This is a genomic window from Halovivax ruber XH-70, from assembly GCF_000328525.1.
GTDB lineage: Archaea > Halobacteriota > Halobacteria > Halobacteriales > Natrialbaceae > Halovivax > Halovivax ruber.
On the sequence record NC_019964.1, the window covers coordinates 227,429 to 456,212 of the forward strand.

The window sequence follows — 228,784 nt, forward strand, 5'->3', positions numbered from 1 at the left end:
GACGTCGATCCCGACGCGGGCCAGTACCTCTACGGACGCCTCTCGAATCCGACGCGGCGAGCACTGGAGAACCGACTCGCCTCGCTCGAAGGCGGCGAGCACGCGATGGCGTTCGCCTCCGGAACGGCCGCGATCGCGGCGGTGGGGCTGTCGATTCTGGAACCCGGCGACCGACTCGTCGCGTTCGAGGATCTCTACGCGGGCACGAAGCGGATGTTCACGGAACTGTTCGCCCGCCGGTTCGACGTCGAGGTGACGTTCGTCGACGCGACGGACGTAGACGCGGTCGACGCGGCCATCGACGAGCGCACGAAACTCGTCTGGTTGGAGACGCCGACGAACCCCCTGCTCCGACTCTGTGATATCGAGGCGATCGCCGAGCTGGCACACGATCGCGACGCGCTGGTCGGCGTGGACAACACCTTCCTCAGCCCCTATTTCCAGCAACCGCTCGACCTCGGAGCCGACCTCGTCGCCCACAGCACGACGAAGTACATCAACGGTCACAGCGACTCGATCGGCGGCGCCGTGATCACGGACGACGCGGCCCTCGCGGAGGAACTCGAACTCACCCAGCAGATCACCGCCGGCGGCGTCCTCTCGCCGTTCGACAGCTACCTCACCCTCCGCGGTGTGAAGACCCTCCCGCTGCGCATGCGCCAGCACGAGTCGAACGCGATGGCGCTCGCCGAGTTTCTGGACGACCACCCCGCCGTCCGGGCTGTTCACTATCCCGGCCTCGAATCACACCCGCAACACGACCTCGCGACCCGTCAGCAGTCGGGCTACGGCGGCGTCCTCTCGTTCGAACTGGCGGGCACGCAGGACGACGCGATCGCCTTCCTCGACGAACTGTCCGAGATCACTCTCGCGGTGAGCCTCGGCGGCGTGGAGTCGCTGATCGAGCTCCCCGCGGCGATGACCCACGAACCGCTCGACCCCGCACAGCGGGACGCCATCGGTATCACGGACACGCTCTGTCGCCTCTCCGTCGGCGTCGAGGATGTCGACGATCTCCGGGCCGACCTGGAGCGCGGACTGGAACGGGTATCCGCGGTGGAATCGGTTGCGGGCGGGGAGTGACGGACTTCGCCATCTGACACCCGTAAACGGCCGAGAGCGGGACTCGTCGTTCTGAAGAGCCTTCCGAGCAAATCGTCGTCCATGGGGCTACGGCTGTACGAACTCCTTTTCCGGCGTCCTCATCGCCGAGCATCGCAGCCGGAACTGTCTCGCCGAAAGCTATTTAGCACCTTCTCCTAAAGATAGAATTAGATGCGTCTAATCTATCCACGTCACTCGCGAGGTGGCCGGCGTGGCTGATCCGCTCTCGATTCTGCTCGCGTCGCTGCGGGACGGCTACGTCCAGGTGAGCGTCTTCGTCGCGGTGACGGTGCTCGCGTTCGGATTCGTCCAGTATCGAACCGACGGCGCACTGCTCCGCGCCATCGAGGACAACGAGCGTCTCCAGCCGCTCATCGGCGGCCTCCTTGGCCTCACGCCCGGTTGCGGTGGTGCGATCGTCGTCATGCCGCTGTACGTCCGTGGGTCGGTCAGCTTCGGCACCGTCGTGGCCACGTTGGGTGCGACGGCCGGTGACTCGGCGTTCGTCATCCTCGCGCTGGCTCCAGAGGCCGCCCTCTACGCCTACGCCATCGCACTCGTCGCCTCGGTGGCGACGGGATATCTCGTCGACACTGCGGGACTCGGCGTCACACGCGTCGACGCGGCCGTCTCGCGCCTCGCGCCCGGGACGACCGCCACCGACGGCGGTACCGTCGTGAACAACCGGGTCGGGCCGAACCCCACCCACGATTATCCGACCTGTTCACCGACCCACTCTCACGAGGCCGGCCCCGATCGCACGTCGCGGATTCTCACACCGCTGTCGCACGCCGCGCACGTCGCCTGGTGGATCGCGGCCGTCGGTGGCCTCATTCTCGGCACCATCTACCTCCTTCGCGGCGGCCCCGAGATTGCGCTGTCGGTCGGTGTCGACTTCGCCGGCGCGTTCACCGTCTTCGGCCTCGTGGGCGGCGTCCTCTCGCTGTACCTCTACGCGATCGGGCGCCACTACGTCGGTGAGGGCGAGATCGCCCGCGCCCGCGACTCGTTTGGCTCCATCTACGACACGCTGACCCACGCAGCGATGGAGACGAGCTTCGTCACCGTCTGGGTGATCGTCGCACTGGCCGGGTACGAGTACGTGGTGGTCCTCTCCGGGCTGGACGTCGCCGCGGTCGCCGCGACGGCGGGCGTGCTCGCCCCGATCGGCGGCGTCGCGGTCGGCCTGATCCCCGGCTGCGGCCCCCAGATCCTGCTCGCCGGCGTCTACGCAGAGGGTGCGCTGCCATTCTCCGCCCTCGCGGCCAACGCCATCGCCCAGGACGGTGACGCCCTGTTCCCGCTGCTCGCGATCGACCCGAAGGCCGCCGTCGTGGCGACGATCTACAACGCGCTCCCGGCGCTCGTCGTCGGCGTGGCGCTGTTCTTCCTCTGGGAACCCGTCTTCGGCATGCCGGAGTTCGGCTTCGGGGTTGCGTGAAGGCGGGCTCGGTCACGCTGGAATTGTGCGTTCGGTCTCGACCGGGACAACAAGAAACGATGGACAAGATCCTGGAGTCGATCGGCCGTCTGGACGGTGTGGCCCTCGGCGAGGCGTAAAATGATCGGCTGCCGATTTCTTCTCGGCGAGAATATCGACGACGTCGAGGAGATATGAGCGCCTCGTCTGCCTCCTCGACGTGTCGGCCGGCACCGTCGCTCAAGCGAGCGGACGATATTCTAGTGCATGTGTCCGTTCTCCGTACCGCGCGGGCGGAGGCCGAGTCAATTGCTATCGTGAGGTGATATGCCGCCTTCTCGACCAGCTTCCACGCCATCGTTTCCGGATCGGTCTCGAACAGCTGTGGGCGCTGATATTGGCTTATGGACATGACCAAAAGATATAATACAGTTTGTTGGTAATTCGTGATCGATGTCTCGATACGATCGCATCGGCAGGCGGACCGTCCTGAAAGCAGTGCCGCTCTCGCTCGGTGCCGTCGGAACTGTGTCCGCCGACGGCGATGAGGATCAATTCGACAAGGATCAGGTCGTGAGTCCATGCTGTGGCGGTGGCGGCGGTGGGACGGTAACGCTTGCCAACGCCATCGATACGAAGGAAGACTATAACGACGAGGAAGAAGCGAGAATCGAATTGACGGTCTCTGGTCCGTCGTCCACGTCCGTCCAGACCAACACCCTAGGGTTGACGTGGGCCATGAACCACGACGGGATGTGGTATCACTTTGAAAACACGACTCTGGAGTTCCAGATGAACGAGGCCACCAATCCGGCCGACAGCACCGTCGACTGGGTCGACGGATATTCTCAAGGAACCGGAGGTATCTCGTCGGACCAGGTGCAGTACGCCCTAGACACGCTCTGGGGATCGACACCTATCCCCGCGCCGAATCCGCTTGATGTCGAACGAGACACCGGTCTCGACATCAACGAAGCTGATAGCCACTTCAGCCACGATTACGGCGACTATTTCGGCAAGATCGACGAAGACGCCTGCGGAGGCGCCGAGTTCAACGTCAGCCTCGGAACCGACGGCAGTCTCGAGGACGGGTCGTACGAGTTCGACGTCAGTTTTTCGACCGAACTGTGGCTCACGAACCCCGATGGCGGTCCCGATTCGCACGTCAAAGATCTCGATATCGACGCAAGCGGAACCATCTTCGTCGATACGAGTTGAGATCGAGGACTCCTCAGTCGCGCACCGCCGATCCGTCGCTCAGAACTCCTCGGCCGGTGGGGCGATGCCTTCCTCGTCGTCGCCGTGGCCCGCCAGGCCGAACTCTTCGCGGACCTCGAGGATGCGGTCGCGGATGTCTGCGGCCAGTTCGAACTCCAGGTTGCTGGCGGCCTCGTCCATCCGGTCTTCCAGCTCTTCGACGTAGCGGGCGGCCTCCTCGTCGTCCGAGAGTTCGCGGCCGGAGACCGTCGTCGTGTCCGTCTTGCTGCCGGGGAGGTTGGTCTCGCCGACCTCCTTCTCGATCGTCGTGGGCTCGAAGCCGTGTTCCTCGTTGTACTCCTGCTGGATCTCACGGCGGCGCTGGGTCTCCTCGATCGCCGACTCCATGGCGTTCGAGGGTTCGTCTGCGTAGAGGACGACCTCGCCGTTGACGTTCCGGGCGGCCCGGCCCATCGTCTGGACGAGGGTCGTCTCGCTGCGGAGGAAACCCTCTTGATCGGCGTCCAGGATCGCCACGAGGGAGACTTCCGGGATGTCCAGCCCTTCACGGAGGAGGTTGATGCCGACGAGGACGTCGATCTCGCCCAGGCGCAGGGAGCGGATGATCTCGTGGCGCTCTAAGGTGTCTGTCTCGTCGTGCATGTAGGCGACGTCGACGCCGGCTTCCTCCAGATACTCGGTGAGGTCCTCCGCCATGCGTTTGGTGAGCGTCGTGACGAGGGTCCGCTCGCCCCTGTCGATGCGGTCGTCGATGCGGTCCATCAGGTCGTCGACCTGGCCGGTGGCGTCGGCGACCTCGACTAGCGGGTCGACCAGGTGGGTCGGGCGAACGATCTGCTCGACGATCTGATCGGAGTGTTCGCGCTCGTAATCGCTCGGCGTCGCGGAGACGTACAGGGTACGGTCGGTCTTTTCCTCGAACTCCTCGAAGGTGAGCGGGCGGTTGTCGTAGGCCGTCGGGAGACGGAAACCGTTCTCGACGAGGGAGTCCTTGCGGGACTTGTCGCCGGCGTACTGGCCCTTGATCTGCGGGATCGTCTGGTGGGACTCGTCGATGACGGTGAGGAAGTCGTCGGGGAAGTAGTCGAGCAGGGTGTGGGGTGCGTCGCCGGATTCGCGTTCCGAGAGGTGAACGGAGTAGTTCTCGATGCCCGAGCAGTAACCCGTCTCCGCCATCATCTCCAGATCGAACGTGGTGCGTTCCTCGATGCGCTGGGCGGCGACGAGGTCGCCCTGGCGCTCGAAGTACGAGATGCGCGAGTCCAGATCGTCCCGGATCTCGTCCATCGCCCGCTCCAGGCGGGTCTCGGGGATGGAGTAGTGCTCCGCCGGGTGGACGAGGACGGCCTCTTGTTCACCCTTCGCCTCGCCCTCAAGCGGATCCACCTTGATCATGCGGTCGATCTCGTCGCCCCAGAGTTCGACGCGGACGGCGTAGCGGCCGTACATCGGGAAGATTTCGAGGGTGTCGCCCCGGACGCGGAACGTGCCCTGCGTGAAATCGACGTCGTTGCGCTCGTAGTTCAGGTCGACCAGCCCCTTCAGGAGGTCGTCGCGGCCCATCTCGTCGCCGACCTCCAGCCGCATCGCCATGTTCTCGTAGTTCTGCGGATCACCGAGGCCGTAGATGGCCGAGACGGAGGCGATCACGATGACGTCGTCGCGGGTCAGCAGCGAGCGCGTCGCGGAGTGGCGCAGCCGGTCGATCTCGTCGTTGATCGAGGCGTCCTTGTCGATGTAGGTGTCGGTCTGCTCGACGTAGGCCTCGGGCTGGTAGTAGTCGTAGTACGAGACGAAGTACTCGACGGCGTTGTTTGGAAAGAGATTCCGGAACTCCTCGTAGAGCTGGGCGGCGAGGGTCTTGTTGTGGGCGATGATCAGGGTGGGCTGTTCTAACTGTTCGACCGCCCAGGAGACCGTGTTGGTCTTGCCAGACCCGGTCACGCCGAGCAGGGTCTGTTTCTCCGCGCCCGACTCGAACCCCTCGACCAGCTGGTCGATGGCTTCCGGCTGGTCGCCCGCGGGGTCGAACGGGGCGTCGACCCGGAACGGCGCGTCGGCGTCCGGTCGGTCGGGCTGGAGGGGTCCCGAGTGCGTCTCGCTCATGGTAGCACCTATTCGGACTGGACGACCTTGACCCGTACGGTCTGGGACGTTCTGCCCGCCGGGACTGTCTGTTTCGACGAGGCCGACACCCTTCCGTTTCGCCGTCGTATTCGAACCCATGCCAGACGACCAGTCCCTCCAGCAGGCTCGCCGCGAACTGGAAGCGACCGTTCCGCACGCCGACGACGCCGTTCGCGACGACCTGCGCGAGGTGGCCGGCGAACTCGCCGCGATCGAGCAGGACGACCAGCAGGCCGATCACGCCGTCGTCGACGGCTACCTGAACCAGCTTCGCCAGGCGAAACAGGAGACCGACGCCGACGTCGAGGACGACATCGACGACGTGATCGAGGCACTCTCGGCGTATCGGGACGGGCTCGAAGGAGCGTAGTCAGCGGGTGCGCCACGGGCCGGGTTGCGGTTGCGGACGTCGGCGGAGTGAGTGTGCTCTGGTCACTCCGAACCGTCCAGTAACGACTCGGCGATCGTCCCGTAGACGTCGGCAGTCGCGTTGAGCAGATGGATTCCGAGCACGCCGACGACAGCCCCGATCGGCACGACGAGGATGGCTTCGAGGAGCGTATCGATCTCCCACCCGACGAGCTGGATCGTCGAGTACTGGTAGTGGGCGGGTGCCGTCAGGAACGCGGCCGGAACGACGATGAAGACGACCAGCAACGTGAACGCGACCGTTCCGAGCGCCAGTTTCAGGTAGCAAAACGCCACGCCGTGCCAGGTGGAGTCGGCGTGAAGATACGCGTCGACCGTCTCCGTCAGGGTTCGATTCTGCGCCGTGGAGACATCCGTTGGAGCGGCGATATCGAGATCGAGCAACTCGTTCGCGAGCGTCCGTTCGAACGCAGCGAGCCACCGGGCGGCGAACAGGACGCCCACGAGCAGCGGGATGCCGATCACCAGTACCGCCAGCCCGACCCCGAGGGAGAGACCGACCGTGAGTCCGACGAAATACGCGAGCCCGAGCGGGAACGCGAGCGCGAGGTAGGCGAGATTTTTGTACGTCTGGCGGTCGGTGAGGCTCGTGAGACCGCTGGTCGACCGACTGGAACCGAGACGGTGATGGGCGTCTGACATGCGTTCTATGCGCTACCTTCTATCGAGGTGGAATTAAGCGTTACTCGACAGTAACGCCACACTCGATCGAACGCGTCGGCTCTGCTGACTTGCGGTCGATACGGATCGGGTCCTCACTCACCTCCTGCCCACGTCGTCTGTCTCGCCTCCGAATCTCGTTCTCGTCGCCGATTCCCGTAGATTCCCATCGAGAGCGCCCCGAGGCCCAGCAGCAGGACCAGGAACGTGAGGAGCGCCCCGACGAAGGGCAGTTGCGAGAGCAGTGCGCCGCCGACGAGCCCGACGACGAGTGCGAGCCAGGCGCTCTCGACGCCGCCGGCAGAGAGGACCCACGCACCGATGGTGAACCAGCCGTAGACGAGCGAGATCCAGCAGACGATCGCGAAGACCAAGAACCCGAGGATCGTGATCGGGATGCCGACGACCGTGATCGCGATGGCGACGAGCAGGATCGGTACGACGATCAGGACGCCGAGGCCGATAAGGCCGGCTCTGAGTGGTGACGAGCCCCCACGGCCGGCGACGCGACGCGAGAAGTACGGGAAGAGCGCGAGCAGGATCGCTCCCAGAATGAGGTTCAGGATGAGTCCGTAGAGCGCCACGAACCAGGACGCCAGCGGTCCCAGGTTTGGCCCAACATCGGGGCCGAGGTTTGCGTCCTCGGTGATCGTGCCCGAGACGGCGTCCTGATTGCCCTGCAGGTCGCCCGAGTACGCGAGGTCGCCGCCGATGCTGGCAGTCTCGCCGAGTGTGATGGTGTCTGCCGAGATCTCGGCGTCGCCATCGATCTCACCGTCGATCATCGCCGTTCCGGCGCCGGCCTCGAGATCGCCCGCGATCGACGCTGACTCGGCGATCTGGAGGTTGCCGCCGGCGGCCATGACGTCGCCTTCGACGGTCCCCGCGATTTCGACGTTTCCGGCGAACGCGCTCACGTCGCCTTCGACGGATCCGCTCTCGGCGATTCGGACGTTCCCCGCCAACGCCATGACGTCGCCCTCGACGGTTCCGCGGACGACGACGTGGCCGGCGAACGCGTTCACAGTGTCGACCGTTTCGCCCTCCTCGACGACGACCGAGCCGCCGGCGTCGCCGTCCGTCTGGGCTGTCACTGCCAGCGGCATAGAGCCGACAAGCAGGAGGGTGACGAGTACGACTGCGCCGATCTGACGAAGTCGGTGCCGATTCGTCTGCTGTCTGGACCCGCTCGATTTCGCGCCCATACCCCACGTACGGCGTCCGTCGTGGTATAGGTGTATGTAGAATGAAAGGAATTGTGACGGTCATCAGGTCCGATCCGATATCGATCGACGGGGGTCGCGTGGGGTGTCCGGAGCGGCCCTAGCAGTCGCCAGCCATCGGTCCGTCGACCGCGAACTCCACCGCGAAGTCCCGCCCGTCGGCGTCACTCGGCGGTTCGAGGTAGCCGATCGCGAACGCGGAGTAGGCCGTTCCCAGTTCGACCGCCGCCGTGGCCGTCGCGACGACCGATTCCGCCTCTCCGGCTGGCGTAATACTGAGCTCGTACTCACCTGCCGGGACGGCGACGTAGTTCGACGCCTCCCCGAACGCGACGTTCTGGAAGAGCGCACTGTCGCCGGCGTAGACGTCGACGGCTGGCGCGTCGGGAGCGGTGTGGACGAGACGGACCAGTGCCGACCCGGCGTCGGTCAGGATCAGCGGCTGGAAGGTATCTGCGCCGAGTTCGCCGATCGCCGCTATTGTGTAGTAGGCGGAATTGACCGCCACCTCGTCGTCGAAGACCACCGTTTCGGGGTCGCCCGCAGCCGTAATGCGGACGTTGTAGCTTCCGGTGTCGACCTCCAGGTAGTGCGAGATCGTCCCGTAGGCGACGTCCGAGAGGACCTTGTCGCCCGCGAGGTAGACGTCGACGTTCGGCGCGTCGGGCGAGAGGTGAGCGACGCGAACGGCGGCTTCGGGTGCCATCGAACCTCCCGTTCCATCGTGGTCGTCGTCCGATTTTCGATCGTCGTCATCGTGCTCGCCGGTGGCGTAGACGGTACCTGGAATAGCTGCGAGTCCGCCGGCGACGGCGGCCCCTTTGATCGTGGTACGTCTGGTTGGAGACATTGCACACTCGGCGACGGCGACCCCTGTGAAGTAGCGACTGGAAAGTACGGTGTACAATTCGCCGAACGTGGGTGTCGACCGATCTCGTATCGGTGGCCTACCGATCGAATGGACGGCCTACAGCCCGATTTACGTGACCCTACGGGGCGGTCGACGGCTACTCGAGTCGATCGAGCACGGCGTCCGTCTCGTAGGACAGCGAGAGCGAACGCGAGCGGCCGCGACCCTCGATCTCGGCGTAGTCGGCGTCGATGAGGTCGAGCTGATCTAACTTGTTGACGATCTCCGAGTACCGTGTGTAGCCGAGGTCGGTCTCGTCGTGGAAGGCCTCGTAAACGTCGCCGGCCTGGTCGCCGTCGTGTTCGGCGATGACCCGGACGAGCGCGGCTTCGGAGTCCGATAGTCCCTGCAGGCTACGCGAGAGGCTGATGTACTTCGAGGTCTCGTAGGCCGATTCGACGTCTTCGACGGAGATCGTCTTCGAGCCGCGCATCTCGGCGTTTAGCCCCGCGCGTTTGAAGAGGTCGATCCCCACCCGGAGGTCGCCGCTCTGGGCGGTGAGTTCCGCGACACGATCCAGGATCGGCGCGGTGACGACGCCTTCGTTGAACCCGCGCTCGACGCGCTCACGGAGGATGTCGACGACCTCGCGCTCGTCGTAGACGGGGAAGTAGACGTCCTCCGGCCTGAAGACGCTCTGGACGCGCGGATCGAGTTCGTCGACGACGTCGAGCGTCGGATCGGAGGAGACGAGGATCACGCCTATCTTCGCGCCGGTGTGTTCCTCGTGGGCGCGAAGCAGCGAGTACAGCGTGTCGGATGCTTCGTTCTCGTAGAAGAGGTAGTTGACGTCGTCCAGTGCGACGACGAGCACGCGGTCGTCCTCGACGAGTTGTTCGGCGATCTGCCCGAAGAGTTTCTTAAAGGAGATGCCCGAGGAGGGTGGTTCGTAGTCGAATGTGCCCTCGAACAGCCGTGAGAAGACGGAGTAGCGCGTCGAGTTGACCTGGCAGTTGACCCGGATCGTCCGCACGTCCCGGGTCTCGGCGCCGATCTCGTCGTAGAGGCGCTGGATCGCCGTCGTCTTCCCCGTTCCCGGTGGGCCCCGGACGAGGACGTTCAGCGGGCGGGACCCGCGGACCGCGGGACGCAGGGCGTAGGTGAGACTCTGCATCTGCGAGTCCCGGTGCCTGAAGGTCTCCGGGACGAAGTCGATCTCGAAGACGGATTCGTTGCGAAACACCGTCTCGTCCCAGCCCAGCATCCCCTCGTCGGGGTCCCGTTCCATCACTTTCACCTCGCTCTCGTAGGTACGTATGTGTTTCGGCGAGCGGCGAATCCGGGCCGCTATCCCGTTTTCGCACGGCTCTCGGAGATTCTTGGGTAATTTTATCAAATACGATCGTGAATATACGGGCAGTTGAGCCATATGACGGACGAAACCCGGGTTGAGTCGGCCAGTGGGGATACCCGCTCGCGGCGCTGGGATTGCTGGCGTTCGACTCAGCACCGTCCCAGTGACGGTCGGCCGTTATCACCCGTAACGGGCCGGTCAGTCGGCGGATTGTGACCGTCCCCGCCCGACACACTCAGTCCGTCGCCGGCTCCGTCGACGTCGGTCCGGTCTGCTCAGACTCAGGCGACTCCGTCCTCGTCTGGCCGTCGTCGGGTGCTGGAACCTTTGGCAGTTCCACGGTGAATTTGCTCCCGTCGGGACCCGTCTCCGCGAGGCTGACGTCCCCGCCGTAGGTCGTCACCAGCTTGTCGACGAGGTAGAGCCCGAGTCCGTGCGTGTTCGCGTGTCCTCGTTCCCGATCGAAGATGGAGTCGTGTTCGGCCGGCGAAACCCCGGGGCCGTTGTCGGCGATGTCGACACGAACCGTCTCGTCGTCGACGGTTACGGTGATTCCGACCCACGGATCCGGCCCGTCGTTGTGCTCGACGGCGTTCCCGAGGATGTTTCCGAAGACGCGGGACAACAGGCTGTCGCCACGGACGTAAACCGACGCGGGCAGGTTGGTCTCGACCGTGGCGTCCGTCGCCCGTTCGAGCGAGGCCACCTCGTCCTCCAGGACCGACGTGAGGTCGACCGGGTGGAGTTCGTGGTCGCCCGAGGCCGTCCGCAGGAGCACGCGAACGTCGTCGATCACGGTCGAGAGGTCGTCCGCCTCCTCGTGGATCACCTGCGCCCACTCCTGTTCGTCCGCGTCGAGCGTCTCCCCGTCGTCAAGCAACCGCGTCGCGTAGCCGTCGACGATCGCCGCCGTGTTCAGGACCTCGTGTCTGAGGATGCTGTTCAGGTAATCGAGCAAGTCGCGTTGCTTCTCTAGCTGTTCGGCGCGAACCGCATTCCGCTCGGCCGTTCTCGCTCGCTCGATCGCTCGCGCCTCGATGATGCCGATCAACAGGCCGACGCTCGCACCGATGACGATCGACCAGCGGAGCCATCCGACGACGACCGTCCACGGCTCCGATGGCATCGCCAGGATCAACATCGCATTGATGAGCAAAAATACGACGACGCCGCCGACCCACCAGCGCGCGATCCGCGGGTACCGGACTGACGAGATATTCGACCGTTCGAGCCAGTACGGCGCGTACAACAGTCCGCCAAGGAAGGGCAGCATCGAGAGCATCCCGGAGATGTAGAGCTTGTTGGACAGGATGTCGGGTTCGCTGAGTGCGAAGGTAAGAACCTCGAGGAGTACCACGGCTGCCAGCACGGTGCCCAGGGAGCGCGTCGCCGTGACCGCCACGGTCCGAGAGGGGGGCCATCGTCGCGTGGCTCCGTTCACACACATCGATGACACTGCGTGGATTTATCGTTTCTGGCCTCTGACCCGCTGGAACTGGTCCGTCACTCGGACTTTGCCAGCAGCCGTTCGTCGAAGTCCGTGGCGTCGGCGCCCTAGTGCGTCGTTCGACCCACCTGGCCGGTATCAGTTGAACACAGGTACAGCCGTTCCGGCAGGTTTGATCACCAGCAGGCTTTTTGCGACCCGCATCTACTGATCTGACATGAGTCTCACGACCGAAGACTTTGCCGAGTTCGTGGGTGGCGATCCGGAGGACGATCCGGATCGCCCGCTTGGCGATGCGCTTGCGGAACTCGCCGTCGATATCGAAGTCGATTCTGTCGAGGCCGTTCGCGACGTTCGTGAACGTCTATGAGTTATCTTCTCGACACTAACGTCATTGTTGCCGCTGTGACGAGTGATACGGACCGATCGGCGGCTGCCGTTCACGCGCTCAATGGTCTCGAAGAGACGTACGTGTCGATCCTGACCCTCATGGAGTTGCGGACGGTGCTGGCCAAAAAGAAGCGAATCGATAGGGACCGCGTCACACAGATCGAACAGCGGGTCCGATCCCGGGTAGAAGTGACGTTTCCGGACTCGACAGATATGTTCGAAGCAAATCGACTCCAGGAGGAGACACTCCTGTATCCGATGGATGCGCTTATCCTCGCATCCGCGGCGGCAGTCGATGCGACACTCGTCTCTTTCGACGGTGAATTGCGCGAGCATGGTGCGATCTCACCGACTGCACTCGAGTGACCGCTTGCCTACGGTGAGCCGCGTTCAGTGTGAGACTGATCTGTGAATGTCTGCCGAACCGGTCGTCCGGGACTTCTCGGCTGTTGCCCTCGGGGCGAGCGTTGGCTCCTATCGGTTGTTCATCGAATGCCGTGCTCTCCGTCCGTCACTCGAACTTTGCCAGCAATCGCTCGTAGAAGTCCGTGGCGTCGGCGCCGCCGTCGGCACTCGCGCCAGTCGTCCCGCTCGCATCTGACGTCCCACCGCCACTGTCCGCGTTCGCATCTGGCTCCCGCGCGCCATCGGCTGCCTCGTCGGCCAGCTTTTCGACGATCAACTCCGGCGTCGAGCGAGCGAGATGTTCTGGGACGGGCGAGCGCTCGACTTGCAGTTCGCCGTCGACCAGCCCGGTTGCCTCGATACCGTCGACGGGGACGTCGTAGCCCGCGGTCTCGCGGATCTCGTCGGCGAGGTGGGAGACGAAGACGCCCGTCGCATCTCGTTCGGCGAGCGCCTCCAGGATGCCGGCGATGATCTTCGCGCTGGCGCCGGGTTCGGTGATACTCTCGAGTTCGTCGACGAGCACCAGGCCGCCGTCGGCGCCCGTCGCGAGGTCGGCGAAGCCGCGGACGGTGGATTCGAACGCGCCCGCGTCGAGGGTGCCCTGGGTTTTGGCGTGGTAGTGCACCCCGTCGAAACGCCGGAGACTGACCGAGTCGGCGGGGACGGGCAGCCCCATGTGTGCGAGGACGACCACCGCAGCCACGAGGTCGAGCGTCGAGGTCTTCCCGCCGCTGTTGACGCCCGAGAGCAGGCGGACGCCCGCGATCTCGTAGTCGACGGGATCGATTCGCTCGGGGGGCTCGTCCAGCAACGGCGAGCGTCCGCCCGTGATGGCGACGTCGGGGGCTGCATCGGCTCCCCTCGCGTTTGCAGCCTGCTCCTCGTCGTCCCAGAGGAAGTCCGCCATCGTGCAGTCGTAGTCGGCGGCGAAGCGGGCGATCGCGAGTTCGACGTCGAGTTCGAGCGCCCGGCGGACGAGCGTCTCGGCGTCCTCGCGCATGTCCGCGAGATCGTTCGCGAGTTCGCGTTTGCGCTCTCCTGCGCGGCGGTCCATCGCACTCTGGAGGTCCTCACGCAGTCGTGCGACCACGTCCGCCTCGTGGGAGACCGGGAAGGTGGGCTCGTCGGGGAACGCCCGGGCGGCCACCTCACCCTCTGCGTCGTCCAGGTTCAGCGTCTCGACGAGGTGTTCGCGTGCCGCAGTGACGGCGTCGTCGTACTCGTCTGCCAGCTCGCGCGAGAGCAGCGAGTCGGCGCCGGCACCGCGTTCGACCAGCGAGAGCAGGTCCGACCCCTCGATGGTGACGTCCTGCTCGGCGATGGCGTCTTTCAACCGCGCGCTCGCCAGGTCTTCGGCGGCCGCGACCGCGTCGTCGAGGTCGTCGAGGGCGTCTTCCAGCCGGTCGAGTTCGTCGTCGCCGGCGACGGCGCCGTCCGCGTCGAGTCGATCCAGTCCCGACGCCAGCGCATCGAGGTCGCAGGGCGCGTCGAGGTCGCTCTGGCGGTGGACGGCGACGGCCGCGCGGAGCCGGTCGCGGTTGCGCGAGAAGAACGCCAGTGGCCGCTCGGGGACGATCTCGACCGGCTCGTCGAACGCGTCGGGGCGGACGCGGACGTCGCCCTCGACGTCGACACCCGCGAATTTCTCGTCGAGCGCGACCACGGTCGCGTAGCCGCGGGCCAGTTCGGCCAGCCCGCGGGCGTCCTCGACGACCTCGACCGAGAGTTCCCGGAACGCCTCGCGGGCCGCCGAGTAGCGCTCGGCGTCGGTCGTCGCGAGACAGCGCTCGCGCACGCGGACGTCGCCCGGCTCTGTCACGGGTTCGACGTCCGAAAGCGCCGCCAACACAGCCTCCGTCGGCTCGCGTTCGAGCGCATCGCTGGCCATCTCGCGGGCCTCTTCGATTCGAGAGCGGCGCGCACTCGGATAGAACGTCTCCAGCCGGCTGGCCGCGTAGTCGGTGACCGCCCGTGCCTGCAGTAGAGCGCACACCTCCCGGTAAATCTCTCGCGCACGGTCCGTTCCCAGAAATCCGCCGGGGTCGTCGTGCGTGGCGCGGATCGCCGCGCGGGCGATGCGGGCGGCCCGACCCGGCGTGACGCCCGGTGCGCTCGCGAGTGCGGCCACGTCTCCCTCTCGGAGCGCCCGTTCGGGATCCTCGAGTTCGGCCAGCGACGCGGCCGTCTTCGCGCCGACGCCCGGGATCGCCTCCAGTTCCATTGGACGGCCATACGCACGGGTCCGGAAAAACGTATAGGGTCGTGACTGTCGCCCAGTACTCGCCACGCCGGTACTCAGTTCGTCCGCGAGTGGTCACGACGACCCTTGCACCTCCCGGGTGACACGGTATCCCGCTCCCACTACTCCATCGGGTATGGTACTCACGAAACTCCTCGGCTCGAAGACGGCGCGCTCGCTGACGGTCCTCTCGGTTCTCAACGAGGCCCGGCGGGCACACTCGCGCGGTAATCGACTTCGAACGGTCGCCTTCCTGGGCCTGGCCGTCCTCGCCTACCAGTGGACGATCGCCGGCCTCGCCGCACAGGGCGCCCTGCGACTGTTCCGCGGCGGGTCAGACCCGACACCCGCCTGAGGGCACACGGACGAGGGAGTCTGACGGTCTGTGAACGGGCCGACACTCGCCATCAGCGGCACAGGTGCGAACACGGTTCTGTTCCCTTCGAACGGTCTACACACCATCCTCAGTTGCAGGTGAAAGAAGGTCGTCTATTTCGGCGAGGGAAAACAGCGACCAGTTCTGATCGAGTTCGTCTTCGAGACCGTCGACGAACCCACTTTTCGAGAACAGGGCGTAGTGTTCGTCACGATCACTTGGTCCCCATCGAACGTTCTCTGCCTTCGCCAACAGGTCATCAACGAGTGCGCTCCCGACGGGATCGGACGTCCATTTACACTCCGCAAGCAGGATTCGGTCGTCGTTGGGTGCGAGCCCGACGATGTCGATTTCATCTTCTCCGTACCACCAGCGACCGACTTCGGAATATGGCTCGACGGCTCCGCGTCGAATCCCTTCCCACACGACTTCCTGACAGATCTCTTCGAACGTGGTCGCGACGTGCGTCGGCAGATCGGGGGCGATCGTCCCGTCGTATACGATATCAGGTGCTTCTTCGATACTGGAACGATTCGGCTCGACGTACCGGAACCAGAACCGAAGGAACTCGTCCGCGATGCGGTATCGTGACCGCTTCGACTTCTTGCTCGATGCGGTCACAGGTACGTCGCGATCGATGAGTCGGAGTCGGCGAAGCGTCTGGAGGTATTTCGAGAGCGGGCCCGAATCGATACCGGTCGCCCCAGAGATCTCGTTTGGCGTCGTATGGCCCAGCGCGACGGATTCGAGAATACTCATATATCGGGCGGGATTTCTGAGCTCGGTCCGAAGTAAGAACTCCGGTTCGTTGTACAACACCGCCGACGGTGACAGTATCTGGGACTTTACGTTCTCCGCGAGTGTCGTCTCGTAATCGAACATCGTGAGATACATCGGCGTCCCACCGGTGATCGCGTAGGACCGGATTGCGTCGGCCGTATCGTACGAGATTACCGTTTGTGCCTGTCGGAACGAAAACGGTTGCACGTCGAGTTGTGCTGTACGACGACCGTACAATGGGCTTTCGTGGCCGAGTACCTCGGATTCCATCGTACTTACGCTCGACCCGCAAAGAACCAGCATCGACTCGCTCTCTCGGAGTTGTTCGTCGACGAATCCCTGTACGTAGGAGGGGACAGAGTCGTTTTCGTCGACGAGGTACGGAAACTCGTCGATAACGACAACCACTTCCTCAGTCTGGAGTTTCTCCCCGAGGTAGTCGAACGCCTCGTCCCATCCGTCGGTTCGCGGGACGCGCTCGTCGAAATGCGCTGCGACCTGATCGACGAGTTTCTCTCGCTGGCGCGTTTCGGCCTCCTGCGCCGCGAGGAAGTAGATGTGCGGCCGATCACTGCAGAACTCTTTCAGCAGTTCCGTTTTCCCCACTCGTCGACGGCCGTAGACGACGAATACATCGGATCCGGGCGACTCGAACGCGGATCGGAGCGCACCGAGCTCTGCCTCCCGGTCGTAAAAGGTCATACTCTGGGTAATCATTATCGAGATAATGGCTTATGTGTTTCGGGACGATCAGGAATATGCGTCACCGACCTTGAACGACGGCGTTCGTCTTCTCGACGAACAACGACTGAGAAAAACACACTCTCACCAAGCCGTCGCAGTTTCTGGGGCCTGTGGTCGCCTTGGTCACGTGCTATCGGTCAGTGTCGCGGATCGCGTCGACATCGTAGTGACCGTCGGGACCGCGTCCGTGTTGTCCACGGGCGTCCGCCGCGGACACCTCGAACGTGTAGGCGCCGGTGAGGCTGTCGCTGACGAAGACGAAGCCGCGATCGGCGGCGTGAGTCGCCTCCCAGGCGAACGGGGGTGAGTCGAGCCCGACCCGGTTGGGATCCGGGTCGAGCGAGTCGGCGCCCGCGACGGTGGCGAATCGTTCCGTCGGTGTCGGTTCGCGCGGCTCGGTGAGGTTGCAGACCCAGGCGCCCTGCCGGTAGCCGCCGTCGGTGAGCAGTGTCTCGTCGCCGATCGTGACGACGTCGTGGAAGTGCGTCGTCCACCAATACTGTTCGTCTTCGCCCATCTCCCTGGCGTCGGGTGCGTGCGTGAAGCCGATCGGCTCCGGCGCTTCGAGCGATCCCTGGTCCCAGCCGACGTCGAAGACGTGCTTCCCACCCGGAACGCCCGTCTGGCACTCGTCGCCGACGACGAGGAGGTCGCGGTTCGGATCGTAGTCCACCTGGTGACAGGTCTCGAAGCCGGGCTCGCCGAGCGCGGTGTAGGCCGGCTGTGACGCGTACGCGAACCGGCCGTACTCGACGGGCGCGTACGGATCGGACGCGTCGTAGACGACGACCCCCTCGTCGGGACCCATCGCGTACGCCGCGTAGAGCGTCTCCCGACCCGGATCGTACGTCAGGTCGTGCGTCCCGCCGCTTATCCCGGCCCGACCGACGAGCTCTGGCGACTCCGGCGTACCCACGTCTACTACCAGCACGCCGCCGTCGGCCGCCGGGTGGTGATCGACGAGGTAGAGCACTGGCTCGCCGGGATGGCTGACGAACCGATGGACGCCCACGTTCGGCGTCTCGAACGCCGTGACGACCCGCGGGTCGGTCGGGGTGCCGTCGCGCCACCCGCAGTCGACGACCTCGATCCCCTGACGCTCGCCCTCCAGCGATCGGTAGTACAGGCCCGCGCGATGGGCGTCGAAGCCGACCGCGTTCGTCCGGGTCCTGGCCGCGGTGGCGTCCAGTTCGTGCGCGATGGTCGGCGAGCGCGGCTCCGTGAGATCGACGAGTGTACTCGCGACGGCGCTCGTCTCCGTCGGAAAGCTCCCCAGAAGGCCCCATTCGGCGTCGGGCGAGAGTGCGGCCGCGGTGTAGAACGACGGCCTGTCGCCGATCGCGTGACCGAGCGGGTCGATTCGGCCGGGGACGCCCGCCCCGGATCTGGCGTGCGACGCGTGGCGGGGCGACCGCTCGTCAGTTGCAGGCTCATTGGGGTCGCTGTCACCGGTACAGCCGGCGACCGACAGCGAGAACAGGGCGCCCCCGGTGGCGAGCAACTGGCGGCGATCCATGCCGGCCGTTCGGCGCCATTGCGGATAAACGTACGCGCCCGCACCTCCGCGTGCGCCGAGCGGTGTACTTATCTCGATTTGGCGTGCAGGAGACGGTGTGCGAGACGCGTATCTCATCGGCGCGGGCCAGTCGGCGTACGGGTCGTTCCCCGGGGAGAGCTACCGGTCGCTGTTCGAGACGGCCTTCGAGCGGGCCATCGACAGCGTCCCCGAGGGAGTCGAACCGGGCGACGTCGACGAGGCGGTCGTCGGCACGCTCGGCGTCGGCGGTCGCCAGCTCGGCCTCTCCGGGCCGGCGGTGACCGAACACGTGGGTCTCGACGGCGTTCCGACGACGCGCGTCGAGAACGCCTGCGCCGCGAGCGGCTACGCGGTCAGACAGGCCGTCCAGGCGGTCAAATCGGGGATGGCGGACGTCGTCCTCGCGGGCGGGTTCGAGATCATGACCGACACGAGCTCGGACGCGACGAAGTACTGGCTCGGCGTCTCCGGCGAGACGGAGTGGGAGCGCCTGTCGGGCACCACGTTCTCCGGCGTCTACGCCCAGATGGCGTCGGCCCACATGGACGCCTACGGTACGACGCGCGAACAGCTCTCGCGGGTCGCCGTGAAGAATCACGCGAACGGGGCGAAGAACCCGCACGCCCAGCTCGCTTTCGAGTGCTCGCTCGAAGACGCCCAGTCGGCACCCGTCGTCGCCGACCCCCTGAACCTCTATCACTGCTGTCCGACCTCCGACGGGGCGGCCTGCGCCCTGATCGTCAGCGAGGACGTGGTGGGCGAGTACACGGACGACCCGATCCGCGTCGCCGGCGTCGGCGCCGGCAGCGACAGCGTCGGGCTCTTCCAGCGCGACACCTACACGGGGATCCCCGCGAGCCGGCGGGCGGCCGAGACGGCCTACGAGATGGCCGGCGTCGGCCCCGACGATCTCGACTTCGCGGAGGTGCACGACTGCTTCGCCATCGCCGAACTGCTTGCCTACGAAGATCTTGGCTTCTGCGACCCCGGCGAAGCCGGTGACCTGATCGAGTCCGGGCGGACCGAGATCGACGGCGACCTCCCGGTCAACACCTCCGGCGGCCTGAAATCCAAGGGTCACCCGATCGGCGCGACGGGTGCGGGACAGGTCGTCGAGGCGTTCAAGCAACTTTCGGGAAAAGCGGGCGACCGCCAGCTCGAGGACCCTGTTCGCGGCCTCACCCACAACGTCGGCGGGAGCGGCGGGGCTGCGGTGGTTCATATATTCGAGAAGGAATCGGGGGTGGCACGATGACGGCGCCCGGCACGACCGACGCGTCCATCGCAATCGCAGCCGCCGGCGCCTACGCGCCACGATTCCGGATCACGGCCGACGCGTTCCGTGAGGCCTGGGGCCAATTCCAGGCCGCCGGGGTCTCCGAGAAGGCGGTCCCCGCGGCCGACGAGGACGCCCTGACGATGGGATACGAGGCCGCTACCCGCGCGCTCGGCGCCGGGGACCTCGACGGAACCGACGTCTCCTGGGTCGGCTTCGCGACGACGACGCCGCCGATCGAGGAGGGCGACCTGACCGCCAGACTGGGCGCGATGGTCGGCTTGCCTGACGACGCGACCCGCCAGTTCTTCGGCGGGAGTACCCGGGCCGGTACCCGCGCCCTCTGGGCCGCGATGGACGCCGTCGCGGCCGAGGGCGGGCGGGCGCTGGTCGTCACGGCCGACGCGCCGCGCGGCGAGCCGGACGATGCGATCGATCACGCCGCCGGTGCGGGCGCCGCGGCGTTCGTCGTCTCGGCCGACGGCCGCGCTTCGATCGTCGACCGTGCGGAGTACGCCGCCCCCTACCCGGGGACCCGATTCCGAGAGCGTGGTGACGAGACAACCGACGGACTGGGCGTCACGACGTACGACCGGCAGGCGTTTCGTGAGACCATCGGTGGCGCGGTCGACGGGCTGTCCGTCGAGCGAAAACCGGACGCCGCCGCGATCCAGGCGCCCGACGGCAAGCTCCCTTACCGCGTGGCCGACGCGGCGGGCGTGGGGACCGAGACGATCCAGACGGCCGCGACGGTGCACGATCTCGGCGACCTCGGGGCAGCGAGCGTCCCGGTCTCGCTGGCGAATGCACTCGCCGACGGCCACGAGTCCATCCTCGCGGTCTCCCATGGCAGCGGCGCCGGTGCGGACGCGCTGGCGATCGACTCCGCCGGGGACGTTCCGACGGTTCTCTCGCTCGACGGCGACGACCCGCTCTCCTACGCCGAGTATCTCCGCCAGCGCGGTGTCGTCACCTCGGGGCCGCCGTCGGGCGGCGGCGCCTACGTCAGCGTCCCGTCCTGGAAACGCTCGATCCCACAGCGTTACCGCCTCGAAGCCGGCCGCTGTGGCGAGTGCGGTGCCGTCGCCTTCCCTCCATCGGGCGCCTGCCGCGACTGCGGCGCTCGCGCCGACTACGACCGATTCGAACTCCCGGGAACGGGCACCATCGAGGCCGTGACGACGATCTCGCAGGGCGGCGCCCCGCCCGAGTTCGCCGCCCAGCAGGCCCGGTCGGGCGACTACGCGGCCGCGATCGTGGCGTTCGATGTGGACGGTGGCGATTCGTCGTCCGGGCGTGACGTCGAGGACTCACACGGTTCTGGCGCCGACAAATCTGTCAGCGCGCCGGCGATGGGTACCGATGCCGAGCCGGACGCCTTTGGCGTTGGCGACCGCGTCGAGGCGACGATCCGCCGGATCTACACGCAGGAGGGCGTCACCCGCTACGGATTCAAGGTCCGGCCCGTGGGGCGGTAGGACGCGTCGCTGGGAGGTGAAATCTGTCGCTGGCGGAGTGCGGGACTCCTTCCAAAACAGAAGTGGGATATTGATTCTCCGATTTGACTAGTAACTATATTACAATTCACGTCAATTATCAGCACGGAAGCCACGACCTCCGTCGGGGGTAGAAATGCCCCGGGTGCACTAACACCCGAGACGTGGCTTCCATAACCCGCGGTAGGGCTAGGTTGCCATGTTCCGAAAGACACCTTCGAGACAAAAAGGTCTCGCACGCCCGTTGCCTAGAGAGTCGTATCGCTATCCGTCGTTCAACTTCGTTTCTCGGGATGGGGGGGCCGAGTATCTTCGATCAACTCGAGCGGCAGAACTGCGAGGTGCTCGGATGAAATCCGTCGAGCGAACGAGCGATGGCGCTGGCGATGGGACTCCCGACTGGGAGTGCTACCGGTGCGATCGGGACGTGGCACCACAGCGGCTCTTTCGGATCACCACTGAGCCGCCGGCGTCGCTCTCGCAGGACTACCAGACTGCGGAGCGTTTCTGCTGTCTGGACTGTGCAGCTGGCATGAACCTTTCCGAGTTCTCCGAGCAACTGAAAGCCCGCGCTCGTCGGGGTGAGAACTCGGCGACGAAGTGACCACGGCCCGCGGCGTGCGCCGTCGCGCCACGCCCCGTGTCGTGTCCGCTGCCGTTTGGTGCCCCGCCCTCAGCGTCAGTGTCCAACTCGTGGGCGTCCATGGTGTGCTGGAGTGGCACCAGGCGCTGGCGTGAATCGTCGTCCGGAGTCTCGTGTTTCGGATCCGGATCGGTTTCCAGATCGACAGCTGAGGGCACTCGTCGTGATCGTCGCACCACTCCAGACGAAGAGCCGAACCTATCGCCCAGTTATCCGAGTACGACGGAGTGATCGCCGTCGCGCAGGTGTAGTTGCGGGTACAGCTCGTAGTGGTCGTACCGACGGGCGTAGATGAATTTTCCAAAGCCAATCACGCGGAACGCCTCCGGCGGGAGCAGGCCCATTCCCACGAAGCAATCGCGCACCTGACACCGGAGGTGGTGATCGAGGTACGCACGGAACTCGTCGAGCGGGCCGGGTTCGGCGGGCATCAGTTCGAGCGTGGCGTCGGGTTGGCGATCGAGCGGCCGGTCGGCTCGCTGTACTTCGTGCTGGCCCTGCGCGTTCGGATAGCCGACGTGGATGCCCGAGACCGCGGCGACGTCGAGCTCGAGATCGTCGGGATTGGCGAGGTCGACGACGTGGTCGCCGAAGGCCTCCCACTCCGCCAGATCCGAATCGGAGATATCGGAGGGATTGGTGACCCTTGTCCCGGCGTCGTAGTCGAGGTCGTGGGCCTCCGCCAGTGCGCGGGCCTGCGCTTCGAGGCCGCTGCCCGGAACGTCGATACCAAGCCAGACGTCGAGCTCGTAAACGACCGCGTCGGGTGCCCGGACGCCCGCGGGAAGCTCCACGGGTCGGTCGACGTCCTCGTGGTGACTGCGCACCTGCTGGCGGAGCGCGCCGAAGTAGCGCTCGAATTCGGCGTCGGAGAGGTCCTGGATGACGAGTCGAACCGCGTTCACGTACGCCGGGTTCTCGGTGTGCTCGACGGTGTCGTACCCGCGCTCGCAAAAGACGTGGTACTTCGCGAACCGACGGGCCTGATTGTTGTGTTCGTTTTCGGCTTCGGTTCGGTTGTCCGGGTCGTCGGCGTAGGCGTCGCAGTGATGGGCGTAAATCTCACCGTCGGCCTTGTGGAGTTCAATATGGTGTTTCTCTCCGGTATTATCGATCACCGCAACTCCTATGTCTTTATCATCCTCACCCAGAAATTCCGCTTTCATTGTTGGCCCCAAATTTAGTTGCACCACCATGCGCATTCCCCTCATCCTTCAACTCCTCGTACATCCGTGAGATCTCCTCGTACATCTGTTCGAGGCTCGCGGCCTTCTCGTCGACCAGGTTGTCCGATGCCCAGCCGATGCCCTGTTTCACGAAATCGCCGACGACGCCGGATGCAGCTGTTCCGACGGCTGCTCCGGCTTCGGTCCCGAGACCGGGGAAGATCGACCCAACCGCTGCACCGACTGCAGCGCCCGTTCCCATACTCGCCAGCGAGCCGAGGAGTCCTTTCGTCGCCGTCTCTCCCCACTCGCCCTCGGACGGTGCACCTGGTTGCGCCTGGCTCAGGACTTCGAGCACCTGCTGCTGGTTCGCTTTGAGCTGTTCGACTTCCTTCGCCAGGACTTCCGGGTCGGCCGGCACGTCCGAGCCGAAGCGCTCGTCGGCCTCCTGACGAGCCTGGTCGATCTGCTCCCCTTCGGGCATCCGCTGGATGTGTACGTCAGTTCCCAGTCGGTTCACGATCAGCGCCTCCTCACCCGAGAGCGCTTCTTCAGCTGCCTGATCCGCCTCTCGCTCCAGTTGCGGATCCGGATCGATCTCCAGGTCCGCATCCGCTTGCGGCATCATCGAGATCGCCGCCCCGGTTTGCTGTTTGACGTGCGCGAGTAGGTGCTGGCCCTCTGGGCTCTCCGGATCGTACTCGCCCGCGTTGAACGCGATGTGATTCCCGACTGTGAACGCGCGGGCGTTGATCTCCTCACAGGCCTTCGCCGCCGTCGGCCCGGTGTGGATCTGCACGTCGCTGAACGAGTCACCCATTCGATCCTCCACCGCGCGCTGAATCGAGGTGTCGAGCAATTGGCCACTGGTACCGCGTGCGGCGAGGCCCGCCCATGAGCCTTCAACGAGCCTGGGTTCGCTTCCGCCGGGCGCACAGCAGCTCATCAGTTCGACGCGAGTAACGCCCGATTGTCGGGATCAGTAAAATCGGGGTACATCTCGAGAGTTTTGTACTGTTCGGCGGCTTCGATCCGCCCCGGGCCGAGCACGCAGAACTCCTCCGGCGGGTGGAGCCCCATCCGAACGAAACAATCCCGGATCTGGCACTTGAGATAGTGATCGACGTAGGCCTGGAACTCCTGAAGCGGCCCGGGATCGATCGGTGCGAGTTCGATCAGAGTGTCCGGGTCGCGGTCGAAGGGGTCCTGATTCGGTTCACCGATGTGTTCGACACCGTGGTCGTCGACGTACGCCGTGTACAGCGAGGAGACGCCGCCAATGTCGATGGCGTCACTGATGTCGACATCTCGGTTCTGGGCCAGTGATTCGGCATGCTCAGAGAACGCCCGCCAGTCGGAACACTTCGAGTCATTGAACACTGCAACCGGCTCCGAAGTCTCGTCGAGATCGATCTCGTGGACAGTTGCGAGCGTCTCGAACTCGTCCGCGAGGTCCGTCTCCAGCGGATCGAGGCCGAGATATACGTGCTGGCGATAGAGCACTAAATCCGAACCGGCAGCGTCCGACGGAATCGGGATTGCCCGTGAGACGGAATCGTCGTGGTAACTCCGAAGTTGCTGGCGGAGATCACCGAACCGGTCATCAAACGCTGATTGCGAGAGTTCGGCGATTGCCTGTCGAACCGCGTCGATCCGTTCGGGGTGAACCTCTGGCGGGACCGTATCGTAGCCGCGCTCGCAATAGACGTAGTACTGGGCGAATCGGCGCGCCTGTTCGTTTACCTCGTTTTCTTCCGGGGTACGGTTTGCTGCTTTGTCTGCGTATTCATCGCAAACATGGGCGTATATGTCTCCATTTCCCTTGTGCAATTCAATCTGATGTTCGGCGCCCTTTTGATCGACTACCTTGACCCCAATATCGTCCTCATCTTCGCCGATTATTTCTGTCTCCATATCGATTAGAATTTGGTATCGTCGTTATGGTCACTCCCACCGAAGCGCTGACGGACCTTTTCGTCGATCAGATCCTCGATATAGGCGCCGAAGGCGCTGGACTTTTCGGCTAACGCCGTCGACCCGGCCTCGAAAACGGGGTCGTACGCCGCCTTCGAGACGTCACTCGCGACGCCAGACGCGAGTTCCGTGACGAGTTGCTGGCCAGCGACCGCGCCGCCCGCCGTTCCCACACCAGGTGCGATCATCGTCCCGATAGCGGCCCCAGCGAGGCCACCAACCGCCCCGATAGCCCCCTTGCCGGCTGCCGCTCCGATAGTCTCGGTCTTGGTCCGATGCTGTGGTTCGAGCGTGGCCATAATCTCCCGCTGGTTCTCCACCAGTTTTCCGACCGTCTCGGACAGATCGCCGTCGTTCAACTCCTGAAAACGTGATTGCGCCTCGGAGTCACTGCCACCGAGGCCCAATTTCGAGCCAACCGACGACATCACCGACTTCACCGATCGCTGGACGTGGACCTCCGTCTTCGCCATGCGTTGGATCCCGAGCTCGCCGCCTTCCATCACGCGCTGGGCGGTCTCCTCGGCCTCGCGTTCGAGTTGTGGATCCGGGTCTACCTCCAACTCGACGTTCTGCTGGGGCATCATCGACAGCGCGCCGCCGGTCTGCTGTCTCACGTGAGCCAGTTCGTGCGCGAGCAGGTGCTGGCCCTCTGGGCTCTCCGGATCGTACTCACCCGAGTTGAACGCGATGTGATTCCCGACCGTAAAGGCCCGGGCGTTGATGTCCTCGCAAGCCTTCGCGGCTTGCGGTCCGGTGTGTATCTGCACGTCACCGAACGAGTCACCCATCCGATCCTCGACCGCGTGCTGGATCGAGGCGTCAAGTGACTGGCCCGACGAGGAGATGACCTCGCGGACGCTTTCGGGAACACCTGCATCGCCAGCCGAACCAGCCGCCTTGTGGGCGTCCTTGTTCCGACGGAAGGCAGCTAGATTCTGGCGATTGTTGTCGATTGGGATCTCGTCAGGTCGATTCTCGATCCGTCCGCGCACCTCCTTGGCGCGAGCCTTCGCTTCCGGCCACAGTTCCGTCGGCCCCGACGCTGGCTGTGCCGACCGCATCACGTTCGCGCCGGCGAGCATCGGCGACACCTGTTGGGCGTCCGCCGACCGTCGCGATCGCGAGTCTCGCTTCGACGACTGATCGTCCTCGGACGACCGACGTGACCGCCGTCTGGCGTGCCTAGCCATCGACAGTACCCTCCGGGGAACCGCAGATCACGGATACTCGGTGTCGCCACCCGTTCATTGGTCCTAATTTTATTTCAACCGATAATAATTCTTTTCATCAGTTGGGATCGGACTTGGGAGAGACCGATGGCAACTTTCCCGGGACCGTGAGCGAGGCTTCCCGGCGAAGGCGGCGACAAAACGGGAAATTCCCCCGTTCTATTCTGATAATACAAGGTATTATTCACACCCATCCATACTGTCACGTGTATGTACGAACGGGACGGTGACCACCTCCAGGCCGAATTCGACCGAATTCTGGTCGCCCTCAATGCACTCACCGACAGGGACCTGCGTCCCGCGGACGAGTCCATCGACCTTCCGGATGCCGAGCCCGACAAGACCGGCACCAAGCGGCCGGACCCACTAACGAACGTCGGGGCGACGCTGCAATCGATCACTGGCCATCCCGACCAAGGGTCGGACGAAAGCACCGGAGCAACGGATCTCACTGACGTCCTGACCGAATTGGCGGCGGAGATCGATCACAACTGCGGGCTTGCACGCGAGGCAGGGTTGGAACTTCGACTCGACTCGCTCGCCCGTTCGCTAAACCTCTCGCGCATCCATCTCGATGCCCTGCTTCTCGCCCTCGCGCCGGAGCTCGACTGGCGCATCGCATCAATCTACGGGTTGATCAGCGGGATGGAGCAACCATTGCCCGCGCAGATCTCCGTTCTCGAAACAGTTCTCGGACGAATGGGCCACGGAACCGCGATAGGAGATAGTAGCCCGAAAGAGGCGCTCGCAACGGCCGCTCCGCTCTTCGGGTATCGACTTTTCGTGCGTCACTCCGGCAATCCCGGCACACCCTCCGCCTACGACACCGTCACCGTCGACGAGCGAATCGTCGACTACCTCAAGGGCGACGACAGTCTCGACCGCGCGCTCGCCGATCTCGTTTCCATCGACCACCCCGATAGCTCCCTCTCCGACCTCGTCTTCGACGACGAGACGACCGAGACGCTGGAGACGATCCGCTCCCGCTCGGAAGCCGCCGACGCACCCACCATCTACCACTTCGCGGGCGAGGACGGCACCGGCAAGGACCGTCTCCCAGCCGCCCTCACCGACGCCGACACGCCGATCCTCCGCGCCGATGCGATCGATATCGTCGAGGACGACGACCTGTGCACTCGCCTCATCCGCGAGGGCGCCCTGCAGGACGCCGCGATCCACCTCACGGGACTCGAACGCGTCACCGAACGGACGGAGACACCTGCGATCGGCGTCGACGAAGACGGCGGCGTCGCCATGCCCGATCCCGACGCGCCCACGGTCGACTCGATCGTCGAACGCTTCGACGACGCGCCCGGCGATGTCTTCCTGAGCCATACGGAGGCGTGGAAACCCGACGTCGACCTCGCTCGCCACCACGTCGAGACCGTCCACTGTCAGTTCCCCGGGTACAGTACGCGCCTGGCCATCTGGGAGGAGTACGCCGACGAGATTGCCGAGGACTACCTCGTCGAGAACGTCGCGACCAACTTCCGCCTTCCCCAGCGCGACATCCGGCGGGCGGTCAAAACTGCGAGGTATCTCTGCCGATCGGAGCAGGGTATCGTCGATGCCTCCGAAGAGTCCGCCTCCACAGATGCCTTCGCCCCCGTCGACGCCGCCCTCGAACGGGAGCACCTCTATGCGGCCTGCAAGCGCTACTCCGCGTCCAATCTCGAAGCGCTGGCCGACCGGATGGAGCCCGGCTACGAACTGGACGATCTCTATCTCAACGACAAGCCCAAGACCCACCTCCGGGAGCTCTGTGGGCACCTCCAGTACCGCGGCGCGGTCACCAGCGAGTGGGGCTTCGGCGAGCCCGGCAGCCGTGGGGACGGCGTCGTCGCCCTGTTCTACGGCCAGCCCGGCACCGGGAAGACCATGGCCGCGGAGGTCATCGCCAACGAGACCGGCCTCGATCTCTACCGTGTGGATCTGGCCCAGATCGTCGACAAGTACATCGGCGAGACCGAGAGCCAGTTGGCGGCGCTGCTCGACGAGGCCGAACGGTCGAACGCAATCCTGCTGTTCGACGAGGCCGACTCGCTGTTCGGCGAGCGGACCGACGTCGGCGACGCCACCGACCGCCACGCCAACAACGTCACCAACTTCCTCCTCCAGCGCCTCGAATCGTTCGACGGCATCGCGCTCCTGACGACGAACAAACGCGGCGGCATCGACTCGGCCTTCAAGCGGCGGATCGCCCACTCCATCCGCTTCGACGTGCCGCAGGAGGATCTGCGTCGGCGCCTCTGGCGCGAGAGTTTCCCCGACGAAGCAAACGTCGCCACCGACGACTTCGACTTCGACTTCCTCGGGATGAAAACGCTCACGCCCGCGATCATCCGCAAAGTCGCCAAGTACGCCGCCTACATCGCCGCCACCGAGGCCTACGACGGCCAGCCCTTAGACGGCGAGACGACATCGCTCGAGGACGTCACCATCACCTTCGACCACATCATTCTGGGGCTGCAGTACGCCAGCGAGGCCGGCGGCGTCGCCCTGCAGGACGACGAGTTCTATCAGTACGAGGAGCGCTTGCGTACCTACGAGACCAAGCACGTCAGCCGCGACTTCGACACCCGCTTCCGCATGCGCTACCTCGATGGCGAGGGGCTCGAGGACGTGGCGAACGGAGACGACGGCGACGAATCTGGTGAGGTCGGCGGTGAGGCGGAAGATGGCGGCGGAAAACCGACCGAAGATACCCGCGCGGAATCACCAAACAAGGAATCGGACGCGACCGACGATGATGCATCCGAGTCCGACAAGAAGTCGGTCGATTCGGAAAATGGCCCCACCAGGATAGCCGACGACTCGCTCACTCCCGAAGCCGTCGTCCGGCACTTCTACGATCGCGTCCGGGCGCAGGACCGAGCGGGCCTGAGCGCCCTGTATCACCCCGACGCCGAGGCCGAGATCCTCTCGAAACGTGACGTCATGGCGATGGATCTCTCCAACGTCGAACTCGCGAGTTCGATCGAACGCATCGTCGACGAGGACGAGCGCGTCGTCCTCGAGTTCGTCGAGGCCTCGAACACCCACGAACTACCGACCGAGATCGAATGTCAGGCCGACGACGCTGGCCGGTGGCGCCTCTACACGATCAGGCAGGACGCGCCGGCCGAGACAACCTAGGGCCAAACTAGCTCAGTTGCAAAACAGCAATTACCGACTCCAGAGGTTCTCTGCGAAATAATGGTTCATTTTCACACAGGATTATATTCCACCCAGGGATTGGGGCCGAGTGTCACCGCATGGTCCGTGGAGGCGGACCGGGGTGAGCTCGGATGAAATCCGTCGAGCGAACGAGCGACGGGACCGGCGATGCGCCTCGGTCCCAGGGGTGTTATCGGTGCGATCGGGACGTGGCACCATCGCGGCTCTTTCGGGTGGACATTGAGCTACCCGAGCCGTTGGACGCCCAGTACAGACACGCCGTTCGGTACTGCGGTCCGGATTGCGCCGCCGCAATGAATCTGTCCGAGTTCTCGGATCGGGTCAAAGCGCGTGCTCGCGGGGGTGGTAAGTCGGTCGGGAGCGACTGACGAGCGCGCTGGTGCCGGGGACGTAGCGTCTCGGTCGACGAGGCTGCAGCCGTCTATCCGACAGCCCTGTCGATAAATCCCTGATTTCGAATCATAATATAGATTTACACGGCCGGTGAACGATGGTGCATGACAGCGGTCGAACCCGGAGTCGACGAGCGATCGGCGGGACGACGACCCGAGGTCACAGAATGAAGGTGTTGAACCTCGTCACGTCGCCGCGGCCCTTTTTCGACAATCAGGTCCGGACGCTCGAAGCACGCGGCGTCGACGTTACGACGATCTGCGTCCCTGGACGGGAGTCCCAGTCGGAGACGCGGTCGCTGACCGACTACCTCGCCTACTACCCGCACGTCCTCGGCCAGTCGCTGTCGGGGTACGATCTCGTCCACGCAAACTACGGATTGACGGCCCCGTTCGCGCTGACCCAGCCAACTCGCCCCGTCGTGCTGACGCTCTGGGGATCTGACCTCATGGGACGGTACGCACGAGTGAGCGAGCGCTGTAGCGCGTTCTGTGACGCGATCGTCGTGCCGACGTCGGCGATGGCGGCACAGCTCTCGTCGCCCGCCGACCTGATCCCGTTCGGCGTGGACTCCGACCTGTTCCGACCGATCCCGCAGGAGGTCGCCAGGGAGCGAGTCGGGTGGCCGACGGACGAGCGCATCGCCCTCTTCCCGTACGACCCTTCGCGTTCGGTGAAGAACTACGATCTCGCCGAGACCGTCGTCGCCGAGGCTGCGGGTCAACTCACGCTCGAATCGCTCGGTGACGTCTCCTACGATCGAATGCCTCTCTACATGAACGCGAGCGATCTAGTTCTCGTGACGTCGAGACGGGAGAGCGGCCCGTTGACCGTCAAAGAGGCCGCGCTCTGTAACGTCCCGATCGTCTCGACCGACGTCGGATTCGTCAGGGACGTCCTTTCTCCCGTCCAGTCGGCGCACGTCTGCGAGTCAAAAGCCGAACTCGTCGCCGGCGTCGACGCCGTGCTCCAATCCGACGTGGCCCCCAGTGGTCGCGACGAACTGAAAGCGAACGTGAGCATGGACCGGATGGGCGACCAGCTCGTAGACGTCTACGAACGCGTCCTCGAGTGAGGCCTGAATCGAGCGAGCCTCGCCGTCCACCGCCCGACGGAAGCTTTGTTGCGGATTCGCCCGGAACGCCTCACAGATAGCTTTTGACGTCCTCGGTGCGGATGAGGTTCAGCGAGAGCGAACTACCCAGCCAGATCGCGACGCCGCCGATGACGGCCAGTCCGAGGGTGAAGAGTCCGTCTCCCAGGGAGAGAATGCCGTAGACGCCCGGCACCATCACCGCGGTGACGAGGACGATCTTCCCGACCCTGGCTGCGAGCCAGCGGCTGCGGAGGTCCAGTTCCTGGCCCATGATGTAGACCGCGACGGCGGTGTACACCGAGAAGGTGAGGACGGTCGCGATCGCGGCGCCGACCACGCCGATCGTCGGGATCAGGAGGACGTTCAGCCCGAGGTTACACAGCGCGGTCACGGTCTTCGCGATCGCCCGTTCTCTGGCCCGGCCGAGGTAGTCGAGACTGTTGCTCGTCACGATGGCGACGGCGACGAGGACGATGTGGATCGCCAGTATCTGGAGGACGGGAACTGCGCCCGCGTACTCGCTTCCGAAGACGATCGTGATGAACGGCTCGGCGACGATCGCCATTCCCGTCGCCGCCGGAATGTACAACAAGAGGACGTAGAAGATCGTCTGCTCGTACATTCGCGCCGCGCGGTCGGCGTTCCCGCCGGCCTTTTGGGATTCGAACGTCGGTGACAGGGAGAACCCAACCGCGGCGACGGGCGTCTGGACGAACTCCCGGATCTGGCCCGGTAGCGTGTAGAACGCGACGGCGGTCGGATCCAGGAACACGCCGACGAGGATCGTGTCGAGCTTGTTGTCGATCCGGTTGGCGGCGGTCGTGGCGGTGATGGGAACCGAATAGCTGAGGACCCGACGCCGCAACTCGGCGTCGATCGCGGAAACGGATGTCCCGTGGAGATAGGTTCGGTAGAGGATGCCTGCCCCGAGGAGGCCGCCGACCACGGCCGCGACGACGTAGCCGACCAGGGCGCCGACCGCCCCGAATCCGAGCACCGCGAGCGTGAGTGCGATGACGGCCCGACTGGCGCGCTCGATCGAGTAGACGATCGCCGCCGAATCGATGTCCTCGAACGCCTGCAACTCGATCCGGGCGAATTTGAAGACGGCGGTCGCGGCGACGAAGACCGAACCGAGTTGCAGTAACGGCTCCAGTGTTGATTCGCCGACGACCCGGGCAATCGGTCCGGCGCCGACGAACAGGAGCCCCGACGCCACGAGCGCCAGCCCGACGTTGAGGACGAAGGTGTACCGCAGCAATCCGGGGACCTGCGCTGGGTCTTTCTCCCGATACAGGGTGATGTAGCGGGCGCCGGCCTTCGGGACGCCGAGCCGGCTGAGCAGCTCGACGACGCTGAAGACGGAGATGGCGAGGAACAGGAGTCCGTACTCGTCGGTCGACAGGATTCGGGCCAGACCGAACGCGAGCAGCCCACCCGAGATCGAGCCGACGAGGCGCGCGACGAACTCGAACTGAAACCGCTCGAGCAACGTTCGTCGAAGGGACATTCGGTGACGTACGATGGATTACTGACTATGGGGATATAAACTTATATATGGGTGGGTGGAGAATTTACGGCCAATGGGACGGATAGTCGTGATCGGACTGGACGGTTTCCACGACGAGGTCCTCCAGTTCACCCCCCACATCGACTCGCTCTTTACCGACAATCCCAGCGGCGCCCTCACGAGTACCGCGCCGCCCGTCACCGCCCCGGCCTGGGCGTCGTTCCAGACCGGCAAGAACCAGGGCAAACACGGACTGTACGACTTCGTCGAGTTCGACGACTCGATGGAGGCGACGATCAGGGACGGTCGCTCGCTCCGCTCTCGAACGGTCTACGAACGACTCGACGGGGCCGGATACGAGTGTTTCCTCTACAACCTTCCGTTCTCGAACCCGGCCCGAATCGACGGTGACGTCGTCCCGTCCTGGCTGGATTCGGACTCCCAGCCACCGACACCGGCGGACCTCTACGACCGCTACGACATCGAGCGTCCCTGGTACCCGTCGTTCGATGGCGGGACCAGTGAGAACGTCGAGACGATGCGCAAGAGCGTCGAACACAACTGTGAGCAGTTCCTCCAGGTGCTGTCGGCCGACGAGCACGACTTTTACTTCCAGCTCGTGAGCGAGACGGACTGGCTCCAGCACGAAGCCTACTTCGACCTCTTCGAACGCCCCGATTCGGACGTCGGCGCCGCGGCGAGGGCCGTCCTCACCGCGGTCGACGAACACGTCGCACGGATCACCGACGAACTTGACGAGGACGATCGCCTGCTCCTGCTCAGTGACCACGGCTTCACCGGCTACGATCGGCAGTTCTACGTCAACGACTGGCTGGCCGAGGAGGGCTACCTCACGTTCGGTGAGACGAACATCGGGTCCAAGGACGACGGCGACACGTCGGTCAACGTCGGCCGCGTCGGCCGTTTTCTGTTCAGACAGGAGTGGCTCCATCCCGTTCTCAGACCCCTCAGGCGAGCCGTCGAGAACGTGTCGTCGGCCGACCTCTCCGTCGAGCGGGGGATCGACCTCGACGACTCCGTCGCGGTCTGTCACTCGAACGACGAGCGCGCGATCCGGCTCGCCGACCGGCTCGACGACGACGAGCGCCGACAGCTTCGCGACGAGATCGTTGCCAAACTGAACGACGAACCGGGGATCGAGGCGACGGATGGCGAGGAGTTGTACGCGGGACCGTACGCCGAGGAGGCCGGCGACATCATCTACTCGGCCACCGCCAGCGCCGTCTGGCGGGGACCGGCCGGCGTCGTCTGGCGGGATTCGCGCAAGGCCAACCACGACCCACACGGCATCGTCGCGGGGATCGGGTTCGACGGAACCGACGCCGCCGATCTCGATGCGTCCCTCGTCGACGTGACGCCGACCATCCTCGCCGCTGCCGGTTGTGCGATCCCGACCGACGTGGACGGCGAACCGATCGCTGCCCTCCTCGCCGACGATCCCGACTTTACCGAGCCGGCACCGTACGACGTGGACGCCGCCGACACCGATGCCGACAGCGGCCCCAACACGGACGCCGAACAGCGCCTCAAGGATCTGGGCTACCTCTGAGACCGCGGAATGGACGGTGACGATTGATACACGATGAACCGACTCGAGAAGGCCGCCGCAGCGAGTTCGATCACATTTTTGGCCCTCGCCATCCTCGTCGCCGCGCAACACCCAGCGACGGCCTACGAGCCGTCGATTTACACAGGAACACCGATGCTATACTGGGTCTGTCTCACTTTCGCCCTCCTCGCTGGGTGTGTTCTTCTTCTCGTGGGTTCGAGGCCGCTCGTCAGCCTATTGGTACTCGGAACGTCGCTCCTGACGGTGGTGGCTCTCCCAATGCTGCGAGGGTACTGGTTGTTGGGCGGTGGCGATCCGATGGGTCACCTCAGAGTCGCGTCGCAGGTGGCCAACGGTGCGGATCCGTTGTCCATCTTGTACCCGGGAATGCCGGCACTTGTCGAAGTTATTCGAGAGCTTACGGGCTTGCCTGCGCGGATCGTTCTGGTACTGGTGGGCCCGATCTTTTTTACGGTCTTCGTCGTGTTCTCCGGTCTCATCGGGCGGCAACTGACACGTGATCCCTCCGGTCTCGTTGGTGGCGTCGTCGCAGGATTACTGTTGCTCCCGATCAATCTGGTTGCGACACACCTCTACCCACATCCAAACTCTTATTCGATCCTCTTCGCGCCGGTCGGGCTCTTCCTGGCGATCAGCCTCGTACGTTCGCCTGACCGAGCGAGATTCACGGCACTCCTGTTCTTCGCCGTTGCGATGATCGTCTACCATCCGCAGCAGGCGATGAACGTGATCGCCGTTCTGGCGGTGTTCGGGGTGGTGTGGGCGCTTACCGATACGTATCGGATTCGGGATATTGCTAGCGAACCGCTCGTCTCCGCGACAGCGGTGATGGGTGTCCTGTGGATGACGTGGATCCTCGCACAGTCCCGATTCGAGGAGACGTTCGTCACCGTCGTCATTGGCATCCTTTCGGCCAGCCCGACGGACGTGACGGCTGGCCGTGGTGGAACGCTGACCCAGCTGGGGTCCGGTGTCGTGGATCTCGTGTTCCGATTGTTCTTCATCGACATCGTCGCATCTTTCTTCGCCGGGATTGCGGTGATTTGTTCGCTCGTCTGGGCTGCTCGTGAGGTCGGCTTCATCCGTTCGTCACCCAATCCAGCAGCCACCTCGATATCGATCGATTATCGGGCGGTGTTCTGCCTGTGCTGTGCATTCGTCCCCGTGATGGGCTTCTTCGGCGTGTTCCTCGCCTCGGGGGTGACGCAACAATTTATGCGGTTTATCGGATTTGGCATGGCGCTCGCAACGATTCTCGTCGCCGTTGGCTTGCGCCACACACTCGAACTATCACCGATTCGGACACTCCGCCGGTCGACAGTAGTGACGATCGTCGCGGTGGTCTTACTCACGTCGGCACTCGTCGGCGCGAGCCTGACATACCACACGTCGCCGCTAAACTTTCGAGATACTGGCCACGTCTCCGAGGCGAGTGTCGTGGGGTACGACACACAGTTCGACCATCACGCCGGCGTCGAGATGATGCACACCCGGACTCCTATTTGGCGGTATGCGTACGCGCTCGAACCGATGGAGCCCGCTCCGATGGTCGACTACACCGGTTCCTATCGAGATACCGTTCCTCCCGACCACTTTGCGAATCGCTCGATTCACGAACTGTACGATACCGATCGGCTGTTGCTGACGACCGAGAAGGATCGGTGGCTCGATACTGAACTGTACGATGGGGTCCGCTACTCGGACGCCGATTTTCGGTATCTGATTCGTCAACCCGGTATCGACCGAACGTACGACAACGGGGGCGTCCAGGCGTACTACATTCACAGTAACGAGACGAGTTAGGCGACGAAGCGACTGAAGCGGTCTTTTGTGTCTGGTGCTGTCAGACCGGTACGCTCGAAGGATTGTTGGTTTCGACGATGGCCGGCCGATGTTATAGGACGATACATTTACAACTGGTCTCGGTCGATTACGCCTAATGGCAACACAGGGGCGGCGAATGCGGTTCGTATACGGCTATCTAGCCTGGTTGCTCGGAATCGTCCTCACACTCGTCGTCCTCGATTCGCTGTCGTACGAACTCTTTGGTATCCTCTCGCTTGTTGGGCTGCTCATCGTCACCGAACTGACGGTCCCAACCTCGGTGTCTCCGACCTGGTGCCGGCGACTCCGGTGGCTAGCCGTTCTGGGTATCGTCGGATACGCTGCGTTCGTCAGTCGAAAACTCGTTGGCCTCTTGCCTCCTGAAGTCCTTCCCTGGTAGGCTGCGTGCGTAGTGGCCCACCGTGGATCGTGCGAGCACTCGATGGTCATGAGCAGTCGATCTGTACCGAAACCTGACTGCCCGTCGTCGTTTCAGTTCCGACTTCCGCGTTCCCGTCACCGCGTGTGTCTTCGAGTGACCTGTCAGGGGTGTTCGGTCGCACTGGCCGATTGCACTCCACGCCGATGTATCGTGACGAACACTCTCTAATTTCACACCCCTTCCTGCACCGCATTTCCTCTCGTATCGGGTTATTTTTACCCCGACATGGTGTACGCAGTTCCAGATGGTCGAGAGACGGACGTTGTGGTTGATGATCCCCCGTCCGATCCGGACGTTGCCAGCTGATCTGTCCCTGGTGGTCGTCCTGGCGATTGCCACTCCTGTCGCCACGCTCGCACCGGTGCTCCGCGAGACGCCAGTGTGGATCCCGCTCGTTCCTGTGTTCGTGTTGTTTCTGCCCGGCTATGCCCTCGTCGCCGCGCTGTTTCCAGCGGCGAGCGACACGTCCCACGGGACGGCGGTCGACGGAACCACCGAGTCGACCACGGCGGTTGGCGAGACCACTCCAACCGGGACCGGCGACGACCAGGTCGACAGCTCTCGACGGATCGGTGTGACAGCTGGAGTCGATCGACCGAGAATCGACGGAATCGAGCGCGTCGCCCTCTCGTTCGCGTTGAGTGTCGCAATCGCTCCACTGATCGGACTGGGACTCTCGGTCACGCCCTGGGGTATCGAACTGGAGCCGATTCTGGTGACGATGACACTGTTCTCGTTCCTCGCCGTGATCGTCGCTGCAGTGCGTCGCTCACGCCTCCCGACCGACGACCAATTTCGTGTCCCGTCTCGTGCCTGGTCCGGGGGCATCTACAGGGCGTTCTTCGAACCGGATTCTCGCACCGATGCGCTCTTGAACGTGTTTCTCGCGCTTGCGGTAGTGTTCGCGTTTGCGGCCGTCGGGTTCGCTGCGGTCGCTCCACAGCAGGGTGAACGGTTTTCGGCGATCTATCTCCTCGGCGAGGACAGTGACGGTGAGCTTGGAACCGGGAACTTCACGACGGAACTCACTCGTGGTGAACCCGTCGAACTCGTCGTCGGCGTCGATAATCACGAGCACGAGCGAACATCGTACGAGGTGGTGGTTCTGGAGCAGGAGCTAGCCTTCGAAACTGGTGAGGAGCCGGGCCCGGAGGGAGCGCCGATCGGGAATCAGAGCACCGTGACCGACGCGACCGTGACCGACCAACGCGAACTCGATCGGTTCAATACGACACTCTCGCACGACGAGACCTGGCACCATCCACACACGGTCGAACCGACGGTCACTGGTGAGAACGTCCGTCTGGTGTGGTTGCTGTTCCCCGACGATACCGTGCCATCGGAGCCGTCGATGGCCGATGCTGAGTATAGTGTGTTCCGCTGGGTGGACGTCGATGAACCGACGGACGAGTGAACTGAGACGAGCAGCGGTGGCGATCGGCTTCACGCCGGCCGACCCGACGCCTACTCGACCGAGTCTACGAACGTTGTGAGTCTGGCAGCCACCCGATCGGCTGCCTCGACGCCGACCGTGTGCCCGCACCCCTCTAGCAGTTCGATCGTACTCTCCGGAATCGCCTCGGCGAGCGCGTGGCCGTGTTCGACGGGGACGAGCCGGTCTGCCGTCCCGTGCACGACGAGCGTCGGTACCGGGACGTCGTCCAGTCGGTCCGTCGGGTCGTCCCGATCCCAGGCGGCCCACTGTGCCTCGCGGGTGGCGGCGTCGGGCCCCTGGTCGGCCTGCCAGTCGACGATCCGGGCGAACAGGTGTGGGTTCCGGGCGAGAAAGTCTGCGGCGAAGAAGGGACGGAGGCGGTTTCGTCGGCGCGTCCGTCCCACTCCGTCCGGGTCGAGCGCCTGCGAGCGGACAGAGTCGGGTGTCTCTGGTGTCCCGGGTCCGCCGTGGCGCGTTCCGACGAGCGTCAGTGAGCGGACGCCGCCGTGCTCGATGGCGTACTCGAGGGCGATCGCGCCGCCGAGTCCCTGGCCGACGAGGTGGACGTCCTGTGATCGGCCACGGCCGAACGCCGAATCGTCCGCGATCACGGCGGCCAGATCGTCGGCGAGCGCGGCCACGGTGGCGCTGTCTCCGCGAGAGACGATGGGGCGTCGAAGCGGACCCGGAAGCGATGGGACAAGTGGAGGAAATCCTGCGTCGGAGCGACGAGCGCCGTCGTCGATCGCGACGCCGCCGTCGGTCCTGAGGCGCGGCCCGGTTCCCCGAAGTGCGGGGGCGAGCAGTCGCCGCTTTCCGCGAACGGCGTCGCGCTGCCAGCGCCAGGCCCACCGCCCGAGCTCGACACCGGGGACGAGGACGATCGGCGCCCGGTCGGTGTCGTCGTCTCGCGTTCCGTCGTCGGCGGTGGCTGGCTCGACCTCGTAGGCGAGTCCGACGCCGTCACGACAGGCACGAGGCATACCGTCCCTTCGACGGGCACATCCTTTAACACGGCGATGAGTGGGTCGAAATCGATGGCTGTGGATCGACCGTGCCGTGACTCGACTCGCGAGGCACACTGTCGTCGCGGGTCGTTCGTGACCGTGCCCATCGGGTCGTTCGTGAACGAGTCAACCACCGTGTTTATCCTCGTTGGCGCACATTCACCGGTAACGATGGACGCGCTGTACGCACGGTACCCGTTTCTCGAGGCCGCGCGGGAGACGGTCGCCGAGGAGGCGGTCGACCTGGCGACCGTCGTCGAGACGGAACCGGCGGTCGTCGAGCGGGCCGCGTCGCGCGTCGAGTGGGCGCTCGAGACGGGTGAGGTGGGTGACCCTGCGCCGGACAATCGGGTCGAGCTGCTATCGTATCCGGTCGCGCGGGTGCTCGTCTCGCTCGTCGGCGAACGGGTCCTGGTCCGGCGATACGCTCGCGCGGAGGCGGCCGTCGCGCACGAGCGCTTCGTCGCCGACCTGGCGGATACGACGGAGTTGAAGAGCGTCGATTCGTCCGGGCTGGATCTCGACGACCTGCTCGCGGAGTTCGACCTCACCGAATCGGTGCGCGAAGCGCCATCACTGGCAGACGATGCGGCCTCGTCCGCCGGTGGATCCGCAACACAGTCGTCTACGGGTGCCACAGTACAGTCGAGCGACCAGTCGACCTACCTGCTCGAGGTTGGCGCGTACCTGCCCCTCGCCGCGGATTGCTGGGGTGACGAGTGGCGGCTGGTCAACCGGGCACTCGCCGACGGCGAGGTCCCCGTGACGGAGACCGAACTCCTGACACTCCTCCAGGAGGCCGTCGGGAATCGCGTCGCGGAGGGCTTGCCCTTCCCCGACGTCCCGGACCCGATCGCCGACGCCCTCGAGGCCGAGGCGGCCGACCTCCGCGAACTGGTCGCCGAACTCGAACTCGTCCGCGAGATCGACACGGTCGTGCCGGAGCTCTTCCCGCCCTGTATGAAGGCGCTGCTCGACGACATCCAGAAGGGAGAGCACCTGCCCCATCACTCGCGATTCGCCATCACGGCCTTCCTCTCCTCGATCGGCATGACGACGGACGAGATCGTCGAACTCTACCGCGTCAACTCCGCGTTCGGCGAACAGATGACCCGCTATCAGACCGATCACATCCGCGGCGAGACCTCGCCCACGGAGTACTCGCCACCGTCCTGTGCCACCATGCAGTCCTATGGCGACTGCGTCAACATGGACGACCTCTGTGAGCGGATTCCGCATCCGATGGCCTACTACGAACAGCGCCTCGACGATGCCGAGGACGAGGACGGAGAGATCGAGGACTGGCGGGAGACGCTAGAGGGCGAGACGGCGGAGTAGGGGGAGCGGCGCGACCGACCGCGAGGGCAGGATACGTGGACGACTGGCGAAGCGAATCACGCAGAGAACGCATATATTTGCGCACGCAGAAGATATATTGTGGTTGGTCGCGTATTCGTTCTCATGACGGGGTTCGATCCGGTCCAGCCCGGTGACGACGGCGAGCCAGATCGGTCGCGCTGGCAGGGCGATCGTGATACCTTCGACCGGGTGTACGACACGCTGCTCGGGATCACGGAACCGACGGCGGCCACCGAGATCGCCGAGATCGCCGGCTGTTCGCCGAACGCGGCCAAGAAGCACCTCGACCGACTCGCGGAGATGGGGGTCGCCACGGCGGCGTCGACGAGTCGTCCGACGACCTACGAGCGAAACGAGGGCTATCTGGAGTGGCAGACCGCAACCCGTATCGCCCAAGAGCTCTCCGTCGCGGATATCGTCGATCGGGTCGAGCGACTGGAAGACGAACGCGACGCGTACGAAGTGCGGTTCGGCGCCACGGATCCTGCGGCAGTCTCCGCGTTCGACAGTGACGATCACGGCGACGTACACGACCGGATGGCTGCCATCGCCGACTGGCATGCCACGATTCGCGACATCCGACAGTACGAACTCGCCCGGCAGATCGCCCAGAACGACGGGCGCCTCCTCCCCGCGTAACGATGGCCGGCCCGGATGCTGATCCGCCACGGCGGTCGACTGGGCCGCCGGATCGCGAGACGCTTCAATTGCTCGAGCGCCAGTTGTCTGCCGACCCGCTGGTCTCGACGACGGCATTCGAACCCGACGTATACGAACCGCGGACCCTCGTTGCCGACCTCGATTCCAGCCGCTACCCGCCGGCGGTCACAGCCGCTCGACTCGACGTTCGCTGGTTCGAGAGCGGAGATTTCTCCTGTCACTACCTCGAAACGCACGGAACCGAGTCGAACTGGGAGTGTCGCTGGGATCGACACCCGAACGGACACGACGACCGGACTCATTTCCACCAACCGCCGGACGGGGCCACTGTCGTCGATCTCGACCTGCCGTCGGTCCATCCGCTCGACGTGTACGCGACAGTACTCACGGCGATCGAGACGCGGATCGACGAGACGTGGGACTCGTGAGCGAGCGCCCGCATCGTCCGTCCGAACTGCCGCTGGGGAAATTGACGATGGCTGACGGAGACGATTCAGTATGGGGATTCGACCGCTGATACGGGGAGAGCTAGGTCGACTCGACCCGCTGTTTCAGGCCCTCGGCGGGTTCGGTGCCGTCGGACACCCGGCCAACGGCGGCATCACAGGCGACCTCGATCCGAACGCCCAGGCGGCGGATTCTCAGTGCGGGTCGGAGCGGTCTGAGCGAGACCGTTGACGCGTGTCGTCACCGCTCACCGAACCAGTGCTGTGAACACGCGCGCTTCGGCCTTCCGGAGGTGTTCCCCGGCCGTGGAGGCCGCGATACCGACCCTCTCGGCGACGTCTTCGAGCGTCGCCTCCCGGGGAGCCGCGTAGTATCCCAATTCGACCGCTGCTTCGAGGACGTCGCGCTGTCTCCGCGTCAGTCGCCGCGCGAGTGGTGCGTCGGCCGGATCGTACGAGCCCGTCTCGACGACGTCGAACGAGAGCGTCGAGCCGGCCTCGACGGTCCGGTACAGCGCCTGGATGTCGGCGTCGCTACCCATGAACGTGACCCGAAGCGCGCCGTCGTCCTCGATCCGAATCGGCAGTTCGACGCTCACGTTCGATTCGCGGCGGAGTTCGAGCAATCGTCGCGTCTCGTCGCTAGGTTCGAACTGACTCACCGCGAACCAGGGATCGGTCCCGCTAACCAGCGCGTCGATTACGTGGGGCGAGTCGGCTGTAATCGCTTCGTACCGGTCCCGATCGCCGCTGCCCTCGGCAAAGAGAAGGATCGTTCCATCGTCGAGCAGTTCCACCGAGTGGATCGCTTCTCGCGAGATCGCCGGAGCTGCCGTGAGTCGCCCGCCGACAGGATGGATACCGCCATTTTCGCGCGGATCGATGCGCACCGTGAGGTATCGCACAGGTGATCCTCACGCCGATTTCACTTAAAGAACCGCTTCACTGCGGCAGCGAGCGCTTCCCGACGACGCCCCTCCGAACGACCATGCGTCAGAACGGCACGCTCGACGTGGCGATCGTCGGCGGTGGAATCTGCGGGCTAACGACGGCGATTGCGCTCGAACGGCGAGGGATCGAGCCGCGGATCTACGAGGCGGCCACCGAGTACCGACCCGTAGGCGCTGGTATCCTCCTCCACACGAACGCGATGCTCGTCTTCGATCGCCTCGGACTCACCGACCGGATTCGGGACGCCGGCGTCGCGCTAGACGACGGGGAGATCCGTTCCCCGACCGGCACGGTACTGCAGCGGCTCGATCTGGCGGGCGTCGAACGCGCCGCGTTCGGTCACGGCTACGTCGCGATTCACCGGGCGGCGCTTCAGCGTGTTCTCCTCGACGCGCTCGAGGCCGAGGTGCGGACCGACGCGGTCTGTACCGCCGTCGACTCGACGGCGCCGCCGATCGCCACGTTCGCGGATGGGACGACGATCGAACCGGACGTCCTCGTCGGCGCGGATGGCATCGATTCGACGGTCCGTGAGGCGATCGTTCCGGGGGTGAGCCGACGGCGACTGGAGAGCGTGGTGTATCGAGCGGTCGTCCCGATCGACCTGCCACCGACCTACCGCAGGCGCGGCTTTCAGTGCTGGGGTGTCGGCACGTATACTGGCGGGGCACGGATCGACGCCGATCGCGTCTACTGGTTCGGCACCGCCCCGGAACCGCTGAGACCCGAGTCCGCGGACCCGGCTGCGAAACTGGCGGCGATTCGCGAACACTACGGCGGGTATCCCGAACCGGTTCCCAGTATCATCGCCGCCCTCGAACCCGGCGACGTCTTCCGTTCGGCACTGGCCGACGTGCCGCGGCTCGAACGGTGGCGCCGCGGTAATGTCGTCCTCGCCGGCGACGCGGCCCACGCCTTGCTCCCGTTCGGTGGCCAGGGTGCCGCCCAGGGAATCGAAGACGCGATCGTCCTGGCACGCGCGCTCGCGACCCGAGACGAACCGGCGGCGGCCCTCGATTCCTACGAGAGGACGCGAAAGCCCCGCGCCGATCGCGTACACGACGAGGCGCGTCGCATGGGCTGGCTGGCGACCAGGCAATCGTCGCTGGGGGCACGAGTCAGAAATCTCGGCGTCCGAGTACTTCCGAGACGGCTGTTCGACCGGATTCGGCGGCGCAGAATTGCCGAGACGCCCCTTCCGAAGGCGACGACACCGGAGTGAGAACAGCTGGCGGGAATCGACCCGACGAGTGGTGCCTGGAGGGCCGTCTGAGGTTCGTCTGGTGGCCGAACAGCTGGTCAGCGGGGACGTGAGTCGCTATGCGCCGCCATCGCTGCTCGCATCGACTTCCTCGATCTCGGCCTCGGTTCCGCTCTCGCTGATGACCGGGGTCAGGATGTACTTCCCGCTCTGGCCGGCCTTCTTGGGTGCGATGTCGTAGACGAAGTCGAGTTCCTCGTCGGCGGCGACCGTGAAGGGCGTTCGAATCTTGAGCCGCTCGCTGGGGATCTTCAGCGTGGTCTCGGTGCCGTCGGTGAGCACCGCGTGGATGTCCGAAACGAACATGTCGACCGCGACGTACTCGCCCGCGGGAACGTCGAGTTCGTCCAGGACGGTGGCTTTCGGCCCTTTCAGCTTCGTGAGGTCGACCGTCGGATCGTCGAGGTCGTACTCGTCCCAGCCGCCGCGACCGTCCTCGGGGGCGTCGCCGCCCTCGCCGTCATCGGTCTCGTCCGCTGCCGTTTCGTCGTCGGCCGAGTCAGTGCTGTCGTCCGTGTCCTCCGTGGACTCGTTGCCATCCGCGTTCTCCGAGTCGGCGTCGCCATCCGTGACTCCGTCGTCCGTCTCCGACTCGTTGCCGTTCGCATCGTCTTCGTCGTCCTCGCTCGCGGGTTTCAACGCGACCGTCGAGATGGTGACGTCGAGTGTCTCGAAGTCGTCGATTCGGTTCGGCTCGTCACTCACGTAGAACCGGACCGTTCCACGCCCTTGGTCGTCGCCGCCGAGCGCGCCCATACAACCAGCTGTCAGTGCGAGACCGCCCGCCGTTGCCGTGACGAAGGTGCGTCGTTTCATGCGGGCTGACCGTGTCGGGGTGGGGAGAAAAGCGGGGCCGATCGTTGGCACCGTTCCAGTCGTTTTGAACAGTTCGGCCGCCACCACCTGGGCGATCCGCGTACGCTGTCTCGATGCTGCTATCGGTGAATCTTCCCGATAAACGATCTCCGAACTGTTCTCCGGGGATAGCAATTTCCGTCGGAATGCAACTCCCGCTCGATCGTGGCACTCGACGTGGACCGATACCCTAAGGCACACCCTCGAGAAACGGTGGGACATGTCGACGCTCGCACTCACCGGTGGCCGGATCCTCCGGCCGGACCTGACCGTGGATCGCGCCGACGTCCTCGTCGACCAGGAGACGGGCAAGATCGCCGAAATCGGCCCTGATCTCGCCGACGCGGCCGACGAGACGATGGACGCGACGAACTCGCTGATCACGCCCGGCTTCGTCAATGGCCACTGCCACGTGGCGATGACGCTGCTGCGCGGGTACGCCGACGACAAACCGCTCGACGCCTGGCTGTCCGAGGATATCTGGCCAGCCGAGGCCGAGCTCACACCGGAGGCGATCGAGGCCGGTGCGGAGCTCGGCCTGCTGGAGATGATCCGGGCCGGCACCACCGGCTTCGCGGACATGTACTTCTCGATGGAGCGGGTGGCCGACGCGGTCGAGCGAGCCGGGCTCCGGGCTCGCCTGGGTCACGGCGTCATCTCCGTCGGCAAGGAGCACGAGGCCGCCCGCGAGGACGCCGAGACGGGCCTGGCGTTCGCCCGGGAGTACGACGGCGCCGCCGAGGGCCGAATCAGAACGGCGTTCATGCCGCACTCGCTGACCACGGTGAGCACGGAAATCTACGAGGAGTACGTCCCGAAGGCGCGCGAACTCGACGTGCCGATCCACCTCCACGCCAACGAGACCGCAGACGAGGTGACGCCGATCGTCGACGAACACGGCGTCCGGCCGCTCGCGTACGCCCGCGATCTGGGTCTGCTCGAACCGCAGGACTTCCTCGCCCACGGCGTCCACGTCGACGAGACGGAGATCGAGCTCCTCGCCGAGACCGACGCGAGCGTCGTCCACTGCCCGGCCTCGAACATGAAGCTCGCGAGCGGGATGGCGCCCGTCCAGACACTGCGCGACGCGGGCGTCACCGTCGGGCTGGGAACCGACGGTGCGGCCTCGAACAACGACCTCTCGCTGTTAGACGAGGCACGCGACGCCGCGATGGTGGGCAAGCTGGCGGCCGACGACGCGGCGGCGGTTGCCGCCGACACCGTCGTCGAACTGGCGACGACGGGCAGCGCCGAGGCGATCGGCCTGCCGGCGGGGCGGCTCGAACCCGGCGCCCCGGCGGACCTCGCCGTCGTCGATCTCACCGGCGCGCACCTGACACCGGCCCACGACCTCGTGAGCCACCTCGCGTACGCGGCCGCGGCGAGCGACGTCCGCCACACGATCTGTGACGGTCGGGTCCTCATGCGCGACCGAGAGGTCCTGACCCTCGACGCGAACGACGTGCGCGAGCGTGCGACGGCCGAGGCGACGGCGTTGGTCGAGCGCGCCGAGGCCTGACCGGACGATCTGGTCCGGTGCTATGCGCTCGCGGCTGGCCGTCGACTCGCCGTCGTTCGTGGCGACGATAAACTTTCAGAATTCGTTTTAAACACTCTAACTAATTCTCAGGCGTTCCTGCACGACGCCGAACGAAGCGAACTGCTGGGGGGCTTTATTCGGGAATCCCTGAATGCACCGAGTGGCATGAATCGCACCAAACCAATCGTCGCCGCCCTGCTGGCCGGGATGCTGGTCCTATCGGTACTGGCACCGGTCGGTGCGGCCGCGACAACCGACGACTCGACCGACCTGACGATCGATGTCTCCGACGAGGAAGACCCGGTCGTCACGGTCACGCACAACGATAGCGCCGTCGAGAACGCGACCGTCGACGTGGCTATCGACGAGAACGAGACCGACGAGAACGCGAGTTACGACGGCGTCGGCACGTACACGACCGACGAGAACGGCACCGTCGACCTGCCCGCACCGAGCGAGGCAGTGACGGTCGTGATCACGGCCACCGCGGAGAACGCCTCCGCGACGACGACCGTCGAGCTCGGTCCGTCCGACAACGAGTCCGAGAACGCGTTCGGACAGCTCCTCTCGAGCTTCATCGAGGACACTGACAAGAGCGAAGTCGACGGGCCGTTCGGCCAGTTCGTCGCCGACTTCGTCCACGAGAACAACCCCGGTAACGCTCCCGATCACGCCGGCCCACCAGCAGACGCTGGCGGTGACAACGAGAGCAGCCAGGGTCCGCCGGCACACGCAGGTAACGACGATGGCGAGGACGACGACGAGAAGCGGGGTCCGCCGTCCAACGCTGGCGGCCCGGACGACGCTGACGACGGGGACGGCGAAGACGAAGCGACTGACGACGAAGACACTGCAGACGACGAAACGGACGCCTAACCACACCCACACGAACGGCGCGGTTTCCAACACCCTGTCACCCGCCGCCTCGCTGTGAACGGCATCGCAGTTCACCCCCTCGGGTGAATGCAACGTCACAGGCACACCCACTACCGATTCGGGTCACCGCCCGAATCGACGACGTTCGATTTTTCGGACTCCGACAGCTTCGAGCGACACGGCTGGCGAATGAGGTCGAACCTGCCGAGACGAGAGCTGGGGCCAGCCGGGACTGATACCGACCGATCGTGTCGTCGATAGTATCGCGGGGAACGGATTGCCGCCGGGCCGTGTTATCGCCGTCGGGTTGTGCTATCGCCGCCGAGCTACGGCGACGATCGCCAGCGCGAGCAGGCCGGCGATGGCGGTGAACCCTGGAGTCGCGTCACTGCCGCCCGAACTATCGGTGTCGTTGGTCGGAGCGGACTCGTTGGCTGCGGTTTCGTTGCCCGGGTCGGACGGCGGTTCGATGACAGTGACGGGTCCGACCCCCTCACCATCGACCGCGAGATCGTAGGTGCCGGGTTCGTCGAACGAGAACTCGAGTGTGGCTTCGACGCGTTCGCCGGCCGGCACGTCGACGCTCGCCGTCCCGACGACCGCTCCGTCGGCGGTGAGTCTGAGAGGCTTGGTCCCGGCCCCGTCGCCACTGTTGAGGACCGTCACCGAGACCGTCCCCGTCTCGCCCGCCACGAGTTCGTCCGTCTCGAGTGCCGTTCCGACGAGCCAGAACGACGGTTCGGGATCGGACGACGGTGGCGGACCGAACCCACCGCCACCGCCCCCGCCAGTTTCTTCGACCGTCACTGTCGAGCGCATCGTCTCGTTGTCCGTCTCGAGTGTGTAGGCTACCGGCCCCGTCGATCCGGGCTGGTGGGAGAACGAGACCGTCGTATTGGCGACGTCGCTCGTGTTCGCCGTCCCGTTGAGTGCGATCGACCGGGTGGCTATCTGGGTATCGTCGGCGGAGAGGTTCGCGCTGTGGTTCCAGTCTTCGGTGCCGAGATTGACGATGGTCGCCGAGACGGTGACGGTCTCGCCCGCCGTGATCGACTCCGGAGCGGTGCCATCGTCGATTCCGAAGTAGTACGGGAGCTGGCTGATCGAGAGCGGATCCAGCGCGGTTGCGTTCGTCACGCCTGCGACCGCGCTCGAGTTGGTCGAGAACGCCCGCGAGGAGACGTTTACGGTGTAGTCCGCGCCACGTCCCGGGACGGCGACCGAGAGGTTCGTGCCGGCCGACTCGTTGAGCCACGTCACGCCGGCCAACCCGCCGTCGTCCGTCGTCGCCTCGATGGTCGTGTTGGCGGTCCGCTCGCCGGTGACGATTGCCTGCGTCGACAGCGTGGCGTTCCCGACGAGCTGGAGGTCCGCGGTCGTCGTCTCGGCATCGCCGAGTTCGGCCGTCGTCAGGCTGGTGTTCTGGTAGCCGGATGCCGCCGCATTGATGGTGTAGTTCGTTTCGACGCCGGGAACCGAAGCCGCATACGAGCCGTTCAGGCCAGTCGCGTTCGCGAGGGTTGACGAGCTGCCCGTGTCCGATCTTGTGAGCGTGATCGTGGCGTTCTCGATCGGAAGCGCGGTCCCGTTTGCGGTGACACCGACGCCGTCGGTGATCGAACCGGTTATCGTCGCATCGCCGGCGAGTCCGACGGCGTGTGCGGCCGTTCCACCTGGCGGGAGCCCGGACGCCGTGGTCGTATTCTGCTCGTAGCCGTCCGCCTCGACCGTGATGGTGTAGTTGGCCGTGCTGGGCACAGTGCTGGCGTCGTACGTGCCGTCACCCGCCTCCGTCACGGGATAGCTGGCGCCCGAATCGGTCGAAACGCTGACCGTGGCGTTCGATACCGGATCCCCGAAGTGCGAGTCCGAAACGGAGAGCGAGATGTTCGAGTCGCCACTGAGAGCGCGGTTCACGGACTCTTCACCTCCGTTCAAAGTCACCTCATCGCCTCCGTCTTGGTAGCCGTCGGCCTCGATCGCCACGGCGTACGTCGTCTCGTTGCCGGGAAGTGTGAGCGAGTACGTGCCGCCGCGCTCGGTGGTGGTCGTGTAGGACCCAACAGCGCCCGTCGCGGTGATCGTCGCACCACCGATCGCAACCGTCGGTGTCGACTTCGCGTCGGTTACGGTTCCGGTGAGCGTCGAGTCGCCGGTCAGCGCGGCGTTTGCCGTCGCCGAACCGTTGTCGGGTACCGTAGTCGTCGTCTCTGCGTCCTCGTAGCCGGCAGTCCGGACCGTGACGCTGTAGTCCACTCCGCCACGGACCGCGTCGAACGCGTACTCGCCAGTTGCGTCGGTCCGGTTCTCGTAGGTCACGCCGGTGTCCGGGTCCGTCGCCGTGACCGTCGCGTTCTCGACGGCCGTATCGGTCACGCCGTCAGTAACCGTTCCCGAAAGCGAGGCGTTTCCGGTGAGTGCGACCGTACCCAGGTCGACGTCGCTATTGGTATCGACCGTTTGGTCGGGTTCAACGACGGTTTCGTACCCGTCGTCGCTGATCGAAACGTCGTACGTCTCGTTGTCCGGGACCTCGAATTCGAACGCACCGTTCGCGTTCGTTTTCCCCGAGAAAGACGCGGACCCGTTGTCAGCCATCACGTTTGCCCCTGGAATCGGATCGCCGGTAGTCACGTCGACGACCGTGCCGGTGAAACTCCCGTACAGCACCTCACTGACTGCCTCGTGGGCATCGACGATCCCGAGGCCGTAACGCGAATCCTTTCCCGTCTCCTCAATCGAATACTGTGCGCTACTTTCGTCCCAATCGCTCGGTTTCCAGGCGCTTGCTTCGATCGCGCTCGTAATCTCGTCCGGCGAGAGGTCGCGTTCGGTCGCGGATTCCATCAGGGCTGCGACGCCAGCGACGTGGGGTGTCGCCATCGATGTTCCGGACAATTCGTTGTATCCACCGTCGGGAACGGAACTCTTGACGGCGGCGCCGGGTGCGGCGACATCCGGAACGATGTACTCGGACGGCCAGCTATCCGGTGCGGTGGTTCCCCACGCTGTAGACGTAGTCACCTTTTCACCGCTTGAAAAGTCTGCAATTCCTTCAGCCGAATTTGAGGCACCGATAGCCAGCGAGTCGTACACGTTGGCGGGCGATCCGCTACATCCTTCGTAATCGTTTCCACTCGCCGCAACGACTACGGTTCCGTTCGTCTCGGCATTTTGCACCGGGTTGATAAATTCAGATACATACGAAGAGTCTTCAGTCGATGGGTCACAACTCGTCCCGAGACTCATACTGACTACGTCGGCGTTATTGTTCACTGCCCACTCCATCCCGGCAACGATCTGGCTGAATCTTCCTGATCCGTCCGGGAGAACGAGGCCATGCATCATTTCCGCTTCCGGTGCAACGCCGATCCACGTCCCGCTCGCGTTCCCGCCACTTACAGTTCCAGTGACGTGTGTTCCGTGAGAGCTTGTATCGTGTGGTTGCGATCCCGATACTTTGTCTCCGTTGCTGTCGAACTCGGCCCAGCCACCGGGATACGTTGGATCACTCGTATTCGTCGTGTAGAGGTCTATGTCGGGGTGACTGACGTCGACACCGGTATCGAGGACGGCGACTTTGGCACCGCCTCCTCTCGCGTCGAATTCGGACCAGACGCTGGACGTGTTTATCTGTTCAAGACCGTACGTGTAGCCGGTCGCACTCGTTGAGACAGTTGTTCCGTTGACGCCGAGGTTCGTCTGCGATGCAGGCGTACTCGTTCTGGTCGTGACCTCGAAATTCTGGTGGATCCGTTCGACGCCGTCGATCGCCGCGATTTCCGCTAGTGAGACTCGCTCCGTGTCCACCGTCACGAGCGCCGCGTTGGCGATCCAGAAGCCGCGCTCGACGGTCACGCCGCCGGTCCTGGCGGCGAAGCGGGTGAGCGGCCCCTGGGCGGTGCTCGCCTTGGTCTTGAGCGTCTCCGTCGCATTCGCGCTCGCGGCGAGTGTCGCGCGGTCCGTCGACTCGAACCGGACGATTGCTTCGACCTGGCCTTCCGCCGTCTGCAACGCCCGGTCGATCTCGACGCCCGCCGCCGGATCGGTCTCGTCCGGCTGCGGTTCACCGTTGACAGCGAATGCGCTGTCTACGGCGACTACCCCGCCGAGGAGCACCGCAACGAGGACCAGCACTGCGATGGTCCGTCGCGATCGATCGTCCGCCCTGAATCTCATCAATATGGGACAAACCAGATCGAATATGCATAGGACTTCTGCCCGATGAACATTCCTATCCGTCAGATAGGGCGTAAATACTGGCGAATTTCGACCGAATCGGTCGCCACCCGGATCCCCGTCGACCGGTATCGAACCTACGAACTCGCGTGACGGCGACACGGCGGCCCGACGCTCGTTCCGGTGACGGCCCTGTCCGGTGTCGGTAGGGTTTTGGCGCCCCTCCTACTCACTTCGAGCATGAGCACGTATCCGCGGATTTCCGCGCAACTCGACGACGTCGAGTCGGCTCGCGAGGAGGGCCGACGCAAGATGGAGTGGGCGCGCCAGCACATGCCGATCATGGAAGCGGTTCGCGAGGACTTCGAGGCGAATCAGCCGCTGGCCGGCGAGCGTATCGCGATGGCGATGCACGTCGAGGCCAAGACGGCGATCCTGGTCGAGGCCCTCGCGGCGGGCGGCGCCGAAGTGGCTGTCACGGGTTGCAACCCGCTGTCGACGCACGACGACGTCTCCGCGGCGCTGGACGATGTCGACAATATCACCAGCTACGCCAAGCGCGGCGTCGACGACGAGGGCTACTACGCCGCGATCGAAGCGACGATCGACCTCGAGCCGACGATCACCGTCGACGACGGGATGGACCTCGTCGCGGCGATCCACGAGGACTACCCCGAACTCATCGACGGCATCGTCGGCGGCTGTGAGGAGACGACGACCGGCGTCCACCGCCTGCGCGCGATGGCCGACGACGGCGCCCTGGAGTACCCTGTCTTCGCGGTCAACGACACGCCGATGAAGCGCCTGTTCGACAACGTCCACGGCACCGGCGAGTCCTCGCTGGCCTCGCTGGCCATGACGACCAACCTCTCGTGGGCGGGCAAGAACGTCGTCGTCGGCGGCTACGGCTACTGCGGAAAGGGCGTCGCGAAGAAGGCGAGCGGCCAGAACGCGAACGTGATCGTCACCGAGGTCGAGCCACGCCGCGCCCTCGAAGCCCACATGGAGGGCTACGACGTCATGCCGATGGCCGAGGCCGCCGAAGTCGGTGACGTCTTCATCACGACGACGGGCAACCGCGACATCATCGTCGAAGAGCACTTCGAGCACATGCAGGACGGCGTCCTGCTGGCCAACGCGGGTCACTTCGACGTCGAGATCGATCTCGACGCACTCGACGACCTCGCGGTCGACCGCTACGAGGCCAGAGACGGTGTCGAGGCCTACGAGATGGCCGACGGCCGCCGCCTCAACGTCGTCGCGGAAGGCCGCCTCGTCAACCTCGCTGCCCCCGTCTCGCTGGGTCACCCCGTCGAGGTCATGGACCAGAGCTTCGGCGTTCAGGCCGTCGCCGTCCGCGAACTCTTAGAACGTGAACACGCCGACGACTACGAACCCGGCGTCCACGACGTCCCCGACGAACTCGATCGCGAGATCGCCGAGATCAAACTCGCGGCCGAGGACGTCGACTTCGACTCCCTGACCGACACCCAGCGCGACTACATGGGTAGCTGGGATCACGGAACGTAATTTTATACGTATCGAAAATTGACAGATAGTCGGATTGATGACTCCTCTCAGCAGGACGACGGCTGCGATCGGAGTGGCCGGCGGCTTCGCACACGTTCTCGTCGTTGGAACGTTGCTATCGTATTTCGACTATCAGGTGTTCCGACCGACTCTCTCGCTGGTGTTACTCGCCCCGGGCGTGTTCTTCCTCGGGGCATTCCCGCTGGTGGTCTCTGTTCGGACGAGGCTTCTCATCCCCGGCGGTGGATTTCTGGCGCTCGCAACGGCCGTCGTGGTCGCCGAGGTGACGACGCCGGCCCCGCAGAAGGTCGGCGAACTCGGCGGCCACGCGATCGTCGACGGCCCGTTTTACGCCCTGCAGTACGCCGGTTCGTGGTACAGCTGGCTCTCGCTCCTGTTCGTCGCCGGCGTCGTCGAATTCGCGATCCGACGCGGCTACGCCATCGGCGACGACCGGCTTCGCCACCTGCCGGACCTGCCACTGTCGTCGGATCGACTCGGGACGGTGGTCGTCGTCTGTAGCGCTGTCGTCGGAACGGCGATCGTGGGACTCCTCGTCGCCGGCAACCTGTGGGATTCGATCCTAGGGTACGCGATCGGCTTCGCGGCGGCCGCCGCGGCGACGGCGGTCCCGGTCGTCGCGCTGCTCGCCCGGGGCCTCGTCGCTCCGCTCGTCCTGTACTGTCTGGTCATTACGAACACGTCCCGCGTCCACGTGTTCGCCGATCCCGACGGGCTCTCTATGGTCTTTCTCGGCGTCATGGCTGGCGTCTTCGCGATCGCTGCCGTGATCGAGTGGCTCGGTCGTTCGCAACTCCTCGGGTGGGACGGCGGTCGATTCGCCGCCGAAGTGCGCCTCGGCCAGTAGGCCACCTTACTGCGGGTCACTCCGGCGCGCCCGTGCCTTCACCCGTTCCGCGAACTCGGAGAGATTTATCGCGGCGGCACAATCCGGACAGCAGAACCGCTCCGCGATCTGGTACTCGTTCGACAGCGCGGCCGGCGGCTCGGAGACGAGCCGGAAGAGCCGCGCCGGTGCCACATCCCGGTCACACCGATAGCACTCCCGATTCGGAGCCCTGTCGCCGGTTCCGTCGCTCGTTCGCTCGACGGATTTCATCCGAGCACCTCGCAGTTCTGCCGCTCGAACTGATCGACGTGACTCGGCCCCCAATCCCCGAAAACGAAGCTTCGCGACGGATAGCGATGCGACTCTCTAAGCAACGGGCGTGCGAGACCTTTTTGTCTCGAAGGTGTGTTTCGGAACATGGCTGACAAAATCCCTCATCCGGGATTTGGAAGCCACGTCCCGGGTGTATCAGCACCCGGGGCATTTCTGCCCGTGCGGACGTCGCTTCCGTCCGGATAATTGATGCGATGGATAATATAGTTACTGGTGAGGGTGTGGAATCAACCCATTCAGAGGATGGAAGCGGAAGGCCGTCTACCCGTCCAGACTCGTCTCGCCCGCGGGTGGGAGCGCGCGCATCTCCGCGTTGGCGAGGAGGTAGACGGCCTGCCCGAGGCCCGCGATTCCGATGCCGGCCATCGCGACCTGCGGGCCGAACGCGCCCGCGACGATCCCGCCGAGGAGGGCGCCGACGGGGACGACTGCCGTCGAGGCCGACCCGAGGAGGCTGCTCACCCGCCCGACCAGGGCCTCCGGCGGCGCGGTCTGGACGATGGTGGCGATCTGGACGTTGACGGCGCCGACGGGGACGAGCGAGAGGGTGAACAGGACGGCAGTCAGCGGGAGCCAGTTCGCGAGGAGGCCGGCCGTCCAGAAGACGCCGCTCGCGAGGCCGGAGACGAGGAAGACGTAGCCGAAGGGTCGGTCCGAGACGGCGGAGGCGGCGAGCGCGCCGAGGAAGTTCCCGCCGGCGAACGCCGCCATGAGGATCCCGTAGGCGCCCGCGGCGCCGAGCGCGGAGAGACCCGCCGGCACGGCCAATGAGTCGGCGTACGCCGGAATGGCCGCCATCACCATCCCGCCGGTGACGTTGAGTATCGACGCGGCGACGACCAGCGGTAGCAGGAAGGTCCCCCGCAGGATATCGATGCCGTCACGCAAGCGATCGAGGTAGCCCTCGGGCGCTGGCGGCGACCCACCGTCGGTCCCGTCGCCGTCGCCTTCGGCACCGTTCCCGGAGTCGTCGGTTATCCCGTCACCGGCTGCCGACTCGTCGAGTGAGGGCCCGTCGTTGGGTTCCGTGTCGCCAATCTCGGGAGGGGTTCCCCCGTCGGTCGCGGGTTCGGCTCCCTCGTCTGTGATATCGGGCCCGGTCCGTCCGTCGGCCGATCGATCGCTCGAGTCGGGTTCGTCCGCCCGTCGTGCCGGCGGAATCGAGACCGTCGCGAAGACGAGCGCCGCCATCCCGAAGGTGACGGCGTCGACGGCGAACAGCGAGACCGCGCCGACGAGTCCGATGATCACGCCGCCGATGCCGTTGGCCACCATCTCGAACCCCTGGTAGGCAACCGAGAACGCCGAGTTGGCGGCGACCAGTTTCTCATCGTCGAGGATCCGCGGCAGTGCGGTCGTCTGGGCCGGATAGACCAGCTGGTTGGCCGCCGACAGCACCGGCATCACGACCAGGACGTGCCAGACGGTCAGCGACCCGAGCACGTGGGCGATCGGAATCGTGGCCACCACGACGGCCTGGAAGAGTTGCGTCCCCACGAGCAGCCGGCGGATCGGGTGGCGGTCGACGATCGGGCCGGCGAGAAACTGGAAGACCGCCGGCCCCTGGGTCAGGAATCCGGCGACGCCGGTGTAGAACGGGTCGCCGGTCAGACTGTACACGAGCCACATGGCCCCGATGAAGTAGAGGCTGTCACCGAGGTTCGTGATCACGCGACCCGCGAACAGTCTGCGAAACGTTCGGTTCTCGAATGGACCTCGCATGGAAACGAAGAGGTCCGGGCGTACAATAAGGGTAATCTGAACGACACTTCTGTAACCGGGGGGACAGAACTACAGCTCTGTTCGACAGCTGTCACTATCGGTGGGCGGGGTGCAGGTCGATCGATCGGTCACTCGCGTTCGGCGGAGACGACCGAGAGCTCGTCGTCGATGCGGAGGGTCAATCGCTCGTCCGCGAGCGGGTAGGTGACTTCGGCGCTGTGGGTCGTCTCGTCGACGAGCGTCGACCGCGGGGCTCCAGTCTCGGAGCCGAGTTGCCAGAACGTGAACGTGCGGACGTCGATACCGTGGTCGTAGTAGAAGGCGACGACGGCCGGCCGGTCGAGCAGTACCGTGGTGAGATCGAGCTGGGTGGTCGCTTCGCACCGATCGCAGTCGTAGCTGACCAGCACGATATCGTCGACCGAGGCGGCCTCGTCGGGAATTTCTTTCACGTCGAACTCCGGCCGTATCGGCCCCTCACACGACGCACAGAACTTGTTTCGCGCCTGGCCCACCAGCGTCGCGAGGTACCGATCCGCCACGTCGGGAAACGCCTCGACGGGTTGCTCGGCGAACGATCCGGGCGGGATGGGGAACACCGCCTCGAAGGACCCGCCTGCACACTCGACTCGTGCCCGGTCGTCGGCGTAGGAGAACGTGAGCGGGTCCCCACAGAGCGGACAGAAATCGTCGAGGTCGATCGGTCCGACCTCGCTGCCCATCGTGTAGGCGCCCGACAGCAGCGAGCCGATCACGTGTCGTCCCGCGGCGCGAAGTTCGTACATCCCGTCCGTCTTGCGGACGAACCGGTCGGTTAGCTTGCCGAGGTGGTAGTTGAACTTGCCCGAATCCCGCATCCCGACGGCACTCCTGAGCTCCGAGAACGTCGCCGACTGGCCGTCGGCCTCCCAGAGCGCCCGGAGGATGTCGATGCGGGACCCGTCGGCGAGCACCGAGAACGCCTCCTCGGGGTCGACCGTCTCGACGATGTGGGCGTCGTCCATGTGGAGTGTCTGGTCCGAGGGTGGCTTAGTGGTGACGGGGTGTCAGCCGACCGCCCGCCTGGACAGTCGGTGAAGGAACACCCAAGGAGCCGGCCGCCGAACGGATGGGTATGTCCACTCGCCAGTCTGGGTCGTCGGTCTCGGGACAGGGTGGTCCGCTCTGGGCCGTCTTCGTCGCGATTGCACTCTCGATCTCGGGATTGCTGGTCGCCACTGCCACCTCCCTCCCGGCGGCGCTGCTCGACTCGACGCTGCTCTCGGATCCGGCGGCGGCGTCGAACCTCGCCACGGTCGTCTACCTGATCTTGACGTTCACTGGTTACGCGCTGACTGGCGTGATCTACCTCCAGTGGACGGATCGCGGCTGGGACTGGCTCGATCTGGAGCGGCCGACCCGTCGCGGCTGGCGGTACGTGCTGTACGGCATCGGCGGTAGCATCGGCTTCCTGATCACCGTACAGATCGTCGCGACGGCCCTCGACCTCCCGTCGTCGGAAAACGACGTCATCCAGCTGATCGGGAACGATCCGAACATGGTGCTCGTCATGATCGTGATCGTCTTCGCGTTCAACGCACCTGCCGAGGAGTTCCTCTTCCGGAACGTCGTCCAGAAGCGCCTCTACGCGTCGTTCAGCCGGATGGGCGCGGTCGTCGTCGCCGCACTCATCTTCGCGCTGTTGCACATTCCCTCGTACGCGTTCGCGGCGGACGGCTCGATCGCTCCAGCCGGTGCGATCGCGACCTCGCTCGCCGTCGTCTTCGGCGGCGCGGTCATCTTCGGCTACCTCTACGCGAAGTCCGACAACCTCCTCGTCCCCATCATCGCCCACGCCACGTTCAACGCCATCCAGTTCGGCCTCCTCTACATTGCCCTCAGGTACGCGCCGGAGGAGCTGGAGTCGGCGAGCGCGATCCTCGACGTCGCACTCGGCGCCGTCCCACTATAGATTGTGGTCGTGCGTGGACACTCGTGAGCGCTGGACGGGCGTATCACCTGACCACCTGTGATCACCGATCTTTCACCTTCACCTCGCTCCCGTCTCGTTTATGTGGGCCCACCTGCGAGCTAGCGCCATGTCTCAGGCGAAGGGTGACCGACGCGAACGCGAACTCGTCAATCGACTCGACGAGGCCGGGTTCGCCGTTATGCGTGCACCCGCCAGCGGTTCTGCGACGGAACGAGAACTGCCCGACGTGCTGGCCGGCGACGGCGAGACCTTCTACGCGATCGAGGCCAAGTCGAGCTCGGGCGACCCCATCTACCTCACCGGCGAGGAGGTCGAGGCCCTCATCTACTTCGCGCAGAACTTCGGCGCGAAACCCCGCATCGGCGTCCGCTTCGACCGGGAGAGCTGGTACTTCTTCCACCCCGGCGACCTCCACCACACCGACGGCGGCAACTACCGGGTCAAGAAGGAGACCGCCATCGCCGACGGCACCGACTTCGACGAGTTCGTCGGCACGAGCGAGAAGGTTACCCTGGACGAGGTCGGCGAGGACGAGGGTACGTCGGGGCCCGATCCCGAGATCGTCCGGGTCCTCAACGCGGTCGAACAGGGCGTGATGGACGTCGAGGAGGCGGCAGAACTGCTCGAGTAGCCCGGCCCGGGCGACGAGGGCGGCGCTCGATCGGAACCACATCCGACGAACCGAACCGCTAAGCGTCCGGCGATTCACAGTCGATCCATGACAGTACTCGTCGCGTTCGACGGTTCAGAACCGGCACAGAAGGCCCTCGAACACGCCGCTCGGACCTTCGAGGGGCAGGAACTCGTGTTGCTGCGGGTGCTCGACTCGCCAGACGGACTCGTCGACGCGAGCGTCGGATTCGCCAAGGACGGACTCAAGCAACTCCGAGAAGAGTCGCGTACCGACCTCTCCGAGGACGTCGAGAGCGTCATCGACACGACGGACGTCGAGTTCCGGACGGCGGTCGCTTTCGGCGAGCCGACTCGCGAGATCGTCCGGTACGCGAACGACAACGACGTCGACCACGTCGTGGTCGGGAATCACGGCCGCGACGGCATGGCGCGCGTCCTGCTCGGGAGCGTCGCCGAACAGGTCGTCCGCCGGGCGCCGATGCCGGTCACCGTCGTCCGGTGAGGGGACCTCACTTGCCGCCCTCCGTCACTGATCTCACTCGCCCTCGTCTGCCACGGACAGTGACGACGGGGACACCGGCGCGTACCGAACGATCGCGTCGAAGTGCTCGATCGGGAACCGCTCCTCGCTCGTGATTCCGCGGGCGTCCGGATCGCGTAAGTGCGTCTCGACGAACCGTCGCGCCACGAGCGCGGTGCGGCCGTCGCCGTTCTCGGTGGGATCGGGGTCTCCTGCTGCCGGGTTCTCACCGTCCGACTCATCTCGATCCAGGTCGGCTTGCGCCTCTGCCAGTAAGAGCGCGGCCGTGTAGACGTCGAAGACGTAGTGCGCCAGCCGCTTCGCCGAGAGCTGGGCGTACTCGTCGTCGTTCACCGAAAGCGTCGCGAGCGCCTGTGAGAGGGCGACGTACTCCTCGCGCGTCGTCTGGACGGCGTCGGCGAGGGCGGGGTGCGAGACCACCGACAGCCGGTCGTCGATCGTCTCGAGGAGTGGTTCGTGGGCGTCTTCGCGATCGAGCGCCCGCAGGAGGTCGAGCGAGAGGACATTCTCCGTCCCCTCCCAGATCGGGAGTACCTGCGCGTCTCGCAGGAGTCGGTGCGTGACGAAGTCGTCCACGTAGCCGTTCCCGCCCTGAATTTCCATGGCGTCGGAGGCGGTGTCGACGGCCATCCGGCCCGTGCGGAGTTTTGCGATCGGTGTGAGCGCGCGCAGCAGGCGGGCGGCCCGGTCGGGGTCCGTCGGGCCCGACAGGGGCGTCTCGGCCTCTGTGGCGCCATCGCCGTCTCCGCTCTCCTCGTTCCGGTCGGCCCGTTCGTCTCGCGAGAGGAGTGCCGCGGCCTCGAACGTGAACGCCGTCGCGGCCTCGTAATCGACCGTCATGTCGACCAGGTCCTCGCGCATGAGCGGGTACTCGTCGATCGTCGAGCCGAAGGCCTCGCGCGTGGCCGCCTGTACCCGGCTCTCGAGCAGTGCCCGGCCCATCACGCCACAGGATGCGGCGGCGTTCGCCAGCCGCTCGACGTTCAGCATCTCGGCCATCTGGCGGAAGCCCGCGCCCTCCTCGCCGACGAGGATCGCCTTCGCGCCGTCGAACTCGACCTCGCCGGTGGGAACGGAGATGGTCCCCAGTTTGTCTTTCAGCCGGCGGTACAGCTGGTCGTTCACCAGGTCGGGATCGAGGGCGCCGTCGGAGCCGCCCGCGGGACCGTTCCTGCGGTCGTTCGTCCCGTACCGGTCGCCCTTGGTCAACGGCCCGTCGACCGCCTCCGGGTCGGCGTGCGGGACGAGAAACATCGAGAGTCCGGCCGTTCCTTCGGGGGCGTCCGGTGTCCGGGCGAGCGCCAGCGTCCCTTCGGCATCGATGTTCGAACAAAACCACTTCTCGCCCGCGAGTCGCCAGTACCCCGATTCCTCGTCGTACTCGGCGGTCGTCTCGATCGAGCCGACGTCGCTGCCGCCCTGCTCCTCGGTGAGGAACATCGCGCCCTCGATCAGGTCGTCGTACTCGCGACTCACGAGCGCCTCGTAATAGGGATCGGTCGCCTCGTCGCCGAATTTCCGGAGGACGACCGCCGCCCCCATCGTCATCGCGACGGGACAGCCGAAGCCGGCGTCGGCGTACGAAAGCAGGGTGAGCATCCCGAGCGCGTGGCTCATCGCCATCGGTTTCTCGCGGCCCGGCGGGGCCTCGAACGCGTCGGCGACGATGCCGCGTTCGTAGACGAGGCAGTCGTTTTCCAGCTGTTCGGCCGGATAGCGAACGAAGTTCTGGATCTCCCCGTACCGGTTCCAGGGGTCGAGTTCGGGACCGGTGGCGTCGACCCGGTCGGCGTTGTCCGCGACCGTGTGGCCCCCCAGTTCGCCGAACGATTCGAGTCGGCGCTCGGCCCAGCCGAACTCGTCGGTGGCCATCACCCGGCGCAGTTCGCGCCGGAGCGTCGGGTCGAGCGTCCAGTAATTGACGTGGCGTCCTCGTTCGAACTGGCCGAAGTCGATCCCCTCGCTCGTCGGTGAACGCCCCTCGGTCATGACCGTACGCAGCACGCGCCAGGTGGTAAAGATCCCGGCGGTGAGCCGTCTCTGGAGGGGCGTCTGGCCCAGTCCGTCCCGTACGAGTCCGTCGCGGCCGTGTTATTCGACGCGAGTCAGCCGCGTCCGCGGGAAGAGGTAGATCTGCAGGTCGCGCGGCACGGGACCGTTTCGCTGGACCGTCGCGTGGGGGTAGACCGCGGCGACGACCGGGACGTCGCCGTCGTAGCCGCTGTTCGTGCCGTAGTCGGCGACCGGTTCGCCGGTGGCGGGGACGGCCGTGGCGTCGGCGCGGCGGTCGGAGACGGCGACGACGGTGACGCGAGCGTCGGTCTCGCGATCGCGAGCCAGGTCGCCGGGCGAGAGGGTGTGGCGGTCGCAGTAGACGGGGCCACCGTCGTCCTCGTCGACGAAGACGCGCTCGGCGCAGTCGGCACACTCGACGGCGAGTTTCCCCGGCGGGGGCGCGAGCCCTTCGGTGATCTCGATCGCGACGCGGCGGACGTGTTTGCAGCGAGCGCCGCGGAAGATGTGGTCGGGACAGCTACAGCGCCCGGCGGCGACGTCGACGAGATAGGTCGTCTCCTCGGTCTCGACCTCGTAGAGGCCGTCGCCGAGTGCGAGCACCGACATCGGTTCGGTTCGGGCTCGGCGCGATCGCTCGTCTAGCTGGTCGGGGTGCGGTACGGAGAGCGGGGTCTTCGGTGAGGCAATCGTGTTCATGGAGACGCTGGTGTGTTTCGGGTGCGTCTGTGTCGGTCGCGAAGCGGTCACCGCGGAGCGCCCACTTCGGACTGTCGTGACGTCGATCACCAATAGCAGGTGCTGGGCCCGCAAAAGGCTCTCCTTGCTGTTGCCGGCTGCCGGACGGGATGCAATTACTCGGGTAAGTCCCTGGGTCGCTCGGTGGGACTGATCGCCGACACGCCCCGACTCGCCACTAACGCGCGGACCTCTCTCCGACACGCTTTTAGTCGCACCGACGAAGTTATCGCTATGATCGACCGCGAAAGCCTCATCGAGGCTGTCGCCGCCCTCGTCAGCGTGGGAGCCATGCTCGGTGCGCTGGTCTACATCGGCTCGACCTACGGGACGGCGAACGCGCTGGGCGACGAGGGGGCGAAGGTGATGGTGGGCGCGATCGTCGTGTTCATCGCGTTCGTCACTGTCCTCGGTATCATGCTCGCGTACACGACGTCCGAGGGTGCCACAGCCGACGAACCGGACGCTGCAGCCTGATCGCGCCAGCACACGAATCGACCCGTTTCGCGCGTTCGCCGGTCGCCGTCTTCTCGTTCTCCGCATCGACATTTCTCGCTCCGTCTCGGTAGTCCCCCGCTCCTCTCTCGAGTCCGCCGCACAGGGTCCGACGAGCCGGGCCGAGCTGTGAAATCCAGACCGAGATGGAAAGACAATTCCCTCCGCCCGGTCAACGGACGCGTGATGCGAATCGCCGTTCCCAACAAGGGCCGCCTGCACGAGCCGACGATCGACCTCCTCGAGCGGGCGGGCTTGCATCTGGAAAACGGCGCCGACCGCAAACTCTACGCCGAGACCGTCGACCCCGAAGTGACCGTCCTCTTCGCCCGCGCCGCCGACATCCCCGAGTACATCGCCGACGGCGCGGCCGAGATGGGCATTACGGGCCTGGACCAGGTTCGAGAATCCGGCCAGGCGGACCGGCTGGCCGAACTGCTGGATCTCGAATTCGGTCGCTGTCGCCTCGTCCTCGCCGCCCCCGAAGACGGTGACATCGACTCCATCGGGGACCTGGCCGGGCGAACGGTCGCGACGGAGTTCCCGCACGTGACTCGCGAGTTCTTCGCCGACACGGGCGTCGACCCCGAAGTCGTCGAGGTCACCGGCGCGACGGAACTCACGCCCCACGTCGAGATGGCCGACGCCATCGTCGACATCACGAGCACGGGAACGACGCTGAAAGTGAATCGACTGGCCGTGATCGACGAGGTCCTCTCGAGTTCCGTTCGGCTGTTCGCCCGCGACGACGTCGTCGACGAACCGAAGGTCCAGGAACTTCGGACGGCGCTGTCCTCGGTCCTGACCGCGGACGGCAAGCGCTACCTGATGATGAACGTTCCCGAGGACCGCCTCGACGCGGTGCGCGACGTCATTCCCGGCCTCGGCGGGCCGACGATCATGGACGTCGCCAACGGCGGTGACAAGGTCGCCGTCCACGCCGTCGTCGACGAACGCGACGTCTTCGAGACGATTACCGAGGTCAAACGCGCCGGTGCCAGCGACATTCTCGTCACCGAGATCGAACGACTCGTCGAGTAACCACTGTCGAGGCGGCTTCTCGGATCTGGTATCGAACGATCGGTGCCCAGCACCCGCGCCGGTTGGCGACGGGTTCGGTCCGCTGTCGACCGGCGGCGTCGCCCGTACCGATTATGCCTCATTCATGTTTTGAAGAATGTAAGAAAATACTGTCTTTATTGACTGAATTGGTGGTTACTCGGCGGTAGGGTGGCTAAAACACAAGGGTTATGCCGGTAGTACCGTATTACTGTATATCCGCATGGACGGGTACGAAGACCCCGACGCGTTCGACGACCCCCGGATTTCCGCGCCGTTTTACCGGTACTGTCCCGGCGACGGCGGTGACGTCCTCCTGCTGGGCGTCGTTCACGACCATCCGGCGAGCGTCGGCCGCGTCGAGACCGTTCTCGATCGACTCGAACCGACGACGCTCGCGCTCGAACTGCCGTCGGCAGCGATCCCGCTGTACCGCGCGTACGCGACACGGCTCGACGACCGTGGCCACCCCACCGCGGGGGGCGAGATGAGTGCCGCCATCGCAGCGACCGACGCGACGGTCGCCGGGATCGACGCACCGAGCTGGTCGTTCCTGCGCCGGCTGGTGACTCGCCTCGTCGCCGATCGGGCGCCGCTGTCGACCGCCCGGCGCGTCCTCTCGAGCGTCGGCGGGGCGACCCGGACAGCACTCGCCTGCCGGCTCGCGGCGACCCTCTCCGATCCGGCCTCGGGGTGTGCCGGGGTGACCGACGCCGTGGAGTACGACGTGAGCCACGCCGACACGCCGGTTCGGCAGGCTGAACACGAGCACAGCCACGTCTCGGGCGTCACGGCCTTGCTTCGCGCGACCGATTCCGGTCCGAAACGCTACCGCGACGAGACGCGCGAGGCGTGTATGATCGATCGTCTCGACGCGCTTCGCGACGACGGCGACGTCGTCGCGGTCGTGGGCGTCGACCACCTCGACCCGCTCGCCGACGCGCTCACGCCCTGACTTCGGCCCGCTCCCCGTCTATCGAGCGGGTCGCCCCTGCTCACGTTTCGAGCGCGTCGAGCACGTATCAGCAGTCTCGCGCCCCTCCAGCACTATCGCGTCCTTCTAGCAGTCTCACGTCCAGCGCGAGTCTCACGTCCCGAGCGTCGAGAGACAGTTCCAGCAGTACGTGTAGGTCGCGTCGGCGTCGTTCGGTGCCCCGCAGGTCCGACAGGTCTGTATCTCGCCGTCGAGGTCGACGGCGTAGTCGTCGGGATCGTCGATGCCCTCGTCGAGGCCGGACCCGGCCCGGTCGTCGATCGGCGTGCCGTACCGGACGCCGGTGAGCGACCCCTCAGAGAGCGACGGCGACGCCGGCTGTTCGTCGTTCTCGCGACGGACGTAGTAGTAATAGAGCACCACGTGGAGGAGGGCGAACAGGAGGACGTAGCCGACGAGCCAGCCCCAGAGCTCCATCGCCGTGTGATACCGTCTCACCCCTCTTGTGTATTGCCCGCGTCTATGCCGGGTGTTTTCCAGTAATCAGCCGCTACGCCGTAGAAATCGGCCGTTTCGCTGCGAGCACGGCACTACCACTCGCGCTCGAACTCGTCGAAGACGTCGAGGTCGTCCGGGAGCGTCGACTCGAGGCGGCGCTCGTCCTGTCGGTTCTGTCCACCGTCCTCGAGGGGGACGGCCTCGTCCTCCCAGCCGGGCTTGACCTTCACGCTCTTGGCGGGCGTCCCGACCGCGATGTGGTGGGCCGGAACGTCGCCCTGCACGACGGCGCGCGCCCCGACGATGGCGTTCTCGCCGACCTTGCAGCCGGCCCGGACCATCGCGTCGTAGGTGACACGGGCGTCGTCGGCGACGATCGTGTGGAAGTTGGTGACTGCGGTCTGGTCCACGACGTCGTGATCGTGGCTGTAGAGGTGGACGCCGTCGGAGATAGAGGCCCGGTCGCCGATGGTGAGTTTCCCGCGGTCGTCCAGGTGCACGCCGTCGTGGATGACGGTGTTGTCGCCGACGCTGATGTTGTGGCCGTAGGTGAACGTGATCCCCTTGAAGAACCGGCAGTCGTCGCCGCAGGACTCGAAGAGGTGGTCCGCCAGCATCGCCCGGAATCGGAGCGCGAAGGCGACGTTGTCCGCGATCGGCAGGCTGTCGAACTGTCGCCAGAGCCACTGGAGGTGTTTCGACTCCTCGAACGCCTCCTCGTCCTTCTCGGCGTAGTACTCGCTCTCGAGGGTCGTGTTACAGGGATCGTAACTCTGCAATCGGACCCGTTCGGCCGTCGACACGTCCTCACCCGATTTCCAGCGCTCGTAGGCGTCCCGATCGCCCGTCAGGTCGACGAGGACGTCTTCGACGACGTCGCACGTGTCCTCCTCGTCGCTCGCCAGTCGCGCGTCGACCTCGTCGATGAAGTCGGTCATCGCCGACTCGGCCTCGTCCGGGAGCGAGACGTGCCGCTTGGTCATACGGCGTCTTTCGTCACTCGCGTTGATAGGGAGTTCGGTTCCGGAACGGCTCGTCGACTCCACCAGACACGGCGTCGCCAGCCTCGCCTACAGCGCCGCACTGGCGTTCGGTGGGCGACGGCATCCGCATGGATGCCGTCCGTCTGGGCGTGATCGGGGTCGAGGTGGCCCGCGGGCTGTACGGTGGCGCCCGGAGACGAGACGCTGTGAATCTGATGGTGGCGCGACTCGGAGGCCGGTCTGCGGGGCGCGTCGGGCGTTCCGGCGGCCCGGCTTGATAGGGCATTTTACGGTCGGGGCGGATCACGGTGGAGACGATGACGACGTTTCGGCATCTCCAGCGGGCGGTCGGCGAGTGGAGCGAGCGGCAGTTCGGCGAGCAGTCGGCCGTCAACCCACTCCTGGGCGTCGGTGAGGAGTACGGCGAGCTCGTCGACCAGCTCGACGCGACCGACCGCGTCACGGCGGCCGAACACGACTGTGTCGGCGACATGCTCGTCTTTATGGCGGACTTCTGTCACCGCCGCGGCCACGAGTACCAGGCCGCGTTCGAGGCCGACGGCACCGACGAATTCCCGTTCGAAGATCCGCTGGACGGCGTCGCTGCAGCGATTGGAGCGCTCGATAGATCCGTTCTGAAACGGCGCCAGGGAATCCGCCTCGACGACGACCGCGTCGGTGCCGCGGCGGAACGACGAGCTCTCGCGGCGTTTCTCGACCATCTCGGCGACTTCGCGAACCGGCGCGGCTACTCACTCGAGACCTGTATCGACGTCGCCTGGCACGAGGAGGTTCGCCACCGCGAGTGGGACGGATCCTCCGCGTAACCGGCCGCACGGGACCGGGTGGGTCACCCCGCCAGCGAATTGCGTCCGCTGGGGTTCTCACTCGTACCGGAGCGCATCGATCGGGTCCGTCCGCGCGGCCTTCCAGGCCGGATACAGCCCCGAGAACACGCCCACCAGGACGCCGACGGCGATCGCGAGGGCGACGTATTCGAGCGGATAGACCAGCGGGAGGTCGATGTACTGCGCTCCCAGGTAACCTGTCGCGAGGCCGAGCGCCGTCCCGAGAATCGCACCGATGACCCCGAGGACGATCGCCTCCATCAGGAAGAGTCCCAGAACGTCGCGATTCTGTGCGCCGACGGCCTTCATGATGCCGATCTCGCGGGTGCGCTCGGTGACGGAGACGAGCATGATGTTCGCGATGCCGATCGACCCGACAAGCAGGGAGATAGCCGCCACGCCGACGATGAAGTTCTGCAGCAGGCCGAGGATGTCCTGCAGCTGGGAGAGCAATTGCGTACTCGTCTGGAGGACGATCTCCAGTTCGCCGCTCGCTAACAGCGCGCTCGCGTCCGAGGCGTCGCTCTCCAGATACGAACGCGCCTGCTCTTTGGCGCGGTCGATCGCCGCGTCGTCGGCGGACGGTGCCTCGACGACGATCGCGGTGTATCGGGTTCCCGCGGCCGCCCCACCGTCGCTCTCGTTGGCTTGCTCGTCTTCGCCGGGTGCCGACGCGTTTCCGTCGGCCCCGGATCCACCAGCGGACTCGTTCTCGCCGGTCGGACCATCTGTAGCGGACTCGTTCCCATCGGTCGTCTCGTCGGAAGCGGATTCGTTTCCGTCACTCTCCTCGTCGGCCGCCGAATCCGCGCCGGCGTAGAACGGGTCCGTCGGGACGTACAGCCGCGGTGACTGGCCGAAGCCCTCGAACGGACTCAGGCCCTCGGACGTGTCGGTGATCCCGACGACCGTCACCGTTCGCGTCTCGCCGCCCTGGAAGACGAGCGTGAGTTCGTCGCCGACGGAGACGTTCGACTCGAAGGCGCCCGCGACGGCCGGGTTGACGACGGCTTCGGGTTCACCCGGTTCGAACTGCCGGCCCGTCGCGATGTCGGCTTCCCTGACGTACGTCGGCCCAGTGGCGAACGCCCCATCGCCCAGGGGAACGATAGAATCGTCAGTCGCGACCGCCTGGGTTCCGAGCGGCGCGTAGCCGTAGGCCGCGTCGATCCCGTTGCGTTCTTCGAGTGCGGCCAGGTCGGCTTCGCTGACGACCGGTTGCGCCCCGGCGAGCGGGCCACCCTCAGTGCCTGGGTCGGCCGCCCAGCCGTAGACGTTGCGCTGGTCGTCGGGGCTGATGTCGCCGACGATTCCCGCCTGCAGGCTCGCTCCCAGGGTCACGAACGCGATGACGGCCGCGACGCCGATGATGACGCCGAGCGTCGTCAACGCCGACCGCAGGCGGTGCCCGGCGATCGACCGCCAGGCGAGGCGGAGCAGGGCGAGCGGCTTCACCGGTCTGGCCCCCGATCTGACCCCTCCTGATCCGTCCCACGGTCCGTCGCCGTAGCGCCTTGCTCGTCGCGTCCAGCAGTCGACGATGGGGTGCCGTCAGGTCCGGCGGACGGTGGCTCCGGTCCGTCGTAGGCGTCGTCCAGCGCTTCGATTCGCTCGATCTTCCCGTCGAGCAGGTGCACGATCCGCTCGGCGCGCTCGGCGACGTGGCGCTCGTGGGAGACGACCAGCAGCGTCGTGCCGGCGTCGTGAAACTCGGCGAAGAGGTCGAGGATCCCGGCTTCGGTCTCCGTGTCCAGGTTCCCCGAGGGTTCGTCGGCCAGCACGATCGCCGGGTCGTTCACGAGCGCGCGAGCCAGCGCGACGCGCTGACGCTGCCCGCCCGAGAGTTCGTTCGGCCGGTGATCGGCCCGGTCGGCGAGACCGACCCGGTCGAGGAGGTTTCGCGCCCGCTCGTTCCTGTCGGCACGGCCGACGTTCTGGAAGAGTTGCGGCATGGCGACGTTCTCCAGGGCGGTCAACCGGGGCATCAGGTTGAACGTCTGGAAGACGAACCCGATCTCGGTGCCACGGAGTCGCGTTCGTTCCCGCTCGCTGAGCGTCGAGACGTCCGCCCCGTCGATGACGACGCGGCCCTCGGTCGGCGTGTCGAGACAGCCGATCACGTTCATCAGTGTCGACTTGCCCGACCCGCTCGGGCCCATGATCGCCGTGTACGAGCCGCGGGGAAGCGAGAGTGAGACCCCGTCGAGCGCGTGGACCGGCTCGGCTAGCTGGTAGGTCTTGCGGACGTCGTCGAGGGTGACGGCCGGCTCGCTCGTCGCCATGCGGGTCGGACCACGTCCCCGGCGAAAAAGATTCGCGGCGACGCGAGGGGTGGTTTACAATTGGTCTCGGAGGGCGAATCACAGCCTACAATCCGCCAACCGCTGTATCATCTTACAACTGTCGAGACGGGGACCAACTCATAAACCAGCGGTATTGGCTGTACACGACTTTGGTCTTGAAGCTAACAAATTCTTATCCATCAGGCTATCCAAGATGCGAATTACCATTGTTATAGAGACTTAATATTCGATATTTTGATATGGGTAGCATTAGATATGTGGGTGTATTGTAATCTTTAACCCGTGCCGTAGAACTCATTGCACCGCCAAGGATCTGGTTCCTGCACAAGCGATATGCACGTTGAAGCAGAATAAAAGGAAATTTTGCAATTAGCTTACGAACCAACGACACCTTTGAATATGTATCTCAAGAGATCAACCGCCCAATTGGGTCTTATATATTATATTTGGGTTTGACTGTTGATTACAAAAGCATGCCCTCAGTTCTGATTCTATAGCTGTGGTTGACTTCAGTCAGTAATTATATATGTCCTCTATCTCCGCCATTCCCAAGTATGGCAATCTACCTTCGTGGAGGCTCCAGATCGAGAACGTATTCTATCTTTAATAGATTATGCTCTACTAGGCTGATCAAATTCGACGCTATGTTTATTTGCAATTCTATAGGCTGCACACCCAACGCTAGTATCACCCACGGAGCCTTTGTGTGGGGCGATAACGGCTGCTCGTTTTACGCCGATAGAATCTGTATATTCTCGGTAGTGGGGAGAACCGGAGTCGCCACTATCTGTGCACGTCGTAAAATGCACATATATGTCATCACCTTCACAGTCAGTAGAATATCCGTCCGGAAGATACTCATCATACCCAGAAACCTCTCCGCTTGTTTTACATGTCTTCGCCCCTCTCTTATATACTGTCTCACCATCTGATTTAAGCACGTGTAAGCCTTCTTGAGTCACATGACCGCTAATGGGTCTATTTGTGCCATGTATTTTGCCGCTAAAATCCATCTCTGAATCAGATGTTATTTCAACAGTGGCCCAGTCCTGGTCTGGATCAAGGTCAGTAACTTGACCAACTACTTTCCCCTTGTGTTCAAGGGTGTAATCTGGGCACACGTGGGCACAAGTAATTGCATGGGCGGAACACATCAAAACCGGGTCTAAGTCCTTTATCACATACCCGAACGAACTGTGATTGCTATCCAGTCTTGCTCCACCGCCAAGGGAATTGTATTCATTGCTATCACAGTAATTGTCCCGACTACAGTTATGGTTATCAACTCCTGAATATTCTATCACATCTATTTTCTCACCATCTATTCTTTCAGGTAGAACGCTCATTGGGTTTGCACTTGGGTCTTTTTTGGCATCTTCTCGAACACGGATATGAAGTTTACTCTTTTTCAGCGGGCCGATCTTTTCTTCAGAATTGGATATTCCTACCGATGAAATGCCTGATTCGTATTTGTATTCATCTTTAAGATTATTTTTCAATTTGATGATGTGTCTTTCGTGCTCCCACCAATCTTCTGGGACTGACTGTGTTTTTATGATTTCTCCACCTCGTTTAACTACGGGTAACCTTTTTTCATTATCTGGTAGCGCTGAACCAGTTTTAGCGACCGTTAGTGATACAGATCCGCCACCTACTGCCTTCAGTACGTTTCTTCTGAACGTCATGTACACCATCCCAATTATTAACTATACTATTTATATTTACGGATATTGTATTCTATCTTAATATATGAATGGGGTAGGCGCGTATCCATTCCATTTGCCCACAACTTTTTCTTATAACTAATTAAGGGTTGTTGTAATGCTGGTAATGGTCTTCATCCCTCCGTTTTTCAATTTCTCTATTAGAAAAGGTTTTACGCTCGGAAGCAAATGAAGTAAATATGGAACGGCGCACTCTCCTTTCACGAGCTGCGATTGGCTCCTCTCTACTTGTGGCTGGGTGTTTAAGCGATAGTTGGATAGGTAATAACGAAGGAAACAGTATGGAAAGTGAAGGTCCTATGACTCAGTCTGTACTTGATTACGAACTACAGCAGTTAGGGATTCTCCGAACAACTCACAACCCTCTTGACGAAAATTCATCAGGATCTTCTATGATAATAACTTCGCCCAGTGATGCATATGATAAAATACCCGTAGAAAAATTCGAAAATAATAGCGTGGAGGATATTGACAATTTTATCACAAACACTGACTTCAACAGTGATGTATTACTTTACATATTGTCTAAATGGCCCAAGTCAAATGGGGCGTATATAAACGGGGGCGAACTTAGAAGGGTTGGTGATAAAATCACTGGGGAATTTGTGGCTGATGGTGAAAGCCGAAATGCAGGTGATGATGCTCCTATTTTTCCTGGTTGCCTGTCTCGTGTTTATGTTGATAGGGATAACATAAAGAATATTTTTATAACTATTACCTCTGGCCGGGGTGTTGAGGAAACAACCAAAGAGAGTTTGTAGTGGTTTTATAGTAAATCCCGCATATCCTTAAAGGAACGTGGGTAGGTCTTGTTCTCTGGTGGTACTAACGGTCAAATATAAGTATAATGCTTTTCGTCTCTGTGATAAGTCTCGCAATATTGTAACAATTGGCGATTAGGTTCTTCCCTCTGAAAACGGGAGATTCTTCCAGGCTTACGCACAGTTCCGACTTCCTTCTAAGCAAAGGCGGATTTTCGTGATGCGGATCCGGAGCTAATGCTGCAACGCCCTTGATCTTCACGTTTGCGATACGTGTCTCGTCAGATGCGATCGCCGCTGCATTCAACGAATGAGTTACAGTGGTGGTACCATTGAGTCAATTTCTTATGTTCCTGTGAACTGGCGTGCCCATTCCAACGATGGTGGATAGCTTCGCTTTCAGGTGGCTGCAACTGTCCGTGCAGAGAGCACTACTCCCCCAGCGCCCGGGCGACCGCGTTCGCGACGCTCGTCGCCTTGTCGGCCAGCGCTTCGGAGACGAACCCGTCGTCGACCGCCGTCGCGAGTTCGTCCTCGTCGACGATCTCGACCGTGCCGTCGCCGTGACGAACGACGTCGACGTGCAGGTCGACGTAGCGAGCCGTGTCGGGGAAGCACTCGACGGGTGTACAGATGTTGACGTAGGTGCCGATCACGGTGCCGTCGGCGCGTTTGTACGTCGTCGGGTACCACCACCGGCCCTCGCGGAGTTTCGTCACGGCGATATCACCCGACTCTTTCGGTGCGCCGAGGCCGTCGTACTGTCCACCGCCCCGGATCGACCGTTCTAGCGTGAGCGAACCGTCCGCGTCCCACGCGGTCACCTCGCCGGGACCGAGCGTGATGAGCCGGCCGTCGGGCTTGCCGTGGCCGAGCGCGAGGCGATCGCCCGTTTGCGGGCCGAACTGGCGCGTGACGGCGGCGAACGGGAAGTCGACGTCGGCGTCCCCGCCGAACGCGTCCCCGAACCCGTCGCCCGCTCCGGCCATCGCCTCCCCACAGACCGCCTCGGCGAAGTCGACCGCGGCGCTGGCGCCCCGGTCCGCGGCCTTCGTCCGGTGGTGGCCCGGCATGGTGGTTTCAACCGCCCGGCGCGTCTCGTCGAGGGCGAACCGCGACTCGCGGCCGAACCAGCACCACTCGGTCGCGTTCGGCGCGATGATCGCCCCGTTCGTCCCGTCGCCTTCGGCGCCGTTCCCGTCCATCGAACCCGCCGCGGCGAGCGCGTCGTCGACCCGTTCGGCACGTTCCGTGGCTCGTTCGAGTGCGGTGGTCATCGCATCCATATCGGCGTCCGCGGCGGTGCGTTCCCAGCGCACGCCCCAGCCGTCAGGGGGGTCCACGGACAGCAGATCCGTCAGGCCGACGAGTTCCTCGCCCGTCTCACCCGGGGCGGCCGCGCGGACGCCGCCCCGATCGCGGGTGAGGGTGCAGAGTCCGCCGCCGACGGTGATCGTTGGTTCGACGCGCGGCAGGTCGTCGGCCCAGGGCGGCGTCGGCTCTTTCACCTGCACGCGATAGCGGTCGCCTGCGTCGACGTAGCCGTCGGCGGCGTCGTAGGGCAGGTAGCCGCGCTCGCCGTTTCCGAGGTCGACGACCGCGCCGCTGCCCCCGTCGGCATCGCTGACCGTCGCGTCGAAGACGGCCCCACGCGGTGCGTCGTCGTCCCACCGAAGCGTGTCGACTCCCGCCGATTCGACCGCGTCGGCCACGCCCGCGACGGCCGCTGCCGGTCCCGAACACTCGACGCCGAGTCGGTCGCGCGTCGTCTCGATCCGCACGCTCGCCGGCGCGGTGGCGAACGTCCCGTCGAACCGTTCCTCGATGGGATCGGAGGCCTGGACGACCTCGTGGCCCGCCGTCTGAAGCCGCTGGGTGAGGGCGGTCGTGTATGTCCCGCGGATCCGAACGGACGCCGGGTCGTGCTCGTCGGGCCCATCGGCGCCTTCCGTAGCCGTCATGGCTCGCTCGCCCGACTGGCGGGCGTCTCTCGATCGGCGATCATACCCGCACGTGGGGTCGGCGGCGTCTTGTGCGTGCGGGTTTCGGCCGCGATTCGAGCGTTGCTGGGAACCGCGTACAGATTCTTCGTTCCTCGACTCTCCCGGGAAACCTCGTTCAGGATCGACTACTCGGGCGCTAAATTTTCGGACATGTGGACGGTCGAGTCAGTGAACTACCCTACCCTACTCGCTCACGGCTGACGCCGTTCGCTCCTTGAGGGTAGCGCGGGACCTTCGGTCCCGCTGACCATGCGAACGGGCGCTTCGGGCCCGTGACCAGATAGGGCTTCCTGCTTCCACGACGCGCTTTGCAGATACAGGTGTATCCACAGGGAGCGCAGTCTCCACAGGCGTTGATTCGGAGTATCCCACTCCTACATCTTCGAGGCCGCGAGAAAGGATGTTCCATGCCGCGTTCGCGTCCCTGTCCGCTTCAAATCCGCAGGCAGGACAGGAGTGTTCACGGACCCACAACGGCTTCTTTGTCTCGACGCCGCACGACGCGCACTCCTTGGTCGTCCCTCTCGGGTTGACCGCCACGAAGTGCGTCCCCTCGCGCTCGCACTTGTATTCGAGCAACGAGAGGAACGTTCGCCATGCCGCGGACGCGGTGTTGCGGCTGTTCGACGGCGACTCCATCATGCCCTTCACGTTCAGGTCTTCGACCGCCACGAGGTCGTACTCCCGAGCGTAGTACTTCGAGAGTTTGTGCAAGAAGTCGCGGCGTTTTCGTCGGAGGTCGGCGTGACACTCCGCGATTCGACGCCGTTGTTTCTCGTAGTTGTTCGACCCGTGTTCCTTCCGGGAGAGCTTCCGTTGCTCGCGCTCCAGTCGCTCTCGTTCGTCAGAGAGGTCGAGCGACCCGACCGCCGTGCCGTCGGTATCGTGGGCGTACGTGAGAATCCCCACGTCAATCCCAACGCACTTCTCGGGATTCTCAGGCGGCTCAGGAGATTCACGGTCCATTTGGACGCCGAACGTGGCGAACCACTCGCCCGTCGGTTCCTTTTTGAGCGTGACCTGCTTGAATGCGGCATCGTCTGGAATCTCTCGGTGGAGCTGGATCGGTATGTCCGCAAGTTTCGAGAGTGACAGGACAGTCTGACCGCCCTTCTTGTCGAGCTTGAAGCCGGACTGGCTGTACGTGAAACTGCGGAACTCCCGTGGCGGCTTCCACTTGAGTTGACCGACGCCGTAGCCGTTCTCCTTGAGTTTGGAGAGGCCTTTGAGATTGTCGAACAACCGTTCTACGACGGTCTGAAGGACTTTCGAGTACACGTCAGAGAGGTCGTTCCACCACTTCTTGAGGTCGGGTAACTCAGACCGTAGCGTGGTCATTGACGGCAGTTCACCGTGTTCGTCTTGGTACTCGTTGAGGCGGTAGCGTGTGTGGTTGTACAGTTGCCTACAAATATCGCGGTGGCGGTCCAACTCCTCACGGTGGGCGTTGGACGGCTTGAGTCGATACTTGTAGGAGTAGTACATCAGGACTCTCGTTGTTCTTCGACGTATTGTTTCAGAACGTCGAGCGACACCTGCCCCGTCGAAAGGAGGCAGTAGGAACTGTTCCAGAACGAGTCGCCCCACAGTTCGGTCTTCAGTTCGTCCTCGTACTCGTTGCGGATACGACGAGCGGTCGCACCCTTCACGGTGTTGATGAACTTCACGAGGTCTGTGGTCGGCTTCGCTCGGAACTGGACGTGTATATGGTCGTCCTCACCGTCGAGATTGACGAGTTCGACGCCGTAGTTGTCCGCGAACCCTTCGATGATACCTCGAATGAAGTTGGTTCGTTCTTCGGTTAGCACCCCTCGCCGATACTTCGTCGTGAGTATCAGGTGATAGTGGAGCGAGTAGACCGAATGCGAACCTGAGTCGAGGTCGTACTGCATTGGGTTCGGTAGTTAGTACGACACCCTAACGAAAAAAGATAGCGATTACGTGGGCCTGTGGGACGGCTACCGAACACGTTTGAGAGCTGTACGGCGTTGACGAGACGCAAAGCGTCTCGTTCGCACACCAGAAATCACCGATTTCTGGGGACGCTGTGTCCCCTCCCGACTCGCGCCTTCGGAATTCGTTGAGGAAGGGACTTAGCGCCTTGAGTCACTAAACACTTATCCGTGGAGTATCTCGGTAGGCGTGATGAATCGTCGGAGCTACCTGGGAACGGCCGGTGCGGCGACACTCGCCGGTCTCGCCGGCTGTACCGGACTGCTCGGGATGGACGAACACGAGGCGAACCCGGTCGGTGTCGCTGCCGAGACGCGGGCGGACACCGGGTACGAACAGCGTCGTGTCAACGATCTCGTTATCGAAGAGTCGGTCGACATGCTGCTGTGGTCCGAGACGGTCTCGGTGACGAATTACCTCGTCGAACACGAAAAGAGCGTCTCGGTCGGGCCACTGACGGACCAGCGAGCCGCGGTCTTCGTCGCCCTTTCGACCCCAAAAGTATCGGTCCTCGGCCAGCAGCTCAATCCGATCGAGGACATGGAGACGGCCAGACTCGTGACGATGATCGCAGAGAACTACGAGGGGATGGGCACGCCTCGCCATATCGAAGACGAGAAATTGTCCGTCCTCGACCAGCAGGTCGTCACATCCGCGTTCCGGACGACTGCGACGTTCGCCGGCGGGCAGGAGATCGAGGTGAACCTTCACGTCACGGAGGCCATCGACGCCGGCGACGATCTGGTCGTTGGCGTCGGGGTCTACCCGCGCCAACTCGCCGATCGGGAGCGACCAAACGTCGAGTCGCTGATCACGTCGATCGACCCGTCGGTCGACGTGGAGGGCGAGTCCGCCGATGGAACCAATTCGTCAGATGGCGGCGAGAACCAGAACGGACTCGGTCTCTAACCGACTCGACATCTCTTCTCACGCCAATTCTAGTCTCATCCCTTTTCGACACTTGTCCCCTCCTGGCTCAGGACGGCGACGGCCGCCGTTCCTGAACCCGTTTTCGCTCTTCTTTGGGCGTTTCGACGATCGATTCGACGTACTTCGCCAGGACGTCGACCTCGAGGTGGACCGGATCGCCGACTGCCTTCTCCGAGAGCGTCGTGATCTCGTACGTCGTCGGGACGATAGCCACCGTGACCCGGTCGCCGTCGAGGTCGGCGACGGTGAGGCTGATTCCGTCTATCGTGATCGAGCCCTTCTCCACGACGTACCGGGCGTAACCGTCGGGAAGCTCGAACTCGACGTACCAGTCCTCGCCGACCGATTCGACCGCCGAGACGGTCGCGACCGCGTCGACGTGGCCCTGCACGACGTGGCCGTCGAACCGCCCGCTCGCCGGCATCGCGCGTTCGAGATTCACCGCGTCACCGGCTTCGAGATCGCCGAGGTAGGTACGCTCGACCGTCTCGCTCGCGAGGAACACCTCGAACCACGACCCGGTCTCGAAGCGCTCGACGGTCAGACAGACGCCGCTGACGCTGATACTCGCTCCGTGTGCGACGTCTTCGACCACCTCGTCTGCCTCGATTCGCAGGCGAACGCCGTCGTCGGTCGCGTCGCGCGATCGGATCGTCCCCGTCTCTTCGACGATACCGGTGAACATGTCGAGTTCTCGGGCGTCCTGCGGGTTAATTGTTCCGTTCGCGTTATCTATCTCGGATTCGTTACACCCGGTCGCCGATCCGTCGAAGCCGATCGAACGCCCGCTATCTCCGCGACAGCGCCCGACGCCGACACAGACCACCGAACTCCCGTCGTACCCCCTCCTGACCGACGAACCTTTTGGCCCGGCCGTCTAGTGGTCGCTAATGGCAGGCATCGTCGAGACGATTCAGCTCGCCGGCGTCCTCATCTTCGCGATCCCCGCCGCGATCGCCGGCATCGACTTCCTGGTGTTTCGCGGTGAGCCACTGCTCGGTGGCGCGCTCGTCGGGCTGGCGATCGCCCTCGTCGCGATCGAGCAGTACCTGACGACACCCGGCGATCTGCCGGGGGCGGTCGCGTCGCGGGCGGAGGACGCGCTCACCGTCGAACCCGACGAGGAGGAGTAGGCTGCGATCGATCTCACGCCGTCGATAGGTCGCTGCGCTCTGTGAGCGCGACCGGATCGAGCGTGTGACTCGGCCGCGAGAGCCACTCGACGCCGTCCGTTTCCACCGCGAGGAGGTCGGCGAGGACGACCTCGCGGCCGTCGGGGGCCGGCACGCACGCCTCGAGCGCGACGACGGCCCCCGCCGCGACCTCGTGGGCCGGGCGAACCGGCCGTTCGCCGACGGTGAGGCCCACGCCGCCGACGGTTGCGGTCGCCTCTCGCTCGAAGCCGAAGGAGCCAGCTTCGGCGGCGAGTTCGACTTCGACCGCTCGGACGGACGCGGCGTCGGCCGTGAGCATGGTGGCCGCCGACCGGAGGGCGCTCTCGACGGCGACGTGCGCGCGTCGCTCCCAGCCGCCGTCGGTGTCTGGCACGAGCGTCCGCGCGAGATAGCCCCGGTAGCCACCCGGCCCACGGGGCGCCAGCCGGACGACGAGCGCGTCGCCGGGTCGGATGGGCCGATCGGACTCGGTGCTGGTGATCGACGTCGCTCCTGCGGGACGCGCCCCGGCGGCGACGATCGCGGCATCGATTTCGCGGCGCAGCCGAGCGGTCGTGAGCGGTCCGTCCGCGGTCTGGAGTCCGTCGGTGGTCGCTGTCGCGTCGACGAGTACCTCGCCGGCGTGGTGGAGCCCCGCGACGGCGGCTCGCTGGGCGGTTTCGATCCGGGCACGGGCCACGGCTCCCTTTCGTTCGCGAGCCAGGCCGATGGCGTCGGAGGAGGCGAGTTCGAAGCCCGCTCGCTCTATGTACAGCGCCGCGTCGTGTGGAATCGACGCCGGGGCGAGCAGCGTTTCGTCGTCGGGGAGCGTCGTCGACAGCCGCTCGGCGAGCGTCGCAGCCGGCTGGTCGGCGTCCGCCGGTGAGACGACGAGGATGTCGTCGGACACGACGGCGACGGCCCAGGGGGCGGTCGACCGGCCGTCGAGCGCGTTGCCGGCGGTTAGATCGAGCGACATCTCGAAATCGGTGTTGTCCCCATCGAGTGGCGTCTCGAGACCGGCGACGTCTCCATCCAGTGCCGTGTCGAGACCGGCCGTGTTCGTCTCGGTCGCCGTGTAGCCGTCCCGGTTTGCGAGCAGATAGTGAATTCCGGGATCCTGCCGTGGACCGGCGTGGACAAATCCGGCAGCTGCCTCGTCCGCGAGCGCCGATCGGATCGCCGCGAACGCGTCCGTCACGGCGCTTCGGCTTCGAGTTCCTGTGGGCGCTGGGCCTCCTCGACGAGTTCCTCGAGGCTCTGGTCCGTGAGCTCGTTGTTCAGCAGGACGTCGATCGGCAGCGTGGGGGCACCGTCGACCAGATTCTCGAGCAAGACGAGCCGTTCGCGAGCCCGGGACATCCCGACGTAGAAGACGCGCCGTTCGTTGTCGGTGAGGATGGGGACGGGCGAGGTGGTCTTGGTGAACTCTTCGACGCCGGGGATGTCGGTGACGCCGCCCTCGCCGTCGCCGGAGCGATCCTCGATGGTGGCGACCATCTGCTCGACGACCTTCTCGGTGAGGTCGGTGCCGACGAAGACGTGGTCGGCCTCGCGACCCTTCGCGGAGTGGATGGTGCCGACGCGGACGCGGTCGGTGTCCATCCCGCGGTACTCGCCGATGTTGAAGTAGGCCTTGACGGACTTCTTCTGGAAGCTGGTCACCTTCCGGAGCATGTCCGACGCGGACGCTTCGTCGGGCATGAACGGGACGTGCTCGTCGATCACCGAGGCGGGGACGGTGAGTTCCTCCAGATCGTCGACGCCCGCCTCCTCCTGCAGTTCGTCGATGTCGTCGAAGAGGGCGTCGCGCTCGTTGGTGCCGAACGCGGAGTCCTGGAGCATGTCGGCGAGTCGACGCGCCTCCAGCCCGTCGATATCCTCGTCCTCGCTGATGGCCTCGACGGCGCGGACGTACTGGGTCAGGCGGTCGGTCCACATCCGCTGGTCGGTCAGGGCAGTGAAGGGGACGCCCTCGGTGATGAACTCGTCGATGAACTGGAACATCTGGTAGCGCGCCCGGAAGAGCAGCATGATCGTGCCGTCGCCCTCGACGAGGGCGCGCCGGACCATCCGGACGACGTCGAGCATGGACTTGTTCGTCTCCGCCTCGACGATGCCGCCTTCCTTGCGTGGGTTGAGGTCCTTGTCCTGGCGGACGTCGATGTGGCGGATCTCGCGGTTGACGGCGTTCAACACGTTCGATGGCAGGCGGTAGGAGTTCGGGAGGACGACGTCGTCGTCGACCTCCTCGTCCAGGAGGAGCGCGGGATCGGCGCCCTGCCAGGAGTAGACGACCTGGTCGTCGTCGCCGGCGATCAGCACCTGCTCGACGTGGGGTTTCCACTCCTCGTAGACGTCGTACTGCAGGGTGGTGATGTCCTGAAACTCGTCGATGACGAGGTAGTCGACGTTCGGGACGAGCGAGCGCTGTTCGACTCGCTCTAGCATGTCCGCGAAGCCGATCTTGCCCTCCTGGCCCTTGTAGTTGCGCCAGCCACGGATCGCCTCGGGGACGTCGATTCGATCGTCGTCGCTCGGCCACGTCGGGGTGTACTTGTTACCCTCCTGGGCGTTGTCGTCGATCTCCGGCGGCAGGCGGACCTCCTCGTCGTCCCACTGGAAGGGAACGTCGTACCAGTCGGAGACGTCTCGGCTGGTCCGCTGGAGCCACTGGCTCGTCGCGATGATCTTGTTCCCGATGGTCGTCGAGCGGGCGGTCCGGCGGCCGGCGCCGCTGTACTCGTCCTCGTACTCGATGCCGTAGTCCTCACAGAAGCCTTCCTTGTCGGACTCGCCGATGACGTCGCCGCGCGAGAGGTCCAGCAGTTCGTAGGCCTTCGCGTGCATCGTACAGACGTTGCCCTGCAGCGAGCGGGGGTTCTCGTCCAGACGCTCGGCGAGGCGCTCGCGGACCTCCTGGGCGGCAGCACGGGTGTAGGAGACGACGAGAATGTCACGGAACGTGACGTCGTCGGCTTCGAGAATCTCTTCGACGTGGTCGAGCAGCGCGGTCGTTTTCCCGCTGCCCGGCCCACCGAAGAGGCGCGTCACCGTCGTGTCGCTTGCGGTCATTGTCACCGTACAAGGGCGCGTCCCTCATAAGTGACGTGGGTTTCGTTCGAGCTACCGGTGGCTGAATCGTCGGCCGTTTTCGGCTGCGACAGCGATTCTCGGGGTCCGTGATCAGTCGGTCTGGTGGTCGGGAGGATGTCACGTTCCTCGTGTCGACCGCGCTTGCCGGACGTCGGCGCCGTCGCGAACCATGTCGGGGCAGTCAGGACAGACACGCGGCTGGTCCTCCTCGGGCGGCGTGAACACTCTGACGTACGTGTCGGTGACGAACGACCCGCAGTTCTGGCATTCCTCCATACGTACTCGTCTACACGTCTGCAATTCTTGCTATTAGTAATACCGGTCGTTGAAACAGATATTTGCAATTCAATCTGGAACCCGCGTCGGGACCGGGTTCAGGACAGTCGCAGGGGTTAGCGGCTCGGTGTCCACCCACAGACGGTGCAGGACGTGGCGGCTTCGTCGTGAAGGCCGCCACAGTCCGGACATTGCTTCTTCCGCCGGTTCTGATCCCAGCCAACGGGCTCGGTCTCGTGACCGCGGTCCGTCAAGAACTGGTCGAACACGTCGTCGGCACCGGTGGGAGTGGCTCCCATAGGCATGGGTTCACATCACACGATAATAAACCTGGGGGTGTCACGCAACGGTCGCGTCCTGAGTGCTGTATCGTGCGTATTCGGCCGATACAGCTGTGGAGCCACGGACCCGTCAATACCGCTGTTGCGTCACGGACCCGCCAGCTTTTGGCCCACCGCCGCCAACGGCGGGTATGAGCGACCTCTCGCTCGACGCGACGCAGCTCGATCGGTACTCGCGTCACGTCATCATGGACGAGGTGGGGCCAGCCGGGCAGGCGGCGCTGCTCGACGGCTCCGTGCTCGTCGTCGGCGCGGGTGGGCTCGGCTCGCCGGTTATCCAGTACCTCGCGGCGGCGGGCGTCGGCCGGCTAGGAATCGTGGACGACGACGTCGTCGAACGCTCGAACCTCCAGCGCCAGATCGTCCACGCCGACGCCGACGTCGGCCGCTCGAAGGTCGAGAGCGCCGCCGCGTACGTCCGAAACCTGAACCCCGACGTCACCGTCGAAACCTACGAGACGCGACTCGATGCCGACTCGATCGACGAGATCGCCGCGGGCTACGACGTCGTCTGCGACGCCAGCGACAACTTCGCGACACGGTACCTCTGTAACGACTACTGCGTTCTCACGGACACGCCACTCTCCCACGGTGCGATCTACCGCTTCGAGGGACAGGTCATCACGATCGATCCCGGCGGAGACGGACCGTGCTACCGCTGTCTCTTCCCCCAGGCGCCGGAGCCGGGGACCGTCCCCGACTGCGCGACGACCGGCGTGCTGGGTGTCCTGCCCGGGACCGTCGGCTGTCTCCAGGCGACGGAGGTCATCAAGCAACTGACGGGCATCGGCGAGGCGCTGACCGGCCGGCTGCTCATGTACGACGCCGCGGACATGTCGGTCGAGACCGTCCCGGTTCACCGCTCGCCCGACTGTCCCGTTTGCGGCGAGTCCGCCACGATCGACTCGCTCGACGAAGTCACCTACGAGGCGCGGTGTACGATCCCAGCGGAATAAGTACGGTAATGGCGCCACTGCTGTCGTCGAACCCTTCCACCGCTCACCCGACGCGATAGTTCTCGATCGGCTCGAACCGCGCCCTTCCGTCCTGCTCGACGGTGATCCGATAGCCGTTATAGGTGAAGGTAATCTGTACGTCCGCCTCGTCGGCTGGCGGATTCGAGTACAGGTGTTCGAGGATGTGGTCGATGCAGCTGTACAACGGGTTCAACTCCTCTACGGGCACATCTTCGATCTCGGCGAGTGCCGAGACGACCGCGACGTTCGGGTCTGTCTGGTCGGTGTCGAACTCTCTGGTGACGGTTCTCGCCTCGGCTCGATCCCGATCGTCGGTTCCCATCATCGGGTTCGTCCACGGTGGCTAGTCGCATAAGTAGGCGACTGATACGAAACGAAGTTGACAATCAGGGGAGGGACGGTCCGCGCCGTCAGGCGTCCGCGACGGAACTGCGCCATCGGCCCAGCACCGCGCGACTCACGCGTTCGGGGGCGTTCGGAGCGCCGAGAGCGGCCGGGCCACGCTCGCATCCGGGGTGTCACCTGCGTCGAACCGGTCGGGATGGAGGAGGCGGGCGAGTGTCTCAGCGGCGTCGACGAGTCGCGGGCCGGGTCGATTGAGATAGTGGTTGCCGTCTACCGCCCAGACGCGGCCAGCTTCCACGGCCGCGAGCTCGTCCCAGCCCGGGCGGTCGGTGAGGTCTCCGAGGTTCTCGGCGGTCTGTGTGAGATCGTAGCCGCAGGGCGCGACGACGAGGGCGTCGGGGTCAGCCGAACGCAGTTCGTCCCACTCGCGGGGGCGCGAATCCGACCCGGCCTCGGCCAGTTCGTAGCGCCCGCCGGCGATCTCGACCAGTTCCGGGACCCAGTGGGCCGCGACCATGACGGGGTCCGTCCAGTCGAAGACGGCAACGCTCGGCCGAGCGTCGGGTTCGTCAGGTGTGCGTTCGCGGACGGCCTCGAGACGCGCTTCGAGGTCGGCGCGAACCTCCTGGGCGCGGTCAGCCCGCCCCAGCACGCGCCCGAGTCGTTCCAGATCGTCGAACACCCCAGCAACCGTGTGGGAATCGATCGTGACGATCTCCGGCTCCGCATCGATTCGCTCGACTGCGTCCGCGACGAGCACGGTGTCGACCGCGCAGACGTCGCAGACGCCCTGCGTGACGATCACGTCGGGATCGAGCCGCTCGATCGTCTCGGCGTCGACGTCGTAGACGCCGCCCTCCGTCTCGGCGGCTAGCACCTGCCGGTCGATCTCGGCGGTCGATGCCTCGGTGTCGATCGCCGCACTGGTGATGGTGGGCCGATCCGCGACTCGCGGCGGGTAGTCACAGCTGTGCGAGACGCCGACCGGGTCGATCCCGAGAGCGGCGACCAGTTCCGTCGCGGAGGGGAGTGTCGTCACGACGCGCATACGCGGCGATTCGTCGGGTGGGTGGAAAGGCTCACGGGTCGTCGGCCGTCGCTTCGATCTGCGGTGTGATCGCGCCAACGCTCAGACTGGGACCCACGGCACGACCGCCACGGCGGTGCCGACGAGTGCGAGGAAACAACCGAACGCGAGGGAGACGAGCCCGCTCTGCGTTCGCTCGTCGATCAGTTCGCGCTCGGGTCTGTTCGAGAGGACGAACTCGCCGGATTCCGTGGGTTCGTCGATCACGTAGTCCGCCCGGTCCCAACCGGCCGCCGTCTCTCGTACCGCCCCGAGCACGTAGCCGTCGTCGCCCGGTTCGAGCACGCCCTCCGTGTAGCGTCTGCGCTCGCCGACGCTCACCGGTCCCATACTCCGCCGGTCGGGCAATTCGAGGTCGGATTCGGTCTCGACGTAGCGTCGCACGGCAGCCGGCGGTTCGTCGTCGACGCCAACCTCGGTTTCGGTCCCCCTGAGGTCCAGTTCGCCCGCGGAGGAAAGATCGACCGGCACTTCGCCAGTCCCGTCGTCGACGAGCAGCGACTCGGCCCACTCGTCCGTGAAGATCGTGTTCCACGAGCCGTCTTGCTGCTCTTCGACTTCGACGCTGACGGCCAGTGCCTCGGTCGCCGAGATCGGCGCCTCCGTCGCGGTCGCGTCTTCGGCGGGACGAACGGTGCCCTTCACCTCGGCCGGTCCGGGCGTGAGATCCCGGACCGCCGTCGTCTCGGTCTCGGCGATCACCTCGCCCTCGGCGCGCTCACCGTACCCGTGGTACATCGTGATGGCACCGGCGACGACGAAGACCAGCCCGAAAACCGAGAGAACCGCGTTCTCGAACATGCTCGCCTCTCGAAACCGGAACCGGAAGAAACCCGGTGGTGTAAAATCGCTATAGGGTTCTGCTGGCACGTTCGGTTCGGCCGGCGGGCAGAACAGGGGCCGTCCTGTCGCGACACGTGCGTCGAGGTCGATGGGGCGCCCTCGCGTGCGATAGCCGCATCTCGGGGCTGAACCGGCGCTTCCGCTTCGGCGAGCTCGCCGGCGCCTCCATGTTAGCCTTCGTCGGCGACGAGGGAGACGATCGTGGGGATCGCGTCTGCGTCTGCCGCTGCGCCGCGATATTGCAGCGCCGCACGATCGAGTTCGGCCTGCCACTGCTCACTATCGTCCGACCTGACGTTCTCACGGAGGCGGTCGAGCGATGAATCGGCCTGTTCGACGTTCTGGATCGCCTGTCGGAGCAAGTGTGCGCCGAGTGGGTCGGAACCGACCGCGTCGGCCGTCGCCGCGAGGCGGTCGCTGGCGGCTCGCTTCTCGGCGACGAGTTCCGCCGCGTCGTCGAGTAGTTCTGTGTCGACATCCCGAGAACCTCCCCAGCCGGGAACGTCGTCGAACTCGGCGAGCGTTTCGGCGACAGTGGCCCGCTCAGCCTGAATCAACACGACCAGTGCGACCCGACCGACGTCTCTGGCGTGGTCTGGTTGGCCGAGGTGGTCCATTTGGACCCCTCTCCACCGATCGTAGGCCCGGGCGTACACATTGGGTTCGTACTCCCACTGGACCCCGTCGGTCGCCGACTCGATATGTTCGGCGAGTCGCTCGTCACAATCCTCGAGAGCCGCGGTCCGGTCGACCGCATCGTCGGTTGCGAGTCCCTCCCGAAACCACTCGGCGTTGTCCAACTCGAACCGGCCGATTTCGACCGTCTCCCACGTCACGTCGTGACTGAACCGGTCGTCCGCCAGGTAGTCGGCTGCCCGGGAGTGATTCGACGCGGCGGTTGCCCAGCGCGAGTCGGCGTGACCAGCCTGAACGACCGTGCCGGTGAGCGACTCGCCGGCGTACCGCGGGTCGACGGCGTCGAGGTCGTCACTGAGCGTCTCGTGGGCCGCCTCCAGTTCGTCGCTCGGTGGTTGGTCTTCGGTTTCGACGGGGTACCCGCGGGCCATCGCACTCGATGAAACCGCGAGCGTGTACTGTGTGAGGGCCTCGTGGCGAGCAGCTCCGTCGTCGACCTCGTCGGGAGCCTGTCCTGTGAGGTCCTCCGTCGCGTGTTCGAGGCGGTTCGAGCCTACTTCCGACTCCGGGAATTCGCGCTCGGTCGTTTCGACGTGCTCGCGGGCCCACGAGTAGGCGGCGTCGAGGTGGGCGTCGGTGACGGTCACGGGATTTGGCACGGTCGGGACGGTGACGTCGAGCGTCGTCTCGATCGCGTCGAGGTCGTCCCGCCGTCGGAGCCACCGACGCTGCCAGTAGGCGACGCCGGCCCCGCCGAGACCGACGCCACCCGCTACTTTGAGGACGGTCCGCCTGCTGGGGCGCATACGTTAGTGGCGTATCACGACGACAGTAATTCTTGTCACTGGGCGCGATTTCACATATCGAGTATCGCCAGCCCACCCAACCCGACAGCCATCGTGATCACTCGTCTTCGTCGGGCATCGAGACCAGGTTCTCTCGGCCCAGTTGTAGCTTTTCGATGACTCCTTCGTCCGCCAGCTCCCCGACGACGCGCGACGTCTTCGAGGCGGACCAGTCACACTCCTCGGCGATCACCGCCTGTCGAATTCGGCCGCCATTGGCTTCGAGGAGGTCGAGGACGCGCTCTTCGTCCGTCAGCACCGGCTCGCGCTCCTCGACGTCACGCTCCTCACCAGCTGCGGGTGGTGACTCGCTCCGTTCAGCGGCTTCCTCGGCTGGAACGGGCGTCTCGTCGGAATCACTCGTGAGACGCCGGTAACTCACGATGCCACCAAGCCCGAGTACGACCACGAGGAGCCCACTGACGGCGATTCGAACGATCGTCCCGGCGATCGCGCCACCCTCGTCGGTCTGCCCGGTGTTCGCGATCGCCACGGTCGGATTGCCATCGGCGAAGTCCTGTCTGCCGGTCCACGTCACCATCCCACTTTCTCGACGATCCGGAGCCGGATCGGTGTGGGCCACCTCGTAACCGTCGGGGGTGACTACCTGCAGCGTATCGCCGTCGGCGATGAAGAATCCACCCTGGAAGACGTCGCCGACGGTCACCTGACCGTTCTCGCTGGCGGCGAAATTCGTCCACGTGAACTCGTAGGTGACGACTCCCCAGCGCCGGGGTACCTCCTGGATACTCGTCGACGCGGTGAACGCCGTCGCCTGCATCCGGCGATCGGTCGCGTTTGCCGCGTTCGCGACGACGCCGCGCATCCGTGTGCGATACGGGTCGAGATATTGCGCTGTATCGTTCCTGAACCGGTCCTGAAACGCGGCGTACTCGGCTACGCGCTGGTCGGTGTCGAGGCGGGTCCGAATCTGGACCGTCCAGTGTGCGGACCCGTTCTCGGTTACCTCGATCCGCGTGACCGTGTTGTCGGTCTCGGGCTGGGATTGCTGGGCGACCGCAGCACCGGTGACGATCGGTGACAGTAGTCCACCGGCCAGGAGGCCGATGATGGCGACTGCAACGACCGCCCGTCTACCGGCGTCCGATGAGCCAGCCATTAGATACCCCACATTCCTACAGAAATCGTATAAGTCGTCTGTTTTCTCGATCCACCGTACGGGCCGAACGACACGGGGACTGTTGGTAGTGGTGTGAACGGGCCGCAACTGTCGGCGACCGAGCCCGTGGCCCGTTCCCGAATCCGACGATCGGAGGGGTGTGCTGCCTCTGAATGCGGTGTTTTACCGGCTGAAACGCCGGAAATTGGTCACCGCGACGCCGGACCGGAGATCCGTCGTCTTCGTGGGTCTCACTCGGGAAACCCACGGCGGTATCTGCGCGATCGTGGACCTCTCGGCTGATCTGTCGCGTCAGTCGTCGGTCTCCTCCTCGTCATCGTCGTCCGCTTCTTCGTCGTCATCATCGTCCTCGCTCTCTTCGTCGTCTTCGTCATCTGCGTCGTCGTCCTCGTCCTGCTCATCATCAGCATCGTCGCCTTCGCTCTCCTCGTCGTCATCGTCCGCTTCTTCGCCGTCTGCGTCATCCTCGTTCTCTTCGTCGTCCTCGTCAGCTGCCACGTCGTCACGCTCGTACTCGAATTCCTCTTCGACGAGGTACAGTGAGCCGTCGTCGATCACGTATTCGAGTTCACCCTCGAAGTCACTCCCCTCGATCTCGAGTTCGAGTTCCTCGTCTTCGTCAGTCTCGAAGGTGACCGTCCCGTTCGCGTCGGTCGTGGCTCCCTCCTCGTCGTCTGCGTGCACGCTGACGTTCTGGAGGGGCTCGCCGGCGTCGGTGACGACGACGGTGACCGTCCCGTTGTCGTACGTCGCGTGTGCGTCGACGTTCGTCACACCACTCGTGTCGCTGGCCATCGTCTGGGTACTGCCGCCAGTACCGGTGGCGGCGACGCCACCGATCGCGAGCAGTACCACGAACCCAACCGCGAGCAGTTTTGTGGAATCCATTGCACTCTCGTCTCGAAACGGGGCGACAATAAACCGGTCCGACGTTCGTACCGAGTTGCATCGTCGACACGACGGGATCCGTGCGGAGTCGCTGCAAACGTCTGCAACTGTCTCCAACTGCACCTCCATGTTCGATGCGAAGCGTCGGCACGCGGTGAGGGATCGGTGATGGTAGGTGCCCGATCGAATGGGCCGTTCGACCTGTGCAAGTGAGTGCAACCGTCCGCAAACGACGCCGACGGTCTCGTCCGTTTAAGGGCTCCCGGGACGTCCTCATCGATACTGATGAACGGAACCGCGCTCGTCTCTGTCGTTTTCGCGACCCTTCTCGTGGTCGGGATCGCCGTCCCGGCGGTGGCGCTCTCGACCGATGCTGGCGAGCCCTCGTCGAGTTCGCTGGACGGCACGACCGTCGCACCAGCCCAGTCCGCGCCGAACAGTTCGAGCGTGAACGTCACGACCGGGCCGCAGCTCTCGACGGTCATCGAGGTTTCTGCCGACGACGTACAGTCCGACGTCGAGGACACGGCCTTCGAGATCTCGTTCGAGGACGCGGACGAAGCGACGCGGGCCGACGCGCTCGCCGACCGGGCGGCGGCCCTCCGTGATCGGGCCGAGGCTATCGACGAAGACTACGCGGACGCGACCGCCGCCTACGAGGACGGCGACCTCGGAAAGGCTGCGTACACTCAGCGGCTCGCGACCCTGAACGCCCGCGCGTCCAACGTCCTCGACAGTCACAGGCAGTTCCGACAGCGGGTCGCGACGGTCTCTCCGTCCGCGCTCAGCGCCGCCGAGGTCGATCGGTCCGCGCTCAACCAGTCGATCGAGGCCCTGAACACGGTCACCGGCACCGGCGCCACGGCGCTCCTGGCACAGTTCACCGCCGAGTCGACCGGTGAGATCGAACTCGAAACGGACAACGGACTCTCGATCGAGGTCGAGAGCGAGGACGGCGAGCGCTCTCGCGAGTTCGAGCGCCCGCGCGACGACAACGACGACCGAACGGTGGCCCAGTCAGCAGCCCTCGAAACGGCCCGCGACGCACTGTCGCCAGTCGAGGATGGGAACTGGACCCTCACCAGTTCGGAGATCGACGACGGCAGCGCCTACGAGTTCGAGTTCGAACTCCTGGACGCCGCCACCCTGACTGGTGACGCCGAAATCGCCGTCGACGGGTCGACTGGGGACGTGTTCTCCCTCGAGGAAGAGATCGAACCCCGTGACGACGAAGCCGACGATGACGAGGACGCAGACGATGAAGACGACGACGCGGATGACGAGGACGAAAACGACGAGGACGAGAACGACGCAGAGGACGATGAGGACGACGCAGATGAGGAAGACGACGATGCGGACGATGACGGCGACGCGGACGACGAAGACGACGACTGACGCAGCCGAGAAGGAGTGATTCTGAAGCGGCTGATGAGGCCGAACAGGCCACTCGATCGCTATGGGGTGCTGGTGGACGATTAATACGTGGTGACCCGTACGGAGCCCAGAGAGAGAATTCCGCATGTCCGAGCCAGAAACCGTCGACGGCTACATCGCCGACGCGGACGAAGCCGCCCGCCCGACGCTCAGAGAACTCCGCGAGCTCGTCACTTCGACCGTGCCGGAAGCGGAGGAGGGAATCAGCTACAACGTCCCGTTCTACCGCTTCCACGGCACCCACGTCGGCATCACCGCGTTCACGAATCACGCGACCTTCGGGATCGGCGCGGACGCACTCGGGAGCGACGACCGCGACCGGCTCGAAGCGATGGGGTACGACACCGGCAAGGAGACCATCCAGATCGGGTACGAGCAGGACGTGCCGACCGCGGAGCTGACGGAGCTGCTGGCGGCGAAAGCCGAGGCGGCCAGAAACGCGGAGTGAGCCGGACCGGCAGTCGGTGCCGTTGGGTCACTGTGCGCCGTGACTCCCTCGGGATGGCGTCTCTGTGCGCATCGCGTCGCGACGCTCGCAGGCGGCGACGAACTGTGGAGCCGGTGTCGGAACTGATTTGCTGACCACAGCTGCTGGATTCAGCGGCGGGACATCGTTCGGCGGCCCACCCCCGATAACCACCCGCTCGGCCGGTGTGGTGGCTCACTACTGATTACGCTCGATTGCGAGTAGGGTGCTATGTTCCCCGAACGTATCGAGACCGAGCGCCTCCGACTCGACCGGATTTCCCACGACACTGTCGACGTGTTTGCCCTTCACGAGTTCTACAGCGACGGAGCGGACGTCGACGAGATGTTCGAGTACTGGGATTCGTCGCCGCACGAGACGGTTAAAGAGACGCACGACTACGTCGACGAGGCCGAGCGGTCGTGGGACGAGGGAGACGGAGCGAAGTACGTTATTCGTCCGACGGACGGGGAAGACGGCGCGGGCGTCATCGCCGGAACGACGGGATTGTATCCGCACTGGGACAAACGGCTCGCCAACCTCGGAATCATCCTCGGGACGCGATTCTGGGGGCGCGGATACGCCGGTGAACGAGCCGATGCGATCCTCGCCGTCGCGTTCGATCGGCTCGACTTGGAACTCGTCGTCGCCGCGCACATCGACGGCAACGAAAAGTCACGAAAGGCGATCGAAACGTACGTCGACCGGTACGACGGTCGGTACGAGGGCCGACTTCGGAACTGGCTGCCGCTGGCTGATACCGTCGCCGACGTGCACAGATACACCATCTCCCGAGACGAGTACGTCGCGGCGACCGACCGGTAAGCGGCTCACCCGTTGTGACCGGCCCGACACCCTCCCCTGGAAATGTTCGGTGTAGCATCCACGCCGCGTATCCGGTCGTCAGCCATCCTCGACCGTGTTGCGTCCATGGGCGGAACGGCCAGCCAAATTGTTCGTGCGCACTTCCGGAGACTAGCCCAATACTTTCTTCCACCCATCCGATAATTATATTGCACTTCACATTGGAGTACTGAACGGAAGTCACGCGCTCCAACGAGTGTACGGGGACAGCCGCTTGCGGAAATGTCCCGGGTGTTTGGGCCACCCGAGACGTGGCTTCCAAATCCCGCTGAGAGATTTGTCCACCATGATACGAAACCCACCATCGAGACAAAAAGGTCTCGCACAGCAGTGGCATCGGCAGCCGAAGCGCTACCCGGCATTCGTCTGGGATTGGAAACTCGCCGAGGATCTCGTCCTGCGACTCGGCAATTTGAAGGTGAACTGAGATGGGTCGCTACGACTACGACGAGCCCCGGCCGGACGATCCGTGTCCGCGCTGCGGGCAGGACCTGGCGACGACGTACTCGGCGTCCGTTCGGGCGGTCCACGAAGGGCCGCTGTCGGAGCGGTACGCGGATTCGGAAAAACGACTGTGCGTGGACTGCATCGCGGCGATCGGGCTACTGGAGTTCGATATGGGGCGGGTGACTGGGGGTGATCCGGAGTCGGTTTGAGGACTACCAGCCGCTTGGCGCTGTTGAATTCCTCCGCAAGTGAGAGCTTTTGACTCAGGTGCGGTCAATACAGCGGAATGCGGTAACACATTGGCTGACTACCTATCGCTTATTGGATACTTGCGGCGTGTGAGGTACAGAGGATGAGTTCAGCACGACGTCCCTATTTGTTTCATGCCGGAATCGGTGAACTATCCTCACACTACACGTGCGTATTGAACGGTGGATGATCTATCAGGACTGGGGGTATATTCAGACTATTGTGCTGAATACACGGCACGTTTTATTGTACAGCCCGTCACTCGCACTTTGAGGGGTAAGATCTATTTGTACGATTATGTAGGGCACTCCATTGTGAGGAACTATAATAAAATACCGTACTGTGAGTGAGCTTTAATGACGGCCCCTATGGGAATGGTAGATAACTGTTTGGCCAGTAGGTATTTCATCACGTGATGTATTTTCCATATTTATGCCATACTGTCAGAATTGCGGGGCCGGGATTGAACCTGAGTCCCGCTTTTGCAGTGAATGTGGTACTGAATTGGATCCATCTCTGGATTCTAAAAGTCACCAGCCAGACCCAGCAGAAAAAGAACAATCCGAAATGGGACCACAGCGCCCCTCACAGGGGGAGCGACCACAAACGAGCGAAACCTCTCAGGTGGGATCAGAACCAACAGACCAGCTGTCCTGGAAGCATTTCTCCGAGATTTCACTTGGAAAGAAGTTGGCGCTTGTCGGTGGGGGTGTCACGATTGCCGGGGCATTCCTTCCATGGTTCTCTGTGGAGTTTCTGGGAACATCAGTTAGTAGAGCTGGGATTGATGCCGACGGTATCTTCACGCTGATACTGGCTGCCATTGCGGTTGTCGTTGTTGGGCGCTCTCGTCTTGGAAGTTGGGGTCAAAAAACCTGGATTGGTGTCACTCTGATTGGTATATTTGTTGCATTCCTCGCGCTGGGATATATTAACGATCCATGGATGGGTGTCGACGAGAATCCATCGGAAGAAGCTGAAACGTTAGTCAACATTGGTATAGGGTTGTATTTGACGGCTATTGGGGGGGTTATGTTGCTCGCGGGACCACTATACGATAAATACGCTTAATTTTTGTTAGCTGTCAACACTACCGCCAGTCTCGGTGCTACAGACCACTTGCTGAAAAGGTATACCGATGACAGGACTGTCGTTCGAAAAATCCCCCCTACATGCTGTATGCAGCCTCTATATTCAGCAGGCAACTTTTAGCATGTTTCAGACAAATCAATAGCTACCTCGGTAACTGCTTGCCCTGTACTGAGCGTTCGATCCCCTGTGTTGATTACGCTCAGACTCGTGCGACATTCGCGCTCTGTATTCAGCACGGGCCGATAAACATCACTTGTTCCTGATAGAACTTTCAGCGGTAACTACGCACGTGTAGTGTACAGTGTATTCACGGGAACAGGTCTCTAAAGGAGAGAATTTCAACGGGACCAGCCGCTTCTATTCGGGCATGGAGATCGCCGTCAGTGAACCCGATAAGGTGTGTTCGGGTCCGTATTGTCGGAACGAGGCTACCCACTTTCAATCTGTTATAGCGGGGTCACTCCGCGGATTCTCGAGCTGTAACTCGAGCTCCGTCAGCCGACACTCGTGGGCGAGCAGCATCGAAATCAGGTGCGTCGTCATCGGATCGGGGTGGTTCTGCATGCCGCCCGCATCGGCAAAGTTTCGAACCTGGTGGATGAGTTGCTGGAACTGGTCCTGGTGTTGTGTTCGGAGTGCCCGATGATACGTCGACCACTCAGTTTCGAACGCGCGAACCGTGTCTCGGTAGGTGGGATTGGTCTTTCCCATACGACCTGACACTGTCAGAAGTGGGATAAGTGACGGAGTACCGTTTCGGAAATTCCGATACTGGGTCGGAGATATCTTGGAAAGTAGGGAAGATAGCCCATCGAGTACAGAATGTGGGGCATCACGGCCGACTCGTTCGTATCGAACCGGCACTGTTGCAACCTGCCTGGGTCGCTACCTGCTGGTGAGAGCCGGTCAGCCGCTCGTGTGTACTGGTCGATCTAGTTCCTTTAGGGGTGAACGATACTGGTAAATTTCTCCCGCTCTGGATTGTAGGATGGGTGGCGGAATGGACCAAGTCACGAAGTTCAATTACTGGTTTCCCGTGGGTTTAGGCATTTGCTCGCTCCTCCTTGGCCTGTCTTCGCTCATTTGGGGTTTGACCGGTCAATCGGACTCACGGCTGTTCCGCGGTGTATTCTGGATCCTCTTTAGTATCCTCTGGATGGTCTACGCAACTCCGAGGTGGAGGGAGAAATACACCGAGGGGTAGTCACCTGCCCTGCACGCGGCAGGCGGCGCATTTTGCCCCTCCAACTGTGGGGTCGTACAGCTCAGTACTGTTCTGGTATGATCTCTCTCCGTCTTCCACTCCGTCGACTCACCAGCGACCTGACTACAGTGTGGCCAAACCCGGACAGAATCCTGACTGATTAGGGTGCCCTTCGCCGATTTCTCGCCGATCACGTCTATCATGACGACGGCTGAACTGGTTCCGCACTATATCGAAAAACTGATAGAAGCCCTTACAACCCTCCAGTAATAGTACCTTGTGATGGTATCACATGACGGGCGCGTCGTTCAACTGCTCGCGGATCCCACTACCCGATCGATACTGAGTAGTGTCGCTGACGCCGCAGGCGCGCTTTCGGTGGCCGAACTCGCCGATCGAATCGAGTCGGCGGAGTCGAGGGACCCCGAGATGCTGGCCGTGTCCCTCCACCACAAGTATCTCCCGCAGCTCGACGAGGCGGGCCTCCTCGCGTACGACCCCGCTGACAATCGCGTTAGCAGCGGGACCGGCGCATTCGACGACGCGCAGTGGATGGACGACGGCGTCCTCGCCAACGTGTTCAGACAGATCGACGTCGGAACCGGGTCGGACGATCGTCCCGTCGAACGACTCGAGGGTCGCGAGCGCGTCTACGACTACGGACGGGAGATGGCCGAGCGCGCCGCGGACGAACTCTTTCTGATATACGCCTCCGACGAACTTCTCGACGAGGCGTGTCTACCCCACGCGCGCCGGGCGATCGACCGCGGGGTCGCGTTCCACGCCGGGACGAAGAATTGCGAGGCGCGGGAGTTCTTCAGCACACACCTTCCGGAGGCGACGATCTGGGAACCGCAACTCGACTGGCTGTACGACCCGACGGGGTATCCGACGGTGAGTCGGCTGATCGTCGCCGATCGAGATCACGTCCTCGTCGGCCTCTGGGACGAAACCGCCGCGGGCACGAAACGCGAGGTCGCGCTCGTCGGCGAGGGGCGGGCGAACCCCTTCGTGGTCCTCATCCGGGAACTGCTCGGCCCGCGACTCGATCACCTCGACTACCAGAGCGACGATTTCCTCGGCAGTCTCACGTCCTGACGCCCCTCTACAGGCAGCGCAGGCCGAGTGTTTCGATCCCTAGCGCCGCGGCTCCGCCTCAGTCCGCCGGCTGATCGAGCACCCGCGACGGCGTCGACTCCCGGACGAACAGGACCCGTCTCACGGCGAGGGTACCCGCTTTCGCGCGCCTTTTCCGGCGGGGGTGGCTCCCTCGACGTAGAACCGAGACTGTGAGCGACGACGGACCCCTAGCCGAGCAGCCTGCAGTCGCCGACCGAGCCCGAACTGATGGCGACGATCAGACAGCGGATTCGCCGTCGACCACCGAGGCGGTCCCGGCCGACGAGCGCGACGCGCTCCTCTCGCTCGCTCACGGCGCGGTCGTGACCGGCGGCGGGGTGTCGGTCAAACGCGGCCTCTCCATCTGGATCGAGGCTATCCTCACGCGCGGGCTGGGGCCGGAACTCTACGGCGTCTACGCGTTCGGCTGGCGCCTCACCACGATGGCCCTCCGCTTTGCGAATCTGGGCGCCGACATGACGCTCCTGCGGGATCTGCCGGCGTTCGCGGACGAACCGGAGCGCCAGCGCCGCTCACTGGGGCTGGCGTACCTGTCGACGCTCGTCACGTCGCTCCTCATCGCCGCACTGCTCTTCCTCGCCGCGGAACCGATCAACGCGGCGACGATCGACCAGCCGGCGTTTCCCGAGGCGATCCGCCTCTTCGGCGTCTTGCTGGTCCTCCTCGCGATGGTGCGGATGCACGCCACGGCGCTCAAGGCGGCGAAGTCGGCCAACGGCGAGGTGTTGCTCAACCGAATCCTCCGCCCGGCCGTCCGGCTGGTCGCGGCGGCCGCGGCGGTGGGGCTCGGCTACTCCGTGGTCGGCGTCGTCGGGGCGCTCGTCGTCACCGTCGGGGCCCTCGCGGTGGTGGCCTACCCCGTCACGATCGGGACGATCGGCGTCCGGCCGACGGTCCGTGGCCTGCGTTCGGAGGCCCGGCACTTCTTCGATCACGCGGTTCCGAGCGCGCTCTCCGGCGTCGGGCGGCTGATCCGCACGCGCGTCGACGTGATCCTGATCGGCGTGTTGCTCACCGCGACGGCCGCGGGGATCTACAACGTCGTGCTCGTCCTCGTCGGCCTCGCGGCGATCCCGCTGATCGCGTTCAACCAGCTGATGCCCCCTGTCGCGTCGGACCTCTACGCCCGCGGTCGGGTGGCGACGCTGAACGACGTCTACACCACGGTGACGCGGCTCATCGTCACCGCAACGGTGCCGCTGATCGCCATCCTCGCCGTCTTCGGCCAGGACCTGCTCGCGATCTTCGGCCCGCAGTACACCCGCGGCTACGAGATCCTCCTCGTCTTCCTCGTCGGCCGGTTCGTCGGCAACGCCGTCGGCGCGACGGGGATCCTCCTCTCGATGACGAACAACCACTATCCGAAGATGTGGCTGGAGTGGCTCCTGGCCGTCCTGAACCTCACGCTCACGACGCTGTTCGTCCTCCAGTTCGGCCTGATCGGCGCGGCCCTGGGGACCAGCGTCGCCATCGGCGTGCAAAACTTCCTCCAGGTGCTCCTGCTCCGGCGCTTCGAGGGACTGTGGCCGTTCGACGCGACCTTTCTCACGCCGCTGGGCGCCGGGATCGCGATGGCCGGCGCGATGGTCGGCGTTCGCTCGCTGCTCGACGGCTGGATCGCGGTCGGCGTCGGCACGCTGATCGGGCTGGTCACCTTCGGTGGCGTCATCGCGCTGCTCGGATCGAACCCGCGCGATCGGCTCGTCGTGGGTGAACTCGCGAGCCACTACCGCCGGACGGCGAGCGCCGCGATCGCTGCCGTTCGGTGAGCGCGAACGCAACCTTCTCGACGCGTCGTGTCGACGCGCTGTGCGGACCGCTCCGCTGGGTGGCCGGCGATTCAGACGGTGAACTCGACATCGGCCATCGTGAGGAATGCGGTTTCGTAGCCCTCGTGGCGGGCGACCTGCGGTGGCGTGTCGATCGACAGCGTGACGGTGTCGCCCGCCTCGACGCCCTCGACCGCGGTCCCGTAGTGGAACGCGAGGTCGGGGTCGAGTGTCGCCCGGAGCGGCTCGTCGGCGACGACCGTCTCTTCGTTGCGCGTGATCGTCGCCGACACTGCCATGAAGGGGAGCGGAAAATGGTTGTAGGGCGTTCGCGGCGAGACGGCGAGGTAGCTCTCGGCTGTTCCGTCGGCGCCGAGCCGATCGCCGTCGTCGACGACCGTCGCGACGAACCTGGCGTCGCCGCTCGTCGCGTCGCCGAGGACGGCACCAGGCAGCCGCTTCTCTGGGGGGACCGTCGTGGCCGGTCCGTCCATCGTCGTCGGTGGCGCCACCCCTTTCTGACCCTGCTCGTCCGGATACTCGCGGACGGTGACGCCGTCGCGCGCGTCGCGTGTGTAGTCGAACGTGATCTCGACGGTGGCCGGTTCGTCGAACTGGTCGGCGAAGTCGCCAGTCCGTCGGATCGTGAGAGGGTCCAGCCGGATAGTGGCCGTGTACGTCCCGTCGTCGGGGAACGGCACGTTGTCGCCGAAGTGGGCGCCCATGGTCTGGCTGAGCATCGGCCAGAGCACCCGCTGGTCGACGACGTCCCCGCCTCGTGTGAGTTCGATCGTGGGACTCCCGACTGGCACGACGACGTCGGTTACCGGATCCCAGACGGTCAGCATGAGATGGGCCGACCCGGGGTCCTGAACGAAGACTCGCTCCGCCTCGTCGCCGCTGACGGTCCAGAACCGGTGTGGAAAACTGTACGAGAGGGCGACTGCGTAGGGTCCGGCCCGGGCCATCCCGGCCATCTCCATCCCCTCCGTGTGCGTCGGGACGTACACTGCGTCAGGTCGATCGTCGACGACTGGTGGCTCGCGGGGACGGTCTTCCGACTGAAGCAGCGACGTCACCGACTCCATACACCCCGCGGCAAGCGCACTCGAGAGACACGCGCCTGCCCCGACGAACTCCCGGCGCTCCATCGGCGGTACTTCCCGACCAGCCAGCATACGAATTGTGATTCGAACGTGTCCTGGGTGGCGCCGGGGCTGTCGATCACCGCCGCGAATCGAGCCGGCCTCCAACCGCCGCGAACCGGGCCGATGAACACCGGTTCCGCCCCGCCCGCCATCCGCCAATTTTACGGTCGCCAGCCCCCAACGAGGGACTAGATTCGGTCGACGGGACGGCGCCGCGAGGCGACCGCACGCCGAGGCGCTCCCGGGCGATCACGCCAGGAATCACCTCCGATGGTCTCTCCCTCACACGACTCCCTCTCGCGTCGCGACTTCGCCAGAGCCGCCGTCGCGATCGGCGGGTCGGCAGCGCTGTCGGCCTGCCTCGAACGCGAATCGCCCCAGGTCGACGTTCCACGCGGCCCGGACGACCTCTCGGGGCTCCCCTCGCGTCAGCACGCGTGGAACGAGGGGCTCGCGACGGACGAGTACGGGAACCACCTCGCCCCGCGCCATCGGGTCCTCCTCCTGCTCGACTACGCGGACGATGGTGAGCCGACCGAAGCCGATCGGGAGACGGTCGAGGATGCGTTCTGCACGCTGGAACGCGCGTACGAGCGGAGCCACGACGGTCTGCTCTTTACGGTGAGTTACTCCCCGTCGTACTTCGACCGATTCGACGACCCGGTGTCCGATTCGGTCGATCTGCGAGAACCCGAGGCGCTTGCCCCCTTCGAGGACCCGGCGCTCGACCGCCCGGACGTGGTCGTCCATCTGGCCAGTGATCACGGCTCCGTCGTCCTGGCGGCCGAGGAAGCGTTGCGCGGCGAACTGGACGAACTCAACGGCGTCGCAGTCGAGGCGACGCTCGATGGCGTCTTCGAGCGAGTGGATCGACGAACGGGCTTCGTCGGCGAGGGCCTCCCCGCCGAGAACCAGGACGTGGCGGACGTTCCCGACTCCGACCCGGTGCCCGACGAGTCGCCGATGTACATGGGCTTCAAGTCCGGCTTCGAGAAGAACCAGGCCAGCGAGGACCGCGTGACGATCCGGGAGGGCCCCTTCGCCGGCGGGACGACCCAGCAACTCTCGCTCCTCCGTCTGAATCTCCACCAGTGGTACGAACAGGACACCCGCGACCAGCGCGTCTCGAAGATGTTCTGTCCCGCCCACGCCGCCGACGACCGTGTCGAGGGCGCTGGCCACAATCTCGGCGCGTCGAGCGGACTCGGAAACTGCCCCGCCCACGCCGGGGACGACGCCCGGGAGCACGGCGCGGTCGGTCACTCCCAGAAGGCAGCTCGGGCCCGCGAAGACGACTCGCCACTGCTCCTTCGCCGGGATTTCGACTCGACCGACGGCGATCGGGCCACCCTCCACTTTCTGTCCCTGCAGCGGCGGATCGGTGACTTCGTCGACACGCGCCAGGCGATGAACGGCACCGGTATCTCGGAGACGTCGGCGGTCGGCCAGCGGCTGAACAACGGCATCCTGCAGTACGTGACCGTCGAACGACGGGGCAACTTCCTGCTCCCGCCGCGGGAGATGCGCGCCCTGCCGACACCGACTCCCTGATCGAACTGATCGCCGTTCGATCGGGAGCCGTGTCGGGAGTCCGCTTCGTTCGCCAGGCGCTCGCTGGGACGAGTGGGGCTTAGTCGATGGGCGAGTCGACGACGCCGAGTTGTTCCATTAGTCCGAGCGTGTCCGGGTTGACCCACCGTTCGGCGATCCGCCCGTCCTCGATGCGAGTGAAGACCATATTCTGTACGTCGAACGTCTCACCGGTCGGGTCGATCCCCATGAAGTTTCCCTGGTGGGTTCCGCGAAGCCGGGCCCGCATCGCGACGGTGTCCCCTTCGGCGACGATCTCCTCGACGGTGGCTTCGAAGTCGGGAAACGCCTCGAGAAACGTTCGCATCTGTTCTTTGTCTTCTGCCGGTCCGTGCGATTCGACGCCGAACGGCCCGTGCTCGACGAAGTCGTCCGCGTGGAGCTCGTCGATGAGGTCGAGATCTCGTTCCGTGGCGACTTCCTCGGGATATCGGCGGGCGATTCGCTTGTTTTCCGCTGTATCTGTTGCTGATGCCATAATTAGTCCTCCGTGTGCGCCGACCCGATACGGCCTCCAGTCTGTCGTTTCCGCGAGACCGTCCCGCGTCGTGGGCGCAGGGCCAACGCACGTCGCCGAGCACGGTAAAACGATACCCGGGCGCCGCATGCTTCGGGGGCGGCCGGGAGCGCCACGGCGAATGGCGGATGGACTTCCCGTACGGGTGGAATTCGCCCGGGGCCCTCCGTTTCGACACTCGGGCCGGTGTTACTGAACGGAGTACCCGCCGTCCACCGTGAGCGGTTGGCCGGTGACGTACGAGGCGTCGTCCGAGCACAGCCAGACGACTGCCGCGGCGATCTCTTCGGGTTCGCCGAGTCTGTCTGCCGGGATCGCGGCGATCGTCTGCTCCATCGAGTCCGGGTCCTCTTCGCTCGAGCGCTGGACCATCGGGGTGTCGATCACGCCCGGAAGGACCGCGTTCACCCGGAGCCCGTCGGCGCTGAACTCGACGGCCGCCGACCGCGTCAGTCCGACGACGCCGTGTTTGCTGGCGACGTACGGACTCAGATTCGGAAAGCCGAGGATACCGGCGATGGAGGCCGTGTTCACGATGGCGCCGCCACCGCTCTCGAGCATGACCGGTATCTCCTCGCGCATCGCGTAGAAGACGCCACCCAGGTTGATGTCGAGGACGCGCTCCCAGTTTTCGTTCCCCTGATCGGCGAAGCTGACCTGTTCGCCCTCTATCCCCGCGTTGTTGAACGCGAAGTCGAGCCCGCCGTAGGTGTCGACGGCGGTCTCGACGGCTGTCGCCACGTCGTCCTCGTCGGTGACGTCGGTCTCGACGAAGGTGGCTTCGCCACCCTCGCCCTCGATCTGCGAGACCGTTTCCTCGCCGCCGTCGGCGTCGATATCGGCGACGACGACGCTCGAACCGTCTGCTGCGAACCGCTTGGCCGTCGCGCGCCCGATCCCGGACGATGCGCCGGAGATCAGCGCGACGCCGTCTTCGATTCCGTTCATACGTCGTCACCTCGCAGTCGGCTGATTGGGGATGGCTTCTCGACGACGGAGTTTCCGGCTCCATTCGGTCCGGTGGGGGTCGTTGGTGTCATTGCACGGACCGCTACCACGACCACTCACTTATAGGAGGATCTGCGTTGCACGCGAGGACTGGGACGCCGTCACGATGGACGAGGAACTGGACGACCGACGAAGTGCCGCGAATCTGCCGACGAAATGGGGCTGTCTCTATCTACTGGAGGTGATACTGTCGCTGTCGTCCATCCTCACCTACGCGACGTCGTTCAACGCTGCCATGTCCTCGTCGGTCAGTTCCACCTGCGACGCGGCCACGTTCGACGCGAGGTGGTCCGCACTCGACGTGCCCGGGATCGGGAGCGTCACGTCCGAGTACGCGAGTAGCCAGGCGAGTGCGATCTGGCGGGGTGTCGCGTCGTGGCGCTCGGCTACGTCCTGCAACACGCCGGCGACACCGTCCTCGTCGACGGTGTACAGCGGGCCGTACGGGATGAACCCGACATCGTGGTCCTCGCAGGCCTGCAGAACGTCTTCGTGCTCTCGATCACCGACGTTGTACTGGTTCTGGACCGTCGCGATATCGACGATGTCCATCGCGGTCTCGAGCTGCTCGACAGTGACGTTCGAGAGGCCGACGTGGGCGATCTGGCCGGCGTCTTTCATCTCGGCGAAGGCGTGGACCGACTCCGCGAAGTCGACGTCCGGGTCCGGCGTGTGGAGCTGGTAGAGGTCGATCCGGTTGGTCCGCAGTCGGTCGAGGCTGCACAGTACCTGGTTCTTCAGGTAATCCGGATCGCCGTGGGGGAGCCAGTCGCCCTCGCGATTGCGGAGCGTCCCGGCCTTCGTCGCGACGACGACGTCGGAATCGGTGCCGTTGGCATCGTCCTCGCGATCATCTCCGCCCGCGAGCACTTCCCCCAGCAGTCGCTCGCTGACGCCGGGTCCGTAGGAGTCGGCGGTGTCGATGAGATCGACGCCGAGGTCGACGGCGCGACGGACGACGTCCTTCGCTTCCTCCTCGTCGGCCGGCGGGCCGATGATGGCGTCGCCGGTGAGGCGCATCGCGCCGAAGCCAAGCCGACTGACTGTCAGCTCGCCGCCGATGTCGAACGTGTCGCTCTCGTTGGTGGGCGCAGAAGCCATGTCTCCCCGTAGGCGTACCAATCACAAAGGCGTGTGGACCGAGGCAGGGCCATCGACGCTGGAATCGGGGACGGCCCGAAGTGGATCACACCGGGGGTTGCCAGGCCGTTCCACCAGCGGACACGCCTGTTCCGCCCCGCCCAATTCTCGGTGTCTTCGTCCGCGCCGTCGGCCACTCAGTGACCGGTTCGATCGAGACCGCTCGCGTTCTCGCTGGCCTCACACTCGTACGTCGCGCGCTGTGTGTCCGCAATCCGGACCTTCTTGAGGCGCGCTCGCCACCACCCGCCATGTATCAGGTCGGGATTGTCGGGTGCGGCGTCATCGGGTCGCGCCTCGCGACGGCGTTCGACGAGCACGAACGGACCGAGATCCGGGTCGTCTGCGACCGGGTCGCCCGGAAGGCCGAGTCGATGGCGGACGAGTACGACTGCGAGGCGGTTACGGACGTCGACGAGCTCGTCGCGATCGACGCGGTCGACGTGGTCTACGTCGGCGTCCCGCCGAAGCACCACGCGGCCGTCGTCCGGGCCGCGCTCGACGCGGACACGCACGTCATCTGCGAGAAGCCAATCGCGGAAAACGCGGCCGTCGGACACGAACTGACCGACCTCGCCCGCGAGAGTGATCGCACGACGGCGATCAACTTCCCGTTTCGGTACACGCCGGGGTTCGTCGACATGCGCGAGCGGATCGTGGCCGGCGAGATCGGCACGCCAAAGCGTGTCTCTCTCCACTTTCGCTTCCCGCAGTGGCCCCGGGAGTGGCAGGACGTCGACTGGCTCGCCGGCCGGGAGCAGGGCGGGCCGCTCCGGGAGGTCGGGAGCCACTTCGTGTTCGGCACGCAGGAACTCTTCGGCGCCATCGGCGACGTGACGGCCGACGTTCGGTACACGGGGCCGGAGACGTACGAGGAGTCCATCGTCGGGACGTTCCAGGCCGGCGTCGAGAGCGACGTCGAACTGACCGGCACCGTCGCCGTCGACGAGCCCGTCCACGGGACGATCGACCTCCTCTGTGACTGCGCTGGGAGCGAGGCGAACGCCATCACCGTCGAGGGAACCGAGGGCTCGCTGTCGCTACAGGCGTGGCGCCGCCTAGTCGCCGATCCCGGCGAGGAGACCGAGCGCGTGCTCACCGAGGACCCAGGTGAGACGACGCTCACGCTGGTCGACGAGTTCGTGACTGCACTCGATGGTGGCGATGGCGATCTCGTCTCCGTCGCCGAGGCGACCCGTGTACAGGCGGTCGTCGACGCCGTCCTCGGTATCGACGCCGACTGACTTCTGGTCGCAGAATCGGTACTCGATCTCGGTCGGCGCCGAACGTGTGCCGACGCCCCGCACTCGCTCCGTTACGACACGTCGAATTCGTCTCGTTACGACACGTCACATCCGTCCCGTTACGACTCGTCGCACTCGCCCGGTCCCGTCTCGTCTTCGTCGACGAAGCCGCGGAACGGACAGACGTACTCGTCGCGGATGAGCTGTTCGTCGACGACGGTGAGTCCGAGTGCATCGAGCTCCTTGCTGATCCGGTTTAAGTCGTCGTGGTCTTTCCCGATGGCGTTGACGTAGACGTTGCGTTCGCCGGTCATGATGTCGCGGACCGCCGTCACGCCCCGGATCTTCCGGGCCTGGTTCGCCGCGTTCAGCGCGCCCAGCGTCCAGTCGGCCAATTACGCGAACTTCTTCGACGACGGGATCGGCGGGATTCTGGCGGCGACCGGGCTGGTGTTCGTCTCCTACGCGGGCGTCACGAAGGTCGCAAGCGTCGCCGAGGAGGTCGAGAATCCGGGTCGGAACATCCCGCTCGGCATCCTCGGCTCGCTTGCGTTCACCACGATCCTCTACGTTGTCATCGTGGCGGTCCTGGTCGGCGTGACGGATCCGGGAAGCGTCGCCGGGTCGTTGACGCCGGTGGCCGTCGCGGCGAGGGAGACGCTCGGGGGAGTCGGCGAGATCGTCGTCGTCATCGCGGCCATGCTCGCGCTCGTCTCGACGGCGAACGCGGGCATCCTCTCGTCGTCGCGGTACCCGTTCGCCATGAGCCGCGACCAACTCGCGCCTCCGACGTTCTCGTCAGTGAGCGACCGGTTCGGGACGCCCGTCGCGTCGATCACGCTCACCGGTGCGGTGCTGTTACTACTCATCGCGGTCGTCCCCCTCCCGAACATCGCGAAACTCGCGAGCGCGTTCCAGATCCTCGTCTTCGCGCTGATCAACGTGGCCGTGATCGCGTTCCGCGAGGGCGAGTCGGCCTACGAGCCCGAGTTCGAGTCCCCGCTGTATCCGTGGGTACAGGTCTTCGGCGCCGTCTCGGGACTCGTCCTCCTCACCCAGATGGGGCGGGACGCCTTCCTCGGGGCCGTCCTCATCATCGTGGGGAGCGTCGCCTGGTACGCCTACTACGCCCGATCGCGCGTCGATCGCGAGGGCGCGGCGACGGACGCGGTTCGCCGCCGTGTTGGCCAGGAAGCGCTGACGGAGACCGAATCCGCGGTGAACGAGACGCCGCGGCAAGTCCTCGTCTCGCTTACGAAAGGGCTAGACGCAGATCGGGAACGGTCGCTCGTCGCCATCGCGGCCGACCTCGTTCGCGCGGACGACGGCCGCGTCGTCGTCACGCGATTCGAGGAGGTGCCCGATCAGGCCCCGCTCACCGACGAAGTGACGGTGCAGTCCGCCGCGGACCGCTCGTTCGAGTCACGGATGGACGACCTCTCGACGGACCTGGACGTCGCGATCGAGGCCGACGAGATCGTCAGCCACGATACGAAACACGCGGTCGTCAACGTCGCCGCAGAACGGGGCGTGGACGCGATCGTCGCCGAACACGAGCCGCTGCGACTTCGCTCCCGGCTCCTCGGCGACCCGGTCGACTGGATCGTTCGACACGCGCCGTGTAACGTCGTCCTGGTCGACAACCTCGGCTACGACGATCCGGAACGTGTCGGCCTCGTCGGCGAACGCGGTCCGTTCCCGCCGCTCGCGGTGACCGTCGCCGAGTCGCTCGCCGACGAGAATCGAGGCACCGTCTCGCTCTGGCAACCCACCGATCGCGACGGTACGGACCAGTACGAGCGGACGATCGAGGACTACCAGACGGAACTCTCGGAACTGCTCTCCGTGCCGGTTCGCGCCGCCCCTATCGGCGCCGACGCCCTCCAGTCGGCGGCGCCCGACGTGGTGATCCGTCGCGGCACCGACGACACGCTCGCCTCGCAGGTGTTAGACGACAGTCCGACCGTTCCCCACCCCGGCTGTACGACGATCTCGGTCTACCCGCACGAGTCCCACCGGCCGCGATTTTCGCGTCGACTCCTCGAACGCCTCACGTTCTGACCGACGGCGGGTCCGGTCGACGGCAGTTTGCGGGCGACGCCCGCCCGCCGACCGTCCGATCACTCGCCCTCTCCGGCTCGCAGATCGCCGAGCGAGTAGATGATCATGCCGACGATCACGACGTACAGGGCGACGAGCAACAGCGCCGCCGCGCTCGCCTCCGTCGCCGGGAGGTAGTCGTAGAGCCAGTCGGTGCCGAGCCAGACCAGCCAGCCGCCGGCGACGATAGCGCCGGCCAGGCCGAAGACCAGAATGATCGCTCCGATCGCCGCGATACCGCGCCGAAGTACGTCGAGTACATCTGCCATTGTCTCTCACGCCAGGGGCGCCCGCTCGCGGTCGACCCTGCTGCGTCTAGGGGCGCCCTCGAAATGGGTGCGGTCCCGGCGGATGCAGGCCGTCGATTACGCGACTCTCGATGCTTCGTTCGAAACAGCCGCCAGCTGGAGCCACGTACTCAGGCGTCCGTCGAGCCGATCCCGTCGGTCCTGGAGCCGTCGGGTCGCTCGGGCTCGGTTCCCTCGGTAATCTCGATGACGGTCCCCTCCGTCGTCGCGTCGTCGCGCCCGAGGACGCTGTCGATGCCGCGCTCGGCCTGTCGGTTGACCGCGTACGCCAACTGGAAGCCACGTTCGACGCCGCCACCGACGTCCGGGCCGGGAAGCCGATCGCGTGAGAACTCCTCTAAGCTGTAGGCGCCCTCCGGGTGGAGGTACTGGAGTGGATGGTCGTTGGGCACCTCACGAAGGTCGACGTCGATCGACCACAGGAGTGCCAGCGCCTGCAGGGCGTAGGCGTTGGGCTTGGGCGTTCGCCGGCTGGCCGCCGTGAGCGCCGTGGTGAACATCGTCGTCTTCGCGTCGGTATCGTAGTACACGCCGGGAATTCCCGGAACTGAGACTCGCATACCCGAGGGAGTCGCGCCGGCCGAAAGGGTTCGCCCCCGGCAGGTGCCAGTCCGAACTCGACCTCGCGTCCGCGAGCCGGTCGAGTGGCCGTGAGCGCTCCGCACCCGTCCGCCGAAGCGTCGCGTCCTCAGAGGTCGTACAGGTCGGTGAACTTCTCGTCGACGTACTCGAGGAAGTAGTCGGCGGTCAGCGGTTCGCCGGTGGCCTCCTCGATCAGTTCGTCGGTGCGGTAGCGCTTCCCGTGGCGGTGGACGTGCTCGGTCATCCACTCGCGGATCGGGTCGAACTCGCCCTCGCGGACGAGGCCGTCGACGTCGAGATCGTCGCGCAGAGCGGCGTCGAGCTGGGCGGCGAGGACGCTCCCGATCGTGTAGCCGTGGAAGACGCCGAGTCCGGACGACCAGTGGATGTCCTGTAGACAGCCCTCGGCGTCGGTGTCCGGCACCACGCCGAGGTACTCCTCCATCTTCCGATTCCACACGTCGGGGACGGCTTCGACGTCGAGTTCCCCTCGCATCAGCGCGCTGTCGATCTCACAGCGGAGGATGATGTGCATGTGGTAGGTGAGTTCGTCCGCCTCGACGCGGATGCGGTTTTCCGGATAGATGCGATTGACCGCGGCGTAGGCGTCGTCGACGGTGAGGTCCGAGAGCGACGGGAAGTGCTCTTTGACGGTGGGGAGAAACAGCTCCCAGAAGGGCTTCGTCCGCCCGACGTGGTTCTCCCAGAAGCGCGACTGGGACTCGTGGACGCCGGACGATCGCGGGGAGCCAAGCGGCGAGCCGTAGGCGTCCTGGCGCAACCCCTGCTGGTAGGAGGCGTGGCCGTACTCGTGGATGACGGCCATCAGGCCCGCGAGGGGGCTCGACTCGTCGAAGCGCGTGGTGACGCGGGCGTCGAACTGCGTGCCGGACATGAAGGGGTGCGGCGCGGTGTCGAGCCGGCCACGATCCCAGTCGTAGCCCACGGTATCGAGTGCGGCGCGACAGAGTTCCTCCTGGGTTTCGGCGTCGTAGGTCCCCGTCACGACCTCGGGGATGTCCCGCCCCTCGGTCCGGATGCGCTCGATCAGCGGGACGAGGTGCCCCCGAAGCTCCTCGAAGATCTCCTCGACGCGTTCGAGCGGCAGGTATGGCTGGCGATCCTCGTACTGCACCTCGTAGGGGTCGCGGTCGGGGGCGATGGCCGCCGAGCGCTCGCGTTCGAGGTCGACGAGGCCGTCGAGTCGCGGTGCGAACGTCTCGTAGTCGTCCTCGGCCTTCGCCTCCTGCCAGATGCCCTGGTTTTCGGATCGATATTCGGACAGTCGCGTGATCAGGTCGCTGGGGACGCTCGCCGAGCGCTCGTAGTCGCGACGGATCTCGCGAACCTCCGCCCGCTGGTCGTCGTCGAACGGCTCACCGTCGAGCTGGCCATCGTCGGCCGTCTCGACCCCTTCGAGCCGGTCGAGTGCTGCTCCCATCGCGTCGTCCGTCAGGAGATCGTGCCCGACGGTCGACAGGGCACCCAGCTGCTTCGCCCGGGCGGGCGCCCCACCGTCTGGCATCATCACCTGCTGGTCCCAGCCGACTACCATCCCCGCGTGCTGCAGGTAGGAATACTGCTGGTACCGTTCGGTCAACTCGTCGTAGGCTGCGGCGGCGTCGGCGCCGCGTTCGTCACCTGTTGCCATGTCACGAATCGAAATGTGTGTGGTTGTCAATGTTCGGGTATCGGTCGGCCCGACCGGTGCCCGCGGGTCCCGACGCCTCGCCCGTTCTGCGGGTGCTCACAGCTGTGGTTCCGCTCGACGATCCGCCCGAGTGATGCTCGTGGTGCTCTCGACCCTCCCGACCCCGCCGCTGTGGCCCGACGCGTCGACGAAAGGTCGGCTTGAAACTCTTCTCTCCGTCGTCGTCGGGTTATTTTCACGTCGCCGAATCGAGTGGCCCACCTCCTCTCTGCGGACGTATCGGTGGCCTTGAATCTCCTGAACCATGAAAACTATTTTGGCCCCAGTTGTCCTTCGGTCGAGTATGATTGGGGGGTCGGAAACCCGACGGGCTGGGGGGTCCGTCGACAGGGAGCGACTGGAACGGGCGCTTCGGGAGTGGGAGTACGAGACGTCGCCGACGGCGGCGGCGTCACTGGCGACGTACCTGGACTCGCTGTTTCCCGACGCGAGCGTCGACCGACCCGGCGGCGGTGACGAAGCCGCCGTCGTGGTCGACGACGTGGCGATCTGCTTCGCCGACGCGTTCGGGCGACGGTTCCGCACGAACTTTCACATTCTCAGGGAGTCCTACGGCGGGGTGTTCTGCTACTCGATCAGTGCACACACGGACGACCCGACGGAGTGGCGGGCGTTCACCCGCCGCTACGGATCCGACGACGTCCGGTTCGTCCGCCGGCCGACCGCTGAGCCGCCGGAACCCGGCCTCGCCGGACCGGCCACCGTCGCGGCCGTTCCGCTGGTGATGGCCGCGATCACGATCGTCCTCGCCGCGTCGACCGGCCTCCTCTCTGCGGGGGCGACGCCGATCGCCGGGAAGGCCGGGCTCGTCCTCGCCGTCGTCGGGCTCGGCGCGCTGGCCACGTCGCTCGGCCTCTTCGAGATCCTTCGCCGGCGACAGGGGCCGCTCCAGGCCGCCTGATCCGTCCGATCTGGGCACACCAACTCGCCGGGGATGCCGAACGGAGCCGACGCCGGCCACAACCTTCTTTCCCAGACTCCCACAATCGGGAGCCAGACCATCCGGTCTGGACCCCCATGACGACCTGGTTCGACGCGACGCCCCGCTACGACGAGTACTGGGACTGGGCAGCGGTCGTGCTGTTCCTGTTTCTCACGCTCGACCTCCTGCTCTCGGTCCTCGCGGCCGGGACGGTCGGCCTCGGCTACGAACGAAACCCGCTCATGGCCTGGCTCTACGGCCAGTCGCTCTGGGTCGTCGTGGCGGGTCACGTCGCCGTACTGGTCGTTCTCGCGGCGTTCTTCCACGCGCTGTTCGCGATCGTCCGTGAGCTGCCCCCGGGCTATCGCGGCCCGGTCGCCCTCGCCGTCGAGATCTTCCTCGGCGGGTTGCTCGCGGCCGGATTCTTGCTACTGGCGAACAACGTGGCCGTGATCGTCCTCGGCGAGGGGCTGTTGTAGTCGACACTGTCGCACGTACACGGTCTGAGCCGGTCCACCTGACAAATTCGCGTTGACTCGCGCCTATCGAACCCCGACAAGCGCGCCGACTGCGCCGGCCAGGGCCGCGACGACGAAGGCGCCGACGGCGGTCTCACCGATCGACACGTCGACGACGGCGCTCGCCAGTGCGACACTCAGCGCGTAGCCGAGAGCAAGGTAGCCGACGCCAACGAGCGCGCCTCGCGTCTGGTTCGTGTTCGACCCGAACAGCGACGTGACCGACGCGCGAAGCCGACCGACGACGCCCGTTCCGACTCCGTTGCCGATCCGGTAGCCGGCCAGCCCCAGGACGACGAGGGGGACACCGACGAGCGTCACGGGAGCGGTTCCGCTCCCGAGGACGATCGTGTGGGCGTCGAGCAAGGCGTGGGCGGCCCCCGCTGGTGCCTCGACGAGCCCGCCGACGACGAGCGCCAGCGTACACAGGTAGCCGCCGAGCACCGCGAACCCGCCGCGGATCACGCCGCGTGCAATGTCGAACATACCCGCTCGTGGCCGTGACAGCCAAAAATAGGTGCCGGTCCCCGGGGAGCCGATCCGACGGCACCCACGATGCGGTCGCGAACTGGCCGGATCGGTCGGTCTGGCGACAGCCGAGTCAGTATTCGTCCAGGTCGTACAGTCGGCCGTACTTCTCGGTCGCGTAGTCGATGAAGTAGTCGGCCGTGTAGCCCTCGCCGGTGGCTTTCTCGACGAGGTCGGGCGTGGTGTACGTCGCACCGTGGCGGTGGATGTTCTCGCGAAGCCAGCCGTTGAGCTCGTCGAACGCGCCCTCGCGGACCTGCGCGTCGACGTCGCCGACTTCGTCCTCGGCGGCGGCGTACAGCTGTGCGGCGAGCACGGAGCCAAGCGAGTACGTCGGGAAGTAGCCGAACGAGCCGTGGCTCCAGTGGATGTCCTGCAGGCAGCCCTCGGCGTCGGTCTCGGGCCGGACGCCCAGGTACTCCTCGTACTTGTCGTTCCAGACCTCGGGGACGTCTTCGACGTCGAGATCGCCCGAGATGAGGTCGCGCTCGATCTCGAACCGGACGATGATGTGCATGTGGTAGGTCAGCTCGTCCGCCTCGGTGCGGATGAGGTTGTCGTCGTAGACCTGATTCGCGGCTTCGTAGGCCTCGCGGGCCGAAACGTCGTCGAGGGCGGGGAAGCGCTCGGCGGCCGTCGGGAGGAAGCACTCCCAGAACGCTTCCGAGCGACCGACGTGATTCTCCCAGAGGCGGGACTGGGATTCGTGGACGGTGAGGTCGCGCGACTCACCCAGCGGCGTGCCGTAGCCCTCGTCGGGCAGGCCGAGCGTGTAGTTGGCGTGACCGAACTCGTGGACGGTCGAGGTGATCGAGCCCAGCAGATCCTCCTCGTCGAAGCGGGTGGTGACGCGGGCGTCGAACTGCGTCCCGGTCGAGAACGGGTGCGGTGCGGTGTCGAGGCGGCCCCGATCCCAGTCGTAGCCGACCGTATCGAGGACGTCGCGCGAGAGTTCCTCCTGCGTCTCGGGATCGAACGTGCCGTCGAACGCGCCACCGAGCTCGACGTCGCTCTCGCCGATCGCCTCGATCAGGGGGACGAGTTCGTCGCGCAGCCGTTCGAGGACGCGCTCGGCCGTCTCCAGGTCGAGGTACGGTTCGTACTCGGCGAACAACACCGCGTATGGGTCGGCGTCGGGGTCGATGTGTTCGGCGTACTCGCGCTTTTGTTCGATCAGTGTCTCGAGCGTCGGGGCGAACGTCTCGAAGTCGTCTTCTTCCTTCGCCTCCGTCCAGACGGGATGCGCGTTCGCGGTCGTCTCGGAGATCTCCTCGACGAGCTCGGTGGGAACGCTCGTCGCACGGTCGTACTTTCGGCGGATCTCGCGGACGACCGCCGATTGTGCCTCGTCGAGGTCGGCCGCCTCGAGTTCGTCGAGGAGGTTGCCCATCTCCGGATCGGTCAGCTCCTCGTGGGAGATCGACGAGAGCGTCGAGAGCTGTTTCGCCCGGGCGGGTGTCCCGCCTTCGGGCATCATGACCTCCTGGTCCCACCGAAGCACGCCCGCTCCGGCGGTGATGTTCGTGAGCCGTTCGACGCGCGATTCGAGCTCCTCGTAGGCGTCCGTGACGGACGTCGCCTCCTGTTCCGGTGCCATTGGTTGCACTTCTGTGCCGACCGACATGAACGTCGTGGTATCGGCCGGTGGGGCCGCTAGATTCACGCTGTGGCTGGCCCCTTCGTGCGGTCGAGGACGAGCGTCCCGACGATGGGTGCGGTTGAACCCTCGCTCTCACACGTTCCAGAGCTCGGTGAGACGGGTCTCGATGTCTCCGAGGACGAGGCGCAGGACGTCGCGGTAATCGGTCGGCCACGAGGCATCGTCACCGGGGGTGCTCGCTCTCGGTGGCGGATGGAAGTGATCCCGGGAATTGTGGGAATTCGGATGGCGATCCCACCGGCAGTCCCAGGTGTGATCCTCGTGGGACTCTCGATAGTGCACGGAGAAGTCGTCGTTCGTGTACCACCGAACGGACAGGGTCGCCTCAGTGACGGATTCGGGATAGAATGACGCCGAAAGCGTCACGTGTAGTTCGAGGTGTCCGCTTGAATCCGTGACGACCGCTTCAGCGACCTGCTTCGTCGCTTGCAGGTGCGTCTGGAGGAATTCGAGAATCGGACGATCGATGGGTGCGGGGCTTCCCCCGTCTCCTGCGGGCGGTGCCATCGATGTGGCTAGCCGGATACCCGTCCGGTCCCGGCACCGCTTCGTTGCTGGCGAGCGCGTTCGTGGCGCCGTCGCTCCTCGCGTGCGGTCTTCCAGTCGCCCAGATCGCTGTACACGTCGTCGATCGTCCGGTCATCGCTCGCCTCCGCAGCCGCGACAGCGTCGACGGCGGCCGGGGTCGACGCGTCGTAGACGTCCTCGTACGCGTCGATTCGCGCCGTCAATTCCCGGACGCGTTGCTGCAGGGCGTCGACGGAGTGATCGGTTGCGAGCCGATCGATTCGTCGCCACTCGAAGTAGGTGTCGTTGCGCTCGTATGTGACCGGCCGTCCATCGTGTCGAGTGACGATTCCGAGCTCGGTGAACCAGCGCAGGTACTTCCGAGCAGTTTTCGGATCGCAGTCGGCCCCTTCGGCGATTTCGTTCGCTGCCGTCGGATTGCGGGTCTGGAGGATTGTCCCGTACACGCGCTGTTCGACGTCGTCGCCGCCGAACGCGTCCTCGAAGGCGGGTGGACCACCCGATGTGTCGCCGTCGGCCATAGCAGTTCTTGCACGGCTGCGGATATAGTTCTTTCTTCGAGGAATAATTTCCTGTAGGCGGGGTGGGGATCGTGTCAGCGATACGATCTGGCCGCTACGCGACCCACGCCTCCACCGTCGCCCGGTACACCGCCCGACACCGTTCCAGGACGTCGATCGAGACGCTCTCGTCTGCGGTGTGGGCCTCTCCGGGTTCGGCCGGACCGACGATCACGCACTCGGTTCCGGCGCGGTCGGCGAGCCAGCCCGCGTCGGTCGCGTGGGGTTTCGTGACGTGGGTCGGTTCCGACTCACCACGCTGCTCGTGGACCTGGCGGGCGGCGTCGAGTACGGTGTCGGCGAACGCGTCGTCCTCGCAAGCCATCGGCGGCAGGTCCTGGTCGACGGCCCACTCGACGCCCTCGATCGCCTCGACGCGGTCGAGCGGCGCCCGTTCGCCGGGCACGGTGCGCTCGTCGACGGTGATCGTACACCGGTCCGGCACGATGTTCCAGGCCGACCCGCCGTCGATCTCCGTGACGACGACGCTGCCCGACAGCGACTCACCCGCAATCGTCACCTCGGGGGCCGACAGCTCACGGACGACGTCGACCGCCTCGCTCGCCCGGTAGATCGCGTTCGTCCCCGCCTCCGGTTCGCTCGCGTGGGCCGCCTCGCCGTGGGCGGTAATCGTGCTCGCCCGGCGGCCCTTGTGTGCAACGGCGACGTCCGTCACGCCCGATCGCGAGTAGTTCGTCGATCCCTCGCCGACGACGGCGACGTCCGGGGCGAACCCCTCGTCGATGGCGTGGCGGACGCCCTCGCCGCCGATCTCTTCGCCGACGAAACTCGCGAAGACGAGTTCGCCGCGGCCGTTCGCTCGGTCCTCCTCCGCCGCCACGTCTGCGTCCCGAAACGCCAGTGCCATTGCGGCGACGGCACCCTTCATGTCCGCCGTCCCGCGGCCGTAGAGCCGGCCGTCGCGTTCCGTGACGACGTACTCGTCTGCGCCGCGGCCGTTCGCGCCCCCACCGTCCTCGCTGGCGTCTCGATCGACCGTTTCGCGATCGTCAGCCCCGCTCTCCGCGACCTGTGACGCGTCCGGCGGGACGACGTCGTGGTGGCCGACGAGGGCGAGCGCCCTCCCGTCGGGATCGCCGCGACGGGCGAGGACGTTGCCAGCGGCGTCGCGCGTCACCGACGCATCGGTTTCCGTTCGGAGCCAGTCTTCGAGGAAGTCACCGGCGGCGGTCGCGTCCTCGTGGCTCGGGATCGCGGTGAGTTCACGGGTCAATTCGACGAGGGTCATGGCCGACCCATCGACGGCGTCGCTGTTCAGTCCACCGGAACCGGCGGGGGTATCCCGGCGAGTCAGTCCACCCGCTCGTAGACCGGCGGCGCTGTCTCTGGTGGCTCGTCGGTGAGCCGGGCGACCGACGTCCGCATCTCGCGCAGGCTGGCGGTCTGTTGCTGACTGGCCGCCGCGACCGATTCCGCGGCGCTCGCGACCTCGTCGGCCGACCCCGAGAGCTCGGCGAGTGTCTCTGCCGCCCGCTCGACCCCGCGGGCCTGCTGGTCGGCCGCGCTGGCGACGTCTTCCATGCCCGCGGCCGTCGATTCGGCCGCCTCGTGGATCTTCTCGAGCGAGTCGACCGTCTCTCGGACGCGATCGGTGCCGGTGTCGACGCGAGCGACGGTTTCTTCGGTCGTCGCGATCGTCGCCGACGCCTCCTCGCGAACCGCTTCGACGGCGTCTTCGATCGCTCCCAGATCGGCTTTCGTCTGCTCGGCGAACGACCGCACTTCCGACGCGATGATGTCCATGGTCTCGTTCGTCTGATCGCCCGACCGGGAGGACTCGATCTTGGCGTTCGCCGCCAGCACCGTCGTGCGATTGGCGAGGTCGTCGAGCCGATCGACGATTTCGTCGATTTCGTCGGTCCGGGCCGCGAGCCCCTCGACCGCCTCGGCGACGCGGTCGGTCGCGTCCTCGATGGCCGCGAGTTCGGCCACCGCGTCGTCGGCCGCCTCGACGCCGTCGGCCGCGAGGCGCTCGGTTCGGTCGCTCTCCGTACCGACCTCGTCCGCGACGCCAGCAACCTCCTCGACGGCGGCGCTGACCTCGTCGAGTTCGCGTGCGGCCTGTCCGATTGCCGCAGCCTGGGATTCTGTGTGGTCGCTGATCGTTTCGGCGCGTTCCGCGACGTCTTCGCTGGCGTCGGACAGCTCCCCGAGCGGCGTCTGGACGTCCGTTTCGACCTCGGCGGCGAGTCGCTCGCGCCGCTCGATCGACTCCTCGAGCCGCTGTGCGTAGGAGTCGACGTACGTGTCGGTCGCGATCTGCATATCGAGGTTGATGATCCGCAACAGCGAGAGGACGTCCATCATGCCGTCGTCGATGGCGTCCCTGACGGCCCGCTCGAACGACTCCTCGAGGCCGTCGTCGCCGTCCGCGTCCTCGCCGCCGAGCCCCAGCGCGCCGACGAACCGGCCGAGGCCGCCCACGTCCTGTTCGGCCTCGCGCTCGGCGGCCCACGCCTCGATGGCATCGACGACTTGCGCCTGGACGCGCTCGTTCATCCGCGACAGGATGAGATCGTAGTAGACGCCGTACTGCCCCACGTAGTGTTTCAGGGGCATATCGAGTAGTTCGTGCAGTTTGCCGATCCGGGTCCGGTTCTCGAAGTACGACCGGTCGTAGTCGCCGGTCGCGAGCGAGACGAGGTAGGCCTGCTGGGTCCGTTTGAGCGCCTCGACTCCTTTTGGCGAGCGGTCGACGATCGCCCGGGTCTCCTCGTACTCGAGGACGTTCTCGTAGAAGTCGTCGGCGATGACCGCCGCATTGGCCCGCAAGAGCGGTTCGAGGTCGGCCAGTCGGCGCTCGTCGGCCTCGTCGAACCCGATGAACTCCTTGCGCCACGCGATCTCCTCGTAGTCGAGCCCGATCCGGCAGACGAGTTCGTCGACATCGAGAGCGTCGTTTAGTCCACCGTGCCCGAACATCTGCTGCGGTTGCATGATGGGAACGTGTTCGGGTGTTTCGGTAAGTGTCCGAGAGCGTTCCCGGCCGCTGAGAATCCGATCAGCCTCCCGTCGTCCGATCGTTCCTTGCTGGCTCCACCCGGTGGGGCGTTTCGACGTGCTGCCGGCAATCACCGTGTCGATCGCCGGGCACGGTGCTCGTGGGCGTGGCGCGTTGTATGGGCCTGAACGGTTTTACCGGTCGCCGTTCAATTCAGGGTGATGACTGCGTACGGCGTCGCGGACCTTGTCGTCCTCGCGCTCGATTCGACCGGTGCCGTCGACGAGCGGGCGGACGGGAGCGCGACGACGGTCGAACTGAGCGAGACGATCGCGTTCGGCGAGTCGCTGGCTGACCGCGTCCAGCTCCTCGCCGCGCTCTCCTCGCTGACCCGGTCGGGCCTCGTCGAGGAGTCGGTCGACGACGCCGACCGGACACGATATCGGCTGACGGACGCGGGGCACGACCGCGTCGCGGAGCTGCGAACGGAACTGGCCGACGAACGGGTCACCGTTTTCGACGGCACCGACACGATCGAGTGCGACCTGTGCGACGTTCCCGAGACCGTCGATATCTCGGTCGCGGAAGCCCTCGTCCGCCGCTCGCCGTCGGGCGAACTCCTCCTCGAAGCGGCGTTCGACGATGTGGTCGACCGTGTGGAGACGTTCGACCGACTGACGGCGGCGTTCGAGTCGCTCACAACGACGAACCCGGCGGACTCTATCGAGACCGACGCCGGCCAGCCTCCCTCCAACACAACCCAGACGGTCGTCGTCACCGGTGACGCGGGCGTCGGCAAGACGACGGTCGTCGAGGCGTTCGTCGAGCGCGTCCGGGAGCGGTGTGCGGACGTCTTCGTCGGCCGCAGTCGGCCCGGCGGCGATGCGCCGTTCGAACCGATCGAAGCCGCACTCGACGCGGGCGACGCGACCACGCCCGCCTTCGACGTCGACACCGTGCTCGAGACACCCGATGCCGAAACCTACCGGGCCCACCGGACGCGTCTGTACGCCGACGTCGCAACGTGGCTCGAAACGCGCGCGGCCGACGGCCCGGTCGTGCTGGTCGTCGAGGACCTGCAGTGGGCCGATAGCGCGACGCTCGACCTGCTCGCGCACCTCCACTCGTTGCTCGCATCTGCCCCCGTCTTGCTCCTGTGTACGTACCGTGGCGACGGTGTGGACGACGTGGACCCGCTCGGCGAGCGGGTGGGGGCGGACGCCGATGGACCGACCGTCCTCCCGCTCTCGCCGTTCGACCGGGAGACGACGGCGACGCTGGTCGAACACGAACTCGGTCAGCGCGGCGTCCCCGCGGCCTTCACCGACGCCGTCTACACGGTGACGGGTGGGAACCCCCTGTTCGTCGTCGAGACGGTCGCCGCGGCGCTCGAGGACGGCTCGCTCGATCCGCGGGTCGACCGATACCCGACGGATACCGACACCCTCTCCGCGCCGGATGTCGTCGAGACGACGATCCGCCGCCGGTTCGACCGCCTCGACGACGAGACGCGCGAACTGGTCGACGTCGGCGCACTCGTCGACGAACCGATCACCGTCGAGACCCTCGGCGCGCTCTGTGCGCTCTCGCCGACGCGACTGCGAGACCGGGTCGACCTGCTCGTCGACGCCGGCATCTGGCGTGAGACGGACGGCGGGTATCGATTCCGCAGCGACGTCCTCCGGAGCGGCGCCAGATCGGCACTCGACGCGGACCGTCGTCGGGACCGCCACCGGGAGATCGCCACCCTGCTGGCAGCCGACGATGACCCGAACCACGCCCGGATCGCGACGCATTTCGATCGGGCGGATGAGGCGGCGGCTGCCCTCGAACAGTACCAACTCGCAGCCGCGGACGCGGAAGCCACGTACGCTCACGACGTAGCGGCCGCACACTACGAACGCGCCCTGTCGATCGCACGCGACCTCGACCGTGACGACGACGCGCTGGCCCTGCTCGAATCGCTCGGCGACAGTTACTACACCCGCGGCGAGTTCGACGCGGCAGACCGGTACTTCCGGTACGTCCGTGAGGCCACCGACGAGCCGGACCGGATCCGGCGCAGTTACTACTACCAGGCCCGGATGCACTTCGAGCAGAGCGAGTACGAGCAGACGAAGACGTTCGCCCGGCGCGGCCTCGACGTCGGCGGTGACGAGGTCACCGAGGCAGTCTGCTGGCTCGTCGATTACCTCGGCAGCGCGCACATGAAGTGCGGCGAGCACGAGGCGGCGGTCGAGCAGTTCGAGCGCCAGCGGACGCTCGCCGAGTCGATCGACTTCGCGCTCTCGCTTGGTCGATCCCACCAGAATCTCGCCAACGTCTCTCGCCGCACCGGGGCGATCGAGGAGGCCGTCGAGTACGGCGAACGAGCCGTCTCGTTGCTCGAAACGGCGTCGGCCGACCGCGAACTCGCCCGCTGTCTCAACGACGTCGCGCTCGTCTACCGGAGCGCGGGGCGGACCGACGCGTACGTCGAGACGCTCGAACGCTGTCACGACGTCGCCGAGGAGACGGGAAACGTTCGGGCGCGCATCCTCGCCAAGCACAACCTCGGCGTCGCCGCTCAGAGCCGGGGCGACTGGGAAGACGCACGGTCGTACTACGAGGACGTCATCGACCTTGGTGAGCGTGCCGGCGACGCAGACACGGTCGCGACCGCGCTGTGGAACCTGGGCGCCATGGACCTGTCCGTCGGCGACGCCCCAGGGGCGATCGACGGGTTCGAACGGGCACTCTCGCTCGTCGACGAATCGGAAGCGGTCGAACAGCGGACCCACTTTCACACCCACCTGAGTCGGGCCTACCAGCTTGCCGACGACGTCGATGCCGCGCGCTGGCACGTCGCGATGGGACTCAGACTGGCCGCCGAACACGACCTCTCTCACCTGCGGGGGGCCAGCGCGATCAACGCCGCGGCGCTCGAACGGGCGCAGGGGGCCGTCGACCCGGCGCTCGAACACCTGCAGTCGGCCACCTCGATTCTCGGCTCTATCGAGGACGTTCGCACCGAAACCTCCCTGCTCGACCAGTTCGCTCGGACACACCTGGCGGCCGACGAGCCCGGCACTGCGATCGAATATGCCCGCCGTGCGCACGATGTCGCGCCCGAGGGCAACCGACAGGAGACGATAGCCGTCGAGGTAACCCTGGGCGCGGCGCTTCGTGCCACCGGGCAGCGAGCGGCGGCCCGGGATCGCCTCGAGACCGCCCTCGCCGACGCATCGGGCCTCTCCGCGCTCGCGGAAATTCGCGCCCGGCGTGAACTGGCGCGCCTCGAACGTGACGAAGGGAACACCGGTCACGCGCGTGAGCACTACGAAACCGGGATCGAACTCGCGGCATCGGCCGGAATGACGCTGTACGAAACGCAGTTGTCGGACGAGGTAGCGGTACTCGACGCGGACGTCGCCGTGACTGACGGCAAGTAGTCCGATTCAACCCGCTCGCCTCACGATCCTACCTGGCACGCTCCAGGTGAACGCAGAACTGGGCGCCGCCCAGGGGCGAATCGTCGACGGTGAGTTCGCCGCCGTAGGTGTCCGCGATCTCGGCGGCGAGGTGGGTACCGAGGCCCGTCCCGCCGGACTCGCCGATCGAGACGCCGCGATCGAAGATGCGCTCGTGGTCGGCCGGATCGATACCGTCGCCGTCGTCCTCGACGAAGACGGTCACGGCGTCGTCGGTGGCGGCCGTCCGAATGCGGATCTGGGTGCCACCGGAGTGGACCAGGGCGTTTTCTACGAGATTGGCGAAGAGTTCTTTGAGCAGCGTGCCGCCTGTGACGTGGAGTTCGTCCACGTCGGTCTCGACGTCGACGTCGTGCTGGCTCGCCAGGTCGGCGTGGCGATCGACGGTCTCGCGAATCACTCTGGAAAGTGAGATCGACGAGAGTTCCTCGTCGGCGTCGAGCTGGTGGAGCGTCCGGACGTTCTCGACGAGGTCGATCGCCTCGGTGACGCCGTTCTCCGCGTACGCGTGGTACTCTCGCTGCTGGTCGGTCAGATCCGTCTCGGCGAGCAGGTCGAGGTAGCCGTCGATGACGGTGAGTTTGTTCCCCAGGTCGTGTCTGAGCACGGAGTGGAGGAACTCGGCGCGCTCTTTGGCTTCGGTTCGCTCGGTCGTGTCGGTCGCGACGCAGACGATCCCCTCGACGCTGCCCGCGTCGTCCGTCATCACCGACGCGGAGAGGCTCGTCGGCACGGCCTCGCCGTCTTTGGTCTCGAAGTAACTCTCCAGATCGGTGACACTCCCTTCACGAAGGAGGTGCTCGATCAGCTCGCCCGAGTGTAACATCGAGGAGAGTTCGACGTCGTCGCTCGACTCGGCGAGGACGTAGTCGATCGGCTTGCCGACGAGCTCGTCGGGGTCGTAGCCGAGCATCTCCCCGACGGCCTCGTTCGCCATACGGATCCGGCCGTCGGGGCCGAGCTTCACGAGGACGTCGACCATCGTGTCCATCAGGTTCTCCAGGTCGGCGGTCCGCTGGCGAACCCGGTCCGCGAGCTCCGACCGCGAGAGAATCGTCAGTTCGTCCGCCCCGTCCAGGCCCCGATCGTCCATTCAGGTGATCGTTGACTCCGTGACTATTCAAGCCAACGGTCGACTGGATCTCGCCGATCGGCGAGAATCGCACGGTGGACGGGACGGGACCCACCCGGACTACCCCGCAATCGTTCGACAGGTGGTCCACCCGGACGTACTCCGCAATCGTTCGACAGGTGGACACCCTTATCAGCGTACGTAACCGAGAGCCGGTATGCACGTCGTGCCGGATACCAGTGTGGTGATCGACGGCCGCGTCTCGGCCTCGATCGCGGACGGGACGTTCGCGGACGCGACGGTGTCGGTCCCCGAGGCCGTCGTGGCGGAACTCGAGTCGCAGGCCAACGACGGCCTCGACAGCGGCTGGGAGGGGCTCTCGGAACTCGACTCGCTGGCCGGCCTGGCCGACGACGGCGAGATCGATCTCGAGTACATCGGCGAGCGCCCGACGGCGGGCGAACGAGGGCGCGCCTCGGAGGGCGAGATCGACGCACTCATTCGCGATCTGGCCGAGGAACGTGACGCGACGTTCGTCACGAGCGACGTCGTCCAGGCCGAAGTCGCGAAGGCCAAGGGCCTCACCGTCGAGTACATCTCGCCGAAGTCGCGAGACGTGGGAACGCTCACGATCGAGGACTTCTTCGACGACGAGACGATGAGCGTCCACCTCAAGACGGACACGATCCCGAAGGCCAAGCGGGGCGCCCTGGGCGAGATGCGCTACGAGGAGATCGCCGACGAGCTGACGGACGAGGCGACGATGGACGAGTGGGCCCGCGAGGTGGTCGACGGCGCCAAGGAGTCCCCCGACGGCTTCATCGAACTCACGGAGCCGGGGATGAAGATCGTCCAGTTCCGCGACTATCGTATCGCGGTCGCTCGCCCGCCGTTCGCCGACGGCATCGAGATCACGGCCGTCCGACCGATCGCCCAGACCGACCTCGAGGACTACGAACACGCCGACGAATTGAAAGAGCGTCTCCTCGAGCGCCAGCGCGGCGTCCTCGTCTCCGGCTCGCCGGGGGCCGGGAAGTCGACGCTCGCCCAGGCGATCGCGCGCTACCTCGAGACGCACGACTACGCGGTCAAGACGATGGAGAAACCGCGAGACCTCCAGGTCGGCCCCGAGATCACGCAGTACACCGCCCTCGGCGGCAAGATGGAGAAGACGGCCGACGCCCTCCTGATGGTCCGGCCGGACTACACCATCTACGACGAGGTCAGAAAGACCGACGACTTCGAGGTGTTCGCGGACATGCGCCTGGCGGGCGTCGGCATGATCGGCGTCGTCCACGCGACGCGTCCGATCGACGCCCTCCAGCGGCTCATCGGCCGGGTCGAACTCGGCATGATCCCCCAGATCGTCGACACCGTCGTCTACGTCGACGCCGGTGAGATCGACACGGTCTACGACGTCCAGACGACGGTCAAGGTCCCCGCGGGCCTGACCGAGGAGGACCTCGCCCGCCCGGTCATCCAGGTGACGGACTTCCAGACCGGCGTTCCTGCCTACGAGATCTACACGTTCAACCGCCAGGTCGTCACGGTGCCCCTCGACGATGACGAGGACGGCCCCGGCGCGCGCGAGTCGGGCGTCGACCGCATCGCCAAACAGGAGATCGAACGCGAGATCCGTTCGATCGCCAGGGGCTACGTCGAAGTCCGTCTCAAGAGCCAGGACAAAGCCGTCGTCTACGTCGAGGACGACGACATCTCCTCTGTCATCGGCAAAGGTGGCGGTCGCATCACCGACGTGGAGAACCGCCTGGGTATCAGCATCGACGTTCGCACGCACGAGGAGAATCCCCACTCCGGCGGGGGCGATGGCGACGCCACCGCGGGTGCTGGCAGCGCGAACGGCGGTCGATCCGGCGGCGCACAGCCGACCGGTGACCCCGTCGGCCAGCTCGTCCAGCCCGAGATCACCTCGCGCCACGTCGTCATCCCGGTCGAGGGCCACGACGGCGAGACCGTCGAGGTCCAGGCGGCCGGCGAGTACCTCTTCACCGCGACGGTGAGTCGCGGCGGTGAGATCCAGGTGTCGAGAGGCAGTGCGATCGCTGACGAACTCGAAGACGCGATCGATCACACGGAACCGATTACGGTCGTTTCGTCGTAGGCGGACCGGTCCGTGTGCGTCGAACCGCGAGCGTCGCAGATGCGAGCAGCGATCGGCGAAACTGACTGCGTGTTCGACGTCGTCCTCGCTCAGTTGCCGTTCGTCTCGATATCCTGGAAGTATATCTCCGGATTTCTGGTGTAGAAGAGTGCCCAGCCGGCGACGAGGCCGACGAGCATGGCGACCAGTTCGCGGGGAAGGCGGGGCAGGCCGAGTTCGAGGAGGCCGAAGAGCGCGACCGACGCGCCCAGGAGCGTCCCGATGACGACGAAGGTGACGTCGGTCGCGATTCGGAGGCGGTTGTGCTCCCAGTAGGGGCGTTTCTCCTCGTCGTACCAGACCCCGACGTAGATGATGACGGGTGCCATCCCGGCGATGACGGTGGCGGCGCCGAACGACACGGGCAGGCCGAGCGGATGAAAGAGGAGTGCGTTGAGCAGGTTCGTCACGAGTGCCATCACGAGGAGCCCGACGAAGAGCCACCCGGTGCGCGGCAGTCGATCGCGGTCGACGTTCATATCTCCCGACGGGTCCGCGACCGGGTTAACGGTACCGTCTCGACGAGTGACTCACCCGTTTCGATAGCGCAACTCTGCCGTTTCGCCGAATGGGCCGCCGGCAGACGAGTCGGTGGCGATCCTGTGAGCGCGATGGTGTGGCTGGCTGGAATCGTCGCGACGAGAGAACAGCGGTTGTTCGTTATTCGGCGCAGCAGGCGTCGTCGGCTGCACTGGCGTCGTCCAGCCCGCCGTCAGCGGCGACGGGTTCTTCGAGTCGGTAGAGGCTCTGGCGAGCGTCGGCGAAGTAGATGTCCTCGTCGACCATGCCAATTTCCTCGAGTCGTTCGAGCGCGTAGCGGACGGTCCGGGCCGACAGCATCGACTCCTGGACGATCTGTTTCTGGGTCAGTGGGCCGTCGTACTCCAGTACTTTGAAGACGAGCTTGGCGCTGGGGGGACAGTCGCCGAGCTCCGTCGAGTCCATTGCTTCCATCATTACGAATCGAAACACTCCAGGAGCATAAAAGTTGACGCTCTCGAATCGGTCGTCGGGGCTATCGGAAAATCGGCTCCGCTGCGGCGTGCTCAGCGGACATTCGAGATACACTCGGTCACGTTGGTCTGGACCAGGCCGTCTAGTTGGTCGAGCGGCCCAGCGGCGATCGACGTGGCCAGCCCATCCATCCTTCTATCGCGGCGATTGGTCGTCGTTCGGGCCCGACTCGCGTCTAGAGTTGTTCCCAGGCGTCTTCGTCGTCGGGATCGATGTCCGTCGGCGGACCGCCCGGACCGACGGGGCCGTCGGCCGGTGCCGATCCGGGGGCGGCTGGTGGCGCCCCGGCGGTGTCCTCGGCTCCGCCGGTGGTGTCCTCCAGATTCATGTTCGGCCAGGCGGTCTCCTCCCAGAGGCCGCGGTCGGTGTAGTAGTAGACGACGTCGTCCGAGACGACCGCGAACAGGCCGCGCTGGCGATCGTGGACCACCCGTTCGCTCGTGTCGATGGCGACGTCGACGACGTCCTCCAGCGTGTCCAGTGCGATGTGGTGGTCGCCGATCCACATGGGGATCGAGCCGCGGGAGATCCACTCGGCGTACCGGCGTTCGTGGACCGCCCGGCGAGCCGACTTCTCGTCGATCGGGCGGCGCCGGTCGAGTCCCCAGGCCGCGCCGAGTGAGAGCGTCCCGACGACAGCCAGTAGGCCGACGAGCGCCGTCGAGCGCGGCTCTGACTCGGTCACGAGCGCGTATTGCGGATGCGTCTCCTCGTGGGATGGGACGGGCTGGGCGAGCCAGAACGCGCGTTCGGTCGCGACGAGTTCCGTCTCGATCGTGAACGCGTCGGCGGTCGTCCCCGTGTCGTACTCCGTCTCGACGACGGCGACGACGCGGACGTCGCCCACACCGGCGACCTCGCGCTCGATCTCGCCCATCCGGTCGCGGACGGCGGCGACGTCGACGTCGACCGAACTGCTGGCGACGCCGTCGCGTACTCTCGGTGCCTGTCTACTGAGCTGGCTCGTCTCGTTCCAGAAGACTGCGCCGTCGCGCACGGCCTCGTATCGGAGCGTGACGTCGTGATAGACGCTCGCGTCGTTCGTCGGGACGGTCGTCCGTGGCGTGAGCGTCAGCGTCTCCGTCGCGTTCGTGAGGTAGACCGGTTCGTCTTCGAGGACCGTCCCTTCGGGCCAGAGCCCGCCGGTCTCGACGATCGCTTCGGTCCCGACCTCGGTCGAGACGCGGTCGGTGCCCGTCTGCTGGGTCGTCGTGGTCGTCTCCGGCGAGGCGACCGCCCAGCCGGATAGTGCGAGCGCGACGACGCCGCAGACGGCCAGCGCGACGAGTAACGTCCGGCCGTACCGAGCGACGAGCAGGTCGATTCGTGGATTGTCGATCATTGTTCCCATCCCGTCGGGCCTCGCTTCGAGCGAGCCCACGTGCCGGTTCCCAGCCAGCACACCCCCGACTTGTCGAGACGTACGAACGACTGACTGATAACCGTACTGGCCCCGTCCGAACGCTCAACGGCGCCACTTTCGAAGCTTCCGGCTCACTCTGCGTCGGACCGGGACGTGCGAGCCGGGCGTTCGAAACTTGATGTCGTCCCGGCCGAACAGGGCGAGGATCAGGACGACGGCGGCGCCCACGACCACTGCGTCGACGGCCGCGACGGCCAGATATGGGTGGATGCCGTGGAGCCAGCCCAACAGGGTCGGCGGGAGTACGAGCAGATACCGATACTCGCGGACCGTCTGGACGTACGTCCCGGTTCGGTCGGGGGCCGACAGCGTGACGGTCACCTCGCCCTCGTCCCGCGCCCCGACGACCTGCCGGGCCGGGTCGATGGCGACGCCGTCGCTCGCTGGTTCGGTCTGGGCGACGATCGGGACGTACCCCGCGTTGTCGATCGTGCGGGTGAGGTCGCTGGTTTCGCCCGGTGCGATCCGCTGTGGATCGTCGGTCGGCTCGTCGGTGCTGACCACGTCGTACCCCGTCGTGCCGGACGGAACGACCATCGTCGCGGTCGCTGCCGTCACCAGGACGAGCAAGACGAGCGCGATCACCGACCAGAGGGCGATCACGTTCCGCCGGGTGGTCGTCCGCGTCGTCTCCCGCCGCGGTGGGCCAGCCCGATCGAACACGACGCCGAACCCGAACATGGCGACCCCGAGGCCGACCAGCATCGCCCCCGCACCGTCGGCGTCGAGGCCGCCCGGGCCGTTCCCCAGGCCGAGCGCGCCGGCGATCGCGCCGACGACGCCGAGCACCAGCGACTGGATCCCCATCACGACCGTCCCGAGGTGGGGAATCGTGACGACGGTCCCCTCGATCTGGAGCGCTTTCGCGACGATCTGGCCGTCGGTCACCGGCGGCTCACCGCCGTCCTGATCGGTAAACGGGTTGGCGTCCCCCTTCGTCACGTAGCCGTCGTCCGTCTCTTCGACGACGCGGTGGGTCGTCAGGCCGCCGCCGTTGACCTCACGCGCTTCGTAGACGATCACGTCGCCCTCGGAGACGTCGCCGGCGAGGGCATCTGGCACGGCGACGAACCCGTCGCCGGTCTCCATCGCGGGTTCCATACTTCCCGAGGCGACGTACCCCAGTAACATCGGCTGGCCGAGCACCTGGCCGAGGACGAGCGCCGCTACGACGATGGCGAACGCCACGCCGAGTACCCGCGATGCCGTTTCGATATCAACCACAATTTTCCTCGTTCTCTCCGCGCTAACCCACGCTACGATGCTGGCCTCGGCCGGCACCGACTTAACGCCGCCGACCTCGCACGACGCGGCCGATCGCCACGAGCCCAAGCGTCGCCGGCGGGGCGATCGCCGCCGTCAGCGGCGATGCGAACTCGACCGACGAGAGTGAGATGCTCGTGCGGTCGGAGACGGCGACGGTCCCCGCCGCCGTCTCCCCCACGCTGAGTCGGTAGACGCCCGCCGATTCGGGCGTCCAGCCGACGGTCAGTGTACGGGTTTCGTTCGGTGCGAGTTCGACACGGCGATCGTCGACGACGGCCCCGTCGACCAGGATCGGGATCCGATCGGCAATTCGCCGGTCGTCGAGGTTCGACACGGTGGCGGTTACCGTGACCGTGTCGCCGGCCGTTACGTTCGTCGCGTCGACAGACGCGTTCGTGACGGCCAGCTCTCCGGTCAAATCCACATCCTCGCCGGCCGCGGTTTCGTTCCCGTCGGCGGGCCTATCGTCATCCTCGTCCGCCGTCTCGACGACGATGGAGAACGTCTCCGACCCGGTCGGCGCCTCGTGCGTGTCGATGGAGACGCCGATGGTAACCGATTCGCCCCCGGACAGGGACACAGGATCGGCGGCGTCGATGGCGGTTTTCCGGTCGCCGTCGGCGTAGAACGTGACTTCCCGTACGTCGTGTTCGACCCAGACGCTGCTGTCGTCGGCCGTCGTCACGTCGAAGACGGCGTCGACGTCGGTCCGCGCGTCGACGTTGAGTCGATCGAAGTCGAGCGTGAGTTCCCCGTCTTCGACGGTCGCGTACTGACTCGCTGCAGTGAGTACGACACCCTCGGTCGCGTCGCTCTCGGCGGTGGTGTCACTGGCGCCGAGACCTACCGCCGCCGTCGGGACGGCGAGCAGGAGCGACCCGAGTGCGAGTACCGTCAGCCACGTCGTGCGTGTCATCGATTCTGGCCCTATCATCTTCCAGCCGGGCGACCCTCGTTCGGGACCGGGTCGATCCGACAGCGCCGCGGTGGCGACGCCGCTGGGCAGGTTCCTGTCCCCACTGGTTGACGCGTTTCCGCCCACGAGTAGACGAGGTCTCGTCGGCCGTCGAATCCGTCCGTCGATGCTCGAATCCTGCCCCGGTCAGATCAGTCTCACGTCGTTGCGGTGATCGTGATCGTCGTGTTGAGGGTGGCGTTTGCAGCAGCCCCGCTCGTATCGATCTCGAGATCGACCGGAGTGGTGCCACCTGCCGCCAGCGTGTTGTTCTGAGCTGTCAACGTCACGTCGATATTGTTGCTCTGGGTCGTCCAGGGGCCGTCGAGCGTGATCTCCGCGGAGTGATTGTTGATGATGTTGAAGGCGCCAGTCGCCGTCAGCGTGCCGTCGATGTTGGCGTCGGTGAGCGAGATCTCGAGCTTGTCGTTGGTGATGCTCGCGTAGTCGCTCGTCGCTTCGAACGCCACTCGTGCACTCGCGTCGCCGCTCGTCTCCACGGTCACGGTACGATCTGCGGTCACGGTGCTGAACGCACCCGTGCCGAGCAGTGCGCCGCCGCTTGCTACGATGCCACCCAGTCCGACCAGAACGTTGCGTCGATTCATTCTCATGGTATGTCCCCCACGCCCTGCGGGCCGAACCCGACGCGGCGCGGTTCTTACTCATGCCCAGTCACCACTACCCCTTTGTATTGAGCAGCCGGAACGGTCGCACGGTTGGCCAGAAGGTCGTTCAAGCCGGTCTTGAACGGATATTTCGGCCGTTGAGACGGTCGTCGGCCCAAACACATTAGTAGCGATCGGTCCTAGATGTGTCACACCTTCGGGGGAGGGTGCGCGGACTGGTGAGCGACAGCATGGGAGCGTCACACGGAAGCCACGGCGAAATCTTCGAGCTGCTTAGCAATCGCCGTCGGCGATACGCGATCCACTACTGCAAGCGGGTCGACGAGCCGGTCGAACTCGGCGATCTCGCCGAGCAGGTTGCCGCGTGGGAACTCGACAAGGAGGTTCAGGAACTCACGTCCGCCGAGCGAAAGCGTGTCTACACCGCGCTCCAGCAGACGCACCTGCCCACCCTCGAGCGAGCGGACGTGGTGGAGTTCGAGAATCACACGATCGAACTGACCGACGAGGCCGACGCGCTCGAAATCTACCTGGACATCGTCCCCGCGGACTCGATCCCCTGGGGCGTCTACTACCTCGGCCTGTCCGTCCTCGGCTTCGTCGTCCTCGCGGGCGTCTGGGCCGACGTCGTCCCGACGGAGACGATACCGCCGCTTGGCTGGGCCGGACTGGTGCTCGGCGCCGTGACCGTCTCGGCTATCGCGCACGTGCTGACGAGTCGGCGCTACCGCCTCGGGGAGATGGAACGGCCGCCGTAGGGGAAATACCATGATGGGGGGTTCACTGACGAAACTGGGGGCGGTGCTAGTGGTCGCGGGAGCCTTGCTCATGGCCGGCCCCGTCTTCGGATTCAGTACCCTTGCGGCGGACCGGGGAACGACCGTCGAGACCGCTCCCACGGAATCTGCGCTCCTCGGCATCCAGCCGACTGGCGAGACGCCGGACAACCAGAACGACGCCCCGGTTCTCACGGTCACGAACAACGCCAACGAACGGTTCGACACCCTCGACACGCAGGCCGAGATCGTCTCGGACCCGAACGGCGCGCTCGCGATCAGTGACGGGTTCGGCTCCTCGCTCGATCCGGATGCTCAGACTGACCTCTCCCTGACGTGTGCCAGCGGCGGTACCGGCCAGGCGACCGTCGAGGTGACGGCCAACGCCGTCGGGTCGACGCTCGCCGTCGAGGACATCACGTACACGCACACGTTCTCCTACAGCTGCACTGGCAACGGCGGGGGTGGCCCGCCCGGATTCGTCTCGGTGTCCGCTGGCGACGTCACCGGCTCGAATACGCAGGAACTGACGTTCGCGCTCGATGGCAAGCTGAACAACGGCGAAACCGTCACGATCGATATCACGAGCTTCCTGGCAAACTACGACGGTGCCAGTATCGACTCGCTCACGGTCGGCGGCTCGCCGGCTCGAAAACACGACCGGACGTTTGAACCGGCCAGTGGCTCAGCTACGATCACCGTCACGGCGAAGGGGAACATCAAGGCCGGCAAAGAGGTCCGGATCGTCCTCGATGGGGTCTCGCCGGAGTTTGACTTCTTCAGCTGGGCGACGTTTAGCACGGCCAGTTCGCAGGCGAGCGACACCTTCGCCATCGACTCCGGTGGTGGATGGATGACAACTGCGTCGACAGCTGGCGACACCGGTTCGGTCGACGGAACGATCTCCCGCGAGGAACTCGAATCGATCCCGCTCGCGGAACTCGAGCGATTCGACAGCTACGACGACCTCGAACGGTACATCGAGGCTGAGACGGACATCGAGGTCGTCGACAGCGGCGGCTGAGTGCTGAATCGGTACCGTGCCGCCACGTCCCTGCGAGTCACTCCGAACGGCTTTTGCCCACGCACGTCCGAGACCACCACATGTCGACTGTAACGTTGAGCGACCGGGGGGAACATCTCCGGTCGATCGGGGTGACCTCCTCCAGCGCACTCCTGGGGGTTGCTGCTGGCCTCCTCTCGTACATGCAGGTGGGTGCGACAGAAGCGGCAGCGACGAACAACACGGCACTCGCGTTCGTGCTCGGGGCGATCGTCCTCGAGACGGTCGTCGTCCAGCTCTCGGGGATCTACGACGACGACGAACTCGGGTTCAAGCTCTACCTGTTCATCACCTTCCTGGTCTTCTCGTTCTGGTTCGTGACGTGGGGAATCTTGCTGACCGAACTCTCCCTCTACTGAGATGGCGGACGATAGCATCGCCGTCGTCGATCTGGATCGCTGCTCGCCCGACCGGTGTAACTACGAGTGCAAGAACTACTGCCCGCCAAATCGTACCGGCAAGGAGTGCATCACGCTGCGCGGCGAGGACGCCGACGAGGGCCAGCCGGATCAGGTGCGCATCTCCGAAGAGATCTGTCTGGGCGAGACCTGCGGGATCTGCGTCGAGAAGTGCCCGTTCGACGCGATCGAGATCATCAACCTGCCCCAGGAGTTGCAGGACGACCCGGTTCACCGCTACGGGGAGAACGCCTTCTCGATGTACGGTCTGCCGGTCCCACAGGAGGGGCAGGTCACCGGCATCCTCGGGCCGAACGGAATCGGGAAGACGACCGCCGTGCGGATGCTCGCCGGCGAACTCGAACCGAATCTGGGAAACTACGGCGACCCGCCGGGCTGGGAAGCCGTGCTCGACGCCTACCGCGGGACGGAACTGCAGGACTACATCGCGGACGTCCGCGACGGCGACGTGACCGTCGCCCGCAAACCGCAGTACGTCGACCAGATTCCCAGCCAGTTCGACGGTAACACGCGCGAACTGCTCGAGCGCACCGACGAGCGCGGCGAACTCGACTATCTCGTCGATCGCCTCTCGATCCGCCCCGTCATGGACCAGGCCATCGACGATCTCTCCGGTGGGGAGCTCCAGCGCGTCGCCCTCGCGGCGGCGCTCGCTCGCGACGCCGACTTCTACTTCCTGGACGAGATCACGCCCTACCTCGACATCGGTCAGCGGGTGACGGCGGCGCGACTCGTTCGCGAACTCGCCGAGGAGGACGGCAAGTCGATGCTGGTCGTCGAACACGACCTGGCTATCCTCGACCTGCTGTGTGACACCCTCCACATGGCCTACGGTGAACCCGGCGCCTACGGTGTCATCACGGATCCCAAATCGGTTCGCAATGGTATCAACGAGTATCTCAAGGGCTACCTCGAGAACGAGAACATGCGGATCCGGCCCGACCGGATCGAGTTCGAGGAACACGCGCCGCGGACCGAGAGCCAGGGCGACACGCTCGTCACCTACCCCGACCTCCGCAAGTCCTACGGCGACGGCGAGTTCTCCCTCGATATCTCCGGCGGTGAGATTCGCGAAAACGAGGTGCTCGGCATCGTCGGGCCGAACGGGATCGGGAAGTCCACCTTCGCGAAACTGCTGACGGGCGACCTGGAACCGACCGAAGGCGATGCGGAGCTGGATCTCGATATCTCCTACAAACCGCAGTACGTCACGATCGACCAGCCGATGCGCGTCGACGCCTTCCTCTCGTCGATCACCGACCAGTTCGGCTCGTCGTACTGGAACACGGAGATCGCCCAGCCGCTCCAGTTAGAACGGATCATGGAGCAGAACCTCTCGGACCTCTCCGGCGGGGAGCGCCAGCGCGTCGCCATCGCGGCCTGTCTGTCCGACACCGCGGATCTGTACCTCTTAGACGAGCCCTCGGCTCACCTGGACGTCGAACAGCGCGTGCAGGCGACCCGGGCGATCCGGCGCTACGCCGAACAGCAGGACGCCACCGTCCTCGTCATCGACCACGACATCTACATGATCGACCTGCTGGCCGACCGCCTGATGGTCTTCGACGGCGAACCTGCCGTCGCCGGCCACGCTGGCACGCCACAATCCATGCGCGGCGGCATGAACGACTTCCTCTCGAACTTGGAGATCACGTTCCGCCGGGACGAACGGACCTCGCGCCCGCGGATCAACAAGCCTGACTCGCAGCTGGATCGTGAGCAAAAGCGCGAGGGCGAGTACTACTACGCGCCCTGAGTCCGTCGCCGCAAAAACTGACCGTCGCTCGACGCGCTTACTCCGATTCTCCGCTGCGGACCGCCTCGACGCGTTCACTCCCGCGTTCGCGCCACTCCTCGATCCGACTCTTCGTCCCGATGCGACTCTCGCCGACGAACGCGCCGATCAGGGCCCCGATGGCGGCGCCGGAACTCGCCGCGTTCCGACTGAGCAGGCCGCCGAGGCCACCGCCGATCGCCGCGCCCATCGCCGCGAATCGAGCCCGGGAAAGTGCCAGTGTGAGTGCGTCTCGAACCATACGAGCCGTACGGGCGCCAGCCGAATAAGCGTGTGCCTCGACGGGACAGTCAGCCGAACGCACTATAGTGCCCTCGGAGTCGATCCCTTGGAAACAAAATACCTTTTGACAGGCAACTCGTAGCGGTTGGTATGGGAACGGAGACGCCGGCGATCGAGATGACGGGCCTGACGAAGCGCTACGACGACACGACCGCCGTCTCCGACGTGACGACGACGATCGACGCCGGGACGGTCTACGGCTTCCTCGGACCGAACGGCGCCGGCAAGACGACCACGATGAAGATGCTGACGACGCTCGTCAGACCCACGTCCGGCACCGCCCACGTCGCGGGGAATCCGATCACCGACCGCGAATCAGTCACGCCGCACATCGGCTACCTGCCGGAGGAACCGCCGCTGTACGAGGAACTCTCCGGACGCGAACAACTGGAGTACGTCGCCGGGCTCCGGGAACTGCCAACCGACGAGGCGACCGACCGGATCGAGCGAATGCTGGAGCGATTCGATCTGGACGAGGACGCCGACAAGCGTATCGCCGACTACTCGAAGGGGATGCGCCAGAAGGTCGGCGTCATTCAGGCCGTCCTCCACCGGCCGGCCGTCGCCTTCCTCGACGAACCGACGAGCGGGCTCGACCCGCGCGCAGCGCGGACGATGCGCGACACGATCGCCGAACTCGCCGACCAGGAGATGACGATCTTCCTCTCGACGCACATCCTCCCGGTCGTCGCCGAACTCGCGGACGAGGTCGGCGTCATCCACGGCGGCGAACTCGTCGCCGAGGGCCACCCTGACAAATTGGCCGCCGAGGCCGAGGCCGGTGCGGGTGGAACGCTCGAAGACGCGTTCCTCGAGATCACGCAAGATCCCGAAGAAGCCGCCCCAAGAGCCGAGTAAGTGAACCGATTGCCGCCCAGGAATTCTCCTGTCGGGCGTGGCTGATACCCAATCGCCGTGGCGTGGCTAGCGTCTCAGTTATCGACCGTGCCACAGCTCCCTCCTGGGCCGTTGCACTGTTACTGGCCCCCTGTGTCCCGTGTGGTCGGCGACGTTTCGTGAGACAGTTGCCCTTCGAGTGTCGGCAGGCCTTCGAACACTGCGCCTGCGAAACTGCCTGTATTCGATCACTCGAGCGTGAAGCGATCGAACGTGTGGGCGGCGTAGCCGAACGAGAGGACGGGCGAACTCACGCCGAGCGCGACGGTGAGCCACGCAATCGCCGTGACGACCCCGGCGCTAATCGTCACGTCCAGCATCGGCGCGAGCGAGACGAGCATGGAGACGATGCCGGCGACGGCTGCGGCGCTGTCTGTGTACAGAATGAGTGCAGCGACTATCGGCATCAGCAGTACCAGCGTGTAGGTGACGAACGCGCTCTTCGAGGGCATCACGGCCTCGCGATTGCTCGAGACGCGGACGCTCCCGAACCGGGGGAACAGCGCGCCGATACCGGTCGCGACGGCTGGGGTCGCGACGGCCCCGAAGACGGTCGCGGCGACGAGGAAGGCTGTCTCGCGCGGCGGGAGGGGACTCGCCAGCCCGAGCCCGCCGCTCAGGACGAGGGCGAGCGGGGCGGTCACGAGGACCGCGGCGACGATCGTGCCGCCGACCGCCTGCCGACCGGAGACGGTCGTGGTGAGCAGCGTCGGGAGCGAGCGGCCGTGGTCGCCGATGACGTTGAGCGTCAGGAGCGCGCCACTGGCCCAGACCACGTAGCCACACAGGACGACCGCGATGAACGGGCTCACGGTCCCGGTCTCGATGATCTGCTGGATGAACGCCAGGAAGCCGAACAGCGGGTAGACCACGTAGAGCAGCTTGATCGGCGCTCGTTTCGCTCGTCGGAGGGTCGTGACCGCGACCGTTCGGAGCGCTCGGTCGCCGACGCCGGAGAGCAGCGCGTCGAGCCGGTTCGAGGAGCTGACGTCGCTCGTCGACTCGTCAGCGCCTGCCTCGTCTGCGAACCAGTGGCGCGTCGCCATGGCCGTACTGGCGACCAACACGAGCGGGAGGCCGATCCCGACGACGAGCGCCGTCCCGACGAGTGCGAGGGGCCGTGGGGCCTGCCCGGGAACGGCGAACAGGAGGAGTTCACCGGGCCAGCCGAACGGACTGTTCGCGAGTCGCTCGAAGAGGGCCGCGACGATTCGGTTGAACCACTCGGTCATGACCACGCCGAGGTAGCCGACCCAGAAGAGGACGAACAGCGCCCGTTTGAACCGTGCTACCGGCTCGTACGTCGTCAGCAGGTGTCTGATCGCGAGGCCGACGACGAAGCCGACGGGGATCGACGTGACGAGCAACAGCGCGACCACGCCGAGGGCGACGGCCAGCGGCACGACCGAGCCGGCGCCGTAGGCGAACGCGCCCGCAAAGAGGGCCACGAACGGGAGGAGTGTGAGTGCATACAGCGCGAGTTCCGTCCCGATCAGCCCGGCGGCGACGGACCGCGTCGACGTCGAGATCAGGAGGCACGCCGGCTCGTCGACGTCGCCCCGAGACGTGGCGGTCCGGCCGGTGGCGGTGAGCGTCAGCCCGAGCCAGACGAGAGCGGTCGCGCCCGTGACGATCTCACTGACGGACACGCCGCCAACCTCGGAGAGGGCGCCGGCGGCGACTCGTTCGCCGGCCTCTGGGAGGAAGAACAGGCCGACCGCCGTGAACGGCCCGAAGACGAACAACAGGACGAGCGCCATGATCGCGACCTTCGTTCGATTCCCGGCGACCGCCCGGAGGCTTCGTCGGACCTCCGTGCGGGTGATCCGGGCCGCGACGGACACCGTCATGGCGCCGCCCCTCCCCTGGCCGACTGTGTCGACTCGCCGCTTCGAAGCGGTGGCGTGGCCCTGTCACCGATTCCAGTGCAGCGACTCCAGTGGATCATACTATACTGACAGATACGAACCGTCAATAAAGAACGTTCGGATCGTCCGGTGCGATTCTCGTCGCGACCGGTGTGGAGTTGCACGCTGCGGGTCTCGGACCGTCGCGACGGCAGTCGTCGTCGAACGGCCCCACAACGGTTATCCGAGCCGACGCTGGCAGCTGCCACAGAGGTTCTCTTCTTTGATATCGACTTTCTGTACCGTCCGGGAGAAGTTCATCACGCAGCGGTTGTTGTTGCAGTGTTCGAGTCCGTAGGTGTGACCGATCTCGTGGACGACTTCCTTGCGGATGCGATCGTCGACGATGTCGCTCGCGCTCTTGTTCGAGAAGCCGCCGTCGGAGCTGGTCTGGAGCCGATAGGTCGAGACGACGCTCCCGCTGCCGTCGAGATAGGCGAGGCCGAAGACGTAGTTTCGTCGCCGGTAGAAGATGTCCTGGGGCGTGATGGCGATGTTCTTGTCGCCGCGGCCGACGCGCTCGGCCAACTGGATGAAGCTTTCCGCGCTGTACTGGCTCCGGCCGGAGTCGTATGCGCCAGTAGGAATCGACTGCCCGTCACCGATCGTGACGTCGCAGTCGTACACCGAGCGCAACGCCGATGAGGCCTCCCGCTTGACCCGCGCGGACACCTCGCCGACCGGAACGATGTCGACGTGCATGACAACGGCTAAGACTGCACCCGGCATAAACGTCCCGCCGTGACTCGATCCACACCGCTCGACGACGCGCTGGTCGACCGCCTGTCCACCTACGAGCGAGTCGTCGAGGTGGGGATCGGCCGTCGGACGGCGGTCGCCGCCTCGCTGGCCGACCGTGGCGTCGCCGTCACCGCGACGGACGTTCACGCCCGCTCGGTCCCCGATCCCGTCGACTTCGTTCGCGACGACGTGTTGGCGCCCGCCCCGACCGTCTACGACGGTGCCGACGCGATCTACGCGCTGAACCTGCCGCCCGAACTACACCGGCCCGTGGCCGAGGTCGCCACCGACGTGGGCGCGGACTTCCTGTTCACCACGCTCGGTGGCGATCAGCCACAGCTCCCCGTCGCACGCGAGTCGCTGCCGGTCGGGGCGCTGTTCGTCGCCTCCCTTTCGGGCCCGGGCGACGGGTGAGTGCGACCGCTACCCGACGGCTGGCGGAAATCGTCCGTCGTCGACCGACGGACTTCTGCCCGGTTTGTCGCTTGCCGCCGTCAACCGACGAACTTCTGCTCGGTTCGTCGATTGCCGCCGTCGACCGACGAACCGCCGACCTTTATTCACTGCCCCACCCACTGGCGACCATGACCGACGTTCTCGAAGCCGACGCCGTCGTCCTCGACGTCGACGGCGTCCTCGTCGACGTGGCCGACTCCTATCGACGGGCCATCGTCGAGTCCGTCGAGCGCTGCTACGGCCGAACGATCGACCGGGCGGCCGTCCAGGCGTTCAAAGATGCCGGCGGGTTCAACAACGACTGGGACGTGACCGACGCGGTCGCGCTGTACGTCTTGGCCTCGGGCGAGGGCTACGACGCCTCGATCGCGACCTACACCGACGCTATCGCCGACCGTGGCGGCGGCCTCGACGCGGCGGAGTCGGTCGTCTCGGACGCACTCGACGCGACGGCACTCGAACGCGTCGTCTCTCGCTGGGATCGCGACCGGCTCCGCGAGGTATTCCAGGGACTGTACCTGGGTGCGGACCTCTACCGATCGATCGAGGGCGGCGAACCGGACGTCCCGGACCGGCCGGGCGCGACGGACGTCGACCTCGCTCGAAACGTCGACGGCACGGTCAGGACCGAGCGCGGGACCGAATCGACGGCCGCTCCCGATGGTGAGTCAGCCGACGCTGTCGGTCCCGACGCGCTCCGCGGGTTCATCCACGACGAACCCGTCATCATCACCGACGAGACGCGCGAGTGGCTCACGACGAACGTCGACCTGGGCATCCTCACCGGCCGGCCGGAGGCGGAGGCCCAGATCGCCCTCGGGCGGGCGGGACTCGACGACCTTCCGGCCGACCACCGGTTCACGATGGACGACTGGGACGCGAGCAAGCCCGAGCCGGACGCGCTGACGACGCTGGCCGAGCGCCTCGAGGCCGAGACGGTTGTCTTCGTCGGCGACACGCTCGACGACGTCCGCACCGCGACCAACGCGGCCGACGCGGATCCACACCGCATCTATCACGGCGTCGGCGTCCTCTCCGGCGGGCTCTCGGGCGAGTCCGGCCGGAACAAATTTGCCCAGGCGGGCGCGGTCGCCGTCTGTGAGTCGGTCAACGACGTCCCCGACCTGCTCGAGTAAGGGGTCGGCGGTGACGGGACGCCGGAGCGGTTTTCCCCACACGTTCACTTTCACTCCGGTTGGCTGATGGTTTTGGTCGGCTCCGTCGAAGCGCATGCCATCCAATGAGTGTCAATTTGTCGCGGATCCTCGAACACATCGACGGTGAACTGGTCGAGTCGTCGGAGCGAACGGACGCGTCGGTCTCGGCCGGCGTCGACACGGGCGAGACGATCACGCTCACGCTGGAGGCCGACGGCCCGGAGTCTACGACACAGGCGATCTCGGTGGAGCTGACGCACTCGGAGGCACGGCTCCTGGGCGGGCGGCTGATCGAACCGACGTCCTGACCGTCGGCGCGGGCCCGCTCGGGGCCGAGCGACACGTTCGATGTGCCATCCGGCAGTTCGGGCCCAATTCACACCGCGGTTTTACCCGCTCGTCCGTGGTAGCGACGCGAACCGATGGCCGACCTCGCATCCGGTCCGGGATCGCTCCCTGGGACCCACACCTCCCCCTGGCTGGTACGCACCGACGATGTTCCCCGGTTCGATCCGCTCGCTGGCGACGAGACGGCCGACGTCGTGATCGTCGGGGCGGGTATCGCTGGCCTCTCGACCGCGGCCGAACTCGCCGATCGTGGCTACGACGTCGTCGTGCTCGAGCGTGATCGGGTCGCCGGCGGCGTCACCGGACGGTCGACGGCGAAGGTCACCAGTCAGCACGGGCTGCTCTACGACGACCTGCGCGACTCGTTCGGCGGGACCCGCGCCCGCCAGTACGCCAGCGCGAACCAGGCGGCGATCGAGACGGTCGCCGAGCGGGTCGCGGCGCTGGATATCGCCGACGACTGTGGCTTTCGCCGGTGTCCGGCGTACGTCTACGGCGACGATCGTGGGGCGATCGAGCGCGAGGCCGACGCCGAGGCGGCTGCCGGGTTGCCCGCGTCGTTCGTCACTTCCGTCCCACCGTTCGAGTCGGCCGACTGTGGCGTCAGGGTCGACGATCAGGCCTGTCTCGACCCGCGACGGTACCTCCTCGCGCTGGCCGAGGGGCTTGTAGACGGGGACTTCGAGGCGAGTGGTTCGATCAGCGGTGACGATCCCGCTGCGTCGACCGGCAGTGGAGGCGACGCAGCAGCCTCGACTGGTGGCAGTGGCGCCTCGTCGACCTCGACCGGTGACGGTAGCGACTCGGTTGCCCCGACCGGCGGCGACGCGAGCTTCGGTTCTGTCGCCGTTCACGAAGAGACACGCGTGACGGCTGTCGAGCCCGGTCGCACGCCCAGCGTCGAGACCGCCCGCGGGACGGTCACGGCCGATCGGGTCGTCCTCGCGACGGGGTTTCCGCTCCTCGATCGGCTCGGATTGTTCGCCCGGCTGGCGCCGAAGCGCTCGTACGTGCTGGCGATCCGGATCGACGGGGAGGCGCCTGAGGGGCTGTACTACCGGCCGGCGGAGGGGAGCCGGCCGTACCGATCGGTGCGAGCACATGCCGGAACCCGATCGGGTGGCACTGGAACGGCGGGTGGCGACGAGACTGCCGCTACTGCTGGACCACTCGTCCTCGTCGTCGGCGAGAACCACAAGACCGGCCAGGGTGGCCCCACGCGCGAGCGCTACCGCCGCCTCGTCGAGTGGGCCGCGGACCGATTCGCCGTACGCGAAGTCGCCTACCGCTGGTCCACGCAGGACTACGTCGCCGCGGATCGCGTTCCGCTCGTCGGACCTGCCGGGCCGGGTGCGCGAAACGTCTCCCTGGCCACCGGCTTCGGCGGCTGGGGGATGACGGGCGGGACGGTGGCTGGGCGACTCCTGGCACAGTTGCACGACGGCGAGGAACCGCCGATCGCGTCGCTGTACGACCCGCGACGGTTCACGCCAGTCGCTTCGATCGGGCAACTGGCGACCGAGAACGCGGACGTCGCCGGGCAGTTCGCCACCGACTGGCTGCGGACGCTCTTCGGGCCGGGAACCGTCGCCGTCGAACCCGGCGAGGGACGCGTCGTTCGTCGCGACGGCCGGCCGATCGCCGTCTCCCGTGACCAGGATGGTAAGTTGCACGCCGTCTCGGCCATCTGCTCGCACGCCTACTGCGTGGTCGACTGGAACGACGGCGAGGCAACCTGGGATTGTCCCTGTCACGGGTCCAGATTCGACCCAGATGGGCGACTCATCGAGGGGCCGGCGACGGACGGACTCGCTGCCGCGGAGCACGAGGCGACCGGTGACCGTACCGACCACGAGCGAGACTGACCGCCAGTTGCGTCTGGGCGAGATATACGTGTCTCGGTGCGTTCTCGTCCCGTCGCCGATTCTATCCTCTCTTGGCAGTCGGATAATTTATCGACCTGGGGAAACAATACTTGGGTATGGCCGACCAGCATGACGTGTCGGGGGCTGGCTCCACTCGGGTAGCCGTCGCGCAGACCGTTCGGACGTTCGTCGTCGTGTTCGCCCTGCTCGCGGTCGTCGCCTTCCTCGGCCTCGAGCTGCTGGCAACCAGCGGTGTCGTCGATCTGACGGGGGTCGCAAACTGGGTTCTGATCCCGGTCGTCCTCGGCGTCTCGACGCTCGTCACGGGCTGGCTCGTCAACGGCGGCTACGACCGATTCGACGCGGATCCGTCTGCCGCCGGTCGATTCGGCTGGCTCGTCTTCCTGTCCGTCCCGTTCGCCTTGCTCCCGACCAGAGTGGCGCTCGCGGCGTTCGGGTTCGACTACTTCGGTGCGTCGGCGATCGTGCTCGGACTCGCGATCGTCCTCGCGGGGTGGCTCGTCTACGGCGGTGGCGAGCGACTCGGTATCGAGCCGCGACACGTCGCACACGCGGCGATCGCGTCCATCGTGCTTCTCGTCGGTGGGTCGGTGATCGCGTCACAGGTCGCCCCCGGTCGGCTTCTCGGCCCGGTCGAGACGGGCCTCGTCGCCGTCGCCGCCCAGCTCGCCGCGCTGTGGGTGGGGTTCAGCGGGACCGTGGACCGATTGCTATCCTGAACCAAGCGAGTCGTCAGTCACACCGGTAATCGCTGGCCACTCATCTGCCTGCAGGGGCGGAAGCAGCCTCGTACGCCCGACACCGTCGCTACGATGGATGTCGAGTTCACAACGGGTTTAGCGGGTCTGTGATGTGTGGTTTCACCCGTCACCTTCCTCGAGGCGAATATATGAAAGAAATTCTCCGTTCCGAGGCTGGTCTATCCTATGTTGTAATCGAGTCCGTTGAATTTGAACTAAACTAGCGGAAGTGATCAGACGAACTGCTCAACTCCGGTGTACGCATCGCGATTGATCCATCCCTGTGAGACGATCCGGTGTCCGACTCCAGCCCAGCAAGTGAACTTCGGTCGTACAGCGGTGTCGAGTCGTCCTCCGGCCGTTCGGCGTATCGTTACCGTGAAAATCCGTGAAATACGGTGCGCTACGATGCTTATGTCCACTATTATGCTATTTCTGTGGGTTATGGATCATCCAGCGGTGTAACCAGTATCTGTGAGGCCAGACTCTGTGGGACACTCGTCTGTTCACCGGTGTCCCCGATAGCAAGAACCACCATCCCAATTGGCGTGGTTTCGACGAGGCGAATACGTTCTGTCGGTTCCAGCCCAACCGAAACGAGATGCTCCAGAACCTCGTCATCCTGCGTCAATATCCGCGTAACTTCTACACTTACAGACTTATCAACGTCGACTAGCGAGGTGACGTCCGCTGATTGAGGGAGGTCAAGGTTACTGTCGGGGATAGGATCGCCGTGCGGGTCGGTTTCTGGCATGTCGAGCTTCCGTTCGATTTTCCGACAGAGCCGATTACTGAGGTGATGCTCCAAGATATCGGCCTCGGCGTCGACTTCACTGATCGCGTAATCGAACAACTCCGTAAGCATCGTCTCGGCAAGTCGGTGTTTGCGGACCACTCGTAGTGCGATTTTCTTGCCTTCGGTCGTGAGACGAATGGGGCGATACCGTTCTCGGTCGATTAACCCCTGCTTCGAGAGCGTACTGAGCATACTCGTTACTGATGCTCGGGTAACACCGAGTTGCTCTGCAATCTCTGAGTTGGACACCCGGCCGTCGGCTTCCTGTTCGAGACGGTAGATGTGCCGGAGATAGTCTTCCATCTTCGGCGTGATCGCTGGCAACGACTCGGGCGTGTTTGGGGTGTCTGAATCTGATAAACTCATTTTGTCTAGTCTGATTGAATGCTTATCTCACGGGTTACCGCACAGGCTCGTTGTGGAAGGGGTCATCAGTCGTCACTCGGTTTGGCTTCGCCCATGTCGATGCTTCCCATCTCGGGGCTGTCCTCCTCACCGAGGGCCGTCTGGAGTTTTCCGAGCACCACAGCGACGACGTAGATCGCGACTGCGAGGAGAACGATCACGCCTCCGGCAGTCGCCTCGGCATAGTACGAGACACCGATGCCGAGGATGACGGCTAACTCGGCGAGTACGACCGACACGAGTATCGATTCGTTGAAGCTCCGAGAGATCTGTGATGCGCCAGCGACGGGCACGACGAGCATCGCAGCTACGAGGATGACCCCCATAATCTGCATTGCGCCGACCACGACCATCGCTGTCAGCAACACCATGATGCGATTGTACCAACTGACCGAGAGCCCAGACACTGCTGCTGCCGTCTCGTCGAAGGTGACGTACAGCAATTGATTGTGCGTGAGCGCAACCACGCCGATGATAATGCCGAATAGTAGTAGGAGTATCGCAGCACTATCCTGCGAGACTGTGGCGAGGTTCCCGAAGAGGTACTGGTTTACCCCAACGGAAAGCCCACCGGCGTTGATGCTGATCAGTGTCGTCCCCAACGCGAAGCCCGTCGAGAGCACGATAGCCATCGAAACGTCGTTGTAGGCATCTGTCGCCTCCGATATCAGCTCGATGAACAGCGCAGCGATCATCGAAACCACGACTGCCGTCAGGTACGGCGAGACCCCGAGTTCGAAGACGGCGTTGACGAATAATCCCACGGCGACGCCCGCAAACCCGGTGTGGGCGAGCGCGTCACCGATCAGTGCCAACTGCCGATGAACGAGGAAGGTCCCGATCAAGGGTGCCATCACCCCGATACAGAGTCCGACGAGGATCGCCCGGTGCATGAAGCTGTACTGGAGAAGTTCTAGTCCAGTCATCCCAGCCACCCAGGACATGAAGCCCGACCAGAGTTGCAGGAACCAGTACAGTGGTTCGAACACGGGGCTCAAGGGTCCCGCTTGCAGTAGTAGGGTGGGTTGGTACGTCATCGAGAACCACCTAACAGGTTCGCTGTGGTGCCAAAGGCGCGAGCCAGGGCGTCACTCTCGACGAACTCGCTGGCCGACCCGTCGAAGTATATCTCCCGGTTGAGACAGATGACGCGTTCGGCGTGTTCGGTGACTGCGCCCAGGTCGTGCTCGATGAGTAGAACCGTGATACCGTCCCGGTTCAGTGCATCTAGGAGGTCGTAGAACGCCTCGACCGATTCAATGTCGACACCAACGGTCGGTTCGTCGAGGACGAGCAGGTCGGCCTCGCTGGCGAGCGCACGGGCGATGAACGCCCGCTGGCGCTGGCCGCCAGACAACTGTGTCACACGACGATTGGCGAAGGCCGTCATGCCGACGGTGTCGAGCGCCCGGTCGACGATGTCCCAGTCCTCGCTGGAGAGGCGACCGAAGACGGCGTCAAGGGCTCCTCTGGAGGTGCAGAGCGGGTCCTCGCGTACTGCGTCGATGACCGTCTGGTCGTCGTCGATCAGTCGGTCGAAGCCGACGTGTGGAAACCGACCCATCTTTACGACTTCTCGGACGGTGATCGGCATCTCTTTCGAGGCGCTGGCGTGCTGGGCGACGTAGCCGATCCGCTCGCCATCGTCGAACTGACGCGAGGGTTCGCCGAATAGTCTGGCGTCTCCCTCGTCCGGTCGAAGCAACCCCAACATCAACTTCATCAGCGTCGATTTCCCCGACCCGTTCGGACCGACGACCGCAACGTACTCGCCAGGGTCGATCCGAAGCGAGATATCCTCGACGACCGGGGTAGACGTGTATCCGAAGTCGATCCCGGATAGTTCGATGACCGACTCAGTGCTGCTTGCCGTCCCCGAACTCGTGGTACTCGCAGGGGTTTGTGTGCTCATTGGAAGTTCACTCGAAGCTCATCCACTCGTCGGCCCAGCCATCGGGCCCGACTTCTTCGGGCTGTTTGTTGCCGAGCACGACCTCGAACGTGGGCATATTGATGTTGTAAGCGATTTCCTCGTACCCCCAGTTGTTCTCAACCCAGTCCTCCCGAACGCCAGCGTACGGCGTCACGGGATAGTATGCCTCGACCGCCGTCTCGGCGACGAGTTGTTGTGCAGGCCTGCGCGTCTCGAACACCGCGGCACCGATGTACTTGATATCGTTCTCGTCGATGACGCGCTTGGCTTCCGTGATGTCGGAAGGCTTGACATTGCCGCTGGCAGCGAGGTTCACGACGAGTGGGCGCATTTGGATGTCGTACTTGACGCCGATGTACTGGAACGCGTTGTGAGCGGCGAGTTGGACGACATCGCGTTCGGCGGCGTCGAAGATTGCCTGGTAATCCTGATCGATCTGTTCGAGGACGTCGGTCTTGTAGGTCGAGGCGTTCTCCCGGAACGTCGATTCGTGGTCCGGTGCGAGTTCGACGAGCCCATCGGTAATGTTGTCGACGGACTGCTTCGCGCGGTCGGGATCGAGCCAGAAGTGGGGGTCCTTCCCTCGACCCTCGCCGACACCTTCTTCATCGGGGTCGAGGCTGGCGGCGAGGTCGACCAGTCCGATTCCCTCCCGGACGTTGATGAGTTGGGTGTCGACGTTGTCGTCTTTGAGCGTCTGGATTGCCCGGTCGGCCCAGGGCTGGAAGTCTGAGCCGACGTGGATGAACGCATCGGCTTCGATGATATCCCTGGTGATACTCGCGTCCGGTTCCCAGCCGTGGCCGTGGAGCCCGGTTGGAATCAGGTTTCGCACTTCGACAGGAGTTCCGTTTGCGACCTTTCGGGCGAAGTCATAGAAGCTGAAGAACGAAGCGACGGCGACGGGGCCCTCTACACTCGCGTCTTTGTTGCTACTGAAACCACCTATACACCCGGCGAGGCCGGTGGCGAAAAGTCCTGTACCCGCAGTAATGGCCCTTCTGCGTGAGAAACTGTACGTCGTCTTCGACTGTGTCGTGTCGTCCATCTTCGGCTAGACTGCAGGGGGCAAATGATATAGTAGTTGCTATCAAAAGGATAGTTTAGACGGGTCTAATTCAGTGACTGTCGTCTCTCACGTCGAGATATCGGCGTGAGCAATACTTATTAACATATTGAGGAAAATACCGTCCACGACTATCGCCTCGGGCCGGGATTGCTCTCTAATGTAATCTATAGCTACAATCATAATTGAATCGAACACTTCGTTCGCCGTTCTAGTTTTGCGACAAAGCGGATGGAGATGGCGACGCCAATAGTGGGTAGCCGGTATTCGGGGTCGTGGGGTAATACGAGAGCCATATGCACTGAGAGTGCTAGTCTCGACTCCTGCACCACGACTGTCGAGGACGCCCTCGACCGTGCCGCGGACCTCCCGACCGACGAGGCCGTGTCCCACCTCCGCTCGGCGGCTGCGGCGCTCGAATCGGCCCGCGAGCGCGACGCGATCGATACCGAGACGGCCGACGCGCTCGCGACCCGCCTCTCCCAGCGCATCCGGGCGATCGAGGTGCGTGACGCCGACGACGCCGAACTGGGGGCGGCGCTGAATCCGGACGAGGAGGACACGGTCTGACCGACAGTGTCGTCGTCCGTTCAGGCCCGACACCGACCACGGCACGGCTGGCCCGCTCCAATCGATTTATCCGGTGGCCGCCCGGATGCGGAGGTATGCGACTCGCACTACTCGGCGGGACGGGCGACATCGGGGAGGGACTCGCGCTTCGCTTCGCGCGGGATACGGAACACGAGGTTCTGATCGGCTCGCGCGACCCGGAGAAGGCGCGCGACGCGGTCGAGAGCTACGAGGAGCGCCTGGCCGACGCCGGTGCGTCCGGCGACCTGAAGGGCTTCGCCAACGAGATGGCGGCCGACCGGGCCGATGTCGTGATCCTCTCGGTCCCACCGTACTACGCGGGCGACACCGTCGAGGCCGTCGCCGACCAGCTCGATTCGGACACGATCCTCGTCACGCCCGCGGTGGGCATGAAAGGCGACGAGGACGGGATGCACTACCACCCACCGGGGACGGGCAGCGTGACGGAGCTGGTCGCCCAGCGCGCCCCCGACGATGTCCCGGTCGTCGGTGCCTTCCACAATCTCGCCGCCGGCAAACTCGCCGACCTCTCGACCGAGTTCGACCTCGACACGCTCGTCGTCGCCGACGACGCGGACGCGAAGGGAACGGTGCGCCAGCTCGCCGAGGAGATCGAGGGACTGCGCGCGTTAGACGCCGGCCCGCTCGCGAACGCGGCGGAGGTCGAGAGCGTCACCCCGCTGGTCATCAACGTCGCCAAACACAACGACGGCATGCACGACGTCGGCGTGAAGTGGATCTAGGTCCGGCGACGATCCTCGATCACGACTTCGAGAACGACGACGGCATCGCCGCGGCCGCGAAACTGGTTTCACAGCCGCCTCGCTCGCTTCGAGATACCTCCGTCGCTCGTCGCTAGCGCAGAAACCGAAAATCGATCGTCAGGTCGGTCAGTCTACGCGCCGGCGGATTCCAGCGCGTCCTCGATGTCCTCACGCTGGGTGACGCCGACGAAGCGCTCGACGATGCCGTCGTCGTTCTCGATCACGAGCGTCGGGAGCGAGCGCACCTGATACTCGTTCGCGACGTCCTGGGCCTCGTCGACGTTTACCTTCTCGACTTCGAATCCGCCGTCCCAGTCGTCTTCGATCTCCTCTAAGATCGGGTCCTGGGTCTTGCAGGGGCCACACCAGTCCGCGTAGAAGTCCTTGAGCGTGACGGTCATAGCGTACCTCGGGGTTCCCGCGCGTCGCGCATAAGGGTTTCCCAGTGCGGTACGTTTGCCGGCAGATGGGCTGCAGAACGGGTGCCAGCAGCGACAGCGCAGGCCCATTGCTGGCCCGTGGCCGGGGGCTTCTCCGTCCCGACGCTACATTCGCACCGACTGGGCGTGGACGGTCGCGCCCACGTCCAGCACGTTCGCCTCGTCGACGATCCCGACCTCGATGGCCAGCTCGACGGCCTCGTGTCCGACGATGTTGGCCACGTCTGCCCGGACGAGCGCGTCGCGGGCGGCCGCCGGCTCCACCGGCTCCGTCCCGTAGAAGTCTTCGGTGACGGTGAGCGAGACGGCGCCGTCTTCGAACGTCTCGCCGAGGATATCCGCGTCGCAGACGGCCACCAGCGTCCCCTCGGGCGTCTCGCGTTTGGTGCAGACGACGGGCGTGTCGGCGCCGTCCTCGCTCGTTGCCCCGTTCTCGCCCGTCATTCGTCGAGGCGGGTCTCCTGCTGGTCGTCTATCAGCTGCTGTTCGGCTTCCTCCCGACGCTCTTCGGCCTCGTCGGCGACCCGTTCGGCCTCCTCGTGCTCGCCGAGGTCTTCGAGGATTCGCGCCTTCTCCTCTAGCACCTGCGAGCTGCGCATGCCGAGGCGGATGGCGTTGTCGATGCACCGAAGCGCCTCATCCGAGAGGCCACGCTCTTGCAGGAAGAACGCGCGGTTGTACCACCCTTCACCGAAGCGAGGGTCACGCTCGACGGCGCGCTCGGCGTGTTCGAGTGCCTGTGCCGTCTCACCGTACTCCCAGAGGGCGAACGCGAGGTTGCTCTCGGCGGTGGCGGCGTGTTCACTCGCCGACCGGGTGTTCGACGTCTCGTCCTCGGTCGTCTCGATCTCGGTTTGCTCGACGATGTTCAACGCCTCGCGGTAGGCGCCGATGGCCTCGTCCCACTCCTCTAACTCGGCGTGGGCAACGCCCTTGTTCGTCCAGGCCTCCTGGGCGAGCCGGTCGTCCTCGGTGAAGCGAGCCGCGCGTTCGAACGTCTCGGTCGCCTGCTCGAACCGGTTGATCTGCATATAGTTGAGGCCGACGTCGAGGACCTCCTCGGCCTCGATGTCCTCGTTCGTCAGCTGGCGCTCGTCGAGCAGGTCCGCGATCGCTCGCGAGTCGACGGGGTCGACCTTCCCCGGATCGACGTCGAGCTCCGGCGGGTCGAGGTCGAACTCGTCGTAGGGATCGTCGAAGCCGGCGCCCTCGGAGAAGCGGTGCCGGTCGTCGCCCGCGTCGTCTGTCATGGCAAAACGTAGTCGCCCGGACGGGTTAAGACCTGCGCACTTCCCTTTGTCCACTTCTGGAACGTCCCTTTGTCCACTCCTGGACCGTCACTCCCGTCCGCGCACGATTCAAGGACACGCGCCTCGAATCCTGGTATATGCGACTGTTCGTCAGCGTCGACCTCCCCGACGCGCTCGCCCCGGCGGTCGCCGACGTGCAGGGCGCCTTCGCCGACGCGTCGGGCCTGTCGTTCACCGACCCCGAACAGGCCCACATCACGCTGAAGTTCCTCGGCGAGGTCGATTCGGACCGCGTTCCCGAGCTCGAAGCGGCGCTCGAGACCGCCGTCGACGAGTCGGGCGTCACGCCGTTTCCGGTCACCTACGGCGGACTCGGCGTCTTTCCGGACCTGTCGTACATCTCCGTGCTCTGGCTGGGTGTGATCGAGGGCGGCGAGGAACTCACGCACCTCCACGAAGCGATCGAGACGCGGACGACCGCCCTCGGATTCGACCCCGAATCACACGACTTCACCCCGCACGTCACCCTCGCCCGGATGGAACACGCCGGCGGGAAGGAACTCGTCCAAGACCTGGTCACCGACTGGGAGCCGATCGAATCAGACGCTCTGGCAGCACAGTACCCGGGCGAGCGTGGCCCCGTGGTCGGCGAGACGACGATCGAGGCGGTTCGTCTCACGGAGAGTACGCTCGGTCCCGACGGGCCAGTGTACGAGACCGTTACGACGATATCACTCGGATAGCTGTCCGACCGGGTGGCCGAACTCGATCGCACTGGTGCCAGCCGAACCGGCGTTTCGTCCGTCGACCGAGTTCGAACCGGTCACGTAATCCGACGGTAGTGGCCCCGATTACAGGGAAGCGCAGGCGTACAGCCGGGAGGATAATGCGACTCGCCGGCGTGAAGCGGTGCGCATGGCGATCTCGACACCGGCCCGGCGCCGTCGACCGGGTGGGTCGCGGTGAGTCTCGAATCGGACGACGACGGCGATCCAGCGGCTGGTCGGATTGCCGACGCTGAGCGAGCTCCCCCAGCGGCGGATACTGCAGGGCGGACGCGGGTGTGTTCACGGCGGGCCGTCCTCGGTGCAGCGCTGGCCACGACCGGGGTGTGTGCGCCCGTCGCTGGTTCCATCACGACCGCCGGTAGCGATGCCACACTGCAGGTGATCGTCTCTCCGGGTCCGACGCCACTGTACGCCCGCCTTCGAGACGGCCTGGATGCCGTTCGAACCGACTGGACGAGCATCCACGAGGCGGCGGTGGCGGCCGTCGCGGACGCCCTCGGACAGATCGAGACGTACGCGCACGAGACGGGTCGCGACTGGCTCGACGTCGCCGTCGACCGCGGGCAGTCGCTCGGTTCTCCGTTCGCAACAGCGTCGCCGCTCGACACCGCAACGGCCGTCGAGCGGGTCTACGACGGCTTCCGGGAGGTGATCGGCGTGGGGCTGGACGAACTGCAATGTCACCTGCTGTGCTGGTGGGGGCCGTTCGACTATCGGATCGGCTACGGGCGGACGGTGCCCGGCGACGGCCGTGTGGGTCGCGGCGACCACTCCGCCGGGCTGGCGATCGCGAACGTCGGCGCGACAGAAGGCTGGGACGGCCGTGCAGTGACGCGGAACGTGGCGATCCACGAGGTCCTCCACACCTACCTCTCGCCGGCCGACGCCGCGGCGGTGGGCGACAGTCGGTGTGACCACGACCTCGGGACCATCCGCGAGCCGGAACCAGCCGTTCGTGAAATCTCACCGATGGCGACCACCTACGCCGGCGGTGGGGCGGACGACCGTGGACCGATTCATCTGCTCGCCGATGGCCTGCTGGGCTCGAACGGCGCCACGCGCTGGGCCGGTCGCGGTTGCGTCAATCAGGACGCGCTTCCAGAACGCGGGCCGGAAGCGGGGGATGGACCGGCGGATGCCGACGTCACCTGGCGTCACTCGACGCGACTCACCGCGGAGACGATGGAGGCCGTCTGTCGGTACGTGGAGCGGACACTGCGGTGACGTGGTCCGGGGCTCACTGACTCGGCCGGGACTCTCGGGCCTGTGCTCGAAACCGAGCGCCCAATTCACCGTAGCACGCGTTCAGGGCCGCGAATTCCGCCCGCACGCGGGATGGACAAGCCTTTAAGCGAGGCTGGGTAAGAGACGGGCACTATGGGTAAGAAGTCCAAGGGCAAGAAAAAGCGCCTGGCGAAACTCGAAAAGCAGAACAGCCGCGTCCCTGCGTGGGTCATGCTCAAGACCGACATGGACGTCCAGCGAAACCCCAAGCGCCGAAACTGGCGGCGTAACGACACCGACGAATAATGAGTGCCAGTGATTTCGAGGAGCGCGTCGTCACCGTCCCGCTCCGCGACGTGAAGGCCGCACCGAACCACGAGGCAGCCGACCGGGCGATGAAGATCGTCCGCGAGCACCTGGCGAAGCACTTCGCAGTCGAGACCGACGCCGTCCGCCTCGACCCCTCGATCAACGAGGCTATCTGGGCCGACGGCCGGTCGAACCCGCCGCGGAAGCTTCGCGTCCGCGCCGCACGCTTCGACGAGGAGGGCGAACCGGTTGTCGAAGCCGAGTTCGCCGAGTAACTTGCTCCGCGCCTCCTTCGCCGGCTCCGCGTACGTCGGCGTCTTCGCGTGTGCGACGGACAGCCTCCTGCTCGTCCGACCGGACGCCGACGACGACACCGTCGTGGCCATCGCCGACGAACTCGGCGTGACGGCCGTCCCGACGACCGTCAGCGGCTCCGGCACCGTCGGTGTGCTCGCCACCGGCAACGAGAACGGGCTGCTCGTCAGCAACCGCGTTCTCGAGTACGAACGCGAGCGCCTGGCCGAGGCGACCGACGTCCCGATCGGGACGCTGCCGGGCGAGATCAACGCCGCGGGGACGGTCGTCCTCGCGAACGATCACGGGGCCTACGTCCACCCGGACCTCTCCCGGGAGGCCGTCCAGGCCGTCGAGGACACCCTCGACGTGCCCGTCGAGCGCGGCGACCTCGCCGGTGTCCGAACTGTCGGCACCGCCGCCGTCGCGACGAACGAGGGCGTCCTCTGTCACCCGAAGTCGACCGACGAAGAACTCGACCGGCTGGAGGACGTCCTCGACGTGCGCGCCGACGTCGGGACGATCAACTACGGCGCCCCGCTCGTCGGCTCCGGCCTACTCGCCACCGACGCCGGCTACGTCGTCGGCGAGGACACGACCGGCCCCGAACTCGGCCGCATCGAGGACGCCCTGGGCTACCTGCAGTGAGGTCGGTCGCGACACGGCACAGTGACCCAGTCGATCGTTTTCCCGCGATACACCACAACTAGCCGTCTACCGGCCGGTATCGCTCGGCTCGACGATCCCGTTCCCGCTCCGTCGGTCCCCAGCAGTCGATAGCCGGAAGGGAACATTCTTCCGCCTGCCTGCCGGAACGCAGTACATGAACGAAACTGCGGCGCGTACGTTCGCGACGAAACTGTCCAGCCCAGTCACAGCGAGTGAGGTGACTCGCCGATGAGTTCCAGCCAGCAGGAGCTACAGGCCCTCTCGCAGGAACTCCAGCAGATCGAAGAGCAGATCGAGGCGCTACAGGGGAGCGTCGAAGAGATCCGCAACGAGCAGACTGCCGTCGACGAGGCGATCGACGCCGTCGAGTCCCTCGAATCGGGCTCGATCGTGCAGGTCCCCCTCGGTGGCGGGGCGTACGTCCGCGCAGAGGTCCAGGACATCGACGAGGTCATCGTCGAGCTCGGCGGCGACTACGCGGCCGAATTCGAACAGGACGACGCGGTCGACACGCTCGATTCCAAGGCCGACCGCCTCGACGATCGCATCGACGAGGTAACCGAAGAGATCTCCGAACTCGAAGCCGAGAGCACCCAGCTCGAACAGCAGGCCCAGCAACTCCAGCAGCAGGCGATGCAACAGCAGATGGGCGCCCTGGGCGGGCAGGGAGAGCCGGACGAGTAGGGCCATGTTCGACAACCTGAAGGAGAAACTCGGGAGCTTCCGATCGGAGGCCGAAGACGTCGCCGACGAGAAGGCGGAGGAGCTAGACGAGGAGGACGCGCCCGAGGAGGCGGCGGTTGCGGCCGACGCGAGCGCAGCCGAACCGACCGGCGAGGCCGACGATCGTTCGGATCCGTCGGCTGGCGAACGGACGGCAACTACCGAGCGGGCGTCCGCTGATACCACCGAAGGGATGGCTGTCGACGCCGAGCGGGAGCCGACTGACGCCTCTGCAGGGTCGTCCGCCGACGGCGAGTCGGGCGGCTATCGCGGGGGCGTCGCCGCTGATACTGACGAGTCCGACTCGGACGGCCCCGGATTCGGGCGCAAAGCGGCCTCGCTTGCCCGCGGAAAGTTCGTCATCGAGGAGGCGGACCTGAAGGGGCCGCTCGACCAGCTCGAACTCGCCTTGCTCTCCTCCGACGTCGAGGTGAGCGTCGTCGACGAGATCGTCGGCACGATGCGCGACGAACTGGTCGGGGAGACGCGAACCTTCACCACCTCGACCGGCGAGGTCGTCGAGGACGCGCTGCGGACGGCGATCAAAGACGTGATCAGCGTCGGTCAGTTCGACGTCGAGGAACGGGTGGCCGAGGCCGAGAAACCGCTCGTCATCGTCTTCACCGGCGTCAACGGCGTCGGGAAGACGACCTCGATCGCCAAACTCGACCGCTGGCTCGACGCCCGGGGCTACTCGACCGTGATGGCCAACGGCGACACCTACCGGGCCGGCGCGAACGAGCAGATCAAGGAGCACGCCGAGGCCCGCGGGACGAAGCTCATCACCCACGAGCAGGGCGGCGACCCCGCCGCGGTGCTCTACGACGCCGTAGAGTACGCCGAGGCGAACGACGTCGACGTCGTCCTCGGCGACACGGCTGGCCGACTCCACACCGACGAGGGCCTGATGGACCAGCTCGAGAAGATCGGTCGCGTCGTCGACCCAGACATGACGCTGTTCGTCGACGAAGCTGTCGCGGGTCAGGACGCGGTCAAACGTGCCCGCGAGTTCAACGAGGCCGTCGAGATGGACGGCGCGATCCTGACGAAGGCCGACGCCGACTCCAACGGCGGCGCCGCCATCTCCATCGCCCAGGTGACCGGCAAGCCGATCATCTTCCTCGGGGTCGGCCAGGGCTACGACGATCTGGAGCGATTCGACCCCGACGAACTCGCGAATCGATTGCTCGCCGAGGAGTGAGGCCGCTCGGTCGTCCTGTTCGGTGGGGGCCGTGGCGCCGGATCTGGATCGCGTGGGCGCTCACGACCCTCGGACTAATGCTCGTCATCCTCCTGGCGACGGCAGCGTCGATTGCGCTATCTGTCGGCAGTGGGGAAGCCGTCGGCTTTTCTGGGCTAGAAGTCGGTGACTTTGGACTGAATTCGCCCGTCGTCGATGGTCGCAGGTTCCTCCGACTGACTGGCGGCGTAGCGGGTCAGTTCGTCGGGCGTGATCTCCTCGCTTGCCTGCGCCACAGCGAGTTCGGGGAGTGAGAGGGCGTCTCCTCGACGGAGTTTCTCGCGGAGCTGTTCGACGGTGAGCGTCTGAAGGGCGACGTCGAGATCGACGACGGCCGCTCGGTCCCGCTTCGCCTCGGCGAGATTGATTCCCTCCGAGAGAACGCGCTCGAAGGAGAGGCCAGTCTCGTCGACCCCTTCGTAGAGGAAGGCGAACGCCGAGACGAGCGCGTCGAACGTCTCGATTCCGTCGTCGCCTTCGAAGAGGAGCCGCCGGTCTCGTTCCGAGAGGTGTTCGATCAGGAGTTCGAAGTCTCGGAGTGATTCAGTGATCCGGCCTCGGATCCTGGCTCTCGTGTTTCGTTCGGACTGTTCGCTCGCAAGCGTCGTCTCGCCGCGAAGGTACGCTCGGTCAGCCGGGCTGAGGATTCCGCGGTCGCGTGTTTCACCGGACATACTCTATTTCGGGTTATACAATTCGAATAGGGATATATGTATACTCCGATACGGGTTATGTATTCGAAAACGGTCGAAATCCTTAACCGATGTCGACCGGGTGTAGATGACACGCATGACGAACGCGAACGACGCCGGGAGTGCGGTGAGTGGGGCCGGATCGAACGGGGGCCGAAACCTTTCCGACGCTGCCATCGTGGCGCGCGTCGATGCCGGGACGCTCTCGACGGTGATCGACGCGCTCTCCGCGCTGGTCACCGAGTGTCGCCTCGAATTCGACGACGATGGGCTGTCGGTCATCGCGACCGACCCGGCCGTCGTCGCCTCGGTCAGCGTGGACCTCGCTGCCGGTGCGTTCGAGACCTACGACGGCGCGAACGGCACGTTCGGCCTCGACGTCGAACGGCTCGGAACGATCGTCGGACTGGCCGATCGCGACCGGCCGGTGACCCTCGCCGTGGACGCGGGGACGCGTCACCTCCACGTCGGTATCGGCGAGCTTCGATACGAGATGGGGTTGCTCGACCCCGAGACGATCCGCTCGCCGCCGGATCCGACGGAACTGCGTTTCGAGTACGGTGGCGGGGCCGTCCTGCCAAGCGCGACCGTCGACCGGTTCGTCGGGGCGACCGATCTGGTGGCGAACCACCTCTCGATCGCCCTGGCTGACGAGGCGCTTCGAATCGAGGCCGACGGGGACGTCGACGCCGTCTCACTGGAATTCGAGGCGACCGACCTCCAGGCGTTCACCCCGGGTGAGGCCCGTTCGCTGTACTCCCTCGAGTACCTCCGCGACATGAGCCGGGCCATCCCCGGTGACGCGGCCGTCGATCTCAGGATCGGGACGGAGACGCCGATTTCGCTCGGGTTCGAGATCGCCGACGGCGACGGCTCTGTGGAGTACGTACTGTCCCCGCGAATCGCGCGGGAGTGATCTGTTTCGATTCCGGATTGCCCCTCAGCTATTCGACCGAATTCGCGCTGCGAGCGTTTCGGCCTGCTCCCCCTCCAGCGAGTCGCGCTCGAGCGAGAGGGAGACCCCGTCGTCGCCACTGCGGGGCAGGATGTGGACGTGGGCGTGGTCGATCCTGCCGACGAGCGGGCCGGAGGTGTGGAATACGCTGAAGCCGTCGGGATCGAGTGCCTGTTCGAGGGCAGCCGAAACGTGTCCGACGGCGTCGAAGACGGCCTGGCGCGTCGGCTCCGAGGCGATTGAAATCTCCTCGCAGTGACTCGTCGGGATCACCAGCGTGTGACCGTCGACGGCCGGGTTGGCGTCGAGAAATGCCACGGCGTCGTCGGTTCGATGGACTTCGGCGGCGTCGCCTTCCCCGGCGGCGATCTCGCAGAACGGACAGTCGGCTTCCATGTCAACAGGTTTGGGCGGACTGACAAAACGTTGTGGCCTCAGAGCCAGTCCTCGTCGTCGGCTTCGTCGCCCTCCTCGACGGTTTCGAGCGTCGCCGCGAGATTCCGCAGGGCGTCGAACTTGGTGGGTCCCTGACTGGAGATGCCGGTCTCGTCGTCCGCGGCGATCCAGAGACCGTCTTCGACGGTGATCCTGACGGTCGTTACGGCTCCGGACCCATTCGTCGGCTCCTCCTTGGCCTCCCGTCCGTCGTCGGCTGTCGTGTCGTCGCTCATACTCGGCGTTCGGCGGGTTCCGTGGAAAGCGTTGCTGGTTCACTCGGAGACTGGTTGCCTGTCCTAGCTGCTGGCGTGTCCGGTCGCGTCGACGTCGGCTGGCCCAGTCACGGCCGCCGATCGGGCCGACGCGATCGCCCGCGCGAGAAAAGCCTTTAACGAGCGCGCCGCGTAGGCTCGGCAAATGGTACTCGACGATCTCGGCAGTTCGCTGCGGGGGACCTTAGACGACCTCCGGGGCAAATCTCGTATCAGCGAGGCCGACGTCGAGTCGGTCGTCACGGAGATCCAGCGCTCGCTGCTGTCGGCCGACGTCGACGTCTCGCTCGTGATGGAGCTCTCGGAGAACATCGAGACGCGTGCGTTAGAAGAGGAGCCGCCCGCGGGGACGCCGGCGCGCGACTTCGTCCTGCGCATCGTCTACGAGGAACTCGTCGACCTCATCGGCGAGTCGACGGAGCTCCCGCTCGAAGATCAGACGATCCTGCTGGCCGGGCTGCAGGGGTCGGGGAAGACGACCTCCGCGGCCAAGATGGCCTGGTGGTTCTCGACGAAGGGGCTCAAACCGGCGGTCATCCAGACCGACACCTTCCGGCCGGGCGCCTACGATCAGGCCGAGCAGATGACCGAGCGCGCGGAGGTCGACTTCTACGGCGATCCCGACGCGGAGGATCCCGTCGAGATCGCGCGCACCGGTCTCGAGGAGACGGCCAACGCCGACGTCCACATCGTCGACACCGCCGGTCGGCACGCGTTAGAAGCCGACCTGATCGACGAAATCGAGGAGATCGAGCGCGTCGTGGATCCGGACACCTCCTTGCTCGTCCTCGACGCGGCGATCGGTCAGGGTGCGAAGGACCAGGCCCGTGAGTTCCACGACTCCATCGGCATCGACGGTGTCGTCATCACGAAGCTGGACGGGACGGCGAAAGGTGGCGGTGCGCTGGCGGCGGTCGACCAGACCGACTCCTCGATCGCCTTCCTCGGGACCGGTGAGGAGGTCGACGACATCGAGCGCTTCGAGCCCGAAGGGTTCATCTCCCGACTACTCGGAATGGGCGATCTGGCCCAGCTCGCCGAACGCGTCGAGCGTGCGATGGACCAGACGGACATCGAGGAGGACGACTGGGACCCCGAGGAGATGCTGCAGGGCAATTTCACCCTGAACGACATGCAGAAGCAACTCGAGGCGATGAACAACATGGGCCCGCTCTCGCAGGTGCTCGACATGATCCCCGGCATGGGTGGCGGCATCAAGGATCAACTGCCCGACGACGCGATGGACGTCACCGAAGAGCGCATGCACACCTTCCGGGTCGTCATGGACTCGATGACCGACGCCGAGAAGGAGTACCCGCGTGCGATCGGCGCCAGCCAGATCGAGCGCATCGCCCGTGGCTCCGGCACCAGCGAGGAATCCGTCCGCGAACTCTTAGAGCAGTTCAAGCTGATGGAACGGACCATGAAGCAGTTCCAGGGGATGGGCTCGGAGAAGGAGATGCAGCGCATGATGCAGCAGATGGGAGGCGGCGGAGGCGGTGGTATGGGCGGGATGGGTGGCGGTGGCGGCCCGTTCGGATAATTTGACGGTGTAGCGACCGCTGGCTCGCTCAGTTTTGTGACTCCGAACCCGGTGACCCGTGGGATCCGATGACCCTCCGAACCCGGCGACCCGTGGGATCCGACGGCCTTCCGGACCCGACGACTCTCGGGACCCGACGGGCGCACCGAGCGGTGACTCCACGGGACTGTGACTACGCTCCGCTCCACTCGTCACCATCCACTCGCCGACCCTCGTTCGGCCGACTGTCGATCGATCGCCGGAGATCACTCCAGCCGTTCGTCGACGGCGTCGAGCACCGCACACAGGGTCTCGACTCGCGGCGTCGGCTCGATCCGGTCCCGTTCCGGATCGTACTCGAGGACGTCGGCGTCGGCCAGTTTCGGGACGTCGACGTGTCTGAGTGCGAGCCTGACCTGTTCGTCGTCGCCGTCACAGTACTCGGTGATCGCCCGCGAGAGGTCGGCCGTCGTCGTCTCTCCCGTGTCGTCCAGGTGTCGGAGCACGTGGTGGCGGCGTGGTTCGCCGAGGAGGCGCCAGACTGTGCTTCCGTCCCCGTCGACCACCGTTTCGGGCATCAGGATTGGTTACACCACTATCGAATAAATAGCCTTCCCGTACGCCTCTACTGTTGAATAGTCAATCGTTACGACGTATCGCCCGTCGTCGCTGCTGGCTCGGCGGCGGGAATCCGCTCGACGGACCTGACGCACAGGTCGTCATCCAGCTCGGCGACGAGTTGCTCCTCGTCGATCTGGAGGCAGATCCGGAACACGGTCGGCGCACGTTCGACGACGTCGACACTGACGGTCCGTTCGATCTGTGCGCGCTCCCACGTCAGCTTGCGCAGGGGGACCGGATCGTCGACGCCGTGATCGTAGTAGAACGCGACGACACCCGGGTGTGTCAAGATCGAAAACCAGAGGACCGACCGTCTGGTGTATCGGCACCGCTCACACTGGAGGATCGCCCAGGCTTCGGTGCGCGAGTCGCAGTTCGAACAGAGCTCGTCGGTCGGTGTATCCTCGTCACTGATCGGTTCGTTGTCGTCAGCGATCGGTTCGTGGTCCTCACAGACCTCGACGCGTGTCTCGATCTGGCCCGCACAGATCGGGCAGATTCCCCGCATCATCGGGATGATCTTCGCGTCGTAGTAGGTGTGGGCCGCATCGACGATCTCCTCCGGCGATCGGCCGGAGAGCCCGCCGGGAGGAAACTCGTAGTGCATGAACGTTCCCCGCGGAAGGTCACCGCCGACGAGTCCCGCACACGCCGTACACTGGACGGTGATCGTCTCGTCGTCGTAGCGGAGTTCGACCGGCGCGCCGCAGAAGACACACTCGCTGTCGACCGCTCGTGACGATAGTTCCGGATTCGCCGTGATCGTTCCCGCGATGATCGCTCGGACGACTTGCTCACCCGCCAGCCGGAGTTCGTACCCCACATCCGATTTTTTGATGAAGTGGCCGGCGAGCTTGTCGAGGTGGTATCCGAAGTTTCCCCGGTCGTCGGGGGCGACCGTTCGGCGCAACGCCTCGTAGCGCATCGGTCCGTCGGCTGCCCAGAGCGCGCCCAGAACGTCGAGACGCGTCTCGTGTCCGAGTGTCGCGAACGCTTCGGACGGGTTGGCGTCCCACGTCGCACCGTCCGCTGTCGGCAACATATACCGGTACTGTCTGTGTGGACATTTACAAGTTCTGGCAGATCGCGCCTGCTTGGGCGTACTGCGCCTGATTCGAACGTACCAGTTCGGGTTAATGCAGTGCTAGCTGTTCGGTAACAGGAAGTAACGATAGATCTGTGCCAGACGCACGATTCGTTCGCCCGGTGCGGTGTGTCAGGACTCGACCGGCTTGCCGTCCTCGGTTGGCGGCGCGACGTGGTCGACGTAGTCTTCGAGCGATGGTTCGTCGACTGTCACGCGGATGTCTATCTCCCCGAGTTCGTCCGGTTCGCCGACCGCGAAGGTCGCCCGCTCTTCCAACGCCGGCTGCTTTTTGAGCGCAAACGTGAAGCTGTTACCGTCGCGGTTGGTGAAGAACTCACTTCTGGCGGTATCGAGAATCTCGTGGCGGTGGAGCAGCTCCGAGAGGTGCTCGAGCGAGTGGGCCCGACCGTAGATCTCGCCGTGGCGCTCCTCGAGGTCGGCTTCCGGCACGATGTTCGCGACCGCATCGCGAACTCGATCCGTCACTTCCGTATCGAAGACGGGTGCCGTGATCTCGACGTCGACGCGATAGATCGCCTCGCCGGGCTCGCTGGTGTCTTCGCTCATTGGTCGACCTGTAGATCGGCGTCGGTGGTGATGATCTCGCGGACGCGCTCGTGGAACGCCGCCAGCGTGTCCGTGTTTTCGACGACGACGTCGGCGTCGGCCATCGCCTCGCCCATCCCCCAGCCGAGTTCGCGTTCGTCGCGTTCTTCGAGCGATTCGCCGCCGTCGGCCGCGCCCGCGTCGCGTCCCCTGTCGTCGAGACGCTCTCGGCGGATCTCGGCCGGCGCTTCGATACTCACGAGCGTGAAGTCGTCACCGAAGGCGTCCTCGAAGATGTCGACCTCGTCGTCCGAACGGATCCCGTCGACGAGGACCGCGTCGTGGTTCTCGAGGCGATCCTCGATCATCGGCAGCGACCGCTGGGCGATCGCCGTCGGGCCGTCCTCGTCACGCAGCGCCTGCGCGACCGCCCCGTGATCCGTCGCCGGATCCAGGCCACGGTCGGCGGTCTCCTGGCGCACCACGTCGCCCATCGTCACGACGGGGATCCCCGCCTCGCGGGCGACAGTCGCCGCCTCTCCCTTGCCGCTGCCCGGTAACCCGACGGTTCCGATGACGTGCATTGGCTCTCGATACTGGCGAGACGAGCATAAGGGCTGTGGGTTCGGGTCCAGGCGGTGAGGATCAGGTTTCAGCCGGGAGATCAGCTTTCGGCTGCGGGAATCTCCGCGGGCGCTACATTCGGCTGAGGTGGATCTCGTCGTCTGTGACCGACTCGACGTGGTCCTCGTCTAATGCGTAGGTTCCCTCGTCGGCGTCACCCCACCCGAGTGTCGCCTTGATCGAGTCCGTCATCCCTGGGTCAGGATCGACGTGAAGTTGGCCGTCTCTTACCGCTTTGACCATGCCGATCTCGTCGCCGTCGCTGGTTACCACGCGCTTTCCCTCCTCGTCGTCGGTGTAGTGTGCGCACATTGCACCGCAACCGACAGCCAGGAGACGGGTGAATGTGTCAGGGGCAGGCGCAGGCCGTTTACGTACCATCGCCTGACTCGACCGCCCCGAGCGTCGCCGTTTCCGTCGTCGTCGGAGTGTCTGGGCCTCGCATACGACTCGCCGCGTGCTCTCAGACGTATTCGGCGGGGAGCAGGTCGTCTTTCGGCCGGTCGACGAGCCAGTCGGCGAGCTCGACGAGCTGGTCGGTGGCGGCCTCGAAGAGCTGTGCGCCCTTTTCGGCGGAGGCGTCCCGCGGGTCGCCGAAGGACCCGTTCGCCGAGTTCTCGATCGAATCGTGGAAGACACGTGCGCCGTTGCGCGTGAACGTCTCGCGATCGACGGGAACCATCCCGCCCTCGTAGGCCGCTTCGAGCTCGTCCTCGCGGACGAGGTCCTCGAGGTAGGCGACCATCGACGTCTCCTTCGGGCCTGCGTGGGGGCCGTTGGTCTCGAAGAGTTCGTCGACGAGTTCCGGGATGGACTCGTCCCACATCCACTCGATGGCGTAGGCGGTCCCGTCTTTGTGGAGTCGCTTCGAGACCTCCTGGAGGTGCTGGACGTTGCCGCCGTGGGCGTTGACGTAGATGACGCGGTCGATTCCGTGGGCAGTCAGGTTCCGCGTGAGACTCTCGACGTAGTCGCGAAAGACCGGCGGTTCGACCCACATCGTCCCGGAGAACTGCCGGTGGTGGTCGCTCACGCCGACCGTGATGGTCGGCGTACAGAGGTAGCCAGTCCGCTCGGCGGCCTCGCGAGACAGCCCGCGGGCGATCATGTGGTCCGTCCCTTCGGGAAGGTGCGGACCGTGTTGCTCCGTCGAGCCCAGCGGCACCAGTGCGATCGATTCGTCGTACGCCGCCACCTCGGGCCAGGTGACATCCGGCAGGTGCATGGATGACTGCAGGGCCTCGGTCACCAACGGTCTTCCGGCTTCGGCGGGATTGAGGGCCAAATCCATACCGCTTATGCCACCCGCGACGGAACCAGTTTGTAGGGGCATGTAGCTCAGTCCGGATAGAGCGTCGGACTTCTAATCCGACGGTCGTGGGTTCGAATCCCATCATGCCCGCTAATTCTGTTGCGAGCGACAGCGAGCAACGAATCGAGGATCGTGTGGGATTCGAATCAGGGAGGAGCTTTGCTCCGACCGTGGTTCGAATCCCATCGTGCCTGTGCGAAAACTATTGGTTTAGCGTTTCTACCTGTAGCTAATAGCCAATCCCTCAGACGACTGAATTCGGTCGATTGCCGATCAAAATCCTTCCCTCTCGATTGGGTGCCCGTTCAACTGCGTAACGCGCCCCTTCGCAGTCCCCTGGTTTTTGGTGTTGGATTGTGAGGGACGTGGAGGTGGTCGGCGTGACGTTCTCCGACGCGGAGATTCGACGTCTCCTGGAGAACGAGTCGATCAATCCTGAGCCGGGAAAGAGTCGCGAATTCCGCTGTTCGGAGTGCCGTGCACGGTGTACCGTCCTCCTCGACGGACACTCTGAGGCCGGTCATGCGCGCTCGTGTTCCCGTCGACTCGAGCGGACGGGCTCGTATCGAACGTGTCCATCGGCATCCTGTGAAGTTGGGACGCAGCAATGACGAGGTTCGTTCCGGCTTCGACGCTTTACCATGTCGAGTCACGGACGTCCGTCCCGCACCCTGCAATCACGAACTCGGAGACAGCAGTACACGATTCGCTGGTCGAATATCGGGGGTGATCCGGGGTGAGCCGTGTCGTAGAGCGAGACTGCCTCCCGGTGTGGGAGTCCGTCTCTGCATCCTGCCCACTGTGTCCAGAGTGTTCTCGAGAGATCAACCGCGTCCGAGGATATCGCGACTCTGAAAAATCGGTTTAAGCGGGCTCGGCTATTCTGTCGCCTTACCAGTTGTTAGGGATAGTGAAGGACCCAGCATTCTCCTCCCGTTCACCATCGATAGCGATAATATTCACTTCGTCTCCTGAACTGAGGCCAGCACTGCTAAGATTAACGGTGGCAGACTCTCCAGTGGATGCATCATCAAGGCTACTCACATCAATATTACTATTGACTGCGCCTCTAAGTTCGTACTCAGATGCATCGCCAGGTTTCATGACAGTGAGAGTTACGTTCTGATTCGATGAATCAACGTCTGACTGTACCTGCGCGTTAATCGGACTATCAGTACTGTCACCGAAGTCCATCACGAGCGTCGCGATGACAGCCGCCAGAATAACCGTAATAGCAACCATCAGGATAACGCCGATCACAGGGGATACGGCGCGTTCGTCTTCCGATCCGACTAGTTTGTTGCGGAGTGTTTTTCCGTCCATCATTGTTGTCCGTCCTCGGCTGAACGAACAGAAAACGTATATCGGAGGGGGGTGACCACCCGCCACGGGTGGCGGACACATGGTCTGCTCCCCCTACACCATCGTTCTCTGTCCAGTGCCGGGTACGACGAAGTGACGGAACGGATATCGTATAAATCTATCTGCTAATCAGGAACTCGTGACTGTCACTGAAACCTGAGTAGGTGTGCTTGTAGACTCTCGACGTGGGCTGCAGCTTTGCAAGCACGTCTTGAACGGGCTGAGGGGCCCGATATCGAGAGAGTTAGCGAATTTCCCGAGGTCCTATAATGGTTTTGGTCAACTCATCGATTGACCCAGCGGGTTGGGTCTGCCCCGATTGTCGACGCCACGCAACTCGCGCGCACCGCCGATGGTGGCCGGTCCGTCGATGCCTGGGAATGGGTCCAGGAACATCGCGAGGCGGTGCGGTATCGGAGCACGCACCCGAACAGGGATTGGGGGCGATGGCGAGCGCGCTCGTTGCAACCCAGTTCTCAGCCGGTTCGATCACCGAGAACAGCTACTGGCCGGCGTTCGTGTTCGACGACGATCGACGCGGCCGGTGTCGATGCTGCGAGCGATAGCGAGGGGGAGCCCGGTGGTGGTTCGAGTCACCAACGTCTCAGTGGTGATCGTGGTTCCCCGAGATCGCTGGATCGACCGTGGCGTACCTGTCAGGCTGTTTCTCGAACGATCGCTTGCACGCCGTCGAACAGAAGTGATAGGTCTCGCCGGCGTGTGATACGCTCGGTCCGTCGTCGTCGGTGCGCATCCCACACACCGGGTCCCGATACTGCCCGGGTGCGCCGAGTCCCCGCCGGTAGACGTAGAAGAGAAAGCCAGAGAGCGCGAACGCGATCAGGTTGAGATAGAACGTGTAGTTCAGTTCGAAATAGGTCTGCTCACTCGCCGTCATGCCGCCAGCGAGATCGGGGACGATTCCCAGGACGTCGAACAGCTGCTCCATGAGAAAGCCCGTGAACGCCATCGTCACGAAGAACACGCCGAGGATGTAGGCCATCACCTTCCAGCCGTAGTACTTCCGGTAGACGTTGAGCACGGGGATCGTGATGAGGTCGGCGTAGACGAACGCGATGACGCCGGCGAAGCTCACACCGCCGCCCCAGAGCGCGACGGCGAAGGGGACGTTCCCCATGCTCCCGACGAAGCTGATGACCGCGATGGCCACCCCCATGACCGCGTTCTCGGCGCTGACCAGCAGCCCGTCGCCCTGGAGAAAGAGCGTGTTCCAGACCCACTGGGGCACGAACACGATGACGAATCCCGAGATCAGAAAGCCCGCGATCACGTCTTTGTACAGCATCGACCACTCCTTTCGATACTGGTTGCCGACTTTGTACCACCCGCCCCACGACCGCAGTTCGTCCCGCCAGCCACCACTGCTCGCCGCCTCCTGTCGGTAGGTCTCCATGCACCCCGCAGAGCAGAATTTCAGGGTTTCTCCACCGTCGGTCACGAGCGTATGCTCGTCTTTTCCTTCCATTCCGCAGGTCGGGTCCTCGGAGACCCCGTGGTCGCGATCTTGCTGGTTCAGTTCGGCGCGGACGTCCTCGAATAGGTTCTCCGGGAGCGTCAGGTGGACGACGACCGCCATCACTGCGATGAGGATCACGCCGCCGAGCAACTCGGCGACGAGGAACTCCCAGCCGAGCAGGATCAGGATCATCAGCCCGAGCTCGACGATGAGGTTCGTCGAGGCGAACATGAACGCGAGGAAGGTCACGACGTGGGCGCCCTTCTTGAACAGCCCCTTCCCGATGGCGACGGCGCCGAAGCTGCAGCCACTGCTGGCCGCACCGAACACCGTCGCTTTCGTGATGCCGGCGATATCGCCGTCCCCGAGCATCGCTGCCATTCGCTCTTTCGAGACGTAGACCTGGACGAGACTGGTGATCACCAGTCCCATGATGATCGCCCACGCTGCCGTCCAGAGGAAGCCGATCCCGATCCGGAGCGCCTCGCCTACCGCTGTGCCAAGCGTCGCCACCATCGTCTCGGTGTTACGATTCGCTTTCGAGTCGTTCCAGGCGGCGTTCGTACTCTTCGTCGCTCAGGTCGCCTCGTGCGTAGGCGGACCGAAGCTCGTCGAGCGCGGGATCGGTCGATTCTTCCTGCCCGGGTAGCGCCTGGTAGCCGAGGTACAGGGCTCCGATGACCAGGGCGAGGAAGAGTAACTGCATACCGATGCCGATGATGAACATCCAGGCGGATGGACCTGTGCCCCACATGTGGTCACCCCACACCCCATCCATCATCGGACCGGACCCCATCATGCCACCCCACATGCCGAACGTGGGAAGGACGATGAGCGCACCGACGAGTAGCAGGACGAGCCAGACTAATCGGCGAGTGGTTGTATCGGTGGTCATAATTTTGGATCGTGTGTCGCGTCGAGACGCGACCCCTATCTAGAGAGACGGGTGCAGCGTTTACTTCTCTTGCCCTTATGACATCGAGGCAGTCGGGAGCTAAATCCTTGGAATGCAATTTTCCCGGAGCCGAGTGGGAACGGTTCGTCTAATCAGGGCCGTTCTCCGGAGGGCTCCGTCGGTCGTCGATCGGCGCTCCCATCCAACGGCGTCATCGCCGACACCTGTACACACCAGTTCAAACACCCATGCCGACGACATCCCGTCCGTGAACGATCGTTGTCAATCAGCAGGCTGGGGCCGCTCTAGTACGGACCCGTCGGGAAGCCCCGGGACCGAAAGGTCCACCCGACGAAGCAGCTGTGCGTTGACTGCGACGATCACCGTGCTGAGGGACATCAACAGTGCACCAACGGCCGGTGAGAGGAGGAACCCGATCGGTGCCAGTATTCCTGCGGCCAGCGGAATTGCAACGACGTTGTAGCCGGCCGCCCAGACGATGTTCTCTTGCATCTTCCGGTAGCTCGCCTTGCTCAGCGTCACGAGTCGAGCGACGTCCACGGGATTGTTCTGGACGAGGATCACGTCGGCCGACTGGACGGCCACGTCGGTCCCGCTGCCGATGGCAATGCCGACGTCCGCTCGGGTGAGCGCCGGCGCATCGTTGACGCCGTCGCCAACCATCCCGACCAGTTTCCCCTGGTCCTGGAGTTCCTGGACCGTCACGTCCTTGTCTTCTGGCAGGACCTCGGCGAACACCGTATCGATGCCCAGTTCCGTCGCAACTGCGTTCGCCACGTCCTGTGAGTCTCCGGTGAGCATCGCGACCTCGACCTCGAGGTCGTGGAGCGCGTCGACGACCTGGTAACTCTCCCCACGGATCACGTCGGCCATGGCGAAAGCCGCGATCGGTTCACCCGCTCGGACGAGATAGACGACGGTCTGTGCGTTCTCCCCGGCTTCTTCGGCGAAGGTCTGCAGGTCCGAAGGGACCGCGCTGTCGAGGTGGGTCAGGAGGTTCGGGCCGCCGACGAACACCTCGTTACCGTCGACGACTGCCCTGACCCCACGACCCTTCATCGCCTCGAAACCGTCCGAAGCAGGCGTCTCGACGCCTCGATCGTCGGCGGCTTCGCGAATGGCACGGGCGATCATGTGCTCGGAATCTCCCTCCACGGCCGCGGCCAGCGCCAGCGCCTCGTTCTCGTCGACGCCGCCGACGGTTACCGACGCGACGACCCCGTGCTCGCCCTCCGTGAGCGTTCCAGTCTTGTCGAAGATGATCGTGTCGAGGTTTCGCGCTCGTTCCATCGCGATGCGATCGCGGACCAGCATCCCGTTTCGGGCTGCGAGCGACGTGTTGATCGCGACGACGAGTGGGATGGCCAGCCCGAGCGCGTGCGGGCACGCGATCACCAGCACAGTGACGACCCGCTCGATGACGGCAGCATCGAACGTCGTTGCCAGCGTCCAGGCTACCGCCGTGACGAGCGCCGCCAACACCGCGACGTAGAACAGCCAGCCAGCGGCTCGGTCGGCGAGTACCTGCGTCCGCGACGTGCTGCGCTGGGCCTCCTCGACCAACCGCATGATTCCGGCCAGCGTGGTTTCCTCACCGGTGGCGTCGATTCGCGCGCGGAGGCTTCCGTCGCCATTGACTGTCCCTCCGATGACTTCGTCGCCGGGTTCTTTCGACACCGGCCGCGACTCGCCCGTGATCATCGCCTCGTTCACGTCCGACTCGCCCTCCTCGACGACCGCGTCGGCCGGCACGCTCGCACCCGGGCGGACGAGGACGCGGTCGCCCTCCGAGAGCGCACTCACCGGTACCTCCTCGGTCTCGTCATCCTCGGTGAGTCGTTCGGCGGTGTCGGGCAGCAACTCCGCCAGTTCGTCGATGGCGCTCGACGCCCGCCGAACCGACCGCATCTCGATCCAGTGGCCCAGTAGCATGATGTCGATCAGGGTCACCAACTCCCAGAAGAACGCCGTCTCGGCCAGGCCGAAGACGCTCGCGAGGCTGTAGACGAATGCGACGGTGATCGCCATCGAGATGAGCGTCATCATCCCCGGCGCCCGATCCGTCACTTCCGGAACTGCCATCCGAAGGAACGGAACGCCCCCGTACGCGAAGACGATCACCGAGAAGACGGGGGTGATCCACTCGCTGCCAGCAAACGACGGAACGGTGAAGCCGAGCCACTCCTGAAGCGTCTCACTGTAGAGGAGCACCGGGATCGAGAGCAGTGTCGAGACGAAAAAGCGCCGACGGAACAGCTGTTCGTGCCCGGCGTGCATCCCTCCGTGGTCGTCGGGATCGTCAGATCCGTGTTCGTGGTGCGACGCTTCGGCAGGGTGCCGACTTCCAGCAGTGTCTGTGGCTTCCGATTCACGCACCGACTCCTCGACGTGTGATTCGTCGGTTCCCATCCGCCCCTCGCTGTCGCTTCCGGTACTGTGGCTGTGGGGATCGTGCTCCCTCGGCGACTCGTCTCCTGGTTGATCGGTGTGCTCGTCCATTGGTATCGTATTACGTGCCTGTAGGGTAGCTGGGGTAATGGATGTACGGAGCCGCTCGTTGAAACGGGGGATTTCGTACTGGAGGCCAGTGTACTGTCACGGCCGTTCATCACGACGAAAAACCGGCCTCGTTCGCTCTCCGCTCGACCGATGGCGTCGCTCCGCTTCACCCGCTTTCGGATACACGGCGGTCTGCGGTGAGCCACTCGAAGATACCGCGTTGCTGGTCGAGGAGGACACCGAGATGGTCGGTTTCGGATTCGACCACGTCGGCTCCGACCTCGTCAGCGAGGGTTCTGACGGGTTCGATCGCAGCGTTCGTATCTGCCGTCCCGTGCCACCAGCGGAGGGGGCCGTCGACGCCGTCCACGTCGAGTGACTCTCTCGCGAACCGGCGACACTCCCTGGCAACCGCGTTTGTTCCCTGACGGAGGGCTTCGTGGAAGTCAGCGCCGACGGCCTGAGTCACTGGCTCGGGAACCGCACGATCGGTGTACTGCGCGACGATGCGATCGGGGCCGCTGACCGAAGCGAGAGCGCTCGAGAGGCGAAAGAGTGCGCGGAGGCCGTAGGGAATCTTCGAGACCGTCGCGAGACCGTTCTCGGCAGGAGGAACGACTGTGCTGACGAGTGCGATCCGCGTCGTCCAGTCGGCGGCTGCCGCTGCGATCGCGAAGGGGCCGCCCCCCGAAAAGCCCATGTGGGCGGCGCGATCGATCGATTCCGCGCGTCGGACGGCATCGAGGTCGGCAGGCCAGTCGCTCCACGTCCATCCATCCGGCGGTGGTGACGAGCAACCGTACCCTGGCCGATCGGGGATGACCAGCCGACAACCTGCCGCCTTCGCGGAATCGGTAACGAGCGAACCGAACAACCGCGAGCCAGGGGTACCGTGGTGGACAATGACGGGCAGTCCGTCGGGATCTCCACTCGTGGTATAGGCGACCGTGCGGCCGTCGGAAAGTGTACACTCACCCGTCCGAGAGTCGGACGCGCTATCGGCCATCAGTTCGTCCGCGCCATGGGATGGGGCTGCGAGCACGATCGAGCCTTTCTCTCTGCCAGATAATTGGTTTGTGATTTGGATATTACTACCGTGGTGACAAACGCCCTCGTGCGCGACGTACGCTGCTCAGCATCAAGCGGCAGTGGTCCCCAGAAACTCGTCGTCAGTCCAGCCAGACGTCGTAGGTGTACTGCCCGCCGGAAAGCGAATCGGCGACCGGGATGTCGATCCCGATCTCGAAGGTGTTGGTTCGGTTCGCGCCGACCGTGATCGCCTTCTGTTCGGTGAACGTGTCCCCGCCTTCGAGGTCGACCTGTCCGACGAGCGTTCCCGATTTCGAATCTGAGGCACCGTTTTCGACCTGGGCGGTGAGCTCGATGTTGCCGAACGTGGTCGTCCGGGCGTTCATTCCGGTGACTTCTAGCCCACCGGTGACCTCGCTCACCGCGTCGGAGCAGCCCGCGAGCAGGGGGATCGTCGCGGCAGCGCCGGCGACTTTCGTAAATTCTCTCCGGTCCATGGCGCGTCCTCTAAAGCCCAATTATAAATCCCTTCTCAATTTATGCTGGCTGCGCCACCGCTCCAGTTGGGGGGACGCCATCGTCTCTGTCACCCACTCGCCCTCGCGGAGACCGCGGTGCCCGCGTGTCGACATCTTATTACTTCGTGTCTCGGTAGTCGCTGTATGGAACTCGTCGGACAAACGCTCCGTGACCGCCTCGTCCAGGCACTCGTCGTCTTCGCCGTGCTTCTCGTGCTCGGCTACGTCCGGAACGATATCGACTGGGTGTTCCTGGGCGGCACCACCGCGCTCTTCTTCGTGATCTCGCTCGGCCTCGACGCACTCTGGGCTCGATACAAGGAGTGAGCGGACGACGATGAGACGGCCGGCGAACGAACGATGGGTGAACGTGGCTAACTCCGAAGCTTCCACACTGTACACGCGCCGTCGAGGGCTGGGTTCGCCGACCACCCACATCTAGCCGCCGACGTGCGAGTAGGACCGATCCGGCACAGACACAGGGCACTGCATAGCCACGTCGTGACGACTCTCTCAGTCCACGATCCAGCGATATCCGTCCCGAAGGCCTACCCCGATACCGACCAGTATCGCGACGACGGCCCCCGCGGTGACGATCGGTTCCAGGCCAGCCATCGAGGGGAGCGGGGTATACGTGTCGAGGGCGAACCCGATCACTGCGATGGCCCAGAGGAAACACGCCGCGGCGAGTCCAAGGGAGAGCGAACGGCGAGTGTTCACGCCGCCTCCTTCCCGGCCGCGCCAGGTAGTCATTTCGACGTCGCCCGACCTTCCATGGTCGACCATATCTTGCTCTTCGAGCCGCGCCTTCAGCCGCCGTATCCGTCGTCACCACTGCTTTCGTTCCCGCTGGACTCGTTGCCGGCGTCGTCACCGACGCTCTCGTTGTCGGTCGCGTCGTCTCCCGAAGCGTCATCGTCCGTGACGTCATCACCCTGCTCGTCGTCCGTATCGGTATCGTCCTGCCCGGTATCGTCGTCCGTATCGTCATCGGTGACTGCGTCGGCCACGTCCGTGGCTGAGAGGAGCTGGCCCCTGATCTCGCCGGCAGGGTTGGCCTCCGTGTGGACGTTCACGTAGGTATCGCCGCTCGCGATCTGCGCGAAGAGCGCGTCCATGGTCTGGCCGTCGACCTCTTCCGTGAGGTGCTCCTCGGTGATCGTTCCGGTGGCGAGGATGCCGTCGAACCGGCCCTCCTCCAGCCCGGGCTCGGTGGCGTCGGGGCCGGGATAGAGCCAGACTGCGACCGGCCCATCCTCGCCCGCGGGGCCCAGGTGGATGTGGGCCTGCGTGACGTCTTCGATCGCGTGGACGAGCACGGCGTACTCGAGTTCGCTCCGCTCCTCGTTCGCGCTGACCACCGCGCCACCCGTCGCCTCGGTGTCGATCTCTTCGGTCTGTTGGGCGCCGGTTAGCGCGGCGATAGAGAGACCGGGATAGTCGCCGGTGTCGTCCTGCGCGGCGGTGGCGCCGGCCGACAGCCCCAGACTGGCTCCGAGTGCCGTCGCCGCCCCGGCTGCCAGGATGCCCCGCCGGTGTATCCCGCTTGATCCGTCTCGCTGCAATGGTGCCGTCTCCGCCGGTGTGTCGTTACTCATGGTTTCTGTCTGCAGTTTTCGATCGTTCTCGTTCGGTCTCGACTCGCGGTCGAGCCGGTCGGCGAGTCGCCGCGGGCACCCCTCGAGAACGAGGAGAACCCGACGAACACGATCACGGGCCGGTCAAAGAGGGCCGCGGACCGTTACACGGGAAACGGCGGACTGACAATGGGTCGCGATCGCGCCGTCCGTCGTCCAGGCATGGTCGGCACGGGAATACCGACGATTACGCCGCCGACACGGGTGATTACGGGACGTCAATAGCTCGCTACCGATCGGGCGCGCCGGATCGCCGTCTGGCGATCGCTTCGCGCCGCCGAGTGCGGTCACGGTACGTGACGGGCGCCGTCGTGCTCGCCATCGCCGCACACGTGTGAGTACAGCCGTTTTGCTGAAGTCGCCCCATCGAGAAGCGCGGTCGACTCCGCCGGGAACTCGTCACAAAATTATGTGTTCGATGGACAATTCCGGTTCATTGTTTATGTCTGTCTACTCTCTCCGATATATCTGGAATTGAACAGAAGTTTTATCGTATCCTGTTGACGACCTTTCGAGGAAATGTGTTGTGAGAGAATATCACGCAACGATGGTGTCAGTACTGACCGACGAGCGGTCCTTCGTGCGACCGGTGTCGCAGCCGCAGGTGCGGTCGGACTCGCCGGATGTCTCGGGACTGAGGGCGGCGACGGCTCGGGGGAGGTCGGGGATAGCGTTCTCGTCGGACAACCGGCGTCTCTGACGGGGACGTGGGACTACTTGCAGCCGGCCGCGTCGGCAGCGACGGACCTGGCGGTGCAGCAGATCAACGACGCGGGCGGCGCGCTGGACGTTACCTTCGAGGTCGAACGGCAGGACACCGCTGTCGAAACGCAACAGGCCCGCGAGGTCGTCAGTCAGTTCGTCAACAACGACGACGTCGTGGCGATCAACGGGCTGTTTTCGAGCGAACTCGAGCCCCTGTGGGACTTCCTCCAGGAGCAGGAGGTTCCGATCATCACGCCGTGGCCGGGGTCGACCTACCTCGATACGCGAGGCGGTGACAAGGGGACCGACGACGTGAGCGACGACGAATGGCTCTGGCGGACCGTCATCGGCGATACGGTTCACACCGCTGGCGCGGCCCAGGCCATGATCGAGGAGGCCGGCATCGAGCGGATGGGCATCCTCAGTGCGACGAGCGCCGGCGAGGAGGGGTGGACCAGGCAGTTCACCAACTGGTACGAACAACTCGGCGGCGAGATCGTCGAGGTCATCTCCGCGCAGGGCGGGCAGGCGTCCTACCAGAGCCAGCTCAACCAGCTCTTCGAGAGCGACTTCGACGCGTGGGCGCTTTCGTTCGGCCTCGAAGATGCGATCACGATCATCCAGAACTGGCAGGACGGCGGCTACGGCAGGCAGCTCCTCATGGAGGACGGCCTGCGCGATGGCGCGCTCATCGACGAGGTCGGTGCGGAGGCCGAAGGAGCCTGGATCGCCGCCGGCAGCTCGGAGGGCCCGAACTACGACCAGTTCCTGGAGGGCTTCCAGGAGGTAAGCGACGAGGAGCTCCACCCGTGGGGCGTCGCGGCGTACGACGCGACGAACGTCATCGCGCTCGCGGTCCACCACGCGGGCGGCGTCTCGCCCGAGGACGTCCAGCGGAGCATCGGCGCCGTCTCTCGCCCGGGCGGGACGACCGTCACGACGTTCGGCGAGGGAAAGGAGGCGCTCGACGCGGGCGAGGAGATCAACTACGAGGGGGCCGTGACGAACGTCGACTTCACCGACCACGGCAACGTCTGGGGGGACGTCGTCGTCGAGCGGATCACGCCCGGCGGCTTCGAGACGGAGTTTACGGTCGAAGCGGACCAGCTTCAGTCGCAGATCGACGAGTACTGACGAGTCTACCCAATCCATGGATATTCCACTCCTTCAGGAAGTTATCTTCGGCCTCGTCATCGGCTCGTACATCGCGCTCGGCGCGATCGGATTCACGCTGGTCTACGGGCTCGTGAACATGATCAACTTCGCCCACGGCGAATTCATCACGATCGGCGCGTTCGTTGGCTACCTGACGATCGTGGTCGCGGGCCTGCCCCTCCCGGTAGGGATCGTCGCCACCCTGGCGATCACCGCCGTCGTCGGCTGGGCCATCGCCCGCGTCACGTTCGAACCCATGAACGACGCCGGTGCTGTCCCGCTGCTTCTCATGTCGATCGGCCTCGGCTTCGTGCTGCGAAACGGCATGCGCGTGGTTGCAGGACCGGACCGACGGTCTGTCCGCCTGGACGTCACGACCTACCGGTTCGACGACTGGGGATTCTTCATTACGAGTCAGCAACTGCTCATCATCGGCCTCGCGCTCGTCGCCGTCGTCGCGCTGCACGTGTTTCTCAGCCGGACGATGCTCGGCATCGCGATGCGCGCGACGTCCGACAACGAGGATCTCGCGCTCGTCTCGGGGATCGACACGCGACGGATCCGGAACACGGTCTGGCTCGCTGCCTCCGCGCTCGCGGGGGTCGCCGGACTCATGCTTGCGATCTCGCAGGCGGCGAATCCCACGGTCGGCTACGGCCAGTTGTTACTGCTCATCACCGCCGCGATCCTCGGCGGCGCCGGGAGTCCGTACGGCGCCATCGTCGGTTCGTACCTGCTCGGCATCGGGATCACCGTCTCCGTAGCGGTGCTCCCGTCCAACCTGACCGAACTCAACGCGACGATGGCCTTCGTGGTCCTCATCGTCGTCCTGTTGATTCGCCCCGGCGGCATCGTCGACACGGAGGTGCGTGCGTCGTGAGCGCAGCGACCGACCGGCTCGCGGACCTGCCGATCGACGCGACGCAGGCAGGACTCGGACTGCTGGGGCTCGCCCTCGTCTTCCTCGCGAGCCCGCTGTTCTTCCAGCCGCCGCCGGGCGCCTTCGTCCTCCTCGAAGTCGGCGTCCTCTTCGTGCTCTACGCGATGATCCTCGTCGGGCTGAACCTCCAGTTCGGTCACACCGGACTGGTGAACTTCGGCCCCGTCGCGTTCTTCGCCGTCGGCGGCTACACCGCCGCGATCTTGACGGCAGACCAGCCCTACCAGGCCGTCGGACTCGGCCTCCCGTGGCCGATCGGTGTGGCCGGCGCCGTCCTCGCCGCAGCGGCACTGGGCGTACTGCTCGGGATCTCGACGCTCAGGCTACGCGGGGACTTCCTCGCCATCGTCACGCTCGCGGTCGCGGAGATCGTCCACGGCCTGATTATCTCGTTCCGGGACGTCACCGGCGGCTCGACCGGGCTCTTCAACGTTCCGCAGCCGGTCGCCGATGCCACCGGCGCGGGCGGCGGCGCCGACATCGTCTCGACGCTGCTCGTCTTTGGCGCGCTCGCACTGGTGTTCTACGGGCTCTTCCGCCGGCTGTCCGCGGCCCCGTACGGCCGGGTTCTCCGCGCGATTCGCGCCGACGAGCAGGTGACCGAGACCCTCGGCAAGCGCGTGTTCCGGTACAAGCTCGTGGTGTTCGTCTACGGTGCGGCGATCGCCGGCCTCGCCGGCGCGCTGTTGGTCTTGTACAACGGTTCCGCGTCGGCCACCTTCTTCACGATCGACGTCACGGTGATCGTCTGGGTCGGCATGCTCATCGGCGGTGCGGGCAACGACCGCGGCGTCATCGGCGGCCTCGCCATCATCATGGGCTTCCAGCTAGTCACGCGGTTCATGAACGACGCCGTCCCGTACGTCACGCAGGACCAGTTCGCGTCGATTCGATTGATGCTCATCGGCCTCTTGCTGATGGCCATCGTCAGATATCGCCCACAGGGCCTCTGGGGCGACGCCGACAGGCTGGGGGTGGATTCGTGACGCTCCTCACCGTCGACGGGGTTCGACGCACCTTCGGGAGCCTCGTCGCCGTCGACGACGTCTCGTTCGCGGTCGAACCCGGCGAGATCGTCGGCCTCATCGGGCCGAACGGCGCCGGGAAGACGACCACGTTCAACTGCATCTCGAGCGTCATCGGGACGGACGCGGGGACCGTCAGATTCGACGGGGCGGACGTCACTGGCCTTCCCCCGCACGCCCTGGCCCGGCGCGGCCTCGTCAGAACCTTCCAGCGGACGCGAGAGCTGGAGACGCTGACCGTCGAGGAGAACATGCTCCTGGCGGCGCCCGACCAGCCGGGCGAGCGGGCCTGGCACGCGGTCGGCCGAACCGACCGGAGCGAACGCCGCGAACAGGCGGCTCGCGAGCGTGCGATGGAACTCCTCTCCGTCTTCGAACTCGAGTCGATGGTCGACGAGTACGCCGCCACCCTGTCGGGCGGCCAGCGAAAGTTACTCGAACTCGCGCGGTCGTTGATGCTCGACCCGGCCATGCTCATGCTCGACGAGCCGTTTGCCGGCGTCAACCCGTCGTTGACGACCGAACTCGTGGCGCACATCGAGGCGCTCAACGCAGCGGGATTGACCCTGCTCGTCATCGAGCACGAACTGGAGACGCTGACCGAACTGGTCGACCGGCTGGTCGTCCTCGCGGACGGCCGCGTCCTCGCGGCCGGAACGCCGACTGAAATCATGAACAACGATGAGGTTATCGATGCATATCTGGGCGGGTGAATCGACCGACGAGGAGACGGTGAACGTGACGCGGCCAACGCGCTGGCTCGCCGACGGATCGAACCGGAGGGGTCGCCGATGAGCCTGCTCGACGTCGCCGACCTCGACGCGGGGTACGGCGACCTGCAGGTGTTACACGGAGTCGACCTCGCCGTCGGAGACGGCGAGTACGTCGCCATCGTCGGCCCGAACGGCGCGGGCAAGTCGACCGCCATGAAAGCCGTCGTCGGCTTAGCGACGCACATGGGCGGTGCGGTGCAGTTCGACGGCGAGTCGATCGCCGGACTGGCCCCGCAGTCCGTGATCGAACGCGGAATCGGCTACGTTCCACAGACGGAGAACGTCTTCCCCACGCTCACGGTCGAGGAGAACCTGCAGATCGGCGCCTATCGGCTCGGCGGCCTGCCCGACGACCGGCAGGCGGCCGTCCTCGATCAGTTCCCGATCCTCGCGGACCGCCTCGAGCAGCGCGCCGGCAACCTCTCGGGCGGCCAGCAGCAGGTGCTCGCGATGGCTCGCGCGTTGATCCCCGACCCACCGCTGCTGTTGCTCGACGAGCCGTCGGCCGGGCTGGCGCCGGACCTCGTCGACGAGATGTTCGATCACATCGACGCGATCAACGATCGCGGCGTGTCCGTCCTCATCGTCGAACAGAACGCGAAAACCGCGCTCGAACGCTGCGATCGCGGCTGCGTCCTCGCACAGGGCGAGAATCGCTACGTCGACGACGGGGCGGCGTTGCTCGACGATCCGGCTGTCAGACGGCAGTTCCTGGGCGGCTGATCGCCGCCGCCTCACAGGGAAAATGCGGTTCCGATTTCGCGGTCCGTCGCCCGCTGGTAGACGGTGATCGCCGTGGCGGCGTCTAGCACGGCCGAGCCGACGCTATCGACCACGACGGGGGTGTCGCGCGCATCGACGGTGGTTCGCCAATGCTCGGCCTGACCCTGCGCGTCCCCGTCCGATGCCCGCGCTTGCTCGTCCCTGGCCAACTCACCGAGCGGGACGAGATCGTCGGCGCCGAGTGTACTCTCGCGGATGTCACCGGTGTCGGCGACCTCGGTCGGGACGTCGGCGAAGACCGTCCCGGCAGCGTCGAGCACGGCGGGGGCGAGTTCCTGCATCTCGGGGGTGAACGCGCCGACGGCGACGACGAGCGCGCCGGGTGCGAGCGCGTCGGCGGGGAACACCGGCTCGGTCGCGGTCGTCGCGGTTACGACGACGTCGGCCCCGTCGACCGCTGCCGCGGCATCGTCGACCGCCCGGGCCGGGATCCCCTCGTCGGCCAGGTCCGCCGCGCAGGACAGTCGGGACTCGCTCGGCGAGTAGATCCGGACGTCGTCGAGCGCGGTGACCGTGTCGATTGCGCGGGTCTGCCAGCGCGCTTGCGCGCCAGCGCCGACGACCCCGAGCGTTCGCGCGCCCGGCGCAAGTTCGCGAACCGCGAACCCGCCGATGCAGCCCGTCCGGGCGTTCGTGACGGTCGTCCCGCCCACGAACGCCGTCGGGACGCCGGTTCTGGCGTCCGTGAGGACGATCTGCGCGTGGACCGTCGGCAGCCCGCGGTCGGCGTTACCCTCGTGGACGCCGACGAGCTTCGTCGCGTACAGGTCGTCGCCGTGGACGTACGCGGGCATCGCGATGGCCGTTCCAGTCGGATCGTCGCCCGCCAGACCGGTGCCGACCGGAAAGTGCGGACGATCGGGGCGCTCTACCTCCCCGGCGGCTTGCTTTCCCAGGGCGTCCCCGACGACGTCGACGAGGGTCGACAGATCGAGGCACGACTCGACCTCCGCTTCGGTGAGTACGAGTACCATGCACGACCCTCGCACCGTTTCACCATAGAGGTTGGTCCCAGCGGGCGGCTTGCACCCCGGACGTTCGCGTCCGCCCGGAGCGCCCCGTCGGTCCGATCACCGTCTGTCGGACCGCCGCCAGTCCGATCACCGCCTGACCGACCGGTCTGGGAACCGACATGCGCCTGAATCCTTACGGTCTCTGGGTGCAATTGGGTGGCATGGATGTCTGTATCGTGGGTGGCGGGATCGTTGGCCTCTCGGCGGCGCACTCTCTCGCCGAGCGTGGCGCGGCCGTGACCCTCTACGAGCAGGGTGCGCTCGGGACCGGCAGCACGGCCCGGGCTGCGGGTGGAATCCGATCGCAGTTCTCGACGCCGGTCAACGTCTCGCTCTCACTGGCCAGCAAGCAGGTGTGGAACGACTTCGAAGCCCGCTTCGGCGTCGACATCGAGTACCGAAAGCACGGGTACCTGTTTCTCGCCAGATCCGAGTCGACCGCCGCGGACTTCCGCGAGACCGTCCGGATGCAGCGGGAACTGGGTGCGGAAAGCGAATACGTAGAGCCGTCCGAGGCGACGACGTACTGTCCCGGACTGGACCCGGAGCCGTTCGTCGGCGCGACGTACAACCCCGACGACGGAATCGCGGATCCGAACCTCGCCGTGCAGGGGTACGCGACGGCGGCCCGCGAGGCCGGCGTCGAGATCCGCACGGGGACGACCGTCACGGACGTCCGCCGCGACGGCGACCGCGTGATCGGCGTCGAGATCGACGGAACCGAGCGCCGGGAGGTCGACTACGTGGTCAACGCCGCGGGCGCGTGGGCCGGTCGCCTCGCCGAGCTGGCCGGGGTGGACCTCCCGATCGCGCCGCGCCGGCGCCAGATCGCCGTCGTGGAGCCGACGATGCCGGTCCCCGAGACCGTCCCGCTGACGATCGACCTCGAGACGGGGTCGTACTTCCGGCCGGAGCGCGAGGGCATCGCCCTCGTCGGCGGCCACTTCGACGGCCCCGATCCGGACGCCGATCCCGACCGGTTCGACGAGGGGATGGACATCGAGTGGGCGGCCACCGCCGTCGAGCGCGCGGCCGACTACACCGAGTACTTCGGCCCGGAGACGCGCATCCGGCGGGGCTGGGCGGGGCTCTACGCCGTCACCCCGGACCACCACCCCATCGTCGAGGAGTCGCTCCCGGGCCTCGTGACAGCAGCCGGCTTTTCGGGCCACGGCTTTCAGCACGCGCCCGCTACGGGTCAACTCGTGGCCGAACTCGTCCTCGACGGCGAGGCGTCGCTCGTCGATATTGCCGCCCTCGACGGCGACCGCTTCGATCGCGGCGAATCGCTCGCGGAGCACCACGTCGCGTGACCGTGATCGGCTCTCCCCGCCCGTACTTCTATATCCTCGGCCCGTAACCCTCCGGTATGGTGTCGCGCATTCTCGTGCCGTACGACGCGAGCGGTCCGTCCGGGGCCGCGCTGCGATTCGCCTTCGAACACTTCCCGGACGCGTCGATCGAGGTCCTCCACGTCGTCGAACCGTTCGCCGATCACACCGACGCGGGGAGCGATCACGGCCGGCATCAGTGGCGCGAACGCGCGACCGAACTGGCAGCGGAACACTTCGACGAGGCGCGGGCGATCGCCGCCGAGTACGACGCCTCGATCGAGACGGACTGGCGGTACGGCCGGCCGGGCCACGAGGTCGTCGCCCACGCCACCGCCGGCGACTTCGACCACGTCGTGATGGGCAGTCACGGCCGCAGTGGCATCGAGCGACTCATGCTCGGGAGCGTCGCCGAGACGACGATCCGGCGGGCGGGCGTCCCGGTAACGGTCATCCCGGAGACCTAACCGGCCGACTCGGGTCGCGACCCACCACGGTCGGACTCCGTCGCCTCCTCGACAGTCGCCCCGATACGAGACCTGCGCTGGCGACCCAAGGCTATTAGTGACGACACCCTGCATCGGGAGGACATGAGCAACGGGGCAACGTTCGAGGTGTATCGCGACCGTGCGGACGAGTGGCGCTGGCGACTCGTCGCGAGAAACGGGCGGATCATCGCCGATAGCGGCGAGGGGTACACGTCGAAACAGGGAGCCGAGCGCGGCATCGAGAGCGTGAAACGGAGTGCGGCCGACGCAGCCGTCGAGTACCTCCCCGAGGACTGACCGCCCCGAATCTCACCCTGTATCGGCTGATATTGGCTTGGTGAGTACTACTCTGGCGACTTCTCGGGGATAGCCGGCAACTGTGGCGTTCGTGTGTCAGACCCGCTGCGGACGCTATCTGTGGCGACCGACCGCATATCTTGTGGATTATATATCGGGGGTGTCCAGTCACCACTGATCAATGTCACGCCGGTTGCGCCATCCGCTCGTCGCGGTCGCCGTTACGTTTCTGTTGACCGTTCCCTGGCTCGGAACGTTCTTCTCGTACGGCGGCTACGGCACCGTTCATCCCGGTGATAACATCGGACCGGGGATCGCCGTCCTCGTCGCTGGCGCGTCGATTCTGGGCGCGTCGTTCATGCTGGCGTGGGCCGCGGAGACGGCCGAGAAGGACGTCCCACGGGCGTTCGCCATCGCCGTTCTGGCCGTGCTGGCGGTCGCCCCGGAGTACGCGGTCGACGCACTCTACGCCTGGCAGGCCGGCGCCGGCGATAGGGAGGCGGCGAACCTCGCCGTCGCGAACATGACCGGCGCGAACCGGATCCTCATCGGTCTCGGCTGGTCCGGGATCGCCCTCTACAGCATATATCGCGCCAGGGGCGCGGCTGATCCCGCTGTCGAACACCGAGGTGGCTTTCTCACCGATGTCGTCACGCTAGACCGGGACCTCTCCCTCGAGATCGTCTTCTTGCTCGCGGCGACGGCGGTCGCCTTCTTCGTCCCGCTCGCCGGTGGCATCGGCATCGTCGACACGGTCGTCCTCGTCGGCCTCTACGTGACCTATCTCGTCGTGATCGTTCGCGGCGACGTCGAGGAATTGGAGGAACACGGCGGCGTCCCCGCGTACTTCCAGCGGTATCCGCAACTCGGCCGCGCTGCGGTCGTCCTCGGCGGCTTCGCCTTCTCCGGGGCGATCATCTTCACCGCGGTCCACCCGTTCGCGGAGGGGTTAGAGCAGGTCGGTGTCCAGAACGGCATCCCCGAGTTCTTCATGATCCAGTGGCTGGCGCCGCTGGCCTCCGAGAGCCCGGAGCTGATCGTCGTCGCCTATCTGGTGAACAAGGCGCGGACGACCGCGGGCTTCAACGCACTCATCTCGTCGAAGTTGAATCAGTGGACGCTTCTCATCGGGACGCTCGCCATCGTCTACTCCATCTCCGCGGGCGCGGTCGAGGCGCTCCCGTTCGACTCGAAACAGGCCGCTGAGATCTGGATCACGGCCGCCCAGAGCTTCTTCGCCATCGCGATCCTGACCAACTTCGAGATCAGTACCCGTGAGGCGGTCGGCCTGCTGGGCCTGTTCCTCTCACAGGTGCTCGTCGAGTTCCTCATCATCCAGACGTACGCCGAATCGACGGCCAACGACCTCAGTATGCTGGTCCTCTACGCCTACACGGCCGTCTACGTCGTCCTCGGGATTTCGCTCTTCGTCGCCCGACGTGAGAGCGTCGGGGCGTTGTTCGCCCGGTCGGCCCGGACGGTTCGCGACGCGATTTGAGGGCTTCGGTGGCCCGATCGATCACCGTACCCGGCACGTCGGCCCACCGAATCGACTCGTCGACGCGTTCTGTCGAGGGAACACTGATAGGCCTGTCCGTGCAACCACCGCGACATGGAGACGACAAACCCGGCGACGAACGAACGAATCGACACCTACGAGGCCGATTCGGCGGACGACGTCGATGCGGCGCTCGACCGTGCGACCGACGCGTACGCAGACTGGCGCGAGGTCCCGATGCGCGAACGCCAGGAACTGCTCGTCAACGCGGCAGCGATCCTTCGCGATCGCAAGCGAGAGTTTGCCGAACTGATGACCCGGGAGATGGGCAAACCGATCTCGCAGGCCGAGAGCGAGGTCGAGAAGTGTGCGTGGGGTTGTGAACACTACGCCGAGTACGCAGAAGCCTACCTCGCCGACGAGTACTACCCGAGCCCGCCGGGGACGACGGCCAAGACGCAGTACGATCCGATCGGCCCCGTGCTGGCGGTCATGCCGTGGAACTACCCCTTCTGGCAGGTGTTTCGCTTCGCCGCGCCCTCGCTCGCCGCGGGCAACGTCGGCCTGCTGAAACACGCCTCGAACGTCCCAGGCTGTGCGCTCGCGATCGAGGAGATCTTCCGCGAGGCGGGCTTCCCCGAGGGCGTCTTCCAGTCGCTGCTCATCCCGTCCGATCTGGTCGACGACATCGTCGAGGACGATCGCGTCCGCGCGGCGACGCTCACCGGAAGCGGCCCGGCGGGTCGTGCCGTGGCGTCGACCGCTGGTGACCAGTTGAAACCGACCGTCCTCGAACTTGGCGGGAGCGACCCGTTCATCGTCTTCGACGACGCCGACCTCGACGCGGCCGCCGAGACCGGCGCGCTGGCGCGAAACCTGAACGGCGGCCAGTCCTGTATCGCCGCCAAGCGCTTCATCGTCCACGAGTCCGTCGCCGAGGCGTTCACCGAGAAACTCGTCGACGAGGTCGAAGCGCTCACCGTCGGCGACCCGATGGACGAGGACACCGACGTGGGGCCACAGTCCAGCGAGGGGGCGATGGAACACCTCCACGAACAGGTCGAGGCGAGCGTCGAGGCTGGCGCGACCGTTCTCGCGGGTGGCGAACCGATGGATCGAGAGGGCGCGTACTACCCGCCGACGGTCCTGACCGATATCCCGGCCAACTGCCCGGCCGACAGCGAGGAACTCTTCGGGCCCGTCGCCTCGGTCTTCACGGTCGGGGACGAAGCCCAAGCCATCGAGAAGGCCAACGACACGCGCTTCGGGCTCGGCGCGTCCATCTGGACCGAAGACCGCGACCGTGGCGAGCGCGTTGCCGGCCGGATCGACGCCGGTTGTACCTTCATCAACCAGCTCACGAAGTCCGATCCGCGCGTCCCCTTCGGCGGTGTCAAGGACTCCGGCTACGGCCGTGAACTCTCGAAAGAAGGCATTCACGAGTTCGTCAACCGCAAGACCGTCTGGATCGAGTAACGACGCGGGGTCGCCGATTGCTACCCGACCACCACGCTGGAGGGGTTGCTAAATAGAGGGGTAAAATTTGTTAATGATGGCTAGATGGGGCCGGGTATATGGTAGCTACATTAATAAAAATCTGGCACCTAGGCAGATTCAATGACTTCGACGGACGAGCAGCCGCCCGATTCGGACCCGGCTGTCGCCGAGTTCTCGGTCCCCGAGATGGACTGTCCCTCCTGTGCGGGGAAGGTCGAGAACGCGCTGGGGGGTGTCGAGGGCATCTCCGAGGCCGACCTGCGGCCGACGACCGGCTCGGTGTCGGTCGCGTACGACGCCGAGAATACCACTGATGCGGAGATTGCCGGTGCCATCGAGGGTGCCGGGTACGCGGTGACCGATTCGACCGACGAGCGTGCGCCGGCCGCTGAAGCCGGAGCGGGTGCAGATACGACCGGTGCGAACGACGCGGCAGGCGACGAGTCGCCGGCCATCTGGACGAGTTCGCGGGGGATCAAGACCTGGATCAGCGGCGTCTTCGTCGCACTCGGTCTCCTGTTCGAATTCTTCTTCCACGGAGCCAACGCCCAGGTCGGGACGCTCGTCGGGACCGACCTCTTTCTCGCCGACGTGCTCTTTCTCGTCGCCGTCGCCGTGGGTGGGCAAGAGATCCTTCGCGGCGGCTACTACTCGGCGAAACTCCGCAACCTCGACATCGACTTCCTGATGTCCGCCGCGATCGTCGGCGCCCTGGTCGCGAGTCTCGCGTTCGGCGAGGCGCTGTACTTCGAGGCCGCGACGCTCGCGTTCCTCTTCAGCGTCGCCGAACTCCTGGAGACGGCCTCGATGGACCGGGCGCGCAACTCCCTGCGGGAGCTGATGGACCTCTCGCCGGACGAGGCGACCGTGCGGCGCGACGGCGAGGAAGTGACGGTTCCCGTCGAGGCGGTCGACGTGGGCGACGTCGTCCTCGTCAAGCCCGGCGAGAAGATCCCGACCGACGGCACCGTCGTCAACGGCGAGCGCAGCGAGGGATCGGAGCCCGCTCGAGCGAACGGGAACTCCGTGAGCGCCGTCAATCAGGCGCCGATCACGGGCGAGAGCGTCCCCGTCGACAAGACCGAGGGTGACGAGGTCTACGCCGGGACGATCAACGAGAGTGGCTACCTCGAAGTGTCGGTCACCGCAGCGGCCGGCGACGACACGCTCTCGCGGATCGTCTCCATGGTCGAGGACGCCCAGGCGAACAAGACAGACCGTGAGCAGTTCGTCGAGCGCTTCGCGGACTACTACACGCCCGTCGTCGTCGCCTTCGCGATCGTCATCACGCTCGCCAGTCCCGCCGTCCTCGGGACCACGTGGCCGACGGCCGTCGTCTACGGCCTGACGCTGCTGGTGCTCGCCTGCCCCTGCGCGTTCGTCATCTCGACGCCCGTCTCCGTCGTCTCCGGCATCACGAGCGCCGCGAAGAACGGCGTCCTCGTCAAGGGTGGAAATCACTTGGAGGCGATGGGCGCAGTCGACGTCGTCGCACTCGACAAGACGGGCACCCTGACGAAGGGTGAACTCACCGTCACCGATGTCGTTCCGCTGTCCGACAACACCGAGGCCGACGTCCTCCGCTGTGCGCGCGGGCTCGAACGTCGCAGCGAACACCCGATCGGCGAGGCCATCGTCGACGCGGCCGACGAGGTCGGCGTCGCCGAGCGCGACGTCGCCGACTTCGAGAGCCTCACGGGAAAGGGCGTCCGCGCCGAACTGGACGGGACGACCCACTTCGCCGGCAAGCCCGGCCTCTTCGAAGACTTCGGCTTTGATCTCTCGCACGTCCACGCCGCGACCGACGGGGGTGTGGTCACGCAGACGGCGCGCGACCTGTGCGACCGGAACAACTGCCTCGACCTGCTGGAGGAGACCGTCCCCGAACTGCAGGCCGAGGGCAAGACGGTCGTCCTCGTCGGCACCGAGGACGAACTCGAGGGCGTGATCGCCGTCGCGGACGAGATTCGCCCCGACGCGAAACGGACCATCCAGCGCTTGCGCGATCTCGGCGTCGAGCGGACCGTCATGCTCACCGGGGACAACGCGCGGACGGCCGCCACCATCGCCGAGCGGGTGGGCGTCGACGACTACCGGGCGGAACTCCTCCCCGAGGAGAAGGTGGCCGCCATCGAGGAATTGATGGACGGCCACGACGATGGCGACGAGCACCGGTCGGTCGCTACCGGGACTACCGGCGGCGTGGCGATGGTCGGCGACGGCATCAACGACGCGCCTGCGCTGGCGACCGCTACCGTCGGCGTCGCGATGGGCGCCGCGGGGACCGACACGGCGCTCGAAACCGCCGATATCGCCCTCATGGGCGACGATATCGCGAAACTTCCCTACCTCTACGAACTCGCCCACGACGCCAACGGCGTCATCCGGCAGAACATCTGGGCCAGCCTCGGGATCAAGGCCGCGCTCGCGGTCGGCGTCCCCTTCGGGCTCGTCCCCATCTGGCTGGCCGTCCTCGCAGGCGACGCCGGGATGACCGTCGGCGTCACCGGCAACGCGATGCGCCTCTCGCGGATCGAGCCGGAGTCGGTCGAACCGAGCACGGTCGATCGGGAGTCGGGGCGAATTGATACCGTCCAGTGAGCACGGACCGTGTGCACCGTTCCGAAATCGCGCACTTAGCTGGTGGCCACGTACAGGGAACGATGTAGGGGCCAGGCCAGCGATGCCCCGATAGGAATGGCCACTGTCGAGACCGTCCTGTCGTCGATCTTCAGCACGATTCCCGAACTCCACGCCGGTCAGCTCGGACTGCTCGCCGGGATCATCGTCGGACTCCTCTACTGGCACGGCTTCCAACGGGAGTCGCTGGGTCTCCTCACCGGGTTCTACCTCCTCGCGCTTGGTATCGTCCCCGCATCGACGACGGGTCTGGCCGTCGTTCAGGTCAAACCGTGGTACTTCTGCACGCTCCTCGTCGGAGCCACGCTCGCGGCGATCTGTGTTCGGTCGCTGTGGTGCTGGCTTCCCCTGCCCGCTCGCTCGCGGTCGTCCTCACCCGTCGGTCAGCGGGAATTCTGACGGGGCAGGGTTGTCGCCACCGCTTCGAGAAACCGGTCGCGGTCGTCGAATCTGGTGGCCCTGAAATACACTGGGACCCTCGCTTGCCGCGTCCTTCGGGTTAGAAATCCACAGCGACGCGACACCCGCATGGATCGAGGACCTGTGTCGTCGGGCCGTTCATCGTGATCTGGAAGACGGGCCAGTGACACCGCGGACACCGTCTGTCGGTCGGCAGCGCCTCGTCGGGGACCTCGCTCATGTCGACACCCGCCAACTCCCGCGGATCGAGCCTCGTCCAGTCGTCGATCGCTGCCAACCCGTTTGGTGACTCGTCGCCGTCACTCATCTGCCCCTCCCGTCTCGAGGCGTCCGTTCGGCGGCCATTCTACACAATTATTTACGCTCGATAGGCATATATCTATTGACTGTGGCTGATCGAAATACTTCCGCGGAACAGCCGACCTGGACGAAAATTTTCGCCTCCGGTAGGCTAATATTCCTGTAGCGAACACGTGGGACGTGTCGGCATCCCTGCGAGGCATCACACTGGGGACGGATCGGCCTTCCATCCGATCCACTGCCGACAGTTTTGCGTCACCAACCTCGCCTTCGTCCTGTCGAACGGATCGCGCCCTCGATCGAACGTTCCCCGCATCCCCGTCGCCGACCGCTCGCGGAAACCGGGGCCTACAAATACGACGAGTCGAATGGTTCGAATAGAGACTCACATGTCGAGTATCGTAGTTCCGACCGGCGTCGCGCTCCTCGGCGGCGCCGATCTGACGTTCCTGGTGACGATCGCCGCGTCGGGCTTTCTGGCCCTGTCGGTGGTGTTCTTCACCGCCATCGCGGTCGGCCCGCACGTGAAACCATCGGCCCTCTCGGAGGACCAGAAAACCGCTGTCATCGGTCTCGGGGCCGCACTCGCCGGTACGACCTGGATGGTCGCCCTCCTGCTCGCCGCGAGTAGACTGAGCTGAACGCGACGACTGCCGAACCCCGTCGACGATCTGTCGTCCGACCCGCTCTCCCGTCAGTTTCTCACTTCTCCCCTCGTTCGATAGCCACTGCCGACTGTCGCGTTCGCGGTTTCGCGATTCTCACCCGAATCGCGCTACTCGCGGCTCGTTCCGTTCACCGCTCGTATTTTCGGCCTGACGGCCTCAAACCGCGCTACTCGTGGCTTCGCCGCTCGTTGTTCCGAGACCTTCGCTCACGATGTTCGCTCAGCCCTCGCTGCTCACGCCTTCGGCGTTCGCATAACCGCGGTTCTCACTTCGTTCGAACCGCGCGCCTCACGGGTCGTTCCTCCCCGTTCGTCTGTCCGAGATTCTCACTCGCTTCGCTCGTTCCGAATCCCGCTACTCAAACACAAACGTCCCGTTTTCCTGAATCGTCTCGCCGTCCACCTCGATGAACGAGTCCTCGCTCATGTCGACGATCATGTCGACGTGGACCGACGAGTCGTTGGCCTCGTTCTCGTCGCCGACGGTCTCGTCGTAGGCGCGGCCGACGGCCATGTGGACGGTGTCGCCCATCTTCTCGTCGAAGAGCATGTTGTAGGTGAAGACGTCGATGTCGCGGTTCATGCCGATCCCGAGTTCGCCGAGGCGACGGGCGCCGTCGTCCGTCTCGAGGACCTCGGTGAGGACCGCCTCGTTCTTTTCGGCCTCGTGGGAGACGACCTCGCCGTTCTCGAACTCGAGGAAGGCGTCGGTGACCTCGCGTCCCTGGTGGTACAGCGGCATGTCGAAGCGGACCGTTCCTTCGACGGAGTCGACGACGGGGGCGGTGAAGACCTCGCCGCCGGGGAGGTTGAACTTGCCGTGGTCGTTGATGGCCGCGTTGCCCGCGATGGACATCGTCACGTCGGTCTCCTCGCCGCTCACGATGTGCACCTCGTCGGCGGGATTCAGGAGGTCGACGAGCTGTTCCTGGTGCTCGCGCTGGTCGTCCCAGTCCTTGTTGACGGCGTCCCAGACGAAGTTCTCGTAGCCTTCCGTACTCATCTCGGCGAGCTGTGCGTTGCCGGGCGAGGGGTACTGGGTGAGACACCAGCGCTTGCCCAGTCGCTCCTCCATGATCGGTCGGTACGCCTGCTGGTAGGCGGTGTTCGTCGCGGGCGGGACGTCGCTCGTCTCGGTGGCGTTCGGCCCCGCGCGGACGGCGATGTAGACGTCGGTCTCCTCGATGAGGGCGAGTTCGTGCTCCGGCGTCTCGAAGTCCTCGCCGGCGGCTTTGAGGTGTGCGCGGCTGGTTCGCTTGCCGGCTCGTTTGACCGTCCAGAGTGGCTTCGCCCCGGCGTCGCCGATCTCCTCGAAAAGGGCGACGACGAGGTCCTCGGCGACCGGGTGCGCGTCGACGACGACGGTGTCTCCTTCCTGCAGATCGACCGAGTGGTTCGCGATGACGGCTGCGTGTTCGCGGATACGCGGATCCATGGGCGTCGGTTGCGCCAGCGGTCGCATACCCCTTTCGTTTCGATGGACCGGCTGCCGGCGTAACCACCGTCCAGGTATCCGGCCCTGCTGGCGCCGCCCGACGGGTGTCGAGCGGCTACAGAGACGATCAGTCGGGCGGTTCGCGTCACTCGGCGAACGCGGCCGGGAACGGCCCTTTTTTCTCCGGTCGGTGGGTAGGGAGGTCATGATCGACTGTCGCTCCGACACCGTCACCACACCCGACGAGCACATGCGCGAGACGGCCGCGTCGGCCGACGTGGGCGACGACGTCTACGGCGAAGACCCGACCGTGAACGAACTCGAACGGCGCGCCGCCGAGCGCGTCGGGATGGACGCCGCGCTGTTCGTCCCGACGGGGACGATGGGTAACCAGATCGCCGTCCGGGTCCACACCGAACGCGGCCAGGAGGTCCTGACGGATCGCAAGAGCCACGTCGTAAAGTACGAACTCGGCGGACTGGCCCAGCACGCCGGGTTGCAGGTGCGAATGCTCGATACCGAACGCGGCGTCCCCACACCGGAGCAGGTGGCCGCTGGTTACGTCGACGAAGACCTCCACCGACCGGGGACCGGCCTGCTCACACTCGAAAACACGCACAACGCTCGCGGTGGCCTCGCCATCGATCCCGACGCCATCGCCGCGGCGGCCGAGGCGGCCCACGAGCGCGACGTCCCCGTCCACTTGGACGGCGCACGCGTCTTCAACGCCACGACGGCGCTGGACGTGCCGGTCACCGATATCACCGATCACGCCGACTCGGTCATGTTCTGCCTGTCGAAGGGCCTCGGCGCGCCCGTCGGTTCCATGCTGGCCGGCGACGCGGACTTCATCGAGCGCGCCCGGCGCACCCGAAAACTCTTCGGCGGCGGGATGCGCCAGATCGGTATCGTCGCCGGTCCCGGCCTCGATGCGCTCGAGAACGTCTCCGATCTCGCGGCCGATCACGACCGTGCCGACCGGCTCGCAGCAGGCCTCGCCGACGTCGACGGGTTCGACGTGTCCGATCCGGAGACGAACATCGTCCTCGCCGACGTCGCTGGCACCGGCCTCGACGCGGAGAGCGTCCTCGAGCGACTGGAGTCTGCCGGCGTCCTCGCCACGCAGTTCGGGCCGACGACCATCCGATTCTGTACCCACCGCGATCTCGACGACGCCGACATCGAAGCGGTGATCGACCGGGTGACGACCGCGTTCGAGTAACGACGCTGGTGCTGTTCAGCCGGTGATTTCTGCGTTCGATGGTTCTCCTCGGCCGGTCGGGGTGTCACTCGATCGGATTGCGACGATTACTTTTCCAGCCCGTCGCGGAACTCGAGGACGGTCCGTCGGAGGAGCAAGTAGGTAAAGAAGATCAGGGTGAGCAGGATGACGACGATCGCGATGATCACCGGATCTTCGGTTATCGAACCCAACATACTGGCCTGTACAGTCGGGGGTGGGAAAGCTGTTTCGAAGCCACCAGTCGTGGACCAAACCCGCCGTCTCGCCCACAACCGGCTTCCGGCGGAGCACCGCCGTGGCTCACCCACAACCGGTTCCCGGTCGAGCAGCGCCATGGCTAAAAATCGCGTTTTACCTTGGCGGAGTTATATCTCTCGGGAGGGTGTAGCGATCGTATGCCCTGGTCGGCCCTCGCCGGTGAGCTCGATCGGGGCGTCCCGTGTCCGGGGGTCTACCTGACATCCACTGGTTCCCGTCGGCGTCTCCCGGCCGGACCCGTCACACCGTGTCGAGTCCGGTAGCGGCCGACGGCGAACTGTCCCACCGTTCACCGGCTGTGTGACACGGCTCGCCCGGGCCGTGTCACTGCGACGACGCGTCGGCCCACCTCGCCTGCCCAGCCCTCTCCGGTGGGCCGTCGTCCGACGAAGTCCCCGCTGACGCCTGCTACCGTCGTGTCCTCCCCGACGCCTGTTGTCGCCGAGTCCTCGCCGACACCTGCTATCGTCGAGTCCTCACAGACACCTCTTGTCGCCCGATGCAAGACACACGTCTCTGTATCCGATCACTACCGCGACGAGAAACCGCTTGTACCCAATCGGCGTTATCGATCGTCGGCGACGGCGCTCGAACACTCCTCGATCAGTGTGCTGTCCGGCTCGCGAACGCTCACCTGCAACTCGTCGTCTTCGCGTGAGACCGTCGCGAAGCCGGGGCGGTTCCCACGCGGCTGGGCGTGACTGCCGGGATTACACAGGACGACGTCGTCCGTTTCGACGAGCGTCGGCTGGTGTGAGTGCCCGAACACGACGACGTCGGCGTCGTGTTCCCGGCCGAACAGGGCGAGGGCGGTTTCGCCGCCGTTGGGTCTGTGGCGTACCGCGAGGCGGATTCCATCCGCTTTGACGATCCGGTCCGTCGGGAGTCGATCCGTGATGGCCGGTTCGTCGACGTTGCCCGAGACGGCGAAAAGTGGAGCCGAGAACGCCTGGAACGCGTCGAGTACCGACTCAGTCTTGAAGTCGCCGGCGTGGACGATGGCGTCGGCCTCGCGCGCCGCGACCAGGGCGTCGCCTTCGAGCCCGTGTCCTTCGGTCCGATGCGTATCGGAGAAGACGGCGATCATGGGGAGTGTTCACTGGCCGACCAGAGGGATCTTTCGGTTTGCAGCGATCGTTCGATTCGTCCCCTACGACGGCGAGTGTCGGTCGACGCTCGATTCGCCGTTTTCGGCACATACCGGCGCGCTTCGAGACGCCCACGTTTTTATCACCGCCCTTCGTACGAAACCGCGATGGCCAATAGCAGATCCGTTGTGATCGCCGCGCTGATCGCCAACGGGATGATTGCCGTGATGAAGTTCATCGGCTACCTCCTGACGATGAGTCCGGCGATGCTCTCGGAGACCTACCACTCCATCTCCGACACCGGCAATCAGGTATTCTTGCTGATCGGGTTGCGCTACGGGGCCCAGGAGGCCGACAGGCAACACCCGTTCGGCTACGGCAAGGCCCAGTTCTTCTACAGCTTTCTCGTCAGCGTCATCCTCTTCGGCGTCGCGGGCCTCGAAAGCGCCAGACACGGCTACAACGCGCTGATGCACGGCTCGCACGCCACGATGGGCCAGACCCCGCCGCTTCCCGTCGTCGGCGCCGTCGACGGTATCTACGTCAATTACGCCGTCCTCCTCGGGGCAATCGTCTTCGAGACCTGGGCACTGAAGAAGGCGTACGCGGGGATCTCCGCCCAGATGGACGAGCACGGCTGGGAGACGCTCCGCGAGGCCTTCAGGAAGACCAGCGACGTGACGACGCTGACGGCGCTCACCGAGGACGCCGTCGCACTCGCGGGCGCAGGGATCGCGCTCTTCGGCGTCTACCTCTCCCGGACGACGGGGGACGAAGTCTACGACGCGGGTGCTGCGCTCATCATCGGCTTCCTGCTCATGGGCTTTGCTGTCGCACTCGCCTGGCAGAACAAGCGCCTGCTGCTCGGCGAGAGCCTCTCGCCCCAGGCCGAGGGGGAACTCCGTGAGATCGTCGCTACCGCCGACATCGTCCGCGAGGTCGTCGACTTCCGGACCGTCTTCTTCGGCGCCGAGGAGTTGCTCGTGACGGCAGACGTCGCGTTCGAATCCGACGTCGACGCACTCGACGAGCGAATCGCCGAGATCGAACGCGACCTCAAGGCCCACGACGATCAGGTCAAGCGCGTCTACCTCGAACCCGATACCGGGGCGTGAACGGGGCTGTCACGTTGGGAGTCACCCTCGGACGAACGCTTTTATCGCATGCGGCACCTATCACCGTCCGTGTCAGACTCGGCCGACTACCTGCGCTTTTTCCCGTACGACGAGCCCTACGAGAATCAGCGGGAGGCGATGGACCGGATCCACAACTCGCTGGTCCGGGGCCAGGACGTGCTCTTCGAGGGCGCCTGCGGGACGGGCAAGACGCTCTCGGCGCTCGTTCCAGCGCTGTCGGTCGCGCGCGAGCAGGACAAGACGGTCGTCATCACGACGAACGTCCACCAGCAGATGCGCCAGTTCGTCGCCGACGCTCGCGCGATCGTCGAGACAGAAGATGTCCGCGCGGTCGTCTTCAAGGGCAAGGGCGCGATGTGTCACATCGACGTCGGTTACGAGGAGTGCCAGACGCTCCGAGACGCCACTCACGACCTCGTCGAGACCGAAGCGGAGTACGCCGAGCTCGAACGCCGCCAGGAGGAACTCTTAGAGCGGAGCCAGGATGGCGACGGAGCAGCCGCCGAAGCGCGTGCGGCCGTGATGGACGAACTCGACGCGCTCGAGGGTGAACTCGCGGACCTGGACGATCGCAACGTCTGTTCGTACTACCACAACAACCTCACCGACCCGGACGTCGAGGCCCGATTTCGCTCCTGGCTGTTCGACGACGTCCGTTCGCCGGAGCAGATCTACGAGTACGCCGAGCAACGCGAACTCTGTGGCTACGAACTCCTGAAGGACACCGTCGAGGGAGTGGACCTCGTGGTCTGTAACTACCACCACCTACTCGATCCCGGGATCCGCGAGGCATTCTTCAGCTGGCTGGGTCGCGATCCCGAGGACGTCATCGCCGTCTTCGACGAGGCGCACAACCTGGAGAACGCCGCCCGCGAACACGCGAGCCGCGAGTGTTCGGAGCGAACGTTCACGTCCGCGATCGAGGAACTCGACGACAGCGACGATCCGAGGGCGGCACCCGCCCGAAACGTTCTCGAAACGTTCCGCGACACACTGTGCGAAATGTACGAGGGCTCCTTCGAGTTCGGAGCCCGAGAGCAGGTGGGCGACAACTGGCGTGACGTCGCCATCGCGAACGACGACCGCCGTGACGACCTCACCCTCTCGTTCCTCCAGTCGTACGCCGGCGAGGGTATCGACGACGATCTGGAGGCGGCCGCCTCCCTCGGTCGGGACCTGGACGAGGAGTACGAGGAGGCCTACCGCAACGGCGAGCGCGAGACGCGCACCGAGTGCCAGACGCTGCAGGCGGCTCGTTTCGTCCGCGCCTGGATGGACGAGGGTGGTGCCGCCGGCGTCTACCCCGTCCTCGCCGTCCGTCGAGACGAGGGGACCGACGAGATCTACGGCCGTGCCGAACTCTACAGCTGCTTGCCGACAGGCGTGACCGGCGCGCTCTTCGACGACCTCTCGGCGGCGGTCCTCATGAGTGCGACCCTCCAGCCGTTCGACGTCACCGAAGCCGTTCTGGGCATGGACGATCCGGTCACGATGGCCTACGGACTGGACTTCCCCGCGGCAAACCGTCGAACCTACGCCGTCGAGACGCCGGCGCTGTTCGCGAGCGAGCGCGACGATTCCGACGTGCAGGACACCGTCGCGACGACGATCGCGAACGCCGTCCGGATGACGCCCGGCAACACGCTCGCCTTCTTCCCCAACTACGGCGAAGCAGACCGCTACGCCGACCGAGTGGCGCCGCTCGTCGACGCGACCGTCTATCGCGACGAGCCCGGGGTGGCCGTCGAGGACATCCGGCAGGAGTTCGTCGCCGACGACGACGGCCTGCTCTGTACCTCGCTGTGGGGCACCCTCGCGGAGGGCGTCAGCTTCGACGGCGACGACGCACTCTCCGTCCTCGTGATCGGCGTCGCGTATCCGCACTTAGACGAACGCGCCGAGGCGGTCCAGGAGGCCTACGACGCCGCCTTCGACGGGACGGACACCGGCTGGCGCTACGCCGTCGAGATCCCGACCGTCCGGAAGACCCGCCAGGCGCTCGGTCGCGTCCTCCGATCGCCGGACGACGTCGGCGTGCGTGCCCTCCTCGATCGGCGCTACTCGCGTCGGGCCAAGAGCGATCTGGGCACCTACAGCGTCAACGGTACGTTCCCGATGGAGACGCGCGAGGAACTGCTCGACATCGAACCGCAGAAACTCACCTTCGCGATGCGCAACTTCTACGCGGACCACGACGCCTACGACGGCGACCCGCCCGCACCGTGAACTGGCGGTGCGTGGGGTAGTTGGGTCACGAGCGGACCGATCGCCGCCTTTCTCAGGCCGGCAGCGAGACCCGACTCACCGGGAGTCGGCGCTGTCCGTCGAAGAACTCGAGTTCCGATATGGTAAACCGGATCGGGTCGATCTCGCGCTCGGCCAGTCGTCGTGCCGCCTCCTCGTCGCCACCGCGCGCCAGCGTAATGTGCGGGACGTAGTCCTCGCCTTCGAGTTCGGCCACAGGATCGAAGACGTCGGACAGGTCGGCGTGGATCCGTTCGAGGCCGGGGCTCTCGATGGCGAAGTAGACGACGGGCGCGGAGCCGACGGGTGGGTCCGCGAAGTACTCGACGCCCGTCACGGCGGCTTCGACGGCCGGGGCACCCGCCAGTGCGCGGTGGGTGCGCCGCTGCAGGGCGTTCACGTCGGGGGCGTCGCCGAGGCGCTTGACGAGCAGCGAGTGCGTCTCGCGGACGCGGTCGAACCCGTGGAGGTCGGGATAGAGCCGACTCGCGAGCTGGCGCACCCGGCCCGGGACGGGAGCGTTGACGCTGTACACACCGGAGATGGTCGTCCTCGATCAAAGAGCGTGGCGGTTCGCGGGCGGGCGAGGGACTGTTGACAGTAGTCCGGGACTGCCGGTCGCGCCGGCAGTGGTCGATCCTATATTCGGTCGAGCAGCCAGAGCACGATCACCAGTGCGATAGCGAGCACAACGACGGTACTGACGAGATCGGCGATGAATCCGACGACTGGACCGACGATCTCGAGGACGAGATACACTGCGATCAGCAGGAGGACGAGCTTCAGCAGTGTCTCGACATCGAGTGACGCGCGTGTTCCGTTCATGCGCCGTTCCTTTCGAGGGGGTGGTCAAAAAACCACCGTCGATCTGGTTGGGCCACCGAAATGACTGTCCCTGTCAACGCGTGGCAATCGATTACAAAACAATCTAATGGGCGGGGGTGTCACCTCTGTGTGATGGCCGGTTGGCCGGTTCGTGGTGTGCAGGTGCTGTGCGGTGGTGTGCTGCTCGCGGCGCTCGTGGTGGGCGCACTCAGCCTCGGCTCCGTCTCGGCCCTCGCAGGCGCCGCCCCGACCGCGACTGATGGCGCTGTCGTCCCGGCGGACGACTCGCTCGGAACAGGTGCCAAGTGGCAGCCCCAGGCCCAGTCCAACGAGACGGAGCCGACGCTGGTAACGGGGTTCGATCGAGTCGAGACGCGAATCGAACTCCTCGAGAACAGTTCGGCGTCGGTGACGGTCACGTACCGATACCTCCGTTCCGATAACGCCTCGGCGGCCGAGTGGGAGAATATTCGATCCAACGTTTCCGCGTCGCCGAGGAGCTACCTCGCCGGTGAGCGCGCTCGGTGGAACGACACGGTCGCGGCCGGACAGAACGCGACCGGTCGCGAGATGGACGTCTCGGATTTCGCAATTCGGACCGAGGAGGGAATGACGCCGCAAGCGTACGGCGACGTGATCGTCACGTTCCGCTGGGCCTCGTTCGCCCAGGTCGAACCGAAGTGGATCGGCGCTGGCGACGCACTGTCCCGGTTCGCTCTGGAGGACCGTGCCACGCTCCGGATCCAGTGGCCCGACGGCTACGTCCTGCAGGACGCGAGCCCCGACCCCGACGACACCGATCGGCGAACGGTCGTCGGCTGGCACGGCGAGGAGACGGATTTCCTCGAGGACGAACCCTGGATCGAAGTGATCCACGAGGGAGCGCCACCCGAGACGGCCGGCGCTGGGCCCGACTCGTCCCGATCGATCCTTCCGTTCGTCATCGTCGGACTCACCATCGCTCTTCTGGGCGTCGCCGTCGCGTGGTGGTTCCGGCGCTCTGACGCCGATCGCGGCACGGACCCGGCGGTGGACCCACCGGTGGCGCCGGCAGACGAGCCGTCGGTGGCCCCACCGCCCGATCTCATGAGCAACGAAGAGCGGGTTCTCTCGCTCTTGCGGTCGAACGGTGGCCGGATGAAACAACAGACGGTCGTCGCCGAACTCGACTGGACCGAGGCGAAGACGAGCCAGGTCGTCGGCGACCTGCGCGACGGCGGGGCGGTCGAAGTGTTCCGGCTCGGTCGGGAGAACGTCCTGGCGGTGCCGGATCACGAGCCGGGTTCGGCGGTCGACGCCGAGACGGACGCCGGTGAGCCGGCTGCTGACGACGGAGAAGACGCGGAGTGATTCGCCGGTTGCTCGCCTGTACGGCGTCCGATTGCTGGAACCGAGTCCTTTAAGCCGGTCTGGCGTGTGGACTATTCCAATGTCCCTCGCGTCTCGCTCCGGGTTCGATCCCCAGGGGAGCGACGCGACTCGGCGACCGCGAGCGTTCCGACCGGGCCGTTAGGCCCACCTCTTACTCACTCCCTCGATACCGGTGTTGCAAATTCTCTAGCGTTGGATGCGTCTTCATCCACGAATCGTCGATAGTGTGCACTCTGCGATTTAATTACGAAAATTACAACAACGAATTTATGTTGGTGGGGGTGCTTCACTCGGATACCACATGACACGCGTTGCACTCGCGTTCTCGGGCGGGCTGGACACGACGGTCTGTGTCCCGCTGCTCGCGGAGGAGTACGGATACGACGAGGTGCTCGGCGTCACGGTCGACGTCGGGCAACCCGAATCGGAGTTCGAGGAGGCCGCGGCAACGGCTGACGCGCTCGATCTGGAGCACGTCGTGGTCGACGCGAAATCGGCGTTCGCCGACCTCTGTCTCGAGGGCGTTCGCGCGAACGCGACCTATCAGGGCTACCCGCTGGGGACGGCGCTCGCGCGGCCGGTCATCGCCGAGGCCATCCTCGAGGTCGCCGAAGACCACGGCTGCACCGGCCTGGCTCACGGCTGTACCGGCAAGGGCAACGATCAGCTGCGATTCGAGGCCATCTGGCGCGACTCGGACATGGAGGTCATCGCGCCCGTGCGCGAACTCGGGCTCACGCGCGAGTGGGAACAGGCGTACGCGGCCGAGAAGGACCTGCCCGTCGAGGGTGGCAACGAGGGCGACTGGTCGATCGACACGAACCTCTGGAGTCGCTCCGTCGAGGGCAAGGAACTCGAGGATCCGAGCTACGTCCCCGGCGAGGAGATCTACGAGTGGACCGACGCGCCGTCGGGCGAGACGGCCGAGCTCGAGATCGAATTCGAGGATGGCTATCCGGTCGCCGTCGATGGCGAGGCGATGGAACCCGTCGCGCTGATCGAGCACCTGAACGAGGTTGCCGGCGCCTACGGTGTCGGTCGCACCGACACGATGGAAGACCGCATGCTCGGCCTGAAGGTCCGTGAGAACTACGAGCACCCGGCCGCGACGACGCTGCTCGCGGCCCACGAGGCGCTCGAAGCGCTCGTCCTCACCCAGGAGGAGCGCCAGTTCAAGGACACGATCGACGCGAAGTGGGCCGAGAAGGCCTACGAGGGCCTGATCGACGCGCCGCTCGTCGGCGCGCTCGACGCCTTCGTCGCCGAGACGCAACAGCGCGTGACGGGCACGGTCACCATCCGCTTCGAGGGTGGCCAGGCCCGCGCCGTCGGGCGCGACAGCGCGTACGCCGCGTACTCGGCCGACCACGCCTCCTTCGACACGGAGGCCGTCGGGAAGATCGAGCAGGCGGACGCCACCGGCGTCGCGAAGTACCACGGCTTCCAGCGCCGTCTCGCGAACGAGTCGATTGCGGCCATCGACGGAGCGGACGACGCCTCGTCGACGGACTCGCCCACACTCGCGACCGACGGCGGTAGCACCGACGAGTCCGCGACGACCGACGACTCCACGGAGTGACGATGAACGATTCCGACGCCGAGGGCGTGGTTCGCCGCGACCGCTTCAGCGGCGGCCCCGCACGGGATTTCCTGTCCTCGCTCGCGGCGGACGAGCGGATCTTCGGGGCCGACCTCGCGGTCGACCGCGCCCACGTCGTGATGCTCGCCGAGTGCGACATCGTCGACGACGAGACGGCGGGGGCGATCCTCGGTGCGCTGGACGAGATCGAGGCCGCGGGCCACGACGCGCTTCCAGAGGGGGAGGACGTCCACGAGGCGATCGAGACGGCAGTCATCGACCGCGTCGGCCCAGACGGCGGGCGGATGCACACTGCGCGCTCGCGCAACGACGAGGTCGCGACCTGCATTCGCTACCGCCTTCGTGAGGACGTCCTCGGCGCCGTCGAGGCGACGCTCGCGCTGCGCGAGGCGCTCGCCGAAATCGCCGACGTTCACACGGAGACGATCATGCCGGGCTACACGCACTTACAGCCCGCCCAGCCGACGACCGTCGCCCAGTGGGCGCTCTCTTACGAGTCGGCGGTCGCACGCGACACGGCGCGGCTCTTCGACGCCTTCGACCGGCTCGACGCCTCGCCGCTCGGCGCTGCGGCGTTCGCCGGCACGCCGTTCGAGATCGATCGTGAACGCACCGCCGAGTTGCTCGGCTTCTCTTCGGTCCTGTCGAACGCGACGGACGCCGTCGCGGGTCGCGACGTCCTCCTCGAGACGACCCAGGCACTCTCGACGCTGGCGACGACGCTCTCGGGGCTCGCCGAGGACCTGATCGTCTTCGCGAATCGCGGGTTCGTCGACCTCGCCGACGACTACTCGTCGACCTCGTCGATCATGCCGCAGAAGGTGAATCCGGACACGCTCGAACTCGTCCGCGCGGTCGCGGGTGACGCGGCGGCCGGCGTCCAGGGTCTCACGACGACGCTCAAGGGACTCCCGCGCGCGTACAACCGCGATCTGCAGCGTGCGACGCCGCACGTCTGGGAGACCGTCGATGCCGTGACCGAGGCGACCGAGGTGGCCGCCGGGGCGGCCGCGACGGCCGACTGGAACGCGGAATCGCTCTCCGCGGCGGCCGGCGAGGGGTTCTCGACGGCCACGGGCGTCGCCGATCTCCTCGCAGCGAAGGGCGTCCCCTTCCGCACGGCGCACGAAATCGTCGCGGAGGCGGCGGCCGCAGCCGAGGAGCCCGGCGTGTCGATCCGCGAGGCGCTCGCGGACGCCGCCGTGGCGCATCTCGACGCGCCGCTCGACGAGTTCGTCGCCTCCGGCGCGCTCGCCGACGCACTCGATCCGGAATCGAGCGTCGTCAGTCGCGATTCGACGGGTGGGCCCGCGCCGGAGGCAGTCGCCGACCAGCTCGCGGCGGTCTCGTCGTCGATCGAGGCCGATCGCGAACTGCACGCGAACACCGCGTGCGTCCTCGGGACCGCTAACGAGCGCCGCCTGGAGGTGGTGTCGACCTATGTCTGACCGCGAACTCGTCGGTCCGGTCGCGCCACGTTCACCAGTCAGTCGACCGCGACGGGGACGGCCGCGGTCCCCGCCAGGGGACACTATTCTATCGAAATGACATACGACACGAAATCGCGGTGCAAGGCTTCTGCAAACAGTGTTAGCGTGCAGTGCAATCATATAATTTTATAAACAAATTCGACGAATTTATGTGGGTGCACCCCGGAGTTGGGGGTACAATGACGACGTGCACAGCGTGCGGGGCCGACGTGTCCCTGCACGACGACCTGGAGGCGGGAGAGATCGTCGACTGTACGACCTGCGGCGTCGAACTCGAAGTGATCGAGACCGCGCCACCAGTCCTCGACCGGGCCCCCGAGCTCGAAGAGGACTGGGGTGAGTGAGTGTGCAGATCGGGATCTGCTACTCGCGCATCCGCGCGGACGAGAAGCTCCTGCTGTCGGAACTACGCGAGCGCGGCCACGACGTCGTGAAGATCGACGTCCGCGAGCTGGAGCTGGCGATCGGCGAAGCGCCCGAGATCCTCGCGGACCTCGACCTCGTCGTCGATCGGTGTCTCGCGACGAGTCGCAGCGTCTACGTCACGCAGTTCCTGTCGGCCTACGGCGTCCCAGTCGTGAACGCGCCGGAGACGGCGACGGTCTGTGCCGACAAGGTGCGTACGAGCCTCGCGCTCGACGGCGCGGGTGTCCCCACGCCCGCGACGACGGTGGCGTTCACCACCGATAGCGCGCTCAGCGCCATCGAATCGTTCGGCTATCCGTGCGTACTCAAGCCGGTCGTCGGTTCCTGGGGGCGGCTGATGGCGAAGATCGACTCGCGAAGCGCCGCCGAGGCCATCCTGGAGCACAAATCGACGCTCGGGCACTACGAGCACAAGGTGTTCTACGTCCAGGAGTTCGTCGACAAGCCCGGCCGCGACCTGCGCGTCCTCGCCGTCGACGGCGAGCCGATCGCGGGGATGGTCCGCTCGTCGGACCACTGGATCACGAACGCGGCCGCGGGTGCCGAGACGACCGCCCTCGAGATCGACGACGAGATCGCGGCCGTGGTCGCCGCGGCGAGCGACGCCGTCGGCGGCGGGCTTCTTGGCATCGACCTAATGGAAATCGACGACGGATACACCGTCCACGAGGTCAACCACACCGTCGAGTTCAAGGCGCTGAACGAGGCCGTCGACGTCGACGTGCCCGCGGCGGTCGTCGACTGGCTCGAGGAGACGGCCGATTCAGCGGCTAATACGCAGTTGGAGGTGACCGCCTGATGGCGGGCGGTGCGTCTACTGCGGCGACGACCGATGCCGACGACACGACCGCCGTTACCGAGACTGCGGCAGCGGAGACGGTGACTGCGAGCGTCATCGGTGCCAGCGGCTTCGCCGGCGGCGAACTCCTGCGTTTGCTGGCTGGCCATCCGAACTTCGACCTCCAGCAGGCGACGAGTCGCCAGCGCGCCGGCAAGAGTATCGGCTCGACGCACCCGCCGCTTCGCGGGACCGAGCTGCGCTACACCGAGCCGACGGAGCTGGAATCGGTGGACGTGCTCTTCGCCGCGACGCCTCACGGCGTCTCGATGGGCCACATCGACGCGTTCTTCGACGCGGCGGACACCGTGGTCGACCTCTCGGCGGACTTCCGTCTGGACACCGCGGCACAGTACGACGAGTGGTACGACGGCCACGACGCGCCCGCGTACCTCGACCGGGCCGAGTACGCCCTGCCCGAACTCAACCGCGAGAACCTGCCGGGTGCGGATCTGATCGCGAGCGGGGGCTGTAACGCCACCGCGACGATCCTCGGGCTCTATCCGCTGTTCGAGCACGGGATTCTCGGCGGGGAGACCGGCGCGACCGACGGGGATGGCGCGGGCGAACCCGGCGGCGACGAACAGATCGTCGTCGACGTCAAGGTCGGCTCCTCTGAGGGTGGCGCCGGCGGTGGCGCGGCTTCGAGCCACGCCGAGCGCTCGGGCGTCGTCCGCCCGTACGCGCCGACCGGTCACCGCCACGAGGCGGAGATCGAGCAGTTCCTCGGCACCTCGGTCGCCTTCACCTGCCACGCGGTGGACATGGTTCGCGGCGCGAGCGCGACGAGCCATGTATTCCCCGATGCCCCCGTCTCGAAGGGCGACCTGTGGACGGCCTACCGCGAGTGCTACGAGGACGAACCGTTCGTCCGCCTCGCAGCGGGCGGCTCTGGCGTCTATCGCTATCCCGAGCCGAAGGCCGTCGCGGGGACGAACGTCGCGGAGGTCGGTTTCGAACTCGACCCGTCGAACGGGCGCGTCGTCGTCTTTTCGGCGATCGACAACGTGATGAAGGGCTCGGCAGGCCAGGCCGTCCACGCGGCCAACATCGCGCTCGGCTTCGCGGAGACGGCCGGCCTCGACTTTGCGGGACTCCACCCGGTGGGATCGCCATGACCGACGACGAGACGCCGGTCGTGATCAAGATCGGCGGCGCGAACGCGGTCGATCCTGCGGGCGCGCTCGCCGACGTGGCCCACCTGTCGGCCAACGGCCGCTCGGTCGCGGTCGTCCACGGCGGCTCGACCGCCGTCGACGAGACGCTCGAAGCCCTCGGCGAGGAACCGACCTACGTCGAGACACCCGGCGGCGTCGTCGGTCGATTCACCGACGAGACGGCGATGGAGGCGTTCACGATGGCGATGGCCGGGACGGTCAACACGGACCTCGTCTGCGCGCTACAGAACGAGGGCGTCGACGCGATCGGCCTCTCTGGCCTCGACGGTAAGCTGCTCGCCGGCACGCGCAAATCCGCCGTCAGGGTGCTCGAGGACGGCACGAAGAAGATTTTGCGCGGCGACCACTCCGGCACGCTCGAGTCGGTCAACGCCGACCTGCTGGAAACGCTCCAGGCAGGCGGGTACGTCCCCGTCGTAGGTGGCCCAATCCTCGGCACCGAGTCCGACGGTGGGTACACCGCCGTCAACGTCGATGCCGACCGTGCGGCCGCGGCCGTGGCGGGCGCGCTCGGGGCCGATCTCGTCGTGCTGACTGACGTCGCTGGCGTCTACGCGGACCCCGACGACGAGTCGACGCTGATCGAGTCGGCGACGACGGAAGCCGACTTCGAGGTCCTTGAGCACGCCGCGGCTGGCTTTATGACGAAGAAGGTGATGGCGGCGGCGGAAGCCCTCGAGACGGGGGCGTCGTCGGTCGTCGTCGCCGATGCGAACGCGAACAGCCCGGTGCTCACCGCGCTCGACGGGGCGGGGACGACGATCACGCCCGGGGCAGTCGGAACGGCAACAGGCGCCGACGGGCCCAGTGCTGCCGTCGGCGACGAACGCGGGGTGAGCGAGTCGTGAGCGGCTTCGTCTACTCCCAGAAGCCGATCACGATCGAATCGGGCGAGGATGTCACACTGACGGGCGACGACGGCACCGAGTACATCGACTTCGGCGCCAGCTACGCCTGCACACCTGCCGGCCACTGCCACCCGGACGTGGTCGGCGCGATCCAGAAGCAAGCGAGCGACCTCCTCTTCGTGCAGGGGTCGTACCCGGTCGAGGCGCGCTCGACCCTGACGTCGCAGCTCGCCGCCCTGGCACCGGGCGATATCGAGAACGTCTGGCTCTGTAACTCGGGCACCGAGGCCAACGAGGCGGCCCTGAAGTTCGCCCGTAGCGCGACTGGCAACACGAAGTTCGTCGCCGCCCGCGGGGCGTTCCACGGCCGCACCGCCGGGAGTCTCTCGACGACCTGGAAGCCGAAGTACAAGGCGTCGTACGAACCCCTGCTCGAAGACCACGTCGAGTTCGTCCCCTACGGCGACGCGGCGGCGCTCGAAGCGGCCGTCGACGACGAGACGGCCGCGGTCATCCTCGAACCCATCCAGGGCGAAGGCGGCATCAACGCTGCACCCGCAGGCTACCTCCAGGCCGCTCGCGAGGTGACTCACGAGACCGGATCGGCGCTAATCTTCGACGAGATACAGACCGGCCTCGGGCGTACCGGATCGATCTGGGCCTGTGAGAACGACGCGCTCGTCGACTCTCCAGTCGTCCCTGACGTCCTCACGACCGCGAAGGGTCTCGCGAGCGGCCTCCCGATGGGTGCAACGCTCTGTGCGGACTGGATCGCCGAGGGCGCCGCATCCCACGGCTCGACGTTTGCCGGGAACCCGCTCGTCGCCGCGGCGGCGACCGCGACGCTCGACGTTATCGTCGACGAGGAACTCCCGGCCAACGCGGCGACCGTCGGCGCGACGCTCGTCGACGAACTCTCGCGGGCCGACCTGCCGATCGACGAGGTGCGCGGATTGGGCCTCATGCGCGGGCTCGAGGTAGGACGCGGCGCGAACCGCATCCTGCGCGACCTCGCGATGGAACACGGTATCCTCGCGCTGCCCGCCGGGCGATCGGTGGTTCGCCTGCTCCCGCCGCTCACGCTCACCGAATCGCACGTCCACGCGCTCGTCGAGGCGCTCGAAGACACGCTGGAGGCCACGACAGACGCATGATTCCTCCCAAAACCGCGACGGGGACCGACGTCTCGACCGAGACCGCCCGCGGGTTGCTGGTCGACATGGTCTCGACGCCCTCGGTCTCGGGCGACGAGGAGGCGGCCGCCGAGCGACTGGCTGCCTTCTTCGACGCCCACGACCGCGAGGTGTGGCTCGACGACGTCGGTAACGTTCGCGCACCGGCCGACGACGCCGTCCTCTTTACCTCGCACGTCGACACCGTTCCGGGCGACGTTCCCGTTCGCCTCACGGCGAACGGCGAGGCGGCTGAAGGCGACGCGGTGGCCGGGAACGATTCGGTGGCCGCTCCCGACGAGGAACTCCACCTTGACGACGCGGCGACCGTCCAAGACGCAGTCCTCTGGGGTCGCGGGAGCGTCGATGCGACTGGACCCCTATGCGCGATGGCCGTCGCGGCGGTCAGGACGGGCTGTTCGTTCGCCGGCGTCGTCGGCGAGGAGACCGATTCGCGCGGGGCGCGCCACCTCGTCGAGACGCGCGAGCCGCCCGCGGCACTCGTCAACGGCGAACCGTCGGGCGTCGACGGCATCACGCTCGGCTATCGCGGCCTCGTCGCCGGCACGTACGCCGCGACGACGGAGTCGACGCACGCCTCGCGGCCGGAACCCACCGCCGTTCAGGACGCGATGGCCTGGTGGGCGGCCGTCGAGTCGACCTGTGACGCGCTGCCCTCGCCCGAAGACGCCTCGGGCGTGGACGACCCGACCCCGTCGGAGCAGTCAACGTTCGAGTCGGTGACGACCAAGCCGGTCGCCGTCGAGGGCGGGCCGGCCGACGACGGCCTGGCCGTCGAGGCGCGCGTCGACTTTCAGGTTCGTGTTCCGCCGGGACTGTCGGTCGAGACGGTCGAGTCGACGCTCGCATCCGTCACCGCCGACTTCGCCGGTGGGCTCGAACTGACGGACGCGATCCCTCCGGTAATGACGAGTCCGCGCACGTCCGTCGCCCGCGCGTTTCGCGTCGCCATCCGCGCGGCGGACAGCGACCCGCGCCTCCTCCGCAAGACCGGGACGAGCGACATGAACGTCTTCGCCGCGGCGTGGGACCGTCCGATGGTGACCTACGGGCCCGGCGACTCATCGCTCGACCACGCGCCCGACGAGCACCTCTCGCTTGCGGCGTACGACCGCTCGATCGCCGTCCTCGACGCCGTCGGCCGGCGCCTCGTCGACGCTGGGCAGTCGAACCGTCCGCCGATCACCGACCCCTCCCCGACAGATTCCGATCCCCAATGAGCTACCAGCCGAACACCGACCCGACCGCACCGACCGACGACCCGACTGGCCCGAACGCGACCGACGTGACCCACGTCACCGACGTGGACGACCTCTCGCGGGCCGACCTCGCGGCCGTCCTCGACCTCGCTGCCGAGTACAAGGCGGCACAGCGGCGGGGCTGGACCCACGCCGACCTGTCGGGCCAGACGCTGGGGATGCTCTTCGAGAAACCGAGCACGCGAACGCGCGTCTCCTTCGAGACGGGGATGACCCAGCTCGGCGGCCACGCTATCTTCCTCGGCGAGGACGACATTCAGCTGGGAAACGGCGAACCGATCCGCGACACTGCCCGCGCACTCTCTCGCTACGTCGACGTCGTGATGGCCCGGCTGTTCGACCACGCGGATCTCGAGGAGCTCGCCCGCTTCTCGGACGTGCCGGTGATCAACGGGCTCACCGACGACGCACACCCCTGTCAGACGCTGGCCGACCTCCTCACCATCCGGGAGGCCGTCGGGCCGTTCGACGACGTGCGCGCGACCTGGGTCGGTGACGGAAACAACGTCGCCCAGTCGTTCGCCCTCGGCTGTGCGCTCACGGGGATCGACTGCACGATCGCGACGCCCGCAGGCTACGGCGTCGACGACGCAGTCCTCGACCGGGCCGGCGAGATCAGCACGGCGCCGACGGTCACGACCGACCCCGAGGCGGCGGTCGCGGGTGCGGACGTCGTCTACACCGACGTCTGGGTGAGTATGGGTCAGGAAGCCCAGCGTGCGGAGCGTCTCGACGCGCTCGGGCCGTACCAGGTGAACGATTCGCTCCTCGCGGCGGCCCCCGACGACGTGTCAGTTATGCACTGCCTGCCGGCCCACCGCGGCGAGGAGATCACCGGACAGGTTCTCGAGGGCGACCGGTCGATCGTCTGGCAGCAGGCGGAGAACCGGCTCCACGCTCAGAAGGGACTGCTCGGCTGGCTCCAGCCCTGACGGGATCGACCCGTCGACTTGATCGGAAACGGAGAGACCGCTGACCCCGTCACATCGGGCGAGTAACGCCTCGTTACTGCCGCTCGGTATCGTCGCTCACGCTGAAGAATCCGCATACATTATATATCTGGTGGCCATTTGGCCACAACGTATATGCAACTCCGATTGATCGTCGCGACGCTCCTGCTGATCGGGGGCCCAGCACTGTTGCTGGCGTTCTTCGCCGTCTGACCACCAGCCCGGTCGCCGAATCGGTCCACCGGCTGGTCTCGTGAGTCCGTATCGCGCGTCGACCGAGTCGCTCCGCCGGGACCGGTCGCGACAGTTTCCCGCTTCGTTCCTCGCTGCGACTGCCCGTCGCGGTGTGCCTCGGTGGCCGAGTCGAACCCTGCCACCATCGGCCGACTTTTGGTGCGGGGTGACGTCGAATCGGTCGATGGATCTCTCGCTGACTGCCGACCCGCCCTCGGCCCCGACGGCCGCTCGCGAGGGCGTCTGGCTCGCCTGCATCGAGTGCGGTGAAGCGTCACCGCCGTTCGACGCGATTCGATACACCTGCGACGACTGTGGTGGCCTCCTCGAGGTGCGGTACGCCGAGCCGGTCGGGTTCGACGCGTTCGCGGGCGAGGGCGTCTGGCGCTACGCGGATGCCCTCCCGCTCGACAGCGGCGTGACGATTCAGGAGGGCGGGACCCCGTTGTACCGCGTTCCGGAGCTGACGGACGACGTCGGCGTCGAGACGCTGCGAATCAAACACGAGGGGATGAACCCGACTGGATCGTTCAAAGATCGGGGGATGACCGTCGGCGTCGCGGTCGCGCGCGAACTCGGCGTCGAGCGGCTTGCCTGCGCCTCGACGGGCAACACGAGCGCCGCCCTCTCGGCGTACGGCTCCCGGGCCGGGATGGAGACGCTCGTCCTGCTCCCGGCTGGCAAGGTCGCGGCGGGAAAGGTCGCGCAGGCGAGCCTCCACGGGGCGCGTATCCTCGAAGTCGACGGCAACTTCGACGCCTGTCTCGACCTCGTCCAGGAACTTGCCGCTCGCGGCGAGGCCTACCTGCTCAACTCACTCAACCCGTTCCGCCTCGAGGGCCAGAAGACGATCGGGCTCGAAATCCTCGAACGGTTCCGCGCCGACCACGGCACGGTTCCCGACCGAATCGTTTTGCCCGTCGGCAACGCCGGCAACACCGCCGCGCTGTACAAAGCGTTCCGCGAACTCGTGCAGGCGGGCGACCTCGCCGTCGACGACGTGCCGAAACTCACCGGCGTGCAGGCCGCGGGCGCCGCCCCGATGGTCGAGGCGATCGAAGCCGGCGCCGACGCGGTGCGTCGCTGGGACGACGTCGAGACGCGCGCCACGGCGATCCGGATCGGCAACCCCGTCAACGCGCCGAAGGCCCTGCCAGGGATCCGCGAGACGGGTGGGACTGCGGTCGCCGTCTCGGACGCCGCGATCACCGACGCCCAGCGCGCCCTCGCTGGAGCGGGAATCGGCGTCGAACCCGCCTCGGCCGCCTCGCTCGCCGGCCTGCGGAAACTCCGCGAAGACGGCGTCGTCGGGAGCGAGGAGGACGTGGTCTGTCTCACCACCGGCCATCTCCTCAAGGACCCCGACGCTGCGGCCGCAGCAGGGACCGAACCGGAACCCGTTCCCGACGATCTCGACGGCGTGCTCTCGCACCTCGACGACAGAACGTAGCGCCACCCGTCCGCCGTGCCGTTACAACCGCCGACAACCGCCATCATTTCCCTTTATACGTATTGGAAAGTATTATGGTTTCTCCTCGGTTAGGTGTGGTTATATGCCCATTCCCCGCTCCCGCCGTGCGTTTCTCGCGACGGCATCGCTCGCCGCCCTCGCTGGCTGTCTCGACGACGGCATGCTCGATTCGACCGAAAACGACGAGACGGCTCCAGCGCGACCACCGGGCGTCTCCGACGAGACCCTCGACGATCCAGAAGCGCTGTTTTCGGCCCACGAGGACCGGCTGCGTTCGGGTGGGTTCGAAGTCGAGATTCACGTGCAGGAATCAAGGAGTGAGGACGGACGGTCCGCCACTGACTACGACATCACCGCCGAATGCGCTCCGGAAGACCACTCGCTTCGGTTGTCGGGAACACTCGAACGGGGCGAGACCGCCGAGACGTGGGACGTCTGGCACACCGAATCGCAGGCCATCACCAGGCTCGACCGTGGTGACGGTCCGCGATACCAGGTGATGGACAGGGGACTCGATTCGGCTGGCGACTTCATCAACCCCGGCTTCCTATCCGGCTCCTTCGACGCGGACATGTTTACTGTCGACGGCATCGACGAACGGGCGGACGTAACGCTCACGACCCTCGTTGCAGCGGACTTGAGCGAGGCCGGTGACGCCGCAGATGATGTTACGGAGGCGACGTTGGTCGTCGACGAACACGGCGTGATTCACCAGGCGTCAGCAACGGTGACCGAACCGGCTGGTTCGTTCGAGTACGACCTCGTCGCCGTCGGCGGCGTCGATCCGACGGAACCCGCGTGGGTGGAGTCGGTCCCCGACAGCGCCTTCGACGACGTGGACGTGGAACCCGATCCGACGAGCGACGGTGAGGCTCTCGAACTCGAGAGCTCCGGAGACGACCCAGTTCCTGCGGGGACGACAGTGACGGTCGACGATGCCGAGGAGACCTACCGCGGGACGATCGACACCCAACTCGCCTCGGGCGAACGGGTCTCCCTCTCGATTCAGGATGGAGCGCTGGAAGCCACCAGTGCTCGGCCGGCCTCGGTCGACGAACCCTTCGAGTCGCCCATCTCGGTCAGAGTTGTCACTCCTGGCGGCGTGAGTCTCGCGAACATCTCGATGGGCTGGGGGTCGGACGAGGCAGCGGCTGGTACCGATGACAGCGGTGCCAGCAGTGACAGTCGTCCCGGCGACGAGTCGTGACGCCCGTCGATCCGGGATTCGACTGCCAGTGGTTCGTCTGACGGTCGGCTGACTGAATCTTTTGAGCGACCCCGTCGTAGGAAGGTGTCCCGATGGCAGCCCAGCACCATCCCACCCCACGACCACGCGAGGAAGCGGCGTGTGACTCGGACCCCGACGGTGACCCGACCGCCACCGACGGTGAGGCGACCGCGGACGACGCGACAGTGACGGTGACGCCCGTCGAGTCCAACTCCCACGACTCGACCGACGTCGCCGCGGCGATCGAACGCGAGCGGTTGCGCGCTCGGATCCGGGCGCTGGAGCGCGAACTCGTCGCCAGTGAGCGCCACCGGCAGGCGCTCGTCGAGCGGTACGAGTGGGTGTTAGCGGAGCGGGAATCGGACGGTTCGGATCGATCCGGAACGACGACACAGCCGTTCGGGACCGTTCGCGCTCGACTGCGCAGTCTGTTTCCTGGGAGATAAGGTGGCGTCCTCGCGACCATCACGCCCGTTTCGCCAGTCGCTCCGGTTCTAGTCGAGGGTCAACTGCCGGACGTCGATGATGCGTTCGTCCGCTTCGAGTTCAGCGCGCGCCTCGTCGGGCACCTCGCCGTCGACGTTGTAGACGGTGAGTGCCTCGCCGCCGATGGCCTCGCGGGCGTTGAACAGGCCGGCGATGTTGACGTCGTACTCGCCCATGACGCTCCCGATGAGACCGATGACGCCCGGTTCGTCGGTGTTGCGGGTGACGACCATCTTGCCGTGGGGGATCGCGTCGACCCGGTAGTCGTCGACGCGGACGATCCGCGGATCCTCGCCGGCGAAGAGCGTCCCCTCGACGGCGATGGCCGTCTCGCCGTTCGAGACGGTGACAGAGAGGAGACTCTGGAAGTCCTCGGTCTGGCGTGTCTTCGATTCCGTGACCTCGACGCCCCGGTCTTCGGCGATCTGGGGTGCGTTGACGGCGTTGACCTGCCACTCGAGTGGGGAGAAGACGCCCTCCAGCGCGCTGGCGGTGACGAACTCGACGTCCTCGTCGGCGAGTTCACCCTCGTAGGTCACTTCGACGCCCTCGATGCGACCGTCCAGCAGCTGCGTGGCGATACGTCCCGCGGTTCCGGCGAGTTCGACGTAGGGCTTCAGGCGGGCGAACGCGGTTTCGTCGATCGAGGGGGCGTTCAGCGCGTTCGCGACGGGCTCACCGGAGAGGGCGGCGACTACCTGTTCGGCCGTCGAAGTCGCGACGTTCTGCTGGGCGGCCGCCGTCGACGCGCCCAGGTGTGGTGTGAGGACGACGTCGTCGACGTCGAGCAGCGACGAGTCCTCGGGAAGCGGCTCTTCGGCGAAGACGTCGAGGGCGGCGCCCGCGAGCGTGCCCGCCTCGACGGCCGCGGCGAGGGCGTCCTCGTCGACGATGCCACCGCGTCCCACGTTGATCAGGTAGCCGCCGTCGAGCGACTCGAGTTCGTCGGCGCCGATCATCCCCTCCGTCTCGGGGGTGAGCGGCGTGTGGATCGTCAGGACGTCGGCAGCATCGAGACACGCCTCGAGGTCGACGAGTGTCGCGCCCAGGCGTTCGGCTCGCTCTTGTGCGATGTACGGGTCGAAGGCGACGATATCCATCCCCAGTGCGTCCAGTTTCTTCGCGACTTCCTGGCCGACCCGACCCAGGCCGACGACGCCGAGCGTGGTCCCGTTGAGTTCCGTCCCGAGGAACTCGCTCTTGGCCCACTCGCCGGTTTTCAGTCGGCCGTGCGCCTGCGGGATCGACCGCGCGGCGGCGAACGTCATCGCCACGGTGTGCTCGGCGGCCGCGCGGACGTTCCCCTCGGGGGCGTTGGCGACGATGACGCCCTCGTCCGTCGCCGCGTCGATGTCGATGTTGTCGACGCCGATCCCCGCCCGACCGACGATAACCAGATCCTCGCCCGCCTCGAGCACCTCACGCGTTACCTCCGTCCCCGAGCGAACGATGAGCGCGTTGGCGTCGGCGACCGCGTCGAGGAGCGCCTCGCCGTCGAGTTCGTACCCTGTCTCTACGTCGAAGCCGGCGTCGCGGAGGACGTCGAGCCCCGCGTCTGCGATGGGATCGGTGACAAGAACCTGCATATCTCATCTCGCCCCCGGGCTGAGTAAACAGTTGCGGAGGGCGCAGCATTGGCGACGCCGTCGTCCTTGCGCGAACGTAAACTGGTAAACCGTCCCCGTTCGAACCGGCAGGCATGCCCCTCGTGGCCTTCGACTTCGACGGGACGTTGTCCGATTCGGAGATGACGGTCCTGCTCGGTGAACGCTGTGGCGTCGCCGACGAGATGGACGCTATCACCGAGCGTGCGATGAACGACGAGATCGACTACGCGACGAGCCTGCGGGAGCGAGCCGCCTTGCTAGATGGGCTCGACGTTTCCGAGGCGCAGGCCGCGTTCGACCGGGTCGAACTGCGCCCCGGTGCGGCCGACGTGATCGACGAACTCAACGCGACCGGCGTCACGACGGCGATCCTCACCGGCGGGTTCGAACGCGGCGTCGAGGCGGCTCTCGATCGAGCGGGCGTCGCCGTCGATCACGTGGTAGCGAACCGACTCCCACGCACCGGCGGGGAACTGACCGGCGAGGTCGAGGGCCCGCTCGTCGAGGGCACGAAGGACGATGCACTCGAATCCCTCGCGGACACGGTCTCGATTCCACGCACTGCGACCGTCGCGGTCGGCGATGGTGCGAACGACCTCCCGATGCTCGCGGCCGCGAACCTGGCGATCGGGTTCGACCCGAAACCAGCCGTCGAACCCGCGTGCGATCGCACGGTCACGACGATGGACGCTCTCCGTCGAGCACTCTCCGACGAAGAAGTGCTTCCGGCCGAAGACTGACACTCGTCCGCCACTCGACGGCGCGGCGCACAACGTTGTCCTGCGCGGCCGCCAGCCACGCTGAGTACCGGATATCTGTCTTTCTGGCCTCGAGTACTGCCGAGACGTCATAGCTAGGTCTACAGATTCCCTTGAACGAACCTCGCTCGACGTGAGACGTGGAGTAATCGCTCGCTGTTTCGCCGTGTCACCTTCTCGCAAGAAGCTGGGTCGCCGGACCCCGTCTTTGGGCCACGTTCGGATCGAGTAACTGACCGTTACGCACTGTTTCAGGATGTAATAGCGAATTGCTCGGCTCCCACCGAATGAGAAGTGGGACATAGCCACTCAACGGGCGGGAAAATCGGCAGCCAGCGAACAGCGTTGTGGGGGTACGAGACTCCTTCGCAGAATCAGGAATTACTACTGGTTGCATGCCGGAAAGATAACGCTAAACGACTGTTATTGATAGAGAAGCCCTTATTTACTCTCCTCCACTCGGCTCTCTCGATGATGTGGCAAGACTTCGTCTTCATGATCGGTAGCAGCCTTTCGATCGGATTTTTAGCTCCGACCCTCCGTGACGCGAACGCACGCGTCCCCCTCGGAACGAGCGTCCCTTCGATGACGATCGGTATCGTGTACGGAATTACCTTTACGACCCTCGGAATGCCCTTCTCGGCCCTCGGTGCCTTCGTCACCGGGACGATGTGGTCGCTGGTCGCGATCGTTCGCTCGCCGCTTCCAGACACGCCGAAGACGACCCGTCGCGAGCGCCTTCGCGCACTCGGTCGAGACGTGGTTCGCAGTGTCGAGCCACTCGTCGATGCCGTGCCGGTTCTCCGAGCGACCGGCTCTGAGGGACACAATCCCGAAGAGACCGGTCAACCGGCCGATTGAGTCCGTCGGACGCCGCTGGTCTCCGCGCCCCCTGCCCACTTGCGCTCGACACTACGTTAGTACGGATCGCGATTGGCGACGAACGCCCGATGACCGATAGCCAGCGATGCACCAAGCAGGGCGAGCACCGCCGGAAAGACGACGCCTGCGTAGAGGACCGCGTCGACGACGTCGACGGACACAGTCTGGATCTCTGATACGGGCCGTGCTTCGGTCGTCGGTTCCCAGGTCGCGAACGTGGCGAGGAGTGTCGCTGACAGGACATAGGCGGGGACGACGAGGAGCGACGAGGCGAGCCGTTCCCGCACCGAATTCGTCTCGACGCAGGATGCGATCACGTATCCGGCACCGATGGCGAGCAGGAAGCAGAGGATCGTGAAGATTGGACTGATTGCGAAGCGAAACATCCCGTACTGCAGTCCCCAGGCTCCCGACGACTCGCTGGCGATGTCCAGGCCAGCGCCGAGGTTCATGAGAACCGTCCAGCTCGCTTCCGTCAACACGTGTGGTGGCGACTCGACGGAACTCCACACGGTCAGCCCCTGTCTCCCGGCGAACGTCGCCAGGAGGGCGAGGACGTAGGTCGCGAGGGCCGCCGCGACCCCGGTGAGTAGTCCGCCGACGATCGGTATCCGTCCGTGGACCGACGGGAGCGTTCGCGACTCGTCGGTGGTGGGTTCGTCGTCTTCGACGGGGCCGCCGTGGCGGTATTTCGGCTGGTTTGACATTATCTTCGGTCTGGGAGGGGTATCGCTTGAACGTTCCGGTCGCATTCGGCGCGGATTGAACGGTCCGGATCGCCCGAGTGACTGCGAACGGCACCGAATCGCTCAACTACCGAGCGCGTCCAGTCAGGACCGATGCGACGCGTTGCTCGGCCCGATACGCCGCTCGAACCGGCCTGGCCAGTAACTATAGGTCGCCCTGGTTCCGATACGGAGTATCGCTACAATGGCTGTCGGCGACCTGCCGTTCTGGGCGATCCTGTACGTCATCGCCAATATCGTCGGGGTCGTCCTCTCGTTCGTTCTCGGATATTATGCGTGGAGACACCGCGACGAACCGGGAGCGACGTCGCTCGTGACGGTCGTGGTGGGTGCCGCGATCTGGTCGGCGATGGTGCTCCTGCGCATCGCCACCGGACCGTACGTCTTAGACGGGCCGTTCTGGCTCACCACGCTCTGGAACCGGGTGATGTTCCTGGGCATCGGACTCACCGTGGCGGGCTGGTTCGGGTTCGCACTCGAGTTCACCGGCCGCGAGCGGTTCGCGACGCGGAAGACGGCCGCTTTACTCGCGATCCATCCGGTGGCGATCTCGTTCGTCGCGTGGTTCGCTCCTGATCTCCTCTGGGCGGTGTTCGAACCGTCGTCGACCGATTTGACGGGATTCACCAGCGAGTGGGGTTCGGCGTTCGTCGTCCACAACCTGTACGCCTACGGATTGTCGATGATCGGCCTCTTTTTCCTGCTCGGGTACATCTTCCGCAACCGATCGCTCTACCGAAAGCAGGGCCTCGCCGTGCTCCTCGGATCGCTGTCGCCCTTCGTCGGAAACCTCGTCTATCAGGGCGGGCTCGTCCCCGTCGATCTCGCGCCCACGGCGTACGTCATCACCGGCCTGGCCTTTGGCTGGGCGATCTTCAGCTACCAACTCATGGACGTGACGCCGATCGCCAGGGAGCACGTCGTCGACACGATCGACGACGCCGTCTTCGTCCTCGACAGAGACGACCGGTTCGTCGACCTCAACCCCGCTGCGGCGGCACTCTTCGAAGTCGATCGGGACGACGTCCTCGGTGAACACATCCGGACGGTCGTCTCCACGCACACGGAACTCCTGGATCGCTACGAAGACGCGGAGCGAGTCGAGGACGAAATCGACGTGCAGGCCGACGACGAACGACGAAGCTTCGAGATCCGGATCTATCCACTGTTCGACGATCACGACCGGCTGGTCGCCCGCCAGTTCCTCCTGCACGACAACACCCACCAGCGCCGACGCCAGCGACAACTCGAACACCAGAACGAGCAACTCGAACGCGTCGTCAGCGTCGTCTCGCACGATCTCCGGAATCCGATCAACGTCGCTCGCGGCTACGTGGACGTGACGAAGGAGACTGGTGACATCGACAACTTGGAGCCCGCCGAGCAGTCGTTCGATCGGATGGAGACGATCATCGAGGACGTGCTCACGATGGCCAGGGACGGTGGTGGCGTCGACGACACCGAACCGGTGCCTCTCGACGCCATCGCCGAGAACGCGTGGCAGCAGGTCGATACCGGCGAGGCGACCCTCGAGGTAGTCGACTCGACGACGTTCGCGGCTGACCGGCGAAAACTCCAACGCCTGCTGGAGAACCTCTTTCGGAACAGTGTCGAGCACGGCTCGACAAGCAGTCAGGGCGGTTCCCGCCCTGACGACAGCGTGGAACACGGTTCCACGAGCAGTCGGCCGAAGGCCGACGACAGTGTCGAGCACGGCTCGACAAGCAGTCAGGGCGATTCCCGCCCTGACGACAGCGTGGAACACGGTTCCACGAGCCGTTCGGAACCTGCCGATTCCGAAGACGCGATCGATCACGCCGACGGGACGCTGACCGTCACGGTCGGGACCATTGACGCCGACGACGGATCGATCCTGATCGAGGGCGAGTCGTTCGGGTTCTACGTGGCCGACGACGGACCGGGAATTCCCGCAGGCGAGCGACCCGACGTGCTCGACGCCGGGTATACGACCGCCGAGACCGGCACCGGACTCGGCCTCTCCATCGTCCAGAGCATCGCCGAAGCACACGGGTGGACCGTCGAGATAACGGAATCGCGGACGGGCGGCGCGCGGATCGAACTGACCGGTATCGTCCCCGTCGGGCGGGCGGCCGCGGTTTAAAACAGGCCGGTGTGAACGGGGGCGTGGTCGTCACGATCCGTCGCGCTATCGGTGTCCGTCACCGCCCGTCCGGCCACGCCGTCGACGAGGAAATCCGCGAGCGGCGGGTTCAGGCGGTCGGGTTCGACGAGGAACGCGTCGTGGCCGTGCGTCGAATCGACGACGTGGTGGGCGACCGACGTTCCCGTCTCCCGAAAGCCGTCGGCGATGGCGCTCGATTGTTCGACCGTGAAGTGCCAGTCGCCGGTGAAACTCACGACCAGGGCTTCCCCAGCGAATGCGGCGAGTGCGTCGGCGACCGAACCGAAACCGGTGGCGAGGTCGAAGTCGTCCATCGCCTGCGTGAGGTAGCAGTAGCTGTTGGCGTCGAACCGATCGACGAACGCCTCGGCATTGTAATCGAGGTAGGACTCGACGTCGCGGTAGGGGAAGAAGTCAGTCGTCGGACCGGGCGGGAACCGCTCGCCGCCAGCGTCGCGGCCCACAGCCCGTCTCCCGAATTTCTCGGCCATCGACTCCTTCGAGAGGTACATGACGTGGCCGAGCTGGCGAGCGATAGCGAGTCCCTGATTCGGATCCGGTCGATCGTCGCCGTAGTAGTCGCCGCCGTTCCAGTTGGGGTCGGTCGTGATGGCGCGCCGGGCGATGGCGTCCAGCGCGAGACACTGTGCGTCGAGTCTGGGAGCGGTCGCGATGGCGGCGACGCGATCGACGTCGTCGGGATAACGACGAACCCACTCGAGGGCGTTCATCCCGCCGACGGAGCCGCCGACCACGGCGTGCAATCGGCCCACACCGAGTTCGTCGAGCAGGCGACGTTGTGCCCGCGTCCAGTCGCCGACGGTTACCGGCGGGAACTCGCTCCCGTAGGGTTCGCCGGTTTCGGAGTTCTCGCTCGCGGGGCCGGTCGTCCCGTAGCACGACCCGGGCACGTTCGCGCAGACGACGAAGTACTCCGTGGTGTCGATCGCCGTCCCCGGACCGACCGTGTCGTCCCACCAGGCGCGAGCCTGGCCGGTTGTCGTCTGATCGGCCACCCCTGCGCCCGCTTTCCCGCGTCTGGCGACGTGTGCGCTGCCAGTGAGAGCGTGGCAAACGAGGACGGCGTTCGAACCCGTAAACTCACCGTAGGTCTCGTAGGCGACCTCGAGTGTGGGAACGGTCTCCCCACACTCGAACGTGAACGATCCGAGGTCGATGCGCTCCGCGCTCACCGCGGCCACCCCACTGTCGGTCGCCACAACTGGACCGCTCGCTGCCACGTCGATTCGGTTCGTATCGGTGTGCCAGTTCGATCGCCCGCGGTCGGCCTGCCGGCCATCGCGCCGCTAGCGGGTGTTTCGACAACCATCCCGCCGCCTGCCGTCACCGGACGATTCGCCGACGATTTCCTGTCACGAATTGCCGACGTGCTCCAACGAACCATGTGTATGGTGCATATCTTCAGAGAGATTAATAACTGGCAGTTACGGCAAGAATCGTCCGCATCGAAATTTGGGTTCGTCGACCGCGGACGCCGCACCGTCGTCCATCGATGTCCCGCCGTCGGCTCCGGCTTCGTCGCCAGTCGGTCCGCTCGCGACGTTACCTTCGGTCGCCGCCAGCAGTTCCTCGACGTCGCGTTCGCCGTGGTCGATGGCGACCCCACTGCGGTCACACGCCGCGACTGGCATCAGCCCGTCTTTGTCCTGTGCGACCGCGAGCGTTCGTCTCCCGATTCCCCTCTCGTCGATTCGCACTCACTCGTCGACCGCGTCGGCGACGCTCGTCGCCGTCCCGGCGGCCGTTTCGACGCGGTCGGCCTCGTCGTCTGTGTGTCCGGCGACCGACTCCGGATCGAAGTCGTTGACCGCCGTATTCGGCTCCAGCCCCGCCCGTTCGATCACCTCGATGTCGTCGCCGGGCGACTGGCCCGACGTAGTGAGGTAGTCACCGGTGAGGATGCCGTCGGCACCCGCCTCGAAGGGCAGGTGCTGTTCGTCGGGTTCGAGGGCGACCTCGCGACCACCCGTCAGTCGCACCCGCGCCTCGGGATGCAGCAGTCGGTAGACGGCGATGGTCGTGAGGATCTCGGCGGTCGTGATCGCCGGGGAGTCGCCAAAGCGCTCGCCAAGCGGCGTCCCGGCGACGGGGTTCAACACGTTCACCGGGAGCGAGGAGATCCCGATCTCCTGGAGCGCGATCGCCGCGTCGACGCGGTCGGTCGGCGCCTCACCCATGCCGAGGATCACCCCTGCACAGGTGTCCATCCCGGCGTCCTGCGCTCGTTCGAGCGTCTTCACACGGTCCTCGAAGCGGTGGCTGTCGATGATCTCGGGGAAATATCGCGGGGAGGTCTCGATGTTGTGATTGTAGTGGTTGATTCCCTCGTCGGCCAGAATCTCCGCCTCCTCGCGCGTGAGGATGCCGAGGCTCGCGTCGACCTCGACGTCGGTCTCGTCGCGAACCAGTCGAATCGCTCTGAGGACGTCGGCCCACTCGTCGGGGCGGTGTGCCTTCGAGACACCTTTCTCCGCGACGACGATCCCGAATCGCTGGGCACCGTCACGTTCCGCTCGCTTCGCTGCGACGAGGATCTCCTCGGGATCGAGGAAGCCGTACGTGTCGATCCCCGTGTCGAAGTGGACCGACTGCGCGCAAAAGCCGCAATCCTCGGCGCAGTTGCCCGCTTTGGCGTTGACGATCGAGCAGGCGTCGACGGTCCCGTCGCCGAAGTGTGCCCGGACGGCGTCGGCCGCCGGTGCGAGGTCGGACAGCGGTTGTGCGATCAGTGCCAGGCCGTCACGTCGATCGAGTCGCTCGCCGGCCAGGACGCGTTCGACCGCGTCGTCCACCGTCCGGTTTCCAGTCTCGTAAACCACGAACGAAAAGTAGGTTTACGAGATACTAATTATTGTCGATGTCGCTTCGAACGAATTATGTGCGTGATTGATTGGTGTACAGCGACGGGAAGCGGACTGCCGCCCGGTTACGGGCGGGGCGAGGCCGACGTCGCTCGCTCGATCGCCTGCTCGAAGTCCGCGAGCAGGTCTGCCGGATCTTCTATCCCTACGGAGACACGGACCAGCTCCTCGGAGACGCCGGCATCGGCCCGCTCGTCCGGGGTGAGTTGTCCGTGAGTCGTACTCGCCGGGTGGATGACGAGCGTCTTCGCGTCGCCGACGTTGGCCAGGAAGGAGGCCAACTCGACGGATTCACAGAAGCGTTTGCCCGCCTCGAACGCGGAGGGGCTGGCGTCGTCTCCAGCCACGAGTCCGAAGGCGAACATTCCACCGAAGTCGTCCAGGTACCGTCTCGCGGTGTCGTGGGTCTCGTGTGAGTCCAGACCGGGATAGGAGACCCAGGCGACATCGTCGTGATCGGCGAGGTAGTCGGCGACGATCGCGGCGTTCTCACAGTGACGAGCCATCCGAAGGGGGAGCGTCTCCAGGCCCTGCAGCGTCTGCCAGGCGTCGACGGGTGATTGGCCGTTGCCGAGGCTTCTGAGCGAGCGAAACCGGGCCGCCGCGGCGAAAGGGGCCTCGGCGAAGTCCCGACCGAAGTCGACGTCGGCGTAGGCCGGATTCTCGCCGGCGAGTTCGGGGTACCGGTCCGCGTGGTCACGCCAGGGGAAGCTCCCGCCGTCGATCAGGATCCCGCCGAGCGTGGTTCCGTGGCCGTGGAGCCACTTGGTCGTCGACGCCCAGACGATATCGGCGCCGTGCGCTATCGGCCGACAGAGCGCTGGCGTGGCGAACGTGTTGTCCACGACGAGGGGGACGCCGTGGTCGTGAGCGATCGACGAAATTGCCTCGAAATCCGGCGTGACGAGCGAGGGATTGCCGATCGTCTCGACGTGAACGAACGCAGTCTCGGCGTCGATCGCGTCGGCGTAGGCGTCAGTATCGAGCGTCGGGACGAACCGCGGTTCGATCCCCCGACGAGCGGCGGTCGAGCGGAAGTACGCGGTCGTGCCGCCGTAGGTGTCGGTCGAGCAGACGACGTTGTCGCCGACGCCCGCGAGCGGGAGCGTAATCGCGTCGAGAGCTGCCATCCCGCTTCCCGTCGCCACGGCGCCGGTACCGCCGGCGAGCTCGGCGAGTCGGGTCTCGAGTGTGTCGACCGTCGGATTGGCGATCCGCGAGTAGATGTAGTCGTCTCGCTCCAGCGCGTAGCGCGCCGCTGCATCGTCGGCGTCGACGAACTCGTACGAGGTCGACTGGACGATCGGGGTCGCGGCGGCGCCGGTGCCCGGATCGGGTCGATAGCCCCCGTGGAGACTTCGAGTGGCGAGCGCTGTGCGCCGATTTCGGTCCGCCGATCGGTTGCTGTTCGCCTGTGTCCCTTCTTTTGCTTGCCCGTCTCGGGGTGTCGACCACCCGTCGTCCGATCTGGGGAGGTCTCCCTCATCACGCATGTTCTATAGTAATGTTCCCTTCGATTTTTATGCACATCAGTAACGGCAAAAGCCGCCTCTCCGTCTGTGGCCGGTTCGTCTATCGGTTTCGAGAGCAGATCGAGGATGGGCCGTACACAGATTCATCGCAGATCTGGAACCACGGCCGATCCAGTCGACTCAGTTACCGGTCGTCGGTGAACGCTCCCCGATTGGAATGGACGGTTCGCCAGCACACATGATTCGCGGTAGCGCCTCTCACGATGGGGATCTAACGGTTCGTTTTTACCTGTTCAGTCCAAATACGCTCCCGATGACTCGATCACACGATGTTTCGCGACGAACAGCGCTCAAGCTGACCGGTGCTGCCGCTGCAGCGACCACCCTGGCAGGCTGTGGCAGTAGCGACAACGGGGACGGAGACGGCTCGGGTGGCGACGACAATACCGGCGGTGGCGACGAGTACGAGATCGAGCCCGGGACGGAGATCATGTTCGCCGGGCTGACGAGCCACTGGGAGGGTAATGCGCCGCCGGAGATCGAGGGCACGCAGAACCCGACGCTGGTGTTGACCGAGGGCGAGACGTACACGATCGGGTGGGACGAGGGCAACGGCGCGGGCCACAACATCGAACTGCGCGACGACAGCGGCTCGGTCGTCGACGGCCTGGAGACGGATCTCGCGATGGAACCGGGCGACGACCAGATCCTCGAGTTCGAGGCGACCAGCGAGATCACGACCTACCGCTGTCAGCCCCACTCGGGCATGGAAGGCTCCATCGTCGTCGAGTAAACCCAACACCGGCAGTCGTTCATCGTCTCAGAACCGCTGGTGATTCCTGTAGCCATAAGACGGCGATTTTGACCCTCACTACCGACGGCTAGCCTGGCGTCACCGTTACCCTTGATTGCCGTCGTGAAGACGACGCCGTTAAGGCCGTCAGGGGAGAAGATCCGGAGAATGACTGATGGGGCAGTCGACGTCGTGGAGTTTCTCCTCACGGCGAACGGGTACACGAACGATCGGACGTTCGACGAGAACGATCTTCGACCGGCGTATCGGAACGTGTTCTGGTCCGTTCCGACCGGTGGTACCGACGGTGACGAGGAGGAGTCTCAGAATCGACGGCGTGTGACGAACGGGGGTATCGAACGACCGCTCGCGACGACGACGAAGACGGCTCGAGCGGCGACGGGCGTCCAGCAACCCTGGGAGGCAGTCTCGGAACTCATGTTCACCGACCGGGACGACTTCTCGGGGACGCTCTCGCTGACGGATCGAGAAATTGCCGAAGAGTGGTACGTCGACCGCGTCGACGACGACCGGCTCCTCGAGAATCCGGTTCTCGCGAAACGGTTCGAAGACGAGACCGACGTCGACTACGAAACGGCGCGCGAGCAAAACCGGCCGATACAGGCCGATCGGGTCTGGATCGACGGCCTCCTCGCGGAGTACTTCGACGACGAGGACGACGAGGAGATGCTGGATCTCGTCGACGTCAGAGCGCCGGAGGAGATCGATCTCACGCTCGACGACCTGGTGCTCACGGCGGATCAGGAGGCCGAGATCAACAAGATCGCGAAGGCGATCGAACATCGCGATTACCTCGCCGACATCGGCCTGCGCGAGATCGGGAAACTGCTCTTCGTCGGGCCGCCGGGGACGGGGAAAACGTCGACCGCCCGGGCGCTCGCACGGGACATGGACCTCCCGTTCGTGGAGGTGAAGCTGTCGATGATCACGTCCCAGTACCTCGGGGAAACCGCGAAGAACGTGGACAAGACCTTCGAGGTGGCCAAACGGCTCTCGCCGTGTATCCTCTTTATCGACGAGTTCGACTTCGTCGCCAAGACGCGCCGATCGGACGAACACGCCGCCCTGAAGCGCGCCGTGAACACGCTGCTGAAGAGCATCGACAACGTCTCGCTCATCCAGGACGACGTCCTCCTCATCGGTGCGACGAACCACCCGGACCAACTCGACGCGGCCGCCTGGCGCCGTTTCGACGAGATCGTCAACTTCCCCAAGCCCGACACCCGCATGCGAAGCGATATTTTGCAGGTGATCACCCGGACGATGGACATCGAGGAGTTCGACCCACTGGCCATCGCCGAGATCACCGAGGGGCTGACCGGGAGCGACCTCCGGATGGTCATGCGCGAGGCCGTCCTCGAGGCGCTGACCGAGAACCGGACGACGCTGACGCAGGACGACTTAGAGGACGCCGTCGAGGGCTTCGAGGAACGGGACAACCTGAAGAACATGGACATGATCGAGGGCGACCACGACGCCCTCGTCGCCGGCGGCGACATCAGCGGGGCGAGTGGCGGAGACTCCGCGGGCGGGCATAGCCACGATCACTGAGGACCACTGCGACGATTACCGCTGTCCAGCGGGCACCGCGTATCGAAGTCTCCGTCGAGAAACACCCTTATATCGCGGCTTCGAACGGCGAGGTAATGACGCAACCTCCGAGAAGCGACGCACGAACCGGTCGTCACGTGGGGAACGTCCTCGCCGACCGACAGTGGAGGGGAGACTGACGTGCGCGTCACGCTGCTGGGAACCGGCGACACGACCGGCACGCCCACGGTCGGCTGTGACTGTGACACCTGTACAGCCGCCCGCGAGCGCGGGGTCGAACGGACGCGGTTTTCGGTTCACGTCGCAAACGAGCGCACGGGCGAGTCGCTGTTGATCGACGCCAGTCCAGACTTTCGCTATCAGTTCCTCCGCGAGGGCGTCTCACTGCCCGACGCGATGGTCATCTCTCATATTCACTTCGACCATCTGGACGGGCTCGGCAACGTGTTCCGGATTCTGGACGACGTCCCCGTCTACGCTGCAGACGAGACCGACCCCGAGACGGGACAGAGCGTCGCCGAGACGGTCGCCGACGATTACTACTACCTCGACGCGATCACGCCCGAACCCCGGACCCCGTTCGAACCGTTCGAGGCCTGCGGGTTCGAGGTGACGCTCGTCCCCGTCGATCACCCGCCGCTCGTGTGCTACGGCGTGGTCGTCGAAGAGCCGGAGACGGGTGCGAAACTGACGTTTTCGGGCGACACCTCCTACGACGTGCCCGACCGTTCTCGCGAGGTCATGGCCGACCCCGACCTTTTCCTGGCCGATGCGATCGTTCCGGCCTCACTGTGTGAGCACCACCCGCTCGGCGGTCGCCACGAAGGACCTGACGGCACGCCCCGGACGTTCGGCACCAAGCACATGACCCGCGAGGGTGCCCTCGCGCTGGCGGAAGACATCGGTGCCGACGAGACCCGGCTGGTCCACCTCGCGCACTTTTACCCCGCGGACGAGGCCTTCGAGGACCCGCTCGCCGTCGACGGGGAAGTGTACGACATTTGAGCCGGACCTCTCGCAAAGACTAAGTGCCGACGGCCCAACCAATTGCCAACGGCAGGCGATTCATGACCCGCTCTCTTCCCTTCTGATCTCGGTTTCACCGCGCTGTGACCACCACTCACAGCGTCAGCGCCGCTCGCCGACTACACCGGGCTACCGCAGTCGTTCCGTCGGACCATCCCGATCGGAGACGGCTCCGTGACGACGCGATATCGTTCAGCGTCGCAATCGGGACGACTCGTGCGTAGCCACCCCAGACCAATCACATGCAACGATCACGATCCGACATCGACGACCGCTACCAGTGGAACCTCACGACTATCTACGAGACGCCGGCCGACTTCGACAGCGAGTACGAGCGGGCCGATACTCTGGTCGACGCGATCAGTGACGAACTGGACACGCCGCCCGAAGATTCCGCGACTCTCGTGGCCCTGCTCGAACGATTCGAGCGTCTCACTGCGGCCCGAACCCGCCTCGTTTGCTACGCCGAGTGTTCGCGAACGATCGACCTGACCGACGAAACTGCCGTCGAACGCCGTGACCGCGTTCGGTCACTCGAGGCGGATCTCGATGCCCTCGCTACCGATATTCGCCGGTACCTCCGTACCCACGCGAATCGACTGGCGGAATTGCGAACCGAGACGGACGACCTGACACCGTTCGACAGATTCGTCGAGAACGCGATGGACGGGCCGACCGGTGAGCAGGCGCTGCACTCTCTCCTCGAGACGTTCGGCGACGTCCTCGACGGCCACGATCGGACCTTGATGGCGATCTGTGACGAGGACTTCGAACCGCCGATCGTCGAGGGATCCGACGGCGACCCGGTGGCCGTGCGCTGGCACGGTCGCGTACAACTCCTCAAAGACCCCGATCGGGACTTCCGCCGTCGAGTGTACGAGACGTTTCACGACGCCCTCGACGAGCGCGCGAACGCCATCGCGACCGCCTGGACGGAGAAGCTCCGTACGCGCACCCGGGTCGCCGATGCCCGCGGGTTCGACTCGATCCGCGAGATGGGACTCTCGAAGCCGAGCTATCCGAAGACGGGGATCCACCTCTCCGCCCCACCGGCGGTTCACGACACACTGCTGGAGACGGTGAGCGAGAATCTGGAACCGTTCTACCGATTGCAGCGCCGTCGCCGCACACAGCTCGGCGTCGACGAACTCAGACCCTGGGACCGTCACGTCTCGCTTACGACCCGGACGGAGCCGACGGTTCCCTACGAAGACGCTCGCGAGTACGTCCTCGCTGCCGTCGAGCCGCTCGGCGTCGAGTACCGGACGCGACTCGAAGCGCTCCTCGACGAACGGCGAGTCGATGTCTACCCGGCTGCCGATTCTCGCGACGTCACGTACTGTCTCTCGGCGTCGGGAGTTGGCCCCTTCGTCTCGCTCTCGTACGACGGGAGCGTCCGGGCGCTCTTTCACTTCGCCCACGAGCTGGGTCACGCGATGGAGACCGACCTCCGTGCCGACGTGCGTCGGCCGCTTTACGAGACGACGCCCAGACCGGTCGAAGAGGTTCCGAGCCTCGTCCACGAACTGCTACTCGCCGACCACCTGCTCGATAGTGGCGACGACGCGCTCACGGCCCACGTCTTGAACCGGCGACTCGACGCCATCGGCGGCAACCTCTTCGGTGCCGCCCAATCCGCCCGATTCACCCACGAGGCTGCACGAATCGTCGAACGCGGCGACTCACTCACCCGGTCCCGACTGGACGGTATCAACCGCGAGCTCCACAGCGAGTTCCGGCCGGTCGAGAAACCCGCCGAGTACACGCCGTCGTCCTGGCTCGCACGTGCCCACGTCCGCGAACCGTACCACAACTACCAGTACGTCCTCGGCGCGGCCGGCGCTGTGTCCGTGTACGAGGCCCTCGTGGACGGTCGACTATCGGTCGAAGACTACCGTGCGTTCCTCGAATTCGGCGGAACGAAAGCCTCGATGGAACAATTCGCCCATCTCGGGGTGGACGTGACCGCGGCGGCCCCGTACGAGCGAGCGGCCGCGTGGGTCGATCGGGACGTCGATTCGATCGAGACCTAGTCGCTGGCCCCATCTCCGCTCCAGTCGCCGAATCGATCCAGGCCCACCTGCCGCCGCGTCGACGGTTCCGGGTCGGCGACCCACGGTGTCCGTGCCTCGCGCTCCGCGCTCAGGTCGACAGCCACCGGATCCGCCGGTTCGTACCCTGGACACGACGGCCCGCACTCAGAGGCTGCGTCGACTGCGCGTCCCTTCCACGAACAGTTGGGGAGCGTCGCGGTCGGTCCACCATCTCCGCCGACGGCGCTCCCTGTACACGACGCACACGGCGGAAACGCGTACGTTCGCCAGCCCTTGCCGTAGGCGCGTTCGGCGAGCCGTCGTCGGGCGGTGGCCTTCTCCGCCGGCGAGACGATTTCGACGTCCGTGCGCCCGGGATACGAGGAGAGCGGCTCGATGCCCGGTTCGTCGACGGGTAGCGTGCTCGGTTCGCGAACGACCTCGATCGTGGGCAGTTCGATGTCGTCGTCACCCGCGCGGTGGACGCGCCAGACGCCCACCTCCGGGGGGATGCGATTCAGGTGGGCGCCGGTGACGTAGCTCTCCGTCGCGAGGACGATTTCGTCGACGAGCGCGAGCGAGACGTCGGTCCGTAGCTGGCGTTGCAGGTCACCCGGCGTCCCGAGATCCGGTTTGTTCTCGATGGCGAGGAGTCGCTCCGTCCAGTCGGTCGGATACCGGGCGACCTGTCGAACGCACTCGCGACCGTTCCGGCGCGTTCGTTCGAGGAAGCCGATTTCGACCCCGCGCTCGACGGCCTGGCGCGCCCGATCGGGGTGACAGTCGAGTGCCGTCCGCCAGGGCGTCCACCGGCCCGGCCCGATGTCGGCCGCGAGCAGCACGTCCGGAATCGTCTCTGCTGTGAGCGCGCGTCGCCGGTCGAACTGCGGGCCTGGTTCGACGATCACCACGTCGACGATGCGCCCGCCCGGATTCGCGACGCTGGCCCCGAGCTGCCTGGCGACGATCCCGTCGCGCCGCTCTTCGAGGGCGGCACACAGTTCGAGTTCGAACGCGAACTCGCGCACGGGCAGAGACACGGGGTTCGAAACGAAAAACTCGTGGGTTCGCCCGCGTCGATTACGAGCCTCGTCGCACTCTCCCGTCCGCACACCTCGTCTGGGTGGTGGTGGTGATGGCAGTAGTGGTGATGATGGTGGTTCGTTTTACTGGTTGGGAGGACACGTTGATTGAATTCCCAAACGTAGTTGGTGATTGGGTCCACACTGGGACACATGATGACGAACGATGTGAGCCGGCGCCCGGTCCCCGAGACGTTTCCGACACCGAGCTGGGGGTCGAAATCGTCGGTGCCCGTCGTCGAGGTGGGCTCCTGATGGGGTCGCCATCGGCGTTTCGCGACCTCACGACGCTCTTGCTGGACGTCCTGCAGGCACGACTCGCTGGTGGGGATGACCCATTCGTCGAAGAGCACCAGGTGAAGCCGCTGGCACCGACGGCGATGGACGACGACTCGAACGTTCGCGTCGGTCTGTATCTACACGCGGTCTCGACGGACACCGGTCGGACGAGCGAGTCTCCGGAAATCGACGACGGCCACAAGACCCGGCCGCCGTTGCGACTCGAAGCCCATTACGTACTCACGGCGTTCCCGGATTCCACGCTCGAGGATGAAGCGAACGGTGTTCTCGACCAGCACGAGGTGCTCGGGACGGCGATGCAGGCCCTCTACGACAACAGCGTGATCGATCCCGACAACGTCCCGCCGTCGATCGGCGACCAGCAACTCACTATCTCCCACGACGATCTGGACGAGGTCGAAACGCTCGATCTCTGGCGGTCGTTCACGGAGGCACCCAAACAGCCGTGTGCGACCTACCGCGTCGGCCCGATCATGATCGACTCGACCCAGCGAACCGCCTTCGAACGCGTCAGCGAACGCGACGTCCGCGTTTCGCGGGACGAAGACCCCGGTGGGACGACAGGCGACGAGACGAACTAAACGGAGCTACCGACCACGGAGACGTGCTGTCGGCCCCTTCTCCGCTAACCGGCTGGCGACTCTCTCTCTCTCTCTCTCTCTCTCTCTCTCTCGATCGCGACGGCTTCCGTCGCGTCGTGCGATCGATTCATACCTGCCCACTTCAGGCGGCTCCGCTATCTGTCAGCGTCAGGCGACTCTGATATCTGTCCATTTCAGGCGGTCTCGGTCGGTGCGTCGCGTCTGATCGCGTAGATTCGCCAGCGGCCGTCGTCCGGTCTGCACTCGATCTCGGTCGGCAGTTCGTGGGAGTTCGAGGTTTCGACGAACTCGAGGACGGTTCGATCAGCCTCGTCGACGATGCGGTCGATCGAGCCAGCGAGCTCGACGTTGGTCAGGTCCATGGCGATCACGTCGCGTTTCGAGAGCGGGTCGACATCGGCATCTGCATGATACAGCGCGGCCAGCCCCTCGACGTCCCGGGAGTGGATGCGGTCGTAGAACTGTCGGACGACGGTTTCGGGGTCGCGTGCGTTCGAGTCGGGTTCGGGGATGCCGGTGTCGTCGCCTTCCTCGGCGGCGGTCCCGTCAGAGTCGGTGCCATCGTGGGGGCCGGTGCTTCCGCTGTCGCGACCGGTCGCGACGCCACGGTCGTCGGTGCCGTCTCCGGCCCCCGGATCGGACGTGGCCGTCTCGTCGCTGGTCGATTCGTCGCCGAGTCCGTCGCCACCGAGCCCCTCGCCGTCGAGGTAGCGCATCCGGAATCTGGTTTCGAAGTCGCGGTTGACGTGCTGGGTGTCGTAGGTTCGCAGGCGATCTTCGTACCCGTAAAACTCCTCTCCCAGTGCGACGCCGCCGGCCTCGCTGGCGTACTGCAGGGCGAGGATGACGTGATCGAAGGTGATGGTGACGTCCGCGAGAGAGTTCGTCTCACCCGAAAGCGGCTGGCCCTCGTGGGCCTCGGTGGCGGCGATGTAGGCGGCGTACTTCGCGACCTTGCGGATGATCGCGGGCGTGAGCGACTTCATGCCGAGGAAGCCGTAGTCGAACTCGCTCGTATCGACGTTGGCTTCGTCGGGGAAACTCTCACGCCAGAGCTGGCGGCGGAGGTGTTCCTGCGGCACGTCGAAGCGGATGGCGTGGGCGATGCGCCGTTTGAACGCGGGGTCGATGCCCGAGCGTTTGTTCGTCGTCAGGAGGGCGATGCCGTCGAACGATTCCAGGCGCTGGAGGAGGAAGTTGGTGACGTTGTTGGCGTGGCGATCGGTGGCGTCGCCGACATCCGTTCGCTCGCCGAACAGTGAGTCGGCTTCGTCGAACAGGAGGATGGCGTTCGAGCGTTCGGCCTCGTCGAGCAGCGCGGCCAGCTGGCTCTCGGTCTCGCCGATGTACTTGTCGACGATCTGGGCGAGATCCACGCGGTAGAGATCGAGGCCGGTTTCGTTCGCGAGGATTTCCGCGGCCATGGTCTTCCCGGTGCCGGGCTGGCCGTAGAAGAGGGCGACGACACCGTCCCCACGGCTTCCGGGTTCGCCGAAGCCCCACTCGCTGGTGACCGCGCCGCGGTACTGGAGGTGCCCACAGAGCTCCCGGAGGTGGGTCTTGGGCTTGTCGTTGAGATAGAGATCGTCCAGTTCGTAGCCGGGCTCCATCCGGTCGGCCAGCGCTTCGAGATTGGACGCGGAGTAGCGCTTGCATGCCTCGTAGAGGTGTTCCCGTTCGAGTTCACCGTCCACGGGAGCGAAGGCGTCGGCCGATGCGGACTCTTCCGGCGCTTCGACGCCCTCCTGTTCTGATCGACAGAGGTAGCGAGCCGTCTTGATCGCTCGACGGATATCATGCTGGGGGAGTCGAAAGTTGGTCGCGACGTTCTCGACGAGGTAGGACTCGGCGACCTCGTCGGCGTACTCCTCCCAGATGGTGAGTCGGGTATTGTACTCGGGGAACGGGCAGTGTACGGTCTCGACGCGGTGGTGGGCGAGGTCGACATCGGGTTTCCAGTCCTCGGTGTGTGAGACAAAGACGTCACCGGGCGCGTCGTCGAACCGTTCGACGATCGAGTCGACCGTGGGCGCGTCGGGATCGGGCATGGCGAGGCCCCCTTCGTCGTTGAGCCCGACCGCGGGTTCCTCATGGCGGTCGGTGACACGTTCCAGACCGGTGAGGTGGATCGCCGCGTCCTGCAGGGCGGCCTCACGGATCAAGCGAGTGCACAGGTCGTCGTCCTCGACGATATCGGTCGCATCGGCGCGGAGGATTGGCGTGCCGGCGTCGGTGAGTGCTGCGGGGAGGCGGTCCTTGCCGGTGCCGTCTTCGCCGGCGAAGTGGTAGATGGTGGGCGCCTCGGTCGCGGTGGATCGGTCTCGAACGGTTTCCAGCGTATCGGTCGTCACCTCGTCGAAGATCAGATCGGAAAGCGTACGCTCGGCCCGCTCGATGGAAACGAGATCGGCGAGCGCGCGATCGAGACTGTCTTCGCCCTTGAGATAGTCGACGATGCGCTTGTCGACCGTGACGGTGTCGTACGTCGCTGGGGTTCCACCACCCGTTCGATGACGAACGAGCAGGTCGTACTGGAACAGCGGGGACGACGGAGCGAGTACCTCGCCCAGCGACCTCGCTTCGGATTCGTCGGAACTTCGATCGATACAGACGAGCAGATCTTCCAGAAGATCGATCGTGAGGAGTTTCGGTCGGTTGGACCCGTGCCACGCACCGTAGGTGTAGCCGATGGTTCGATCGAACGCGGGGGCGAGTGCGAACAGGAGTGCGTCGAGCTGTGGTCTCGATAGGTCGAACGCACTCGCCAGGGTGACGAGCCGGAGGTCGGTACCGACCTCTCGTGTCTGTTCGACTGCGTCGTCGATGTCCGCAGTGAGTTCTTCGAGCTTCGTCCGTTCTGCCGACCCGAGGTCGAAAGCCGATTCGTGAGTGGTGCTGTCCGCCCCACTCAGCGAGCGGAGTTTCGATCCAGTACTACGGAGCGCCGTGGCGCTCGTCTCGGAACCGTTCGAGCCGCTGACGGTCGCCGTTCGATCCCCGGTCGTACCATCGGGAGGCTGGATGGCAGACTCGAGTACGAAGAGGGCCCGCTCGAACTCCGCTTCGAGGTGGTCACCACCGTGGGCGTACATACATCGCCTATTACGCTACGGAACGAAGTCATTTTTGACTCGATATAGAATAATACATATATACTCTTTGATTAGAAGTGCCTGGTATCTCGTAATCGGAATAGACGATGATATCGGAGTTTACCGCTTCAACCATGGAAACGATTATTATTCAATAGCGTGAAGCG

214 protein-coding genes, 1 tRNA gene and 3 pseudogenes (1 of these 218 only partly in view) are annotated in these 228,784 nt (G+C 65.4%); 112 read left to right on the forward strand and 106 right to left on the reverse strand.

The annotated features are described in order from the left end of the window. The 3 genes from HALRU_RS00970 to HALRU_RS00980 form a co-directional block, all read left to right on the forward strand. Nucleotides 1–1,083: the 3' portion of a trans-sulfuration enzyme family protein gene (locus HALRU_RS00970; protein WP_015299546.1), read on the forward strand. It extends 159 nt beyond the left edge of the window; 1,083 of the gene's 1,242 nt are visible here — the last part of the coding sequence; its start codon lies off the left edge, out of view; it ends in the stop codon at nt 1,081–1,083. 232 nt (nt 1,084–1,315) lie between these two features. Next, nucleotides 1,316–2,545: a putative manganese transporter gene (locus HALRU_RS00975; RefSeq protein ID WP_015299547.1), complete on the forward strand. Its 1,230-nt coding sequence runs from the start codon at nt 1,316–1,318 to the stop codon at nt 2,543–2,545. 432 nt (nt 2,546–2,977) lie between these two features. Further along, nucleotides 2,978–3,742, forward strand: coding sequence for a hypothetical protein (locus HALRU_RS00980; protein ID WP_015299548.1), 765 nt, complete (start codon nt 2,978–2,980; stop codon nt 3,740–3,742). 39 nt (nt 3,743–3,781) lie between these two features. On the opposite strand, the gene uvrB is transcribed toward HALRU_RS00980, so the two are convergent. Continuing rightward, nucleotides 3,782–5,848: an excinuclease ABC subunit UvrB gene (gene uvrB / locus HALRU_RS00985; protein ID WP_015299549.1), complete on the reverse strand. Its 2,067-nt coding sequence runs from the start codon at nt 5,846–5,848 to the stop codon at nt 3,782–3,784. 118 nt (nt 5,849–5,966) lie between these two features. Here uvrB and HALRU_RS00990 point away from each other — a divergent pair, with 118 nt between their 5' ends. Next, nucleotides 5,967–6,239 carry a DUF7553 family protein gene (locus HALRU_RS00990; RefSeq protein WP_015299550.1) on the forward strand — a complete coding sequence of 91 codons (273 nt, stop codon included), beginning with the start codon at nt 5,967–5,969 and terminating at the stop codon, nt 6,237–6,239. 62 nt (nt 6,240–6,301) lie between these two features. On the opposite strand, the gene HALRU_RS00995 is transcribed toward HALRU_RS00990, so the two are convergent. The 5 genes from HALRU_RS00995 to HALRU_RS01015 all read right to left on the reverse strand — a co-directional run bounded on the left by HALRU_RS00995 (nt 6,302) and on the right by HALRU_RS01015 (nt 11,787). Further along, nucleotides 6,302–6,940 carry a sensor domain-containing protein gene (locus HALRU_RS00995; protein WP_015299551.1) on the reverse strand — a complete coding sequence of 213 codons (639 nt, stop codon included), beginning with the start codon at nt 6,938–6,940 and terminating at the stop codon, nt 6,302–6,304. 113 nt (nt 6,941–7,053) lie between these two features. After that, nucleotides 7,054–8,163, reverse strand: coding sequence for a bactofilin family protein (locus tag HALRU_RS01000; RefSeq protein WP_015299552.1), 1,110 nt, complete (start codon nt 8,161–8,163; stop codon nt 7,054–7,056). Between the two features lie 118 nt (nt 8,164–8,281). After that, nucleotides 8,282–9,031 (reverse strand): DUF4397 domain-containing protein, encoded by a 750-nt coding sequence (locus HALRU_RS01005; protein WP_015299553.1) that lies wholly within the window; start codon nt 9,029–9,031, stop codon nt 8,282–8,284. A gap of 157 nt (nt 9,032–9,188) precedes the next feature. Next, a complete protein-coding gene (locus HALRU_RS01010; RefSeq protein ID WP_148680379.1) occupies nt 9,189–10,319 on the reverse strand; it encodes an ORC1-type DNA replication protein in 1,131 nt (376 codons plus the stop codon). Between the two features lie 301 nt (nt 10,320–10,620). Further along, complete coding sequence (locus tag HALRU_RS01015; protein WP_148680380.1) at nt 10,621–11,787, reverse strand: sensor histidine kinase; 1,167 nt, start codon at nt 11,785–11,787, stop codon at nt 10,621–10,623. A 262-nt stretch (nt 11,788–12,049) separates the two neighbouring features. Here HALRU_RS01015 and HALRU_RS15540 point away from each other — a divergent pair, with 262 nt between their 5' ends. Beyond that, nucleotides 12,050–12,202 carry a hypothetical protein gene (locus tag HALRU_RS15540; RefSeq protein ID WP_015299556.1) on the forward strand — a complete coding sequence of 51 codons (153 nt, stop codon included), beginning with the start codon at nt 12,050–12,052 and terminating at the stop codon, nt 12,200–12,202. Beyond that, complete coding sequence (locus HALRU_RS01020) at nt 12,199–12,588, forward strand: type II toxin-antitoxin system VapC family toxin (protein WP_015299557.1); 390 nt, start codon at nt 12,199–12,201, stop codon at nt 12,586–12,588. The genes HALRU_RS15540 and HALRU_RS01020 overlap by 4 nt, the downstream gene beginning before the upstream one ends. Before the next feature lie 145 nt (nt 12,589–12,733). Here the strand turns inward: HALRU_RS01020 and HALRU_RS01025 are convergent, their stop codons facing one another. Next, a complete protein-coding gene (locus HALRU_RS01025) occupies nt 12,734–14,851 on the reverse strand; it encodes a helix-hairpin-helix domain-containing protein (RefSeq protein ID WP_015299558.1) in 2,118 nt (705 codons plus the stop codon). A gap of 154 nt (nt 14,852–15,005) precedes the next feature. Between HALRU_RS01025 and HALRU_RS01030 the strand changes: the two genes are divergently transcribed. Then, nucleotides 15,006–15,224: a hypothetical protein gene (locus HALRU_RS01030; RefSeq protein WP_007701836.1), complete on the forward strand. Its 219-nt coding sequence runs from the start codon at nt 15,006–15,008 to the stop codon at nt 15,222–15,224. A gap of 96 nt (nt 15,225–15,320) precedes the next feature. Here the strand turns inward: HALRU_RS01030 and HALRU_RS01035 are convergent, their stop codons facing one another. Next, entirely contained in the window at nt 15,321–16,727 is a 1,407-nt protein-coding gene (locus HALRU_RS01035; RefSeq protein WP_148680381.1) for an ATP-binding protein, read from the reverse strand. A 172-nt stretch (nt 16,728–16,899) separates the two neighbouring features. Further along, a complete protein-coding gene (locus HALRU_RS01040; protein WP_015299560.1) occupies nt 16,900–18,285 on the reverse strand; it encodes an LVIVD repeat-containing protein in 1,386 nt (461 codons plus the stop codon). Nucleotides 18,286–18,382: 97 nt separating this feature from the next. Between HALRU_RS01040 and HALRU_RS01045 the strand changes: the two genes are divergently transcribed. The 3 genes from HALRU_RS01045 (at nt 18,383) to HALRU_RS01055 (ending at nt 21,682) form a co-directional block, all read left to right on the forward strand. Continuing rightward, the gene (locus tag HALRU_RS01045) at nt 18,383–19,561 is read left to right on the forward strand and encodes a thiolase domain-containing protein (RefSeq protein WP_015299561.1); all 1,179 of its coding nucleotides are present in this window, start codon (nt 18,383–18,385) and stop codon (nt 19,559–19,561) included. Continuing rightward, nucleotides 19,558–21,060 (forward strand): zinc ribbon domain-containing protein, encoded by a 1,503-nt coding sequence (locus tag HALRU_RS01050; protein WP_015299562.1) that lies wholly within the window; start codon nt 19,558–19,560, stop codon nt 21,058–21,060. The genes HALRU_RS01045 and HALRU_RS01050 overlap by 4 nt, the downstream gene beginning before the upstream one ends. A gap of 367 nt (nt 21,061–21,427) precedes the next feature. After that, complete coding sequence (locus HALRU_RS01055; protein WP_015299563.1) at nt 21,428–21,682, forward strand: hypothetical protein; 255 nt, start codon at nt 21,428–21,430, stop codon at nt 21,680–21,682. A gap of 248 nt (nt 21,683–21,930) precedes the next feature. Here the strand turns inward: HALRU_RS01055 and HALRU_RS01060 are convergent, their stop codons facing one another. From HALRU_RS01060 to HALRU_RS15900, 4 genes are all read right to left on the reverse strand, one after another. Next, entirely contained in the window at nt 21,931–22,887 is a 957-nt protein-coding gene (locus HALRU_RS01060) for a hypothetical protein (protein ID WP_015299564.1), read from the reverse strand. Beyond that, complete coding sequence (locus tag HALRU_RS01065) at nt 22,865–23,707, reverse strand: eCIS core domain-containing protein (protein ID WP_245547759.1); 843 nt, start codon at nt 23,705–23,707, stop codon at nt 22,865–22,867. Before HALRU_RS01065 ends, HALRU_RS01060 begins: the two co-directional genes overlap by 23 nt. 125 nt (nt 23,708–23,832) lie before the next feature. Continuing rightward, a complete protein-coding gene (locus tag HALRU_RS01070; protein ID WP_015299566.1) occupies nt 23,833–24,801 on the reverse strand; it encodes a hypothetical protein in 969 nt (322 codons plus the stop codon). 5 nt (nt 24,802–24,806) lie between these two features. Further along, a complete protein-coding gene (locus tag HALRU_RS15900) occupies nt 24,807–25,925 on the reverse strand; it encodes an eCIS core domain-containing protein (protein ID WP_245547797.1) in 1,119 nt (372 codons plus the stop codon). Nucleotides 25,926–26,303: 378 nt separating this feature from the next. Here HALRU_RS15900 and HALRU_RS01080 point away from each other — a divergent pair, with 378 nt between their 5' ends. The 3 genes from HALRU_RS01080 (at nt 26,304) to HALRU_RS01090 (ending at nt 30,738) form a co-directional block, all read left to right on the forward strand. Beyond that, nucleotides 26,304–29,228: an AAA family ATPase gene (locus HALRU_RS01080; protein WP_015299568.1), complete on the forward strand. Its 2,925-nt coding sequence runs from the start codon at nt 26,304–26,306 to the stop codon at nt 29,226–29,228. Nucleotides 29,229–29,380: 152 nt separating this feature from the next. Continuing rightward, nucleotides 29,381–29,638 (forward strand): hypothetical protein, encoded by a 258-nt coding sequence (locus HALRU_RS15905; RefSeq protein ID WP_015299569.1) that lies wholly within the window; start codon nt 29,381–29,383, stop codon nt 29,636–29,638. 191 nt (nt 29,639–29,829) lie between these two features. Then, nucleotides 29,830–30,738: a glycosyltransferase family 4 protein gene (locus HALRU_RS01090; RefSeq protein ID WP_015299570.1), complete on the forward strand. Its 909-nt coding sequence runs from the start codon at nt 29,830–29,832 to the stop codon at nt 30,736–30,738. A gap of 70 nt (nt 30,739–30,808) precedes the next feature. Here HALRU_RS01090 and HALRU_RS01095 read toward each other — a convergent pair whose 3' ends face one another. Beyond that, entirely contained in the window at nt 30,809–32,269 is a 1,461-nt protein-coding gene (locus HALRU_RS01095) for a flippase (RefSeq protein ID WP_015299571.1), read from the reverse strand. 73 nt (nt 32,270–32,342) lie between these two features. Here HALRU_RS01095 and HALRU_RS01100 point away from each other — a divergent pair, with 73 nt between their 5' ends. The 4 genes from HALRU_RS01100 to HALRU_RS01115 all read left to right on the forward strand — a co-directional run bounded on the left by HALRU_RS01100 (nt 32,343) and on the right by HALRU_RS01115 (nt 37,540). Further along, nucleotides 32,343–33,839, forward strand: coding sequence for an alkaline phosphatase family protein (locus HALRU_RS01100; RefSeq protein ID WP_015299572.1), 1,497 nt, complete (start codon nt 32,343–32,345; stop codon nt 33,837–33,839). A 318-nt stretch (nt 33,840–34,157) separates the two neighbouring features. Then, nucleotides 34,158–35,663: a hypothetical protein gene (locus HALRU_RS01105; protein ID WP_148680383.1), complete on the forward strand. Its 1,506-nt coding sequence runs from the start codon at nt 34,158–34,160 to the stop codon at nt 35,661–35,663. Nucleotides 35,664–35,799: 136 nt separating this feature from the next. Then, nucleotides 35,800–36,084, forward strand: a complete 285-nt coding sequence (locus HALRU_RS01110; protein ID WP_015299574.1) for a hypothetical protein — start codon at nt 35,800–35,802, stop codon at nt 36,082–36,084. A 286-nt stretch (nt 36,085–36,370) separates the two neighbouring features. Further along, on the forward strand, nt 36,371–37,540 hold the full coding sequence (locus HALRU_RS01115) for a DUF1616 domain-containing protein (protein WP_015299575.1): 1,170 nt from the start codon (nt 36,371–36,373) through the stop codon (nt 37,538–37,540). 50 nt (nt 37,541–37,590) lie between these two features. Here the strand turns inward: HALRU_RS01115 and HALRU_RS01120 are convergent, their stop codons facing one another. Continuing rightward, entirely contained in the window at nt 37,591–38,544 is a 954-nt protein-coding gene (locus tag HALRU_RS01120) for an alpha/beta fold hydrolase (protein ID WP_015299576.1), read from the reverse strand. 195 nt (nt 38,545–38,739) lie between these two features. Here HALRU_RS01120 and priL point away from each other — a divergent pair, with 195 nt between their 5' ends. The 3 genes from priL to HALRU_RS01135 all read left to right on the forward strand — a co-directional run bounded on the left by priL (nt 38,740) and on the right by HALRU_RS01135 (nt 41,015). Further along, nucleotides 38,740–39,906 (forward strand): DNA primase regulatory subunit PriL, encoded by a 1,167-nt coding sequence (gene priL / locus HALRU_RS01125; protein WP_148680384.1) that lies wholly within the window; start codon nt 38,740–38,742, stop codon nt 39,904–39,906. A 123-nt stretch (nt 39,907–40,029) separates the two neighbouring features. Next, nucleotides 40,030–40,566 carry a DUF7342 family protein gene (locus HALRU_RS01130; protein WP_015299578.1) on the forward strand — a complete coding sequence of 179 codons (537 nt, stop codon included), beginning with the start codon at nt 40,030–40,032 and terminating at the stop codon, nt 40,564–40,566. Nucleotides 40,567–40,568: 2 nt separating this feature from the next. Continuing rightward, complete coding sequence (locus tag HALRU_RS01135; protein ID WP_015299579.1) at nt 40,569–41,015, forward strand: hypothetical protein; 447 nt, start codon at nt 40,569–40,571, stop codon at nt 41,013–41,015. A 266-nt stretch (nt 41,016–41,281) separates the two neighbouring features. On the opposite strand, the gene HALRU_RS01140 is transcribed toward HALRU_RS01135, so the two are convergent. Beyond that, the gene (locus HALRU_RS01140) at nt 41,282–41,938 is read right to left on the reverse strand and encodes a helix-turn-helix domain-containing protein (protein ID WP_015299581.1); all 657 of its coding nucleotides are present in this window, start codon (nt 41,936–41,938) and stop codon (nt 41,282–41,284) included. A gap of 83 nt (nt 41,939–42,021) precedes the next feature. Here HALRU_RS01140 and HALRU_RS01145 point away from each other — a divergent pair, with 83 nt between their 5' ends. Beyond that, nucleotides 42,022–43,206: an FAD-dependent oxidoreductase gene (locus tag HALRU_RS01145; protein ID WP_015299582.1), complete on the forward strand. Its 1,185-nt coding sequence runs from the start codon at nt 42,022–42,024 to the stop codon at nt 43,204–43,206. A 96-nt stretch (nt 43,207–43,302) separates the two neighbouring features. On the opposite strand, the gene HALRU_RS01150 is transcribed toward HALRU_RS01145, so the two are convergent. Beyond that, nucleotides 43,303–44,061 (reverse strand): DUF4382 domain-containing protein, encoded by a 759-nt coding sequence (locus tag HALRU_RS01150; RefSeq protein WP_015299583.1) that lies wholly within the window; start codon nt 44,059–44,061, stop codon nt 43,303–43,305. A 259-nt stretch (nt 44,062–44,320) separates the two neighbouring features. Here HALRU_RS01150 and HALRU_RS01155 point away from each other — a divergent pair, with 259 nt between their 5' ends. Beyond that, nucleotides 44,321–45,619, forward strand: coding sequence for an amidohydrolase (locus tag HALRU_RS01155; protein ID WP_015299584.1), 1,299 nt, complete (start codon nt 44,321–44,323; stop codon nt 45,617–45,619). 186 nt (nt 45,620–45,805) lie between these two features. Next, complete coding sequence (locus HALRU_RS01160; protein ID WP_015299585.1) at nt 45,806–46,516, forward strand: hypothetical protein; 711 nt, start codon at nt 45,806–45,808, stop codon at nt 46,514–46,516. A gap of 312 nt (nt 46,517–46,828) precedes the next feature. Here the strand turns inward: HALRU_RS01160 and HALRU_RS01165 are convergent, their stop codons facing one another. Beyond that, nucleotides 46,829–50,695 (reverse strand): carboxypeptidase regulatory-like domain-containing protein, encoded by a 3,867-nt coding sequence (locus HALRU_RS01165; protein WP_015299586.1) that lies wholly within the window; start codon nt 50,693–50,695, stop codon nt 46,829–46,831. A gap of 240 nt (nt 50,696–50,935) precedes the next feature. On the opposite strand from HALRU_RS01165, the gene HALRU_RS01170 reads away from it, so the two are divergent. Further along, complete coding sequence (locus tag HALRU_RS01170; RefSeq protein WP_015299588.1) at nt 50,936–52,225, forward strand: adenosylhomocysteinase; 1,290 nt, start codon at nt 50,936–50,938, stop codon at nt 52,223–52,225. A gap of 37 nt (nt 52,226–52,262) precedes the next feature. Beyond that, nucleotides 52,263–53,093, forward strand: coding sequence for a hypothetical protein (locus tag HALRU_RS01175; protein ID WP_015299589.1), 831 nt, complete (start codon nt 52,263–52,265; stop codon nt 53,091–53,093). A 6-nt stretch (nt 53,094–53,099) separates the two neighbouring features. Here the strand turns inward: HALRU_RS01175 and HALRU_RS01180 are convergent, their stop codons facing one another. The 3 genes from HALRU_RS01180 to HALRU_RS01190 form a co-directional block, all read right to left on the reverse strand. Next, nucleotides 53,100–53,345 (reverse strand): hypothetical protein, encoded by a 246-nt coding sequence (locus HALRU_RS01180; protein ID WP_015299590.1) that lies wholly within the window; start codon nt 53,343–53,345, stop codon nt 53,100–53,102. Nucleotides 53,346–53,669: 324 nt separating this feature from the next. Further along, nucleotides 53,670–55,130, reverse strand: coding sequence for an MFS transporter (locus HALRU_RS01185; RefSeq protein WP_015299591.1), 1,461 nt, complete (start codon nt 55,128–55,130; stop codon nt 53,670–53,672). A 128-nt stretch (nt 55,131–55,258) separates the two neighbouring features. Continuing rightward, a complete protein-coding gene (locus tag HALRU_RS01190; protein ID WP_015299592.1) occupies nt 55,259–56,134 on the reverse strand; it encodes a winged helix-turn-helix domain-containing protein in 876 nt (291 codons plus the stop codon). A gap of 110 nt (nt 56,135–56,244) precedes the next feature. Here HALRU_RS01190 and HALRU_RS01195 point away from each other — a divergent pair, with 110 nt between their 5' ends. The 3 genes from HALRU_RS01195 to HALRU_RS01205 all read left to right on the forward strand — a co-directional run bounded on the left by HALRU_RS01195 (nt 56,245) and on the right by HALRU_RS01205 (nt 58,237). After that, nucleotides 56,245–57,081, forward strand: coding sequence for a CPBP family intramembrane glutamic endopeptidase (locus tag HALRU_RS01195; protein WP_015299593.1), 837 nt, complete (start codon nt 56,245–56,247; stop codon nt 57,079–57,081). 127 nt (nt 57,082–57,208) lie between these two features. After that, a complete protein-coding gene (gene hjc, locus HALRU_RS01200) occupies nt 57,209–57,733 on the forward strand; it encodes a Holliday junction resolvase Hjc (protein ID WP_007700226.1) in 525 nt (174 codons plus the stop codon). A gap of 87 nt (nt 57,734–57,820) precedes the next feature. Then, nucleotides 57,821–58,237 carry a universal stress protein gene (locus HALRU_RS01205; RefSeq protein ID WP_015299595.1) on the forward strand — a complete coding sequence of 139 codons (417 nt, stop codon included), beginning with the start codon at nt 57,821–57,823 and terminating at the stop codon, nt 58,235–58,237. A gap of 33 nt (nt 58,238–58,270) precedes the next feature. On the opposite strand, the gene HALRU_RS01210 is transcribed toward HALRU_RS01205, so the two are convergent. Together HALRU_RS01210 and HALRU_RS01215 are read right to left on the reverse strand one after the other, a co-directional pair. Then, nucleotides 58,271–60,265: an acyl-CoA dehydrogenase family protein gene (locus tag HALRU_RS01210; protein ID WP_015299596.1), complete on the reverse strand. Its 1,995-nt coding sequence runs from the start codon at nt 60,263–60,265 to the stop codon at nt 58,271–58,273. Nucleotides 60,266–60,367: 102 nt separating this feature from the next. After that, the gene (locus HALRU_RS01215) at nt 60,368–60,988 is read right to left on the reverse strand and encodes an SWIM zinc finger family protein (RefSeq protein WP_015299597.1); all 621 of its coding nucleotides are present in this window, start codon (nt 60,986–60,988) and stop codon (nt 60,368–60,370) included. A gap of 273 nt (nt 60,989–61,261) precedes the next feature. Between HALRU_RS01215 and HALRU_RS01220 the strand changes: the two genes are divergently transcribed. The 3 genes from HALRU_RS01220 (at nt 61,262) to HALRU_RS01230 (ending at nt 63,536) form a co-directional block, all read left to right on the forward strand. Next, the gene (locus HALRU_RS01220) at nt 61,262–61,504 is read left to right on the forward strand and encodes a DUF7472 family protein (RefSeq protein WP_015299598.1); all 243 of its coding nucleotides are present in this window, start codon (nt 61,262–61,264) and stop codon (nt 61,502–61,504) included. Nucleotides 61,505–61,708: 204 nt separating this feature from the next. Continuing rightward, nucleotides 61,709–62,563 (forward strand): ATP phosphoribosyltransferase, encoded by an 855-nt coding sequence (gene hisG / locus HALRU_RS01225; protein ID WP_015299599.1) that lies wholly within the window; start codon nt 61,709–61,711, stop codon nt 62,561–62,563. 241 nt (nt 62,564–62,804) lie between these two features. Further along, a complete protein-coding gene (locus tag HALRU_RS01230) occupies nt 62,805–63,536 on the forward strand; it encodes a hypothetical protein (protein WP_015299600.1) in 732 nt (243 codons plus the stop codon). Between the two features lie 132 nt (nt 63,537–63,668). Here the strand turns inward: HALRU_RS01230 and HALRU_RS01235 are convergent, their stop codons facing one another. Together HALRU_RS01235 and HALRU_RS01240 are read right to left on the reverse strand one after the other, a co-directional pair. Further along, nucleotides 63,669–63,992, reverse strand: a complete 324-nt coding sequence (locus tag HALRU_RS01235) for a DUF7577 domain-containing protein (RefSeq protein ID WP_015299601.1) — start codon at nt 63,990–63,992, stop codon at nt 63,669–63,671. Nucleotides 63,993–64,105: 113 nt separating this feature from the next. Next, on the reverse strand, nt 64,106–64,996 hold the full coding sequence (locus HALRU_RS01240) for an acyltransferase (protein ID WP_015299602.1): 891 nt from the start codon (nt 64,994–64,996) through the stop codon (nt 64,106–64,108). Between the two features lie 317 nt (nt 64,997–65,313). Here HALRU_RS01240 and HALRU_RS01245 point away from each other — a divergent pair, with 317 nt between their 5' ends. Next, on the forward strand, nt 65,314–65,823 hold the full coding sequence (locus HALRU_RS01245; RefSeq protein ID WP_015299603.1) for a hypothetical protein: 510 nt from the start codon (nt 65,314–65,316) through the stop codon (nt 65,821–65,823). Nucleotides 65,824–65,880: 57 nt separating this feature from the next. Here the strand turns inward: HALRU_RS01245 and HALRU_RS01250 are convergent, their stop codons facing one another. The 3 genes from HALRU_RS01250 to HALRU_RS01260 all read right to left on the reverse strand — a co-directional run bounded on the left by HALRU_RS01250 (nt 65,881) and on the right by HALRU_RS01260 (nt 69,832). Then, nucleotides 65,881–67,299, reverse strand: a complete 1,419-nt coding sequence (locus tag HALRU_RS01250; protein WP_015299604.1) for an ABC transporter permease — start codon at nt 67,297–67,299, stop codon at nt 65,881–65,883. Next, complete coding sequence (locus HALRU_RS01255) at nt 67,296–68,126, reverse strand: ABC transporter ATP-binding protein (protein WP_015299605.1); 831 nt, start codon at nt 68,124–68,126, stop codon at nt 67,296–67,298. The genes HALRU_RS01250 and HALRU_RS01255 overlap by 4 nt, the downstream gene beginning before the upstream one ends. 632 nt (nt 68,127–68,758) lie before the next feature. Further along, nucleotides 68,759–69,832: a hypothetical protein gene (locus HALRU_RS01260; protein WP_015299606.1), complete on the reverse strand. Its 1,074-nt coding sequence runs from the start codon at nt 69,830–69,832 to the stop codon at nt 68,759–68,761. 218 nt (nt 69,833–70,050) lie between these two features. On the opposite strand from HALRU_RS01260, the gene HALRU_RS01265 reads away from it, so the two are divergent. Further along, nucleotides 70,051–70,632, forward strand: coding sequence for a hypothetical protein (locus HALRU_RS01265; RefSeq protein WP_015299607.1), 582 nt, complete (start codon nt 70,051–70,053; stop codon nt 70,630–70,632). A gap of 431 nt (nt 70,633–71,063) precedes the next feature. Here the strand turns inward: HALRU_RS01265 and HALRU_RS01270 are convergent, their stop codons facing one another. The 3 genes from HALRU_RS01270 to tnpA all read right to left on the reverse strand — a co-directional run bounded on the left by HALRU_RS01270 (nt 71,064) and on the right by tnpA (nt 74,527). Next, a complete protein-coding gene (locus HALRU_RS01270) occupies nt 71,064–72,593 on the reverse strand; it encodes a DUF402 domain-containing protein (RefSeq protein ID WP_015299608.1) in 1,530 nt (509 codons plus the stop codon). Between the two features lie 225 nt (nt 72,594–72,818). Further along, a complete protein-coding gene (locus HALRU_RS01275) occupies nt 72,819–74,120 on the reverse strand; it encodes an RNA-guided endonuclease InsQ/TnpB family protein (protein ID WP_015299609.1) in 1,302 nt (433 codons plus the stop codon). Then, a complete protein-coding gene (gene tnpA / locus HALRU_RS01280) occupies nt 74,120–74,527 on the reverse strand; it encodes an IS200/IS605-like element ISHru2 family transposase (protein ID WP_015299610.1) in 408 nt (135 codons plus the stop codon). Before tnpA ends, HALRU_RS01275 begins: the two co-directional genes overlap by 1 nt. Before the next feature lie 253 nt (nt 74,528–74,780). Between tnpA and HALRU_RS01285 the strand changes: the two genes are divergently transcribed. Next, nucleotides 74,781–75,497: a DUF6517 family protein gene (locus HALRU_RS01285; RefSeq protein WP_015299611.1), complete on the forward strand. Its 717-nt coding sequence runs from the start codon at nt 74,781–74,783 to the stop codon at nt 75,495–75,497. Between the two features lie 67 nt (nt 75,498–75,564). On the opposite strand, the gene HALRU_RS01290 is transcribed toward HALRU_RS01285, so the two are convergent. After that, the gene (locus HALRU_RS01290) at nt 75,565–76,203 is read right to left on the reverse strand and encodes a riboflavin synthase (RefSeq protein WP_015299612.1); all 639 of its coding nucleotides are present in this window, start codon (nt 76,201–76,203) and stop codon (nt 75,565–75,567) included. Nucleotides 76,204–76,408: 205 nt separating this feature from the next. Here HALRU_RS01290 and HALRU_RS01295 point away from each other — a divergent pair, with 205 nt between their 5' ends. After that, the gene (locus HALRU_RS01295; protein WP_015299613.1) at nt 76,409–76,651 is read left to right on the forward strand and encodes a DUF7533 family protein; all 243 of its coding nucleotides are present in this window, start codon (nt 76,409–76,411) and stop codon (nt 76,649–76,651) included. A 13-nt stretch (nt 76,652–76,664) separates the two neighbouring features. On the opposite strand, the gene HALRU_RS01300 is transcribed toward HALRU_RS01295, so the two are convergent. From HALRU_RS01300 to HALRU_RS01310, 4 genes are all read right to left on the reverse strand, one after another. Continuing rightward, nucleotides 76,665–77,873: a M24 family metallopeptidase gene (locus HALRU_RS01300; RefSeq protein WP_015299614.1), complete on the reverse strand. Its 1,209-nt coding sequence runs from the start codon at nt 77,871–77,873 to the stop codon at nt 76,665–76,667. Continuing rightward, nucleotides 77,870–79,747 carry a UvrD-helicase domain-containing protein gene (locus tag HALRU_RS01305; RefSeq protein WP_015299615.1) on the reverse strand — a complete coding sequence of 626 codons (1,878 nt, stop codon included), beginning with the start codon at nt 79,745–79,747 and terminating at the stop codon, nt 77,870–77,872. Before HALRU_RS01305 ends, HALRU_RS01300 begins: the two co-directional genes overlap by 4 nt. Before the next feature lie 138 nt (nt 79,748–79,885). Continuing rightward, nucleotides 79,886–80,044, reverse strand: a complete 159-nt coding sequence (locus HALRU_RS15545; protein WP_015299616.1) for a DUF7563 family protein — start codon at nt 80,042–80,044, stop codon at nt 79,886–79,888. 116 nt (nt 80,045–80,160) lie between these two features. Continuing rightward, nucleotides 80,161–80,343, reverse strand: coding sequence for an HVO_0416 family zinc finger protein (locus tag HALRU_RS01310; RefSeq protein ID WP_148680385.1), 183 nt, complete (start codon nt 80,341–80,343; stop codon nt 80,161–80,163). A 173-nt stretch (nt 80,344–80,516) separates the two neighbouring features. Between HALRU_RS01310 and ubaA the strand changes: the two genes are divergently transcribed. Next, a complete protein-coding gene (gene ubaA, locus HALRU_RS01315) occupies nt 80,517–81,341 on the forward strand; it encodes an SAMP-activating enzyme E1 (protein WP_015299618.1) in 825 nt (274 codons plus the stop codon). Between the two features lie 43 nt (nt 81,342–81,384). On the opposite strand, the gene HALRU_RS01320 is transcribed toward ubaA, so the two are convergent. From HALRU_RS01320 to HALRU_RS01345, 6 genes are all read right to left on the reverse strand, one after another. After that, nucleotides 81,385–81,687, reverse strand: coding sequence for a HalOD1 output domain-containing protein (locus tag HALRU_RS01320; protein WP_015299619.1), 303 nt, complete (start codon nt 81,685–81,687; stop codon nt 81,385–81,387). Between the two features lie 132 nt (nt 81,688–81,819). Continuing rightward, on the reverse strand, nt 81,820–82,755 hold the full coding sequence (locus HALRU_RS01325) for a cobalamin-binding protein (RefSeq protein WP_015299620.1): 936 nt from the start codon (nt 82,753–82,755) through the stop codon (nt 81,820–81,822). A gap of 81 nt (nt 82,756–82,836) precedes the next feature. Beyond that, entirely contained in the window at nt 82,837–83,595 is a 759-nt protein-coding gene (locus HALRU_RS01330; RefSeq protein WP_015299621.1) for a GIDE domain-containing protein, read from the reverse strand. Nucleotides 83,596–83,807: 212 nt separating this feature from the next. Further along, nucleotides 83,808–85,079: a hypothetical protein gene (locus HALRU_RS01335; protein WP_015299622.1), complete on the reverse strand. Its 1,272-nt coding sequence runs from the start codon at nt 85,077–85,079 to the stop codon at nt 83,808–83,810. A 97-nt stretch (nt 85,080–85,176) separates the two neighbouring features. After that, nucleotides 85,177–86,238: a helix-turn-helix transcriptional regulator gene (locus tag HALRU_RS01340; protein ID WP_015299623.1), complete on the reverse strand. Its 1,062-nt coding sequence runs from the start codon at nt 86,236–86,238 to the stop codon at nt 85,177–85,179. Nucleotides 86,239–86,550: 312 nt separating this feature from the next. After that, on the reverse strand, nt 86,551–87,147 hold the full coding sequence (locus tag HALRU_RS01345) for a hypothetical protein (protein WP_015299624.1): 597 nt from the start codon (nt 87,145–87,147) through the stop codon (nt 86,551–86,553). A 285-nt stretch (nt 87,148–87,432) separates the two neighbouring features. On the opposite strand from HALRU_RS01345, the gene HALRU_RS01350 reads away from it, so the two are divergent. The 6 genes and pseudogenes from HALRU_RS01350 (at nt 87,433) to HALRU_RS01370 (ending at nt 91,678) form a co-directional block, all read left to right on the forward strand. After that, entirely contained in the window at nt 87,433–88,542 is a 1,110-nt protein-coding gene (locus HALRU_RS01350; RefSeq protein WP_015299625.1) for a hypothetical protein, read from the forward strand. A gap of 124 nt (nt 88,543–88,666) precedes the next feature. Next, entirely contained in the window at nt 88,667–89,029 is a 363-nt protein-coding gene (locus HALRU_RS01355; protein ID WP_015299626.1) for an iron chaperone, read from the forward strand. A 249-nt stretch (nt 89,030–89,278) separates the two neighbouring features. Beyond that, complete coding sequence (locus HALRU_RS01360; protein WP_015299627.1) at nt 89,279–89,872, forward strand: GNAT family N-acetyltransferase; 594 nt, start codon at nt 89,279–89,281, stop codon at nt 89,870–89,872. A gap of 467 nt (nt 89,873–90,339) precedes the next feature. Then, a complete protein-coding gene (locus tag HALRU_RS01365; protein WP_015299629.1) occupies nt 90,340–90,567 on the forward strand; it encodes a hypothetical protein in 228 nt (75 codons plus the stop codon). Nucleotides 90,568–91,039: 472 nt separating this feature from the next. Beyond that, nucleotides 91,040–91,108: pseudogene (locus tag HALRU_RS16210) on the forward strand (zinc-ribbon domain-containing protein); the annotation flags it as partial. 123 nt (nt 91,109–91,231) lie between these two features. Continuing rightward, the gene (locus HALRU_RS01370; RefSeq protein WP_245547760.1) at nt 91,232–91,678 is read left to right on the forward strand and encodes a hypothetical protein; all 447 of its coding nucleotides are present in this window, start codon (nt 91,232–91,234) and stop codon (nt 91,676–91,678) included. 459 nt (nt 91,679–92,137) lie between these two features. On the opposite strand, the gene HALRU_RS01375 is transcribed toward HALRU_RS01370, so the two are convergent. Next, nucleotides 92,138–92,410: a hypothetical protein gene (locus tag HALRU_RS01375; RefSeq protein ID WP_015299631.1), complete on the reverse strand. Its 273-nt coding sequence runs from the start codon at nt 92,408–92,410 to the stop codon at nt 92,138–92,140. Between the two features lie 775 nt (nt 92,411–93,185). Here HALRU_RS01375 and HALRU_RS01380 point away from each other — a divergent pair. Continuing rightward, nucleotides 93,186–94,001: a DUF7344 domain-containing protein gene (locus HALRU_RS01380; RefSeq protein WP_015299633.1), complete on the forward strand. Its 816-nt coding sequence runs from the start codon at nt 93,186–93,188 to the stop codon at nt 93,999–94,001. 191 nt (nt 94,002–94,192) lie between these two features. Then, a complete protein-coding gene (locus tag HALRU_RS01385; RefSeq protein ID WP_015299634.1) occupies nt 94,193–95,812 on the forward strand; it encodes an oligosaccharide flippase family protein in 1,620 nt (539 codons plus the stop codon). 71 nt (nt 95,813–95,883) lie between these two features. Here the strand turns inward: HALRU_RS01385 and HALRU_RS01390 are convergent, their stop codons facing one another. Then, nucleotides 95,884–96,963, reverse strand: coding sequence for a DUF7350 domain-containing protein (locus HALRU_RS01390; RefSeq protein WP_015299635.1), 1,080 nt, complete (start codon nt 96,961–96,963; stop codon nt 95,884–95,886). A 267-nt stretch (nt 96,964–97,230) separates the two neighbouring features. Here HALRU_RS01390 and HALRU_RS01395 point away from each other — a divergent pair, with 267 nt between their 5' ends. Then, entirely contained in the window at nt 97,231–98,511 is a 1,281-nt protein-coding gene (locus tag HALRU_RS01395) for a DUF7405 family protein (RefSeq protein ID WP_015299636.1), read from the forward strand. 79 nt (nt 98,512–98,590) lie between these two features. Here the strand turns inward: HALRU_RS01395 and HALRU_RS01400 are convergent, their stop codons facing one another. From HALRU_RS01400 to HALRU_RS01410, 3 genes are all read right to left on the reverse strand, one after another. Then, the gene (locus tag HALRU_RS01400) at nt 98,591–99,028 is read right to left on the reverse strand and encodes an ester cyclase (RefSeq protein WP_015299637.1); all 438 of its coding nucleotides are present in this window, start codon (nt 99,026–99,028) and stop codon (nt 98,591–98,593) included. Nucleotides 99,029–99,256: 228 nt separating this feature from the next. Beyond that, nucleotides 99,257–100,015 carry a glucose 1-dehydrogenase gene (locus tag HALRU_RS01405; RefSeq protein WP_015299638.1) on the reverse strand — a complete coding sequence of 253 codons (759 nt, stop codon included), beginning with the start codon at nt 100,013–100,015 and terminating at the stop codon, nt 99,257–99,259. 270 nt (nt 100,016–100,285) lie between these two features. Beyond that, nucleotides 100,286–101,176 (reverse strand): aldo/keto reductase, encoded by an 891-nt coding sequence (locus tag HALRU_RS01410; protein WP_015299639.1) that lies wholly within the window; start codon nt 101,174–101,176, stop codon nt 100,286–100,288. Nucleotides 101,177–101,466: 290 nt separating this feature from the next. Here HALRU_RS01410 and HALRU_RS01415 point away from each other — a divergent pair, with 290 nt between their 5' ends. Continuing rightward, nucleotides 101,467–102,459, forward strand: a complete 993-nt coding sequence (locus tag HALRU_RS01415) for a Gfo/Idh/MocA family protein (RefSeq protein WP_015299640.1) — start codon at nt 101,467–101,469, stop codon at nt 102,457–102,459. A gap of 119 nt (nt 102,460–102,578) precedes the next feature. Here HALRU_RS01415 and HALRU_RS01420 read toward each other — a convergent pair. Then, nucleotides 102,579–102,821 (reverse strand): annotated as a pseudogene (locus HALRU_RS01420) (ArsR family transcriptional regulator); the annotation flags it as partial. Here HALRU_RS01420 and HALRU_RS01425 point away from each other — a divergent pair. After that, nucleotides 102,772–104,520, forward strand: a complete 1,749-nt coding sequence (locus tag HALRU_RS01425) for an amino acid permease (protein WP_245547761.1) — start codon at nt 102,772–102,774, stop codon at nt 104,518–104,520. The pseudogene HALRU_RS01420 and the gene HALRU_RS01425 sit on opposite strands and share 50 nt — an antisense overlap. A gap of 59 nt (nt 104,521–104,579) precedes the next feature. Here the strand turns inward: HALRU_RS01425 and HALRU_RS01430 are convergent, their stop codons facing one another. The 3 genes from HALRU_RS01430 to HALRU_RS01440 form a co-directional block, all read right to left on the reverse strand. Continuing rightward, nucleotides 104,580–104,828 carry a hypothetical protein gene (locus HALRU_RS01430; RefSeq protein WP_015299641.1) on the reverse strand — a complete coding sequence of 83 codons (249 nt, stop codon included), beginning with the start codon at nt 104,826–104,828 and terminating at the stop codon, nt 104,580–104,582. Between the two features lie 149 nt (nt 104,829–104,977). Then, nucleotides 104,978–105,427: a hypothetical protein gene (locus HALRU_RS01435; RefSeq protein ID WP_015299642.1), complete on the reverse strand. Its 450-nt coding sequence runs from the start codon at nt 105,425–105,427 to the stop codon at nt 104,978–104,980. Nucleotides 105,428–105,555: 128 nt separating this feature from the next. Next, nucleotides 105,556–107,100 carry a carboxypeptidase M32 gene (locus tag HALRU_RS01440; protein WP_015299643.1) on the reverse strand — a complete coding sequence of 515 codons (1,545 nt, stop codon included), beginning with the start codon at nt 107,098–107,100 and terminating at the stop codon, nt 105,556–105,558. A 343-nt stretch (nt 107,101–107,443) separates the two neighbouring features. On the opposite strand from HALRU_RS01440, the gene HALRU_RS01445 reads away from it, so the two are divergent. Both HALRU_RS01445 and HALRU_RS01450 read left to right on the forward strand, forming a co-directional pair. Beyond that, nucleotides 107,444–108,061 (forward strand): hypothetical protein, encoded by a 618-nt coding sequence (locus HALRU_RS01445; RefSeq protein ID WP_015299644.1) that lies wholly within the window; start codon nt 107,444–107,446, stop codon nt 108,059–108,061. Between the two features lie 116 nt (nt 108,062–108,177). Further along, nucleotides 108,178–108,561, forward strand: coding sequence for a hypothetical protein (locus HALRU_RS01450; protein WP_015299645.1), 384 nt, complete (start codon nt 108,178–108,180; stop codon nt 108,559–108,561). Nucleotides 108,562–108,624: 63 nt separating this feature from the next. Here the strand turns inward: HALRU_RS01450 and HALRU_RS01455 are convergent, their stop codons facing one another. The 6 genes from HALRU_RS01455 to HALRU_RS01480 all read right to left on the reverse strand — a co-directional run bounded on the left by HALRU_RS01455 (nt 108,625) and on the right by HALRU_RS01480 (nt 114,834). After that, nucleotides 108,625–109,086, reverse strand: a complete 462-nt coding sequence (locus HALRU_RS01455) for a hypothetical protein (protein WP_015299646.1) — start codon at nt 109,084–109,086, stop codon at nt 108,625–108,627. 115 nt (nt 109,087–109,201) lie between these two features. Then, complete coding sequence (locus HALRU_RS01460) at nt 109,202–110,725, reverse strand: carboxypeptidase M32 (protein WP_015299647.1); 1,524 nt, start codon at nt 110,723–110,725, stop codon at nt 109,202–109,204. Nucleotides 110,726–110,860: 135 nt separating this feature from the next. Continuing rightward, the gene (locus HALRU_RS01465) at nt 110,861–111,295 is read right to left on the reverse strand and encodes a hypothetical protein (protein WP_015299648.1); all 435 of its coding nucleotides are present in this window, start codon (nt 111,293–111,295) and stop codon (nt 110,861–110,863) included. An 8-nt stretch (nt 111,296–111,303) separates the two neighbouring features. Continuing rightward, nucleotides 111,304–111,837, reverse strand: coding sequence for a DUF7342 family protein (locus HALRU_RS01470; protein WP_015299649.1), 534 nt, complete (start codon nt 111,835–111,837; stop codon nt 111,304–111,306). Between the two features lie 94 nt (nt 111,838–111,931). Beyond that, on the reverse strand, nt 111,932–113,125 hold the full coding sequence (locus HALRU_RS01475; RefSeq protein WP_015299650.1) for a M20 family metallopeptidase: 1,194 nt from the start codon (nt 113,123–113,125) through the stop codon (nt 111,932–111,934). Nucleotides 113,126–113,187: 62 nt separating this feature from the next. After that, the gene (locus HALRU_RS01480) at nt 113,188–114,834 is read right to left on the reverse strand and encodes a globin-coupled sensor protein (RefSeq protein WP_015299651.1); all 1,647 of its coding nucleotides are present in this window, start codon (nt 114,832–114,834) and stop codon (nt 113,188–113,190) included. 225 nt (nt 114,835–115,059) lie between these two features. On the opposite strand from HALRU_RS01480, the gene HALRU_RS01485 reads away from it, so the two are divergent. Beyond that, on the forward strand, nt 115,060–118,269 hold the full coding sequence (locus HALRU_RS01485) for an ATP-binding protein (RefSeq protein WP_015299652.1): 3,210 nt from the start codon (nt 115,060–115,062) through the stop codon (nt 118,267–118,269). Nucleotides 118,270–118,297: 28 nt separating this feature from the next. Here the strand turns inward: HALRU_RS01485 and HALRU_RS01490 are convergent, their stop codons facing one another. After that, on the reverse strand, nt 118,298–119,401 hold the full coding sequence (locus tag HALRU_RS01490) for a PAS domain-containing sensor histidine kinase (RefSeq protein WP_015299653.1): 1,104 nt from the start codon (nt 119,399–119,401) through the stop codon (nt 118,298–118,300). Nucleotides 119,402–119,597: 196 nt separating this feature from the next. Between HALRU_RS01490 and HALRU_RS01495 the strand changes: the two genes are divergently transcribed. Then, nucleotides 119,598–121,502: a PINc/VapC family ATPase gene (locus HALRU_RS01495; protein WP_015299654.1), complete on the forward strand. Its 1,905-nt coding sequence runs from the start codon at nt 119,598–119,600 to the stop codon at nt 121,500–121,502. Nucleotides 121,503–121,591: 89 nt separating this feature from the next. Here HALRU_RS01495 and HALRU_RS01500 read toward each other — a convergent pair whose 3' ends face one another. From HALRU_RS01500 to HALRU_RS01525, 6 genes are all read right to left on the reverse strand, one after another. Beyond that, nucleotides 121,592–122,020 (reverse strand): hypothetical protein, encoded by a 429-nt coding sequence (locus HALRU_RS01500; RefSeq protein WP_015299655.1) that lies wholly within the window; start codon nt 122,018–122,020, stop codon nt 121,592–121,594. A 181-nt stretch (nt 122,021–122,201) separates the two neighbouring features. Further along, nucleotides 122,202–122,498, reverse strand: a complete 297-nt coding sequence (locus HALRU_RS01505) for a winged helix-turn-helix domain-containing protein (protein WP_015299656.1) — start codon at nt 122,496–122,498, stop codon at nt 122,202–122,204. A gap of 232 nt (nt 122,499–122,730) precedes the next feature. Next, complete coding sequence (locus HALRU_RS01510) at nt 122,731–123,897, reverse strand: DUF5305 domain-containing protein (protein ID WP_015299658.1); 1,167 nt, start codon at nt 123,895–123,897, stop codon at nt 122,731–122,733. Nucleotides 123,898–124,020: 123 nt separating this feature from the next. Beyond that, entirely contained in the window at nt 124,021–125,202 is a 1,182-nt protein-coding gene (locus HALRU_RS01515; RefSeq protein WP_394294992.1) for a signal peptidase I, read from the reverse strand. Between the two features lie 61 nt (nt 125,203–125,263). Beyond that, on the reverse strand, nt 125,264–126,160 hold the full coding sequence (locus HALRU_RS01520; RefSeq protein ID WP_148680388.1) for a CARDB domain-containing protein: 897 nt from the start codon (nt 126,158–126,160) through the stop codon (nt 125,264–125,266). Between the two features lie 197 nt (nt 126,161–126,357). Beyond that, on the reverse strand, nt 126,358–126,807 hold the full coding sequence (locus HALRU_RS01525) for a hypothetical protein (protein WP_148680389.1): 450 nt from the start codon (nt 126,805–126,807) through the stop codon (nt 126,358–126,360). A gap of 251 nt (nt 126,808–127,058) precedes the next feature. Here HALRU_RS01525 and HALRU_RS01530 point away from each other — a divergent pair, with 251 nt between their 5' ends. From HALRU_RS01530 to HALRU_RS01545, 4 genes are all read left to right on the forward strand, one after another. After that, a complete protein-coding gene (locus HALRU_RS01530) occupies nt 127,059–127,586 on the forward strand; it encodes a DUF7344 domain-containing protein (RefSeq protein ID WP_015299662.1) in 528 nt (175 codons plus the stop codon). Between the two features lie 10 nt (nt 127,587–127,596). After that, nucleotides 127,597–128,628, forward strand: coding sequence for a hypothetical protein (locus HALRU_RS01535; RefSeq protein WP_015299663.1), 1,032 nt, complete (start codon nt 127,597–127,599; stop codon nt 128,626–128,628). An 80-nt stretch (nt 128,629–128,708) separates the two neighbouring features. Beyond that, a complete protein-coding gene (locus HALRU_RS01540) occupies nt 128,709–129,026 on the forward strand; it encodes an EMC6-like membrane protein (protein WP_015299664.1) in 318 nt (105 codons plus the stop codon). Between the two features lies 1 nt (nt 129,027). Next, nucleotides 129,028–130,842 carry a ribosome biogenesis/translation initiation ATPase RLI gene (locus HALRU_RS01545; protein WP_015299665.1) on the forward strand — a complete coding sequence of 605 codons (1,815 nt, stop codon included), beginning with the start codon at nt 129,028–129,030 and terminating at the stop codon, nt 130,840–130,842. Between the two features lie 37 nt (nt 130,843–130,879). Here HALRU_RS01545 and HALRU_RS01550 read toward each other — a convergent pair whose 3' ends face one another. Then, nucleotides 130,880–131,122 carry a glycine zipper 2TM domain-containing protein gene (locus HALRU_RS01550; protein WP_015299666.1) on the reverse strand — a complete coding sequence of 81 codons (243 nt, stop codon included), beginning with the start codon at nt 131,120–131,122 and terminating at the stop codon, nt 130,880–130,882. Between the two features lie 131 nt (nt 131,123–131,253). On the opposite strand from HALRU_RS01550, the gene HALRU_RS01555 reads away from it, so the two are divergent. Then, the gene (locus tag HALRU_RS01555; protein ID WP_015299667.1) at nt 131,254–132,021 is read left to right on the forward strand and encodes an ABC transporter ATP-binding protein; all 768 of its coding nucleotides are present in this window, start codon (nt 131,254–131,256) and stop codon (nt 132,019–132,021) included. 227 nt (nt 132,022–132,248) lie between these two features. On the opposite strand, the gene HALRU_RS01560 is transcribed toward HALRU_RS01555, so the two are convergent. Beyond that, on the reverse strand, nt 132,249–133,910 hold the full coding sequence (locus HALRU_RS01560) for a hypothetical protein (protein ID WP_015299668.1): 1,662 nt from the start codon (nt 133,908–133,910) through the stop codon (nt 132,249–132,251). Between the two features lie 237 nt (nt 133,911–134,147). Next, entirely contained in the window at nt 134,148–134,669 is a 522-nt protein-coding gene (locus HALRU_RS01565) for an archaemetzincin family Zn-dependent metalloprotease (protein WP_007699998.1), read from the reverse strand. 39 nt (nt 134,670–134,708) lie between these two features. Between HALRU_RS01565 and HALRU_RS01570 the strand changes: the two genes are divergently transcribed. The 5 genes from HALRU_RS01570 (at nt 134,709) to HALRU_RS01590 (ending at nt 139,274) form a co-directional block, all read left to right on the forward strand. After that, nucleotides 134,709–135,122, forward strand: a complete 414-nt coding sequence (locus HALRU_RS01570) for a UPF0146 family protein (RefSeq protein WP_015299669.1) — start codon at nt 134,709–134,711, stop codon at nt 135,120–135,122. Nucleotides 135,123–135,292: 170 nt separating this feature from the next. Then, entirely contained in the window at nt 135,293–136,300 is a 1,008-nt protein-coding gene (locus HALRU_RS01575) for a TIGR01548 family HAD-type hydrolase (RefSeq protein ID WP_015299670.1), read from the forward strand. Nucleotides 136,301–136,404: 104 nt separating this feature from the next. Further along, complete coding sequence (locus HALRU_RS01580) at nt 136,405–136,629, forward strand: hypothetical protein (RefSeq protein ID WP_015299671.1); 225 nt, start codon at nt 136,405–136,407, stop codon at nt 136,627–136,629. 114 nt (nt 136,630–136,743) lie between these two features. After that, nucleotides 136,744–138,534, forward strand: coding sequence for an FAD-dependent oxidoreductase (locus HALRU_RS01585; RefSeq protein ID WP_015299672.1), 1,791 nt, complete (start codon nt 136,744–136,746; stop codon nt 138,532–138,534). A gap of 116 nt (nt 138,535–138,650) precedes the next feature. Continuing rightward, a complete protein-coding gene (locus HALRU_RS01590) occupies nt 138,651–139,274 on the forward strand; it encodes a hypothetical protein (RefSeq protein ID WP_015299673.1) in 624 nt (207 codons plus the stop codon). 463 nt (nt 139,275–139,737) lie between these two features. On the opposite strand, the gene HALRU_RS01595 is transcribed toward HALRU_RS01590, so the two are convergent. From HALRU_RS01595 to HALRU_RS01610, 4 genes are all read right to left on the reverse strand, one after another. Next, nucleotides 139,738–140,457 carry a metal-dependent transcriptional regulator gene (locus tag HALRU_RS01595; RefSeq protein WP_015299674.1) on the reverse strand — a complete coding sequence of 240 codons (720 nt, stop codon included), beginning with the start codon at nt 140,455–140,457 and terminating at the stop codon, nt 139,738–139,740. Nucleotides 140,458–140,522: 65 nt separating this feature from the next. After that, complete coding sequence (locus tag HALRU_RS01600) at nt 140,523–141,533, reverse strand: metal ABC transporter permease (protein WP_015299675.1); 1,011 nt, start codon at nt 141,531–141,533, stop codon at nt 140,523–140,525. After that, nucleotides 141,530–142,408 carry a metal ABC transporter ATP-binding protein gene (locus HALRU_RS01605; RefSeq protein ID WP_015299676.1) on the reverse strand — a complete coding sequence of 293 codons (879 nt, stop codon included), beginning with the start codon at nt 142,406–142,408 and terminating at the stop codon, nt 141,530–141,532. Before HALRU_RS01605 ends, HALRU_RS01600 begins: the two co-directional genes overlap by 4 nt. Nucleotides 142,409–142,415: 7 nt before the next feature. Further along, on the reverse strand, nt 142,416–143,477 hold the full coding sequence (locus tag HALRU_RS01610; protein WP_015299677.1) for a metal ABC transporter substrate-binding protein: 1,062 nt from the start codon (nt 143,475–143,477) through the stop codon (nt 142,416–142,418). Between the two features lie 402 nt (nt 143,478–143,879). Here HALRU_RS01610 and HALRU_RS01615 point away from each other — a divergent pair, with 402 nt between their 5' ends. The 3 genes from HALRU_RS01615 to HALRU_RS16070 all read left to right on the forward strand — a co-directional run bounded on the left by HALRU_RS01615 (nt 143,880) and on the right by HALRU_RS16070 (nt 144,945). After that, complete coding sequence (locus HALRU_RS01615; protein ID WP_245547763.1) at nt 143,880–144,065, forward strand: hypothetical protein; 186 nt, start codon at nt 143,880–143,882, stop codon at nt 144,063–144,065. Nucleotides 144,066–144,160: 95 nt separating this feature from the next. Beyond that, entirely contained in the window at nt 144,161–144,829 is a 669-nt protein-coding gene (gene npdG / locus HALRU_RS01620; protein ID WP_015299679.1) for an NADPH-dependent F420 reductase, read from the forward strand. Beyond that, on the forward strand, nt 144,820–144,945 hold the full coding sequence (locus tag HALRU_RS16070) for a hypothetical protein (protein WP_281098670.1): 126 nt from the start codon (nt 144,820–144,822) through the stop codon (nt 144,943–144,945). The genes npdG and HALRU_RS16070 overlap by 10 nt, the downstream gene beginning before the upstream one ends. Before the next feature lie 36 nt (nt 144,946–144,981). On the opposite strand, the gene HALRU_RS01625 is transcribed toward HALRU_RS16070, so the two are convergent. The 3 genes from HALRU_RS01625 to HALRU_RS01635 all read right to left on the reverse strand — a co-directional run bounded on the left by HALRU_RS01625 (nt 144,982) and on the right by HALRU_RS01635 (nt 146,540). After that, nucleotides 144,982–145,251, reverse strand: a complete 270-nt coding sequence (locus HALRU_RS01625) for a thioredoxin family protein (protein WP_015299680.1) — start codon at nt 145,249–145,251, stop codon at nt 144,982–144,984. 144 nt (nt 145,252–145,395) lie between these two features. After that, nucleotides 145,396–145,734, reverse strand: coding sequence for a DUF424 domain-containing protein (locus tag HALRU_RS01630; RefSeq protein ID WP_015299681.1), 339 nt, complete (start codon nt 145,732–145,734; stop codon nt 145,396–145,398). Then, nucleotides 145,731–146,540 (reverse strand): tetratricopeptide repeat protein, encoded by an 810-nt coding sequence (locus HALRU_RS01635; protein ID WP_015299682.1) that lies wholly within the window; start codon nt 146,538–146,540, stop codon nt 145,731–145,733. Before HALRU_RS01635 ends, HALRU_RS01630 begins: the two co-directional genes overlap by 4 nt. A gap of 137 nt (nt 146,541–146,677) precedes the next feature. Here HALRU_RS01635 and thpR point away from each other — a divergent pair, with 137 nt between their 5' ends. The 7 genes from thpR (at nt 146,678) to ftsY (ending at nt 151,748) form a co-directional block, all read left to right on the forward strand. Beyond that, nucleotides 146,678–147,283, forward strand: coding sequence for an RNA 2',3'-cyclic phosphodiesterase (gene thpR, locus HALRU_RS01640; protein ID WP_015299683.1), 606 nt, complete (start codon nt 146,678–146,680; stop codon nt 147,281–147,283). Nucleotides 147,284–147,502: 219 nt separating this feature from the next. Then, the gene (locus HALRU_RS01645; protein WP_148680391.1) at nt 147,503–148,552 is read left to right on the forward strand and encodes a hypothetical protein; all 1,050 of its coding nucleotides are present in this window, start codon (nt 147,503–147,505) and stop codon (nt 148,550–148,552) included. A 153-nt stretch (nt 148,553–148,705) separates the two neighbouring features. Then, nucleotides 148,706–148,858: a 50S ribosomal protein L39e gene (locus HALRU_RS01650; protein WP_007699949.1), complete on the forward strand. Its 153-nt coding sequence runs from the start codon at nt 148,706–148,708 to the stop codon at nt 148,856–148,858. After that, complete coding sequence (locus HALRU_RS01655; protein ID WP_015299685.1) at nt 148,858–149,136, forward strand: 50S ribosomal protein L31e; 279 nt, start codon at nt 148,858–148,860, stop codon at nt 149,134–149,136. Before HALRU_RS01650 ends, HALRU_RS01655 begins: the two co-directional genes overlap by 1 nt. Nucleotide 149,137: 1 nt before the next feature. Then, on the forward strand, nt 149,138–149,803 hold the full coding sequence (locus HALRU_RS01660; RefSeq protein WP_015299686.1) for a translation initiation factor IF-6: 666 nt from the start codon (nt 149,138–149,140) through the stop codon (nt 149,801–149,803). Nucleotides 149,804–150,052: 249 nt separating this feature from the next. Further along, a complete protein-coding gene (pfdA, locus tag HALRU_RS01665; RefSeq protein WP_015299687.1) occupies nt 150,053–150,508 on the forward strand; it encodes a prefoldin subunit alpha in 456 nt (151 codons plus the stop codon). A gap of 4 nt (nt 150,509–150,512) precedes the next feature. Beyond that, on the forward strand, nt 150,513–151,748 hold the full coding sequence (gene ftsY, locus HALRU_RS01670) for a signal recognition particle-docking protein FtsY (protein ID WP_015299688.1): 1,236 nt from the start codon (nt 150,513–150,515) through the stop codon (nt 151,746–151,748). Nucleotides 151,749–151,903: 155 nt separating this feature from the next. On the opposite strand, the gene HALRU_RS01675 is transcribed toward ftsY, so the two are convergent. Next, complete coding sequence (locus tag HALRU_RS01675) at nt 151,904–152,461, reverse strand: hypothetical protein (protein WP_015299689.1); 558 nt, start codon at nt 152,459–152,461, stop codon at nt 151,904–151,906. Nucleotides 152,462–152,576: 115 nt separating this feature from the next. On the opposite strand from HALRU_RS01675, the gene HALRU_RS01680 reads away from it, so the two are divergent. Next, complete coding sequence (locus HALRU_RS01680; protein WP_148680392.1) at nt 152,577–153,395, forward strand: DNA polymerase sliding clamp; 819 nt, start codon at nt 152,577–152,579, stop codon at nt 153,393–153,395. Between the two features lie 24 nt (nt 153,396–153,419). On the opposite strand, the gene HALRU_RS01685 is transcribed toward HALRU_RS01680, so the two are convergent. Next, nucleotides 153,420–153,830, reverse strand: coding sequence for an HIT family protein (locus tag HALRU_RS01685; RefSeq protein WP_015299691.1), 411 nt, complete (start codon nt 153,828–153,830; stop codon nt 153,420–153,422). A gap of 38 nt (nt 153,831–153,868) precedes the next feature. Then, a complete protein-coding gene (locus HALRU_RS01690; RefSeq protein ID WP_015299692.1) occupies nt 153,869–154,105 on the reverse strand; it encodes a type II toxin-antitoxin system HicB family antitoxin in 237 nt (78 codons plus the stop codon). Nucleotides 154,106–154,289: 184 nt separating this feature from the next. On the opposite strand from HALRU_RS01690, the gene HALRU_RS01695 reads away from it, so the two are divergent. Continuing rightward, the gene (locus HALRU_RS01695; protein ID WP_015299693.1) at nt 154,290–155,687 is read left to right on the forward strand and encodes a signal recognition particle protein Srp54; all 1,398 of its coding nucleotides are present in this window, start codon (nt 154,290–154,292) and stop codon (nt 155,685–155,687) included. 245 nt (nt 155,688–155,932) lie between these two features. Here HALRU_RS01695 and HALRU_RS01700 read toward each other — a convergent pair whose 3' ends face one another. The 6 genes from HALRU_RS01700 to HALRU_RS01725 form a co-directional block, all read right to left on the reverse strand. Beyond that, a complete protein-coding gene (locus HALRU_RS01700; protein ID WP_015299694.1) occupies nt 155,933–156,244 on the reverse strand; it encodes a DUF7344 domain-containing protein in 312 nt (103 codons plus the stop codon). A 68-nt stretch (nt 156,245–156,312) separates the two neighbouring features. Continuing rightward, nucleotides 156,313–157,329 carry a DUF7351 domain-containing protein gene (locus HALRU_RS01705; RefSeq protein WP_015299695.1) on the reverse strand — a complete coding sequence of 339 codons (1,017 nt, stop codon included), beginning with the start codon at nt 157,327–157,329 and terminating at the stop codon, nt 156,313–156,315. A 174-nt stretch (nt 157,330–157,503) separates the two neighbouring features. Further along, on the reverse strand, nt 157,504–157,941 hold the full coding sequence (locus HALRU_RS01710; protein WP_015299696.1) for an RNA-binding domain-containing protein: 438 nt from the start codon (nt 157,939–157,941) through the stop codon (nt 157,504–157,506). After that, nucleotides 157,938–158,504, reverse strand: a complete 567-nt coding sequence (locus HALRU_RS01715) for an AAA family ATPase (RefSeq protein WP_015299697.1) — start codon at nt 158,502–158,504, stop codon at nt 157,938–157,940. The genes HALRU_RS01710 and HALRU_RS01715 overlap by 4 nt, the downstream gene beginning before the upstream one ends. A 112-nt stretch (nt 158,505–158,616) precedes the next feature. Further along, a complete protein-coding gene (locus tag HALRU_RS01720; protein ID WP_015299698.1) occupies nt 158,617–158,856 on the reverse strand; it encodes a hypothetical protein in 240 nt (79 codons plus the stop codon). A 151-nt stretch (nt 158,857–159,007) separates the two neighbouring features. Beyond that, nucleotides 159,008–159,769 (reverse strand): creatininase family protein, encoded by a 762-nt coding sequence (locus tag HALRU_RS01725; protein WP_148680393.1) that lies wholly within the window; start codon nt 159,767–159,769, stop codon nt 159,008–159,010. Between the two features lie 102 nt (nt 159,770–159,871). On the opposite strand from HALRU_RS01725, the gene HALRU_RS01730 reads away from it, so the two are divergent. Then, nucleotides 159,872–159,946: transfer RNA gene (locus HALRU_RS01730), tRNA-Arg, on the forward strand. A gap of 801 nt (nt 159,947–160,747) precedes the next feature. On the opposite strand, the gene HALRU_RS01735 is transcribed toward HALRU_RS01730, so the two are convergent. The 6 genes from HALRU_RS01735 to HALRU_RS01760 all read right to left on the reverse strand — a co-directional run bounded on the left by HALRU_RS01735 (nt 160,748) and on the right by HALRU_RS01760 (nt 167,636). Further along, a complete protein-coding gene (locus HALRU_RS01735) occupies nt 160,748–161,182 on the reverse strand; it encodes a type IV pilin (RefSeq protein ID WP_015299700.1) in 435 nt (144 codons plus the stop codon). Between the two features lie 640 nt (nt 161,183–161,822). After that, nucleotides 161,823–163,211, reverse strand: a complete 1,389-nt coding sequence (locus tag HALRU_RS01740; RefSeq protein ID WP_015299701.1) for a permease — start codon at nt 163,209–163,211, stop codon at nt 161,823–161,825. 10 nt (nt 163,212–163,221) lie between these two features. Continuing rightward, nucleotides 163,222–163,590, reverse strand: a complete 369-nt coding sequence (locus HALRU_RS01745; protein WP_015299702.1) for an SHOCT domain-containing protein — start codon at nt 163,588–163,590, stop codon at nt 163,222–163,224. A gap of 282 nt (nt 163,591–163,872) precedes the next feature. Further along, complete coding sequence (locus HALRU_RS01750) at nt 163,873–166,110, reverse strand: copper-translocating P-type ATPase (protein WP_015299703.1); 2,238 nt, start codon at nt 166,108–166,110, stop codon at nt 163,873–163,875. Between the two features lie 166 nt (nt 166,111–166,276). Beyond that, nucleotides 166,277–167,116: an alpha/beta fold hydrolase gene (locus HALRU_RS01755; protein ID WP_148680587.1), complete on the reverse strand. Its 840-nt coding sequence runs from the start codon at nt 167,114–167,116 to the stop codon at nt 166,277–166,279. Between the two features lie 163 nt (nt 167,117–167,279). After that, nucleotides 167,280–167,636 carry a hypothetical protein gene (locus HALRU_RS01760; protein ID WP_015299705.1) on the reverse strand — a complete coding sequence of 119 codons (357 nt, stop codon included), beginning with the start codon at nt 167,634–167,636 and terminating at the stop codon, nt 167,280–167,282. Nucleotides 167,637–167,801: 165 nt separating this feature from the next. Here HALRU_RS01760 and HALRU_RS01765 point away from each other — a divergent pair, with 165 nt between their 5' ends. Then, on the forward strand, nt 167,802–167,984 hold the full coding sequence (locus tag HALRU_RS01765; RefSeq protein ID WP_015299706.1) for a hypothetical protein: 183 nt from the start codon (nt 167,802–167,804) through the stop codon (nt 167,982–167,984). A gap of 186 nt (nt 167,985–168,170) precedes the next feature. Here HALRU_RS01765 and HALRU_RS01770 read toward each other — a convergent pair whose 3' ends face one another. Together HALRU_RS01770 and HALRU_RS01775 are read right to left on the reverse strand one after the other, a co-directional pair. Continuing rightward, entirely contained in the window at nt 168,171–168,377 is a 207-nt protein-coding gene (locus tag HALRU_RS01770) for a hypothetical protein (RefSeq protein ID WP_245547764.1), read from the reverse strand. An 89-nt stretch (nt 168,378–168,466) separates the two neighbouring features. Next, the gene (locus HALRU_RS01775) at nt 168,467–169,255 is read right to left on the reverse strand and encodes a CHRD domain-containing protein (protein ID WP_015299708.1); all 789 of its coding nucleotides are present in this window, start codon (nt 169,253–169,255) and stop codon (nt 168,467–168,469) included. Between the two features lie 558 nt (nt 169,256–169,813). Between HALRU_RS01775 and HALRU_RS01780 the strand changes: the two genes are divergently transcribed. The 5 genes from HALRU_RS01780 (at nt 169,814) to HALRU_RS01800 (ending at nt 174,615) form a co-directional block, all read left to right on the forward strand. Continuing rightward, a complete protein-coding gene (locus HALRU_RS01780) occupies nt 169,814–171,133 on the forward strand; it encodes an ABC transporter substrate-binding protein (RefSeq protein WP_015299709.1) in 1,320 nt (439 codons plus the stop codon). Between the two features lie 16 nt (nt 171,134–171,149). Further along, a complete protein-coding gene (locus HALRU_RS01785) occupies nt 171,150–172,034 on the forward strand; it encodes a branched-chain amino acid ABC transporter permease (RefSeq protein ID WP_015299710.1) in 885 nt (294 codons plus the stop codon). Then, nucleotides 172,031–173,080, forward strand: coding sequence for a branched-chain amino acid ABC transporter permease (locus tag HALRU_RS01790; protein WP_015299711.1), 1,050 nt, complete (start codon nt 172,031–172,033; stop codon nt 173,078–173,080). Before HALRU_RS01785 ends, HALRU_RS01790 begins: the two co-directional genes overlap by 4 nt. Continuing rightward, entirely contained in the window at nt 173,077–173,832 is a 756-nt protein-coding gene (locus HALRU_RS01795; protein ID WP_015299712.1) for an ABC transporter ATP-binding protein, read from the forward strand. Before HALRU_RS01790 ends, HALRU_RS01795 begins: the two co-directional genes overlap by 4 nt. Before the next feature lie 78 nt (nt 173,833–173,910). Beyond that, nucleotides 173,911–174,615, forward strand: coding sequence for an ABC transporter ATP-binding protein (locus tag HALRU_RS01800; protein ID WP_015299713.1), 705 nt, complete (start codon nt 173,911–173,913; stop codon nt 174,613–174,615). An 11-nt stretch (nt 174,616–174,626) separates the two neighbouring features. Here the strand turns inward: HALRU_RS01800 and HALRU_RS01805 are convergent, their stop codons facing one another. Then, entirely contained in the window at nt 174,627–175,649 is a 1,023-nt protein-coding gene (locus HALRU_RS01805) for an ornithine cyclodeaminase family protein (protein WP_015299714.1), read from the reverse strand. A gap of 200 nt (nt 175,650–175,849) precedes the next feature. Between HALRU_RS01805 and HALRU_RS01810 the strand changes: the two genes are divergently transcribed. The 7 genes from HALRU_RS01810 to HALRU_RS01840 all read left to right on the forward strand — a co-directional run bounded on the left by HALRU_RS01810 (nt 175,850) and on the right by HALRU_RS01840 (nt 183,838). Then, on the forward strand, nt 175,850–177,001 hold the full coding sequence (locus HALRU_RS01810; protein ID WP_148680394.1) for an NAD(P)/FAD-dependent oxidoreductase: 1,152 nt from the start codon (nt 175,850–175,852) through the stop codon (nt 176,999–177,001). 56 nt (nt 177,002–177,057) lie between these two features. Continuing rightward, entirely contained in the window at nt 177,058–177,486 is a 429-nt protein-coding gene (locus HALRU_RS01815) for a universal stress protein (protein ID WP_007699853.1), read from the forward strand. Between the two features lie 123 nt (nt 177,487–177,609). Then, nucleotides 177,610–177,804 (forward strand): HVO_2922 family protein, encoded by a 195-nt coding sequence (locus tag HALRU_RS01820; RefSeq protein ID WP_007699850.1) that lies wholly within the window; start codon nt 177,610–177,612, stop codon nt 177,802–177,804. A gap of 181 nt (nt 177,805–177,985) precedes the next feature. Further along, on the forward strand, nt 177,986–179,302 hold the full coding sequence (locus HALRU_RS01825; protein ID WP_015299716.1) for a hypothetical protein: 1,317 nt from the start codon (nt 177,986–177,988) through the stop codon (nt 179,300–179,302). A 114-nt stretch (nt 179,303–179,416) separates the two neighbouring features. After that, nucleotides 179,417–180,778 (forward strand): NAD-dependent succinate-semialdehyde dehydrogenase, encoded by a 1,362-nt coding sequence (locus tag HALRU_RS01830; protein ID WP_015299717.1) that lies wholly within the window; start codon nt 179,417–179,419, stop codon nt 180,776–180,778. Between the two features lie 141 nt (nt 180,779–180,919). Then, nucleotides 180,920–183,400 carry a heavy metal translocating P-type ATPase gene (locus tag HALRU_RS01835; protein ID WP_015299718.1) on the forward strand — a complete coding sequence of 827 codons (2,481 nt, stop codon included), beginning with the start codon at nt 180,920–180,922 and terminating at the stop codon, nt 183,398–183,400. 96 nt (nt 183,401–183,496) lie between these two features. Beyond that, nucleotides 183,497–183,838 carry a hypothetical protein gene (locus tag HALRU_RS01840; RefSeq protein ID WP_015299719.1) on the forward strand — a complete coding sequence of 114 codons (342 nt, stop codon included), beginning with the start codon at nt 183,497–183,499 and terminating at the stop codon, nt 183,836–183,838. Between the two features lie 100 nt (nt 183,839–183,938). On the opposite strand, the gene HALRU_RS01845 is transcribed toward HALRU_RS01840, so the two are convergent. Continuing rightward, entirely contained in the window at nt 183,939–184,166 is a 228-nt protein-coding gene (locus HALRU_RS01845; protein WP_015299720.1) for a hypothetical protein, read from the reverse strand. A gap of 382 nt (nt 184,167–184,548) precedes the next feature. Between HALRU_RS01845 and HALRU_RS01850 the strand changes: the two genes are divergently transcribed. Continuing rightward, nucleotides 184,549–184,800 (forward strand): hypothetical protein, encoded by a 252-nt coding sequence (locus tag HALRU_RS01850; protein WP_015299721.1) that lies wholly within the window; start codon nt 184,549–184,551, stop codon nt 184,798–184,800. Between the two features lie 381 nt (nt 184,801–185,181). Here the strand turns inward: HALRU_RS01850 and HALRU_RS01855 are convergent, their stop codons facing one another. Further along, complete coding sequence (locus tag HALRU_RS01855; RefSeq protein ID WP_015299722.1) at nt 185,182–186,261, reverse strand: aminopeptidase; 1,080 nt, start codon at nt 186,259–186,261, stop codon at nt 185,182–185,184. Nucleotides 186,262–186,466: 205 nt separating this feature from the next. Between HALRU_RS01855 and HALRU_RS01860 the strand changes: the two genes are divergently transcribed. Further along, entirely contained in the window at nt 186,467–187,483 is a 1,017-nt protein-coding gene (locus tag HALRU_RS01860; RefSeq protein WP_015299723.1) for a threonine aldolase family protein, read from the forward strand. Between the two features lie 86 nt (nt 187,484–187,569). Here HALRU_RS01860 and HALRU_RS16075 read toward each other — a convergent pair whose 3' ends face one another. Both HALRU_RS16075 and HALRU_RS01865 read right to left on the reverse strand, forming a co-directional pair. Next, nucleotides 187,570–187,698, reverse strand: coding sequence for a DUF7859 family protein (locus tag HALRU_RS16075; RefSeq protein ID WP_007699826.1), 129 nt, complete (start codon nt 187,696–187,698; stop codon nt 187,570–187,572). 629 nt (nt 187,699–188,327) lie between these two features. Further along, nucleotides 188,328–188,849, reverse strand: coding sequence for a metallophosphoesterase (locus tag HALRU_RS01865; protein ID WP_015299724.1), 522 nt, complete (start codon nt 188,847–188,849; stop codon nt 188,328–188,330). A 168-nt stretch (nt 188,850–189,017) separates the two neighbouring features. On the opposite strand from HALRU_RS01865, the gene HALRU_RS01870 reads away from it, so the two are divergent. Together HALRU_RS01870 and HALRU_RS01875 are read left to right on the forward strand one after the other, a co-directional pair. Continuing rightward, nucleotides 189,018–189,965, forward strand: a complete 948-nt coding sequence (locus HALRU_RS01870; RefSeq protein ID WP_015299725.1) for a cation diffusion facilitator family transporter — start codon at nt 189,018–189,020, stop codon at nt 189,963–189,965. 69 nt (nt 189,966–190,034) lie between these two features. Then, entirely contained in the window at nt 190,035–192,212 is a 2,178-nt protein-coding gene (locus tag HALRU_RS01875; RefSeq protein ID WP_015299726.1) for an ATP-dependent DNA helicase, read from the forward strand. 52 nt (nt 192,213–192,264) lie between these two features. On the opposite strand, the gene HALRU_RS01880 is transcribed toward HALRU_RS01875, so the two are convergent. Together HALRU_RS01880 and HALRU_RS01885 are read right to left on the reverse strand one after the other, a co-directional pair. Then, nucleotides 192,265–192,765: a 2'-5' RNA ligase family protein gene (locus HALRU_RS01880; protein ID WP_015299727.1), complete on the reverse strand. Its 501-nt coding sequence runs from the start codon at nt 192,763–192,765 to the stop codon at nt 192,265–192,267. A gap of 104 nt (nt 192,766–192,869) precedes the next feature. Further along, complete coding sequence (locus HALRU_RS01885) at nt 192,870–193,055, reverse strand: DUF7554 family protein (protein ID WP_015299728.1); 186 nt, start codon at nt 193,053–193,055, stop codon at nt 192,870–192,872. Nucleotides 193,056–193,187: 132 nt separating this feature from the next. Between HALRU_RS01885 and HALRU_RS01890 the strand changes: the two genes are divergently transcribed. From HALRU_RS01890 to HALRU_RS01950, 13 genes are all read left to right on the forward strand, one after another. Next, nucleotides 193,188–194,405 (forward strand): DUF7343 domain-containing protein, encoded by a 1,218-nt coding sequence (locus HALRU_RS01890; RefSeq protein ID WP_015299729.1) that lies wholly within the window; start codon nt 193,188–193,190, stop codon nt 194,403–194,405. Nucleotides 194,406–194,727: 322 nt separating this feature from the next. Continuing rightward, a complete protein-coding gene (locus HALRU_RS01895; RefSeq protein WP_015299730.1) occupies nt 194,728–196,005 on the forward strand; it encodes an argininosuccinate synthase in 1,278 nt (425 codons plus the stop codon). A 2-nt stretch (nt 196,006–196,007) separates the two neighbouring features. Further along, a complete protein-coding gene (argH, locus tag HALRU_RS01900; protein WP_015299731.1) occupies nt 196,008–197,474 on the forward strand; it encodes an argininosuccinate lyase in 1,467 nt (488 codons plus the stop codon). 221 nt (nt 197,475–197,695) lie between these two features. Then, nucleotides 197,696–197,860: a lysine biosynthesis protein LysW gene (gene lysW, locus HALRU_RS01905; RefSeq protein WP_007699803.1), complete on the forward strand. Its 165-nt coding sequence runs from the start codon at nt 197,696–197,698 to the stop codon at nt 197,858–197,860. After that, entirely contained in the window at nt 197,857–198,741 is an 885-nt protein-coding gene (gene lysX, locus HALRU_RS01910; protein ID WP_015299732.1) for a lysine biosynthesis protein LysX, read from the forward strand. The genes lysW and lysX overlap by 4 nt, the downstream gene beginning before the upstream one ends. Further along, the gene (gene argC, locus HALRU_RS01915) at nt 198,741–199,898 is read left to right on the forward strand and encodes an N-acetyl-gamma-glutamyl-phosphate reductase (protein ID WP_015299733.1); all 1,158 of its coding nucleotides are present in this window, start codon (nt 198,741–198,743) and stop codon (nt 199,896–199,898) included. The genes lysX and argC overlap by 1 nt, the downstream gene beginning before the upstream one ends. Next, entirely contained in the window at nt 199,895–200,806 is a 912-nt protein-coding gene (locus HALRU_RS01920) for an acetylglutamate/acetylaminoadipate kinase (RefSeq protein ID WP_015299734.1), read from the forward strand. The genes argC and HALRU_RS01920 overlap by 4 nt, the downstream gene beginning before the upstream one ends. Beyond that, entirely contained in the window at nt 200,803–201,960 is a 1,158-nt protein-coding gene (locus tag HALRU_RS01925; protein WP_015299735.1) for an aspartate aminotransferase family protein, read from the forward strand. The genes HALRU_RS01920 and HALRU_RS01925 overlap by 4 nt, the downstream gene beginning before the upstream one ends. Continuing rightward, complete coding sequence (locus tag HALRU_RS01930; RefSeq protein ID WP_015299736.1) at nt 201,957–203,219, forward strand: [LysW]-lysine hydrolase; 1,263 nt, start codon at nt 201,957–201,959, stop codon at nt 203,217–203,219. The genes HALRU_RS01925 and HALRU_RS01930 overlap by 4 nt, the downstream gene beginning before the upstream one ends. Beyond that, entirely contained in the window at nt 203,216–204,190 is a 975-nt protein-coding gene (gene argF / locus HALRU_RS01935; protein WP_015299737.1) for an ornithine carbamoyltransferase, read from the forward strand. Before HALRU_RS01930 ends, argF begins: the two co-directional genes overlap by 4 nt. Nucleotides 204,191–204,626: 436 nt before the next feature. Beyond that, nucleotides 204,627–205,892 (forward strand): threonine synthase, encoded by a 1,266-nt coding sequence (gene thrC / locus HALRU_RS01940; protein ID WP_015299738.1) that lies wholly within the window; start codon nt 204,627–204,629, stop codon nt 205,890–205,892. A 103-nt stretch (nt 205,893–205,995) separates the two neighbouring features. Then, a complete protein-coding gene (locus tag HALRU_RS01945; protein ID WP_015299739.1) occupies nt 205,996–207,120 on the forward strand; it encodes a hypothetical protein in 1,125 nt (374 codons plus the stop codon). Between the two features lie 92 nt (nt 207,121–207,212). After that, on the forward strand, nt 207,213–207,587 hold the full coding sequence (locus tag HALRU_RS01950) for a hypothetical protein (protein WP_015299740.1): 375 nt from the start codon (nt 207,213–207,215) through the stop codon (nt 207,585–207,587). A 48-nt stretch (nt 207,588–207,635) separates the two neighbouring features. On the opposite strand, the gene serA is transcribed toward HALRU_RS01950, so the two are convergent. After that, the gene (gene serA, locus HALRU_RS01955; protein WP_015299741.1) at nt 207,636–209,213 is read right to left on the reverse strand and encodes a phosphoglycerate dehydrogenase; all 1,578 of its coding nucleotides are present in this window, start codon (nt 209,211–209,213) and stop codon (nt 207,636–207,638) included. Nucleotides 209,214–209,326: 113 nt separating this feature from the next. Here serA and serB point away from each other — a divergent pair, with 113 nt between their 5' ends. Together serB and HALRU_RS01965 are read left to right on the forward strand one after the other, a co-directional pair. Further along, the gene (serB, locus tag HALRU_RS01960) at nt 209,327–209,974 is read left to right on the forward strand and encodes a phosphoserine phosphatase SerB (protein WP_015299742.1); all 648 of its coding nucleotides are present in this window, start codon (nt 209,327–209,329) and stop codon (nt 209,972–209,974) included. Nucleotides 209,975–210,463: 489 nt separating this feature from the next. Continuing rightward, on the forward strand, nt 210,464–210,853 hold the full coding sequence (locus tag HALRU_RS01965; protein WP_015299743.1) for a hypothetical protein: 390 nt from the start codon (nt 210,464–210,466) through the stop codon (nt 210,851–210,853). 56 nt (nt 210,854–210,909) lie between these two features. Here the strand turns inward: HALRU_RS01965 and HALRU_RS01970 are convergent, their stop codons facing one another. Next, nucleotides 210,910–211,581, reverse strand: coding sequence for a hypothetical protein (locus HALRU_RS01970; protein ID WP_015299744.1), 672 nt, complete (start codon nt 211,579–211,581; stop codon nt 210,910–210,912). Between the two features lie 223 nt (nt 211,582–211,804). Here HALRU_RS01970 and HALRU_RS01975 point away from each other — a divergent pair, with 223 nt between their 5' ends. Continuing rightward, nucleotides 211,805–213,742, forward strand: coding sequence for a histidine kinase N-terminal 7TM domain-containing protein (locus HALRU_RS01975; protein ID WP_015299745.1), 1,938 nt, complete (start codon nt 211,805–211,807; stop codon nt 213,740–213,742). Here HALRU_RS01975 and metX read toward each other — a convergent pair. The 4 genes and pseudogenes from metX to HALRU_RS01995 all read right to left on the reverse strand — a co-directional run bounded on the left by metX (nt 213,739) and on the right by HALRU_RS01995 (nt 218,138). Further along, nucleotides 213,739–214,983 (reverse strand): homoserine O-acetyltransferase MetX, encoded by a 1,245-nt coding sequence (metX, locus tag HALRU_RS01980; protein WP_015299746.1) that lies wholly within the window; start codon nt 214,981–214,983, stop codon nt 213,739–213,741. The genes HALRU_RS01975 and metX overlap by 4 nt on opposite strands. A gap of 267 nt (nt 214,984–215,250) precedes the next feature. After that, nucleotides 215,251–215,481 (reverse strand): annotated as a pseudogene (locus HALRU_RS01985) (transcriptional regulator); the annotation flags it as partial. Further along, nucleotides 215,482–216,603: a biotin synthase BioB gene (gene bioB, locus HALRU_RS01990; protein WP_015299747.1), complete on the reverse strand. Its 1,122-nt coding sequence runs from the start codon at nt 216,601–216,603 to the stop codon at nt 215,482–215,484. Between the two features lie 107 nt (nt 216,604–216,710). Next, the gene (locus tag HALRU_RS01995; RefSeq protein WP_015299748.1) at nt 216,711–218,138 is read right to left on the reverse strand and encodes an O-acetylhomoserine aminocarboxypropyltransferase/cysteine synthase family protein; all 1,428 of its coding nucleotides are present in this window, start codon (nt 218,136–218,138) and stop codon (nt 216,711–216,713) included. Between the two features lie 292 nt (nt 218,139–218,430). Between HALRU_RS01995 and HALRU_RS02000 the strand changes: the two genes are divergently transcribed. The 4 genes from HALRU_RS02000 (at nt 218,431) to HALRU_RS02015 (ending at nt 223,541) form a co-directional block, all read left to right on the forward strand. Beyond that, the gene (locus HALRU_RS02000) at nt 218,431–218,910 is read left to right on the forward strand and encodes a cupredoxin domain-containing protein (RefSeq protein ID WP_015299750.1); all 480 of its coding nucleotides are present in this window, start codon (nt 218,431–218,433) and stop codon (nt 218,908–218,910) included. A gap of 168 nt (nt 218,911–219,078) precedes the next feature. Then, complete coding sequence (locus HALRU_RS02005) at nt 219,079–220,482, forward strand: ATP-binding protein (protein WP_015299751.1); 1,404 nt, start codon at nt 219,079–219,081, stop codon at nt 220,480–220,482. Nucleotides 220,483–220,662: 180 nt separating this feature from the next. Continuing rightward, nucleotides 220,663–221,487: an MBL fold metallo-hydrolase gene (locus HALRU_RS02010; RefSeq protein ID WP_015299752.1), complete on the forward strand. Its 825-nt coding sequence runs from the start codon at nt 220,663–220,665 to the stop codon at nt 221,485–221,487. Nucleotides 221,488–221,750: 263 nt separating this feature from the next. Next, entirely contained in the window at nt 221,751–223,541 is a 1,791-nt protein-coding gene (locus tag HALRU_RS02015; RefSeq protein ID WP_015299753.1) for a M3 family oligoendopeptidase, read from the forward strand. Here HALRU_RS02015 and HALRU_RS02020 read toward each other — a convergent pair. Beyond that, entirely contained in the window at nt 223,538–224,569 is a 1,032-nt protein-coding gene (locus tag HALRU_RS02020) for a DUF5787 family protein (RefSeq protein WP_015299754.1), read from the reverse strand. The genes HALRU_RS02015 and HALRU_RS02020 overlap by 4 nt on opposite strands. A 308-nt stretch (nt 224,570–224,877) precedes the next feature. Here HALRU_RS02020 and HALRU_RS02025 point away from each other — a divergent pair, with 308 nt between their 5' ends. Next, the gene (locus HALRU_RS02025) at nt 224,878–225,504 is read left to right on the forward strand and encodes a DUF4255 domain-containing protein (RefSeq protein WP_015299755.1); all 627 of its coding nucleotides are present in this window, start codon (nt 224,878–224,880) and stop codon (nt 225,502–225,504) included. Between the two features lie 194 nt (nt 225,505–225,698). On the opposite strand, the gene HALRU_RS02030 is transcribed toward HALRU_RS02025, so the two are convergent. Continuing rightward, nucleotides 225,699–228,617, reverse strand: a complete 2,919-nt coding sequence (locus HALRU_RS02030) for an ATP-binding protein (RefSeq protein ID WP_015299756.1) — start codon at nt 228,615–228,617, stop codon at nt 225,699–225,701. Between the last annotated feature and the right edge of the window lie 167 nt (nt 228,618–228,784).

Coding starts and splice junctions, on each gene's coding strand:
- HALRU_RS00980 (WP_015299548.1), top strand. CDS start 2,978: ATGTCTCGATACGATCGCATCGGCAGGCGGACCGTCCTGAAAGCAGTG.
- uvrB (WP_015299549.1), bottom strand. CDS start 5,848: ATGAGCGAGACGCACTCGGGACCCCTCCAGCCCGACCGACCGGACGCC.
- HALRU_RS00990 (WP_015299550.1), top strand. CDS start 5,967: ATGCCAGACGACCAGTCCCTCCAGCAGGCTCGCCGCGAACTGGAAGCG.
- HALRU_RS00995 (WP_015299551.1), bottom strand. CDS start 6,940: ATGTCAGACGCCCATCACCGTCTCGGTTCCAGTCGGTCGACCAGCGGT.
- HALRU_RS01000 (WP_015299552.1), bottom strand. CDS start 8,163: ATGGGCGCGAAATCGAGCGGGTCCAGACAGCAGACGAATCGGCACCGA.
- HALRU_RS01005 (WP_015299553.1), bottom strand. CDS start 9,031: ATGTCTCCAACCAGACGTACCACGATCAAAGGGGCCGCCGTCGCCGGC.
- HALRU_RS01010 (WP_148680379.1), bottom strand. CDS start 10,319: ATGGAACGGGACCCCGACGAGGGGATGCTGGGCTGGGACGAGACGGTG.
- HALRU_RS15540 (WP_015299556.1), top strand. CDS start 12,050: ATGAGTCTCACGACCGAAGACTTTGCCGAGTTCGTGGGTGGCGATCCG.
- HALRU_RS01020 (WP_015299557.1), top strand. CDS start 12,199: ATGAGTTATCTTCTCGACACTAACGTCATTGTTGCCGCTGTGACGAGT.
- HALRU_RS01025 (WP_015299558.1), bottom strand. CDS start 14,851: ATGGAACTGGAGGCGATCCCGGGCGTCGGCGCGAAGACGGCCGCGTCG.
- HALRU_RS01030 (WP_007701836.1), top strand. CDS start 15,006: ATGGTACTCACGAAACTCCTCGGCTCGAAGACGGCGCGCTCGCTGACG.
- HALRU_RS01035 (WP_148680381.1), bottom strand. CDS start 16,727: ATGACCTTTTACGACCGGGAGGCAGAGCTCGGTGCGCTCCGATCCGCG.
- HALRU_RS01040 (WP_015299560.1), bottom strand. CDS start 18,285: ATGGATCGCCGCCAGTTGCTCGCCACCGGGGGCGCCCTGTTCTCGCTG.
- HALRU_RS01050 (WP_015299562.1), top strand. CDS start 19,558: ATGACGGCGCCCGGCACGACCGACGCGTCCATCGCAATCGCAGCCGCC.
- HALRU_RS01055 (WP_015299563.1), top strand. CDS start 21,428: ATGAAATCCGTCGAGCGAACGAGCGATGGCGCTGGCGATGGGACTCCC.
- HALRU_RS01060 (WP_015299564.1), bottom strand. CDS start 22,887: ATGAAAGCGGAATTTCTGGGTGAGGATGATAAAGACATAGGAGTTGCG.
- HALRU_RS01065 (WP_245547759.1), bottom strand. CDS start 23,707: ATGGGTGACTCGTTCAGCGACGTGCAGATCCACACCGGGCCGACGGCG.
- HALRU_RS01070 (WP_015299566.1), bottom strand. CDS start 24,801: ATGGAGACAGAAATAATCGGCGAAGATGAGGACGATATTGGGGTCAAG.
- HALRU_RS15900 (WP_245547797.1), bottom strand. CDS start 25,925: ATGCGGTCGGCACAGCCAGCGTCGGGGCCGACGGAACTGTGGCCGGAA.
- HALRU_RS01080 (WP_015299568.1), top strand. CDS start 26,304: ATGTACGAACGGGACGGTGACCACCTCCAGGCCGAATTCGACCGAATT.
- HALRU_RS15905 (WP_015299569.1), top strand. CDS start 29,381: ATGAAATCCGTCGAGCGAACGAGCGACGGGACCGGCGATGCGCCTCGG.
- HALRU_RS01090 (WP_015299570.1), top strand. CDS start 29,830: ATGAAGGTGTTGAACCTCGTCACGTCGCCGCGGCCCTTTTTCGACAAT.
- HALRU_RS01095 (WP_015299571.1), bottom strand. CDS start 32,269: ATGTCCCTTCGACGAACGTTGCTCGAGCGGTTTCAGTTCGAGTTCGTC.
- HALRU_RS01100 (WP_015299572.1), top strand. CDS start 32,343: ATGGGACGGATAGTCGTGATCGGACTGGACGGTTTCCACGACGAGGTC.
- HALRU_RS01105 (WP_148680383.1), top strand. CDS start 34,158: ATGGGTCACCTCAGAGTCGCGTCGCAGGTGGCCAACGGTGCGGATCCG.
- HALRU_RS01110 (WP_015299574.1), top strand. CDS start 35,800: ATGGCAACACAGGGGCGGCGAATGCGGTTCGTATACGGCTATCTAGCC.
- HALRU_RS01115 (WP_015299575.1), top strand. CDS start 36,371: ATGGTCGAGAGACGGACGTTGTGGTTGATGATCCCCCGTCCGATCCGG.
- HALRU_RS01120 (WP_015299576.1), bottom strand. CDS start 38,544: ATGCCTCGTGCCTGTCGTGACGGCGTCGGACTCGCCTACGAGGTCGAG.
- priL (WP_148680384.1), top strand. CDS start 38,740: ATGGACGCGCTGTACGCACGGTACCCGTTTCTCGAGGCCGCGCGGGAG.
- HALRU_RS01130 (WP_015299578.1), top strand. CDS start 40,030: ATGACGGGGTTCGATCCGGTCCAGCCCGGTGACGACGGCGAGCCAGAT.
- HALRU_RS01135 (WP_015299579.1), top strand. CDS start 40,569: ATGGCCGGCCCGGATGCTGATCCGCCACGGCGGTCGACTGGGCCGCCG.
- HALRU_RS01145 (WP_015299582.1), top strand. CDS start 42,022: ATGCGTCAGAACGGCACGCTCGACGTGGCGATCGTCGGCGGTGGAATC.
- HALRU_RS01150 (WP_015299583.1), bottom strand. CDS start 44,061: ATGAAACGACGCACCTTCGTCACGGCAACGGCGGGCGGTCTCGCACTG.
- HALRU_RS01155 (WP_015299584.1), top strand. CDS start 44,321: ATGTCGACGCTCGCACTCACCGGTGGCCGGATCCTCCGGCCGGACCTG.
- HALRU_RS01160 (WP_015299585.1), top strand. CDS start 45,806: ATGAATCGCACCAAACCAATCGTCGCCGCCCTGCTGGCCGGGATGCTG.
- HALRU_RS01165 (WP_015299586.1), bottom strand. CDS start 50,695: ATGAGATTCAGGGCGGACGATCGATCGCGACGGACCATCGCAGTGCTG.
- HALRU_RS01170 (WP_015299588.1), top strand. CDS start 50,936: ATGAGCACGTATCCGCGGATTTCCGCGCAACTCGACGACGTCGAGTCG.
- HALRU_RS01175 (WP_015299589.1), top strand. CDS start 52,263: ATGACTCCTCTCAGCAGGACGACGGCTGCGATCGGAGTGGCCGGCGGC.
- HALRU_RS01180 (WP_015299590.1), bottom strand. CDS start 53,345: ATGAAATCCGTCGAGCGAACGAGCGACGGAACCGGCGACAGGGCTCCG.
- HALRU_RS01185 (WP_015299591.1), bottom strand. CDS start 55,130: ATGCGAGGTCCATTCGAGAACCGAACGTTTCGCAGACTGTTCGCGGGT.
- HALRU_RS01190 (WP_015299592.1), bottom strand. CDS start 56,134: ATGGACGACGCCCACATCGTCGAGACGGTCGACCCCGAGGAGGCGTTC.
- HALRU_RS01195 (WP_015299593.1), top strand. CDS start 56,245: ATGTCCACTCGCCAGTCTGGGTCGTCGGTCTCGGGACAGGGTGGTCCG.
- hjc (WP_007700226.1), top strand. CDS start 57,209: ATGTCTCAGGCGAAGGGTGACCGACGCGAACGCGAACTCGTCAATCGA.
- HALRU_RS01205 (WP_015299595.1), top strand. CDS start 57,821: ATGACAGTACTCGTCGCGTTCGACGGTTCAGAACCGGCACAGAAGGCC.
- HALRU_RS01210 (WP_015299596.1), bottom strand. CDS start 60,265: ATGACCGAGGGGCGTTCACCGACGAGCGAGGGGATCGACTTCGGCCAG.
- HALRU_RS01215 (WP_015299597.1), bottom strand. CDS start 60,988: ATGAACACGATTGCCTCACCGAAGACCCCGCTCTCCGTACCGCACCCC.
- HALRU_RS01220 (WP_015299598.1), top strand. CDS start 61,262: ATGATCGACCGCGAAAGCCTCATCGAGGCTGTCGCCGCCCTCGTCAGC.
- hisG (WP_015299599.1), top strand. CDS start 61,709: ATGCGAATCGCCGTTCCCAACAAGGGCCGCCTGCACGAGCCGACGATC.
- HALRU_RS01230 (WP_015299600.1), top strand. CDS start 62,805: ATGGACGGGTACGAAGACCCCGACGCGTTCGACGACCCCCGGATTTCC.
- HALRU_RS01235 (WP_015299601.1), bottom strand. CDS start 63,992: ATGGAGCTCTGGGGCTGGCTCGTCGGCTACGTCCTCCTGTTCGCCCTC.
- HALRU_RS01240 (WP_015299602.1), bottom strand. CDS start 64,996: ATGACCAAGCGGCACGTCTCGCTCCCGGACGAGGCCGAGTCGGCGATG.
- HALRU_RS01245 (WP_015299603.1), top strand. CDS start 65,314: ATGACGACGTTTCGGCATCTCCAGCGGGCGGTCGGCGAGTGGAGCGAG.
- HALRU_RS01255 (WP_015299605.1), bottom strand. CDS start 68,126: ATGGCGACGAGCGAGCCGGCCGTCACCCTCGACGACGTCCGCAAGACC.
- HALRU_RS01260 (WP_015299606.1), bottom strand. CDS start 69,832: ATGACGTTCAGAAGAAACGTACTGAAGGCAGTAGGTGGCGGATCTGTA.
- HALRU_RS01265 (WP_015299607.1), top strand. CDS start 70,051: ATGGAACGGCGCACTCTCCTTTCACGAGCTGCGATTGGCTCCTCTCTA.
- HALRU_RS01270 (WP_015299608.1), bottom strand. CDS start 72,593: ATGACGGCTACGGAAGGCGCCGATGGGCCCGACGAGCACGACCCGGCG.
- HALRU_RS01275 (WP_015299609.1), bottom strand. CDS start 74,120: ATGTACTACTCCTACAAGTATCGACTCAAGCCGTCCAACGCCCACCGT.
- tnpA (WP_015299610.1), bottom strand. CDS start 74,527: ATGCAGTACGACCTCGACTCAGGTTCGCATTCGGTCTACTCGCTCCAC.
- HALRU_RS01285 (WP_015299611.1), top strand. CDS start 74,781: ATGAATCGTCGGAGCTACCTGGGAACGGCCGGTGCGGCGACACTCGCC.
- HALRU_RS01290 (WP_015299612.1), bottom strand. CDS start 76,203: ATGTTCACCGGTATCGTCGAAGAGACGGGGACGATCCGATCGCGCGAC.
- HALRU_RS01295 (WP_015299613.1), top strand. CDS start 76,409: ATGGCAGGCATCGTCGAGACGATTCAGCTCGCCGGCGTCCTCATCTTC.
- HALRU_RS01305 (WP_015299615.1), bottom strand. CDS start 79,747: ATGACCGCAAGCGACACGACGGTGACGCGCCTCTTCGGTGGGCCGGGC.
- HALRU_RS15545 (WP_015299616.1), bottom strand. CDS start 80,044: ATGGAGGAATGCCAGAACTGCGGGTCGTTCGTCACCGACACGTACGTC.
- HALRU_RS01310 (WP_148680385.1), bottom strand. CDS start 80,343: ATGGGAGCCACTCCCACCGGTGCCGACGACGTGTTCGACCAGTTCTTG.
- ubaA (WP_015299618.1), top strand. CDS start 80,517: ATGAGCGACCTCTCGCTCGACGCGACGCAGCTCGATCGGTACTCGCGT.
- HALRU_RS01320 (WP_015299619.1), bottom strand. CDS start 81,687: ATGATGGGAACCGACGATCGGGATCGAGCCGAGGCGAGAACCGTCACC.
- HALRU_RS01325 (WP_015299620.1), bottom strand. CDS start 82,755: ATGCGCGTCGTGACGACACTCCCCTCCGCGACGGAACTGGTCGCCGCT.
- HALRU_RS01330 (WP_015299621.1), bottom strand. CDS start 83,595: ATGTTCGAGAACGCGGTTCTCTCGGTTTTCGGGCTGGTCTTCGTCGTC.
- HALRU_RS01335 (WP_015299622.1), bottom strand. CDS start 85,079: ATGCGCCCCAGCAGGCGGACCGTCCTCAAAGTAGCGGGTGGCGTCGGT.
- HALRU_RS01340 (WP_015299623.1), bottom strand. CDS start 86,238: ATGGCTGGCTCATCGGACGCCGGTAGACGGGCGGTCGTTGCAGTCGCC.
- HALRU_RS01345 (WP_015299624.1), bottom strand. CDS start 87,147: ATGGATTCCACAAAACTGCTCGCGGTTGGGTTCGTGGTACTGCTCGCG.
- HALRU_RS01350 (WP_015299625.1), top strand. CDS start 87,433: ATGAACGGAACCGCGCTCGTCTCTGTCGTTTTCGCGACCCTTCTCGTG.
- HALRU_RS01355 (WP_015299626.1), top strand. CDS start 88,667: ATGTCCGAGCCAGAAACCGTCGACGGCTACATCGCCGACGCGGACGAA.
- HALRU_RS01360 (WP_015299627.1), top strand. CDS start 89,279: ATGTTCCCCGAACGTATCGAGACCGAGCGCCTCCGACTCGACCGGATT.
- HALRU_RS01365 (WP_015299629.1), top strand. CDS start 90,340: ATGGGTCGCTACGACTACGACGAGCCCCGGCCGGACGATCCGTGTCCG.
- HALRU_RS01375 (WP_015299631.1), bottom strand. CDS start 92,410: ATGGGAAAGACCAATCCCACCTACCGAGACACGGTTCGCGCGTTCGAA.
- HALRU_RS01380 (WP_015299633.1), top strand. CDS start 93,186: ATGGTATCACATGACGGGCGCGTCGTTCAACTGCTCGCGGATCCCACT.
- HALRU_RS01390 (WP_015299635.1), bottom strand. CDS start 96,963: ATGGAGCGCCGGGAGTTCGTCGGGGCAGGCGCGTGTCTCTCGAGTGCG.
- HALRU_RS01395 (WP_015299636.1), top strand. CDS start 97,231: ATGGTCTCTCCCTCACACGACTCCCTCTCGCGTCGCGACTTCGCCAGA.
- HALRU_RS01400 (WP_015299637.1), bottom strand. CDS start 99,028: ATGGCATCAGCAACAGATACAGCGGAAAACAAGCGAATCGCCCGCCGA.
- HALRU_RS01405 (WP_015299638.1), bottom strand. CDS start 100,015: ATGAACGGAATCGAAGACGGCGTCGCGCTGATCTCCGGCGCATCGTCC.
- HALRU_RS01410 (WP_015299639.1), bottom strand. CDS start 101,176: ATGGCTTCTGCGCCCACCAACGAGAGCGACACGTTCGACATCGGCGGC.
- HALRU_RS01415 (WP_015299640.1), top strand. CDS start 101,467: ATGTATCAGGTCGGGATTGTCGGGTGCGGCGTCATCGGGTCGCGCCTC.
- HALRU_RS01425 (WP_245547761.1), top strand. CDS start 102,772: ATGATGTCGCGGACCGCCGTCACGCCCCGGATCTTCCGGGCCTGGTTC.
- HALRU_RS01430 (WP_015299641.1), bottom strand. CDS start 104,828: ATGGCAGATGTACTCGACGTACTTCGGCGCGGTATCGCGGCGATCGGA.
- HALRU_RS01435 (WP_015299642.1), bottom strand. CDS start 105,427: ATGCGAGTCTCAGTTCCGGGAATTCCCGGCGTGTACTACGATACCGAC.
- HALRU_RS01440 (WP_015299643.1), bottom strand. CDS start 107,100: ATGGCAACAGGTGACGAACGCGGCGCCGACGCCGCCGCAGCCTACGAC.
- HALRU_RS01445 (WP_015299644.1), top strand. CDS start 107,444: ATGATTGGGGGGTCGGAAACCCGACGGGCTGGGGGGTCCGTCGACAGG.
- HALRU_RS01450 (WP_015299645.1), top strand. CDS start 108,178: ATGACGACCTGGTTCGACGCGACGCCCCGCTACGACGAGTACTGGGAC.
- HALRU_RS01455 (WP_015299646.1), bottom strand. CDS start 109,086: ATGTTCGACATTGCACGCGGCGTGATCCGCGGCGGGTTCGCGGTGCTC.
- HALRU_RS01460 (WP_015299647.1), bottom strand. CDS start 110,725: ATGGCACCGGAACAGGAGGCGACGTCCGTCACGGACGCCTACGAGGAG.
- HALRU_RS01465 (WP_015299648.1), bottom strand. CDS start 111,295: ATGGCACCGCCCGCAGGAGACGGGGGAAGCCCCGCACCCATCGATCGT.
- HALRU_RS01470 (WP_015299649.1), bottom strand. CDS start 111,837: ATGGCCGACGGCGACACATCGGGTGGTCCACCCGCCTTCGAGGACGCG.
- HALRU_RS01475 (WP_015299650.1), bottom strand. CDS start 113,125: ATGACCCTCGTCGAATTGACCCGTGAACTCACCGCGATCCCGAGCCAC.
- HALRU_RS01480 (WP_015299651.1), bottom strand. CDS start 114,834: ATGCAACCGCAGCAGATGTTCGGGCACGGTGGACTAAACGACGCTCTC.
- HALRU_RS01485 (WP_015299652.1), top strand. CDS start 115,060: ATGACTGCGTACGGCGTCGCGGACCTTGTCGTCCTCGCGCTCGATTCG.
- HALRU_RS01490 (WP_015299653.1), bottom strand. CDS start 119,401: ATGGACGATCGGGGCCTGGACGGGGCGGACGAACTGACGATTCTCTCG.
- HALRU_RS01495 (WP_015299654.1), top strand. CDS start 119,598: ATGCACGTCGTGCCGGATACCAGTGTGGTGATCGACGGCCGCGTCTCG.
- HALRU_RS01500 (WP_015299655.1), bottom strand. CDS start 122,020: ATGAACGTCGACCGCGATCGACTGCCGCGCACCGGGTGGCTCTTCGTC.
- HALRU_RS01505 (WP_015299656.1), bottom strand. CDS start 122,498: ATGATGGAAGCAATGGACTCGACGGAGCTCGGCGACTGTCCCCCCAGC.
- HALRU_RS01510 (WP_015299658.1), bottom strand. CDS start 123,897: ATGATCGACAATCCACGAATCGACCTGCTCGTCGCTCGGTACGGCCGG.
- HALRU_RS01520 (WP_148680388.1), bottom strand. CDS start 126,160: ATGACACGCACGACGTGGCTGACGGTACTCGCACTCGGGTCGCTCCTG.
- HALRU_RS01525 (WP_148680389.1), bottom strand. CDS start 126,807: ATGAATCGACGCAACGTTCTGGTCGGACTGGGTGGCATCGTAGCAAGC.
- HALRU_RS01530 (WP_015299662.1), top strand. CDS start 127,059: ATGGGAGCGTCACACGGAAGCCACGGCGAAATCTTCGAGCTGCTTAGC.
- HALRU_RS01535 (WP_015299663.1), top strand. CDS start 127,597: ATGATGGGGGGTTCACTGACGAAACTGGGGGCGGTGCTAGTGGTCGCG.
- HALRU_RS01540 (WP_015299664.1), top strand. CDS start 128,709: ATGTCGACTGTAACGTTGAGCGACCGGGGGGAACATCTCCGGTCGATC.
- HALRU_RS01545 (WP_015299665.1), top strand. CDS start 129,028: ATGGCGGACGATAGCATCGCCGTCGTCGATCTGGATCGCTGCTCGCCC.
- HALRU_RS01550 (WP_015299666.1), bottom strand. CDS start 131,122: ATGGTTCGAGACGCACTCACACTGGCACTTTCCCGGGCTCGATTCGCG.
- HALRU_RS01555 (WP_015299667.1), top strand. CDS start 131,254: ATGGGAACGGAGACGCCGGCGATCGAGATGACGGGCCTGACGAAGCGC.
- HALRU_RS01560 (WP_015299668.1), bottom strand. CDS start 133,910: ATGACGGTGTCCGTCGCGGCCCGGATCACCCGCACGGAGGTCCGACGA.
- HALRU_RS01565 (WP_007699998.1), bottom strand. CDS start 134,669: ATGCACGTCGACATCGTTCCGGTCGGCGAGGTGTCCGCGCGGGTCAAG.
- HALRU_RS01575 (WP_015299670.1), top strand. CDS start 135,293: ATGACCGACGTTCTCGAAGCCGACGCCGTCGTCCTCGACGTCGACGGC.
- HALRU_RS01580 (WP_015299671.1), top strand. CDS start 136,405: ATGAGTGTCAATTTGTCGCGGATCCTCGAACACATCGACGGTGAACTG.
- HALRU_RS01585 (WP_015299672.1), top strand. CDS start 136,744: ATGGCCGACCTCGCATCCGGTCCGGGATCGCTCCCTGGGACCCACACC.
- HALRU_RS01590 (WP_015299673.1), top strand. CDS start 138,651: ATGGCCGACCAGCATGACGTGTCGGGGGCTGGCTCCACTCGGGTAGCC.
- HALRU_RS01595 (WP_015299674.1), bottom strand. CDS start 140,457: ATGAGTTTATCAGATTCAGACACCCCAAACACGCCCGAGTCGTTGCCA.
- HALRU_RS01600 (WP_015299675.1), bottom strand. CDS start 141,533: ATGACGTACCAACCCACCCTACTACTGCAAGCGGGACCCTTGAGCCCC.
- HALRU_RS01605 (WP_015299676.1), bottom strand. CDS start 142,408: ATGAGCACACAAACCCCTGCGAGTACCACGAGTTCGGGGACGGCAAGC.
- HALRU_RS01610 (WP_015299677.1), bottom strand. CDS start 143,477: ATGGACGACACGACACAGTCGAAGACGACGTACAGTTTCTCACGCAGA.
- npdG (WP_015299679.1), top strand. CDS start 144,161: ATGCGACTCGCACTACTCGGCGGGACGGGCGACATCGGGGAGGGACTC.
- HALRU_RS01625 (WP_015299680.1), bottom strand. CDS start 145,251: ATGACCGTCACGCTCAAGGACTTCTACGCGGACTGGTGTGGCCCCTGC.
- HALRU_RS01630 (WP_015299681.1), bottom strand. CDS start 145,734: ATGACGGGCGAGAACGGGGCAACGAGCGAGGACGGCGCCGACACGCCC.
- HALRU_RS01635 (WP_015299682.1), bottom strand. CDS start 146,540: ATGACAGACGACGCGGGCGACGACCGGCACCGCTTCTCCGAGGGCGCC.
- thpR (WP_015299683.1), top strand. CDS start 146,678: ATGCGACTGTTCGTCAGCGTCGACCTCCCCGACGCGCTCGCCCCGGCG.
- HALRU_RS01650 (WP_007699949.1), top strand. CDS start 148,706: ATGGGTAAGAAGTCCAAGGGCAAGAAAAAGCGCCTGGCGAAACTCGAA.
- HALRU_RS01655 (WP_015299685.1), top strand. CDS start 148,858: ATGAGTGCCAGTGATTTCGAGGAGCGCGTCGTCACCGTCCCGCTCCGC.
- pfdA (WP_015299687.1), top strand. CDS start 150,053: ATGAGTTCCAGCCAGCAGGAGCTACAGGCCCTCTCGCAGGAACTCCAG.
- ftsY (WP_015299688.1), top strand. CDS start 150,513: ATGTTCGACAACCTGAAGGAGAAACTCGGGAGCTTCCGATCGGAGGCC.
- HALRU_RS01675 (WP_015299689.1), bottom strand. CDS start 152,461: ATGTCCGGTGAAACACGCGACCGCGGAATCCTCAGCCCGGCTGACCGA.
- HALRU_RS01680 (WP_148680392.1), top strand. CDS start 152,577: ATGACGAACGCGAACGACGCCGGGAGTGCGGTGAGTGGGGCCGGATCG.
- HALRU_RS01685 (WP_015299691.1), bottom strand. CDS start 153,830: ATGGAAGCCGACTGTCCGTTCTGCGAGATCGCCGCCGGGGAAGGCGAC.
- HALRU_RS01690 (WP_015299692.1), bottom strand. CDS start 154,105: ATGAGCGACGACACGACAGCCGACGACGGACGGGAGGCCAAGGAGGAG.
- HALRU_RS01695 (WP_015299693.1), top strand. CDS start 154,290: ATGGTACTCGACGATCTCGGCAGTTCGCTGCGGGGGACCTTAGACGAC.
- HALRU_RS01700 (WP_015299694.1), bottom strand. CDS start 156,244: ATGCCCGAAACGGTGGTCGACGGGGACGGAAGCACAGTCTGGCGCCTC.
- HALRU_RS01705 (WP_015299695.1), bottom strand. CDS start 157,329: ATGTTGCCGACAGCGGACGGTGCGACGTGGGACGCCAACCCGTCCGAA.
- HALRU_RS01710 (WP_015299696.1), bottom strand. CDS start 157,941: ATGAGCGAAGACACCAGCGAGCCCGGCGAGGCGATCTATCGCGTCGAC.
- HALRU_RS01715 (WP_015299697.1), bottom strand. CDS start 158,504: ATGCACGTCATCGGAACCGTCGGGTTACCGGGCAGCGGCAAGGGAGAG.
- HALRU_RS01720 (WP_015299698.1), bottom strand. CDS start 158,856: ATGTGCGCACACTACACCGACGACGAGGAGGGAAAGCGCGTGGTAACC.
- HALRU_RS01725 (WP_148680393.1), bottom strand. CDS start 159,769: ATGCACCTGCCGGATGTCACCTGGCCCGAGGTGGCGGCGTACGACGAA.
- HALRU_RS01735 (WP_015299700.1), bottom strand. CDS start 161,182: ATGATGGACGGAAAAACACTCCGCAACAAACTAGTCGGATCGGAAGAC.
- HALRU_RS01740 (WP_015299701.1), bottom strand. CDS start 163,211: ATGGTGGCGACGCTTGGCACAGCGGTAGGCGAGGCGCTCCGGATCGGG.
- HALRU_RS01745 (WP_015299702.1), bottom strand. CDS start 163,590: ATGACCACCGATACAACCACTCGCCGATTAGTCTGGCTCGTCCTGCTA.
- HALRU_RS01750 (WP_015299703.1), bottom strand. CDS start 166,110: ATGGACGAGCACACCGATCAACCAGGAGACGAGTCGCCGAGGGAGCAC.
- HALRU_RS01755 (WP_148680587.1), bottom strand. CDS start 167,116: ATGGCCGATAGCGCGTCCGACTCTCGGACGGGTGAGTGTACACTTTCC.
- HALRU_RS01760 (WP_015299705.1), bottom strand. CDS start 167,636: ATGGACCGGAGAGAATTTACGAAAGTCGCCGGCGCTGCCGCGACGATC.
- HALRU_RS01765 (WP_015299706.1), top strand. CDS start 167,802: ATGGAACTCGTCGGACAAACGCTCCGTGACCGCCTCGTCCAGGCACTC.
- HALRU_RS01775 (WP_015299708.1), bottom strand. CDS start 169,255: ATGAGTAACGACACACCGGCGGAGACGGCACCATTGCAGCGAGACGGA.
- HALRU_RS01780 (WP_015299709.1), top strand. CDS start 169,814: ATGTGTTGTGAGAGAATATCACGCAACGATGGTGTCAGTACTGACCGA.
- HALRU_RS01785 (WP_015299710.1), top strand. CDS start 171,150: ATGGATATTCCACTCCTTCAGGAAGTTATCTTCGGCCTCGTCATCGGC.
- HALRU_RS01800 (WP_015299713.1), top strand. CDS start 173,911: ATGAGCCTGCTCGACGTCGCCGACCTCGACGCGGGGTACGGCGACCTG.
- HALRU_RS01805 (WP_015299714.1), bottom strand. CDS start 175,649: ATGGTACTCGTACTCACCGAAGCGGAGGTCGAGTCGTGCCTCGATCTG.
- HALRU_RS01810 (WP_148680394.1), top strand. CDS start 175,850: ATGGATGTCTGTATCGTGGGTGGCGGGATCGTTGGCCTCTCGGCGGCG.
- HALRU_RS01815 (WP_007699853.1), top strand. CDS start 177,058: ATGGTGTCGCGCATTCTCGTGCCGTACGACGCGAGCGGTCCGTCCGGG.
- HALRU_RS01820 (WP_007699850.1), top strand. CDS start 177,610: ATGAGCAACGGGGCAACGTTCGAGGTGTATCGCGACCGTGCGGACGAG.
- HALRU_RS01825 (WP_015299716.1), top strand. CDS start 177,986: ATGTCACGCCGGTTGCGCCATCCGCTCGTCGCGGTCGCCGTTACGTTT.
- HALRU_RS01830 (WP_015299717.1), top strand. CDS start 179,417: ATGGAGACGACAAACCCGGCGACGAACGAACGAATCGACACCTACGAG.
- HALRU_RS01835 (WP_015299718.1), top strand. CDS start 180,920: ATGACTTCGACGGACGAGCAGCCGCCCGATTCGGACCCGGCTGTCGCC.
- HALRU_RS01840 (WP_015299719.1), top strand. CDS start 183,497: ATGGCCACTGTCGAGACCGTCCTGTCGTCGATCTTCAGCACGATTCCC.
- HALRU_RS01845 (WP_015299720.1), bottom strand. CDS start 184,166: ATGAGTGACGGCGACGAGTCACCAAACGGGTTGGCAGCGATCGACGAC.
- HALRU_RS01850 (WP_015299721.1), top strand. CDS start 184,549: ATGTCGAGTATCGTAGTTCCGACCGGCGTCGCGCTCCTCGGCGGCGCC.
- HALRU_RS01855 (WP_015299722.1), bottom strand. CDS start 186,261: ATGGATCCGCGTATCCGCGAACACGCAGCCGTCATCGCGAACCACTCG.
- HALRU_RS01860 (WP_015299723.1), top strand. CDS start 186,467: ATGATCGACTGTCGCTCCGACACCGTCACCACACCCGACGAGCACATG.
- HALRU_RS16075 (WP_007699826.1), bottom strand. CDS start 187,698: ATGTTGGGTTCGATAACCGAAGATCCGGTGATCATCGCGATCGTCGTC.
- HALRU_RS01865 (WP_015299724.1), bottom strand. CDS start 188,849: ATGATCGCCGTCTTCTCCGATACGCATCGGACCGAAGGACACGGGCTC.
- HALRU_RS01870 (WP_015299725.1), top strand. CDS start 189,018: ATGGCCAATAGCAGATCCGTTGTGATCGCCGCGCTGATCGCCAACGGG.
- HALRU_RS01885 (WP_015299728.1), bottom strand. CDS start 193,055: ATGAACGGAACACGCGCGTCACTCGATGTCGAGACACTGCTGAAGCTC.
- HALRU_RS01890 (WP_015299729.1), top strand. CDS start 193,188: ATGGCCGGTTGGCCGGTTCGTGGTGTGCAGGTGCTGTGCGGTGGTGTG.
- HALRU_RS01895 (WP_015299730.1), top strand. CDS start 194,728: ATGACACGCGTTGCACTCGCGTTCTCGGGCGGGCTGGACACGACGGTC.
- argH (WP_015299731.1), top strand. CDS start 196,008: ATGAACGATTCCGACGCCGAGGGCGTGGTTCGCCGCGACCGCTTCAGC.
- lysW (WP_007699803.1), top strand. CDS start 197,696: ATGACGACGTGCACAGCGTGCGGGGCCGACGTGTCCCTGCACGACGAC.
- argC (WP_015299733.1), top strand. CDS start 198,741: ATGGCGGGCGGTGCGTCTACTGCGGCGACGACCGATGCCGACGACACG.
- HALRU_RS01920 (WP_015299734.1), top strand. CDS start 199,895: ATGACCGACGACGAGACGCCGGTCGTGATCAAGATCGGCGGCGCGAAC.
- HALRU_RS01930 (WP_015299736.1), top strand. CDS start 201,957: ATGATTCCTCCCAAAACCGCGACGGGGACCGACGTCTCGACCGAGACC.
- argF (WP_015299737.1), top strand. CDS start 203,216: ATGAGCTACCAGCCGAACACCGACCCGACCGCACCGACCGACGACCCG.
- thrC (WP_015299738.1), top strand. CDS start 204,627: ATGGATCTCTCGCTGACTGCCGACCCGCCCTCGGCCCCGACGGCCGCT.
- HALRU_RS01945 (WP_015299739.1), top strand. CDS start 205,996: ATGCCCATTCCCCGCTCCCGCCGTGCGTTTCTCGCGACGGCATCGCTC.
- HALRU_RS01950 (WP_015299740.1), top strand. CDS start 207,213: ATGGCAGCCCAGCACCATCCCACCCCACGACCACGCGAGGAAGCGGCG.
- serA (WP_015299741.1), bottom strand. CDS start 209,213: ATGCAGGTTCTTGTCACCGATCCCATCGCAGACGCGGGGCTCGACGTC.
- serB (WP_015299742.1), top strand. CDS start 209,327: ATGCCCCTCGTGGCCTTCGACTTCGACGGGACGTTGTCCGATTCGGAG.
- HALRU_RS01965 (WP_015299743.1), top strand. CDS start 210,464: ATGATGTGGCAAGACTTCGTCTTCATGATCGGTAGCAGCCTTTCGATC.
- HALRU_RS01970 (WP_015299744.1), bottom strand. CDS start 211,581: ATGTCAAACCAGCCGAAATACCGCCACGGCGGCCCCGTCGAAGACGAC.
- HALRU_RS01975 (WP_015299745.1), top strand. CDS start 211,805: ATGGCTGTCGGCGACCTGCCGTTCTGGGCGATCCTGTACGTCATCGCC.
- HALRU_RS01995 (WP_015299748.1), bottom strand. CDS start 218,138: ATGCGTGATGAGGGAGACCTCCCCAGATCGGACGACGGGTGGTCGACA.
- HALRU_RS02000 (WP_015299750.1), top strand. CDS start 218,431: ATGACTCGATCACACGATGTTTCGCGACGAACAGCGCTCAAGCTGACC.
- HALRU_RS02005 (WP_015299751.1), top strand. CDS start 219,079: ATGACTGATGGGGCAGTCGACGTCGTGGAGTTTCTCCTCACGGCGAAC.
- HALRU_RS02015 (WP_015299753.1), top strand. CDS start 221,751: ATGCAACGATCACGATCCGACATCGACGACCGCTACCAGTGGAACCTC.
- HALRU_RS02025 (WP_015299755.1), top strand. CDS start 224,878: ATGGGGTCGCCATCGGCGTTTCGCGACCTCACGACGCTCTTGCTGGAC.
- HALRU_RS02030 (WP_015299756.1), bottom strand. CDS start 228,617: ATGTACGCCCACGGTGGTGACCACCTCGAAGCGGAGTTCGAGCGGGCC.